Here is a 225,806-nt window from a genome sequence, read left to right as displayed (position 1 = left end):
CGCTGCTGAGCGGTAGTACTGCTGGAACGCGGCGAGAATCTCGGCAGGGTCGTTCACGAAGTCGAGCACATAGGTCTGGTCTTTGCCTGTCGCCGTGCGATTCAGCCGCGACAGAGTCTGAACCGCTGTGACCCCAGAGAGCTTCTTGTCGACATACATCGCCACCAGCAGTGGCTGATCGAATCCGGTCTGAAACTTGTTGGCGACCAACATCACCTGGTAGTCATTGGTGGAGAACGCCTTCGGTAGGCTGCGCCCTTTCAGCCCGGGGTTCAGCGTTATCTCAGTGACCGATTCTTCACGGGCCTCCTCATCTGTCACCTCACCCGAGAATGCGACGAGCGCCGCCAGTCCCGTGTACCCCTGCTCACTCACATACTTATCGAAAGCGCGCTTGTACCGCACGGCCTCGATGCGGCTACCGGTGACAACCATCGCCTTCGCCTGGCCGTTGAGCCGCCAGCCCACGTTGTCGCGAAAATGCTCCACGATCACCGCGACCCTCTGCGAGATGTTGTAGGGGTGCAGGCGCACCCACCGCATCAGGTCTTTGGCGGCCTTCGTCTTGTTCACCAACGGGTCGGCGCTGTCGTATTCCACCCCGTTGTGCCTCAGTTTGAACGCGAGTTTGTAGGGCGTGTAGTTCTGCAGCACGTCGAGTATGAAGCCCTCTTCGATCGCCTGCTGCATCGTGTACACGTGAAACGGATGCGGCAGCCCGTCTTCACCAATACGCCCGAACAGCTCCAGCGTCTTGGCTTTCGGGGTCGCGGTGTAGGCGAAGAAGCTGATGTTCGCCGCGGTCGCCTTTTCTTCCATCTCGGCCGCAAGCAGCGCTTCGACGTCGAACTCGCCACCGTCTTCGAGCGAGGCGAGCTCGTCGGGGGAGAGAACATGCCTGAGCTTCGCTGAGGTGTTGCCCGTCTGAGAGGAGTGCGCTTCGTCGGCGATGATCGCAAAGCTACGGCCGACGAGGGCACCGGATGTTCGGATCGCCTTGAGTGCGAAAGGAAACGTCTGAATCGTGACGATGATGATCTGCGCCCGATCGGTCAGCGCCTTGGTCAAGGCCGACGACTTCGAGTCGGAGCCGCCTTTGGTGATCGGCACGACAACGCCAGACTTGTGGTCGATCTGGTAGATCGCATCCTGCAGTTGGTCGTCGAGCACCGTGCGGTCGGTGACGACGATCACCGAATCGAAGACCTTCGTTCCCGCGTCGTTGTGCAGAGAGCTGAGCTGATGGGCTGTCCAGGCGATCGAGTTCGTTTTGCCCGAGCCGGCGCTGTGCTGAATCAGGTACCGATTGCCCGGGCCCTCAGTGCGAGCCGACTTCACAAGCGCCGTGACCGACTCCCACTGATGAAAACGCGGGAACAGCAACGACTGCCGCACCGTGACCTCGCCGGTGACGGCATCCGTCTCCTTCCACGAGCTCGCGTGCAGAAACTTGCCGATGATCTCGAGCCACGCATCACGCTGCAGCACCCGCTCCCACAGGTACGAAGTTGGCGACCCGTCGGGGTTCGGCGGGTTGCCCTTGCCCCCGTCATTGCCCATGTTGAACGGCAGAAAGTGGGTGTTGTCGCCGTCGAGGCGAGTCGTCATCCACACCTCAGAGTTCGAGACCGCAAAGTGCACGAGCGCACGACTGCCAAACCCGAGCAGCGGCTCGACCTTCTTCGTCACCGGGTCTCGCGGTGTGCGGGTCTTCTTGTACTGGATCTTCGCGTCTTCGACCGACTGCGTGAAGTCGGTCTTGAGCTCCATCGTCGCCACCGGCAGCCCGTTGACGAAGAACACCAGGTCGATGTTGCTCTCATTCGAAGTGGAGTAGTGCACCTGCCGCATCACCCTCAGCCGCACCTTGCTGTACCGCTCGAGCGTCACCGGGTTCAGGTTCTGCGCGGGGCGAAACTGGCACATGTCGAACTGCGTAGCGATGTCTTTGAACCCGTGGCGCAACACGTTCAAAGTGCCGCCGCCCTGCTCGAACGGCTTGTCGAGCAGCTGCGTCAACCGGGTCAACAGCTGTTGCTCGGCCTTCTCCTGCACGGAGGGGGTATCGGATACCTTCACGCGCTGGGCAAGCGCGTCACCCTGAGTGTCGCCCAACCACCCGAAGACGTCTGCCGGAAAGAGCGCGAGCGCCCGGTCGTAACCGGTGTCGTCTTTCGAGTACTCCCACCCGTTCGCCGCCAGGTGCGACGCCAGCTCGTCTTCGAACCAGTACTCGTTGTGCTTGTCCATCAGCGCAGGCCCCTCACATCGATCTTCCCCGTCACTGCCGCGCTGATCAGCGCCTGCCGCCGCTCCTTGAGAACGTCGATCATCTCGCGCGCCTTCCCCGAGAGCGCATCCATCCGAGCGGTTTGAAGGGCGATATATTTCGATACTTTTCGCTGCTCGGATAGGTTTGGGAGGCCTATCCGCAAAGGGTAGATGTGCTTGTTGTTGATCTGCGGCAGAGTGGACGTATCAGCGAGTTCCCCGAGTGACCGGCTTTTCAACCAGTGCGCAAAAAAAAGCGGGTCAACTTTGTCGTCGTTCAGGACAACCCCCATCAGATTTGTGTCGAATGCTCCGCAGACTGACATAATCGTCACCTTGTTGGTGAAAATTGCTCCGCCACGCTTAGGAAAAAGGACCGTTCCAACTTGTGCCACCAAATTCTTGTCGTTGATAAGCTCCGTTGAACTGGAAATGGAATAGTCGATCCCAGCCCCGTTCAAGTCAGCAACCCGAAAGTATGGGAACTTGCCATGTTTGTCGGGAAGAGCGTGTTCTGGAGCAAATCCGCCAAGGATGCTCGCGACGTAACGCACTCGCGTTAGAGTCCAGGCGGCGGGAATCACTCCCATCCATTCCACTCCCGAGTCTTTTACTGGCAGGTTCGGGTCGAGGCCCTTGGTGACAGCGTGGTTTATGACCGCCTGCCTCCGCTCCGCCAACGTCTCGATCAGCCGCCTCTGCTTCTCGATCAACAAGTCGATCTTCGCAGTCTGCGCATCCAGGTAGTCTGCGATCCGCTTCTGCTCCTCATCCGGAGGCGTGATGATCCGTAGATGTTTCACGTCGTCGAACTTCAGGGACTGCCGGAGACCGCCCCCCATCGAATAGAAGACTTTTTGGTTGTCATAGGAACGCATGAGATAAGCGAAATATCGAGCGTCGTGACGAACGGGGGTCACCGACAAATACGCCGACGTAATGATTCCTCGCTCTTCCACGAGCGCCGATCGCAAGCTTCGCTTGTCATTCTGAAGGTCCGTAAATCTAAAGACGATGTCTGCGGGCCGAACAACTTGGTATGTCTCAAACGACTCCGGGAGAAGACCATCATTCAAAGAGATATCTTTACGAATAATTTGTCCGTAACTAAGCGAAAGTAGGTTTTCCTCCTTTAGCCCGAAGTTTTTGGCCTTACGTTCGCGTACTGCCGCGAAAAATGGCTGCTCGTACCACTCGGAGGGCAGTTCGCTCACCCATTCGATCTGCGATTCGTGGTAGCTCAAGTACGCTTTCAATCTCATGCCTCCACCTCGTTCAGCAGCTCCGTGATTTCGCGGATGAGTTTGTTGAGGTCGGCGTCGATTTCTTCGAGGGGTCTCGGGGGCACGTACTTGTAGAAGTGGCGGGTGAAGGGGATCTCGTAGCCGGTTTTGGTTCTCGATTCGTCGATCCAGGCGTCTGGAACATGGGGCAGGACCTCGCGGGCGAAGTATGTGTGGATGTCTTCGCTGAGCGGCACGTTCTCGGTATCGCGGGCATCCGTGTCAGGCAGGGTGTTGCCCTTGGTATCGGTCACGATTGGGGCGTTTTCGTCGCGCTCGGAGAGCCCGGCGATGAAGGCCTTGAGTTGAGGGGCGGTAAGGGTGACGTTTGCGGATTCGAGCAGATGCTTCAGCTGTTTGGTGAATGCTTTGAGGTCGTACATAGGCGTCTCGATACGATCGTTCCTCGCTACTCGACCGGCGAGAGAAGTGCGTTCGGAGTCGGTGAGCTTGGCTAGAGGCTTGGAGGCCAACGCGACTTCGAGACGCTCGGGCGTGAGCGCCCAGTTCAGGCGCAGCGGGCGCTCGACGGTGATCGTGCGATAGCCGAAGTCGTCGTTCTTGAAGGTCTTGGAGACATCTGATTGGTCTGCGCCGCCGTAGAGCTGAACGATGCGGGCGATATCTTCAGTGCCGAGTTCTTTGCGCTTGGAGCCGAGCGATTTGCGCATCTTCTGCGAGAAGCCGGTTCCGTCGATGAGTTGCACGGTGCCGCGGCGCTCGGGGCGCTTGTCGTTGTCGATGACCCAGATGTAGGTGGCGATGCCGGTGTTGTAGAACATGTCGGTCGGCAGGGCGACGATCGCCTCGAGCAAGTCGTTCTCGAGTAGGTAGCGGCGAATCTCCGACTCTCCGGAGCCCGCTGCCCCGGTGAACAGAGGCGAGCCGTTGAGCACGATGCCGGCGCGGCCGCCGCCCTTCGCCTTGGGGCGGAGCTTCTTGACCAGATGAAGCAGGAAGAGGAGTGAGCCGTCAGAGACTCGGGGCAGACCGGGGCCGAAGCGCCCGTTGAAGCCCTGCTCCTCGTGTTCCTTGAGCACCGCTGGCTTCTGCTTGTTCCAGTCGACGCCGAACGGCGGGTTGGAGAGGCAATAGTCGAAGGTCTCGCCCGGCAGTCCGTCATCGGTCAGGGTGTCGCCGTGCACGATGTGGTTGATGTCTTGGCCTTTGATCACCAGATCGGCCTTGCAGATGGCGTAGGACTCGCCATTGATCTCTTGCCCGTACATGACGAGCCGAGCATCCGGATTCTGGCCTAGCAGGTACTCGTCAGCGACAGACAGCATGCCGCCGGTGCCTGCCGTCGGGTCATAGATCGAACGAACGACACCCTTCTGATTGAGCGCTTCGTCGTCGGCGATGAACAGCAGGCTCACCATGAGCTTGATGACTTCGCGCGGGGTGAAGTGCTCGCCTGCGGTCTCGTTCGAGGTCTCAGCGAACTTGCGGATGAGCTCCTCGAACATGAGGCCCATCTCGATGTTGGTCACCTTGTTCGGGTGCAGGTCGACGGCCGCGAAACGCTGCGTCACCAAATAGAGCAGGTTCTCGGCGTCGAGCTTCTCGACCTGCTTCTCGAACTCGAAGCGGTCGAAGATGTCGCGCACGTTCTCAGAGAATCCGTGGATGTAGTCGATGAGGTTCGCTTTGATGCCGGCCGGGTCACCCATCAGCGATTGCAGGGTGAAGGCAGACGTGTTGAAGAAGCTGGTGCCCGACGCCCTGGTCAGGTACACGTGGGCTGATGGTGAGTCAGCACGACTCTTCGCCTCGGCGAGAACTGCCTGCTTCGTCGGCTCAAGTACCGCATCGAGCCTTCGCAGAATCGTGAACGGCAGCACGATCGCGCCATACTGGTGCGGCTTGTATGGGCCACGCAGAAGATCTGCGATCGACCAGATGAAGGTGGCGTTGTTCTGCTCTGACATACCCGTGTTGTTCGCTTTCCCCTGCTGCCTTCGCGATCAGCGATTCAGTTTTGACTCTATTGCCATTCGGCAAATGATGCTGCAATGCCGTCTCTACGTAGCCGGCGCCCGGGCACCGAGAAGCGATGGGAATGCGCCGAGTCCCGTCAGACGCTGCCGCCCTGTACCTCCGTCGGATCTGACCCGCTACGAGGGGATTCCCTCTACGACCGTGCTGCGCGCACTCGAGGACAGGCGGTTTCGAATGCCGACCGACCGATGGTTGACGCTGGTCGGCGAGGCATCGGAACGCGAGTTGATCGACGATTATGGCATCGCCGTTCGGAAGGCGCTATCGGCATGAGTGCGGTGTTGCCACCATTGAATGTGACCCAGCTCAACGATCGACTCGGTCAGCTTGCTGCAGAGATGGGCACTCCGATTGCACGATCCCGGGCTCACTCGACCTGACTACGTCATGCACCCCTATCGGGTATCGATCGAATTTCTGGGCCAAGCGTGGGGTGCACTCGACGGAGAAGTGTCCGACCCTGAGATCGATGCACACGCACACACACGCAAGGGGATCGACCGGGAACTTGTTCAATTCGGCGCCCATTTTGGACAACCAGACCGCCGTGCTGCCTGATATCTCGGCCGCTCGCGAATGGCTTGAGAAGATCATCGACGCCATCGTTAACGAACGGAGCCCATCGTAGAGAACGACGGGCTCCGTTTGTGGTTTCGATACGCGGCTGCGCCGCTACTCAACCAGCGTTGTTTGCAGCTACAGCTTGGTGACCTGGTCGAAGCTGAGCTCGACCGGGGTCTCGCGCTCGAACAGGGAGACCAGAACCGTGAGCTTGCCGCTCTCGGGCTTGATCTCGCTGATCGTGCCGGGGAGGCCTGCGAACGAGCCCTCCTTGATGGTGATGGTCTCGCCGATCTCGAAGTCGATCTCTGCAGGGATCGAACGGGAGACGGCCTTGCCGCCCTTCGCCCCGCCGGCCTTCGCCACGGGCGCTTCGATGATCTCCACGAGGCTCTTCAGCATGGAGAAAGCCTCTTCGAAACGAAGCGGCGTCGGGTTGTGCGAGTTGCCCACGAACCCGGTAACGCCCGGAGTGTGGCGCACAACAGACCAGCTGTCTTCGTTGAGGTCCATTCGAACGAGCACGTACCCGGGGATACGCACACGAGTGACCAGCTTGCGCTGGCCGTTCTTGATCTCGACGACGTCTTCCATCGGGACCTCGACCTGGTAGACGTAGTCCTCCATGCCCATGGAGCTCTTGCGGCTCTCGATGTTCTGCTTGACGCGCTTCTCGAAGCCCGCGTAGGAGTGGATGACGTACCACTTGCCCGGCATGAATCGGAGTTCGGTGCGGAACGCTTCGTAGGGGTCGACCTCGGCCGCCTCAGCAAGCTCGGCCTCGAGTTCGAGTTCACCTTCACTGTCGGCAGTCACCACGGAATCGGAGATGAAGTCGTCGTCTTCTGCGTCGGTCTCGGCGCCGTCGATCTCTTCTTCGTCTTCGATGGCTTCGAGCGCTGCCTCGGTGTCGTCAGCACTGTCGGGGTCGAGCGCTTCGTTCACCTCAGCGTCGGCCTCGATGTCGATGACGTCTTCGGAGTCGAAGTGCTCTTCGCCGGTCCCGCCATCAATGGCTGCCAGAAGTGCATCGAGGTCGGTCGGCGACTCGATTTCGATGTTGTCGCCCTCTTGAGCCTCTTCGACCTCGCTTGACTGCTCACGAGCAGCGCCGAGATCGAGATCGTCGCGGTTTGACTTAGACACTAAATACGTTCCATTTCTGTTGCTGAAAGGTGAACCGAAAGGGAACCCTACGAGCCGATTGGGCTGGTTCCCGGATCACCGAACACGAAGACGGCCAACCAGCTGAAGACGAAGTCGAGCCCTGATACCAGCGCCATCATGATGACGACGAAGACGAGGACGACAAGCGTGTAACTGATCAGCTCTTTGCGGGTCGGAGTGACGACCTTCTTAAGTTCTGCGAGGACCTGCCTGATGAAAAGAACGAGACGCGAGAACGGGTTGCGCTTGGCTGCCCGATCTGTCTTGGCGCGTTCGACGACTGCCTCACTGGGTTCGTCGACTATCTTTCGTGCCACCGTTAGTACCTTTCACAAACTGGCCCCAGGAATCGCAGCAGTGAAGCTATTTCGCGCCACGCCCGGAACCGTGAGTTCCCAACGTGCGTGATTTCACTTCGTGAGCCACGACCAGCCTTTCGGCCACGATCAACACGGGCAAACGCCCGCGCTGATTTGCAGGGCGGACAGGACTCGAACCTGCAACCTGCGGTTTTGGAGACCGCTGCTCTACCAATTGAGCCACCACCCTAAGGATGAGACAACCCTGTCACACTCAACAGTGTTGCCGCACGGAGAAGCATCAGCACGCTTTGTTACACCCACCCTCAGCGCCTCGCGCCAGAAGACGCTGGGAACTGAAAATGGGCATGAAAAAGCATGGCAGATTTCAACTACCTTCACCTAGTGTAAGTCACTTCGAAGTCGACCGCAAAGATGCCAAGGCGGCTGAGGGTGAACTCGCCCGGCGCGAGATACCGTGGAACCATGAAAGCTGTTGTCATCTCGTCATTCGGTGGGCCAGAAGTGCTCGAGCTGAGCGAGGTACCTGAACCCCCCGTCGGCCCCCGTGACGTGCTCATCGAGGTCGCTGCTGCCGGGGTCAACCGCGCAGACGTCAGCCAACGCGAGGGCAACTACCCAGCGCCGAAGGGCGCGCCGGAATGGCCGGGGCTGGAGGTCTCCGGCACCGTCGCCGCCCTCGGCCACGAGGTGAGCGAATTCGCGGTCGGTGATGAAGTGTGTGCCCTGCTCTCTGGAGGCGGCTACGCCGAACGTGTGAGCGTGCCTGTCGAACAGGTGCTTCCCGTTCCTTCAACCGTCTCACTGGTCGACGCAGCCGGTCTGGTCGAGGTCGCAGCCACCGTCTGGTCGAACGTGTTCCTGCTGGCCGATCTTCGGGCAGGCGAGACGCTTCTGGTGCACGGCGGCTCGAGCGGCATCGGAACCATGGCGATCCAACTGGCGCGGGCGCGTGGCGCGAGGGTGGCCGTCACTGCAGGATCGGCTGCGAAACTCGACGCCTGCCGTAAACTCGGCGCCGAGATCCTCATCAACTACAAGACGGAGGACTTTGTGGGTCGACTCAAGGCTGAGGGCCCCGGCGCCCACGTAATCCTCGATTCGATCGGCGGCTCGTACCTTGAACGCAACGTGCGTGCCCTGGCCATGGACGGCCATCTCCTCAACATCGGAAACCTGGGGGGAACCCCCGGCCTCCTGAATTTCGGCCCACTGATGATGAAACGTGGCACGATCCACGCGACGAGCCTGCGGGCACGCTCCGCTGCCGCCAAAGGTGCAATTGTGTCGAGTCTTCGGGAGAACGTCTGGCCCCTGATCGAATCGCGCGAGGTCAAACCAGTGATCTTCGCCCGCATACCTCTGGCTGAGGCTGCGGAAGCCCATCGACTCCTCGAATCGTCGTCACACATCGGCAAGGTCGTTCTCACGACGTAGCAGGTGACAGGCCGGGCTTCGTTCCTGGTGGATGGCGAGACCGCAACACTGTTACGGCGAAATTCCGATGAAACACGGGGCGACTTAGGCTGGCAGCGGCCGCGTACGACAACAGGCCCAGGAGTGACAATGAGCGATACACAGGTGCCGAACCCGGTCGAACATCAGGTCGACGGGAGCGAGTCGGCCCAGCATGAGGTGGTGAGCGAACACAATCTCGTTCAGCACCCGAGTGCAGAGGCTGTTTCTCCTGACGAATTCAAAGCAGCGTTCCGGAATCACCCGGCTGGCGTCGCCGTGATCACCGCCGACGCTGGCGACGGCCCGGTCGCCATGACAGCGAGCAGCGTATTCTCCGTCAGCGCCGCGCCGCCCCTGTTGGTCTTCTCCGTCTCGGAGCTGTCGTCGAGTGCCCCCACGATTCGGAGCGCCGACACGGTGGTGGTTCATCTCCTGGGTGCCGACCAGCTCGACATCGCGAAACTCGGCGCAACGAGCGGCATCGACCGCTTCGCGGACACGAACATCTGGAAGAGACTACCGACTGGTGAGCCCTATTTTCCGGCTGCACACGCGTGGATCCGGGGCCGGATCGTCAACCAGATGGAAGCCGGCGGCTCGACTGTGGTCGCGGTGCAGGCCCTGGAGACGCACGCACCGGAGCCGGGCGACGAGGCTGCCGACGCGTCTCAGGCGCACCCCTTGGTGTACCACAACCGCACTTGGCACCGCCTCGACCAGAACTCGAAGATCGTCTGATCACTGGCTCGCCGATCATCCGGTTGCCCGAGGACTCGGGACTGTCGTGCTCTAAACTTGCCTGGTGACTGAACGCGCCAGAATCTCGCACCGCATCTCCTCCATTGCCGAGTCAGCGACCCTCAAGGTCGACGCGAAGGCCAAGGCGCTTCAGGCTGCGGGCCGGCCGGTCATCAGCTTCGCCGCGGGCGAACCCAACTTTCCCACGCCCGATTTCGTCGTCGAGGCTGCCGTCGCTGCAGCGCGCGACCCGAAGAACCACAAGTACACGCCGGCCGTCGGGCTCCCCGAGTTGCGCGAGGCCATCGCGGCGAAGACCCTGCGGGACAGTGGGCTCGAAGTGAGCCCCGCACAGGTGATCGTCACGAACGGTGGCAAGCAGGCTGTCTACCAATCGTTCGCGACGCTGCTCGACCCGGGCGATGAGGTACTCGTGCCGTCGCCGTACTGGACCACCTACCCCGAGGCCATCGCCCTCGCTGGCGGTGTGATGGTCGACGTCTTCGCCGGGAGCGACCAGGGGTACCTCGTCACCGTGGAGCAGCTCGAAGCGGCACGCACCGACCGAACGAAGGTTCTGCTGTTCGTCTCGCCGTCGAACCCCACCGGAGCGGTGTACTCACCCGAGCAGACGAAGGCGATCGGCGAATGGGCCGACGAGCACGGCCTCTGGGTGATCTCGGACGAGATCTACCAGAACCTGACTTACGACGGCGTGAAGGCGGTGTCGATCGTCGAGGCCGTGCCCGCGCTTGCCGACCGCACGATCCTGGTCAACGGCGTCGCCAAGACGTACGCCATGACCGGATGGCGAGTGGGATGGATGGTCGGCCCGGCCGATGCCATCAAGGCGGCCGGAAACCTGCAGTCTCACCTTTCGTCGAACGTCTCGAACATCTCGCAGCGCGCGGCCCTTGCGGCACTGACCGGCCCGCAGACCGCCGTCGAGGAGATGCGACTGGCGTTTGACCGCCGCCGCAAGACGATCGTGGCCGGGCTCAACGCGATTCCGGGCATCCATACCCCGACGCCCGAGGGCGCGTTCTACGTGTACCCCGATGTGACGGGCCTGCTGAACCGCGAATGGGGCGGGGTCACGCCGACGACCTCGCTCGAGTTGGCCGACCTGATTCTCGAGCAGGTCGAGGTCGCGGTGATTCCCGGTGAGGCATTCGGGCCGAGCGGGTTCCTGCGGTTGTCGTACGCGCTGAGCGACGAGGCCCTCGCCGAGGGAGTATCGCGCCTTCAGCGCCTGTTCACGTGAGGGTGGTCATGCACGATTCCGTCGAGCCACGCTGGTCATGAGATCGATTGGCGCGACTGTCTTGCTACGTGGCGAGCAGTGCGTCGAACGTTCGGAAGTAGGCCTCATGCCTGCCTGTCGCGTGATTCTGAAAACGCGCATGGATCATTCGGTCCCGGAGTTCTGAGTTCTTCAGGAACTGGCTGGGGTCGGCGGGATAGCCGATCTCCTCGAAGAACTGGAGCGCGAAGACATACACCGTGCGGGAGTTGCCGTCCCTGAAGGCGTGGATGGTCTGGATCTCACCCGCCAGTTCGGCCATGAGGTCGAGGATTCCCGCCCTGCCGAGATCTTTTCGCGCGCGGAGTTCGTGAAGTTGCGCGTACACGACAGAGCAGGCTTCGGCAATGTCTGACCCGGCAAAGTACCTGTATTTCATCGGCGGAGCAGTATTGTCGCCCGGTTCGAAGTGCACGGCATCGGGAGCAAAGCGCACGATCGACGAAGGGTCGACTCGCTCGCGCCCCGCCCAGAGGAAGACGTCTCCGAAAATCCGGCGATGGATGTGTTTCATGTGGTCATAGTCCAGGTGGCCCCTGACCGGCTCAGCCGCGAGTTCCACCAGGCGGATGCGAGAGATCTCCCTCTCGATTCGCCGGAACTCGTCGCTGTCGTCGATCCCGTATGGGTGGCTCGGCGAGACCAGGCGATTGCGCAGGGTGCTGGACCCGGGGATCTCATACTCATCATCGCCCGAGCCCACCGTGAGCTCGGGGTCGCCGATAGACGCACCGACACGGGCCGCGGTGATCGCGACGGCCTCATCTGCAGAGATCCCGCCCGACGCGACCTTTCGCACGAGAACGCGGTGACGCAAGTCACCGGCGTCGCACCTGACGAGGGCGAGGGCAGCGTCGGCAAAGTCGACGCGCCGCTGGATCTCCTCTTCGGAGACCAGGTCTGCACCCCCAAGCAGGCCGGGCTCCGTAGCCATCGCGCCCCGTCTCCTTCACATTCGCCCAGCCCGAAGATGTGGAAGCCCACAGAAATCCCTCTCTGCGTGAATGATCCCAAGACCAGCACACCGTGTCCATCCCCCGATCGGGGGAGGGCCAAATAGGTGAACTGGTGGCTGTTGCTGGAGCTGGCGTGTGGGCACGATGGGTACATGACTTCAACAGACATCGCCGTGAGCGTGCAGAACCTCACCAAGTCCTATGGAGCCTTCGCCGCGCTGGATGGGGTGACCTTCGACATCGAGCGAGGAGAGACCTTCGCGCTGCTGGGCCCGAACGGCGCAGGCAAGAGCACCACGATCGAGATTCTCGAGGGGTACCGTGACCGCAGCGGCGGTGAGGCGCGCGTGCTGGGGGTCGACCCGCAGCACGGCGGGCTCGAGTGGAAGGCCCGCCTGGGCATTGTGCTGCAGAGTTCAGGTGAGAGTGGAAACGTGACCGTGCGCGAGCAGCTCACCCAGTTCGCCGGCTTCTATCCGAACGCACGGAGCGTCAACGACGTCATCGCAGCCGTCGGGCTCGAAGAGAAGGCCGGCACCCGGATCAAGAACCTCTCGGGCGGCCAACGGCGAAGGGTCGACGTGGCGCTGGGTGTCATCGGCAGACCCGAATTGCTGTTTCTCGACGAACCCACCACAGGATTCGACCCGGAGGCGAGACGCCAGTTCTGGGAACTGATTCATGAGCTCAAACGGGAGGGAACGACCATCCTGCTGACGACGCACTACCTCGATGAAGCCGCCCAGCTGAGCGACCGGGCCGCCGTGGTGGCTGGCGGGAAGCTCATCGACATCGGGCCCGTCGGCTCCCTGGGCTCGGCTGAAGCGCGCGTACCCATTGTGCGTTGGCTCGAGAACGGCGTGTCGCGCGAAGTCCGGTCCCACGATCCGGGGGCGACGGTCGCCGACCTTGTGCGGCGCATCGGCGAACCCCAGAACCTCGAGGTCGTACGACCGAGCCTCGAAGACATCTATCTCGGACTGGTCGCCGACTCAGGCCCGGCCTCGCACGGCGAATCGTCGGCCAGGGTCGCGGCAAACACCCTCACCACCGAAGCCGCCATCGCCGGCACCTCCTCGAAGGAGAACGGACTCGCATGACCACCACAACGCTTCGCACCCCGAGCGCCAGACCCGGCAACCCGTCATTCGGCCTCGCGCGCACCATCCGCCTCGGCGCCAACCGAATCGGCTACGAGACGAAGGTCTACTTCCGCCAGACCGACACCCTCTTCTTCACCTTTCTCTTCCCGGTCATCATGCTCTCGATCTTCTCCGTGGCCTTCCAGGGCATGGGCAACATCGGCACCAACCCCGATGGCACCGGCGGCATCAGCCAGGCCGCGTTCTACCTGCCGGGAATGATCGCCGCGGGCATCCTGCTCAGTGGCGTTCAGAACCTCGGCGTCGACATCGCGATGGAACGCAGCGACGGCACCCTGAAACGACTCGGCGGCACACCCCTGCCAGTGCTCTCGTACTTCTTCGGCAAGATGGGCCAGGTCTTCGTGACGTCGTTGCTGCAGATCGGGCTGCTACTGCTGGTGGCCCGTTTCGCCTTCGACGTCGCGCTGCCCACCGACCTGGCCAAGTGGATGACCTTCGCCTGGGTCTATCTGCTCGGAATCGCCACCTCGGCGGTGCTGGGCATCGCCATCTCGAGGTTGCCCCGCACAGGCCGCAGCGCCACCGCCGTGATCATTCCGCCCGTGCTCATCCTGCAGTTCATCTCCGGGGTCTACCTGCAGTTCGCGCTGCTGCCGGACTGGCTGCAGAGCGTCGCCAGCCTCTTCCCTCTGAAGTGGATGGCACAGGGCATGCGGGCGGTCTTCCTGCCCGAATCGTTCGCCACCGTCGAGAGCGGCGGAGCCTGGAACCTGGCTGGCGTCGCCATTGCACTGCTGGTCTGGCTGGTCGCCGGGCTCGTGGTGTGCCGCGTGACGTTCCGCTGGATCCGCAAAGATAGCTGAGTGAACAGATTCAGCTGGTGGCACATCGCGGTGGGGGTCACCCTCGCCGCGATGGCGGCCGTCGCTGCCACCGACTTCGCCGAATCTCCCACCACAGCGATCGGCGCCTGGGTCTGCCTGCTCGTACTCGCGCTCGGCTACGTTCTCTTCGGCTGGCGAGGGTTCCTCCTCGACGACGACGAGTGCCACCGCACCAGCCTCCGGGCGCTCGGCTTTCCCCTCCTGGCAATCGTCTGCACCAGCGTCGGCGTGGGGTTCAATCCATCCCTGGCCACCCTGCAGGCCATCACCTTCCCGATCATCTGGTTCACTGTCGACCCGCTTCGCCGCGCGATCGTGCTCAACGTCATTCTCGCCGTTGCCGTGACGCTCGGGTTTCTGTTCTCGACCGGCACCTCCCCGCAGGCCATCGTGCAGGCGATCACCATCGAAGCGATCTCCCTGCTCTTCAGCCTCGCCCTCGGTCTCTGGTTCTCGTTTGCACTGGGGCAGGGGCAGGAGAACACCCGACTCCTGGCCGAGCTCCAGGCGACCCAGCACGAGCTCGCGGTACTGAACCGCGACAGCGGCATTCTGAGCGAGCGCGAACGGCTGGCCGGCGAGATACACGACACGATCGCCCAGAGCCTCACCGGACTGGTGATGGTGGCCCAGCGCGCTTCGCGGGCGGTGACGGATGATCAGCCCTCCGTGAAGCTCGACCTGACCCTCATCGAAGACATCGCCCGCGAGGCACTCGTCGAAACCCGTGCGCTCGTCGCCGCCGGCACGCCCGTGGCGGTGGATGGCGGCCTGCCGGCCGCGCTCGGCCGCCTCAACGCCCGGTTCACCCGCGAGACGGGTGTCACCATCTCCCTGAATACCGAGGGGTACCACCCCGAACCGAACGAGGTCGAGGTGGTGCTGCTGAGATCGGCGCAGGAGGCGCTGGCGAACGTGCGGAAGCACTCCCACGCGTCGCGGGTGGTCATGCGTCTGACGACAACCGGAAGTGCGGGCGGCCACCCCTCTGTGGCGCTCGCGCCTTCGGACGGCGTGCGGCACCGGATCGTTCTCTCGGTCGGTGACGACGGAACGGGCATCGACCCCTCGCGCCCGCTCGACGACGGGTTCGGCCTGAGCGGCATGCAGCAGCGGCTTGCCCTGCTCGGCGGCGAACTCGCGATCGGGCCCTCCTCCCAGGGTGGGGTCGAACTGACGGTCTCCCTGCCGTCGCTCGCAGAGAGAGTGGCCTCGTGATCCGCGTGGTGGTCGCCGACGATCATCCGATCGTTCGTGCCGGGGTAGTGGCGCTTCTCGAATCAGCAGTCGACGTGGAGGTCGTCGGCGAAGCGGTGAATGGCCTCGAAGCCGTTGTGCTCGCGTTGAGCCTCAGGCCTGACCTCGTGGTCATGGACCTCCGAATGCCCGGGCTCAGCGGAGCCGAAGCAACGGCTCGCATCGTGGCGGAATCGACGGGCATCCGGGTGCTCGTATTGACGACCTATGAGACAGACGACGACATTCTGCTGGCGATCGAAGCGGGGGCCAGCGGATACCTGGTGAAGGCGGCGCCGCCAGAGGAGATCCTCGCGGGAGTGCGGGCCGTCGCAGCCGGTCAGACCGTGCTGGCGCCCTCGATCGCCTCCCTGCTCGTGCAGAGGATGCGCGAAGACCGCGCGCCTGTTCCGAAACTGAGCGCCCGGGAGCTCGACGTGCTCAGGCTCGTCGCGGCCGGCAACAGCAACCCCGAGATCGCCCGAACGCTGGTCATCGGCGAAGCGACGGTGAAGACGCACCTGCAGCACACCTTCGAGAAGCTGACCGTGACCGACCGCACGCGGGCCGTGACGCGGGCGATGGAGCTCGGGTTGATCTGAGGGGCTGCGCGGGTCACAACCGGCGATTCTGGTCGAACGTCTGGCGCGCGTCACAGCGGCCGACGGGCCGTTACAGGTCGTTCGCCTGCTCGGCGTCGAACCCGACAAAGACCGGCTCGGGCGAGAGATTCACACCGAACTCGGCCTGCACCCGCCACTGCACAAAGCGCGCCAGTTCGGCGATCTCGGCTGCCGTCGCACTGCCGCGGTTCGTCAGCGCGAGCGTGTGTTTGCCCGAGATGGCCGCCCGGGAGCCGGGAATCGCGAACCCGCGGGCGATTCCGGCGTGCTCGATCAGCCAGGCAGCGCTGAGCTTCACCGGGTAGCCGCCCGGTGGGGTGACATGGGTGCTGAAGACCTCAGGCTCCGGCTCCTCGCCCAGCGCCCTCACGACGGGAGCAGCCTCAGGCTCGACCAGCCAGCGCGGCGCGTCGGAGGGAAGCGTGCGCGCGAAGGCCTCGCTCACGATGGGGTTGGTGAAGAACGAACCGGCGCTGACCGAATCGGGGTCGCTCGCGTCGAGAATCATGCCTTTGGATGCCCGGAGTCGAAGCACCGCGTCACGAACCAGCCCCACGGCGACCCGATCGCCGGGCTGAACGCCGAGTGCGGTTGCGAGCTGGCCGTACTCGATCGGCCGGCCGAGGGAGTCTGGCCCGGCGCCGGTGGCAGTGCTGGCACTCGCGCTCCCGCTCGATTCTGCGTCGACGTGCAGTCGCAGCCCGACGGCGAGCACGACACCACGACGGCCTGCCTTGAAGACGCTCGTGCGGTACCCGAAACCCAGCTCGTTCGCCCCGAGCCACTGCACCTCTTCGGTGTCGTAGTCGAGAAACTCGACGCCGGTGAGGGATGAAGCGATCTCCTGGCCGTACGCGCCGATATTCTGGATCGGCGCGGCACCCGTCGAACCGGGAATGCCCGAGAGCGCCTCGATTCCGCTGAACCCGCGCTCGACCGCGTAGCGCACGACGTCGTCCCACGGTTCACCCGCCTGCACCAGCAGGCGAACGGACGCGGGCGGGTCGCCCGGCACCGCTTCGGTCACGATGATGCCGCGCGAGGCGACGCGGATGACCGTGCCCGCGAAACCGTCGTCGGAGACGACCACGTTCGAGCCGCCGCCGAGGATCATCCACTCGTCGCCGTCGTGCCACGCATGAAGGCTCGCTTCGATGAGGCTCTCACGGTCAGACGCCGTCACGAGCCGCGCAGCCACCCCCCCGACGCGCAGCGTGGTGAGCGGCGCGAGAGCGGTGTCGGTGGTTTCTTCGATCATGGGGCCTGAAGCGCTGCCACCGGGGCGTGGATGCGGATCTGGGACTTGCCGAGCACGGTCTGGCCGGCCGCGGTGACGACGAGGTCGACGCGGGCGGTGCCGGCTTCGGCATCGAGCTGCCCGATCTTCGCCGAGACCGACACCTCGGCACCGGTTTCGCCGTCGACGTAGACCGGGCGGGTGAAGCGCACCTGGTAGTCGTCGATGAGCGCAGGGTCACCGAGCCACTCGAGCACGGGCTGGATCGCGAAGCCCATCGTGAGCATGCCGTGGGCGAGAACGCCCTCGAGGCCGACAGACCTCGCAATGTCATCGCGATAGTGGATCGTATTGAAGTCGCCTGACGCGCCGGCATACCTCACGAGCGAGTCACGGGTGAGGGTGAACTGGCGTTCTGCGACGACATCGCCCACGGCGAGCGCGGCGAAATCGGCCGGGGTGATGACGCTCATTCGTCACCCCTGACGACGAGGGTGGAGATTGCGGTCACAACGTGCGCGCCTGCCGCATCTTCGATGCGTGATTCTGAGGTGACCATGGAGTTGCCCCCGAGCGTCTTGACGCTGGCGATGGTGAGTGTGGCCGTGAGTTCGTCGCCGGCGACGATCGGCCGCGTCTGCGTGAACCGCTGGTCGCCGTGCACCACGCGTGAGAAGTCGATACCGGCATCGGGGTCGGCAAGCAGCTGATCGAGCGTGAGCTGCTGCAGGATGACAGCGAAGGTGGGCGGAGCCACCACATCGCTGTACCCCGCCGCCCTGGCCGCGTCGACGTCGAAGTTGAGCGGGCTGGTCGAGAAGACCGCTCGAGCGAACTCGCGGACCTTCTCACGCCCGACGAGGTACGGGGAGGTCTTCTCGAACACCCGGCCCGCGAGATCTGGGTTGATTGGCACCACGCAAGTCTAACGATCAGCTCGGTGGCGGCGGCGACTCATCCGTCGGCGGGAGTGGGCGTCGGCTGCGGAGTCGGGGCCTGCTGCGGGTTCACCCCATAGCTCGAACTGTCCCTCGACGGGACCGGGCTCGAACTCACGCCATACGAACCGTCGGGGTTCCAGAACACCACATCATGTGCGCCAGAGCGGTACGGGTAGGTGTCGGAGCCTTTGCGGGCATTCAGGCTCGTGATGCGCAGTTCGATTCCCATCGATGCGAACTCGTCTTTCGTCACGCACGTCGCACTCTGGGTTCCATCGGTGTAGACAGCGAGCAGGCACGGTTGGTTGATGCGGTTCTCGACGGCGTAGACGGTCAGGTCGGAGTCTGCGACACCCAGGAGGCGCAGCGAATCCGGCTTGTAGTACGGGTCGATGTTGGCCGGAGGGATCGATGGGGCGAGAGTGGGGTCTTCGAAGATCGTCAGCCCGAGGCTCGCGCCGGCCACTGCAGTCGGCGGTGGTGTCGCTGCAGAGTCGCCGCCCGTGCCGGCAGAGCCGACGGCTGTGGTGCCGCCGAGCGATCCCGCCTGCTGAGCAACGACCAGCACGACGCCGACGAGCAGGAGTACGGTCATCGTCACTGCCGCCGACATCCAGATCATGGACCTCCTGCGCCACGCCGAGGCCGAGATCCGGGCATCCGGATGCTCGTCTGACCCCTCCGCATCGGTGTCAGCTCCGGCCATACGGCCACCGAAGCCGTGGCGAGCAGAGGTGGTCACGCCGATGGACCCCGCGATTGTTCCCCCGTCTGCGCGCGTCCCCGGCCGATGAGCCGCCTCGAGGGTGGGTGCCGGCAGCGCCAGCTCCTGGAGCCGCGACTCGACCTCCTCGAGGTGCGGTCGACACGACTCGATGGCGTCGCCGAGGGCCCGCCGGTCGGCATCCAGTTGCTCCTCAAGCCCGATCAGTTCTGCTTCTGCGCGCGTCACTGCCAGCGTCTCGCCGGTAGCCGGGTCATCGATCTCGACAATCGGAGACGACGATGCCTCTCGCGAATACGCTGCAGCGCGAGCGGCGGGCAGAGCCATGGCCGGGTCGAGCGCGCCGCTTGGCGCGCGGGTGAGCGGATGCGCGGACCACCACAGGGCATCCATGACAGCGAAGCGGCCGGAATAGGCGGCCTCGAGCGCATCGAGGGCGCCCGGGTCTGCACGGGCGATCTCGAGCACCCGTGATGCCTGCAGGCGATCAGCGTCTCTCTTCACAACAGGCTCATTCTCCATGGGCACTTCGGTGTACCTCGTCTTCCATTCTGCTCCTGCACGGCAGGCGCTCGCACCTGGGGCCGAATCGGCTTGACACCACTAGATTGAGAGAGAAGCGCCGCACCCTTCTGTCTGGGGTGAAGCACACGGAGCCGGGTGTCGGATCGACACGATGGATTCGGTGCCGCACCTCCCAGCGACGGGCACGCGCTCCCGGTGGCGCCGGTGAATCCCTGCGCCGCTGACGGGTAGTTCGACCCGCGATGATTCGAGGAGCACGACATGAGCATGGAAACGCCTCCCCCTAGGCCCCCAACTCCGCCTGTGCCGCCGACCTCATCCGTATCGCCGACTGTGCCGACACCAAGCGTTCCGCCGGGCCCGCCATTCGGTACCCAACCGCCGAGCCCAGTGCCGGCGAACCAGAAGTACAACGTGCTGGCAATCGTCTCGCTGGTCAGTGCGTTCGTGCTCTCGCTCGTTGCCGTCATCACCGGTCACCTGGCGCTCAGCCAGATCAAGAAGACCGGCGAGAAGGGGCGTGGCCTTGCGCTTGCCGGGGTGATCCTCGGGTACGCGGGTATTCTCGCTGGCATCATCGTGGGGATCGTTCTCGTCGTCGCTCTGGCCACAGGGGCTGCCGTCGTCAAGGCGGGCCTCGACCAGAGCCAGGCCCTGTCGTCTCTGATCCCCACCGACCTGACGCTGCCCACCGACGACCCGAGCGCGGGTGGCTCCGACGCCTCCACCCAGTCCGTAGCCGAGGCCTGCACGATTCTGAACACACAGGTTTCCGATTCGGCGAGCGCACTCAGCAACAGCTTCTCGTCCCTGCAGTCCGACCCGGCTGGCGCGGTGAACGCCCTGCAGAATTTGTCGACCGACTTCGGCACCGCCCTCGGCACGATCACCAACCCCGTCGTGCTGCAGACGGCATCGACCGCCTACGGCGACCTCGAGAACCTCATTGCCGACATCCAGGCCTATGTCGCCGACCCGAGTGTCGGCAGCAGCGCGATCCAGGTCGATGGCGTCGCCGTCCAGACCTCCTTCACCGCCATCGGTGCGGTCTGCCAGTAGAAAGCAGTCTGTCCTCCATGACGCCCACATCGCCCACCGCGCCTGCCCCGCGCATCCTGCTGCTGAACGGGCCGAACCTCAACATGCTCGGCACGCGTGAGCCACTCATCTATGGCACTCAGACGCTTGCCGACGTGGAGCGCCTTGTGACGTCGAGCGCGCACGAATTCGGCTACGAAGTGGATGCCCTGCAGAGCAACCACGAAGGCGAACTCATCGACGCCCTGCACAGGGCGCGAACCACCCACGTCGGCGTGCTGCTGAACGCTGGCGGGCTGACCCACACCTCGGTCTCGCTGCGCGACGCCGTGCAGGCCTCCGAGCTGCCGATGGTCGAGATCCATCTCTCCAACGTGCATCGGCGCGAGGACTTCCGTCACTTCTCGTACCTCTCAGAAGTGGCGATCGCCGTCATCGTCGGAGCCGGCGTGACGGGCTACCGCTTCGGCGTCGAGGCCCTCCACGAGCACCTGAGCACGTAGGCTGCCACGTCAACTCGCTCAAAGAAGACCTCGAACTTCTGCTCGGGCGCAACGTCGATCTCGTCATGGAGAAGGCTGTGCGGAATCCCTACTTCGCCGCTTCTGCGGCTTCGAGCGCGCAGGACGTGTATCCGGCCTGAGTCTGCCGCGCTCCTCTGGGATGTTCGCAACGCGGCCGCCCGCATTGCTGAGTTCATAGCGGGACTCGACTCCGATGCCTACGCACAGGATGAACTTCGACGTTCTGCAATTGATCGACAGCTCGGGATCATCGGCGAGGCACTGAGAAGCCTGCGTAGCGCTGACCCGGAAACGGCGCAGCTGACACCCAAAGTGTACCGCATCATCGGATTGCGGAACGTGTTGGCACACGGCTACACAACCATCGACGACTCGATCGTTTGGGGTGCCGCATCGCAGCGTGTGCCCGACCTGATTGCCATGGTCGAAGAATTAGTGAAACCTGGCCTCAATGGGTCGGCGGTCTAAGTCGGCGCGGAGTTCATCGAGATCCGCGACACCGAGAGATTGAACGCTCGGAACCCGGCCCTTGCGCGACCTGAACATCAGGGATTCGCTCTCTTTCGAGTCCTGACTACTACGACGACTCGCCAAATGAGCGTCGCAACAGCGAGAGCGCTTAAGACGACGAGGGCTACCGCAAATGGCGCGGGAACGTCGGGACGCAGCGGCCCAGACGAGTCAGACTCAAATCCCGAATCGCCGGAGTACCGCGAGGCGCACCCGCGTGTCTCGGCATGGCGCTCCTGCGGGGTAGGTGTACCAACTTGTGTTGGATTGTGGACTGGTGAGCAATGGAAGTTGGGACAACGAATGGCGGAGGGCGGGGCGGGGGCTCGGTGAGGCTCGAGCCGGCCTAGCAGATCGATTGCTCGCGTCGAAGGCCTGCAGAAAGAACGAAAGAAGCCCCCGAGACGGCGAGATCTCGAGGGCTTCGTAGCGGGAGCGGGACTTGAACCCGCGACCCCACGATTATGAGCCGTGTGCTCTAACCAACTGAGCTACCCCGCCAAGGCCCCCAGTCTCTCACGAGACAAAAGGAGCCGGGAGCCCCCTGTGGGAATCGGACCCACTACCTCTTCCTTACCAAGGAAGTGCTCTACCAATGAGCTAAGGGGGCGCGTCTGAGCAGCCGAACATCCGGCGGCTTTTGGCACCGTAAGAGAATAGCATCTGCGGGAGGCGCAAAAGCGCCGCGTGACTCGCATTAGGGTTTTAGCATGACAACCGATCTGACTCCCGACATCGGCGACCCCAACGAAACGCTGACTTTCGCCGGCCTCGACCGCAAAACAGCGGTGACCACCGGCAGCGAATGGTGGCGTTCCGCGGTGATCTACCAGATCTATCCGCGCTCGTTCGCCGACTCCGACGGCGACGGCATCGGCGACCTGGCGGGCATCACGAGCCGGCTTCCGGCCCTTCTCGAGCTCGGCATCGACGCCATCTGGCTGTCACCCTTCTTCACGTCGCCCCAGCATGACGCGGGCTACGACGTGGCGAACTACTGCGATGTCGACCCTCTGTTCGGCACACTCGCCGACTTCGACACACTCCTGGCTGAGAGCCACGCACTCGGCATCAAGGTGATCGTCGACCTGGTTCCGAACCACACCTCCTGGGACCACGAATGGTTCAAAGCCGCAATCGCCAGCCCCGAGGGCAGTCCTGAGCGCGATCGCTATGTCTTTCGCGACGGGCTCGGCCCGAACGGCGACATCGCACCCAACAACTGGGAGTCGGTCTTCGGCGGCCCGATGTGGTCGCGCATCACCAATCCTGACGGCACGCCCGGCCAGTGGTACCTGCACATCTTCGACATCAGCCAGCCCGACCTCAACTGGGAGAACGAGTGGGTGCGGGCACAGTTCCGCGACATCCTGCGGTTCTGGCTCGACCGGGGCGCAGACGGCTTCAGAGTGGATGTTGCGCACGGGCTCATCAAAGAAGAAGGTCTGCCCGACTACACGCCTTCTGCCGAGGCCGGGAGCATGGGTGGCGGTGCCGTTCCCCTGACTCCGGAGATCGCCGACCCGATCGACGCACCAACACCTCCCTACTGGGCACAGGAGGGGGTCCACGAGATCTACCGCGACTGGAACAAGGTGCTGGGCGAGTACGACGGCGAACGCGTGCTGTGCGCTGAAGCGTGGGTCGAGCCCCTGCACAAGCTCGCGCACTGGGTACGCGACGACGAGATGCACCAGGCCTTCAACTTCACCTACCTCTCGGCGAACTGGTCGGCCGAAGAACTGCGGATCGTGATCGACACATCGATCGCCGCGTTCGCCACCGTCGGCGCACCGAGCACCTGGGTGCTCTCGAACCACGACGTCGTTCGGCACGCCACTCGCCTCGCGCTGGCTCCCGGGCACCTGCAGGGCGACGGCATCGGACCGAAGTCGGTGGGCATCCCCGACCCGGCCGACGGGCTGCGCAAAGCCAGGGCAGCCACCGCTGTAATGCTCTCCCTGCCCGGCAGCGCCTATATTTACCAGGGCGAAGAACTCGGCCTGCCTGAAGCCATCGACCTGCCCGACGAGGCCCGGCAGGACCCGACATGGTTCCGCACGAACGGCGAGCGTTACGGCCGCGACGGCTGCCGCGTACCCATCCCGTGGGAGGCGAACACCCCGAGCTACGGCTTCGGGCCAGCAGACGCGAGCTGGCTGCCCCAGCCGGCCGGCTGGGACGGCTACGCCCGTGACCAGCAGTCGGGAGTCGCCGGTTCGACGCTCGAGCTGTACAAGCTCGCGCTCTCTCTGCGCGCCGAGAGCAAGCTCGGCATGGGTGCCGTCGCGTGGATCACCGACCTCGGCTTCGGAGACGACGTTCTGGCCTTCCGCAACGGCGACATCACCGTGATCTCGAACACCGGTGCGATGCCTGTCGAGCTTCCGGTCGAGGTTCTCGGCGAACTCCTGCTCGCCAGCGACCCCGTCGACGAGGCCGTTCTGCCCGCCGACACGACGGTCTGGCTGCGCGCGCTGGAGCTATAAGAGGGCATCCAGTGGATGCCCTCCGCGACGCCAGCGCCGAAGAAGCTGTGCTTCTTCGGGTTCTCACGTCGGGCGCTTGCTGAGGTGCTGAAGTCGATTACCCATCTCGCAAGACCCGCACTCAGGTCAGAGACCGGCCTTCGCGAACAGGGCGCGGATGATCGGCTCGAGCTGGGCGGCCAACGCAGGTTCCGCAGCCAGCGTGAACTCCCGTGCGGCCGGCGTGCCGTTGAACCCCGTCACAACCGCACCCGCCTCACGCGCCACCAGCGCTCCAGCCGCGTGGTCCCACGGGTTCAAGCCGCGCTCATAGTAGGCGTCGAGCCGGCCTGCGGCGACCGCGCACAGGTCGAGGGCAGCAGCGCCGATTCGCCGGATGTCACGCACCTGGCCGATCAGCTCCCCGAGCACGATCCCTTGCTTCACGCGCGTCTCCGCGCTGTAGGAGAAGCCCGTGCCGACGAGCGCCTGCGAGAGGTCGACGGGAGGGTTGACCGCGAGCGGGGTCGTGCCGAGAAAGGCCCCCCGGGCATTCGTCGCCGTGTACACCTCGCCAGCAGCAGGGTTCACGACGCAGCCCGCAAGCGCATGCCAGGTCACAGGGTCGGGTTCACCCTCGACTACGCCGATGCTGATGTTGTAGGCCGGGATGCCGTAGAGGTAGTTGACCGTGCCGTCGATCGGGTCGACGACCCAGGTGAGGCCGGAGGTGCCCACCGACGCCGACTCCGTCGATTCTTCGCCGAGGAACCCGTCGTTCGGGCGCGCATCGGCAAGGCAGCTGCGGATGAACGCCTCGACTTCGCGGTCAGCGAACGTCACCACGTCTTCGAGTGACGACTTGCTCGCCGCAACCTGCACGCCCTCCTGGCGACGGCGGGCCGCCAAGGTGCCCGCTTCGACGGCGATTCGGCGCGCGATGGCGAGCAGCTCTGCGTTCGGGTCAGCGAGCGTCATGCTGCTGAACCCTCGACGGTGTCGACCAGCCAGGCGACGGCGTCCCGCCACGGCAGCGGCTCACCCGTGACCTCAGGATGCCCGTGGGACTTGTGGGTGCGGGCCACGTAGAGCACATCGGCCCCCGCTGCGCCGCTGAGCTCGAAGCGACCCACTTCGTGCCAGTCGACAAGCCGGTAGACCCAGACGCTGAACTTCTCGTCGTGATCGTTCTGGATGAAGAACGAGAACGTGCCCCGGTGAAAGGAGGTCTGTTCGTGGCGGTTGCGCGGCAGGTCGTCGATCGCAGCAAGCTGCGCAGGCAGATCGGTCATGCCCGAACTCTACCCGCTGGTCGCTGCGGGGCGGATTCGCTCGGGAGACGGGGCCCTGCTAGCCGCCGTTGACCGTCACTCCCACCGCGAGGCACTGGTTCGAGAGGTCGGTGAACGTCTGCTGCCCTTTCGCCTGCGCCTCAGAGCTGGTGTCATCGATGACCGAGACGAGATAGCTCATGTCAGAGGCCAGAGTCTGCCACTGCGAATCGACGGCGGCCGCCGCCGAAACCTGCGCCGCCGCAGCGGCCTGCGTCGTCGGGAAGGTCGCCTTGTCTTGGGAGAGGCTCGTCTGCCAGCTCTGGCAGGCAAGCACCACACTGGCCAAAGCAGCGGAGCTCGGGTTAGGATTCGAGGGCGTTGTACTGGGGACTGGGGTCATCGATGGAGTTGCTGCGGGGGGTGCCGACGACGGCTGCGGGCTCGAGGTTGCCGAAGCGGTCGACGTCGACGATGTCGGGGACGGCTGGATGGCTGCGCTCGTGCATCCTGTCACGAGAGCCAGCGTTGCCAACAGTGCGGCCCCGGAGAATGACCGAACCAGACCGAGTCTCATTCCGACTCCCCCTTCGTAACGATCCCTGAAGCCAATGAAGAGCACCACCGACCACCCCTGCAACAAACGTCGCCCAGCCAGTACCGAACTCGCTCGTCGTTCTGAAGCTACCCCATGAACGCACAAGGAGTACTGTGATCCGGCTGAACAGAGTGTCCATTGCCGTCACCATCGCCCTGGTGGCAGGCCTCGGCGGCGTGGGTGTGCAGCCCGCCTTCGCACAGCCAACACCGACACCGTCAGTGGCGCTGCTGGCCGCAGCATCCACCGCCCCTCTGCCAACGGCGACAGGCGCGCCGACGCCCACCCCGACCCAGGCACCGACACCGACACCGGATGCTGGACCGCCGTCTCCGAGTACTCCAGTTTCAGCGTCTCCGCAACCGGTAGCGACGACCACGCCAGCCCCGACACCGACGGCCCTGCCGACGATCGTTCCGACACCGGCCAAATCCACACCTCCGTCGTCCGCGACGCCGACGCCGTCACCTACCGCGCCCAGCGCCGGGGCACAGGCGGCCGGCACTCCGCTGGTGTCGAACGACCCGCGGGAACTCGCCCAGGCGCTCGTCGACGCCAAGACGGCAGGCGCGCTCCGCACAAACCCGCCTGCGATCTTCGACCGCGAGATCGCACCTCTCGCCCAGGGCCAGGCGCTCACGGGCTGCACCGTCGACACTCGAATCCTGCAGATCATCGTTCTGACGCTGTACAAGTTCGGCTCGGTCACCATCTCCGACATCCAGAGACCGTGCATCGGCGACCAGACAAACTGTGGAGCTCCGACGTACTCCGTGCACTGCACTGATCCGGCGAGGGCCGTGGACTTCGCCGTTGTCGGCGGTGTGGTGCTCAACGGATCGAATTCGCAGACCATCCAGCTTCTCAAACTCCTCGACAGCGTGGTTCCAGACGGAACGAACGCCGGCCAGTACCAATGCAGGGTGTCGGCGGGAACCTCGCTCTACCTCGTGAACATCAATCAGTTCTCCGACTCCTGCAATCACGAACACATCGACTTCAGGAACACGAATGTGCCACTGAACCTCGCAGCGATCGGGGCAGGCGTGAACGTGCTCTCTGCCAGCGGTTCCTACGTGACGGCCTTGTACAACGACTACCTCGCCCGCACACCGTCGTTCAGCGAGCTCATGTTCTGGACGAAGATCCTCGACGGTGGCGGTGCCCGAACTGCCGTGTCCGACGCTTTCGTCTCGAGCGACGAATACCGCCTCATCCGCATCAATGCCGCATACCGGGGCATCCTGGGGCGCGGCTCTGATCCCGGAGGCCAGACCTTCTGGCTGACACGCATGCAACAGGGTCTGCTGACCACCGACGACATCGAGACCAGCTTCTACGGGTCACTGGAGTACTTCACCAACCACGGGGGTACAAATCTGTCGTTCGCACTGTCGCTGTACCAGACGCTCCTGAAACGTTCGGGAAGCGGGTCGGAGTATCAATTCTGGGCAGATCTTGCACAGGCCCATGGTCGCGACTGGGTCATAGCGCAGTTCTGGGATTCGACCGAGACGATCAGCAGCCGTGTGAGCGCGATGTACTCGTCGTATCTCGGGCGAGTACCTGACCCGTCCGGGTTGCAGAACTGGGTCGGCCTCGCCTTGAAGCTGGGGGATTCCGGCCTGCGGTCGGGCCTCACCGGCAGCGACGAGTACTGGGGTCGCGCGGCCACCCGCTTCCACTGACCAGGGCATGCACCCGTGGCCGTGCATGGTGGGGCCTCGACTGGAGCATGGTCGTGCCGGCTCAGTCGCGCAGCGCGAACCTCGCGTGCACCGGCTTGAGCCAGCGCGGCGCCCACCACATGAAGCGATACGACCACGTCATGAATGCAGGCACCAGCAGGCAGCGCACCAGCGTCGCGTCGAGCAGAACAGCGACGGCGAGCGCCACCCCGAGTTGTTTGATGAGCATCAGGTCACCGGTCGCGAAGCCTGCGAACACCACGATGATGATGAGCGCAGCTGAGGTGATGATGCGACCGGAGCGCTGCAGTCCGAGCGCAATCGCCTCCTTTGCCGGAACACCAGCCTCGACCAGCTCGGTCACCCGCGAGAGGATGAACATCTCGTAGTCCATTGCCAGCCCAAAACCGAACACGAAGGTCAGCAGAAGTACAAGGGCATCCACCCCGTGCACGTCGGCGGCGTTGAAGCCCATCAGACCAGCGAAGTTGCCCTGCTGGAAGCCCCAGACCAGCACTCCGATCGAGGCTCCGAGTGAGAGCGCACTGGCGACGAGTGCCTTCAGCGGGATGATCAGCGAACCGGTCATCAGAAACAACACGACCATCGTTCCCACCGCGATGAGCAGCGCTGCTCGCGGTGCCCCACTGAGCAGCGACCCGGCCAGGTCGGCGGTGTCGGCGTCGATACCGGTGACCCAGGCGGGGAAGGCCGGCCGGGCATCCCGGATCTCGTGCACGACCCTGACGCCGTCGGTGGGCTGGTCGACCGCAACCCGGACACTCCAGGCGTCACCCGAGGCGGTCGGCACACCGACGGCCGCCACGCGGTCGAGGGATTTCACCTGCGCGGCCCAGTTGGCCGCGTCGGCCTCGGTCTCGGTCACGAGAAGCACGCGCGGGCTCGTCGCCTGCGGGAAGAACCCGTTCACCGTCTGCACGAAGTCGTACTGGGTCGACGACTTCGGAATGGCATCGACACTCGTGTTCGCGAGCTGGAGCGTCAGAAGGGGGCTGCCCATCACCAGCAGCACAACCACAGTGGCCAGCGTGATGAGCGCGGGATGGCGTTGCACACGCCTGGTCAGGTGGGAGAAGAACCCCTCAGGGGGCGCCACGTCACCGAATCGGCTGAGCAGTGGGCCGACACCGGGGATACGTGTGAGCACACCCGGGCGAATGAGGCGTTCGCCACTCAATCCGATCAGCGCCGGGATGAGCGTGAGCGCAGATGCGACCGCGATCATGGTGACTGCCAGAGCGCCGATGCCGATCGCTCGCACGATCGGTGGATCGAAGAGCAGAAGGCCGAGAGCCGCAATTGCAAAGACGGTGCCTGAGAAGGTGACCGTACGTCCGGCCGAATTCACCGCGAGGCCGACCGCAGCCAATCGCTCGTCCCTCGACACCAGCCGGCGCTTCCGGGACTCTTCACGGAAGCGGCTCACGATCAACAATCCGTAGTCGATCGAGAGGCCCAGGCCCACTGCAGTGACGACATTCACGACGCTCGTATTGATGTCGGTGAAGAAAGTGAAGCAGAAGAGCACTCCGAGCGCACCGCCGATGGCTGCCACCGCACCTGCGAGAGGAATCCCTGCTGCGATGAATCCACCGAAGACGACAAGCATGACGATGAGTGCGATGGGCAGAGCGACCGTCTCACCTCGTGCGAGATCGCTCTCAGAGATCGACGTGAGCGATTCGACAAGCAGCGGCGAGCCGCCGACCTCGGCGGTCGCGCCCGGAAACGCCGCGCGGTACTGGATCGCGCCGGCATTCAGCGCGGCCTCGACAGTGCTCAGGACGGCTTTGTCGGGAGCGTGGCCGTCGACACCGGAGATCGTTGCCGTAAGGAGGAATCCGTTGCCGTCGTCGGCCAGCAGGGGCAACGCCGCCGGATTCGCGCTCCCATCAGCGAGTGGGGGAACGACAAGCGGGTTGACAACTGTTATGTCGGGCAGCCCGGCGAGCGTGCTGGAGATCCCCGTCGAGAGGCGGATCGCCTGGGCATCGGTGGGCGACACTCCATGCACCGTGAGACTCAGTTGGTCACGCGGGTCTCCACCCTCGAGGATCGCCGTGGCCCGGCTGCTCTCCCCCTCGGCGGCGGGCGCACCAGTCACCAGCAGCTGGAAGAGCGTCTGGTTCCCCGTTGCACCGAGTGCCGCTGCCAGAGCGATACCGAGCAGCAGGATCCACACGGTCATCGCGATCCACGGGCGGCGGGCCGACGCCGCACCCAGGCGGCCCACCCAGCCGAGTCGCACCGGGGTCACGGGAGTTCGATCTGCCATCACGCTCCAGGTGCAAGAACCAGGTGAACGAGCATCCGCCCGCCTGAAAAGGATAGGGGCGAACGCCCGGCCCGGCGAATCGGTGGCTGGATTCGCACGCGGCGATCTGAACCTGGTGCGGGGCTGTTGTGGGGCCTGGGCCCCGATTCAAACCAAAAAGCCTTGAAATCGCAGTGATTCCGATGTCGTTCACAACGGCCTTCGCCCCGCGAGAGCCGAGAAGGAGGGCATGAGCTCGACTCAAGCCCTCCTTCTCCCGTCACGACGGCGACGGCGGGTCGAGGTCTTCCGCTCCGCAATCGTCAATTCCTTGGTCCCATGGATCACCCGCTTTGGTGACCCTGAGCGTCATGCGATGACCTTCCACGCGGCATCTCGTGCAGACCCTAGTACCGCCTCGACAATGCGGGCAGCACGGGCTCCATCGGCGAAGGTAGGCAGCCCGTCACGCACGTCCCCGCGTACGGCGGCGTAGGTATCGTCGACGAACGCTTCGAAACAATGTGCGTAGCCCTGGGGATGCCCGGCAGGAAGACTCGAAAGGCGCCTTGCTTCGGGACGGTTCACTGAGGGATCCCGGACGATTGTTGAGGACTGAATTTGAGCGCCCATCCACGCCGACTCGGGATTCTCTTGGTCGAAGACGGCACTCTGCCGGGTGCCGTCAAGTTCGAACCACAGCCGATTCTTCCGGCCGGCGGAAACCTGCGAGACGGTGACAGAGGCAAGCACGCCGGATTCCGTGCGGAATTGAGCTAGCGCTATGTCTTCGGTGGTGACCACTCCCAACTCGCCCGACCCTCCGCCAGTGAACGCTGTGGCCGATTCAGACGGTCGTTCAGGGTAAAGGATCGACACCGCTGAGGAGACCGCGGAGAAGCGTTCGCCACTCACCCATTCCACGAGGTCACACCAGTGGGATCCGATGTCTGCGAACGCGCGGGACGCCCCGCCTGCGATCGGATCCACCCGCCAGCTCCCGACGTTAGGGGCGAGCATCCAATCCTGCAGGTAACTGCCGTGGATGAGCGCGATTTCGCCTAACTCCCCGGCGAGGCGGCGCTCGCGGATTTCGCGAACCATAGGGTGGAAGCGGTACACGAACGGAACGGTTGCGACGAGTCCGCACGCCGCTGCCTTCGCGTCCATCTCCATGGACTCGGCGGCCGTCAACCCGAGCGGTTTCTCACATACGACATGGATACCGGCATCCAGAAGTTCGAGCGCATACGCAAAATGAAAGCTATTCGGCGTGCAGATGTGCACCACGTCTGGGCGTGCTGCAATCACCTCGACGAGATCACCGAACGCGTGTTCCACGCCCCAGCGTTCCGCAACCTCGTGTGAACGCTCTGGTCGGGACCCGAGCACACCGATAACGACTGCGCCCGAAAGCACGGCGGCCCGACGATGAAGTTCGGCGATCATGCCGGTCCCGGCAATGACTACCCTGAGTTTACCCGCCGTCACCGTCTGGCCCGCCGATCGCCTGTCACGGAGCTCGCTGTCTCAACGTCGATTGCGAAAGACCGCACTACCTCCGTTGATACAGCTTCACTGAGAAGTGATCGAAAGGCCGTTCGATGTGCACTCTCGTACACAGTAGGTAGCAGCATTGCGCCCTCGTCGCTCGTCACCGTCACGAGTGCGGGCCGCGCCGTATCGCCATCGAATACGGTCGCGACGATCATTCGATCACCTGCATATCCGCGGATTGTATGGCTCGCAGGAGCCGCGAGCGATCTCGCGAGAAGCGATCTCACGATTGTCGATGAATCACCGAGCCTGGCAGTCGCCGTCGACAGACGCGCACGCTCGGTCGTCCTCGTGTCGCCGATCGACACATCCGCGAGACCGGCCAGTCGAGCAAGGCGAAGATGCGTGAGAAGGTTCTCATCGAGGTCTCCGGTCACAAGTCCCACGATGGAGATCAACGCGGAGCCGCTGAAGGAGGAGGCCGCAGCCGCCAGCCCAGCGTTGCCAGCGAATGGCTCGCTGAGCACAACGCGGGTGCCGACCGAATCTGCGAGAGCGGCGACGCCGCCGATCGCCGACGGATCGTCGGCACGCGGATCAATGACGATCACCCGCTCTGCGCCGGCCGCGATGAGATGGGATGCCGTCGATGCCCACCCTCTGGCGCCGCCGATGACAGTGACATCCGCGAGGGTTGCGTCGCCTGCCGCGAGGCTGAACGACTGAGGCAATGATGCGACAACGGCACGGGTGAGCTCAGCAGTCTCCGGTCGCGAAGCAACTGACAGTTGTGCCTTCATGCGGAGGCCTCCGCCGAAAGTGCTGCCGAGCGGACAACGTCGGCCGCTCCCTCCGCGAGCCTGATCGCAAACGTGAGGTCGTCGATCAAGTCGGCGATGTCGGGCATCAAGCCGAGGTTCCCCTCTACGATATCGCCGATGGCTCGCCACTCGCCTTCGTACCCATTGTGTCCATAACTGCCGTAGGTGGTGCTCACTCCGCCCATCGTGACAGTCGCGACAGCAGATCCGGCCTGCACGAACGACGGAGTGAACTCGATATGCAGCATCGTGTCGTCGCTGATGGCTTCGAACTCCCATTTCGGCTGCCATTGGGCGCTGATGAGACCGAAAAGTTCGATCATCCGATCGCCTGCCACTGCTGTTATCGCATAGCCGAATGGTTCGAGCCCCACGGCGGCCGACACTGTTACTTCGTCGGCATCGGGCAGAAAGCGCCGCACCACAGGAAGATCGTGAATGGCGAGCTCGAGCACACCCAGCGACATCAGCGAGGCGAGCGCCTCTGCGTCGGGAGTGCCGCCCTCTGGTCGAGGAGGCCTTTGAACGATTTCGGTCGCCCAATCCTCGAAACGGTTGTTGAACGGCAGAGCGATGCTCGAGCGCACGGTATGCGCAGTCGCGGCCAGTTTCTCGACCACGTCACCTACGGCGAGCCAGCCCGGGTCGAACGTATGCATGGCACCGACGACCAGAGGGACCCCGGTGCGTTCGACAGCGTCTGCGATGCGCGCGGCCTCGGCAAGTGTACGTGCGAGCGGCTTCTCACAGAAGACGGCACGTTTGTTTGACTCCAATGCAGCTATCACTTGTTCAGCGTGCAGGAATGCCGGTGTGCAGATGGCGACGACTTCCACAGAGGGGTCATCGAGCAGATCCTGGAAGTCCGTCGTAGCTCGAGCCGACACTCGATCTGCGACGTCCGTTGCGACGTTCTCATCGATGTCGAGGATCACCCGCACCTCGAAGCGGTTGGTCAATCTCGCCAATGTCGGCAGGTGGATCGCCTGCACTACGGGCCCGGCTCCGACTATGCCGACGCCGATACGGTCGGTCATGCCGTCACCGGCGCAAAATAGGGATGCTGGTTGACGAAAGCCAGGGAGATGGCGGAGCTTTCAACAGCCGAAGCCGCATCAGGCACATCAACCTCGATCACGAACCAGCCGTCGAAAGCGGCGGGAAGGCTCTTGAACACCTCCTCGAAATCGATCGCGCCCTGCCCGGGTTCGGTCCAGACGTGGCGGACCACCGTCGCCGCTCGATATTCGTCGCCCTTCGCGATCGCAGTATCGCGAGCCGACATATTGACGTCTTTGAGATGCACAGCGATGATACGGTCCGAGTACGAGCGCATGAGAGCTGCAGGGTCGGCGCCGGCCCAATAGAGATGCCCGGTGTCGGGGCCGAAGAAGAGGTCGGACCCGGCAGTTGTATCGAGTACTGAACGGGTCTCCTCCTCGGTCTCGATCCACGAACCGACGTGTGGATGGAGTGCGTACCGCACACCTTCTGCGACGCCCGCCTCGGCCGCAAGCGCCAGACCATCCGCGATGACCGCCAAACGGAAGGGATCCGCTGCCACACCGACGGCCGGTCTTGCGATCCGCTCCGGTACGAGGTCGTGCGCGATGAAGGCACGGTCGAGGCCGAGTTCTGCGTGCGCTGCCGCATGCACCTTGAGTGCTTCGACAAGCCCGGCGTGAGAGTCGTGGTCAGACCAGCGGCCAGAAAAGTAGCCGGGCGCAGGGCTGAACCCGTTGTCGCTGAGCAAGGCACCATATTGTCGCGGCGTCAATCCATCTGGAATCTCAACCGTGATGTGGTCGAATCCGATGCCGCCAAGCTCCTTCATCGCCCGCGTGAGAACATCGCGATCGAGATTGTAGGACATGTCCACCAGAATCCAGGGAAGTGGATTAATGCCAAGGTTCTGAGTTCTCGCCATCGTTGGCTGTCTCCAAATCTGCAGCCGTCGTGGCTGCAGACAAAATTTATCACAACTCAATATTTGACGCCATGAGTTTTTTACCGTTGGATAATATCAAAGGACGCTCATGAGGAGAAAGCAATGACGCTCACAGAATTCGATGACGAGGGCTTCCGCCCACTGTTCGATGGCAGCACTCTCGCGGGGTGGCACACCGCGCCCCGGATCTATGGGGATCTCTACCCCGGTGGCCCTGCCGTTCTCGACATGCTCGCCGCCCAAGGGGCTCGCCGCCCTGTCGAACCCGAGAAGCACCCCGCCGTTTGGACCGTCGAGGACGGTGCGATCGTCGGGCGTCAGGATGCGCCCGGCAGCGGCTATGGGGGCTACCTGGTCAGCGACGAGAGTTATGGCGATTTCGAACTTGTAGTTGAAGCCAAGCCGGATTGGCCGGCCGACACCGGGGTCATGATCCGTAGACGGCGCAACACTTGGGAGGGGTTCCAAGTCCTTGTCGACCACCGGGAATCGGGCGGAATCGGGGGGTTCTTCGGCAACGGGCTTGCAAGTTTCTCCGCGGTACCGTTCGCCGTGCGTGGTCGCCGCGATGCCTCGGGCGAGATCCTGGGCCTTGAGGCCGATGATCCGTCCACAAGCCTTGAACCGGTCACTCCGGAGAAGATCGCGCGGCTCCGTTATGCCGCCGATGTCAATGATTTCCTTCGCGTGTGGAAGTGGGCGGACTGGAACGAGATCCGGATCCGAGCGATCGGAGCCCTACCCGTGATCACCACCTGGGTGAATGGCCTCAAGATCGCCGAGGTCGACACCGCGACACTGGACTCACCGGACTACGACGCAGCTCGGGTGCTCGACGCCCTCGGTGACCGCGGTCACATAGCGCTCGAAGTGCACGACAGCGACTTGGGTATCGGCGGCGAGCGCTGGGGTCACGGCGCCGCCTGCCGTTGGCGCAACATCCGCATCAAGACGCTTTGACGTCGGCCATCGCTGGAAACGCCCTGCGAATACGCTCGACCACCCGTCGCACTTGCTCCCACGGATCGCCGAGCAGGCCCTCCCACTCGATGCTGATGTCACCGTCATAGCCAGCTTGGGCAACGATCGCCAATGAGCGATCGAGATCGAGGAGCGGCTCACCGTCGGCGCCGGCGTCTATCGCCTTGGCGTGCACAAGCCGGGCATGTGGCGCGAGCATTTCGATCTTCTTGTAGATGTGCTCGACATCGAGACCGCTCTCATCAACCGGATTTCCCGTGATACGGCCGATCGAGACAGTGCTGACCGGTTCGAAATTGCCGAGGTCGAGCAAGATGCCCATGCGATCCTCGCCGATCTGCTTCTGCAGGCTCAGGAGAAATCCCGGATCCGAACTCAGCCCACCGTGATTCTCGACGAGAAGCTCAAGATGACGACGCGCCGCCTCGTCGGCCAGCGTTCCGAGCGCCCGGACGAGTCCCGATCCCTCGGTATCAGCACCCTCGATCGGCGATCCGATGCGGACCCGCGCGAATCGTGCGCCGAGGCTCTGGGCAATGTCAAGCCAGTCGATGATGCGAAGGACGTCCTCGTCCCGATGGGCCGCATCGGGCGTCGAGATGTCGCCCACATCGATCGGCACGGTGAGCAAACGGACACCAGCAGTCGCAAACGCCGCCTTGAGGCGTTCCAGTCTCTGCGGAGTGGTTTCTCCGAACTGCACCTGGCACAACTCAACAGCAGTAAGTCCCGTCTCCTGCGGAACGAGAGCGATGAACTGCTCGAGATCGATTCTGCTCGGCAGATCCATGGCACTCGGGCGCACCACACCATCGTCGCCTCGAGTCTCGAAATGGAGCGGCCCGAGTTGCGTGAACAGACTAAAGCTCGAAATGGCGATGGCGCCCATCTGCTACCTCCTTGTAAGTACGTTTCCACGATTTTACCCATTGGTTAATATTTACTCAAGACGGGCGTCAATCCCTTTAGACTGAGGATCATGGTCACACGCGGCACCTACTCGAAGGGTGCCGCTCGCCGTCAGGAGATCTTGAGGACGGCGATGGAGGTTATCGCCCGGAAGGGATACAACGGCACTACACTCCGGGCGATCGGTCGTGCATTGGGCATCGAACCGGCCCACATCATCTACTACTTCGGAACACGAGAGGATCTGTTGCGAGAGGTAGTAGAACAGTGGAGCCAAGACAATCGAGACTTGGCGAAGAGCACGACTGACGCTCTCGACCAGTATGCGACGGCTATTCGCCAAAACCTCACGATACGCGGCATCGTTCAGTTGTATATCGCCTTCGCGGCCGAGGCGGTCGACCCAGATCATCCTGCCCACGACTACTTCAGGGAACGGTTCGCAACGACGTCGAAGATGCTCTCCGACGCAGTGCGGGAAGGCCAACGCCAGGGACTGATCAAGTCCGAGCTGGATCCAGATCGCACCGCTCGATGGCTGGTCGCTCTAGCAGATGGCCTGCAGCTTCAGTCTCTGATCGATCCGCGAATCGATGCTCCAGCCGATCTCGAAGGGGCAATCGACGGGCTGTTCGTTTCGGGTACGCAGAGCCCGCTACGTCAACCGCCGGCCCACTCGAACTCTTGACCGTATCGCCGCGGGGCGACCGCGACACAACTCACTTGATGCTTCCGGCAGCCAGCCCGGTCCGCCAGTAACGCTGAAGAAGCAAGAAGGCGATGATCACCGGAATGATAGCCACAAGTGATCCGACTATCACCAAGAGGCGCAGATCGGGCGCCAGATACACCTGCGAGTTCCAACTGAAGAGACCGAGATTCAGCGGATAGAGCGCGTCATCCTGAAGCATGACCAGGGGCAGGAAGAAGTTGTTCCAGATCTGGGTGAACTGGAACAGGAAGATCGTCACCAATGCTGGCGCCATGAGGCGAAGCGACATGCTGAAGAACGTTCGCAGTTCACCCGAGCCGTCGAGCCGAGATGCCTCGAGCAATTCGTCAGGCACAGCGGCTGCGGCATAGATCCTACCGAGATAGACGCCGAAAGGACTGACGAGGCTGGGTAGGAAGACCGCCCAGAACGTATCCGTGAGGCTGACGGCGCCGAACACCAGGAACAACGGCAGGGCAAGGGCGGTCACCGGGATGAGAATGGCGGCCAGGATGATGTTGAACAGCGCGTTGCGAGCCCGGAATTGGTATTTCGCCAATGCGTATCCCATCATCGCGGCAATCAGTGTGCCCACAGCCCCACCGACACCGGCATAGAGGAAGCTGTTGAGCATCCACCGTCCGAATGCACCGTCGTTCTCCGTGAATAGCGCCGCGACGTTGTCGAAGAGAGCGAAGCTATCGGTCGAAAACCACAGACCGAACGTGGAGACCATGTCGGCCCTTGTTTTCGAGGCTGCGACGATCAGCCACCACAAGGGAGTCAGGAAGTACACGGCGAACGCAATCATGAAGCCCGTGGCTGCGATGACACTGATGGGTCGATCCTTTGCGATGCGCCCTCGCCCCTCCACGGGGGCGCCTAGCGTGGTGGATTTCATTCAAATGCTCTCTTCTGGGTGATTCGGAGGAAGACGAACGACAGCGCAGCCGTGAGAAGTGCCAGGACTACAGAGGTGGCGGCAGCGAGGTTGTAGTTCGGGATCGAAGCTGTGTTGAAGACCAGCATGTTTGGCGTGAAGTCCAGGCCTACCGCCTTCGACAGCGTCTTGAGAACCGTCGGCTCGTTGAAGAGCTGGAGGGTCCCGATGATCGACAGCACCCCGGTCATGATGATCGATGGCATGATCAGTGGCACCTTGACGAGCACTGCGATCCGCACGTTGCCGGCGCCATCCATGCGAGCGGCCTCATACAGCTCCTGAGGAACCGCTTGCAGCGCCGAATACATGATCAGCATGTTGAAGCCAGATACCGTCCACACGATAATGTTCGCCAGGGCAATCATTATTCCTCGGGAGTCGAGGAGATTGAGCGATTCCGCGACTCCCGGCAACGGCGAGAGCGTCGGCGCGTAGAAGAAGCCCCACATGATGGCGGCGATCACACCGGGAACTGCATAGGGGGCGAAGAACGCCAGGCGAAAGAAACGTCGTCCCTTTACCAGTGTCGAATCGATGAGCAAAGCGAACAGGAGGCCAAGCAGGATCATCACGGGTACCATCGTCACCAGCAACACCCCGACTCGACCCAGACTCCCCCAGAACGCAGCGTTCTCGAGTACGTGAACATACTGCTCGAATCCGGCGAAGACCTCGCGCGGCGATCCGAACGCGGAACTTCGTTCGAGCTTGAAGAACGACTGCACGAGGGCGTAGCCGATCGGCACGAGATAGAACAGAGTGAGCAGAATCAAGAACGGGGCGACGAGCGCGAGGATCGCGCCGGTGTGAGACGTGAATGACATCCGTCGCCGGCCTGACGTTGGCGCGGATCGTTCGAGATGACCCGCCGGAAGGTTGACCGTCATGCTTTGTGTGCTCCTTTGCGAATGGACTGGGTCTGGTGCAACGTTGGCGCCATGTGTGCACCAGACCCAGTTGGCCTACTGCGTGACCGAGAGTCCCTGCGATTTGATTGCATCGACGGTGTTGCCTTGGACCACCTTCAACGCATCGAAGATCGTCTGCTGCCCTGAAAGCGCTTTAGCCATCTCTGATTCGAGGTCTGCATTCACCTGCACCATCGTCGGGCCCCAGAGCCACTCGGGATTCACATCTTCAGCCCAGGAGTTCATCTCCTTGAAGACAGCCTGGTCGCCGAAGAAGGGGTTTGTGGCCTGCATTTCTGGAACCTGGCTCACAACGTCCTTGATCGGGGGGAAGATGCCCCCCCGCGACGAATTCAGAGCGAGCGCTTTGGGATCAGTCGTGGCCCACAGGGCGAATTCTGCTGCCTCGTACGGGTGCGCTGAATTCTTGAAGACGCCCATCGCCGCACCACCCCATGAGGCGATGCTGGTTGATCCGTCGATCACGGGCATCTTGGTGAGTGACCAATTACCCGCGGTGTCGGCTGCAGAGCTGGGAATCAGGCGGAATCCCCATGGCCCGCCGAGCTGACTCCAGATGACGCCGTCGTTGAGAGCCTTCGAGTACTCATCTTGAAAGAGCGGGTAGGTCGTGACCAGCTTTTCATCAACCAATTGCTGAAGGCGATCGGCAATCTGCTTGTTCTCATCCGTCGCGATGTTCACCTTCCAGGTGTCACCGTCGAGCTCGAACCACTTCTTACCAGCCTGCATCCAGTTGGTCGGCCAGAAGGTGCCCCAACTCGGGAGGTTGGCAATGTAGCCGCCCGTCGCCCTCACTGCTTTGGCAGCCTGGTAGTACTCATCCCATGTGGTAGGGACGGGAATTCCCGCCTGTTTGAAAAGATCGGCGCGATAGAAGAGGCCCTCGGGAGTGAAGTCCAGTCCGAGCCCATAGATGCTTTTGTCTTGTCCGAAGGTGGTTGCCGTCCACGCCGATTTGATGAACTTGTCTTGTGCGTCGGCCACACCGGCGCATTTGTAGAGGTTCCGGAGACCGTCAGCGATCCGGAATGTCGGCAGCACGTCGTAGTCGAAGTACCCGAGGTCGGCCGTCTTACCCGCCTTGATCTGATTGAGATAAGTCTGGTACGTACCTTGGTTCCCTTGGGTGACTTCGGTGTAATCAACCTGGATATCTGGATGCTCGCTGTTCCACAAGTCGACCGTCTCCTGAAAGTTTGGAATCCAGGTAGACAAGCTCAGCGTCACCTTCTCGCCTTTCGGCGCCGGGGTGCAGCTTTCGGGATCGGAGGAGCTTCCTCCGGACGACGCACATGCCGACAGCGCGAGCGCCCCCAGCAGGACCGCGACGACCGCCCCTCGCCTCGCATTTCTCTTAACCATTCTCGTGTCCTCTCTGACATCAGAATCAGCGAGTTCGAAATTCTCGCCTTCGCTCCCCACAGTGGAAGCTGTCAAAAATTTACCAGTGATAACTTTCATCGTCAAGAGATCGATCCAGTCAGATGAATCCTGCGCTCTGGTCTACTCGGAGACTCTTTTGTGGCGCAGCCGTCTCCTTCTGGCGCGGTCAACGAGGCCTGCCGCATGTGCGACTTCACGTTAGCGACGACGGCCGTCCGGCTCGGCCGGCACGTCCCACGTTTCTCGTCCCCGTCTAGAGAATCTGACTAGTCGAACCCCTGAGACTCATCGACACCAAGGAGAGCAACTAGCGCAAGGAGTCCTAGTGGCTCGCGTCCATCCACCCCGTTCTGGCCGATAACCCCTATACCCCCATTCAAACCAAAAAGCCTTGAAATCGCAGTGATTTCAAGGCTTTCATTGGTGGCAAGTGAGGGATTCGAACCCCCGAAGGCTCAGCCGTCTGATTTACAGTCAGATCCCTTTGGCCGCTAGGGTAACTTGCCGAGGCGCACCCGACCACGTTCGAACAACACAACCGAAGGCGCTCGCACAAGAATACTCACTGGGGCCGCTCTGGCGAAATCGACACGAGCAGCAGGCGTGAGAAGTGCGGTGTGTACACGCTTGCACGACACCCTCTAAACTCGGAGTCATCAATTCGTTGCACTCTGTCGTGCAGGTCTCAGCAAGGACGCGCCATGCCCGGAATCGAAGCCGTCGCCAAGCTCGCCGGCGTGTCAACGGCGACCGTTTCCCGCGCGCTGAGCGGCAATGGGCACGTCTCCCCGTCGACTCGGGTCCGGGTGCACGAAGCGGCACGGGAACTCGGCTACGTCGTCTCGTCGTCGGCGTCGAGCCTCGCCAGCGGCCGAACGAAGAATGTCGGCGTGGTCGTACCGTTCCTGAGCCGCTGGTTCTACTCCTCGGTGCTCGAGGGGGCAGGGGCCGCGCTCCTTCGCAACGGCTACGATCTCACCCTGTACGGCCTGAGCGGCGGAGACGACGAGCGCACGAGCGTCTTCGAGCACTTCCTGCTGCGAAAACGCGTCGACGCCGTTCTCGCCCTCACCATCGAACTCAACGAGAGCGAGCTCCAGAGCCTGCTCGACCTGCACAAGCCGATCGTCGGCATCGGCGGCCCACTCAAGGGCGTGCAGACGCTCAGTGTCGACGACGTGGCCGTAGCCATGCTCGCGACCGAACACCTGCTCGGCCTCGGACACACCCGCATCGGGATGATCGGCGGCGCCTCGCGCTTCGAACTCGACTTCCACCTGCCCACCAACCGCAGGGCCGGCTACGAAGACGCTCTTCGGCTCGCCGGCGTGCAGCCCGACCCCCCGCTCTTTCGGCCAGCCGACTTCACGATTCGGGGTGGATACGAAGCCGCGCGCGAACTGCTCGTGGACCCTCCCAACCGGCCGACCGCGATCTTCGCTGCCTCAGACGAGATGGCGATCGGTTCGATCCTCGCGGCCCGCGACCTAGGACTCTCGGTGCCGCGTGACGTATCGGTGATCGGCATCGACGGCCACGAGCACTCCGAGTTCTTCGGCCTGACGACCATGGCCCAGTTTCCGCGCCGTCAGGGCGAGCAGGCCGTCGAGATGCTGATGGACCGCCTTCACCCCGGCCGACGGGACCCGCTGCCCACGAACATCCCGTTGCCCGTCGAGCTCATCGTGCGAACGTCGACGGCGCCACCAGCTGGTTGAGCCTTCTCGCGACACGCTCCCTCCTCAGCCAGCGGCAGCGGCGAAGCGGTTCGCCGCCTGCGAGACCTTGAGGGCATAGGAGGTCGCGTCGTTATAGGCCGCGACACCTTTCTTCCAGCCTGCCTCGGTACCCAGGTCGCCCCCGGCGTGGCAGAGGTAGTTGGCCGTGGCGAGCACAGCGTCGTCGATGTTCTGCGGGTCGGCCACGCCGTCGCCGTTCGCGTCGGTACCCCAGTTGCGCCACGCCTCGGGAATCAGTTGCATCGGCCCGACGGCCCGGTCGAACGTCGCGTCGCCGTCGATCGACCCGCCATCGGTGTCGGCGATGGCGGTCACCCCGTTGCCATCGAGCGCGATGCCGTAGATGGGTGGGCTGACAGCGCCGTCAGCCCCGACCGAGCTGTCTGCGTAGGTTCCGTTGCCCGACTCGACCGAACCGATCGCGGCGAGCGTATTCCAGCCGAGGTGACACCCCGGGTCCTCCTGCTGTTTGGCCACCGCGACGCCCGTATACGCCTGGATGGCCCGCAAGGAGATGTTCGTGTCCGTCGCGACGCGCGTAGCCCACGCTTGGTCGACGCGCCCCGCAACACCCGGCAGCGCACCCGGAGTGCTGCCCAGCTGGGCCACCGCGATCGACGCCGGGGGTACGACGACGGTCTGCCGGTCACCCTGACCCGCCTGGGCCTCAGTCACAGCCTGGCGTACAGCGTCGCCCAGAGGGCCCGCCGCAGCCACTCCGAACACGAGCAACACGACGACAGAACCCGAAACCGAGGCGGCGATCAGCCACCCACGGCGATGGATGCCATGCTTCCGTCGGCTCGACTGCGTGCGTCCCCCTGCCCGCCTGCCGCGCGGCTTCTGCGACCCAGCTGCGCCGCGGCGTTTCGCTGTGCCGCCGCCGCTGGACTTCCCGGAACCGCTCGGCGCCCCAGAACCTCTGGGCTTACCGGACCCTCTGGGCTTCCCGGAGCGGCTGTCGGAGTTCACTCGGCCACCCTACAGACGCCCGCTTGGAAGAGCCCGACACCCGCTCAGGCACACGGGGGGCCCGCTGCGCTTCACGACGCCGCGCCCTCCCCCGGTACAATTGCGCCATGGCAGATTCAAGCTTTGACATCGTGAGCAAGGTCGACAAGATGGAGGCCGACAACGCGCTCCACCAGGCCCAGAAGGAGGTCGAGCAGCGCTACGACTTCAAGAATATCGGCGCCTCGATCGACTACAGCGGCGAAAAGGTTCTGATGAAGGCGAACTCCGAAGAGCGCGTGAAGGCGATCCTCGAGGTGTTCGAGCAGAAGCTCATCAAGCGCAGCATCAGCCTGCGCAGCCTAGACGCTGGCGAGCCCTTCGCCTCGGGCAAGGAGTACCGCATCGAGGCCAGCTTCAAGGACGGGATCGAACAGGAGGCTGCGAAGAAGATCTCAAAGTTGATTCGCGACGAGTCGCCCAAGACTGTGAAGGCGCAGATCCAGGGCGACGAGCTCCGTGTCTCGTCCAAGAGCCGCGACGACCTGCAGGCCACGATGGCGATGCTGAAGTCGGCTGACCTCGATGTCGCGGTGCAGTTCGTCAACTTCCGCTGATCATCGCCGGCGTATCGCTGGTTGAGTAGCCCCGCAGGGGCGTATCGAAACCTGCCGCCCGAAGCCCGCCGCCCCGAAACCCTTCCGCGTGGGGCTTCGATACGCGACTGCGTCGCTACTCAACCGGCGTTGGTTGAGTCGCCCGCGTCGCGGGCGTATCGAAACCCTGCGGTCAGAGCTCCGGCGTCTGGTTCGAGACCGCGACCATCTCGTCGCGAGGCACGACCTTGATGCGCGTGCGGCCGGCAGCCGCGCCGAGCGCGAGTTCGTACTGGTCGAGGTGGTGCCAGCCCTCGATGGTGGTGAAGACCACCCCACGGTCGTCGAGCAACTCCACGATCGACGCTTCGTCGGGCGAAGCGGGTGTCCACCAGTTTGCGCCGTCGCGCACGAGGTGCGACAGGGTCTCCATGGCGTCGGACTTCGTGTGCCCGATGAGGCCGACGGGGCCCCGTTTGATCCAGCCGGTGGCGTAGACACCGGGAACAACCTCGTCATGATCATCCAGAACCCGGCCCTCGCGGTTCGGGATCACACCGCGACGCTCGTCGAACGGAACCTCGGGCAGCGGCGAACCGAAGTACCCGACAGCCCGGTAGACCGCTTGGATCGGCAGTTCGCGAATCTCGCCAGTGCCTTCGACTCCCCCGGCGCCGTCGGGTCGGGTGCGTTCGTACCGGATGCCCGTGACAGCCCCCTCGGCACCGAGAACTTCGACCGGCCGGGCGTAGAAGTGCAGGTGCAGCCGACGTGAAGCGGTGCCCGCCGGCCGCGTGCGCCACTGGTTCATCACGCGGTTGATCACCATGACCTGCTTGTTCGTGGCGATGGCTGCCTCCGAGGCCGGGTCGAGGTCGAAGTCCTCGTCGTAGACCACGAGGTCGACGTCGGGGATCTCGCCGAGTTCACGCAGCTCGAGCGGGGTGAACTTCACCTGCGCGGGCCCGCGGCGCCCGAAGACGTGCACGTCGGTCACCGGCGAGGCGAGCAACCCGTCATAGACGTTCGACGGAATCTCGGTGGGCAGCAGGTCGTCGGGGTGCTTGGCCAGGATGCGCGCCACGTCGAGCGCGACATTGCCGTTTCCGAGCACGGCAACCTCGCGGGCGTTCAAAGGCCAGGTGCGGGGAACATCGGGGTGCCCGTCGAACCAGCTCACGAAGTCGGCCGCCCCGTACGACCCGTCGAGGTCAATGCCCGGAATGTCCAGACTCGCATCGCGGATGGCTCCGGTTGCGAAGATCACCGCGTTGTAGTGCCTCTTCAGGTCTGCCAGCGTCAGATCGACTCCGTAACGCACGTTGCCGAAGAACCGGATGTCGCCGCGGTCGAGCACCTCACGCAGCGCCGTGATGATGCCTTTGATGCGTGGATGATCGGGGGCGACGCCGTAGCGCACCAACCCGTAGGGCGCCGGCAGATGGTCGAACAGGTCGATCGAGACGTCGAACGACCGCTCAGCCTTGATGAGCAGGTCGGCGGCGTAGATGCCGGCCGGCCCTGCGCCGACGATGGCCAGGCGGAGCTTGGTCATGAGGGTTACGTTCCTAACATTGTCGCTGGTCGAGTAGCTGCACAGCAGCGTATCGAAACCAATGGAGCAGCCGGATACGATGCGCGGCAACGCCGCCACTCGACCAGCGCGGAGTTCTAACTACTGCGTTCGACCATGGTGGCGGCGAACTTGACGAGCGTCTTCTTGATCGTGCCGTCGGGGAGGGGTGCGAGCGCGGCGACGGCGTCATCGGCCCATCGGCGGGATTCGACGATGGTCTCAGCCGTGACGGGGTGAGCTCGGAGTTCGGCGATCAGCGCGTCGACCTCGGCGTCAGGAGTGGCGGCGATGAGGTCAGGGTCGAGCCGGCGAAGGAGCGCAGCGGTCGTCGGGTCTGTTGGCGCGTCTCGCTGCAGGTACAGCAGGGGAAGCGTGACAACACCCGCACGGATGTCTGTGCCGGCCGTCTTGCCCGTCTCATCACTCGGAGGAGCCAGGTCGATGACGTCGTCGACGAGCTGGAAGGCGATGCCGATCTTCTCCCCGAAGTCGAAGACGGCCTGCTGGTACGCCTCTGGCGCATTCGACACGAGCACTCCGAGCTGCGCAGACGCAGCGATGAGCGAACCCGTCTTGTCGGCGAGCACCTGGAGATAGTGCTCGATGGGGTCCTCACCCGGGCGTGGCCCGACCGTCTCGTGCAGCTGCCCGAGGCACAGACGCTCGAAGGTGTCGGCCTGCAGGCGGATGGCCCTCTCGCCGAGAATCGACAGCAACTTGCTCGCGCGGGCGAACAACAGGTCACCGGTGAGAATCGCGATGGAGTTGCTCCACACCGTGTGGGCGGTGGGCACGCCTCGACGCTGCTCCGCTTCATCCATCACATCGTCGTGGTAGAGCGAGGCGAGGTGAATGAGTTCGATCGAGGTTGCTGCGGTGATCACGTCGTCGGTGACACCGTCACCGAGCTGGGCGGTCAGAAACGCCAGGAGCGGGCGCACACGTTTGCCGCCGGCGTCGAGCAGATACCGGGCCGACACCTCGGCCATGCCATCGTGGAAGGCCGTCTCGGTGACGAGATTCTTCTCGAGGCGTTCGATGCCCTCCTCGACCGCGCGGTAGGCCTTGCGGTCGTCTGCAGTGGAGAAGAGTCGTTCGGCCAGCGAGAGCGAGGCCGCCTGGGGCTGGCTACGCCTGGCCCCCTTGGAGGGGTTGGCGCCCCAGAAAATGTCCGCGGAGCGGTTCGTCGGCTTCACGTGTCAAGCCTACTGAGTCGGCTGCGGGGTCGAGGGCTTCACACCGCGGTGCAGCGCCACGATGCCGAAGGTCAGGTTTCGGTAGCCGACCTGCTGGAAACCGGTCTCCGAAAGCCACCGGCTGAGCGTGGACTGGTTCGGCCAGTCCTTGATCGACTCGGCGAGGTAGATGTAGGCGGCAGGGTTCGAGCTGGCGAACCGGGCCACAGCAGGCATCACTCGCTGCAGATACGTCGAATAGCCGACCCTGATCGGTGTGAACGGCGGCGTGCTGAACTCACAGATCACGATTCGCCCGCCGGGTTTCGTCACCCGATAGAGCTCGGCGAGCGCCACTCGCGGGTCCACGATGTTTCGGAGCCCGAACGAGATGGTGACGGCATCGAACTCATTGTCACCGAACGGCAGCTGCATTCCGTCGGCCACCAGGAACTCGATGTTCGGGTTCCCCGCCTGCTGGCGCTTGCCGACCTCGATCATTCCCGGCGAGAAATCGGCCGCAACGACGTGGGCACCGCCGACCCCGTTCTTCACGGGCCTGGCGAGAGACGCACTCGACGTGCCTGTGCCGGCTGCGAGGTCGAGAATGCGCTCACCCGGCCTCGGGGAGACAGCCTTAGTCGTCGCGATGCGCCAGAGCACATCGTTACCCGCCGAGAGCACGTTGTTGGTGCGGTCGTAGTGGGTCGACACATCGTCGAACATCGCAGAAACCTGCGCGGGTTGTTTACTGAGGTCGGCCTTGGACACCTTCCAAGTTTAGTTCGCTGTATCAGTGCTCTCGGGAAACGCACAGGATGCTCGTGCCGGAGCACAGGCGACCCAACCCGCAGGCTGCGGCGTAGGGTTGCTTTGTGACTGATTCCGCGCCGCACACACCCCGGCTGTACGTCGAAACACTCCCCGTGGGCGACATCCGGCTCCTGATTCCGCTGATCGATTCGCGAGACCCCCTGCTCTGGATCCGCAAGGGCCAGGGCATGGCGGGCATCGGCACCGCGCTCCGTCTGGAATTCTCGGGCGAATCGCGAATCGTCGACGCGTGCGCGCGCTGGCGCGAGGTCGCCGATGCGGCGACAGTGGTCAACCCGCTCGGCTCTCCTGGCACCGGGCTCATCGCCTTCGGGGCCTTCGCCTTCGCCGGAGACTCGGCCCTGCCGAGTGTGCTCATCGTTCCGCGGTTGATCATCGGCAAGCGCGACGGGCAGTTCTGGGTGACGAAGGTGACCGTACTCCAGCCGGGCGAGACCGTGCCGGGCGATCATCCATCGCTGCCTGCCGGGAGGCAGCTCGGCGAGGAATACCGCATTTCGCTGCTGCCCGGTGCGTCGAAGCCCGACAGCTATCGCGACGCCGTCGAGAAGGCCGTGGCGCACATTCTCGCCGGTGACCTCGAGAAGGTGGTTCTCGCGCGCGACCTCGTCGGGCACTTGCCGGAGGGTGCTGACCTGCGCCGGGTCATCACAGACCTCGCCTTGGGCTACCCCGACTGCTGGACGTTCGCGGTCGACGGCCTCATCGGCTCGAGCCCTGAGACGCTGGTGCGGGTCGATCACGGCACCGTGTCGGCCCGCGTGCTGGCCGGCACGATCTCGCGCGGGCGTGACGCCGAAGCAGACCACGACCAGGCCGTCGCCCTCGCCACGAGCGCCAAAGACCTCGACGAACACCGCTTCGCCGTGGCCAGCGTGCTCACGGCCCTATCGCCACACAGCCGAACGCTCATCACGAGCGAGATTCCGTTCACCCTCAAACTTCCGAACCTCTGGCACCTCGCCAGCGACGTCGAAGGTGCGCTGAGCGACGGCTCGACGTCGCTCGACCTGATCGCCTCGCTTCACCCCACTGCGGCGGTTGCCGGCACACCAACTCCGGATGCCCTGCGGCTCATCGGCGAACTCGAACCCTTCGACCGTGGTCGCTACGCTGGCCCGGTCGGGTGGGTCGGGGCCGATGGCGACGGCGAGTGGGCCGTTGCACTGCGCTGCGCCCAGGTCGCCGGCAACGGAGACATCACGGCCTACGCCGGCGCGGGCATCGTCGCCGAGTCGCAGCCCGAACACGAGTTCCTCGAGACGCGCATGAAGTTCCGGCCCATCGTCGAGGCATTCGGGTAGTCCGCACGGCCACAGTGTGGGCTGGGGCGCCGCCGGACTGACGTGAGGTGCGCGCAGGATGATCGCTGCCGGTGTTGGAGGGTCCACCCAGGCTGCCGTCCTCCTGTCATCGGGGCAGACGGACCTCGACGATCGCGGGGCCTGAGACCGGTGCCGTCAGTGCGCTGTCGAGTTCGGTTCGGGTCGTCACGCTCGAGTAGGCCCAACCGTACGCCTTCGCGAGGGAGGCGATATCGACGGCCTGCGGGGTGAACATCACCCGGTCGAATGCCGCGCGGCTGGCGGTGTCGGCAACTTCGAGCGTGTCGAAGATCGTGCCACCCCCGTCGTTCGCGACGACGAGCTGGATGCGCGGCCGCCGCTCCCCCACACCGAGCAGCATGCTCCCCACATCGTGGAGGAGGGTGAGGTCACCCAGCAGCAGCCGGGTGACGCCGACAGAGTCTGGGCCGCGCTGGCTTGCGAGAGCAATGCCGATCGCCGTGGCAATCGTGCCGTCGATTCCGGCGAGCCCTCGGTTGGAGTGCACGCGGATGTTCTTGCCCGGTACGACCCGGTCGAGATCGCGGATGAGTCGTGAAGCACCGAGCACGAGCCGGTCATGTGGCCAGGTCGCCTGCCAGAGCGCCAGCGCGAGCACGCGCCTCGTGATCGGGGCGCGCAGAGCTGCCAGTTCGGCCAGTCGGTAGTCGCGGCGTACGGCGATGTCGGGAGAGCGGGCGTCGTCGGGGTTCGGCGGAGCGACCTCGTCGAGCTGGGACGCGACGATGGCCCGGTTCGCGAGCACCCACGAGCGGAGCCAGTCACGATCATCCGGAGCGGTGCCGCCCGCCGAAGGAGTGCCGGACGACGGAATACTGCCGCCCGCCGTCGGATCGGTTGCGACCGTCACCGTGGTGGCGAACTGGGACACCCTGTGGCCGGGGTTGTAGAGACCGATCGCGTCGTCGGTCACTGCTCTGCGTCGGAATACAGCACGGGGATCGACGTTCTCGCCTGCACTGGCATCGTGCCGGGCGCGAGTGAACTCCTCTGCGGCGGCGAGGTGAGCGCTGGCGTCGGGTGTGACGACAATGGTCTCGACGCCCTCCCGGAGCGAGAGAACGGGGACCTCCCGCGAGAGAGTCGGGTGGCCGAACACGATCGCTCGCTCGACCCTGCCGCCGAAATCGGGGTCGTTCAGCAGCTCACGGTAGGCGACCACGAGGTTTCGCCCGAATCGGGATCCGCTCGACGGCTCGGCGACCAGCGGCCATCCGCCTTCGTGGGCAAGCTGCTCGGCGGCTCGGCCTCCTCCGTGGCCCGCGATGACGATGGTGCGGGGGCCGCGAGCAAGCTCGAGGGGTGCGAGGAGCGCGGCGCTGGGCGCGTCGCGCGCAGTGGTCTGGCGATCTGAGTGATCGGCGTCACCCGAAGGTTCTTTTCCCTGCGCGATCTCACCGGCCTGAGACGGCCCACCAGCGAATGCGAGGGGGTTCGAAACCAGGTCGGGGACCGACGCCGAGAGTGGTTCACGGAACTGCAGGTTGACGTGGACAGGGCCTGGGCGCCCGCTGTGCATACCCACCGCCGCTTCGTAGGCCTCCCGGGCGATAGTGATTGCACGAGAAGGTTCGCCTGCGCGCCCGCTCGGCGCACCGACATCGATGGTGTGCCTGACGAAGCGCCCGAAGATGCCCGGCTGCCAGGTGGTCTGGTTGCCGCCGGTACCGCGCAGTTCAGCGGGGCGGTCAGAGCTCAGCACGAGCATCGGCACGCTTGAGTGGCTGGCCTCCAGCACCGCGGGGAGCAGGTTTGCGACAGCCGTGCCGGAGGTGGTGACGACGAGTGCAGGCTGGCCGGTCTCGACAGCGAGGCCCAGGGCAGTGAAGCCCGAGGTGCGTTCGTCGATACGCACCTGGAGGTCGATGAGGCTCGCCCGATCGAATTCGGCGAGCGCGAGAGCCAGCCCCTGTGAGCGCGAACCCGGAGAGAGAACAGCGTCGGTCACCCCGAGTCGATGGAACTCCTGCAGGAGAGCGAGCGAGAAATCGGCAGCGGGGCTACCCGTGGAGATGTGAGCGGCAGTCAACGCTCGGATCTGCCGGTGTCGGCTCTCCCTGCGTCGGGGTCGTCGTCGACCTCGGCGAGTTGCTGCTCGAGTTCGCGGAGCTGCGCATCGGTGACCGGTTCTGCGCGGAGGTTGCCGAGGAAGTCGGGGTCATCGTCTGGACCCACTGTGCGGTAGACGGGCTGTAGCCGGGGATTCTTTCGGCCTCGGCCGATGAGGAACCAGAGCACGGCTCCAATGACGGGGAAAAGGAGCACGATGAAGACCCACACCAGCTTGGGCAACCCTCGCACACGCGCTCGGGCGAACAGAAGGCAGTCCACGAGCGCGTACACAGAGAAAGCCACCGCCACTGCGACGAGACCAACCAAGAGACGAGCCATAGTCAAACCATACGCCCTGGCACAACTGCCAAACCTTCTGTTTGCTGTGTCTGTGGGAGACGTGCGGCAAGCGCCCAGAACGGCTTCGATAAACTGTCGGAGTGAAGACAAGTCGAACGTGGGTGGTTTACTCGCTGATCAGGGTCGGCCTGTTTGCTGTGGTGCTGGCAATCCTGCTTCTGACGCAGATGACACCGTGGATTGCCGCGGCCGTGGCCGCCGTCATCTCGCTCTGTGCGTCGTACATCTTCTTACGCAAGCCCCGCGAACAACTTGCCCAGGGCCTCTATGAGGCACGGCACGGCGAAGGCAAGGTGCCCGCGCGCGCACCCGAGAAGGCTGGCTCAGATGAGGAGAACGAAGACGCCGTCGTAGACGGCGACCCAGCGCCCCGAAGCTGAACGCTCAGTAGCTGAACGCGAACACGCTCGCAAGTGCCAGCCCGTAGAGCAACCCCACGAGACTGGTGAGCTTCAGCGCCAGGATGAACTCCTTCGCCGTCTTGCCGGTGAGCACGATCAGCGCCGCCGGAATCGCGATCAACAGCGTGAAGAACACCAGCAGTGCCAGCGGGTAGATCCATGAGACGAGCGCCACGACCACGTAGGCCACAAGCATGAAGAGAACGTACACGATGCGGGCGACACGATTGCCGACCAGCACAGCGAGCGTGCGTTTCTTCGCCACCTTGTCCTGGTCGATGTCACGGATGTTGTTCGCCATCAACACCGCACACGCGATGGCCCCAGCACCCACGCTGGCAACCAGCGACTCCACGTTGTACGTGCCGGAGAGGATGTAGGTCGTGCCGACCGTGGCGACCACACCGAAGAAGATGAAGACGAAGACCTCGCCGAAGCCGTAGTACCCGTAGGGCCGCTTGCCCCCGGTGTAGAAGTACGCGGCTGCGATGGCGATGACGCCGGGAATCAGCAGCCAGTAGTGGCCGGTCACTACCACGATCGCCAGGCCGGCGAGAGCGCCCAGGCCGAAGAACACGACGGCGACAGCAAGCACCCGCTTCGGGTTCGCCACCCCCGAGCCCGTCAGTCGCTGCGGCCCGACCCTGAACTCGTCGGTGCCCCGCACGCCGTCGGAATAGTCGTTCGAGTAGTTCACGCCGATCTGCAGGAACAGCGCCACACCGAGGCTCAGAAGCGCCAGCGCCCAGTTGATCGTGCCGAAACCTCCGGTGATGATCGTCGAGGTGCCCACACCGAGCGCAACAGGAGCGATCGCAAGCGGCAGCGTTCGAACGCGCGCCCCGGCGATCCACATCGCTGCCGTGGGCTTCTGGAGCTTGTTCGGAGCCGAGTGCTGCTTCTTACCGGCCGGGTGCCCCGACTTCTTGCGTTTGGTTTGTGCCACCAGAAGATTCTACGAGAGCACGGCCGAATGGATGCTGCAGAAGCCCGTCAGCGCCCTGACCCCGTCACTCGGCCGAGCGTTCGGCGAGCATCCGCGCGACCGCCAAACGATCTGGCTTGCCCGAACTCAGCGTCGGCAGCGTATCGATGAACACCACCCGCGTCGGAGCGGCCGCACGCCCGACACTCGCCGTCACGGCAGCCTGAAGGGTGACAAGCGAATCATCGCGTGCTCTGCTATCCCTGCCCGCGCTGGGGAGGGCGACAACCACGACCGCCGCTTGCCCCCACGCCTCGCTCGGCACTGCCGCGACAATCGCAGTTGCATATCCCGGAATAGACTGCACCGCGCGCTCAACCCGGTCGAGCGAGACCTTGATTCCGCCCGAGATCATCACGTTGTCGAGCCGTCCGGTGACGCTGACGATGCCGTCGGTGATGTCGCCGCCGTCTGCCGTGCGATACCAGCGGTGGCCCGCGTCGGAGTAGAACTTCTGCTGTGTCAGCTCTTCGTCACCGAGGTATCCTTCGGCCAACGTCGGTCCGCCGAGTTCGAGCTCGCCCGCGGTGACCCGAGCGACCGCCTGCCCGATGGGGCGTCCGTCGTAGACACATCCACCGCTGGTCTCGCTCGAGCCGTAGGTTCGCACTGCTCTCAGCCCGAGAGCCAGCGCGCGGGTGAAGAGCGCCTGAGGTACGGCCTGGCCACCGATCAGCAGGGCATCCAGTCGCCTGAGCGAGTCACGAATGCCCGGTTGGGCCTCGGCGGCCTCGACCAGCCTCACCAGCTGGGCCGGCACGATCGAGGTGAACTTCAGCGGGGCGGTCAGCTCGTCGACCAACGATGCGAAGACCTCGGCGGTGAAGTGCCCCGCGGGCATGACGATCGGCTGCGTGCCCGCGACGATGGAGCGCACGAGAACCTGCATGCCCGCGATGTAGTGCGTGGGCAGTGCGAGCACCCACTGGCCCTCGCCGCCGAGTGCGGATTCGGTGGCGGCTGCGCTCGCCAGCAATGCGTCGGCGCTGAGTGCGACCCGCTTGGGTACCCCCGACGTGCCCGAGGTCTCGATGACGAGAGCGACCCGCTTCGGCACCTCGCCCGGCAGCGGCCGCCCTGTCTCCTCAACCACCACCCGCGGCACACCTGTGGGAGTGGTTCGTGTGCCCACTGCAGGCCTGGCATCCGCCAGTCCGGCATGAGAGGGTTGCGTGGCCCCTGCGGGCCTGGCATCCGGCGGGTCGCCCGCTGCCGCCGACTCGCCGAACTGAACGCCTTCGCCGAGGCCGCCGGAGCCGCCCGCGACGTCGATCGCGCCCAGCGAGCCGACACGCCGACCCGGCACTACGGCGTCAGTGCGCCGTTCGCGCGGCAGAATCGCCGGCCCGCTGCCGTCGAGGGCCGCCTTGATCGAAACCGTCACCGCGGCGGGGTCTCCCCCGCCGATCACCTCAAGCCGTCGCGTCACGTCACCACCCTACGGTCTCAACGGAATAGTCCACACGGGTCGGCACGTGCACGCTGCACACGCCGTCGCGCGTGGACTATTCCGTTGCGGGGCCGCAGCGGTCGCGCATGCGCGGGCACCTCCGGTCGCACACCCGGCGTGGGTTCGCAGCGCCAGCAGCGGTGCGCGGTCGCGGGCGGAGAGCATCCATTCGTTCGTCCACACGAGGCGCCACGTGCAGCGTGCACGTGAGAGCGCCTGTGGACGAACGAGTGGACGGCGTCAGTAGTGGTACGGGAACGGAGACCAGTCGGGCTCGCGCTTCTGCAGGAACGAGTCGCGCCCCTCGACTGCCTCATCGGAACCGTAGGCGAGCCGGGTCGCCTCACCGGCGAAGACCTGCTGCCCCACGAGCCCGTCGTCCACCGCGTTGAAGGCGAATTTGAGCATCCGGATGGCCGTGGGCGACTTGGTGAGAATGGTGCGCGCCCAGTCGAGAGCAGTCGCCTCGAGTTCGGCGTGCGGCACGACGGCGTTCACGGCCCCCATCTCGTAGGCCCGCTGCGCGCTGTACTCCCGCGCGAGGAAGAACACCTCGCGGGCGTTCTTCTGGCCGATCTGCCGCGCGAAGTAGGCACTGCCATAGCCCGCATCGAACGACCCGACGTCGGCATCGGTCTGCTTGAACTTCGCGTGCTCCTCGCTGGCGATACTGAGGTCGCACACGACGTGCAGCGAATGCCCGCCGCCCGCCGCCCAACCGGGAACAACAGCGATGACGACCTTCGGCATGAACCTGATGAGTCTCTGCACCTCGAGAATGTGCAGCCGGCCCGTGGATGCTGCGTTCAGCCCAGCCCCGTCACCTGCGGCGTACTGGTACCCGTCGCGGCCGCGGATCCGCTGGTCGCCGCCGCTGCAGAACGCCCAGCCGCCGTCTTTCGGGCTCGGGCCGTTGCCCGTGAGCAGAACAGCTCCGATGCGCGGATTCTGGCGGGCGTCGTCGAGCGCGCGGTAGAGCTCGTCGACCGTGTGCGGGCGGAATGCATTGCGCACCTCGGGCCGGTTGAACGCGATCCGCGCCACCTGGCCGGCGATGTCGTGGTGGTAGGTGATGTCTGTCATCGACTCCGCGCCGGGAGCGATCGTCCACGAAGCAGCATCGAAGATCTCTGAGACAAAAGGCTGTTCGGTGACCATCTGTTCAGCCTATCCCCCGGCCCGGTGGCTGCGCGGCTCGGCCATTCAGCGAGACAATGGGGCATGCCCCACATGAACCGCCCTCTGCCGACGCTGACCGAGTTGCTCGAACTGGCCAGCGTCGTGTCGCTGCCGCTCACCACGCGATTCAGGGGTGTGGATGCCCGTGAGGCACTCATTCTCAGGGGCCCACTCGGGGCAACGGAGTTCTCGCCGTTTGTCGAATACGACGACACCGAGAGCCTGGCCTGGCTGGCCGCGGCGATCGATTTCGGCTGGAGCGAGACCCCACCACTGCTGCGCGACCGAATCCCGGTGAACGCCACGCTGCCTGCCGTCGCGGAATCCGACGTCGAAGAGAACCTCGCCCGCTACCCCGGCTGCCGAACGGTGAAGATCAAGGTCGCCGAAAGGGGCCAGTCCCTGTCCGACGACATCGCCAGGGTCAGGGCGACACGCGTCTTCATCGGAACCGAGGGCCGCATCCGCCTCGACGCGAACGGCGGCTGGAACGTCGACGAAGCAGAGCACGCCATCCACGCCCTGGCCGAATTCGACCTCGAGTACGTCGAACAGCCCTGCTCCACGGTCGACGAACTCTGGGAGATCCGGCAACGGGTCAAGTACATGGGCATCCCCATCGCCGCCGACGAGAGTGTACGCAAAGTGGATGATCCGCTCGACGTGGCCCGCCGGGGTGCCGCCGATCTGCTCGTCATCAAGGCCCAGCCTCTGGGGGGTATCCATTCGGCTCTCGACATCGTCGAGCGTGCGGGCCTGCCCGTCGTGGTCTCGTCGGCCCTCGACACGTCGATCGGAATAGCGATGGGCGCCCATCTCGCAGCATGCATTCCGAATCTGGAATACGACTGCGGCCTCGCCACGGCGGCACTGCTGGCCTCCGATGTCACCGCCGAGCCCCTGCTGCCGGTCGATGGCACCATCCCGGTCGTTCGGCCGGCCCTCGACGAGACGCTGGTCGAGAACAACCTCGCGGATCGCGACCGCGACGTGTGGTGGCGCGAGCGCCTCATGCGCACCTACGGCCTGCTCGAGGCCCTCGGCGAGTCGACAGGCCGCCACGCCGACTGAGGGGCCCGCTTCACCTCACCTCGCCGCCGGTTGAGTACCCGCTTCAGACGCGGCGTAGCTACACCCCCACGATCAACTGGTTTCGCCACGCACATTCGTGCTGCTCAAACGGCGGGGTGGACCCGAGCCGGCGGCCTACAGGCCGGAGTACGAGTGCAGGCCGTGGAAGAAGACGTTCACGACGCCGAAGTTGAACAGCACCGCGCCGAAGCCGATGATCGCAAGCACCGCCGAGCGCGATCCGCGCCAGCCTCGGGTCGCCCGCGCGTGGATGTACCCGGCGTAGATGACCCAGATGATGAAGGTCCAGACCTCTTTGGTATCCCAGCCCCAGTAGCGGCCCCACGCACGCTCGGCCCAGACTGCGCCGGCAATGAGCGTGAAGGTCCAGAACACGAACCCGACGATGTTCACCCGGTAGGCGAGGTTCTCGAGCCTGACCGAATCAGGCAGCGACGCCAAGAACTTGAGCTTCAGGAACTTCGCCCCGGTCGTGATGGTCTCACGCCGATACTGCAGCAACTGGATGCCCGACAGAGCGAACCCGAGCGCGAAGAATGCGGTGCCGAGACTCGCAACGAACACGTGGATGACGAGCCACGCCGACTGGAGCGCCGGCGGCAGCGGTGCGATCACCACGTAGTAGTTGACCGTCGAGATGCCGAGCAGGATGAGCACGAGGCCGGTGACGAAGGTACCGAGAAAGCGCAGGTCGACGCGGGTGATCACCAGCAGGAAGACGCCCACGATCAGCACGGTGCCGGTCATCGAGAACTCGTACATGTTGGCCCACGGCACCCGATTGGCGGCAATGCCACGCAGGATGTCGGCCGTCACTTCGAGCAGGAACCCGATGAGCGTGAACGCGACGCCGAGGCGCAGGCTCAGCGAGCGTTTCGACGTGCCGCCGTCGGCCGCGGTGACGCCCACAGAATCCGGCCCGCGCCCACCGAACAACCGACCTCCGGGCTTTTGGGACGCTGCCGCGGTGTCTGCAACCGCGGTAGCCGCGGAAGCACCACCAGCACCGGCGCCGCCCACTGCCGCACCGATGGTCTCGCGGGCGGGCGCCGGCGTCGTCACCGTGCCGTCGACGCTGACCGTGTTGCCCTTGGAGACCTGCGCGGAACGCCGCGCCAGATCGAGAGCGAACGCGATGAACGCAGCTGCGTAGAGGACCATGGCCCCATACAGGAAGAAGATCGAATACTCGTCGAGAGTTAGCGTCACGGTGTAAGCCTAAGTGTTTGTTCGGTCGGCGGGAATGGCGGCGTCTGGGGCGTCGCTGAGGGTCTTGGTATGCCTGTCTGCGATCTCGGTCACTGCGGTCACGAGACGCGGGTCCTCGCCGCGTGCAAGCCCTGCGTATTCGAGCGTCAAGGTACCGTCGCTGCGCTCGGTCGCCTTCACCCAGACACGGCGGCGTGGAATGAACAGCGAGATCAGCAGGCCACCCAGCGCAGACGCTGCGAACAGCAGCACCCAGCCCTGGGTCGGGTCGTGATGGATGTCGAGCGAGGCATAACGGTGAACGGCGTCGAAGCTGATCGTGCCGAGCCCGTCGGGCAGGCTCTGGCTGTCACCCGGCTTGAGCTCGATCGACTTGACGCCGGTCTTGCCGCCGGTGAGCTGCGTCATCTTGTCGGTGTTGAGCGAGTAGACCGAGGTCGGCACGCCGCCGTTCAGCCCCAGGTCACCGTCGTACACGTTGAGCGTGAGAACGGGGTACTGCGCGTCGGGATACGAGGAGTAGAAGGCACCGGTGGTCGACGTCGCCTGCGTGGGGTAGAAGAACCCGATCATGCCGAGCTGCTTGGCCAGGCCATCCGGAATCTTCACCACACCGACGCTGGTCAGGTTCGCATCCTGCGGCAGGAATGGCACCGAGTCGGTGAACACCACATTGCCTGCGGGGTCTTTGACGGTGATCGTCGGTGCGTAGCCGTTGCCGAGCAGGTAGACGTCGGTGCCGCCGATGCGCAGCGGCGAGTTGACCTTGATGGTCGACTGCTGCGCGGCCTGGCCCTTCTCCTGCGTGGTGACGGTGGCGTTGTAGTCGATCGGCTGCCCGAATGCCCCGTCGGCCTTGGTCTCGTAGGTGGCGGTGAACTGGTCGAGCTTCAATGAGTAGGGGTCGAGCGAGTTCTCGCTGAAGAATCGGCCAGGGTTGAAGGTGTCGAAGGCGCTCAGCGTGTTGACGAAGGTGCCACCGCCCTCAACGAGGGTGCGCTGGCCAGCGAATCCGAAGCCTCCGCCGACCCCGACGGTCATCAGGATGCCCACCAGAGCTGCGTGGAAGATGAGGTTGCCCGTCTCACGGGCGTAGCCGCGCTCGGCCGAGACGGAGGCGGTGTCTGTGAAGCCGTCGGCCCCGGCGTCGGCGAAGACCACGACGCGGTACCCCGATTTGCGCAGCTGGCGCCGGGCGACCTCGATGGCCTGCACTGCGCTGGTGCCTGCTTCGGCCGGCAGCTCGCGCCGCTGGAATCCGCCCAGTCGGGCGAGGTTGCGCGGGGTGCGCGGGGGCTTGGCGCGGAGGGCGTCGAAGTGGTGCTTTGCGCGGGGGATGACGCAGCCGACGAGGGAGATGAAGAGAAGAAGGTAGATGCTCGAGAACCACACCGAGGTGTAGACATCGAACGCCTGAAGCTTGTCGAGGAACGGCGCAAGCGAGGGGTTGTCGGCGAAGTACTGGGTGACGCCGTTCGGGTCGGCGGCGCGCTGGGGTACGAGCGAACCGGGAACAGCTGCGAACGCCAGCAGCAACAGGAGGAAGAGCGCTGTGCGCATGCTGGTGAGCTGCCGCCAGAACCAGCGCAACCACCCCACGAGCCCGAGCTTGGGCTGCACGATGTCGTCGCCGCCGGGGCCGGAGACGGCGGCCGAGGGGTCGGGTGAATCGATGTGATCAGATGGCCGGGACAAAACCTGTGATCACCGCCTGCAGCTGGTAGGTCCAGGCGGTCCAGAGACCGCTGACCATGAGAACACCGATCACGACGAGCCCTGCTCCCCCGAGAATGTTGATGAAACGAATATGCCGCTTCAGGAATGCAATGGAGTGCGTGACCCAGTTGAGCCCGAGCGCCACCAGGAGGAAGGGAATGCCGAGACCCAGGCAGTAGAACAGCCCCAGGAGGGCGCCGCTCCACGCAGAGCCGCCGCTGAGGCTGAGCGCCTGGATTGCACCGAGTGTCGGGCCGATGCACGGGGTCCAGCCCAACCCGAACACGATGCCGAGAATGGGGGCACCAGCCAGCCCCGTCGCCGGTCGCCATGAGGGTTTGAAGGTGCGCTGCATGAAGCTGAACTGCCCGATGAACACCAGTCCGAGCAGAATCACGATGACACCAAGCACCCGGGTGATGACGTCGCCCCAGACCAGCAGCCACACGCCGAGCGCTCCGAACAGCGTCGATGCCGCCACGAAGACCAGGGAGAAGCCGAGAACGAAGAGGCTGATGCCCAGAAGCACCCTGCGGCGATTCGAACGCTCCCCCGGCTCACTCAGGCCGCCGACGTACGCCAGGTAGCCCGGAACGAGCGGCAGCACGCACGGCGAAGCAAACGAGACCAGCCCGGCCAGCATGGCGATGGGAATCGCAACGAGGAGCTGGCCGTTGAGCACGGCGTCGGCGAACGGGTTCACCACGGTTGTCAGTTCGTTTCAGCGACAGCGCCGCTGATGAGGGTGTCGAGGATGCTCGGCTCGGTGGTCTGGCCCAGAATCCGTGCGGCGACCCGGCCCTGCTTGTCGATCACGAGTGTCGTCGGCACGGCGTTGGGCGCGACAAGCCCTGCGAGGGCCAGCTGCACACCCCCGTCGGTGTCGATGACCGACGGATAGGTGATGCCGAACGACTTCTCGAACGAGAGGGCGGTGTCGGCCTGGTCGCGCACGTTCACACCGAGAAAGCTCGCTCCCTTGTCGGCGTATTTCGCGCTGAGGGTCTGCAGAGCGGGTGCTTCGGCCCGGCAGGGCGCGCACCCGGCGTACCAGAAGTTCAGAACGAGCACCTGGCCCAGGTACTGCGAGGAGCCTACGGACGTTCCGGATTCCGTGGTGGCCGTGAAGCTGACGGGAGTGCCACGGTTCTCTGCGGCAATCTCGGTCACGGTGCCGTCGCCGGCGATGTACTGCTTCGAGTCGCCGGCCGCGTATTGCTTGGCCCAGGTGTCGCTCGAGCAGCCGGCGAGCAGCCCAGCCAATGCCAGTGCAGCGCCGAACGCACGCAGGCGACGCGAGGTGCGCGCCGACAGGATTCGGGTAAAGAGTGAGTCAGGCATGCCCGGTGTCACACCGCCCCGTCGTCGGTGGCCAGCGCCAGGAGGTCTGCCGCGGGGTCTTCGTAGCCGACTTCGAGAAAGATGCCGCCGACGCGCTCGAACGAGGTGATGCTCGACAGGTTGCAGCGCCTCCTGCGAGGGTCGTGCCACAGTCGTTGCCCGGTGATCTCGAGGTGGGTCGCCCAGATCGGCAGCTGGTGGCTCACCATGACGACGTCGCCCGAATCGACGGAGTCGTACGCATCGTGCAGGGCAGCGATCATCCGGTTCGTGATGCTCTTGTACGGCTCGCCCCAGCTCGGCTTGAACGGGTTCGCGACCCAGGACCAGTTCTGTGGCCGGCGCAGCGCTGCGTTGCGCATCTGCGGGCTCATGCCCTCGAACTTGTTGGTGGGTTCGATGATGCGCGGTTCGGTCTGGATCTCGAGGCCGAAGGCAGCAGACAGGGGTTCGGCAGACTCCTGTGCGCGCTGCAGCGGCGAAGCGAAGAGGGCGGAGACCGGACGGTTTCGCTCTGCGAGTTCGTCGGCTGCCGACTGTGCGATCTGCCGGCCGAGGTCTGAGAGCCCGAAGCCGGGCAGTCGCCCATAGAGCACATGCTCGGGATTGAAGACCTCGCCGTGACGGACGAGATGAATTTGGCTGGCTACCACGCCCCACAGTCTACGGAGCGTAGAACAAGCCAAGCTGCTCAGCACCTGAATGACTCATAAGTGATGAAGCTCAGCTTCACAAAAAGCGAAGAAGAACTAGATTGTGCTGAACAGTCAACAGGAGTGGAATGGACTCACGAAAGGAACTACCCCCATCATGGCTATCATCATCACCCTCACTCTCCTCGGCGTTCTCGCCGCCATCGCGATCGTCGCCGCGATCATCGAAACCGTCACCGACGGCTACGGCCACCGCTCCTCCGAGGTGCGCTTCAACCGCCTCCCGTAATCACGACTGGCTTCGGCACCCCTGGCCGCGCGGCGCCCGCAGCACCTCCCGCGATAAGATTGGCTCTCGTGACTGATCGCGTACTCATCAAAGACCTCCCCGCCCTGGCCGATGGCCCCGTCAGTGTCTCGGGGTGGGTGGAGACGGTTCGCGACCAGAAGAAGGTGCAGTTCGTCGTGCTCCGCGACGAGAGCGGGGCGGTTCAGCTGGTGAACCCGAGAAATTCGGATGATCAGGGTGTCGTCATCGCCGACCAACCGGCCACCACGATCTCAGCTCTCACCCAGGGCTCGTTCGTCTCGGTGACCGGCCGGCTCAAGCACGACGAGCGGGTCAAGCTCGGCGGTATCGAAGTGAAGCTCGAGACCCTGACTGTGGCCTCGACGGCCATCGCCGAAACGCCGATCGCCGTAGACAGCGGCATCGACAAGCGGATGGACTGGCGGTTCCTCGACCTGCGGGTGCCGCGCAATGCGCTCATCTTCCGCATCCAGACGACGCTCGAGCACGCCTTCCGCACGTACTGGATCGACAACGACTACATCGAGATCCACACCCCGAAGCTCATGGGCAGCCCCTCGGAGTCGAACGCCGAGCTCTTCAAGCTCGACTACTTCGACACGACCGCCTACCTGGCCCAGAGCCCGCAGTTCTTCAAGCAGATGGCGCAGGCCGCCGGCTTCGGCAAGGTCTTCGACATCGGCCCGGTCTTTCGTGCCGACCCGTCGTTCACCTCGCGCCACGCGACCGAGTTCACCGGCGTCGACACGGAGATCAGCTGGATCGACAGCCACGAAGACGTCATGCACATGCAGGAAGAACTGCTCGCCGCCGGCATCGCCGCGGTGAAGGAGAAGCACGGCGAGCAGATCAAAGCACTGTTCGACATCGACGTGGTCGTTCCGACGGTTCCATTCCCCCGCATCCCCCTGCTCGAGGCGAAGCGCATCGTCGCCGAACGAGGGCACATCGTCGATCGCAACGACGATGACATGGATCCGGAGGGCGAACGGCAGATCGCCGCGTACGTCGAGGAGACCTACGGGCACGAGTTCGTGTTCCTCACCGACTACCCCACGAGCATCCGCCCGTTCTATCACATGCGTTCCGACGAAGACCCGACGATCACGAAGAGCTACGACCTCATCTTTAGGGGCACGGAGATCACCACCGGCGCCCAGCGCGAACACCGTGTCGACGTGCTCGAAGCGCAGGCGATCGAGAAGGGCCTCGACCCCGAGGAGCTTGCGTACTACTTCGACTTCTTCCGCTACGGAATGCCGCCCCACGGCGGGTTCGGCATGGGGCTCGCTCGCGTGCTCATGTTGTTGCTGCACCAGGGAAACCTGCGTGAGGTCACCTATCTCTTCCGTGGGCCGACCCGCCTGACCCCGTAGCCGAGCCAGCGCCTGCCGCAGTTCAGAGTCGGCCGCAGCTCAGAGCTCACCACAACGCAAAATCCACCTGAACTCAGAGCGCCTGCCAGCTCGGACCGGTGACCACGAGCGCCGACAGGAAAGTCAGGCCGACGGTCGCCGACGCTATTCTGAGCACATCGTGGGCCGCGCGCGCCTCGGAGTCATCGGAGAACCCCTCCGAGCTCAGCCAAGCGACCGCGAAGGCAGAGCCACCACGAAAGAGCACCTCGTGCAGCACCCGCGAGGCGAATGCCGCAATGGTCTCATCGTCGCTCGTGGCGAGTGCGAGCACCCATCGAAGGCGAAGCTCGGCGTCGGTGATCACGAGGTAGGTCGCTGGCGGGGCCTCATCCACGTGGTCGCCGAAACCCGAGCGGCTGACCGAATCCACTTCGACCTGCGCACGAATCGCACGCACAAGATCGGTTGCCGTCTCAACCGCCGGTCCGGGCGGTGGGTCGTGGGCCCGGCGCCAGAGTTCGGCGACGGCGACAAGACGACCCGCTGTCGCGGCCCCGACGCCGATCAGCTGCCTGAGCTCGCGTACGGTCAATCCCATGAGCTCCTGCACGCCCCCGGACTGCTCGAGCAGCAGCCGGGCACTGTCGAGTACGTTGACGCCTCGGAGACCCGAGCCGAGCACGAGCGCTACCAGCTCTGCATCACTGAGCCCGGCCGGCCCGAGGCGAGCCAGCTTTTCGCGTGGCCGGTCTTCGGGCGCGACCGCCCAGAGGGAGACACGAGAGTTCTTCATGGGCTCACGATAGAGCGCCACCCGATGACTACACCGCCATCAGACGTGATCTGTGGAGAACCCTCGTGTGGGATGCCCTGTGGAATGGACGGTGCTGCAGAGAATCGGCCTGTGCGCGACGCCGGTCCGAGGTACGACGAGGGCGCGCGTGGGAGCAATCAGACGTCGAAGTCGATGGCCAGTCGCGTCGCAACGAGGGGCTTGATGGAGGAGGAGACCCGAACATGATCGGGATGTACCTGGTACGCGTCGAGCGCCGCCTGGTCGGCATAGTCCGCGATCAGCGCGAAATCGGCATTGCCTGCCTCGTGGCGAACATCGTGCACGATGCTGAGCGCGAGGATCTGTGGAATGAGAGGCACCAGCGAGATGAGCTGTTCGCCGGCCCAGGCCGCCTGTTCCGCCCGCTTCTCGGCCGACTCGGCGGACAAGCTGAAGGTGACTATGTGCCGGATCATCGGACTCCCAACAGTGCGGTGGCGAGACGGGCCGGGTCGACCCGCCAGAAGGTGTGGATTCGGCCATTGATGAGCACAACCGGGATGTCTTCGACATGCTCGTCGAACAAGGCCTGGTCGTCGAGGATCGAAACCTCGGCCAGCGTGATTGATGGCGATCCGGGATTGCCTCGAAGCGACTCCGTGACCTCCGCGATCACCGTACGCGCATCGTCGCAGAGGTGACAGCCCGGCTTTCCGATGAGGGTGAGTTCAGCATGCGCCACGGGTCTACTGTACTGCGGGTGCCTGCCCGGTAGCATGGGCGGCATGACCGAGGCGACGGCCACATCTTCGATAGCGTTCATCGACATCGACAACACGCTGGTGCGAGGCGCCACGGTGTATCTGGTCGGCCTGGGGGCGTGGCGCCTGAAACTGCTCACCGCCCGCGACGTGGCGTCGTTCGTCTGGCAGCAAGCCAGGTTCATGGCGGTCGGTGAGAACATGCGCCACACCGAGACAGCGAAGAACAGAACGCTTCAGATGCTCACCGGGCACACCGAAGACGAGCTGCGTCGTCTGGGACAGGAGGTCTACCGTCGACGTATCCAGGCCAGACTCCGGCCAGAGGTCCTCACCAGGGCGCGTCTGCACCTCGCCAGAGGCGACCAGGTCTGGCTGCTCTCCACTACCGCAGACATCGTGGCGCAGGTGCTCGCAGAGGAGCTCGGATTCACGGGAGCGCGGGGCACACAGTTCGAGACCGTCGACGGAGCGTTCACCGGGCGCCTCGACGGGCCGATGCTCCACGCTGGCGAGAAGGCAACCGTGGCGGCGATCATCGCCAGCGGAGCGAATATCGACCTCCGGCAGTGCTGGGCCTACTCCGATTCGTCCAACGACCTGCCACTGCTCAGCGCAGTCGGGCATCCGGTGTTGGTGCACCCCGACCGCGCCCTGACCGAGCACGCGCGCCTCGCCCGGTGGCCCATTCTGCGCCCGTCAGAACGGCACAGGCGAGTTCTCGCACCGAATCAACACAAAAAGCGCCAGGCTTCGAGAGCCTGACGCCTGGTGCACTCCCCGTGAGGGAGCACGCAGAGCTTCGACGGAGAACCCGGAGGCGCCGTCGCTCTGACGTGTTCTACTTCTTGTTGCGACGCTGGTGACGAGTCTTACGAAGCAGCTTGCGGTGCTTCTTCTTCGCCATGCGCTTACGACGCTTCTTAATTACTGAACCCACAGATACCTCACAAGATTTGGGTTTGGCCACACTCCTGTGCAGCCGAGAAGGAAAAATTACCTCGGAGCAGTCTAGCGCATCGAGCGGCTAGGCAGACTCTGCCGAAGGCGCCGTCCGGCTGTCGGCGGCCGCCGAGTCGACCGCAGGTGTGCCGATGGCGGCCACCACGGCCGTCTCGGGGACCCGGAACGACCGGCCGAATCGGATTGCCGGAAGGTCTCCCGAATGCACCAGCCGATACACGGTCATCTTCGATACCCGCATCATGTCTGCAACCTCGGCAACGGTCAGGAATCGCACGTCTGACAGATCGTGTGCCATGGGTCGTTGCCTCTCGCGCGAATCCACAGGGTTGGTGTTACCTGAGTGATAACTGGTAACTCTAGGGGCAGACGTGACTCGATGTAAAGCCAGGCGATTCCGCGGCGAAGACAAGAGAAAGCGGCGCCTCCCACAGTTCGTGGAAAGCGCCGCTTCGCAACGGTCAGACCGTCGTCGCGTTCACATCCGGGTTACTCGTCGAGGCCTCCGTCAACCGAAGCTGCGCGGCGACGGCGAACCACCAGCGCGCTGATTCCTGCGAGCAACAGGATGCCCGCCAGACCGATCGGCACCAACACCGTCAGACCCGTCGATGCCAGCCCTGAGCCACCCGAGCCCGGGTCGGGCACAGCCGATGCCGATGCCGAATTCGATGACGTCGGCGTCGGAGTGCCCGGAACAGTGGGTACAGGCGATGCCGTGTCGGTCGGGGTCGGGGTGGTCGTGGGCGTCGTCGGAGGTGCCGCCTCGGTCGTGACCTCGAACATCGTCGTCAGCCCCGTGTCGCCGTAGGCGACAGATCCGAGGTACGGAGACGAGTAGTCGAGTCCACGCCACGATGCCGTGTACGAGGTCGACGTGCCCTGGGTGCCGTCGATGGCCGGTGGCACCGTGAAGGCGCCGCTACCCCCGGTCGGCGAGACGAGGAACGACCGCATGTCCATCGCCGCTGTCGTCTGCCCGGTGGGCAGCGAGAACACGTCGACGCTCAGTCGGTAGTGCCCCGCGGCCGGCGAAGCGATGTTGACCCGCTCGTTCGCCGCACCGGTTGCCGAGACCCATTCGTCGAGAACGGCCCCATCATTGGCATCGTCGATCAGATCGACCGTGAGGTCGAGGTCAGCACCCTCTTCGGCCGTCGTGACCGAATGCAGGTCGAAGCGCGCATAACTCACGCCTTCGGGCACCGTCACATCGAACAGGGCCGGAGTGCCCTGGCCCTGTACGGCGGAGTGACCACCGAGCGGGATGCCCGGGTCCTGGTCGGTCGAGAGCAGCAGGTCACCCTTCGCGAGCCCCTCGGCGACCAGCGGAATCGATCCGTCGGCGCCGGGGGTCACGGGTACGTCGACCGACCCGGTGGTTCCCGTTCCCGTCACCACAGCCGGCGCCAGAAGGGCGACAGGCTGCACCGCGAGCGGGCTCCTGACGACCGTGTCGCCGCTCGTCCACGAGAGGTAGCCGGTGGCGAATTCGTTGAGCGGGGCATCCGTTCGCGTGAACGAGACGGTGTAGCTCTTGGACTCGCCCGCCGCGTCGAACGACAGGCTAGTCGGCGAGATCACCGTGTCGATACCCGGAATGGAGACCGGAGACGCGGTGAATGTGCCGGCCTGCGTCGATGTCACCGTTCGGGTGACGGTCTGCGAACCCGTGAGCGAGCCGATGGCGATCGAAGCGAGGTTGAGGTCGCTCGGGTCGATCGGCACGATGGGCGGGTCACTCGTGACGTCGTAGCCCATTCCCACGATGTACTGCCACCAGTTGTCGCTGGTGTTGAGGTACAGCAGGCCGGGGTTGAAATACTTCGTCGGGTCGACGTTGCCGGCACCCTGGCCGAACACGTCGGTCACGTCTGCGCCGGTGCTGTCGACGGTGTTGCCCGCCGTCGTCATCATGGCCGACTTGATCTCAGCAGGAGTGGCCTGTGGATGCACGCCCAGATACAGTGCCGCAAGACCCGCGATGTGCGGGGCGGCCATCGAGGTGCCGGAGAGGAACTCCCAGGTCGGATCCCCGCCCTGGGCGTTCGCTGCTGCCGCGAGGATGGCAACGCCAGGGGCCGTGATGTCGGGCTTCAGGATGTCGCTGCCGCCACCCAGCACCGGGCCGTGTGACGAGAACCCGGCGAGCTGCGGCACTGCCGGGGACGGGCCCGCGGTGTTGCCCTTGCTCAGCGTGACCGTCGCGCCAGGAAGTGCCGAGTATGCGTACGTGGTGTTCCAGGCCGTCGAGTCGAGGTGCACGGTCGGTACGGAGTGCTCGTCGAGATCGATCGAGCTGGGGGTCTTGTTCACCAGCAGCATGCCGATACCACCGGCACGAAGCACCTCAGCGGACTTCGCCGTCCGGTCGTAGACCCCGCGCTGGCAGAACACGATGTTTCCGGAAACCTTCGCAGGGTCGAGTGACCCTGGTGCACAGAGCAGCGCGTCTGCCGCCGTTGCCGAAGCCAGCTTCACCAGGTCGGCGCGAACGAGCGGTCCGGTGAGCGGGCCAGAGCCGTGGGGCTGGACCGTGATGGAACCGCCGGCGAACTTCTCGGTAGTACCGAGCGTTGCCGTGGCTTCATAGCTGGGGATCGTCGAGGCCGCCACCGTGGTGTACCACGGCGATGCGTTGTCGAGCGTCGAGGCCGAGGGGCCGGAGTTGCCAGCCGAGGCCGCGACGAAGATGCCGGCAGAGGCCGCGCCGAGGAAGGCGACGTCGGTGTCGGAGACGGTCGTGAGCGCAGAGGAGCCACCAATGGAGAAGTTCAGCACGTCGACGCCGTCGGCCACAGACTGGTCGATCGCTGCGAGCATGTCGGCGTTCGTGCATCCATCGTCGTCGCTGGAGGCGGGGTCGGGACCCGACCAGCAGACCTTGTAGACCGAGATCTTCGCCGCTGGTGCGACACCGCTGATCTGGCCGAAGCTGTCGCCACCCACGGTCGCCGTGACGGCGTTGTTGCCCACCGCGGTGCTGCCGGTGTGCGAACCGTGTCCGTCACCGTCACGAGGGGAGACGTATTCGCCGGTTGCCGCCGTGCCGATGTTGCCTGCACCGAACCCGTCGAGGTAGTAACGAGCGCCCACGATCTTCGTGGTGCAATCGGAGGCGGTGAACTGCTCACCCGTGACGCACTCACCGTGGAAGGTGTTGCCGTCGGCCTTCGCGAAGGTGATCGGCCCGACACCGTCGGGGGCGGAGGAGTCCACGTACGGGGCCGCACCGGGGGTCGTACCGAGGGCGTCGCCGGCAAAGGAGGGATTCTCCGGCGCGATTCCAGTGTCGATGTCACCGACGACGACGCCGTCACCGGCTGCGTCGACTCCGCCGTTCTTCGCCCAGACCCCGCTCGGGCCGTCGAGGCCGAGGAACGTGGTCGAGGGCTCAGCGGCGGTTATGTGCTTCAGTTCGTCGCGAGTGACCCTGGCAACGTTCTTGTTGGCCGTCAGTGCAGAAGCCTGCGCAGCGGTCAGGTTGGCCGAGAAGCCGTTGAACGCGAGTGTGTAGGAGTAGTCGACGGATGCCCCGACCGAGGAGGCCACGTCTTTCTGCTGGCTCGCCAGAAAATCGGTGTAGCTGGTGACCGGCGCCGACCTGGCGTTCATCTGCGAACCCTGGTCGGGTTTGGTCGGAGCGAAGCCGTTCAGGCCACCGTTGTAGGTGGACGCGGCGGGGTTGGTCATCGCCACCACGTAGCGGCCGTCTGTGAAGTCGCTCACCGGCTGCGTGGGGGCGCTGGGCAGCGGGGTGAAGCCGATCGACGGGGTCGTGCCTTGTGATACGGCAGCGCTCACGCCGTTGATGGCAGGAAGAGCTGAAGCGCTCGCAGCCGCACCCGACACTCCGAGAACCACCGCCGCGAGCGCAGCTGCAACGGTGAGACCGCGCCTGCGCTTCGCCGTCCTACCGATAACACCGTCATGGGGCAGGGCAAATCGTCGCCGGGGAATACTCACCTAGAGGACCTCAATCAGTCAGAGCCAACACTCGCGGCAGAGGGCCCGCACGCGTTCGACAACCCTAAATGACGACCTCCCCCTGTTCGAGGGATAAAACATTTCAGATGTGTAAAACCTGTTAAAGAGGCATGAATATTGCGCGAAGCTGAGGTTTTTCACAGGCCCGGCCCTGCCGACGGAGGAAATCCGCGCGAGCCAGCGGATCGCTTCTCGGCGGGTTGCTAATCGCTGCTGCGAGAGATAGAAGGGATGCGGCGCGACGCCTCTTCGAAGAGCGCCCTGGCGCGTTCGGCGGCCCCGGCCACCGTGTAGCCCAGCCGCTCGCCGGCGCGTGCCGCTGACGACTGCGGTCTGGCCGCTGCAGGAATTCCGTCTCTCGCCTGGGCTGCGGCCTGCGTGCGTTCGGCCTGCGACTCCAGCTCGTCGAGCTCGGCTTCGATGTCGAGGGAATCCTGGTCCATGGCATCGTCGAAGTCCGCGCTCAGGAACGGGATCAACCAATCTTCGACCTCCTCGAGAGGGCTCGATTCGAGCGCATAGAACCGATGCTGGCCCTCTTCGCGCACGGTCACCAGGCCCGCATCGCGCAGGACCTTGAGATGCTTCGAGACCGTCGGCTGACTCAGCACGAGCTTCGACACCAGGTCTGACACACTGATCTCGCCCATCGGCGCCGTAGTGGTGCCGTCTGGCGCCGAGGGAGCGTCAGAGCCCACGTACCGGTCGAGCAGGTGCGACAGGATCTGGCGCCGCGTCGGGTCGGCGATTACAGAGAAGATGTCAGCCATGGCTACAGGGTAGTTGCTCGGGCCGCGTTGCGCGGTGAGCGACTCCACTGACAAGCTGGTCGGCAGAGCAGTCGACCGTGCCCTCTCCACTCTGGCGGGGCCAGAGGGGTGATGGATGACCGGCAGCACGGCCACAAAACGCCCCCGCTACGGCGCATCATCCACCCGCTCGCGGTTTCGCGAAGCGGTGAACGATTTCTCCGGCCGTTCGCCCGCACGGTTCGCCGTGCTGATCTTTCTCGCACTGGTCGCCCTCTTCACCGTTCTCCTCTCCCTGCCGGTCGCGAGCGCGAAGGGAACGGCCACTGGCTTTGCCGACGCGCTCTTCACAGCTGTATCGGCGATCTGCGTCACGGGCCTGTCGACGGTCGACATGGCGACGCACTGGTCGGGTTTCGGCCTGACGGTCATCTATCTCGGCGTGCAGATCGGCGCGGTCGGCGTGTTGACGCTCGCCTCGATTCTCGGGCTTGTCATCTCCCGCCGGCTCGGACTGCGATCGCGCCTGCTCGCCATCGGTGAGGCCGACCCGTCGCACGCTCACTCCGGCATCAGCGGCAGCAGCCAGGCTGTGCGTCTCGGGGAAGTGGGTGGGCTTCTGGCCACCGTGGCCGTCAGCGCATTGGTGATCGAGGCCGGGCTCACCGTGTTGTTGTTCCCCCGGATGCTGCTCAGCGGCATCCAGCCAGACAAGGCGGCCCTGCAGAGCATCTACTACTCGGCCATGGCGTTCACCAACACGGGGTTCTCGCCCGACCCTCGCGGGCTGGCGCCCTTCGCGACGGACTACTGGTTTCTCGGCGTGCTGATGCTCGGTGTCTTTCTCGGCAGCATCGGGTTCCCGGTGATCTACGCCGTCACCCGCGCGATCCGCACTCCCGGCAAGCCGCGCTGGTCGCTGCACGTCAGGCTCACCGTGGTCACCTCACTGGTTCTGCTGGGCGGCGGTGCCGTGCTGTACTTCGCCCTCGAATTCTCGAACCCTGCGACGTTCGGGAATTTGAATGTGGGCGACAAGGCCTTCCAATCGCTGTTCCTGTCGACGATGACGAGGTCGGGCGGATTCGCGACGATCCCCATCGACCAGTTGAACGGCTCCAGCATGCTCATCACCGACATGCTCATGTTCATCGGCGGCGGCTCGGCGTCAACGGCCGGTGGAATCAAGGTGAGCACCATCGCGGTGCTCTTTCTGGCGGCGTTCGCTGAAGCACGCGGCAACGATTCGGTCGAGGCCTTCGGCCGGAGGATTCCGGTCGACATCCTGCGCCTTGCCGTCAGTGTTGTTCTCTGGGGGGCGACGACGGTCGCCGTGGCGACCATCGTCATCCTGCAGATCTCGGGCGCGACGCTCGATGCGGTTCTCTTCGATGTGATCTCGGCGTTCGGCACCTCCGGCCTCTCTACCGGCCTCACTGCGAGCCTGCCCGACGCGGGAATCTACGTGATGGCTGCGACCATGTTCATGGGGCGGATCGGTACCGTGACCTTCGCGGCCGCGCTGGCCTCCCGGCACCGCCGCCAGCTCTACACCTATCCAGAAGAGAGGCCGATCGTTGGCTAGCAATCCATCGGATGCACCCGTTCTCATCATCGGCCTGGGCCGTTTCGGTGCGGCTGCTGCGAGCAAGCTCGAGCGGCTCGGTCGCGAGGTGCTCGTCGTCGACACCGACGCGGCCCTCGTGCAGAAGTGGTCGGGTGTCGCGACACACGCCGTGCAGGCCGACGCGGGCGACATCGACGCCCTGCGACAGGTCGGCGCGCAGGACTTCTCGATTGCGATCGTCGCCATCGGCGCGTCACTCGAAGCTAGCGTCCTCGCGACCTCGAACCTTGCCGAACTCGGTGTGCCGCAGATCTGGGCGAAGGCGATGTCGCACTCGCACGGCGTCATCCTGCAGCGCATCGGCGCCCATCACGTGATCTACCCCGAAGCGGAGTCCGGTGACCGCATCGCTCACCTGGTGTCTGGCCAGGTGCTCGACTTCATCGAGTTCGACGACGAACTGTCGCTGGCGAAGCTGCGACCTCCGCTGGCGGCCCGCGGGGCAGCGCTCTCCACTCTCGCCCTCCGCCGCAAGCACGGCATCACGGTCGTCGGCGTCAGGAGCCCCGGCCAGAAGTTCGTCTATGCCGGAGCCGACACCGTCGTGGGCGACGACGACCTCATCGTGGTCTCGGGAACGGCCGCCGACATCGACAGCTTTGCGCGCTGGAGCTAAAAGCGAGCATCCAGTGGATGCTCGCCGCGACGCCAGCGCCGACGAAGCTGTGCTTCGTCGGGAATGCCGCAAACTGCGCCCCTTCACCCACCAGCGAGTTCACGCGCCCGCGCCAGCGCCGCGTCCGTCGCCTCGATGAAGATCTCGTCGAGCCGGGCATCCTGCAGCACGCCGATCGCCCGCTCTGTGGTGCCCTTCGGGCTGGTGACCTGGATGCGAAGCTGTTCGGGCGTCTTGTCGGACTGGCGCAGGAGCTCGGCCGCCCCGATGAAGGTGCCGTTCACGAGCTGGGCCGCCTGCTCGGCCGAGAACCCCTTCTCCACAGCCGCCGCCGTCAGCTTCTCTATCAACAGAAACACGTAGGCGGGCCCCGAGCCAGAGATGGTGCTGAGAGCATCGAGTTGTGACTCCGGAACCTCGACCACCTCCCCCACCGTGGAGAACAGCCCGCGCACGATCTCGAGCTGTTCGGGGGTCGACCGCGAGCCGGCGCTGATTCCGGTGACCGCGCGGCCCACCATCGCCGGGGTGTTGGGCATCGACCGGATGATCGCCACCCCCTCCGGCGTGTGCGACTCCGCTGTTGCGGTCGTCACGCCCGCCGCGACGCTCACCACGATCGTGCCGGGCTCGAGCACCGGGCTGATCTCGTCGAGCAGCTCGGCGACCATGTGCGGCTTGACCGCGACTAGCACGATGGCGGCACCGGCCACCGCCGTACGATTCGCCTCGGGGTCTTCCGATGTCACGAGAGAGGTGACCTTCTCCGAGCGCGGGAGAAGTTCCGCGCTCGCCGCGGCACGGTTGGTCACGCGGATCGGGCCGTCCACCTGCACGTTCGGTGCCAGCAGGCCGCTCAGAATGGCCCGGCCCATCGAACCGGCGCCGAGAAGTGCAATGGAGGGGAGCCTGATTTCATTCACCCGACCATCCTAGGATTGGGAGCACAACCGATACTCGAAACCACAAGGGAATTCATACGTGAGCACATCTGGCGGCAACACAGCGATCTTCGCGGCACTGGGCGCCAACCTCGGAATCGCGGTCATCAAGTTCGTCGCCTTCGTCTTCTCGGGGTCGTCATCGATGCTCGCTGAGAGCGTGCACTCGCTGGCCGACTCGGGCAACCAGCTGCTCCTGCTCCTGGGAGGTCGCAAGGCCCGCAAAGAAGCCGATGTCGAGCATCCGTTCGGGTACGGGCGCGAGCGGTATGTGTACGCGTTCGTCGTGTCGATCATCCTTTTCTCGGTCGGTGGGGTCTTCTCGCTCTACGAGGGCATCGAGAAGGTCGGGCACCCGCACCCCATCGAGACGCCGTGGCTGCCGATCGCCGTACTGGTGGCCGCAATGATCCTCGAGGGGTTCTCGCTGCGAACCGCGATGAAGGAGAGCAACCACACGCGCGGCGGCCAGTCGTGGGTGCAGTTCATCCGCCGTGCCAAGGCGCCTGAACTGCCCGTCGTGCTGCTCGAAGACGTCGCCGCCCTGATCGGGCTGGCGCTTGCGTTCATCGGCGTTGTGCTCTCTGTCGTCACCGGCAACGGGGTCTTCGACGGTATCGGCACCATCGGTATCGGCGTGCTGCTCATCCTGGTGGCCATCGTTCTCGGCATCGAGACGAAGAGCCTGCTCGTCGGCGAAGGCGCTGGCCCGGCCGACATCGCGGCGATCCTGACCGCCATCGAAGCGGGCGACGAGGTCGAGCGGGTCATCCACATGAAGACCCTCTACCTCGGGCCAGATGAACTCATGGTGGCAGCCAAGATCACGCTGCCCGCTTCGGCGCACCTCGACGACGTCGCCACCACGATCAACTCGGTCGAGGCGCGGATTCGCGCGGCGCTGCCCATCGCCCGAGTGATCTACATCGAGCCCGACGTCTACGTCGCACCGGTCGACCCTGCGACGCCGACCGAGGCCATCGTCATCAAGGCCTCCGACTGAAAGCTGCGTCGAGCACCCGCGGTTCAGGCTGCCGCAGTGACATGCGCCAGGCGCTCGGGCCGCACCTCAGCAGCGTCGACAGCGCCTCAGGGTTCGCGGAAGAATTCGGTGAGGAGCTGGCCGCACTCCGCAGCGCGCACGCCGGCAAAGACCTCGACCCGGTGGTTCAGCCTGCGGTCCCGCAGCACGTCGTAGACCGAACCGACAGCTCCCGCCTTCTCATCCCACGCGCCGAACACGACCGTGTCGACGCGCGCAGCGAGAATTGCTCCGGCACACATCACGCACGGTTCGAGCGTGACGATCAGGGTCGTGCCCTGCAGCTGCCAGTTGCCTCGTGCTCGAGCCGCGGCCCGGAGGGCGACGATCTCTGCGTGGCCAGTCGGGTCGGTGTGAAGCTCCCGCTCGTTTCGGCCTGTAGCCAGTCGCTCGCCCGATTCGGTCACGACGATCGCCGCGCCGACAGGCACGTCTCCCGAGCGCAGCGCGAGCCGTGCCTCGGCGAGGGCCTCGAGCATCCATTCGTCGTGTTGGGACGAGGCGGGAAAGACTGTTTCTGACACGGGCCCTTCCCTGCTGCGTTTCGATGATCGGCACTCGTCGTTGCCCAGACCACGTGCGGCCGCATGCTCGCTGGCTGCGTGGTCTGGCGGTAGATTTACCCTATGCGAGTTCACGTTGCCGACCACCCGCTCATCACCCACAAACTGACGGTGCTGCGCGACCAGTCGACGTCGTCGGCGACCTTCCGCGCGCTCACCGAAGAGCTGGTGACGCTGCTGGCCTACGAAGCGACGCGCAACGTGCGGGTGAACGAGGTGACCATCACCACCCCAGTCGCGGTGACGACCGGGGTTGCGCTGAGCGAACCGCGCCCGCTGGTCGTGCCCATTCTCAGAGCCGGGCTCGGCATGCTCGAGGGAATGGTCAAGCTCGTGCCTACCGCCGAGGTCGGGTTTCTGGGCATGGTTCGAAACGAAGAGACACTCGAGCCGAGCACCTATGCCGAACGCCTGCCCGACGATCTCTCGAACCGGCAGTGCTTCGTGCTCGATCCGATGCTCGCCACTGGCGGCTCACTCGGGGCGGCCATCGACTTTCTCTTTGCCAGAGGTGCCGTCGATGTGACGGCGATCTGCCTGCTGGCGGCCCCCGAAGGTGTCGCCGCGCTTGAGAAGCGCACCGCGGGCCACGACGTGACGCTGGTGCTCGGCGCCCTGGATGAACGGCTCAACGAACTCGGCTACATCGTGCCCGGGCTCGGCGATGCCGGCGACCGGCTCTACGGGGTCGTCTGAGACAGGGCTCACGCACCGGTCACGACGCAATAATCGTCCATTCGGGTAGAAACTCACGTCTCTGGCGCAAAAAAGTTGACACTCACACTGATTTTCGGCTTTACTTATCCCTATGTATGACGACTCTCGCACCCCTACCTCCTTCGAGGCCTCAGGGAATGCCGGCATGATGATGCCCGGCCGCGCCGCCATGCTCTGTCGAATGTGTCGCTAACGAGACCTGCCGCTCACCAGCGCCCCTCTCTTTCCGCCCGCCGAGTTTGACTCGAATCGCACTCCCTCAGGGGTGCGGATGATCGAACTCCTCTCTGGCCGACCCGCACCCCGGTCTGCCAGCCCCGGCGCCCTAGCAACGCCACATCGACAGAAACGCAGTTCTCCACCGCACCGGATCTCGTGAAGCCAGCCAGGCTCACACCCGGTCACGGAATACAGCACTGCGAGCATCATCACCCCCAAAGGACATCCCGTGTCAATCGCTCACCTCGCTCCCTCGCTCGCACCGGCCCAGCTCACACCGCGCCAGACCGTCACCCCCGTGCCCACCTCGGCATCGACTCCCGCCGCTGAGCCGAGCAGCCCAACGGCGTCCCGCATCCGCGCCGTACCGTCGGGCACCGAAGCCCGGGGCTTCGTTCTGTACGTCGGCATCGACGAAGAGAAAGCCGAAGCAGACGGCACCGAGCTCGGCAAGATCGTGGCCCAGATCAAGGCGCTCGTCGCCCAGATCGCGCCCAGCTCCGAAACCTACGCCGCTGTCGCCCTGGCGCCGCGAGGCTCAGGCGGCCGCGACGTCGATGTTGTGCGCCTTGCCCTCCAGGACCCGGCCGCCCTCGCTAAGCACCGCCAGGAGGAGCCAGAACCAGAAGATCGCGCCCGCGACGGCGTCGTGATCGACCTCTCGCGCAAGCGCCTGCTGCTCGACAACGAATCGGCGAACCTCACCTACAAGGAGTTCGAGCTTCTCCAGTACCTGGTGCTGCGCGAGGGCCGCACCATCGACCGCGCCGAATTGATCAACGCGCTCTGGAGCGCCAGCGACGACGACATCCCCAACGAGCGCACCATCGACGTACACGTTCGCCGCCTGCGCTCGAAGCTCGGCGACTACGAAGACATCGTGCGCACGGTTCGCGGTGTCGGCTATCGCTTCGACCGCCACGCCGATGTCTCGGTGCGCCAGACGAGCACGCCGAGCCCCGACCTGTTCTGAGTAGTGCTTGTTTTGTGCGCCGCCGCCTCTGCGGCGCACTGCCGGCAGAACCTTCACGAACTGGCGTCATTGCGCCGAGCGACGCTGAACGCGACGAGCGCGGTCGCCGCGTTCATCCGACCTCGTTTGGTGCGCCGCCGGCTCTGGGCCCACGCCGGTCAGAGGCTCCACGCGCCGGCTACGGCGTGAGGAGGGGCCGGTGGGGACGGCGCACCACCGGCAGAACATCTACGAACTGAAGTTAGAGCGCCGGGCGCCGCTGGACGCGACGAGCGCGGTCGCCGCGTTCATCCGACCTCGTTTGGTGCGCCGCCGCAGTGCCTACTGGTGCGTGAGCGCTAGGCGAGGCCGCCGTTGGTGAAGATGACCTGGCCGTTGATCCAGCGGGCCGAGCCTGCGAGGAACGCGACCGTTTCGGCAATGTCGGTGGGCTGCCCCAGACGCTGCAGGGGCACAGCTTGGGCGAGGCCTGCGATGGCCACATCATCCTTGCCCGTCAGGAAGAGCGGAGTGGCGGTGGGGCCCGGAGCGACCGCATTGACGGTCACATCTTTGCCGCGCAGCTCGCGCGCGAGGATCAGCGTCATGCTCTCGACCGCGGCCTTGCTCGCGACATACCCGCCGTAGCTCGGGAACTGGGTGCGGGTGACCGAGGTCGAGAAGTTCACGATCGCACCGCCGGAACGCACCCGGCGTGCCGCCTGCTGCGAGACCACGAACGTGCCCCTGACGTTCGTGCGGAGCATTCGGTCGAGCTCGTCGAGGTCCATCGTGGCGATGGGCGAGAGAATCATGATTCCCGCCGTGTTGACCACGACGTCGATCCCGCCGAACTCCGCCTCGACCGCGTCGAAGGCAGCCGACATGTCACGCTCCTCGGCAACGTCTCCGCCGATGGCGATTGCCCGACCACCCCCGGCCACAATTGCTGCGACCGTCTCGTCTGCCTTGGCCTTGTTGCCGGAGTAATGCACTCCGAGGGCAAACCCGTCCCTGGCGAGCCGTTCTACGACCGCCCTGCCGATTCCGCCAGATCCCCCAGTGACGAGCGCCACCCGGGTGGGCGCTGCGGTTTCGCTTGTCAGATTTGTGCTCATGCGTGTTCCTTCACTTCTTGGTTTGAATGCGTTCCAGCCACTCATCCAATAACGGCGCTTCAGCGCTGGTGAAGAGGGTGCCGGATGATCGGGGCAGCGCATTACGCAGAGTGATCGCCGCGACGCGCTCGGCTTCAGCCGGCTCGGGTGCCCTGCGTGAATTCGTGACGACTGAGGCGATGACGGAGTCACGCATCAGCCCTGACAACAACGGGTCGGGGTAGAGAGCGGGGTTCAGAACGAGGGCCAGGGCCACGCCGGTATTGGCCGCCATCATGAGACGCGACGCCGCTTCGGGGTCGATCAGCAACCGGCCTTGCGCTGCAAGCCGGTCGAGCACTGCGCGCAGCAACCGCATCGCCTCTGCCGCCGAGGATGCCCGGTGCACAGCGGTCGACCCATAGAGCAGCCGATATGCGTTGGGGTTGGCCAGGGCGAACGAAGTGTGGCTGTCCCACCCGGCTCGCAGATCATCCAACGGATCTTCGGATTGCTCTGCGGCGCGCTTCAGGCCGAGGTACTGGTCCCAGACCGAGTCGATGGTCGCCGCGAGCAAACCCTCTTTGTCGCCGAAGAGACGGTAGATGACGGGCTGCTGCACTCGCGCCGCCTCACACACGGCTCGCGTCGAAACGTCGCCGTCGGAGGACCGCGCCAGAAGCTCGGCCGTTGCGGCCACGATCACTGCTCTCGTTGTCATGTTATTGACGATACCATACATTTGTTATCGATGAAACGGCTAGGGCAGCGCCCACTATTCGCCAGGCCCCAGGCGCAAAATGAACCCATGCGGAGCCTCTGGGTGAATTCTTAGGAAAATAACGTTTTGATAACTTGCTCGCCGTTACGTAACCGTTATATAGTTCAAGAGCGTTAGTTGTTTGCTGTGGCAGCGAAGCGCGGAATGTGATTGCAGGACACTCTTGGTGCAAGGGAAAGACCCGGTCGTTAGCCTCTACGACCGGGTCTTGTCCGTTTAACTGGCTTACCGCCGCCCCTGCGGCAGACTGCCGGGATTAGCGGACGCCACCCAGGCTTCTCCCCGGAAACGGAAAAGCGACGCACCGGTCACCGCTTTTCCCGACCTCGCTTGGTTCGCCGCCGCTCCTGCGGCGATATAGGCACCGAGCCTTCGTGAGGCCGTTCTGCCGAGTTGCGTCGGGTGTGGTGGTCTCTTTTCGGCGCAACCAACTCACCTCGAGCCGACGGCGGCACACGTGCGCGGAACGTCGCGGCCGGCGCCTGACTCGCTGACCACGTGTCGTGTGCGGAGAGTGAGGCCGATGCGACGAAAGGCGCCGCGCGTAACCGCCTCATTTCGGCGCGATGGGCTCACGAGAGGCGAGACATGCCGGTCGAGAGACGAGGCATGCGCCGCCTGACCCAGGAATAGAGCACCAGAGCACACACTTGCGTTTAAGCTGGAGTTCTGAGAAAGGGCACAGATGGCTGACCACGACCGCGCCGAGAAAGTTTCACCGGTCGCCGCATGGGAGGCACTCTTTCGCGCCCAGGTGACGATGATGCGCATGCTCGCCGAAGACTTCCCCTCGCAGGTCATTTCTCTCACGGAGTACGACGTTCTGTACACGCTGTCGATCCAACCCGAGCGACGCATGCGCATCCGCGACCTCAACACGCGCACCCTGCTCACCCAGCCGAGCGTCTCCCGGCTCGTCGACCGGCTGGCGGCCCGCGGCATCCTCTCGAAGTCTGTCGACCCGAGCGATGGCCGCGGCACCATCGTCTCCCTCACAGCCGACGGGTTCGAGGTCTACCGTGAGGCGGCCCGCGTGCACGGTCGCACCATCAGCCACGAGATGTCGAAGGCGCTGCACCCCGACCAGCTCGCCCAACTGCTCGCGCTCTGCGACAGACTCCGCATCAGCGTCAGCGGCGGCACCGACGACTGTGTGGTCGACACTCCGTCAGAATCCGCGGCTGGGGGCCCCAGCGCCGCGACCGCCGAATGAGCGACGGGCCCAGCCTGGTCTGGTTTCGTGACGATCTGAGGGTTGCCGATCATCCGGCCCTTCATACAGCGGTCGAACGCGGCGAACAGATCGTCTGCGTCTACATTCTCGACGAATCAAGCCCAGGCATCAGGCCACTGGGCGGAGCGAGCAAGTGGTGGCTGCACCACAGCCTCGCGGCTCTGGCCGGCGAGCTGGATGCCCTGGGCCTCACCCTGACGCTTCGAAGCGGAGCCGCGACCGACGTCGTGGCCGAGCTGTGTGCCGAGACGCAGGCCGGTGCCGTCTTCTGGAACCGTCGCTACGGTCTCGCCGAGCGCGAGATCGATTCGGGGATCAAGTCGTCGCTCAAGGCGCAGGGAATCGAGGCCCGCAGCTTTCAGGCGAGCGTGCTCTTCGAGCCGTGGACACTGCAGACCGGACAGGGCCAGCCCTACCGTGTCTTCACTCCATTCTGGAAGGCGTGCCTCGGTGCGCCGGCTCCGCGGCCGCCGCTTCCTGCCCCGACGAAGGCAGTCACCGCGGCCCTCGCAACGGGGTCCGGCGCCCACAGCACCGATACGGCACGGACGGCGCGCCCGTCCACCTCAGCGAACCCTGCGGCAGTACCAGCTGAGCTGCCTACCGACCGCCTCGACTCGTGGGGCCTCCTCCCGACCGCCCCCGACTGGGCTGCGGGTCTCCGTGAAGCCTGGGTGCCCGGCGAGGCTGCGGCCCACGCGCAACTCGCCACCTTCGTCGCGCACGGGCTCGGCGACTACACCAGCGACCGCGACCTGCCCGCCCACGATGTCACCTCCCGTATGTCACCCCGGCTGCGTTTCGGCGAGATCAGCCCGTTCCAGCTCTGGCATGGGCTGAAAGGCCCTTCTGCCGCTCGAACCGTGCAGCCCGGCGGGAGCGCAGCGTTCCTGCGCGAAGTCGGATGGCGCGAGTTCGCGTATCACCTGCTCTACCACTTCCCCGAGATCACGACTGAGAACATGCGCCCAGCATTCAACGCGTTCCCCTGGAGCGAGCCGGAGCCCGCAACCCTCGAGCTCTGGCAACAGGGCCGAACAGGGGTTGCACTGGTCGATGCCGGCATGCGCGAACTCTGGAAGACCGGCGTCATGCACAATCGTGTGCGGATGGTCGCGGCATCCTTCCTCGTGAAGAACCTGCTCATCGACTGGCGCGTCGGCGAAGCCTGGTTCTGGGACACCCTGGTCGACGCCGACCAAGCCAGCAACGCCATGAACTGGCAGTGGGTCGCCGGTTCGGGTGTGGATGCTGCACCCTACTTCAGGGTCTTCAACCCGGCGCTCCAGGCCGCAAAATTCGACCCCGAGTCGGAGTACATCACCACCTACGTGCCCGAGTACGGTACTCCCGCCTACCCCGAACCGATGGTCGACCTCGGCGAATCCCGCAAGCGCGCCCTCGACGCCTACGAGACCATCCGCGGCAGCTGAGGCCCGGTCATTGTCGGACAGCTGAGCGCGGAACGCAGCCCTGGGCTAGCCGACAGCAGCCCAGCCAGATCGTCATCGCTGCACTGGGCTGCGGCAACCCGCGACTCAGCCCGCAGCGGGCGTCTGCAGCGTGCTGTTGATACTGCGATTGAGCTCGGCGGCCTGCGAGTCGAGGGCCTTCAATTGCGTGCGCAGCTCGTCGTAGTGGGCGATATCCGCCTGGATCGAGTCGTAACGGGCCTTGAGGTCGTCGCTGCGCTGCTGAATCACGCTGCGAGCCGTGTTGAACGATGCTTCGCTGGAGAAGTCGCCGCTGTCTGCCCGGGAGTTGAAGGTGCCGATGTCAGCGTTCAACGTGTCGATGTCGGCCGAATACTTCGACGATTCGGCATCGATCGAGTCGCCCGCGGCCGTGAGCTGCGCTGCCAACGCTGTCTCCTGGTCCTGCACCTGCGTGAACACAGCCTGGAACGAGGCGTTCAGCGCGACGACCTTCGAGCGGTCAGCAAAGTAGTGGGCATAGTGCGCCTCGAGTTCGGGGCTCAGGCTGCCGAGCTCGGTGCCGAAGATCGAGTGCAGCTCGTTGTCGCGCTCGCCTGGCTCGAAGGTGGCGTAGCTCGCCATTCGGGCCGAGAGCTCGGGGTCATCCTTCACCGTGGAGTACTGCGCCTCGAGCAGGGCGTCGAGGTCGGTACGGTCGGAGTCACTGAGCCGCGCGTAGACCGCGTGGAGCATCTCGTGTGCAGCGGTCACGCCGCGAATGCCGGTGAGCCGGGCATCCGACACATCGAAGATATGGATACTCGAGCCGTTGTAGCACCCGAGAAGCACAAAGTCGTCGCGAGACGAACCGCACACGGCGGTGAAGTTGCTGGCGCTCTCGACCGTGGGCGCGCTGGCGTAGAAGTAGAATCGGCCCTCGTCGTTGAGGCCGGCATCGGTCGACATCTGTGCCAGCTCTGCCGTGGGTCGGTAGTTCCAGACGGCCATCTGGTCTTCGATGCGCTGGTGGAAGATGCCCCAGCCGATCGCGCCAGTGGGTATCGCTATCGCGACGACGATCGCAAGGGCCAAGAACACCCGGCCCAGAAGCGACCTTCGGCGCGGCGGGCCCGGCGGCGGTGGCCAGCCCTCTGAGGTGCGGCCGTTCTCATCGGCGAGCGCGTCGAAGTCGAACAGGGTCACTGCCACTCCTCTAACGTTCGCTGTACATTGAGTCTATGAGCTTGTGCGGGTCTCTTCTTCAGCTCGCGACCGTTTCTCACGAAAGGGCACTCCATGGGAATCTTCTCCCCCGGCTTCACCGGTCGGCGTCGTGACGCCAACCCTCTTCTGCCGCCCGGCCAGTACGAGGTCAGCAACTTTCCGGTGCTCTCGGCAGGACCGACACCCAACATCAACACCGACAACTGGGCATTGTCGCTGCGGGCGGCCAACGGCGACCTGAAGGCGTGGAACTGGCAGACCCTCCTGGAGCAGCCGATCGAGCAGTTCACGGTCGATCTGCACTGCGTGACCCGCTGGTCGCAGTTCGGCATGGGCTGGCGGGGTGTGTCGCTCGACCATCTGCTGGAGGGTATCGACACCTCGGCCGAGTTCGCGATGGCCTCGTGCTACGGCGGTTACACGACCAATGTGCGCACCAGCGACCTCGTCGGCGGCAAGGCCTGGATCGCCTTCGAGTTCGACGGCAAGCCGCTCGCGCCCGACCACGGCGGTCCGGCGCGGCTGCTCATCCCGCACCTCTACCTATGGAAGAGCGCGAAGTGGGTCAACAACATCACCCTCATGGATCACCACGAGTTCGGCTTCTGGGAGACGTACGGGTACCACGACCTGGGCGACCCGTGGAAAGAGGAGCGGTACTCGTAGTGAGAGCAATTCCGGCGGCGCGCGGCACCGTTGAGATGGTGCAGCATGGTTGAGTGGCACCGGGCGACCGTCGAGGCGATCCACGACGAGACCGCCACCGCCCGAACGCTTGCCCTGCGCGTCGAAGACTGGCGAGGGCAGCTCTCTGGGCAGCATCTCGACCTGCGGGTGACGGCCCCCGACGGGTACCAGGCCTCGCGGGAGTACTCGATCGCGTCGGGCGCCTCCACTGACCCCGATGCCCTGGTCGAGGTCTCGGTCGAAGAACTGGATGACGGCGAAGTCTCGCCGTACCTCGTTCGCGGCATCGAGGTCGGCGACATGATCGAGGTACGCGGTCCGGTCGGCGGGTACTTCGTGTGGAAGCCGGAACAAGCCGAGCCGATTCAGCTCATTGCCGGCGGGTCGGGGGTGGTTCCGCTGATGTCGATGTTGCGCACGCACGCGGGTGCCGGGCATCCGACACCGATGCGGCTGCTGTATTCGGTTCGCGCGCCGGAGTTCGTGTTCTACACCGAGGAGCTGCGGCGGCTGGCCGAGAAGTCGGCAGCGCACGTGATGGTCGACTACGCGTTCACACGGCAGGCGCCGCAGGGCGCGGACCGGTCAGTCGGGCGACTCAGCCGCACCGAGGTCGAGATGTTGACCGTTTCGCCGGAGCTGGGGCCGACGACGTATGTATGCGGGCCGAACGCGTTCGTGGAGCAGATCGCCGGCTGGCTGGTCGAGCTCGGGCACCCTGCATCACGGGTGCGCACTGAGCGCTTCGGCGGCGTGTAGACCGCCGGTTGAGTAGCACGAAGTGCATATCGAAACCCCCACGCACAACCGGTTTCGATACGCAGGGCTGCGCCTTGCTACTCAACCAGCGGCAAGGCTGCGTCAATCGCCGGTTGAGTAGCACGAAGTGCGTATCGAAACCCCCACGCACAACCGGTTTCGATACGCAGGGCTGCCGCCCTGCTACTCAACCAGCGACGTAGCGTCAGGCGAGGTGTTCGGCGAAGAAGGCGTCGATGCGCTTCCACGCGTCGGCGGCCGCCTCGGGGTTCGGGCCCGCCCCGAGCATCAACGTGGTGATCGGGCGCATAGCCTTCGGGCCGGTCTCGGCGTCGTTGAGAAACGAGTGGCCAGCCTCCGGGTACTCCTTCACATCGTTGGGAACGCCGGCGTGGGTGAGCGCAGACTCCAACTTCGCCGCGGCGCCCCTCAATGACTTGTCGCGACCGCCGTAACTGCCGACGACCGGGCACGCTGTTGCAGCCCACGCGTCGATGTCGCCCGGCAGGCGGCCGTAGTTCGCACTGGCGGCATCGAATCCGCGTCCGCTCGTTGCCGCCGCGAGCGCAAACCCGCCACCCATGCAGAAGCCGAGCACTCCGACCTTGCCTGTGCAGTCAGGGCGGGCGAGCAGGTACCGGCGGGCCGCCTCGACGTCGACCCAGGCACGCCCTTCCCCGCTCGTGATCGCCTTGAAGGTGGCGACCACGCACTTTCGCGCGCCGCCGTCCACGAAGATGTCGGGCATGAGCACGAGATATCCCGCGTTGGCCATGCGGTCGACCTGACGGCGCATGACGTCCGTCATGCCAAAGGCCTCGAAGACCATCACGACCGCGGGCCACGGGCCCTCCCCGGCCGGAACCGCGAGTGCACCGTAGAGACCGGGGCTCATACCGGGCAGCGCGGCACCCGTCAGATCCACATCACTCAGGGTCACCGTGTAGTTCTCGGCGGCAGCGTCGTTCTCAGCCATGGGGCCACCCCTCTTCGTTGATGCTGATGTTATCCACTTTCCCGAAGGTGCACGTTCGGGCCGATTTCCTGCACACCGGGGAAAGTCGACGGGGCTTGGACTGCACCTGTGCGGCGTGGGCGGGGGTGAGTCGGCGGCCCTGCGGGTCAGAGGGCGCGGAGCTTCTCGAGCAGGGGTTCGGCGACAGTGTCGAGGAACTCCTGCTGGCGCTGGTCGCCCACCTGAACCAGGGCAACGTCGGTGAACCCTGCCTCGAGGAACGGCTTCACACTCTCGGCGAGTTCGTCGAGATCGGGGCCGCAGGCGATGCTCGAGGCGACATCGTCAGGCCGCACGAACTGGCTGGCACCGGTGAACCCGGCCGGCGTTGGCAGATCGGCGTTGACGGCCCAGCCACCGGCGAACCATCGGAACTGCTCGTGCGCCAGCGCGATGGCTTCGTCTTTGTCGGGCCCCCAGCAGATCGGAATCTGGCCGATCGATCGCGACGGGCCGGCCCCCGCCAGGTCCGAACGCGCCGCCTCCCAACCCGTGATGAGCTCGGCCTTCGGCTCCGTGGCGATCAGCACGTCGCCGAGGGGAGCGAACCGTTCGATCGACTTCGGCCCAGAGACCGCGATCCCGATCGGCACTCCCCCGTCGGGCAGGTCCCAGATGCGGGCCGAGTCCACGCGAAAGTAGTCGCCCTGCCAGGTGACGAGTTCGCCGGTGTGCAACTCCCGGATGATCTGCACCGCTTCTTCGAGCATGTCCTGCCGGGCATCCACCGCGGGCCAGCCCTCGCCGACCACGTGCTCATTCAGGTTCTCTCCAGCACCGAGCCCCAGGGTGAATCGGCCGTCGGCCAGAAGCTGCAGGGTGGCAGCCTTCTGGGCGACGACGGCAGGGTGGTACCGGATGCTCGGGCACGTCACATACGTCGCGAGCTCCACCCGCGTGGTGGCCTGGGCCACGGCGCCGAGCACAGTCCAGGCGTAGGGAGCGTGGCCCTGGCTGGTGAGCCACGGCGAGTAGTGGTCGCTCGACACCTCGAAGTCGAAACCCACGTTCTCAGCGGCGACGGCGTAGGCGACCAGGTCTTTCGGGCCGCTCTGCTCGGTCATGAGGGTGTATCCGAATCGCGTCATCTCAACTCCAGATCATCGGTGCAGTAACAGTTTCTAGGCTCCGCCGGGGCTCTCACGAAGTCAAAGCGTCACGGCCGGGGTTGCGCAAGGCGCCCCCGTGTGTCTCGCCCCCCTCCTCCCTGGGTAGGTGAACCAACTTGTGCTGCTTTCTGCTGGGGAGAGCAGCGGAAGTCGGTACACCTAACGGGGGGGGGTGGGGGGTGGGGGGTGGGGGGTGGGGCAAGCGGAAAGCGCCGGGGCTCCGAATGACGTGTGCCGGGCATCCGGTACCCCGCATCTGGCTGTCGGCGATTTTCGTTACACTGAAAGTCGTAAACAGGCAGGGGCACGATCGTTGGGCGGTTCGAACTGAAGATCATGAGCTACAACCTGCGCAGGCACGCAGCTACCGCTGAACTGCTTGAGCTCGTTGCACGTCATCCTGTCGACGCTCTGACCCTCCAAGAGGGCGACGGCGTGCGCATGCCGGAGGAGATCGGCGATCTCAAGCTGGCCAGCGCCACCTACAAGAGCGAACTCGGCCTGGCCATCTACTACCGGCCCGAGCGCTTCACCGCGCTCGACTCGCACGCGTTTTCTCTGCAACGTGCTCTACACGACCGCGTGCTGCTTCCGGGCATCGAGCGTCTGCTGACGACCCGCCTGGTTGATGTGAACACCGGGCAAGACCTGCAGCTGGCATCGTTTCACGCCTCACCGCTGTCGGCCACCAACCTGATGCGCCGGCGGCAGATCGCCGGGGCACTGAACCACCTGAGCGAGTTGAGCGGCGACGTGCCGACCCTCATGGCGGGCGACTTCAACTACCCCCTGCTTCGAAACAAGCTCATCAAACAGGTCGAAGACGCGGGGTATTCGCTGTCCCTGAGCGACGGGCCGACGTACTTCTACACGAAGTCGATCGCGTACCACTTCGACTTCCTCACCTCGAAGGGGCTCGACATCCAGCTCGTCGAGACGCTGCCTCAGGGACTCTCCGACCACAGGCCGATCCTTGTGACCACCGAAATCCTCAAGCGGGCCGGCCTCGATTCGCCGGCTGCAAGCCGCTCCGGCGACGACCAGTCTCCGCACGACCCCGTGCTCGACGAGGTCTGACCCACACCCCGGCGGTCAGCGTCGTCTGTCATCAGGCAACGCACTGACCCAGCGGGCTCCCCACGATCCTGTGCACGGAGAGCCTGTGCACGGAGAATTGCGCGCTCATCGATGAGGGTTACGCGCGGCTGGTTGCAGCGATGCCCGACCACTGAGGTCTGGCCCCCAGCTCGCTTGTGACTGGGCTGCCTCAGGGCCCGACCATGCGCCAGACCATGGTGAGCACACGCTCCGACCAGTCGTCTGAGACCGTGCCCACGCGAATGAACTCCCCGAGCGACGACCCGAGAATGAAGTTCAGGGCGACATCGACATCCACGTCGGCGCGCAGCTCCCCCGAAGCGACGCCGGCCACGAGGAGGCTGCGCACGAGGGCGATCCAGGGCACGAGCATGCCGCGGATGAGGTCCATGAACTGTCTGTCTTGACCCGCGAGAATGGCAGAGACCCCGCCCATGCCCAGTATGTTCTCGACGCCGTCGCGAGACTGCCGGATGACCCACCGGAGCTGCTCGATATACGCCGTGTCGGCGGGCGGAACCGGGTTGATGACCACCGACAGTATCGCCGCCTCGAGAAGGGCGTCACGGTTCTCGTACCGCCGGTAGATCGTGGTCTTGGCGATTCCGGACGCCGCAGAGACGGCCTCGATGTTGACGGCCGCCGGGCCCCTCGTGCGCAGGATGTCGAGGGTTGTCGACAGGATCAGCGCAACGGTCGCAGACTTCTGCGCGCCGGGCTTCTGCGCGCCGACGCTCTGCGCGCCCGGCTTCTGAACATCAGGCGGCTCCACACCGGGTTTCGGCAGCAGCGGGGCGTCGTCAGCCATGACGACTGCCCCACCGCACGAGACCCCGGCTGCGCGAATGCACGACTCAGCGCGTCGGCAGGATCTTGCCAGGATTGAGGTTCTCACCCGGGTCGACGGCCGTGAACATTCCCTGCACGAGGTCTGCCCCAGCCTCGGAGATATCTGCGACCTCCCACTGCGAGTGTTCGAGACCGACGCTGTGGTGGTGCGACAGCGTCGCCCCTGAGTCGATGAAGGCCTGCTGGATGGCCGACTTCACGACGTCGTACTGCGCGATCGGGTCGACCCCGTCGTGAGTGAACGCGAACGTGAAGTAGAGGCAGGCTCCCGCGTGCATCGAGTGCGAGAGATGGCACATGATCCACCCCTTCATGCCGATCTCGTCATACGCCTTGTTCGCCGCAGCGAAGACGTTGTCGTAGAGCGGCTTGAGCTTCGACCACGGTGCAGAGGTCTCCGACACGTCGGCCGCAGCCCCCCGGTCGAGCAGGAAGTCACGCAGGTACGGGGTGTCGAACTTCTTCTGGTCGTACAGCGTTCCCGGGCCCTTGCCGAGGTTGATCGCTCCATGCTTCTTGAGCACATCCCCGACCACCGACTTCTGGTGGGCGACGTTGGCCGACGAACCCTCGTAGCCGATGAACGAGAGGCAGACCTCGTCGAGGTTCCACCCGCGGCGCTTCAGAAACGCGAACAACGCCTTCTGCACCTGCCCGCTGATGCCGTGGCTGGCCTTGGAGGTACTGAACGAGAACGCGGTCTCCCTCGCGTCAGAGACGCGAGTGATCGACGGTGCCGCATCGCTCTTGTTGATGTCGTGCATGGCGGCGAGCGCCGAATCCCAGTCGCGGAAGAGGTAACCGATGACCTCACGCTTCTCGGGCACGCGGTGCACCTGCACCACAGCCTCGGTGATGACACCCAGGCGGCCCTCGCTGCCGAGGATCGCCTCGCGCACACTCGGCCCGGTCGCCGACGACGGAATGGGGCGTACGACCAGCAGCTTGCCGGGCTGAACGACCCTGATGCCCTTGGTGATCTCGGCGATGTCGCCGTACTTGTCTGACTGCATGCCCGACGAACGGGTCGCGATCCACCCGCCGAGGGTGGAGTACGTGAAGCTGTCGGGGAAGTGCCCCATGGTCCAGCCGCGGGCGTTCAGCTGCTCTTCCATGTCGGGGCCGAGCACGCCGGCCTGAATGGTGGCGAGCCCGGAGTACTCGTCGATCTCGAGCACGCGCGACAGCCGGCCCATGTCGAGCGAGATCACGGGTCGTGTCTCGGTGGGCAGCGGTTCGAGGCTTCCCACGATGTTGCTGCCGCCACCGAAGGGAATGATGACCGAGTTCGTCGCCACGGCGAGGTCGACGATGCGCTGCACTGCGCTCTCATCTGCCGGGTAGACCACGACGTCGGGAATGCGCGGCAGGATCGCGGCGCGAAGCCTGATGAGATCCCGGATGCTCTTGCCGTAGGTGTGCACGACACGTTCGAGGTCATCGACCGTCGCATACTCTGGCCCGACGATGAGCGTCAGGGCGTCGATCAGTTCGGCGCCCGCCTGGCTCGGCGGCACGGCGACCTCGGAGAAGTCGATCGGCGGCACGGGCTCACGCCACACATCGATTCCGACGGCGTCAACAACGAACGGCGCGAAGCCGGGCTTGTCTTCGTGGTGGAAACCCACGCCTTCAACGCCCCAACCCCACCACTTCATGTGTTTGACGTCGGTCATGCGGCTCCTTCGGTGGGGGTGTGCGTAGTACCCGGCGTTCCGGGGTCGTTCTGCAGTTCTGGGTCGATCAGACTCACGGGCAGTTTCGGCTGGTGTGAGACGTGAAGCTCCCGTACCGTGCGCTCGATGCGCTTGTTGAACTGGTCGACGGTCTCGCCCTCACCAGCAATGAGCGGTTCACCGAAGGCGACTTCAACCGGTGGCCGACCGGGCACGGGCCAGTTGCGCCCCCGCGGCATGGCTTCGGATGCACCGATGATCGCCAAGGGCAGGCACGGGATGCCGTACTTGATGCAGAGCGCTGCTGCACCCGCCTTGAAGGGGGCGATCGTTCCGTCTTTGGAGCGGGTTCCCTCGGGGAAGACCAGCAGAGGCACACCGTGGTGCAGCAGTTTGCCGGTGAGACCGTTCGAGCGCGAGGTCGCGCTGCGATCGACCGGGAACGCGTTGAAGAACAGCGCGGTGAGGCCTTTGCGCCACCACACGTCGAAGAAGTAGTCCGCTGCGGCGGCGGCCGCGAGGTAGCGGGAGAGCCTGCTCGGCATTGCGCCCAGGATGAGCGGGGCATCCAGATGGCTGCTGTGGTTGGCCACGACGATGTAGGCCCCGTGCACATCTTTCAGCTGCGAGCGACCGGTGACGTGGATTCTCACCATCGACCAGATGAGCGGTTTCAGCAGAAGGCGCTGTGCTACGAAACGAGCTCCCGCTTGGGCTCGTGAAGTGTACCTATTGCCGAACTCCACCAACCCAGCGTACTCACAATGCACCGCGAACCGAAACGCACACCGTAGCGATACTATTTACGAGGGCCGAAACAGGCCTGTGTCAGTGCGCGCGACTGGATGAAATGCGGCCCGAGATCCATCGGATTCCGTTACGCGGGGCGTGCCTGGCGACGAACATGAGCGCCGAGTACCGCTTGGAAGGGATGGAGATGACCTTGCCACTGACGGCATCAGCAAGCCCGTCTTCGACCATCTCGTCAAGGTCGATCCACAAGAACTCCGGAATCGACGACTTGCGAATGCCTGCGCGATCGTGAAAGTCGGTGTGAACCCAGCCGGGGCAGAGCGCGGTCACCTGCACTCCGCTGCCCTTCAGCTCGACGGCGAGACCCTCGCTGTAGATGCGCACCCACGCTTTGATCGCGGAATAGCTGCCCATCGTGATGAAACCGGCCGCACTCGAGATGTTGATGATCGTGCCTGAACCGCGGGCCTTCATGGTTCGGCCGGCGACCGCCCCCAGCATGAGTACTGCACGGCACATCACGTCGAAGGCGTGCTCGTGCGGCGTCGTGTCTTCTGCGAGCAGCGAGGTGTGCACCCCGAAGCCGGCGTTGTTCACGAGGGTGTCGATCGGGTCGTCTGTGCGCGCCAGGATCTCGCCGATGCGCACGACGTCCGCGCGCACCGCGAGGTCGGCAGAGACCGTCTCGACGTTCACGCCGAACTCCAGCCGCAGTGCAGCGGCCGCCCTGTCGAGTTTCTCTGTGTCGCGCGCAACCAGAACAAGATTCTCGCCCCTGGTCGCCAGCGCCCGGGCGAACGATGCTCCGATGCCCGAGCTGCCGCCTGTGATCAATGCGGTTCCCATGGCAAACACCCTACGACACGGCAACGAACGACAGTTGCGAATACGCCCCTTCGCCGGCGGTTCCACCGAACCGCGACGTACACAGCACGGGAGTACCCCATGACCGAGAACACCGGCGACTTCGACATTCGCCAGTACACGCGCACGGCGGCAGGAAGCCACGAAGCCACTCTGCCGCTGGAGGCGTTTGCCGAGCATCCACTCGGTGCACAGTCGCTGCGGGCCATCGCGTACCTGCGCGACCTCGAGAACTTCACGATGCACCACATGCGTGACGTGCTCGTGACACCTTCGCACAAAGACGCCCGCCTGACTGCCTTTCTGGCCACCTGGGCGTTCGAGAAGTACTGGATCGCCGACGCCTTCGACCGCATTCTCGCCGTGCACGACACCTTCGTGCCCGCCACGAATCGCGCGAGGCTCACGGTCGTACGGTTCGGGCGCGAGTTCGTCGACCGGGTCTCGCCCATCGTCAACGCCGTGAGGTCGAACCTCATCGGCGAGGACTTCATCTCGATCCACGTGACCCACGGCTACATCGACGAACTCGTGAGCCGGGTGTCGTACGCCGAGATCGTCAGAAGAGAGCCGAACGCCGCACTCGCCGAGGTTCTGAACGGCTTTCAGGTGCTGCGAAATCGCCACTTGCACTTCTTTGAAGGCGAAACCCTTCGCAGGCTGGAAGAATCGGCGCAGGCCCGAAAGCTGACACGGTCGTCCCTGAGGCACTCGTGGGCGCCGACGGGTACGAGCGAGCAACCAACCCAGGAGACGCGATTCATGATGAGCTACCTGTTCAGCGGCCCGGGCGGGCAGGCTGACATCGAAGCGATCGACGGCGCCGTCGACCAGCTTCCCGGGCTTCGAGGCCTCAACGTCGCGCGCAAGGCTGCACACCGTTTCGGGGTGAACGTCGGGTCTCGGCTGGCGGCGGGGCTGCCCACCTCCGGCGGCGCGACGGGAGTCACCACGTGAGCAACAGCGAGAAGTCCACGCCGGATGCTGTGCTGAACCCAGGCCCAGACGCAGAGGTCTTCGCACCCCTCGAAGGCCAGCACATCATGCTCACCGGCGCCACCGGATTCGTCGGCCAGGCCCTGCTCGAGAAGCTGCTGGCAGACTACCCGACCACTCGCATGACCCTGCTGATCCGGCCGAAAGGCTCGCTGACCGGCGAAGCGCGACTGACGAGCCTGCTGCGCAAGCCCGTCTTCTCGAAGTGGCGCGAACGGGTCGGCGCCGACGAGGTCGACCGCGCCATGCGTGAACGCATCACGGTGGTGGAGTCGAGCATGGGCTCGGTCGCCGCCATGCCCGCCGACCTCGACGTGTTGATCCACAGCGCATCGACCGTGTCGTTCGACCCGCCCATCGACGAAGCCTTCAAGACCAACGTCGGTGGCGCGGTCGGGCTGTACGAGGCCCTGCTGCGCACCGGCTCCGACCCACACGTCGTTCACGTGTCGACGGCCTACGTCGGCGGCATCCGCAAAGGCACCACTGTCGAGGAATCCCTGAAGCACACTGTCGACTGGCGTGCGGAGATGGATGCTGCGGTCGCCGCCCGCGCGCAGGTCGAGGCCTCCTCCCGCCGCCCCGAGGTGCTGCGAAAGCTCATCGCCGCAGCGCGCAGTGAGGTGGGCAAGGTCGGCCCCCAGGCCATCGCCGCGGCTGCCGAACAGGGTCGCATCGAATGGGTCACGAAGCGGCTGGTCGACTACGGCCGCACCCGGGCGCAGAGCCTCGGCTGGGCCGACGTGTACGCCCTGACCAAGTCGATGAGCGAACGCGTCGCCGAGCAGCTGTGGGCCGGCAACGGCCACCGCCTCTCTGTCGTGCGACCCGCCATCATCGAGAGCGCGTTGAATCACCCCTTCCCCGGCTGGATCGACGGCTTCAAGGTCGCCGACCCGCTGATCATCGCCTATGGGCGCGGGCTGCTGCCAGAGTTCCCTGGGCTCCCCGACAGCATTCTCGACATCATTCCCGTCGACATCGTGGTCAACGCCACCCTTGCCGTAGCCGCGAACCCCCCGTCCGTAGGCGAGCCGAAGTACTATCACCTCAGTTCGGGCGGGCGAAACCCGCTCACCATGCGTGACATCTACGAGAACGTGCTGACCTACTTCAGGGCCAACCCGATTCCGGATGACCAGCGGGGCCACATCAGAGCCCCCCTCTGGTCGTTCCCCGGCTCCAAGGCCATCGCCAGGGCCCTGCGCTTCGGCGAACGCTCGAACTCTTACGCCCGCAAGACCCTCCTGCGCCTGCCGTCGTCGAGTGTCACACGCGACTGGATGCGCAGCGTCTCCTCCAAGCAGACCGATCTCGAGTTGCTGCGCGCCTACTCCGACCTGTACCAGAACTACACCCAGGCCGAGATCATCTACGACGACAGCCGCACCGCAGCCCTGAACGAACAGCTGCCCGAATCCGAGCGGGCGAAGTTCGGTTTCAACTCGCAACTGATCGACTGGGATCACTACTTGCAACAGGTTCACTTCCCGGCCGTGACCACCCTGATGCGCACCTTCAGTTCTCGTCCGCGCCCCAAGGCCCAGGTCGAGAAACCGCTGCCACACAACCCCGACGCCGTCGCCGTGTTCGACCTCGAGGGCACCGTACTGGCGACCAACATCATCGAGCAGTACCTGTGGGTGAGGCTCGCCAGCCTCGACAAGTCGAAGTGGCCGGCAGAACTCGCCAACCTCTTCGGCTCCCTGCCCCGCTACATCGCGACCGACCGGCGCGACCGGGGCGAGTTCCTCCGCACCTTCCTGCGGCGCTACGAAGGCGTCGACGAGGCCGCGCTCCGCGAGCTCATCCGCGACTCGGTGGGCGACGTGCTGCTTCAGCGCATCCGGCCCGAGGCGGTCAGGCAGATCCGCAAGCACCGCGAGGCCGGCCACCGCACGGTGCTCGTGACCGGTGCGATCGACGTCTTCACCTCACCGTTCGTCTCCCTTTTCGACGAAGTCGTCGCGAGCACGATGCACTCCCAGAACGGCATCTGGACGGGCTACCTGTCGAAACCGCCGCTCGTCGACGAGGCCAGGGCGGCCTGGCTGCGCATCTATGCCGAGCGCGAGGGAATCGACCTGTCGAAGTCCTACGCCTACGGCGACAGCCACGCCGACCGTGCCTGGCTCGAACTCGTCGGCAATCCGCAGGCAGTGAACCCCGATGCGGCGCTGTACCAGCACGCCACAGTCAAACACTGGCGTATCCACCAGTGGACCGACAACAAGATCTCGCCCATCGACACCATCGCCGAGCTCCTGCGCCCGGCCCCTCCTGTGACGGTCGCCGAGGCGAACCGCCCGCAACACGAACTTTCCACCGCACCCAGCCTGAAAGAGATCTTCCATGAGTAGACCAGGATTCGTTCTGAGCGTCGACGCACAGACCCCTCCGCTCGTCGTCTTCCAGGGCGAGAAGGTGTTGCTGGAGCGGCTGCCCGCCGGGGCCAGCGTGTTGTACCCGCCCGATGCGCTGCCGGGCATCCGTTCGGTCGACGCCCAGATCGACCGTGCACTTGCCAAGCCTGTCGACAGCGAACCGCTGAAGGCCCTGCTTCACCCGGAAACCCGCGTGACGATCGTTTTCGACGACCTGTCCCAGCCGCTCACCGCTCGCTCTGCACCGGATGTTCGGCAGCGCGTCATCGAACGAGTGCTCGAGCTTGCCGCTGTGGCCGGCGTCGACGACGTCGAACTCATTGCGGCAACCGGGCTGCGGCGCCGCCTGACCGCACAGGATCTGCGCGCCGTGCTCGGTGACCGCGTGTTCGCGTCGTTCTCGCCAGACCGGCTGCGCAGTCACGACAGTGAAGCCACGAACGATCTCGTGGAGGTGGGCCGTTCCGCCGACGGCACCCCGATCGAGATCAATTCCCGAGTCGTCTCGAGTGACCTCGTCATCTCGGTTCGCCTCGCCAGTGCCGTGGGCAACGAAGGTGCACCTGCCGTCGTCACGAAGCTGGCCAGCGCTGCAACCGCTCGCGCCCTCAACTCCCCTCTCGCGGTGGCTCAGGGCTCTGCCGACGCCTATGGCGCCCTCGTCGACCAGATCGGCGACACGGCCCGGGTCTTCACCATCGATGTCACGCTCTCACCAGAGCCGACGGGCCCCGGCACCGCGTTCCTCAGCAAGCGCGAACGCGAGTGGAGCGTCACTGACAGGGCCCTCTCCGCCGGCCTCCAGGCGGCAAGCCGACTGCTGCCCTCTCGCAAACGTGTCGGGCTGAGCCAGATCTCGGGCATCGGGTTCGGCGTGACCTCGGTGGTTGCCGGGCGACCGAGCTCCGTGCATCCCCTCACCGAAGCGTTTCTGACCCAGCAGCAGGTTGGCCAGGTCGACACTCCCGCAGACATCGCGCTCTTCGGGATCCCGAACCCCGGCGGCATCGGCACCACTCTGAACCCCGTAACGGCCGCAGCCCTCGGACTCGGCCAGGTCTTCAACGGCTCGACGTCGGCACCCGTGGTTCGCAAGGGCGGCACGGCGATCTTCTACCACCCGCTGGCGAACTGGTTCCACCCGCTCCATCACCCGGCCTACGTCGACTTCTTCGCCGAGGCGCTAGCCACGACCACCGACTCCGGCCGTCTCTCAGCGGAATTCGAGGGCAAGTTCGCCTCAGACCCGTGGTACCGGCACCTCTACCAGACGAGCTTCGCCCACCACGCGCTGCACCCGTTCCACGCCTGGTACTCGGCGGCCCCGGCCATCGAGCACCTCGGTGACGTCATCTTCGTCGGGGGCAACCTCGAGTCGACCAGGCGCATGGGGTTCAAAGCGGCGACGACCCTGAATGACGCGCTGGAGATGGCATCGGACAGCGTCGGGCTCTCTCCCTCGATCACGTACGTCCACGGGGCGCCGGTGACCATCTCCGAGGTCAGCTGATGAAGCACACGCCCGGTACAGGGCTCGGCAGGGCTTCGGCTCTTGCCGTGCGCCTCGCTGTCGACCCTGTCGTTCGTGGGCTCGACCAGCTGGCAGACCACCCGGGTCCGTACCTCTTCGTGGCAAACCACCCGAGTGAACTGGATGCTGCGTTGGTGGGTGAGCTCGTGCGCGAGTACGCTCCGCAGCTCGTCTCCGTGGCTGTCGAGCCGCATCACGGCCTGCTCGGCCTGGCCGACCGTGCTCGCGGGCTCCGCTCGGTGTCGCGCCTCAGCGCGCTACTGCACCACGGCGTCAGCGTTCTGCTCTTTCCCGAGCGGCAGCGCTCCGACGACGGCTCGATGACGGAGTTCGATCTCGGGGCGGCGCGGCTGGGCATCCGGTCGGGTGTCACCATCGTGCCCGTGGCACTGGTCGGCACCTTTCGTGCATTGCCGCCGTGGCGCGTTCTGCCCGAATCGGGTGGCCACTCGGTCACCGTCGTCTTCGGCGCACCAATCCACACGGCGGCCGGCGACGAACCCTCTGCAGTGAATGCCTCGATCGTCCAAGCCATCACGCTCGGAATGGCCGAGGCGAAACTCGGCTGGTACGGCGCCCTTCGCGCACAGGCCGAGGGTTCACTGCCCGACACGGGAACAGACGAGACAGCCGCCCATTGGCGTCGAGTCTGGAATGCAACAAAGCCCGAGCGTCAAACTCGACGCCAAGTGTGGACTTGACCCAAGCAACACCGGTAATTCAGCAAGCTATCGCACAATAGGCATAGATCAACCCAGCCAGACCAACCCGGATGAACGCACAAGCCGGTTCTATTCAAGAGGAGGACGAGGAGCTTCGCTTCACAGCAAGCCCCTCTCACACGCTCATGGCCTTCGATATCGACAACTACACCAAGACCTCGAAGAACGTCGCCTGGGAAGATCTCGACTTCGAGGACTTCCGAACGAATCCCCTGCCTCCTGACACCCTGCGCGTAATTCGATATATGGCCGATGTGGAATATCACACCGTCTGCTACATGCGTGACATGCTCGTCACACCCTCACACCGCGATTCCGACGTGACCGGCTTCATGACCATGTGGAACCGCGAGGAGTTCTGGCATGGCGAGGCGCTCGCCGATGTGCTGCGTATGCACGACATCGTGCTCGAGTTCGATGAACTCAAGTCGAAGCGATTGAAACTGGGCTGGAAAGACCGGATCGACCCCGTGAAACAGTCCGTGCTCTCGAACCTCGTGGGCAAGGACTTCATCGGCGTGCACATGATCTGGGGTGCGGCAAACGAGTGGTCGGCCGTCGCCGCCTACAAGCGCCTTGCCGAAATCGAAGGCAACCCGGTGCTCGCCGAGCTCCTGAAGCGCATCGCAATGCAGGAGGCGCGGCACGTGGCCTTCTATGCAACGCAGGCTCGGGAGCGCCTCGGTAAGAGCGTCGTCGCCCAGAAGTTCGCGCGGTTCGCGCTCGGCAAGTTCTGGGGACCGGTCGGCTCGACCATCATGGACAAGACCGAAGTCAAGCACGTGATGGGGCACATCTTCGGTGGCCCCGAAGGTCGAAAGGCGGTCAACGCCATCGACGCCCACATCGCGAAGATGCCGGGCCTGCAGGGCCTGACGATTGTCGCCGACTCGCTCGACGCCAACGGAATCACCGCGTAGTAGTGCCAGCACTGCGGGTCGGCTGGTTCTCCGGGCCGTGCCCGGCAATGCGGTTCACCGAGACGTTCTAGGCTGGTTCTGATGCGATTACTCCTGATCAGACACGGCCAGACCATCGACAACGTGAACGGCGCGCTCGGCACGGCGATTCCGGGGCCGGGGCTCACTCCACTCGGCAAGCGGCAAGCCGCTGCCATCCCCGATTCACTCGGGTCGATCCCGATCGACGCGATCTACGTCTCGACGATGCAGCGCACCCACGAGACAGCAGCGCCACTCGCTCTCGCGCGGGGCCTGGTGCCGGTGGTGCTCGATGGAATCCACGAGATCGACGCCGGAGACCTCGAGCAGCGCTCCGACGAGGAGGCGATCCGCACCTACATGGGCACGATCTTCTCCTGGTGGGGCGATTTCGACGCGCGCATCCCGGGCGGCGAAGACGGCAACGAGTTCTATGCCCGCTACACGGCGGCTATCGAGCAGGTCGCCACTGCACACCCCAAGGGAACCATCGCGGTGGTCAGCCACGGTGCCGCCATCCGCACCTGGGCGTCGTACGCGTCGCAGAACATCGACGCCGAGTTCAGCAGGACGCACCTGCTCGAGAACACGGCAGTCGTCGTCCTTGAGGGCTCGGCGGTCGAGGGCTGGGTGACTACCTACTGGGCCGACGAGCCCATCGGCGGCGCGAGCCTCGAAGATGCCTCGGCTCCCGACCCGACCGCTGGCGTTCGCCCCGCTGGTTGAGTAAGTGAGCGCAGCGGGCGCCCTGAACGGGCGCTCGCTCAAAGCGCGGCACGCGCACCGCTGGTTGAGTAACGGGGCACAGCCGCGTGTATCGAAACCCGTTGCGCGTGGGGGTTTCGATACGCACTACGTGCTACTCAACCGGCGTAGCGGCGTGCCGCGCTCAAAGCGAGCGCCCGTTCAGGGCGCCCGCCGCGCTCACCTACTCAACCGGCGGTTCAAGTAGCGGGGCGCGGCCGCGTGTATCGAAACTCCTAGCGACGGGCCGCGGCCAGGCTCGCGCTGATCTCGGTAGCCGCGTGACGCAGGGGCGCGAGCAGCGTCGCCCTCATCTCCTCCGGCGTGCGCGTGCCGGCCGAGACTGACACGTTGATCGCCGCCACCACGCGCGCGGAGGCGTCGAACACGGGCACCGCCATCGACCGCAGCCCGATCTCGAGCTCCTGGTCCACAAGCGCGAAGCCCTGCTCGCGTACCCGGTCGAGTTCGGCGAGCAGAGCGGGCCGGGTATCGATGGAACGCGGGGTCTTCTGCGAGAACGTCACGAGGTCGAGGTGGGCGAGCAGATCATCCGGTGCGAGGCCTGCGAGCAGCACGCGCCCCATCGACGTGGTGTACGCCTCGAAGCGGGTGCCGACGCTGATCGTGACGCTCATGATGCGCCGCACGGCGACCCTCGCCACGTAGACGATGTCGCCGCCATCGAGCACCGAAGCCGAGCTGGATTCGCCCGTCTCGCGGGAGAGCTGCTCGAGGTAGGGCTGGGCGACCTGCGGCAGGGTGAGGGCCGAGAGGTAGCTGAACCCGAGCTCGAGCACCCTCGGTGTGAGCGTGAAGAGTCGCCCATCGGTCTGCATGTACCCGACCTCGACGAGCGTCAGCAGAAAACGCCGGGCGGTCGCCCTGGTCAGCGAGGTCTGCGCGGCGATCTCGCTGAGCGTCATGGCCGGGTGATCGGCATCGAAGGCGCGAATGACGGTCAGACCGCGAACCAGCGACTGCACGTACTGGTCACTCGGCTCGGGCAGTTCGCTCACTGGACTGGGATCTTGCTGCTCGGCCTGCACGCCAGTCATGCTATCGGCTGGAACCACACGCCTCAGCGCTCGAGCACGACGGCAAGACCCTGCCCGACTCCGATGCAGATCGCCGCGACGCCGACTCCCCCACCCCGACGCTCGAGTGAACGGGCGAGGTGTAACAGAATGCGTGCGCCCGATGCACCGAGCGGATGCCCGATGGCAATCGCTCCGCCGTCGACGTTGACCTTCTCGGGGTCGAGTTCCGGCCACAGCTTCAGGCAGGCCAGCGACTGCGCCGCGAAGGCTTCGTTGAGTTCGACCACGTCGACATCGGCCCAGGTCTTTCCGGCCCTCGCCAGCGCCTTGTTCGCCGCCTCAACGGGAGCGATGCCGAAGATGTTCGGGTCGTTTCCTGCGACGGCGCGCGAAACGATGCGGGCCAGCGGCTGCGCGTCGAGCGCACCTTCGCGACCGATGAACATCGCAGCCGCTCCGTCGTTCAGCGGTGACGAGTTGCCGGCCGTGACCGAACCGTCGCGGCGGAATGCCGGCTTCAACGTCGCAAGGGATGCCCTGCTCGAGTCGGCACGAATACCTTCGTCACGCGCGAGCGTGGTTCCGGGCACGAGCACGACCTCGTCGTCGTAGATGCCAGCGTTCCACGCAGCGTCGGCACGCTGGTGACTGCGAACGGCGAAGTCGTCCTGCTCCTCGCGCGAGATGGAATAGCGGTCGGCGAGGATCTCCGCCGTCTCACCCAGGGGAATCGTCCACTCGGAGGGCATCGCCGGGTTCACCATCCGCCAGCCCAGCGTGGTCGAGTGCAACGTCTCGGAACCTGCCGGGTACGCACGCTCGGGCTTCAGCAGCACCCAGGGTGCGCGGCTCATCGATTCGACCCCGCCCGCGAGAATGAGGTCGGCGTCACCCGCCTCCACCGCTCGACTGGCCTGGATGGCCGCTTCGAGGCCCGAGCCGCAGAGACGGTTGACAGTCACACCGGGCACAGAGGTCGGAAGACCTGCCAGAAGGCTGGCCATACGCGCCACATTGCGGTTGTCTTCGCCCGCGGCATTCGCGTCGCCGAGAAAGACGTCGTCGATCGTCGCTGTGTCAAGCGTGGGGTGGCGCTTCACGAGCTCTGACACGACGTGGGCTGCGAGGTCGTCGGGGCGCACACCGGCGAGGGATTTGCCGAACCGGCCGACGGGAGTACGGATACCGTCGTAGATGAAGCTCTCGGTCATTCGAGGGCACCTTTCTGTTGTGCTGGAGTGTGTGTCTGGTTTGCGGTGTTCGCGTGGCCTGCGGTGTTCGCCCGGCCGCGGTGTTGGCCTGGCCCGCGGTGTTCGCCTGGCCCTATTGGGTCGCCGCGGCTGAGGTCGCGTCGCGCAGCGCGAGCCCGGTGAGTTCCCGCAATTCGTCGACGGTCGTCTCGCCGACCAGTTCGATCACCGCAGCGCCGTCGGGGCCGAGTTCGAAGATGGCACGATCGGTGTACAGGCGGTCGACGCAGGCGAGACCCGTGAGCGGGTAGGTACAGGTCTCGACGAGTTTGGAGCGGCCGTCTTTGCTGGCGAGCTCCATCATGACGTAGACCTTCTTGGCGCCGATCGCGAGGTCCATCGCTCCCCCAACGGCCGGGATGGCATCGGGGGCTCCCGTGCTCCAGTTGGAGAGATCACCCGTTTCCGAGACCTGAAATGCCCCGAGAACGCAGAGGTCGAGGTGACCGCCGCGCATCATCCCGAACGAGTCGCCGTGGTGGAAGTACGACGCCCCCGGCAGCTCGGTCACCGGGAGCTTGCCGGCGTTGATGAGGTCAGGGTCGATGTGGCCCTGCTCGGCCTCCGGGCCCATGCCCAGCATGCCGTTCTCGGTGTGCAGGATGATCTCTCGATCGCTCGGCAGGTAGTTCGAGACCAGCGTCGGGAGCCCGATTCCGAGGTTCATGTACGCACCGTCGGGTACGTCGGCAGCCAATCGCTCTGCGATCTGTCGTCGTGTCCATGAGTTACCTGACATCGGCCCACTCCTCTTTCTCGAATCGGTCACCGGTCTCGACCACGCGGTCCACGTAGATGCCCGGAGTGACGACGTTCTCGGGGTCGATCTCGCCGAGCGGAACGATACGGTCGACCTGGGCCACCGTGGTCGTCGCCGCGCTTGCCATGATCGGCCCGAAATTGCGCGAGGTCTTGCGGTACGTCAGGTTTCCCAGCCGATCGGCCCGGTACGCACTGATGAGCGCGAAATCGGCGGTGATCGGATGCTCGAGCACGTACCCTCGCCCGTCGATGACACGCGTTTCCTTGCCCTCAGCGAGCTGAGTGCCGTACCCGGTCGGGCTGAAGAAGGCGCCGATTCCCGCTCCGGCCGCACGGATGCGCTCCGCGAGGTTGCCCTGCGGAACGAGTTCGAGCTCGATCTCGCCGGCACGATAGAGGGCGTCGAACACGTAGGAATCGGTCTGCCGCGGGAACGAGCAGAGGATCTTGTTCACCCGCCCGGCCTTCAGCAGGGCCGCGAGGCCGCTGTCCCCGTTGCCTGCGTTGTTGCTCACCACCGTGAGGCCGGTGGAGCCCTGATCCAGCAGGGCTTCGATCAATTCGACGGGTTGCCCGGCGAGGCCGAAACCGCCGATCATGATCGTGGCGCCGTCTGGAATGTCGGCCAGGGCGGCCGCAGCACTCTCACTCGTCTTTGAAATCATCGTCACTCTCCGCTGGGTGAGGCTGCTGTCGGGTCACGCTAGCCGATGTTCGCCTGTCGAACTTCTGTTCGTATATCGATACTACCTGTCGGCGCGTCAAAATTCCAGAGGTAACTCGACTGTCGTTGAGGGTCGACTCACGCTCGCAGAGCGCTGGTTGAGAATCGGGGTGCAGCCGCGTACATCGAAACCCACCCCCCGACGCAAGTTTCGATCCGTACTTCGTGCTATTCAACCGGCGGCCTGGGTGCAGCGTCTGATCAGGTCCACATCGTCAGGCCGGAGTCGGTGAGCCGCGCCTTCGTGTCTTCGGCAGTCAGTGGCCGACCGTAGAGATAACCCTGGGCGTGGGTGATGCCGAGGTCGACCAGCGTCTGGTGACCCGATTGCGTCTCGACACCTTCTACGACGGTGTGCATCTGCAGGTCGCTCACGAGGTGGGCCACCGAACTCAAAATGATCTTGTGGCGCGGATTGGTCTCATCGGCGAGAAACACCTTGTCGATCTTCACCGTGTGAAGCGGCATGCGCAGCAGGGCAGCGGCACTGGCGTGATCCTGCCCGTAGTCGTCGAGCGCAAACGATATCCCCGACTGCGCGAGGCTCCTCATCTGCTCGATCGCATCGGTGTTCAGGTCGCTGATCGACGCCTCGGTGAACTCCAGACGCAGCTGCACCCTGGGGTGCGACATCCGCATCGTCTCAAGGTGCTCCAGCAGCTCGGGAGACGTGATCTGTGTGGCCTCGATGTTGATGTGCAGCGTCGGCGCGCCCGGTTCGATGTCGAGGAACTCCTCCATCGCGAGGTACGCGTCCGTGACGATGTCGATGGTGAGTCGGTCGAGAAGGCCCTGTTTGCGCGCCTCGCTGATCACGATCGGCGGAATGATGTTGGAGCCGTCTGGCGTGGTCAAGCGGGCCAGTGCTTCGAACCCGATGATACGTTCGGCTTCGAGATCGACGATCGGCTGGTACACCACGAACACGGTGCGATCCCTGATGGCGGCAGAGACATCCGACGCCTTCGACCGTGAGTAGTCCGCGGTGAGCGCACTCGCTGGCAGCGGCCTGCCGAGTGAGCCGTCGAACATGCGAACGGTGTTGCGGCCGGCCTTCTTGGCCGTGAACAGAACGGTGTCGGCGAGTTCGAACAGCGATGAGATCTCTTCGGCAGAGCCGCCTCGGCCGATCGCTCCCCCGATGCTCGCTGTGACATGGGGCTTGAGCTCAGTCGAGGCGAGATTGCTCCGAAGGCGCTCGGCCAGCAGAGCGAGGTCGGTGGATGATCGCACCACCGAGAACACGGCGAACTCTTCACCGCCGGTACGAACCGCGATGTCGGCCGCCCTGATGGTGCTCTGGATGGTCTCAGCGGTGCGCGACAGAACGCTGTCGCCCGTGCGGTGGCCGAATGCGTCGTTGACCTTCTTGAAGTGGTCGAGGTCGAGCACGAGGCAGCCGAGCAATTGCTCATCACGCTGGGCCACGGCATCGAGCAGGGGTACCTGGATCTCCATGCCCCGCCTGTTGAGCAGGCCCGTCAGTGGGTCGGTGTGCGCAAGCTGCAGGGCGGCATCTCGCTCGAGTTCGAGAAAGGCCCTGAGGCGCACGATCAGGAAGGTCGCCGTGATGGCGAGTCCGATATAGATGAGATAGGCGGCGATGATCGTGCTGCTGCGAAACCCGAGCACGAGCAATGCCAGTGCGTGACCGACGAGCCCGATGGCCATTCCTGGCCGGAACGTGTCGAGCGCAATGGCCGACATGGCAAGCCCGAGCAGAGAGAACGCGGCGATCACCGCGAGCTCGGGCGACGTGATCACAAAACCGACGAACGCCAGCACGATCATGGCGGCAACGATCAGGATTCTGCCGGGTACGTGCGAGGTCAGTTCGCGGTTGCGAATCAGAATCGCAACGATGATGGCCGCAACCGACAGAAAACCGAGCACCAGTCGCAACCACGACGGCTGGATGTCGACGAACAGCGCAAAGAAGGCGTAGCGAATGGAGGTTTCGACGGCGAGAATCTGAACAACGCGCGAGCGGAAGTCATTCTGCAAGCTGTCTGTTCTGCTCATCACCCAGCCCCCACTTCTCGCCCTGCTCCGACAATCGCGAAGCTCTGCGAGGCCTCCAAGGCAAATGTACCGTTCGGAGCACTTTCGCGCGAACGGTGGGCCAGGGTGCAGGGATGCTTAGGATTAAGGGCAAGGAAAGCAGGCTTAGGTCCATGACCACAACCACTTCACCCACATCCACACCCGCGCCCACACCCGCACCGCGCGTCGTGCCCCCGACCCCGTCCTCGGCTGGGTCGGCCCCCGGGTTCGCGTCCCCCCTCACCGAAACAGAGATCGCCGTGCTGCGCCGCGACTTCGGCATTCTCGGGTCGCAGGTCAACGGGCATCCACTCGTCTATCTCGACTCTGGTGCAACGTCACAGAAGCCGCTGAGCGTGCTCGACGCTGAGCGTGCCTATTACCTGACAGAGAACGCTGCAGTGCATCGCGGTGCGCACACCCTCGCAGCTGAGGCCACCGAGCGGTTCGAGAACGCTCGCGAGACAGTTGCCCGGTTCGTCGGTGCGCAGCCCGACGAAGTCGTCTGGACGTCGAACGCCACCGAGGGCATCAACCTCGTGGCCTACGCGCTCTCGAACGCGAGCCTCGGGCGCGGCGGGCCAGCGGCTGAGGCGCTGAGGATCGGCCCAGGCGACGAGATCGTCGTCACCGAGATGGAGCACCACGCGAACCTGATCCCGTGGCAGGAGCTTGCCGCGCGCACCGGCGCGACACTGAAGTACATTCCGATCGACGACGATGGCACGCTGCGTCTGGAGGTCACCGCCCAGGTGATCGGGCCGCGAACCCGTGTGCTGGCGTTCACCCACGTGTCGAACGTGCTCGGCGTGATCAACCCCGTCGCCGAACTCGTGGCGCTCGCCCGGGCCGTCGGAGCCCTTGTGCTGCTCGATGCCTGCCAGTCGGCTCCGCACCTCACGCTCGATGTGGCCGCGCTCGACGTCGACTTCGCCGTGTTCTCGGGCCACAAGATGCTCGCCCCGACCGGCATCGGCGTGCTCTACGGCAGGCGCGAGCTTCTGAACGCGATGCCGCCATTTCTCACGGGCGGGTCGATGATCACGACCGTCACCATGGAGAAGGCAGAATTCCTCCCCGCGCCGCAGCGCTTCGAAGCCGGCACGCAGAAGGTGTCGCAGGCTATCGCACTTGCGGCCGCCGTCGACTACCTCACCGCAGTGGGTGTCGACCGCATCGCGGCGCACGAGGCCGAACTCGGGCAGCGACTGGTTTCAGGGCTCAGAGCGATTCCGGGCGTGAAGGTGCTCGGGCCGGGAGTCGGCCACGAGCGGGTCGGGCTGGCGAGCTTCGATGTGCCGGGCATCCACTCGCACGACCTCGGCCAGTTTCTGGATGACCGGGGCATCGCCGTGCGCGTCGGCCACCACTGCGCGCAGCCGCTGCACCGGCGGTTCGGCGTCGTCTCGAGCACGCGTGCGAGCACGTACCTCTACACGACCGCCGGCGAGGTGGACGAGTTTCTCGCCGCCACCGTCGACGCGATCGCGTTCTTCGGGGCGCACGCATGAGCTCGGGCGAGCTGCAGGGGCTCTACCAGCAGGTGATCATGGATCACGCGCGCGAGCGGCACGGGTTCGGGCTCAGCGCGGGAGCTGCGGCCGAGTCACACCAGCTGAACCCGACCTGCGGCGATGAGATCACGCTGCAGCTGCACCTCGACGAGAGTGGTGCGATCTCGACGCTCGCGTGGGAGGGGCACGGCTGTGCGATCTCGCAGTCGTCGGCGTCGCTGCTCTCCGACCTGGCTGCCGGGCTCAGCGTCGACGGGCTCAGCGAGCGAATCGACGCATTTCGCGTGGCGATGCGCTCGAAGGGCACCATCGAGCCCGACGAGGAGCTGCTCGGTGACGCGGTGGTACTCGGCGGCACTTCGCGCTACATCGCCCGGGTGAAGTGCGCGATGCTGGCCTGGGTTGCGGCCGAAAGCGCGATCGACGCCCTCCACCGCCCCTAGCTCCTAGCTCCCGCGACTGCCCGGCTGCTTCCCTGCTTCCGTTTCTGCCTGCCTGCTTGCCTGCTTGCCTGCTTGCCTGCTACTGTCTCGCGCGAGATGACGCTACACGCCCCCACCCGGCAGCCCACACGGCGTTTCGCGTCAGGTCGGCACAGTGTGGGCGGCGCGCATCCAGCCACCCGGATCATCCTGACCCCCGGATCGTTCAGCCACCCGGATCGTCCTGCGACGCAGGCCGGGCCGAAGCAGCGCCTCGCGCGACATGACGCGAAACGCCTCCACCCGGCACCACGGAGGGCGTTTCGCGTCAGGTCGGGCGGGCATCTGGCACCACGGAGGGCGTTTCGCGTCAGGTCGGTCGAGCATCCGGCACACAGGAGGGCGTATTGCGTCAGGTCGGCAGGATAATCGGCCGAGCATCCTGCGAGGGGATGATCGGCAGAGCTGCGGGCGAGTCAGACCACCCGGCGCGGGTCAGACCGCCTGCGCGAAACCGGCCGACGCGTCGGCGAGCTGCGACAGGTGCTCGGGAACGACCCAACCCTTGCGCTGCATCGACTGGGCCCAGAGACGGCCGGCGCGGTACGACGAGCGCACCAGCGGGCCGGCGAGAACCCCGAGAAAGCCGATCTCCTCGGCCTCCTCTTTGAGCTCGATGAACTCGTCGGGGTGCACCCAACGGTCGACCGGCAGGTGCCGCGCCGAGGGCCGGAGGTACTGGTTCAGCGTGATGATGTCGGTTCCTGCGTCGTGCAGGTCGTGAAGCGTCTGGCTGATCTCCGCGCGCTCCTCGCCCATGCCGAGAATGAGGTTCGACTTGGTGATGAGCGACGCGGCCCTCGCCTGTGTGATCACGTCGAGCGAGCGCTCGTACCGGAACGCCGGGCGAATGCGCTTGAAGATGCGGGGTACGGTCTCCACGTTGTGCGCGAAGACCTCGGGGCGCGAGGAGAAGACCTCGCCCAGCAGATCGGGGTTGCCCGAGAAGTCGGTCGCCAGGATCTCGACGCCGGTTCCCGGGTTCATCGCGTGGATCTGCCGCACAGTCTCGGCGTGCAGCCACGCCCCCTCGTCGGGCAGGTCGTCGCGGGCGACGCCGGTCACGGTCGCGTAGCGCAGGTTCATCTGCACGACCGACTCGGCAACGCGGCGCGGTTCGTCGCGGTCGTAGTCGGCGGGCTTGCCCGTGTCGATCTGGCAGAAGTCGCAGCGACGGGTGCACTGCGAGCCACCGATCAGGAAGGTGGCCTCACGGTCTTCCCAGCACTCGAAGATGTTGGGGCATCCGGCCTCCTGGCAGACCGTGTGCAGGCCCTCGGTCTTGACGAGGTTCTGCAGCTGCCGGTACTCGGGGCCGAACTTGGCCTTGGTCTTGATCCACTCGGGCTTTCGCTCGATGGGCGTCTCGGCGTTGCGGATCTCGAGGCGCAGCATCTTGCGCCCCTCCGGCACGGCGCTCACGCGGCGACTCCTGCCGCGGCGAAGGCGTGTTCGAGCCTCGCCTGAACCGATGGCAGAACGTCGAGCGGCTCGACCTTTCTGCCCAACACCTCAGAGATGGTCGTCACCCCCGCGTCGCGAATGCCGCACGCGATGATGCCGGCGTACGCGTCGAGGCTGTTGCTGCAGTTGAGGGCGAACCCGTGCATCGTAACGCCCTCTGCCACGCGAATGCCGATCGCACCGATCTTCGCCTCGCCGAACCCGCGATTCACCCACACGCCAGAGCGGCCCTCGACCTGGAAGGCCTCGACTCCGACGTCGGCCAGCACGCCGATCAGCACCTCTTCGAGCGTGCGCACGTACCGCACCACGTCGATCGGGTCAGTGAGCCGGATGATCGGGTACCCCACGAGCTGACCCGGGCCGTGCCACGTGATCTTGCCGCCGCGGTCCACGTCGATGACCGGGGTGCCGTCGGTGGGTCGCTCAGAGACATCCGTGCGCTTGCCCGCCGTATAGACCGATGGATGCTCGAGCAGAATCACCGTGTCGGGCATCTCTTTGGCAACCACAGCCCGGTGCACGGAACGCTGCAGCACAAGACCCTCTTCGTAGGGCACCAGGCGTGCGCCGACCCCCGCATCGTGAAATTCGATCATGCGCCCACTCTACATTTGCTGGACTGAGTCCAACAACTTACACGGCCACCGGCCTCATCGGCTTCTCATAGAAAGCTCAAAGTGCGGGCAGAGGCTCCTGAAGGGCTGCTCATCAGAACGCTCGCAAAGCTTGTCACATGTCTTCCACCCTCACCCCTCCACGCAGGCCCGGCACGGCTGCGGCTCCAGTGAGCGCACCCGGGCCACACGGCTCCACGGCTGGCGGCGTGTCAGCAGCCGGCGTTGCGTCGGCAGCGACAGGCAGGTCAGCGGCCAGCCTGAGCGCCGACACCCGCTCCCGGGCGAAGAATCACCGCCGGCGCCAGACGGCTGCAGACGTGATGCAACTTCTCTGTGTCACGTCGGTCGCAGCATCCATCGCCCTCTATCTCGCCTACGCCGGCGTCGCCGACTTCTCCTCGCTGCAGGGAACGATCAACGCCGTCGGCATCATGGCGGGCCTCGCCGGCACCGACCTCATTCTGGTGATGCTCGTTCTGGCCGCACGGGTTCCGTGGATCGACCGCACGGTGGGGCAGGATCGCGCGATCGCCCTCCACCGGGCCCTCGGCAAGCCGGCCCTGTACCTGATTCTGGCCCACGGCCTGCTGCTCACCATCAGCTACGCCATGCTCGACCAGATCGACGTCGTCGGCGAGACGCTCTCGCTGCTCTCCAACTCGACCGAGCTGCTCCTCGCCTACCTCGGGCTCGGGCTGCTGGTGCTCGTCGTCGTGACCTCGATCGTGGCCGTTCGCCGGCGCTTCGCCTACGAGGCCTGGCACCTCATCCACCTTCTCAGCTACGCCGCGGTACTCGTCGCGCTGCCGCACCAGCTGAGCACCGGCGGCGTTCTCGCCGAGGGCACTCTTCAGCGCGTCTACTGGATCGCCCTGTACGTGGCTGCGTTCGGACTCATTGTTGTCTATCGCTTCGCTCTGCCGATCATCCGTTCGGCTCGGCATGGCCTGCGCGTCACCTCGGTCGAAACCATCGCCCCCGGGGTCGTGTCGATCGTCATGTCGGGCACGAAGCTCGAGACGCTCAGGGTGCAGGGCGGCCAGTACGCTGTGTGGCGATTCTGGAGCGCGAACACCTGGTGGCACGCCCACCCCATCTCGTTCTCGGCGGTGCCCACGGCGAATGCCATCCGGATCACCGTGCGCGACCTCGGCGCGGGGTCGGCGCGCATCAGCCGCGTGCCCGTCGGCACCTCGGTGTCGATCGAAGGGCCGTACGGCGTCTTCACCGATCGCGCGCGCACGTCGCCGTACCTCTCTGTTGTGACCGCGGGCATCGGCATCACCCCGGTACGCGCCATGCTTGAGCACGCTTCGTTGCGCGCCGGCGAGGCCAGCGTTCTGCTGAGGGCGAGCGACGAGAATGGGCAGTACCTCTGGCAGGAGGTCGCCGGCATCTCTGTGTCGACGGGCAGCTCGGCCTTCTCGATGATGGGTCACCGCCCCGCGGGAACCGACACCTGGATGTCGGAGTCGGCCCTCCGCAGCGGCGTCACGCTCGAGACGGTATTCCCGCACCTGCACGACTCCGACCTCTACATCTGCGGGCCGCAGGCCTGGGCCGACCTCGTCGTTCAGGATGCCCGGCGAGCCGGCCTCGCAGAGAAACAGATCCACCTCGAAAGGTTCGACTCATGAGAAAGAGAGCCGTCTTCGGTTCGGTTCTGTCGTCGGCGGCCGTGCTGGCTGCCGGGTGGCAGATCGGCGTGCACGAGCAGGATGCTGCGGGGCTGGCGTCGACTGGTGCGTCGACGTCGAGCAGTGCGTCGGCTGCCACTGGGACCTCGACCGGTACTGGTGCGGCGAGCGCGGCCGGGAGCGCCGGGGCCAGTAGTGGGTCTGCGTCGACGTCGGCGACAGCATCCGCAACGCCTTCGCCGTCGGCGACCACTGCGCCTGCGACCGCTCAGACCTACACGGGCTCGGTCGTCAACACGCGCTTCGGCACGATCCAGGTCTCGGTGACCGTGGCCGACGGCACCATCACCGATGTCACCGCGTTGAAGCTCACCGACGACGACAACAAGTCGGTGCAGATCAGCGCGCGTGCCGCCCCGATTCTGCGCAGCGAAGTGCTCGCAGCCCAGTCGGCGAACGTCGCGACGGTGAGCGGCGCAACCTACACGAGCGACGGCTACCTGCAATCGCTGCAGTCGGCCCTCGACCAAGCCGGGCTCTAGGTCACGCTGCCCGTCAGATCGATCAATCGTCGGCCCTCGTTCAAACCGACGCACTATTTCGCACGGCTTCCCTCAGGGCCGACGATTGGTCGATCGGCGCGTCTTCGTCGCTGCGCAAACCGACGAACCTCAGCCCGACCGGCGCACTATTTCGCACGGTTCGGCTGACGTTCGTCGGATTTCCAGCTTGGTGCGGCGCAAACAGGTGGGCGAACGATCCACGCCACGTGCCTCCACTCCTTCGCCGCGGCGCGCCACGACCGTTACGACCGTCGACTTATGGCACGCGGTAGCCCGCCGTGCGGAACAGCTCGTACCACTCGGCACGAGTGAGCGGGATGCCCGACCCGAGCGCCGCGTCGGCGACACGCTGCGGCGTGGTCGTGCCGAGCACAACCTGCATGCGCGCCGGGTGGCGGGTGATCCACGCTGTTGCGATGGCGATCGGAGGAACGTCGTAGTGTGCCGCCAGCCGGTCGATCGCGGCGTTGAGCTCGGGGTATTCGGGCGATTCCAGAAAGACTCCGTCGAAGAATCCTGCCTGAAACGGCGACCACGCCTGAACGGTGATCTGGTTGAGACGGCAGTAGTCGAGAATGCCGCCACCGTCGATTGTCGCCGACTGGTCCACGCCAGACATGTTCGTAGCCACGCCTTGGGCGACTATGGGTGCGTGGGTGATCGACAGCTGGAGCTGGTTTGCGACGATCGGCTGGCGAACGGAGGCTTTCAAGAGGTCGATCTGGCGCGGAGTGTGGTTGGAGACCCCGAACGCGCGCACCTTTCCAGACGCTTCGAGCTCATCGAACGCCCGTGCCACTTCATCTGGTTCGACAAGCGCGTCGGGCCGGTGAAGCAGCAGAATGTCGATGTAGTCGGTGCGCAGTGCACGCAGCGAGCCTTCGACGCTCGACACGATGTGCTCGTACGAGAAGTCGAAGTACGGGCCTTCGCGAACGATTCCCATCTTCGTCTGGATCGTCACCTCTGCTCGCTCTGCAGGCGTGAGATCCATGGCGGTGCCGAAGCGCTCCTCGCACTCGTGCATTCGCGAACCGTAGACATCGGCGTGGTCGAAGAAGTCGATGCCCGCATCACGCGCAGCCCCGACGAGGGTTCGAATCTCGTCGTCGGTCTTGTCGGCGATGCGCATCAAGCCGAGCACCACGTTCGGTGCCGTCATTCCAGCCGGGCCAACGGGAACAGTAATCATGGAGCAAGCCTTTCAGAAAGTCAGAGAAGTCGATCAGAGCGTCGCTTACTCAGCTACAGGGTCGCCGACACTCAGGAGGGCGAGTTCCTCGTCGCTGAGCACGAGATCGACCGCCTGCACTGAGTCCCGGATGCTCTGCGGCCGTGACGCGCCAGGAATCGGTATGACAACCGGCACAAGAGCCAGCTCCCAGCCGAGAACAACCTGCTGCGGGCTCACCCCATGTGCACGGACAATCTCCTCGATGGCGCTGTGCTGGGACGCGATTTCGCCCGCGCGCTTGATTCCGCCGAGTGGCGACCACGGCAGGAAGGCGATGCCCAGGCCGGCGCAGTGCTCGAGTTCGACAAGGCTGGAGCGGAACGCCGGGGAGAACTGGTTCTGCACCGAGGCCAGCCGCCCATCGAGAATGGCATTCGCTTCGTCGATCTGGGCGATGTTCGCATTCGAGATTCCGGCGAGCTCGATCACACCCTCGTCGAGAAGCTCGCGGAGCGCACCGATCGAATCCGCATAGGCAACATTCGGGTCGGGCCGGTGGAACTGGTAGAGGCCGATCGCCTCGACACCGAGGCGCTTGGCCGACGCCTTCGCGGCTTTCTTTAGATAGTCAGGACGGCCATCCTGCGTCCACGATCCGTCGCCCGGGCGCAGGTGACCACCCTTGGTTGCAACGAGAACCTGTGAGGTATCGGCGCCATAGTTCTTCAGAGCACGGGCGATGAGTTCCTCGTTGTGGCCGACTTCCGCGGCCTCGCGGTGGTAGGCGTCGGCCGTGTCGATGAGTGTCACACCCGCGTCGAGCGCTGCGTGGATGGTCTCGATCGAACGCGCTTCGTCTGGCCGACCCTCGATCGACATCGGCATTCCGCCGAGACCGATCGCTGAGACGGATCGTGATGCAATGCTGCGGTACTGCACGAATGGTGTCCTTTGTTCGTGGTGGTTTTCGCTTCTACGCTATTACGGGCGACCGACATTCTTCGCGGCCCGAATTCGAACGGATGCCGCGACTGGTCTTCAGCCCGAACGGGGCCGACGCAGGCGAATCGGCCCCTTCGCCGTCGACGGATCAACGACCGTTCCGCCTTGCGTGATCTCCAACCGCCCCGCCGCGACGAGGCGACGGGCGGCGCGACGCGCGGGCTCCATCAACTCCCGCCAGGTTTCGCCGCCGATGGCGCGTGCTGCGTCTGACGGGCAGATCGAGGCATCCATCGCCCGTGTCTCCAGCAGGTTCTCGATGGTTCTCTCCAGCTCACGATCGGTGTCGGTGATGCCGTGTCGACGGCACGCGTCGGAGCAGTACTTCAGGCTGGCCCAGTCTCGAGCCCAGGCCGCACGCCACGTGATCGTGCGGCCGCACGACACACACGTACGCTCGGCGGGTTCGGCCTCTTCGATTTCTGATGCGCTTTTGCGGTGTGCCACCATTCCATTCTGCGCCCCTGCGGCCGCGCTTGCCCGCGCTGCTCCCGGCGAAATCACTCAACCGTCGGCCCTGAGCCAACCCAACGCGTTATTTGGCGCGATTTCGCCGAGGGCCGACGATTGGTCGATTCGAAACGGCGACAGCAAGCACATAGGCCGCGGCGCTGAAGACGACGGAGGCCATCATCACGAGCGGTAGAGCCTCCCAATAGCCGAACAGCACAAAGGGCAGCACCGCAAAGACCGTCGAACCCAACACGATCAGCCCGAGTCGAATCCAAAACGGGTGCCGTCGAAACTTGAGGCTGGCCAGATACGCGATGATTCCGCCGGTGGCCGACAGCGGTCCGATGAAGATTCCGATGATTCCGGCGAGAACTGCCGCCGTCCACGTCCACGGCGACACCGCACTCCTTCTCATCACCTCAAGAACTATTTCGATGACGAATACGGCCGCACCACCCAGCGGGATAGACAAGACAAAGATCAACCTTAACGGTGTGTGGGCGCAGGCTGAATCTCTCTATGTCCGCACCCGCCCTTTGCTCAACCATGCTTTCCTGACTCACGAGGTAGGCCCAAGGCCAGCACCACGTTTTATGAAGTAGACGAACGCCACGGCCCAGATGATCGCGCCCCCCGGTATGAGAATCCATAACAGAAGCCCGCGGATCATAAGAAGAAGCAGAATTCCAATCGCCCCGATGGTGGGTTTCAATTTAGCGCTCCTAGGATCATCGTTCTTACCGCCCACACATTCACTAATTCTCTTCGGTGCGGCACGTGTACCAAACGCAAAGCAGCCCAGCGAGCACTACAACGGGCCACTCGGCCCACCAATAGTTGCGAACGGGCTCAAAGAGAAGCCAGAGTGCGACTATCAAAGCCAGTCCGCCGAACGCGCCACCAATTCCGGTCGCTATCACCCGGTTTCGACGCGAACTGTTCACCCTCATGGCGACAGCGCGAGACAGCAGTCCAAGAAGCGAGACCGAAAGGCCCAACAGCGCGCCGACCGGAATGGCCAAGACTGCCGTGAAAATGACATTGAGAAACAATCCAGAAAACCCGAATCCGGCGTTCAACACCACGACGCTGACAACCGAAAATACGGCCGAGCAAATCACTCCAACGGCTACGGATCGGCCCACGAGTCGCCTCGGAAAATTCGAATCGTAGTCAGTGAGCGCACCTGCACTCCTATTCATGAGATCACCTCATTTTGATTCTAGGGCATCACTTGAGGCATCGAGGAACCGTCCCAAAGCTGCCACGTAGTGGCGGGCACCCGTCTCGACGGTCGCGATACTGCCCTGATCCTCGTTCGGGTCATACCGGTACACGGATGACCGAACCCCAGCCTGGGTCGCGTTCACCACCGTGTCACCGTGAACGTTCGGGTACGACCACACCTGATCACCGGGGGCCGGGAACAGATCAGTGACGCCGCCAGAGAGGGCGAGCATCCGCGACACCGCCGCCGTGCCCACACGCATCAGGACCGGTTAGCCACCATTACCGGCATACTATCCAAGCATGCCGGCCCCCAAGAGCTAGAACCCGTCGAATCTGTTCGCTTTTCGTTCAAAGAGCATCGTGATTACACCAAGTGTGGCTGACATCACTCCCACCACAAACCCGGCTATGAACGCAATGCTGACGACGAGAGAAACAGGGCTGTGACCGATGGGCGGATTTCCAAGAAGATTCGCGATCACTATATAAACGACCGACAAAATGAACACACCTGCCGCGTAGAGGGACACAACAAAGAAGGGCTTGCCTGCACCGTTCATCTGGTCTCCTTCGATCTAAGAATGCGCGAGGTCAAGAACTTGGTGTTCCAAGTCATTGTTCGAAGTATTCGAGGATATCGGCGAAGTAGTTCGAAGTAGCACAGTCACAGTTCGCCCAAATTCGCTTGTCGGATCGACACAGGCAGGCACCCTGAGCCTCGACCGATCGGCAATTGGTGATCATCCGAACTGGCCTTGATGCAGGCAGGCGATGATTCTCTCAATGCCACCTCTCGCCCTCAGCCGGTACCCCGAGACTCTCAAGTGAAGTCCGCCGACTTCGGTTGACGTGTCCAGATTTAGATCTCCGCCAAAGAACGACCGCTTTGGCCCTTTGAATGCGCCGATAACGTCGTTCACGGGCACGAAGAAGATTCGTTGCTCCGATGTTCGGAGTGGCCAATAGAACCCGACACCGGCATTCGTGATTAGCACATTCAATTCACCTGAGGCGTGTTAACGCCGACTGAAAACAGGGCCAGTACTGCCAACTGAAAACAGGGCCACCAACCACTATGGAAGGTGATCACTTTGGATGACTGGGCAGAAATTCGTCGGTTGTATGCGTCGGGCGGGCACTCGAAAAGAGAACTCGCGAAACGGCTTGGCGTTTCGCGAGGGACGATCGATCGGGCGTTGCAGGCTGACCGGGTGCCGCGGTATGAGCGGGCGTTGACGGGGTCGAGTTTCGATGAGGTCGCACCGGCGGTTCGGAAGCTGCTGACCGACTCGCCGCGGATGCCGTCGCCAGCCCTGGCGGAGCGGGTGGGGTGGTCGGGTTCGTCGTCGTTGTTCCGGTTGAGGGTCGCAGCGATCCGGCCTGAATATCTGCCGCCGGATCCCGCTGACCGGATCGATCACCAGCCCGGTGTGCAGGTGCAATGCGATCTGTGGTTCCCGCACCAGGCGATCCCGCTGGGTCATGATCAGCACGGCATGCCGCCGGTGTTGGTGATGACGTCGACGTTCTCGGGGAACATCCAAGCGTTGATGCTGCCCTCCCGGACAACCCCCGACCTCCTCGGCGGGATGTGGCAGCTGTTGCAGCAGGCCGGCGCGGTGCCGGAGCGGCTGGTCTGGGATAACGAGACCGGTATCGGCCGGCGTAAGCTCACCGAGCCCGCTGCCGCGTTCGCTGGCACGTTGGGGACGAAGATCGTGCTGCTGCCACCGCGGGATCCGGAGTCCAAGGGCATGGTCGAGCGGATGAACCAGTTCTTCCGCTCGAGGTTCATGCCTGGCCGCAGCTTCGCATCGCCAGCGGATTTCAACAACCAGCTCGTTGACTGGTTGCCCGTCGCGAATGCCCGCTACTCGCGCTCACGGCGCGGGAAACCCGCCGAGCTTGTCGGCCGTGATCGGGCCGCGATGCGGGCCTTGTCGCCGGTGCCACCGGAGGTGCTGTTCCGGAACACGGTCAGGCTGCCTCGGGATTACTACGTGCGGGTTTTCACGAACGATTACTCGGTCAGTCCGGGCATGATCGGTCGGATCGTTGATGTTACTGCTGACCTGCACCAGGTCACTGTCACCCATGACGGCACTGTCATCGCGGTGCATCAGCGGGAGTGGGCCCGCCAGCTGATCGTCACCGATCCGGCCCATGTTGCCGAGGCGGCAGTGCTGCGGCAGGCGTTCAAACAGGTCCGCGGCTACCGGCCGTTGGAAGCTGTCGAAACCCGCGATCTTGCTTCCTACGACGACCTCTTCGGTACCGGGCAGGTGGCCTGATGTCCGAGCTCGAATCCCAGCTGGAGTACTACGCCCGTGCATTGAAAGCGCCTCGGGTCGGTGAGGGTTTCCGCCGGCTCGGCGAGCAAGCCCGTGCGGACGGGTGGTCACACGAGGAGTACCTCGCCGCCGTGCTGTCGCGCGAGGTTTCCGAGCGGGAAGCATCAGGGGCGACGCTTCGGATCAAGGCTGCCCGGTTTCCCGGTTTCAAGACGTTGGAAGAGTTCAACTACGACCACCAGCCTGGCGCCGACCGCACCCTCATCGCACACTTGGGCACGAGCGCTTACCTCGAGGAAGCGAAGAACGTCATCCTCCTCGGACCCCCGGGTACGGGGAAGACGCACATTGCGATCGGGCTCGGCATCAAAGCTGCGAAGACCGGCCACCGGGTGCTTTTCGATACCGCGAACGGCTGGGTCACCCGGCTGCAGGAGGCGCACTCCCGCGGCAAGCTCGCCGCCGAACTCACCCGGCTTCGCCGGTACAGCCTGCTCGTCGTCGACGAGGTCGGCTACGTCCCGTTCGATCAAGACGCCGCGAATCTGTTCTTCCAACTCGTGTCATCACGGTACGAACACGCGTCACTGATCCTCACCTCGAACCTGCCATTCGGGCGTTGGGGTGAAGTATTCGGCGACCCGACCATCGCGTCAGCGATGATCGACCGCGTCGTGCACCACGCCGACGTACTCAGCCTCAAAGGCACCAGCTACCGGCTCCGCGGCCACAAAACACTCACAAGTACGACAGACTAAACAAACCACGTGGCCCTATTTTCAGTTGGCAGCCGTGGCCCCATATTGAGTTGGCGTTAACAGAGGCGGCGAACCTGAACATCGATCCAGGTAGATGGTCGCTCAGTGCCCGGTAAGACGTCGAGTCAAGGCGAGCTCGGAAACCGAAGATCGCGCCCTTAGAGGCAATGAGATCCTCAAGCAGAGAGTCTTGCGAGTAAGCCATGAAACGCAGAGCGCCAAGCGTGAGGCCGACAATCGCAGCGCAAGTTGCGACTGTGCCTAGAACGGTAGCGAAAGGGCCAGACCCTGTGGTTCCCGGAGACAAAATCGAATGCACAATCAGAAACACAACCGTGGCCGCGCCGAGCGCCCACACGATCGGGCCGACAGACCTTCGCGCCATGAGAGTTATCATTTTGTCTCCAAGCCCATAATCTCTGCTCTGGTTGGAACGTGGAACGACGCATCGCCGATCCCTGTGAGTATTCAGAGGCACCGATATAGATTTACGGTTCACACGGCTTCTCGGAACTAGAGCCGTCTGCGAGCAACGACTGTAGACAACTTCTGGAATCAGAGGTTCGTGGTCATCCGAAGACAGGAGAGACTCAGTGTCGGCGACGCTTCAGTTGTGCGCGTCGTCATCTAATGGTTGATAACGAAGAAGTTTGCTACGGCGACCACTACGACAGCGATGGCAGACGACAATGTCGCCGCCCAAAGCAAATTCCAGGCTGGTCGAGCGGACTTCTTGAGACGCTTACCCACAATCAAATATGTAACGGTAAGCGCCACCGCCATCGCATCGACAATCAGCAGAGTTGTTTGCATAGAGATCTCCATTCGATTTCACTAAGCCTCAGTACGCATCGAACAGTTTGATGCGATGGTCAACATCTTCGATCCGACTCCACGGCGTGTATCGCGGCGGCGGCCCATGCAGAAACGGGCGAACAACGCACCGAATCATGAAGACAACGAAATTCTGATCCAGCCAACCAAGCCAATGCCCTAGCGTTGCCCCGCGCGCGTCTAGTGAATAACCGACGAATAGCCAAACAATAAATCCCAGAGGTATGAGGAGCCACAACGCTAACGACCGGACGATAAGGAGAGTAAGAGCACCGACCCAATTGAGGCGCGACCTTTCCATTAGAACCCTCCTAGGAAGTTCTCAATGCGATCCCCCTGAGGTGTAAGCCCAAAGAACAGTTCAGCCGTGGAGCTGGATGGTGCATCTTCCACGTGAGGGTCGGCAAATGCATGACTCATTTGCCCCGCGCCTCGAATTCCTAGCAGGATGACCGACATTCTCTTACTGGTCGCAGTGACCAAGTGCGGCCGTCGGGTAACGGAATGGCCGCTATATCTCAAGATAGATCCCCTACGGCTCCATCGATTCGCCGTAAGGTTCTGGTGGCACCTCGCTGGGTTGTACCCGTGATACCGAAGAACCATCGGGATGCTGGGCGAATCGCGAGCTCGGCACGTGCCCCACCTTCGGCCTCGAATTCAACGATGACGCCTGTCTCGGGCAAACCTTGTATTCGGAACTTGGTCGTGCGCGTCGCAATGATCGAACTCTTTGCGATTTCAAAACTAGGACTACTTGTTCGCATCGATAGCGCACCCCAGAAAGTCAACCCGAATTCGTCTGCGCGCACTGATGCCCAGAGTTCGTGAGTACCGGCGTAAATTTCTTTGCCTAGGACTCTGGCACTTGGCGAAATCCCGACCGTGCTGAGATTGCCCTGGAGTGATGTGAACACGTATGCGGCGCCGTCAGCCCTGCGAAGCCGGGTGTTTCTCACGACGACAGGTAGGCCGAAAAGCAGCAATGTCAGGAGTGCCAATCCAAACATCGCGAAGAAGGTGATGCCAACAACGTCGGGACTTCCGTGTGAGAATGCCTGAATCATCCTCAGGATGAAGACGAGGCAGAAAAGAATGTACGCGAGAGCAACGCCTAGGGTACTCCGGGCGTCTCGACGCCTCCCCTGCAAAGAATCGTTCACAAGTTGCCGCCGTAAAGATTAATGAGCGCATCCCCAGAACCAGATTATGGCTGACCAGGCTGCGAACCCACGCTTGAGCGTGTGCCTCTCTTTGGTTAGCAGGGCAGCACCGCAATACCTGTCCGCCTAGGCGCCAATTGGTCGAGGGTGTCGAATTCGCCTTCGCGGCTCCGACTTTCACTTCGCAGATTTCGGGGAAGGGCAAGGTTCGGAACTGGAACTTCCGTCAGACTGCAACCATTGATCCTTTGAGAGACCACTTTCGGGTAAAGGGCCGAACTCGGCATCGATACTTTCGCTCTCGGTGCCGACGATCATCAAGGAAAGTTCCTCACCGCTTGCGAGCGAAGGCTGCGTAGTTGCCGCGCCAAAGCCCTCTGTGCCCGAAGTAGAGATCATCGTCAATCTTTCAAGATGCGATTGCCCGGTCGCATCCCACAATTGTGACCATGCTCTGCCTTCGGCGACATTGCGTGATTGCAACCAAATGCGCGTCGCGGTGATCGACTTGCACACCGTAATACGGAGGCCCGTTTCAGACGCTTGAATCGAGACCGCACCACTGTTGGGTGGGTCGAACGGGAGCGCGGCGCATCCATTTGCCGAAGCCAGTGCCACGACGACGATCGAGAAGGTCGCGAGTCGTCTGAACCGCCTACTTTTGGAAATTGTCATGGTTACCTCTAACCCAGGAGCGACCGGAGCCCCGTACGGCATGTGAGATCACGCGAAATGAGGCCCCCTGTGAGGATCCACCTACGCCCAAAACTAACGCTCCTTACGCATCAAAACGGGCAGGGATCATCAGTCAGGCTGCCATTGGATTGTAGCCACTGATGTGACGGGACGCCAGCATCAGTAAACGGGCCGAATCCTGCGGAAATGCTCGTGTCGCCTGTGCCTACGATGAGTAACGAAAGTTCATCTCCACTATTGATGGAGGGTTGCGTCGTGGCAGAGCCGAAGCCATCACGACCAGAAGTGGCTAGAGTTGAAAACTTGTCAAGCCGTTGCTGGCCCGTCGCATCCCACAGGGTCGACCAGCTCCTGCCCTGAGGAGTATTTCTTTCTTCCAACAGCACTTCTTTGGCCGTGATCGATCTGCAAATTGTAAATACCAGGCCGGCACCAGACGACTGCACGGAGGCTGCGCCGTTACTCGGCGGGTCAAAGGGAAGCACAGCGCATCCATTTGCCGAAACAAGTGCCACCAAGACGATCGAGAGAGTCGCTAAGCGCCTGAATCGCCTCCTTTTAGCAATCGTCATAGTTACCTCCTTTCCAGCCTGCGCCATATTCAAGCGGATTGCCGCAACCCTTATGGATCCCCGTGACCGCTTCGCCAAGAGAACTGTCTACATAGATAAGACCGAATGAGTCAGGCCCGAGGATTGCCCACTGCCACGTGTGAGCAGCTTCATGACCTACCAAACCTGAATTCCCCTTCACAGCTATCGTCGAATTTCCCGACGTAAATAGGTCTCCAAACGTTATTCCAGCACCCGGCGGGATATTTGGTGAACCCCCGCAGATGAGAAGTCCGCCAGACGAGCCACACGCTGACATGTTCGCTCCTGACATCAAGGCTACGCCCGCGCCGACTGCGGTCATCGGTGCGTTCGCTAGACTTCTCCACGCCGCAGCCATGCTCGCCGCGCTCGAGGACACGCTGGTTATCGAAATTGGGCGCCCCCATACACCAGCCATACTTCCGGAATTTCGCAATGACCTCGATTCGCCTCCGTTACTGACATAAATTCCTCCCATCAACGCCGCATAATTGCTCTTCGCGTCATACCCGCAATTGCCGCAGTCCTGCCGATTCCCTGAGAGGTCGTATTTGTTGACCGGGTCGTCAGGGTAGTTGTAGGCATTGGCGTTGCCTCCCTCGACCGCGTCAACACCGAGGAACCTTCCCAGGGCGGCGACGTATTGCCGGGCACCCATCTCGACAATCGCGATGCTGCCCTGGTGCTCGTAGAGCTTGTCGTTACCGCCCAACCAGCCGTAATCCGCAGCACCCGGCAACGTGTCCGGCACCGCACCGTCACTGCTAGTCGTACCGATGACACCCGTCGCGCTGATCGGTTGACCGTACGGGTCGTACCGGTACACGGATGACCGAACCCCAGCCTGGGTCGCGGTCACCACCGTGTCACCGTGAACATTCGGATACGACCACACCTGGTTGCCTGTTGCTGGGATCAGAACGGTGACGCCGCCAGGGAGGGCGAGCATCCGCGATACCGCCGCTGTGCCCTCACGCGCCATGATCGGGGAACTGCCACCACCGGCGTACAAGTAGAACACCGTGCTCGTGCCCGTACCAGCACCCGTGCCAGGGACGAACGTCGTGCGGGAGACGATCCGGTCGGTCTGATCGCGGAGGTACGTCACCGTCGTACCATCCGTGGTGCCACCGGTCAGTGTGGTCGTCAGGTGACGGTTCACCGCGTCATACCCCAGAGTCTGATCAGCGAGGGTCTTCGTGTTGCCATGACTGTCATACGCGAGCTTGCCCGCCGGCAGCGCGGTGTTCGTCGTATCAGCGCCCGGCACCGGGTTCGTCACCGTGCTCGAGGTCAGCTGATCGGCGTTGTTGTAGCAATACGCCGTCGCCGTTGTCACACCACCAAACACATCCGTGAGGCTGGTGCGGTTACCATCCATACCCGCCTTCGTGTTCACCCCACAGCCACCGGTCGCGGCGAACCCATACGTGAGTGTGTGCCCGGCCGTTGCCGCTGTGATCAGCCGGCCCGCAACGTCGTACCCGTACGTCGACACGGCAGTGGTCGCGGTGCCGTCTTGGGTGGTGTCTTTCAGCACCCGGCCCGCCTGCGACCGCGCGACCGTGTCACTGATTCCCGGCTGACCGGTCGCGAACGACCACGACAGACCTGCCGTCGCACCGACACTGTTACGGGCGATCGCCTGTAACGCCGAACCATTACCTGCGTTGCCCGCACCCGAAGGGTACGACACAGACGTGACCTGCCCCGTCGCGTCGTAGGCGGGCACGGCAATCACGTTCGCGCCGTCTTTCACCTGAGTGACCTGACCGTCGACGTTGAACGACGCTGACTGCACACTCGCCGTGCCGCCCGCCGGGAGCACCGATGTCGACGTGATCTGACCGAGCGCGTTGTACGTCGGCGTCGTGACCGTGTTCCACACATCGGTGTACGACACCGTACGGCCCAGGAGATCGATTGTGGTGCTGATCTTGCCACCCGTCGTCGTGGCCGAGAGCGAGTCATCGGTTGACCAGCCGACCAGAGGATTGCCGGTCGGCACACCCGCGGCCGAATACGTACCTTCGGCCGTGTACCCGTTCGTCACCGTTCGGATCGTCGTCTGCGCACCGTATGGCGGGTACGTTGTCTTGGTCACCTGGCCGCGAGCGTTGTAGGTGACACACTGCCACCCCGAATCAGCGGATGCCCGCGACCCCGCAACACGGCCGAGCGAGTCGTACACCACCGCGGAGACGATGTTTCCACCCCCGGCAGTCGTCGGCGACGGAGTCGTCGTGCTCAGCAACATGCCGTACTGCTTCGTACCCAACGGCACCCCGCACACCGGCGTCGTGAGCGCTGGCGAGAAGGACGCCTCGTACCCACCGTTGTCAGAGTAATACGCATACGTGTAACCCGCGTTTGCCGCACCCGAGGCCGTCGCCGCAGGCAGCGTCTTACCCACTCGACGCTGATACCCAGTCGCCGAAGTCTCGTAGCTCGTCGCCGTCGTGAGGTTCGCACCAGATGGGTCGATCGTTGACGACACTGCCATACCCAGCCAGGGGTTCGGCCCGTAGGCCGTCGTCGACGACATGTTCGAGACCGCGGTTGCCGCTACCCCTGTCGTGCCCGACGGCACCGTGTCATAGGTGACACTGCTTGTCGAAAGGCCATAGTCAGGCTTCAACTGCGCTGCGGGGACAACGTTGGAACCGGTGACATCGGGTCGAGTCCAGAACAGCGCGAGAGTGCCCTGCGCGGCCTGGTTGGCGTAGTCCAGCCGGATGGAGACCGTCTTGCCGGCCGTCATTCCCTGCACCGTTCCGACGGTCGACCAATGTGCACCGCCGATGACGTTGTCATCGACGACGAGCACGTTGTCGATCCAAAGGCGCGTGCCATCGTCGGCATAGGTCTTGAACTGGTAGTCGCCGTTCGCCGGGAAGGTGATCGTACCCGTGAGGCGCGCCGACCAGGAGCTCGTCGTGATGGCTGGGATGGGAGCAGTGGTGCCCCAGTCGCGATTGATGTCGCCGGGCATGACGGTGCCCGGAATACCGAGACTGTACCCCTTGGGCACGCCCGTCCACCCGGGGTTGTCGTAGTAGGCGGCGTTCAAGCCCTGCAGGTTCTCGTCGTACCCGGTGTGACTGTGCGCGACAGTTGTAGCGCAGGCCGTCGTGGCGGTGCGATCGGAGTTGAAGCACGACGGTGCCGCGGGGCCGTAACTGTCGGTGGCCCGGTCACGATTGTCGTAGACCGTGGTCGACATCAGGCCCTGCGCGTTCGTGGCAGACAGAGTCTGGTCTTTGTCGTTCCAGACGGTTGTCGCGCTCCGCCCAGATGGGGTGGTGGCACTCGTGGCGCGATACGCCGCGTCGAAAGTGACCTTCTGGGCGTGCCCAGTGGTGCCCGTGGTGTTCGGCAACGGCGTACCAGCAGAGTCGACGACATCGACGTAGGTCGTGCCATCAACGGCGGTCACTGACGGGCCGGCCGCGACGGGTGCAACCGCGTAGTTGTACTTCTTGGTCGGTCGGGCCGTTGCGTTCAGACCGTCGGGTGCGGGAAGTGAAACCTTGATCGCTCGACCGGTTGAGTCATACGTGATGTCCGTTCGGGTGCCGGAACTGGCGGTGCGCCCCACCACCGCATTGATCCAGTCCCATCCGAGAGGATTGCGTACTGTGATTATTCGCCCAGCTCCGTCGTAGGAGAAGGACGACTTCGCGCCGCCCGGGTTGACGATCGACTCAAGGTAACCGTTTTGATCGTAATGAATATCCGTTGTCTGGGCAGGCACCGAATTCTGTGTGGGATAGACGATCTGACAGAGCTTCGGGCCCGCGCCTATCGCCGCAGCCGCGGTCAGAGCCGGGTCGCCCGTACAGACGGTCGCATAGACGAAGGAGACTTCGCGGGCATAGCTCGCGGGAGTCGAACCGACGTTGGTTTGAGACAACCTGTCGCTGATCTTGTCGACGGCACCCGTATCCGATCGGAATGAAACAACAGGGGCTGCGGGTTTGAGCGCCTCTTGCGGGCTCGAGACCTGCACGACCTTCCCCTCAGTGTTGAACAGATAGGTGGTACCGGCTTCATCTGTGAGGCTGACCTGCTTGTTCGCATCCAGGCTCAGAATGCCCGCCTCCCCGGGCGGGGGCGTGTATCCGCCTGCGGCCTTCTTCGCGTACGTGTGAACGCTGCCCGAAGCATCAGTGAGAACGATTGACGAGTCGGTCACAGCGGCCGAAGAGTAGAACCCAGACGGCCCGGCAAGTGGTGTCGAACTCGACCACCCGGTGGGGAGCGTGTTGATGGTGCGAGTGAACCAGCTCGCCGGAACGATCTGCTGCGTGTTGGGCTGGCCCTTCAGGCGCACCCAGAGCTTCATCTGCGCGCCACCCCCGTTTTCGAAGTAGTTCACGGTGATGGGTACAGGTGTTGTCGACAGAGCGGTCGACCCCGCGCCCCACCCGGTCTCGGCCGCCGTGTTCCACTGGTCGACCATCATCGTGCCGTTGACCAGGATCTGGGTTCCGTCGTCGCGGTTGTACCCGAACTCGTACTGGGTCGGTGTTGCGTCGGGAGAACGGATGAAGCCCGTCCATCTGGCCATGAAATGGTCGTTGTCGACGACCCCTGGTGCCGGAGAACCCGCAGTGCCGTTGCTGCCATCGACCCAGTCGAAGTTGATCGCCGGGTCGACCCGGCTGATGACCTTCTTGGCCGCCGCGAAATCCGACGCCGCCCCGGTCGGGGCGGCCGGCATACCGTTGAAATACTCGGCGTTGAGGCCCGCGTTCGAGGGCGCCTGCGAATTGTAGGAGAACGACATTCCCATCGGCCCACCGACCGTGGCGACAGTCGGCGAGGTGAACTGCATGTTCACGTTGCCGTTTGCCAGATTCACCGTGACCGGGCCAGCCGCATCTGTTGGCGAGGGCCCGCCCGCGCCGATGCGCTTGTTGACGCTGAACTTGTTCACCCAGAATGGACCGAACGTGCCAGCGCTGTCTTTGGTGAGCACGGTCCAGGAGTACGTGCCGCCGTCTTGCAACGTTGCGTCGGGCAGCGTCCACGACGGAGAGGTACCAGCAGCGAAGGTTAGCCAGGCCGAACTCACCACCTGGCCAATGGTCGCATCTGGCCCTGTTGTGACGCGAAATTGGTACTGGAACGCCAGACCGTTCGGGTGCGTCGCTGGGGCGACAGAGAGCGTCGGTTGCGTTGTGACGACCACGGCCTTGTCGGTCGGTGTGGCGGTGCTCTGGTCGGGATGCGCGGGGTTGTCGGTCGTGAAACTGTAGACCGGCGTGTTGGGCCATACCGGGGACGACGGGTCAGCGTTGAAATAGCCGTCATGCACCCAGGATTGCCAATAGTAGGTGGTACCGGGCTGAAGCAGATGAGCGGGAATCGTCATCGTGTCGTTGAGGTACCACCCGGAATCGTAGATCTTGCTCGCGTTCACGTCTGTAGTGGTGCCGAGCCGGAACAGGTGGTCGAGGCCAGCGCCTATGGGGTCGTATCCGCCGTCGACGTGGAGAGACGGAGTGTAGGAGATGTTCGTGGCGCCGTTCGCCGGCGTCGGCGCATTTCCCGGGCTGGGATAGTCCTTGTACGAGAAGAGCATCTGCAGATCAGCGTGCTCATAGGTGAACGTGTTCGGGGTCTCGTCGCCCGCTATGGCCAGGTAGTACCCCGAGACGTGATCGCGGGCCAGCTGGTTGAGTCGGTTTGCGAGGCGCATGTCGTTCGGGTCGGAAGCGCCACTGGTGGCGTCGAACCCGACGTTGCCGAGCTGTTCGCCCAAGCTGTCGAACCCCAATTGGGTCGCGTGATACAGGCCGCCCTGGTGGTAACCGGTGCTCGAATCGTTGTATTTGTCGACCGCCGCGACTTCGGCGTAAATGATCTGCTTGCCGAAGAATTGCTCGTAGTTGAAGTGAACCACGGTGCGCCAAACGCCGCCGTTGTTCGAGTTGCCCACCTGGGCACCCGCGTTCACGTTTGTCAGGCCGTTGCTTTTGTACGTGTGCGTGTTGTCGTTGTCGGCAGCCCCAGGAGTAAGAGTCGGGTCGACGGAGACCGGGTAGACCCGTGCAGGGTCATTCAGCCACACCATACTGGGTTGCATGCTGACCAGGTACTGGTCGCCCTCACGCAGAAGCGTCATGCCCACCGCCGCCTCGGCGTCGGTCTTCTGGCCGTCTACTCCCGACGAATCCCACATGCGCGGTGCGGGGATGACGAACTTCACTTCACCCGCGGAATCAGAGAACTCAATGCTGCCTTCGGCGGTCTTCACCGCCGACAGACCGGCGGCGTCGACCTTCCACGTCCAGGCCGTTGCGGCAGCGGGGCGAGAGTTCAGCCGGAGGAGTTCTTTGACGTCAGCCTCGTTTACGTCATAGACCAGGTCAGTGCCCGGGAACACGTCTTTATACTCGAGATGGTTCTTGGAATCTGACCACGGCGCGAGATCTCGCTGGAGAACGGAGTGAGCGGCACCCTTCAGGGTGAAGCCGATCGTGTTCGAGTCTTTCGTCATCGATACGACGGTCGAATCGTCAGCGTATTGCGAGAACTGCGGGTGCAATGGATTCAGCTCCACCTTTGCACCGCCCTGGCCGAGCCAGGACCACGGCCCGGTCGTTGTCAGATCGGTCTGAATCGGCACCCACGAATTGCTGCGGTCTTGAATGTTGATGGGCGAGGTCGAAACCGACGAGATCTTCATGCCGTCGGGGCCGGCATACGTGTTGCTGAACTCGTCGGCCGCGACGACCGTCTTGCCGTTCGGGTCGAAGTTCGACACGGCAGCCGACGCGTCGACAGGATCCGCCGTTGGTGCCGGCGATGGTTGCACGACTGGTGCGGGATCCGGTGTGGAGGTGTCAGTCGCGCTACCCGATGACGACGAGATCGGCGGCAACACGGGGGCGTCTGACTGCTCGGCTTGCACATCGGGCACGACGCTCGAATCAGAAGGGGCCAAACTCGGATCGGCGGCAGCGACCGGCGACGTGAGACCGACAACGAGCACAACCGTCATTGTGATCGCAGTGACAACAGACGAAGCGAAACGCATGGACAACAAGGACGAACCCCAAACTCACTTCGGCATCCACGCAATTGCGAAGGAGCCCCCGTCAGAGAAAGTAGAGGACATCTCGAATTACACGAGCTATTCTCAGGTCTTTCCAAGGTTGAGGAACCAAACACCAAGTCAACTCGTGGCGAAGTGGCACGAAGATGACGAATCGGGCTGGGGAGGAGGAGCTAAGAAAGCTCTAAGTATTCGGCCCTAGCGTGAGGTCAGGGGCACGAACACGGCTCCGTGACCCTGCGCCACTGCCGCCGCTCCCCCTCCTGCTGCTCATGAAAGGTGCGCTGTGACTGCAATCGTCGCCAGACGAACCCGCTCGCGCAACTATCGCAAGCGGGCGGCAGCTGCGGACGTCATGGGTATACTCTGCTGGGTCTCTGTCGCCGTCTCGATTGCCCTTTATCTGGCGTACGCGGGCACGACCGAGTTCGGCACGCCGGCGGGGGCGATCACGGCGCTCGGCATCGTGACGGGCCTGGCCGGCACCGACCTCATCCTGGTGATGCTCGTGCTCGCTGCCCGCGTTCCGTGGGTCGACCGCACAGTGGGCCAGGACCGCGCCATTGCGCTGCACCGCTCGCTCGGCAAACCCGTGCTGTACCTGTTATTGGCGCACGCTGTGCTGCTGACAATCGGGTACTCGCTCGCCGACCAGACCAACGTGGTGGCCGAGACGATCTCCTTTCTGACGACCAGCAACGACCTTCTCCTTTCATACGTGGGCCTTGGCCTGCTGATCGTCGTGGTCGTGACCTCGGTGATCTCTGTACGGCGGCACTTTGCCTACGAGGCGTGGCACCTCATCCATCTGCTCAGCTACCTCGCCGTGCTGGTTGCGCTGCCCCATCAGCTGAGCATCGGTGGTGTGCTCGCCGATGGCACGCTTCAACGGGTCTACTGGATCGCGCTGTATGTGATCGCGTTCGGGGCCGTACTCGTCTACCGATTCGCTGTGCCGATCATCCGGTCGGTGCGTCATGATCTGCGGGTGACCGGCGTCGAGACGATCGCGCCCGGCGTGGTGTCGATCCAGCTCTCGGGCAAGCAGCTCGAGAGACTCGAGGTGAAGGGCGGCCAGTACGCGGTCTGGAGATTTTGGAGCGGCCGCACGTGGTGGCACGCGCACCCCATCTCGTTCTCGGCGATGCCGACGGCGAACTCGGCCCGCATCACGGTGCGCGACCTCGGTAAGGGCACTGCGCGCATCAGCCGACTGCGCCCGGGTACCTTCGTTTCGATCGAGGGGCCGTACGGGGTCTTCACCGACACGGCCCGAACGGCGCCGTACCTGGCCGTGATCACCGCTGGGATCGGTATCACCCCGGTGCGCGCGATGCTCGAGCATGCCCGGCTGCGCGCGGGCGAGGCGACGATCCTGCTGCGCGCCTCAGACGAATCGCAGCAATACCTCTGGAACGAAATTGCCACTTTGGCGACGAATTCGGGGTCTGCGGCGTTCTCGATGGTCGGCAAGCGGCCACACCAGGCGCAGACCTGGATGTCGGCGTCGGCCTACGCCAATGGGGTGTCGCTCGAATCGGTCTTCCCGCAGTTGCACGAATCCGACCTCTATATTTGCGGCCCGCAGAACTGGGCCGACCTGGTGGTTCGGGATGCCCGTGCGGCCGGGCTGCCCGCCCGGCAGATCCACTTGGAAAGGTTTGACTCGTGAGAAAGAGAGCGGTTTTCGGGTCGATCGTGTCATCGGCGGCGGTGCTGGCCGTCGGCTGGCAGATCGGTGTGCACGACACCGCGACGACCACGCTTTCGGATGCCGCGCCCGCGTCGGCGGGGGGCACGCCGAAGGCAAGCGCCGCGCCGAGTACCGCAGCGAGCGCTGCACCGAAGGCCACGGCTACGCCGACGCCCGCGCAGACCGCTGGGCCGGCGACGCCGGCAACTGCTGCCGCGACACCGAGCGCTGCGGCAGAGGCTCCTGCAGCATCCGCCGCCCCTTCACCTGCCGCAGCAGCACCTGCGCCCGCGCCTGCGCCTACTGCTGTCGACCAGAACTTCACCGGCTCGCTGATCAGCACGCGGTACGGCACGATCCAGGTGCAGATCACCGTGAACAGCGGAAAGATCACCGAGGTCACGGCACTGAAGCTGACGGACGACGGCGGGCGATCGGTGCAGATCAGCGCGAGGGCAGCTCCGGTGCTGCGGAGTGAAGTGCTGTCTGCCCAGTCGGCGAACGTCGCCTCGGTGAGCGGGGCAACCTACACCAGCGACGGGTACCTGCAGTCGGTACAGTCTGCCCTCGACCAGGCCGGGCTCTGATGCAGCACGTCTTCGAGACGATGGGCACGGTGGTCAGCCTGCGATTCGATGAGGGCAGCGTTGCCCGCTCGATTCTCGACGACGTCGAGCACGTATTCAGAACGGCCGACACGACGTTCAGCCTCTACAACCCCGCGTCAGAACTCTCGCGGATTGCTCGCGGTGAGCTGACCTTGACACACAGCAGCGAAGCGGTGCGCGACGCCTACGAACGTGCAGTGCACTGGCGCAACGCCACGGGTGGGGCCTTCACCGCACATCGGCCAGACGGAGTGATCGACCTCTCGGGCATCGTCAAGGCGCTGGCCATCGAGGCTGCGGGTGAGATTCTCGATGCGGCCGGCAGCGCTGGCTGGCTGCTCAATGCGGGCGGCGATGTGCTGGCCCGCGTCGGCGACACCGAGAGCGGCAAGAACGCCTGGCGGGTCGGCATCGTCGACCCCCTCGATCGCACCGTACTGCTCTGCAGCTTCGAACTCGACGAGACCCGCGCAGCCCTGGCCACCTCGGGAACCGCCGAGCGAGGCGAGCACGTCTGGCGAACGGATGCCCGGCAGAGCTTCAGCCAGGTCTCCGTTCTCGCCCCAGACATCGTCACGGCCGACGTTCTGGCGACCGCCATCCTCTCGGGCGGCCAGCAGACCTCAGACCTCGCGACCGAGCAGTTCGGCGTCGAGGTACTGACGGTGGATGCGAATGGAGAGCTTCTGATCACGCCGTGGTTGCGTAACGCCGTCTCGACTGAGCCGCACTGACCACGGGCATCCTGTACATGACTTCAGTTACAGCTCTCAGGCCGAGGATCGCGCCCGTTCACAACTCCCGTCAGGATCGGTTCAGGCGTCGATCAGACCGCGCCGGTCGTGCCGAGCAGCAGGCCGATGCCGAATGTCGCGACGAGAGCCGCCGCGCCACCGATCACCACTCGGAAGGTGGCCCGCAGAACCGGGCTCCCTCCGAGGCGGGCGCCCATGATGCCCGTGGCCGCGAGCGCCAGGATCACCGCAACGAATGTGACGGGCACTCGCACGTTCTCCGGAGGCAGCAGTATCGCGAGGAACGGCAGGATCGCGCCGATGACGAAGGCCAGCGCCGAGGCCCCGGCAGCGGCCCAGGGGCTCGCAACGTCGGCTTCGTCGATGTTGAGTTCCATCGAGAGGTGGGCGCGGAGGGCGTCTTTCGCCGTCAGCTCTGTTGCGACCTTCATGGCCGTGTCGGCCGACAGCCCTTCGGACTGGTAGAGGGCGGCGAGCTCCTGGAGTTCACCCTCGGGGTCGTCGATCAGCTCCTGGCGTTCTTTGGCGATGAGGGCGTGCTGGCTGTCGCGCTGGCTGCTGACCGAGACGTACTCACCGAGGGCCATCGAGATGGCACCACCGACGAGCCCGGCGGTTCCGGCGGCAAGAATCGCGGGAGTCGAAGCGCCAGCACCGGCGACACCGACCACGATCGCCGCGACCGAGACGATGCCGTCGTTCGCACCGAGAACACCCGCGCGGAGCCAGTTCAGCCGCCCGGCCATGCTGCCGCTGTGCGGCTCGTCGGGTTGCTGGCTGAACGCGGATTGCTCGGCAGATGCTGTCGTCATGACTCACACGATAGACAGCCCGCCGCCCCGGCGCTAGGGTGGCAAGCCTTACCTCACGAGTGCGATCCCTATACTTCGAGCATGAAACATCAGCCGCGCATCCTGGTCGTTGAAGACGACGCGCGACTGAATTCCATGCTCAGCGAGCTGCTAGCCAGCGAGGGGTACCACGTGGTTTCGGCGCGTGACGGCCAACGCGCCCTGCACGAAGGCCTCACCCAGCCCTTCGACCTCTTTTTGTTGGACAGGGGCCTGCCGCTCATCGAGGGTCTGGATGTTCTGACCAAGCTCCGGCGCAGCGGAGTACTCACCCCGACGCTCATCCTCTCTGCCCTCGGCAACCCCGCCGATCGCGTGGAGGGGCTCGACCGGGGGGCAGAGGACTACCTCGCCAAGCCCTTCGACATCGACGAGCTGCTTGCGAGACTTCGTGCCCTCCTCCGACGACACGAGACCACCGTGCCCACACTGAGGGTTCCCGGTGGCGCGCTCGAAACCGAGGCCCGCACGGTCTCGCTCGCCTCAGGCGAGGTGGTCGCGCTGTCGGAGCGCGAAGCCGACCTGCTCGAGCGGCTGGCGCGGCGTCCCGAGCAGGTGTTCGAGCGCGTCGATCTGCTCGACTCCGTGTTTCCGGATGCCGACGACGAGGGCGTCGTCGACACGTACGTTCACTACCTGCGCAAGAAGCTCGGCCGCGGCTGCATCGTCACGGTTCGGGGCATCGGCTACCGGCTCGGGAGCGTGTCGTGATGGCGAAACTCTGGAAGAAGCGGAGCACCTCTGGGCAGAGCATGTCCAAGCGCGACCGCGCCGATCTGCGGCGGGCAGCGCTTCGGCTCGCCCTGCAGTTCACGGCTCTGATCGTGGTGGTGTTCATCGCGGTCGGAGCGCTGCTCTACTTCATCGTCAGCACCAGCCAGTCCGAATCCAACCAACGAACACTCATCGACGCCGGCCACTCCCTGTCGACCGACGACGGCTCCGGCGTGCTGATGGCCATCTACGCTGGCGGCCGATTGCAGGTTTCGCGCGACATGCCAGCGGGCCTGCCTGATACCGATGCGATCAGCCAGGTCGCTACGGAAGGCGGGGTCGTTCAGAACCAGGTCTCGAACGACGGCCACACCTACACCGTGCGCACGGCCAAGGATGAAGACGGTGACCGCGTTATCCAGGTGGCGATCGACCAGAGGGAGAACCAGGAGGAGCTGCAACGCCTGCTCCTCGCCCTGGTGATTGCAGGCGTGGTGGCAAGCGCCGCAGCTGGAGTCATCTCGGCGCTCATGGCCCGTCGCTCGATGCGTCCTCTCGCCGAGGCGCTCGCGCTGCAGCGGAGGTTTGTGGCCGATGCCAGCCACGAACTGCGAACGCCGCTCACGCTGCTCAGCACCCGGGCCCAACTTCTGAAGCGGACCCTGCACAACGCCCCTTCGGGCGACGGCCCGGCAACCTCTGCGGCAGTCGACGAGATCGTGCAGGATTCCCGGATGCTCTCGGAGATCCTCGAAGACCTGTTGATTGCCGCCGACCCCCGCGAGACCACGGAACAGCAGCCCCTGAATCTCGTCGAAGCGGGCACGAACGCGATCGCCGCGCTGCAGGCGGATGCTGCGGGCCGAGGCATCGCGCTCACCATCACCTCTTCGCAGGCGACGATCACCGTGGCCGGCACTGCCGTCTCGATTCACCGTCTGTTCACCGCCCTCGTCTCGAACGCGCTCGATCACGCTGAATCGGCCGTCAAGGTGACGATCGCCGTGCAAGCCAAGGATGCCGTCGTGACGGTGACCGACGACGGGCCGGGCTTCGGCTCGGAGATCAGCGACCGCGCGTTCGAACGGTTTGCGAGCTCTCGAGAGAAGACTTCTGGCGACGAACAGCCCCGGCACTACGGCCTCGGGCTGGCGCTCGTCGCCGACGTAGCCGCCCGCCACGGCGGGAGTGTGAGCATCGAGCCGGCCGTGCCCGGAAGCGGTGCCACCGTGAGCGTGCGCTTCCCTCTCGCCTGAGAACACCTCTGCCCAGAGCTTGAGGCCGCACATTCCCTGTGAGAACCCTGTTAAGCACCTCGCTGGGAGAGCCGTCTAAGAAACCTGGAAGAAACGTCGGGGAACGTAGAGACAGTCACGAACTTCTCCCTACGAATGAGGCGCACAATGAGCATCCGATCCACTGGCAAGCGCCGCGCACTGGGAATCACCGCCGCTGTCGGGATCGGGAGCTTCGCGGTCACCGCGGTTGGCTCTGCGGTTCTCTGGAACGCGACCACCGCTGAGAAGGCGCAGGCGAGCGTCAGCCAGCCGGCCCAGACCTCGGCTCCCGCACCTGCGGCTACGACGGCTCCCGCCCCTGCTGCAACAGTCGTCCCTGGCACCGTTCAGCAGGCACCCGTTCAACAATCACCCGTGCAGCAGGCCCCGGTTCAGCAGGCACCGCAAGCCAAATCCTCAGGCTCCTGATGCCGACGGCACACGCGGAATGGGAGCTCTGGAGTACCGGCGCCTCCGTCGTCGTCACAGACCCTGAACTGCTCGAACAGGCCATCGCCATCGTGCACGAGGTCACCGGCCTCGTCGACGACGCCTGCAGCCGGTTCCGTACCGACTCCGAGCTCTTGCTTCTCGCCCCGAAATTGGCCGCTGGCGCCGACGTCAGCGAAACCCTCGCAGCGCTCGTCGCCGCGGCGCTCGACGCAGCCGAGCAGACCGGCGGAGCCGTCGACCCGACACTCGGTTACGACCTCATCGCGCTCGGCTACGACCGCGACATCGACCTCGTACGCGCACGCGACCTCGCCCGTGAGCTGGATGCCCGCGGCGACGATGCCCCCATCGCTCTACCCGCGCTGCCACCCGTCACCCCGGTCATCACGACTGTAACGACCGTGCGCACGCCCGGCTACAAGCGGATCACCCTCACCGGCACCCACCTCACCGTACCGCCAGACCTCCTGCTTGACCTCGGCGCAACAGCGAAAGCCGTCGCCGCCGACCAGGCGGCCGCCCGCATCGCCGACGAACTCGGTTGCGGCGCCCTGGTCTGCCTCGGCGGCGACATCGCCACCGCGGGCACTGCTCCCGACGGCGGCTGGCAGATCGACGTGCAGGATCTGCCCGACGACCCCCGCCAACAGGTCACCCTCTCAGGCGGTTTCGGCATGGCGACCTCCAGCACGCAGAAGCGTCGCTGGGCCACCGCCAGCGGCCAGGCACACCACATTCTCGACCCTCGGCTCGGGCTCCCCGTTGTCGCCGTGTGGCGCAGCGTGACGGTGGTTGCCGAAAGCTGCCTGGCAGCAAACGCGGTGAGCACGGCTGCGGTCGTGAAGGGCCAGGGTGCGATCGAGTGGCTCACGGGCATCCATGCCGATGCGCGGCTCATCGACCTGGCCGGGCGCACCATCACGACCGGCTCGTGGCCCACCGCAGACGACGATGAACAGGCCACCACACAAGAAGAACTGGTGAACCATGGATGAGGCGCTCTGGGCCTTCGGCCGCGCCAGTGGCGTCGTCGCCCTCGTACTCTTCACTGCGTCGATCGTGCTCGGCATCATCACGCGCTCGGGTCGGCTTCTACCAGGCCTGCCACGCTTCTCGGTCACCCTCGTGCACCGCAATGTGTCGCTCGTGGGCAGCGTGTTCATTCTGCTGCACGTGGGATCGTTGCTGCTCGACTCGTACGCCAAACTGAATGTCACCGACATCGTCGTGCCGTTCATCGGCTCGTACAAGCCGTTCTGGCAGGGTCTCGGAACCGTGGCGGTCGACCTGCTGATCGCGATCATCGTCACCAGCCTGCTGCGGCAACGCCTCGGCGTGAAGGTCTTCAGGGCGGTGCACTGGTTCAGCTACGCCATGTGGCCGATCGCCATGGTTCACGCCATCGGCAACGGCACGGATGGCACCAGCAGCTGGTTCCTGCTGCTCGCCGCGGTCTGCACGCTCGCCGTGGGCACCGCCCTGATCTGGCGACTGTCGTCCCGTTTTGTCGAATCCGCCCGACTCCGACAAGAAAGCGTCTGATGCCTGCCACCCGATCGATGCCTGTCGTGCAGGCCGTCACACCTCCCGCGACGACCACCCGTCTCTTCGTCGCGGGCGCCTCGGCCAGCCATGCAGCGCATCTGAGGACGTACGGGCCGCTGGCCACTGAGGCGATCGACAACACCCTGCTGGTTGCCCTCGAAGCCTCGGGGCTCACCGGCCGCGGTGGAGCAGGTTTCGCCACCTGGCGTAAGCTCGCCGCCGCCGACGAAGCGCGGGCCGACCGGGTTCTGCGCAGCAGCCCCATCGTGATCGCCAACGGCGCTGAGGGCGAACCCCGCAGCACCAAAGACGCGACCCTGCTGCAGAATTCGCCCCACCTGGTGATCGACGGGCTGCTGGCGACCGCGTCAGCCATCAAGGCATCGCAGGTGTACCTCTATACCGTCGCCGAGAACTTTCCAGCTGTGCAGCGTGCGTTGAATGAGCGACCGGATGCCCGGCACATCATTCTCGTCGAGGCCGCCGAATCGTTCATCTCCGGCGAGGCGAGCGCTGTGGTCAACGCCATCGAGAACGGCGTTGCGCTGCCGACCGACCGGATCAGGCGACTCAGCGATTCGGGGCTCAAGAAGCGGCCCACGATCATCCAGAACGTCGAAACGCTAGCCCACATCGCACTGATCGCGAGGTATGGCGCGCGGTGGTTCCGCAGCATCGGCAGCGAGAGCGACCCCGGCACCCGCCTCGTCACCGTGTCAGGAGACGTGCAGCACGAGGGCGTCACCGAGGTGGCGGGCGACACTCCGCTGCGCGACATTCTCGCCACGCGCGGGGTCGACCGGTCGAACGTTCTCGCCGTGCTCGTGGGGGGTTACCACGGTACCTGGGTCGCCGCAGACAACCTCGGCGTCGAACTCTCTGCCGCAGCGCTCGCCCCGCTCGGCGGCCACTCCGGCGCTGGAGTGCTCTATGTTCTGAGCAAGCAGCGCTGCGGGCTAAAGGCGACCGCCGACATCGTGCAGTACCTGGCCAACGAGTCGGCCCGCCAATGCGGGCCGTGCATGTTTGGGCTGCCCGCCCTGGCCAGCGTTCTCACCCGCATCGCCTCGGGGCACCGCGATCCAAACCTACGGCGCGAGCTCCGTGAGCTCAGTGACACGGTTGCCGGCCGCGGCTCCTGCCACCACCCCGACGGCACGGCCCGGCTGGCGCTGAGTGCGCTGTCGGTGTTCGCCGACGACGCCAACCACCACCTGTCGGGTCGCTGCACCCGGCAGTCACGCTAGTAGAAGGGAAACGACGATCATGGCCGCACGAACCCTGGGCGCGACCGGAACCCGCCCTCCTGCCGCCCGGCTGCACATCGACTGGACCAGCTGCGACGGCCGCGGGCTCTGCACCGAGCTCCTCCCCCGCGAGCTCACGCGCGATCGCTGGGGCTACCCGCTGGCGACGAAATCGGCTTCGCGGTCAGACGTCGGCATCGCCGAAAGCAGCCTCGACGCCGCACGCGACGCGGTCGCGCTCTGCCCCAAGCTCGCCCTGACGCTCATCCCGACTGGCAAAGCCGCCGGTTGAGTAGCGCAGCGTATCGAAGCCCCGATGCGAACCAGCCGGGTTTCGATACGGCCTCCGGCCTACTCAACCAGCGTGGAACTAGTCAGGGCTTGGCGACCATCAGCACGGTGATGACGACGAGCAGCAATGTTGAGATGCCCGAGCCTATGGCGATGCGCGAATACCCGGCCGGCTTGGCGGCTACAACCGTGCCGTCTGCCGCAGCCACAGCCACAGCCACAGCCACAGGAGCTTCGCCCGCAATTCGCAGCGCCGGAACGACGACGAACATCGTCAACACGAACGCCACGGCGTAGAGCACGATCGACAGCCACACCCACGTGTCAGAGAACGAGAAGTTGTCTTCGGGGTCGCTCATGCCGAGCGCGCCGAAGCCGAGTACGACGATGATCAGCGAGAGCCAGCTGAGCAGCGAGGTCGACTTGGCGAGACTGGCCGCCTGAACGGTGTTGCCTTCACGAACGGCGCGAAGCCCCACCATGGGCAGGATGGCCAGCGGGCCGGCAATGAAGACGGCGGCGACAACGTGCAGGGTCATGAAGATGAGTGACATGCTCGAAGCGTATCGCCACGCCGCTAGGTGCGTCCAACCACCACGCCATCGGCATTCACGTCGAGGTTGCCGAAGGATGAACCAGCGAATCTCAGGCCTTCCACGTGAAGAGCGCCGGCAACGGCAGGGATGATCGGCCGCACCGCCAGCGAACCACCCTGTGCGTCGGGCTCGAGCCCGAGCGCCGAAGCGAGCACGCTGACCGCCGCGGCGGCAGACCAGGCCTGCGGGCGGCAGGCGGCCGGATACGCGACCGGGCTCCCGACGTCGGCCACAGAGTCGCCGGAATGCAGCTCGGGCATCCGGTAGTCGAAGCCCTCTGCTGCGGCGAGGAGCCCTTCGATCAGCACGGCTGCTTCAGCGGTGAAACCCTGCCGAACCAGTCCCGAGATGGCGATGGCGGTGTCATGCGTCCACACCGACCCGCCGTGGTAGCTGAGCGGCCAGAACCCGGCAGAGTCTGCCGACATCGTGCGCAGCCCGAAGCCCGAGCTGAGGTCGGGTGAGACCAGCCGGCGGGCGATGAGCCCTGCGCGGGCATCCGGAATCAGGCCTGTGCCCAGAAGATGGCCGATGTTGCTGGTCACCGTGTCGACCCGCTGCTTGTTGACGTCGAGCGCCACGGCAGGGTACGCGCCGTCGGGGTCGTCGACCCAGAAGGCAGCGTCGAAGCGGGTCTTCAGCGCCTCGGCCCAGTCGAGCCACGGGGTGCCGTCGTGGCCGAAGTGCGACAGCAGCGCTGCGCCGCCCACGGCAGCCTCATACGCGTAGGCCTGTACTTCGCAGAGCGCGATGGGCCCCTCGGCGAGCGAACCGTCACGCCACTGGATCGAGTCGCCCGAATCCTTCCAGCCCTGGTTCGCAAGGCCGTGCCCGGTGGTGTCGACGTACTCGAGAAAGCCGTCACCGTCGCTGTCACCGTAGTCGCGCATCCATTCGAGGGCGGCGACGAGGTTGGGCAACAAGGCCTCGACCTCGGCGTCGGCGAGCCCCCACTTCCAGGCGTCGTGCAGCAGCACGATCCACAACGGGGTGGCATCGACCGTGCCGAAATACAGCGGCGGCAGCGAGACGTCTTCGCCCGGAATGTTCAGTACCCCCGGGCGCAGTTCGTGCATGATCTTGCCCGGCTGCTCCGCCGTGTCGGCCACCTCAGTCGTCCCCTGCAGGGCCGCCAGCACTCGGAGCGTCGATGCCGCGAGCTCGGTGCCGAACGGCAGCATGAAGCGCGCCGCCCAGATCGAATCACGGCCGAAGAGCGTGAAGAACCACGGTGCACCGGCTGCCAGAAACGGCTCATCGGGAAGCGCCTTCGTCACCATGCGCAGGCCGTCCACGTCGTCGAGCGCGCGCGTGACCCAGTTGGCAAGCCTGCTGTCACCGCTCCGGATGACCGGCAGCACCCCCTCGGAGCCCGCAGTCACTTCGCCTGTGCCTTCGACCACCGCTGCCTCGTCGACGACGTCGACCGACCAGCTGAGAGCGACGGAGCCGTGTGCCGGCAGTCGGATCGACCATTGGAGTGTGAGCGAGTCATCGCCCGGCACCGTGATCGACGCGTCATCGGCACCCTCACTGAGTATTCGGACCCGGGCCGTGATGCTCCCGGAGGTGAGGACGACCGCATCCCCGCCCCGGCTGACGTTTACGCCGATCGAGTACTTCGAACCCTCGCCCGAAATGCCTGCCTTCACCAGCTGGATCTCGCTGAAATCGGGTACCAGGTCAATCCGGATGACGGTCTGTATCTCCGCCGCACGCGCCGAGGTGAGCGTGAGCGTCTCCCTGAGGGTTCCGTCGCCGATCACGCGGGCGCGGTCGAGCCTGACTCGAGGGTCGGCCCCTGGGCCGTCGAGTCGTCGAAGGAGTGAGACGAACGACGCGGCGCCAGCGCGGCGCAGGTGTTGCGCGATGGGCTCCGGCACCTCGCCACCGACCGTGAGCGAGATCGAGGAGAAGACCCGTGACTCCGAGTGGTAGAAACCGTGGATCGGCTTGCTGCCGACCTCGCCGTCGGAGCTCGACCACAACTGGGTGGGTGCACTCAGCAGAACGAGGTCGTCGTTGAGCAGGGGCTGGAGTGAAGCGGCTTGTGCGGGAATGAGAGAGTCTCCTTCAGGGAACGGCTGTTCTGATGTGTCGGGAATCGTCTGGCTGGCGGCAGGAATCGGCGCGCTCGGCGTGCGCGGGGCTCGTGCGCAGCCCGCCAGGGTCGGCGCTACCTCACTCCTTCACCGCGCCGTCGCTGGCATTGAGGATGCGCTTCTGGAAGATGAAGAAGACGATCGCCACCGGGATGGTCATGACCGCGGCCGCGGCGAGCTTGAGCGGGTACTGCGAACCCTGGCTGAGCTGCCCGCTTGCAAGGGAGGCCACGCCCTTCGTCAGAGTGGTGAGAGCCGGGGACTGCGTCGACACGATGAAGTGCGTCAGTTCGTTCCACGACCCCTGGAACGACAGGATGATGATGGTGATGAGCGCAGGCCTCGCCATCGGCAGAACGATCGACCAGAACGTTCGGAAGACGCCGGCGCCGTCGATCTTCGCCTGCTCCTCGACGCTCGGCGGGATCGATTCGAAAAAGCTCTTCATGATGAAGACACCGGCAGCATCGGCCAGCAGCGGGATGATCATGCCCGAGTAGGAGTCGTACATGCCGAGTTGGTTGATGACGAGGAACTTCGGAATCAGCAGCACGACCCCCGGCACGCTCATCACAGCGATGAGCCCCAGGAAGACGAGATTACGACCGCGGAAGCGGAGCCGTGCGAGGGCGTAGCCGGCGAGGGAATCGAAGAACACCCGGCCCGCTGTGACGAACAGCGTGACGACGACCGAATTCTTGAACCAAACCGGGAAGTCCGAGCTGAGGAACAGCCGCTCATAGGCGGCCGTCGTGAACGTCTGAGGCACTAGCGACAACGGACTCGCCGCTGCCTCTGCATCGGTCTTGAACGACGTCGCGACATTGATCAGGAACGGGAAGATGTAGACGACCGCAATCACGATCAAGATGGCGAACACCACTGAACGCGCGATCAGCTCCTTGCGACCCGGGCCCGAGCGGCGGCGCCGTGGAGCTTTCTGCGCCACTGCGGGGATGCTCGGGGCGACGGCTGCACTCATCAGCGGACCTCGTCTTTCTTCTCGGCAACGGCGGCAACGGCCAAGGCCGAGGAATTCGTCGCGGATGCTGCAGGGAGGTAGGCACGCATGCGTCGCCGGGAGACACCACGCTCGCGCAGCACCCACCGTTGAACCAGGGTCAGCACGACGATGATGACGAAGAGCATGAACGCGATCGCCGAACCCTTGCCCCACTCCTGGTTGCTGAACGCAGAGGTATAAGAGAGGTACGCCGGAGTGACAGTGGTCTTGCCGGGGCCGCCCTGTGTACCGGTGTAGATCTGGTCGAACACCTGCCAGGTGCCGATGAGCCCCAGCGTGAGCACGGTGAAGAGAACCGGTCGCAGCTGAGGCAGGGTGACCCGCCAGAAGCGCTGCCAGCCGTTTGCGCCATCCATCATGGCCGCCTCCTGCGTCTCACCACTGAGGTTCTGCAGTGCTGCGATGAAGAGGAGCATGAACGTTCCGCTGGTGGTGAAGATCGCCATCAGAATGAAGGCCGTCATTGCCACCGATGGGCCAGACAACCAGTCCCAGTAGGAGACTCCCAGTGCCATGTTGTCGGTCAGCACGGCAGGCCCCGAGGTGACGCCGAAGAGCGCCAGGAAGTTGTGCACGATTCCCGACGGGTCTGCGAACCAGTTGGGCCCGTTGACGCCCAGGTAGGAGAGCAACTTGTTGACCGCACGGGTGGCTCCGAACAGGAACAACCAGAGCACGGTGATGGCGACCGAGCTCGTCACCGACGGAAAGTAGAAGGCGGTGCGAAAGAAGCCCCGGCCGCGCAGGATGGCCCGGTTGACCATGACGGCGAGAAAGAGCGAGACGGCTGTCTGCAGGGGCACAACCAGGAGCACGTACCACGCATTGTTGCGCAGCGAGATGCCGAAGTCGCGTTCTGCGAGCCCGCCGCCACCGAGCAGGTCCTGGTAGTTGTTGAAGCCGATGAAACTGACGTCACCCGAGAAGGGGCTGCCCCTGCCCGACCAGTCGGAGAAGCTGACCCAGAGGGCCATACCGACAGGCACCACGAGGAAGAGGCCGAGAATGACGATGATCGGCAGAGTGAAGAGCCAGCCGGCCACCCCTTCGCGCCCCGCGATGGCGGCGCGACGCGAAGAGGTGGCCTTCGACCCGGAGGTGACGGTCATTACTTGCCGACGACCGCTTCGAGGTTCTTCTGGGTCTGGTCGAGAATGGCCTGCGGGTCACCCGTTGCGATGGATTCGAGCTGCGAGTTGAGGTCGGTGATCACATCGGAGGCACCCTTAGCGTTGGGCACACCCTGGGCGAAGTCAGCCGATTCGAGGAACGGTGCGAAGGTGGGGTTGGCCGACTTCCACTGGTCCGCTGCGGACTGCACAGACGGCATCACGCCGAATGCGCTGGCGAATGACAACTGCTGGTCGGTCGAAGTGAGTTGTTCGACGAGCTTGAGCGCAGCATCCTGATTCTGGCTGTCGGCAGCGATGCCCCAGCAATTGGTGAACTGGAGCGTGCCCTGGCCGGCCGGGCCGGCGGGCAGCTGGGCGACCGTGTACTTGATGGCCGGGTAGTCGCTCTTCATCGCGCCGCCGATCCAGTTGCCCTCGATCGTCATCGCTGCGAGGCCCTTGCCGAAGGCCTCGCCGCCCCAGCCAGCGCCGAGGTCTTTGGTGGTCTTCGCCGAACCGCTCGCAAGCAGGGACTTCACGTACTGGAGCCCGGCGACGTTCGCTGCGCTGTTGGCGGTGGCTGTCTTGCCGTTGGTGCTGACGAGCCCACCACCGGCCTGCGCCATGAAGGCGCCGAGACGGGCGTATTCCGGCGAGAAGGCGAGGCCGACGTGGTCAGCGGTGGTGAGCTTGGCCGCGACCGCGCTCAACTGGTCCCACGTCTTCGGGATGTCGGCGTCGGTCAGGCCGGCCTGCGCCCACATGTCGGTGTTGATCTCGAGGCCGAGGGTCGAGAAGTCCTTCGGGGCGCAGTAGAACGTGCCGTCGTAGGTGAACGAGCTGACCAGCGTCGGGTAGAAGTCGTCTTTGTTGCTGAGTTTGTCGCCGTACGCGAGCAGCGATCCGTTCGCTGCGTAGCCGGCGAGGGCATCGGTCGAGACGTAGAAGACGTCGGCGGGCTTGCCTGACGCGAAGCCCTGGGCGAGTTGCTGATTGAGATCTGAGGCCGCGCTGACGGTGGCGGTCGTTCCCGACGACGACGACCAGGCGGCGACCGCGTCGGTCACGGCCTTGGTCTCGGCGTCACCGCTCGAGCCGATCAGAACGGTGAGCGGCGAGCCCGCGTTCTGGGTGGCGCCAGCGCTGCCGCCGCTGAAACTCGAACCGCTGCAGCCGGCCAGGCCGACGGCGGTGATCGTGGCGAGTGCGCCGAGAGCGGCCCACATCTTCTTGCTTCGTTGCATGATTTCTCCTTGGATACCCGTCCTTGATCGATCGGCAGTCGTCCGCGACTGAAAATTAGATCGATCAAATTGCTGTGCCTTCACGGTAACCTCGCCCGCGCCGCATTGTCAAGAAAGCGATTTGATCGATCCAAGCAGAAATGACGCGATGGTGGCATGATGGGGGCATGAAGCGGCTCGCCACCATCTCCGACGTCGCAGAGGCGGCAGGGGTCTCGAAACAGACGGTGTCGAACGTGCTGAACACCCCGGCGATCGTGCGACCCGACACGAGGGAGCGCGTGCAGCGGGCGATCGACACACTCGAATACCGGCCGCACGCGTCTGCGCGACGGCTTCGCACGCGCAGGAGCTCGACCCTGGGCATCCGGCTCGACCCGATGGTCGACGGCATCTCGGGCTCGGTTCTCGACCGCTTTCTGCACGCGCTGACCGAGCAGGCCGCCGCCTATGGCCTGCGCATTCTGCTGTTCACCGCCGCCGACCCCGACGATGAGATCGCGCAGTACCGGCGCCTGCTCGACGGTGCCGATGTTGACGCCTTCGTTCTCACCTCCACCTTTCACGGCGACCCGCGCACCGAATGGCTGATCGCGAACGGGCACGACTTCGTCACCTTCGGGCGCCCATGGGGCATCGACGACATGGATGACCCGCAACACCTCTGGGTCGACGTCGACGGATGCTCGGGGGTGCGTGAAGCGACAGCCTACGCGCTCGCGACGGCCGGGCCGCGGGTGGGCTACATCGGCTGGCCGAGCCCGTCGGGCACCGGCGACGACCGCAGGCGCGGGTGGCTCGAAGCCATGGCCGGCTCCGACACACCCCTGTCGAACGTCGAACTCGACGCACTGCAGATCGCCGTCGACGACGGAGTCGCCTCCGGCAGGGCCGCCATGGCCGACCTGGTCGCCGCAAACCCCTCACTCGATGCCGTGGTCTGCGCGAGTGACTCGTTGGCCCTCGGCGCGATGATGGCGAGCAACCGCGGAATTCCCGTCACCGGCTACGACAACACCCCTGTGGCTGCAGCCGTGGGTTTGTCGAGCGTCGAACAGCCACTGGTCGAGGTCGCCGCAAGGGTTCTCGAGCTTCTGGTCGGCGAATTCGGTGCACCAACCCCCGGCCCGGGCACCGACCTCCCCCCGGCCGAATCGAGGCATCGGCTGCTGACACCCCGACTTGTAGTGAGGCAGTCGCTCGACTCGGCCGGGGGGAGGCTGGCGCCCGACACCACGCAGACGCAGGCGGCAGGCGGGCGTTGACCGGGCTTCGGCCCACGCCGGGAGATCTCAGCGTGGGCCGATCATCCATGGGAGAATCTCCCCATGTCAGATCCCATTGTCGTCACCGCCATCTTCACGCCAGCTACGGGTGCGCGCGACGCACTCATCGAAGCACTTTCCCTCGCGATCGCCGAGGTACACGAAGAGCCGGGCTGCGAGCTGTACGCCATCCACGACGCCCCGGACGGCACGATCGTCATGCTCGAGAAATGGAGCTCGGTCGATGAGCTTGATCGACACGGTGCCGGTGAGCCCGTTGCGCGCCTGAACTCCTCTCTCGCGGGGCTGCTGGCCGAAGCCGTTGTCGTCACCCGCCTCGTGCCGATTCCTGCGGGCACAGAGGTACAGGGCCAACTCTAGGTGGCAGACCTCGTCATCGTCGCCGGGGTCAGCGGCTCGGGCAAGTCGACGGTCGGCGAGGCACTCGCCCTCGAGCTCGGTGTGCCGTTCGTCGATGCCGATTCGCTGCACTCCGCGGCCAACGTCGCCAAGATGGCGGGCGGCACACCCCTCACCGACGAAGATCGCGGGCCCTGGCTCGACAGCATCGGCCAGGCCATGCGCTCTGCCGAGAACGACGGCCTCGTCATGGCGTGCTCCTCGCTTCGCCGGCGTTACCGCGACCAGATCCGGGCATCCGCACCTGGCACCTTCTTCGTGACGCTCACTGGTTCACGCGAACTCCTGGCCGAACGACTCGCCGGTCGTGCCGGCCACTTCATGCCGCCGGCGTTGCTCGACTCGCAACTGGCCGCGTTCGAGCCCCTGCAACCGGATGAACGGGGCATCGATCTCTCGATCGACGCCGCTCCAGACACCCTCGTCGCCCGCGCGGTTGAGGCCATTCGCGCGCATCCGTAGGCGCAGCGCGCCACCGCTTCAGCGCTGACCTATGGCATCCCTCGTCGGACTGGCTGCGGCCACCAACCCGACGCCGACTGTCACGAGCCGCTCACGCACGTTCCCTCCGCGGCATCACAACCTCCCTGATGATGAGAATCGCACCGGCCGAGATCGGGATGGCTACGAGCGCTCCGGCGAGGCCGAAGAGGGTTCCGCCGGCCAGTGCAGAGATCAGCACAACAGAACCGGGAACCGACACGGCCTTGCTCATCACCTTCGGGGTCAGAACATATGCCTCGACTTGCATGTAGATCAGCATGAAGATGAGCACGATCAGTGCGGAGACGGGCGAGTGGATGAACGCGATGACCGTCATCGCGCAGGTGGTCAGTACCGTGCCGATCAGCGGGATGAGCGTGATGAAGAAGGCTGCGATACCGATGATGAACGCCCCGGGCACACCCACGATGGAGAGCAGCACCACACTGTAGACCGCATTGCAGAAGGCGAGGATCACCATGCCACTCAGGTACTTGCCCACATTGCGCAGGATCTGGTTGGTGTACTTCTCGAACGACGCCCGCTTCGACGCTGCGACCAGCTTGAACCCCGCCTCTTTGGTCGCGTCGTAGGTCGCCACGAAGTAGATCGTCAGAATGGCGATGAAGAACCCAGACGTGATGGCGTTGGCGATGTCGAGCCCCAGCCCGACGAGCCCGTTGCCGACTGTCACCCACACCTGTGGGTCACTGGCCTCCTTGGCGATCCAGCTGAGGATCGCGCCCACCACTCCGTTGCTGGCCTCGTTGGTCTGGTCGAACCACCCTTCGTCGCGCAACCGGGTGATCTCCGCCGGGATCGATACGGCGAGCTGGCTGACCTGTTGGATGATCAGCGGCAGGATCACCCAGACCACCGTCACCAGCAGGGCGATGATGAGGAGGATGACCGTCACCAGCGCCCACGCCCTGGTGAATCGTCGACGTTCGAACCAGCGCACGAGGGGGTCGAGCCCTACGGTCACGAACAGTGCGAGGAACACCGAGAAGACGATGGTGCGGAGGTTGTAGATCGCCAGCCCCGTGGCGAGCGCCCCGAGCACACCGAGAGTGACCACGTAGCCCCAACCGAAACCCCGATGCGGGGAGCCGATCATCCCAGGGTCGTCGATGATCGATCCGGTGTCGACTACGCGCAGCCCCTCGAGAGGCTCAACGTGATTCGAGCCCGTCGCAGCAGCGCTGTCGGCTTTGGGCGCGGCCTCAAGGCCTGCGTCACTGGTGTTGTCGGTCATTCGGGTCTCCCGGGCAGCATTGGCGATTGACCACATGGTATTGCCCCAGCCGCCCTGCCGTTCGCTCGCCACTCAGTTCACTGTCACTCCCGGCTGCTCGATCGTGAGCCCGAGAATCTGGGCGGCGAATCGCTGACGATGGTCGTACGTGATGAAGACGTCGGCGGCGATGTGTTGCGCCGCAGCGATGTGCAACGCATCAAGACTTCGGAGACTGGGTTCGGGAATCAGCCCGGCTTCGCGGTAGATGCTTCGCCCCATATCGATGAGCGTGAATCGCGACAGTAGTTCTGTCACCGCGGCCTGAGCGATCGACACCCTGTTTGCGAGCCTGCGCAATTCCGTCTCCAGAATGAACCCTGACGCAATGACAGTTCCCGGGACGGCTGCAAGTTCGTCTAGGTGCTGCGCAAGGGCCAGCGATTCCGCTTCATCGATCAGCAACTTTCCGACCGCCGAGGTATCGAGATAGACAATCATCGGTCGTCGCGGAGTTCGTCGAGCAGCTGCCGAACTGTCTGTTCTGTAGCTGCTCGCGGCAGGTCTGCGAAGAGTCCATGACTCAAGGGGCTCCTGTGCGCAACCCCACGAAGCGCTTCAGAATTCGGCGCACTCAGAATGGCAACGACTTCGCCATTGTTCGTGATCTCGAAGGTCTCGCCGGCCTGCACTGCGCGCAGTACCACAGCACTGTCATTGCGCAGTTCGCGGTGAGCTATCGTCTTCATGACGCAAGTGTAGCACCTGTAGCACATCTGCCGGCAAAACCACAGGAGAGCCTGGGCGAAACACGTACCGGAACCAATCGCACACGGCGCGGAGCTAGAGCAGTGCGCGCGTCGCGATCGGCTCTGACAGTGCGCTCATCGACTTCTCGCGTCCCGCCAGGTAGTACGCCGTCGACTCGGGCGCACTGGAGAAGCCTGCCTGCTGCTCGAGCTCCTTCTCTGCGATCAGTGGCCAGTTCGGGCTGAGGAGGAGTTCCCTTCCCATCGCCACGAGGTCGGCGCCCCCAGAGGTGATCACATTGTCTGCCTGCTGGGCGTTGACGATCAGGCCGACTGCCATCGTAGGAATCTCCGCACGCTGGCGCACGGCTCGCGCGAGTGGAACCTGGTATCCCGGCTCGAGCTTGATGCCAGCACCCGGCTCGAGTGGGGAAGCCGCTGTCGCCCCCATGCCACCCGACGAGCAATCGATCAGATCGACGCCGATCGCCTTGAGGGTGAGAGCGAGGTTCACCGAATCCTCGAGGTTCCACCCCTCCCCGTCGATCACCGACAGTCTCACGAAGAGCGCCTTGCGATCGGGCCACACCCTCCGGATCGCTTCGACGATCTCAACCAGGAACCGGATCCGGTTCTGGAACGAGCCCCCGTAGCCATCGGTGCGGGTGTTCGTCACCGCCGACAGGAATTCGTGAATGAGGTAGCCGTGCCCACCCTGGAGTTCGAGGACTTCGTAACCCGCGGCGTCAGCGCGCGTAGCGGCCTTCGCCCAGCCCGCAACGGTGTCGGCGATGTCTGGAATGCTGAGCATCCGTGGCACCGGGTACCCCGGCGCGTGCGGCGTGTCCGTCGCTCCGACGACCTCCCAGCCCTGCCAGTCGTCGTCGCCCTCGAGTTCCAGCGGCCCCCGGCCGTGCCACGGGTACTTTCCCCGAGCCTTGCGTCCGGTCTGAAGCAACTGGATGCCCGGAACCGAACCCTGGCTGCTGATGAACTGGGTGATCCGGCTGAGCGGCTCGATGAATGCGTCGTCCCACAGGCCCAGGTCGCCCGCCGTACCGTTGTTGTACTGGATCGGGCTGGTGCCCTCCTGGATCACGAGCCCGGCCCCGCCGGCGGCGAATCGCCCGAGGTGCATCAGGTGCCAGTCCGTCGAGAAACCGTCGACGCCCTTGTATTGCCACATCGGGCTCACGACGATGCGATTGCGAAGAGTCACCCCTCGGAGGGCGAGTGGGCTGAAGAGTGCCGAAGCGTGGGTCATTGTGCAGATTCTCTCTAGTGATGGCGCGTCATCGGCAGCCGGGGGTGAGCTGGACGATTCGCGGTCAGCGTTCCAGTACGACGGCGAGTCCCTGGCCGACGCCGATGCAGATGGCCGCGACCGCGACACCGCCGCCGCGGCGCTTGAGCTCGTGTGCGGCATGGCCGACGATCCGGCCACCGGAGGCACCGAGGGGATGCCCGATCGCGATCGCGCCCCCGTGGATGTTCACCCGGCCCGGGTCGAGCTCGGGCCAGAGACGGAGGCAGGCAAGGCTCTGGGCAGCGAATGCCTCGTTGAGTTCGACGAAGTCAACGTTGGCCCACGTCTTACCCGCGGAGCGAAGCGCTCGGTTGACCGCCTCGACCGGCCCGATGCCGAAGACATCGGGGTCGACGGCGGCCACGCCCCTGCCGATGATCCTCGCGAGAGGTTCGGCATCGATCGGCGCATTCTCCGCGCCGATGATGAGCATCGAAGCACCGTCGTTGAGGGGTGACGAGTTTCCGGCGGTGATCGTGCCATTCTCTGCGAAGGCCGGCTTCAGGCCCGAGAGTGAAGCAACCGTCGAGTCGGCACGGATTCCCTCGTCGCGGGTCAAGTCGACCCCCGGAACGGAGACGATCTCGTTCTCGTAGATTCCCGCATCCCAGGCAGCAGCCGCCTTGACATGGCTGCTGGCCGCAAAGGCGTCCTGCTCCTCGCGGGTGATCCCGTAGCGCTCGGCGAGGATCTCGTTCGAAGCACCGAGCGAGATGGTCCACTCTTTCGGCATCCGTGGATTGACCAGCCTCCAGCCGATCGTCGTCGAATGCATGATTTCATTCGTCGCGGGGAAGGCTTTGGTCGGTTTGGAGACGACCCAGGGCGCCCGGCTCATGGATTCCACCCCGCCCGCCAGCACGAGCGAAGAGTCGCCTGTCTCCACGAGCCTGCTCGCATCCATGATCGCTTGCAGGCTCGAGCCGCACAGGCGGTTCACGGTCACACCGGGGACCGACGTCGGCAGCCCCGCCAGCAGTGCGGACATGCGTGCCACGTCGCGGTTGTCTTCGCCGGCCTGGTTGGCCGCCCCCGCAATGACGTCGTCGATCGTCGCGGGGTCGACTCCGGGGTTCCTGGCGAGGATCTCCTTGATGGTGACCGCGAGAAGGTCATCCGGCCTCTGCCCCGACAGGGATTTGCCGAAACGGCCGAACGGTGTGCGTACTGCGTCGTAGACGAAACTGCCGGTCATGTCACTCGATCCGGCTGTGGTCGCCCAGGCGGTGCCAGGCGCGATTGTGGTAGACCAGCGGATCGGTCTCAGCGGGCTCCTGCGGCTTGGCCTCGAGCGCCTCGACGAGAACGATCGACGAGCCACCGGCCTGCATCTGGTTCAGAACACGCGCCCTGATCCAGGTGCGAGCCTGAGGGAAGTAGGTCTCGCCCGTCGGCAGCACGTCCCAGAGGGTGCGGTCCGCGAATCGGTCGACTCCACTCGTCGCGCCGAGCTTGGCGATGTGCAGCTGCTCTGCGCTCAGGAGGTGAACGACGACGGTGCGTGCCCGGCGGATCGTCGGCGTACTCGAGGAGATCGCCGAGACCGAGAACATGATGAGCGGCGGTTCAGCGCTCACCGAGGCGACGGACGTCGCGGTGAGTGCCACAGGCCCATCCCCTGCATCGGCCGTGATGACGGCGACGCCGGCAGGATGATCCCTGAAGGCATTCTTGAATTCATCGGCACTCAACACGGCTTCGGTGAGAGGGTCGTAGTTCTCTTTGATCATGATCGGTCCTTACTAGTTGAACGCTGCGACGCCGGTGATGTCCCGGCCGACGATGAGTGCCTGCATGGAGTCGGTGCCCTCGTAGGTGTGCACGACCTCCATGTCGAGGAGGTGGCGCGCCACATGGTTCTCGAGCAGGATTCCGTTTCCGCCGAGCATGTCGCGTGCCTCGCGGCACAGGGCGCGCGACTTCTGACCTGTGAACAGCTTCGCGAGCGAGGCCTGTTCATTCGTCAGGCGGCCCTCGTTCTGGAGCGCACCCGTGCGGAAACAGATCAGCTGCATGGCCGTGAGGTCGGCGAGCATGTTGGCCAGCTTGTACTGCACGAGCTGGTAGTTCGAGATGGACTTGCCGAACTGGACCCGCTCGTTTGCAAAGCGCACCGCGATCTCGTACGAGGCCTGCGCGTGCCCGAGCGCCTCCCAGGCGACCGTCGTCCGTGTCATGTTCAGGACTGACGAGACATCCCGGAACGACTTCGACAGCGCCAGCTTGTTCCCTGCCGGCACCCTGACGCCGGTCATGGTGATCGCCGCCTGCTGAATGGCCCGTTTGGCCATCTTGCCGGTGATCGCCTCGGCGTGGTACCCGTCCGGATACGTGCCGTCGGCGTTCTTCTCCATGATGAAGGCTTTGACCTTGTTGTCTGCGACATCGCGCGCCCAGATGATGACCACATCGGCGACGTGTCCGAGGCCGATCCACCGCTTCTCGCCACTGATCACGTACTCGTCTCCGACAAGCTCTGCTGTCGATTCGAGGCCGACAGAATCGGATCCGTGAGCGGCCTCCGTCAGCGCGAAGGCTCCGAGTTTGCGAAGGGCCGCCAGCTCCGGCAGCCACCGGGTCTTCTGCTCTTCGCTGCCGAGAAGGTTGATCGTGCCCATGACCAGGCCCGACTGCACGGCATTGATCGTATTGAAGCTGCCATCTCCTCGAGAGAGTTCCATGGCGACGAGCCCCGTCTGCAAACGGGTGAGCCCGGGTGCTCCGTAGCCTTTGATCGCCGTGCCGACGATTCCGAGTTCCGCGACCTTCGGCAGCAGGTGATACGGAAAGTCCGCCTTCTCCCAGTACTCGTTGATGACGGGCGTCACCTCAGCGTCGACGAACGCACGCACCTTCGCCGCGAGCGCTCGGTCTTCGTCGCTGAGGTAGTCCGTCACCCGGTAGTAGTCCGAGTCGACGGCGAATACGTCATTCAGTTGGTCGGTCACGATTCCTCTTCTCTGGTGTGACTGGCAGGCCGTAGAGCCAGTCGAGTACGTCAACCCGGCCTTCATTCAACAAAGGGGGCGCCCAGTCATAACTCGGCGCAGTGCGCGAGAACGAGATGGGGTTACGGATGCCCGGCAGTTCCCGTGCGCCGGAACCGGCAGTCACGACGGGTTCGAGTCCGAGTCGCGCAGCAGTATCGACTCCGCCCTTCACATCGAGGATCGGGGCAGCGGGAACGCCCGTGGCCTGGAGAAGGTCAGCCCATTCGCTTGCCGTCCGCACGCTGAGCAGTTCTTCCAGGATCGGTCGCAGTTCGCCCCGATTGTGATTGCGCGCCGGCGCTGTCGCAAATCTTTCGTCGACCCCGAGCTCAGCCCTGCCGATACCGGCGCAGAGCGCGCGGAACAGGGAATCGTTGCCCACAGCGATGACGATCTGGCCGTCTGACGTGGGGAACGGCGCGTAGGGATAAAGGCTCGGGTGTTCGTTGCCCATGCGAGTGGGCACCGTTCCAGACAGGGCGTAGGCACCCGTCTGGTTGACCAGGCCTGAAAGCGCAGAGGAGAGCAGGTTCGTCTCCACCTGCTGGCCTTCACCCGTGACGTCCCGGTGATGAAGTGCTGCGAGTATGCCGATGCAGGCATGCAATCCGGTCATGACATCGAACACAGCGACTCCGGCGCGGAACGGCTCGCCTCCCGGGTTACCAGTGAGATCCATCATTCCCGAGATCGCCTGGGCGAGAAGGTCGTAACCGGGCAGGTCCGCACCCCCCGTAGTACCGAAGCCCGTGATCGACGCGTAGATCACTGAGGGGTTCACTGCGGCGATCGAACTGTACCCGAGACCGAAGCGGGCGAAACCACCCGGCTTGAAGTTCTCGATGACGACATCGGCGCGTGCGGCCAGGTCATGGGCGATCATCCGGTCGTCCTCTGAGGTGAGGTCGAGCACGATCGATCGCTTGTTGCGATTCACCGAGAGGAAGTACGTCGACTCGTCGCCGAGAACCGGTGGTTTGTAGTTACGCGTTTCGTCGCCTGCAGGCGACTCCACCTTGATGACCGTGGCACCCATGTCTGCCAGCAGCATCGTGCAGTACGGGCCGGCAAGAACGCGCGAGAAGTCGGCTATCACCAGGCCGGCAAGAGGGCCTGTCGCCTCCCTGCCGAACACGGACTCGTGCATGCTCACTTGGCACCCTCTGTGCCGTAGTCGAAGAACCCCTTGCCCGTCTTCCGCCCGAGGTCACCCAGGGCGACCAGGTCACGAAGGATCTGGGGTGGCTCGAACCTCGGGCCAATGGTGTCGAAGAGGTACTCGGCGATCCCGAGCCGAACGTCGAGACCGACGAGGTCGGAGGTCCGCAGAGGCCCGACCGGATGCTTGTACCCGAGTTCCATGGCCACATCGATGTCGGCCGCGCTGGCCACGCCCTCTTCGACCATGCGCATCGCTTCGAGAGCAATGGCGAGGCCAAGTCGAGAGCTTGCGAATCCTGGACTGTCGCGCACGGTGATCGATGTCTTACCCAGCGCCTTCACCCATCCGGCCGCCTGGATGGCGTAGTCGTCGGAGGTCGTGTCTGCCACGACGATTTCGACGAGCGTCGACGCGGGAACGGGATTGAAGAAGTGGAGGCCGCCGAAACGCGACGGCGTGCCCAGGTGCGAGCCCAGTCGCTGCACCGACAGCGACGACGTGTTCGTGGCGATCCATGCATCGTCGGCCACCACCCGTTCAACGCCCGTGAGCGCCGCGAGTTTCAGATCGAACTGCTCTGGAACCGCCTCCACGACGAGCCCTGCGTTCGCGAAGGCGTCCGGGGTCGTAGCCACACTGAACCGCTTGGCGATATCGTCTTCGCTCTCGCTCATGGCACCGCGGGCGACGCTGTTCTTGACACTGCTGAGAACGCGACCTTTCGCGCCTTCGGCCCATTCCTCGGTCTGCTCGACGACGACGACGTTCGCTCCGGCAATCAGGAAGGCGTGCGCGATGCCCGCGCCCATCCGTCCGCCACCCAACACTCCGACATACTCTGGGACTGTCATCTCTCGGTTCCTTTTCGATTCAAGAACGCCGTCATCCGCTGCTCTTTGCCGTCGGCTTCGAAGAGCACCGCCTGGGCCAGGTCGTCCACGTACGGGTGCGACGATCTCGGCATGTGCATGACCATCTTTGTGATCCGCACGGCGAGGGGGTCCTGGGCGACGATACGGTCGGCAAGGCGGGATGCTGCGTTCAGCAGGTCTTCTGGTTCATGGATCTCAGTGATGAGCCGCAGCGCAAGAGCCTCGCGGGCGTCGAGGATGCGGCCGGCAAGGAGGATCTCCGTGGCGACGGCGATGCCGACGAGTTCGCGCAGCCGCCAGGTGGCGCCGGCTGCTGCCATGATTCCGAGACCGGTCTCCGGATTGCCGAAGCGGGCGCGCGGGGTCGCAATGCGGAAATCGGCAGCCATCGCCAGTTCGGCACCTCCACCGAGCGCGAAGCCGTCGACGGCTGCGATCACAGGGAGCGGGAGCTTTGCTATGCGGTCGAACAGGCTGGAATTGATCCCTGACAGGGCCTGGTCACGCCGCCGGTAGCGCAATTCGCGAATGTCGGCACCCGAGGCGAACACGGCGTTTCGTTCGGTGTCGGTTCCCGAGAGAATCAGCACCCGCGGTTCGGATTCAAGTGATGCGCAGAGTGCGTGCAGCTCTTCGACCATCTCCCGGTCGATCGCGTTGCGCGTCTCCGGGCGAACGATCCGAGCAAACACGCGATCTTCTGCTTCGTCGATCTGGATCGATGTCATGTGCTGTCTGCGTCCTTTCCGCGTCTTTGCGACCTTGAGATGCCAGTGAACACGATCGGCGACACCGCACACGCTGACTGTGCAGTTCTTGACCATTTCGGCCCCTTGATGGGGCGCGATCGCGCCCGGCCACCGACAATCTGAAAGGGTGCGCAATCCTTCGCGACGCTCTAGTCAGGTCTATGTCGAGGAGGCATCGGTGAGTCACTACCAATCGATCAACCCAGCCACGGGAGAAGTGGAACAGCAGTTCGAGACTCTGGGAGACCTGGAGATCGAGCCCATCCTCGCCGAGGCGAGTCATGGTTACCGCCTCTGGAGATCCGCTCCACTCGCTGACCGTCGGGTGATCATCAAGCGGGCAGCAGAGCTCTGCCGCGAACGATCGGAGTCCCTGGCTTCGATTGTGACCGCCGAGATGGGTAAGCCCATTGTGCAGGCGCGCGGCGAAGTCTCCATCTGGGCATCCATCTTCGACTATTTTGCAGACAATGCCGAGAAGTTCCTCGAAGACGAGCGACTCGAGATCATGGGCGGCGGCGAAGCGTGGGTCAGAACGGATTCGATCGGCGTGCTCCTGGGCATCATGCCCTGGAACTTTCCGTACTACCAGGCCGCACGCTTCATTGCCCCCAACCTGATGCTGGGCAACGCCATCATTCTGAAGCACGCTCCGAACTGCCCTCGGTCCGCCCTCGCAATCGCAGAGATCCTCAGGGATGCGGGCGTGCCGGCCGGGGTCTACACGAACGTGTTCGCCACAAACGACCAAGTCGCGACGATGCTGGCCGATGACCGAATACAGGGTGTCTCTCTCACCGGGTCGGAGCGCGCGGGCTCTGCCGTCGGGGAGATCGCCGGCCGACACATGAAGAAGTATGTGCTGGAGCTCGGAGGATCAGATCCCTTCATCGTTGTCGACCCTGCCGACATGAAGGCCGCAGCCCAGGCCGCCGCCATCGGCAGAATGACCAACGCCGGTCAGGTGTGCACCGCGTCGAAGCGATTCATCGTCGTGGAGAGCGCCTACGACGAATTCGTCCGGCAGTTCGCCCTGGCGATCGAAAAGTACCAGCCCGGTGACCCGCTGTCGGAGTCGACAGTGCTCGGCCCCTTGTCGACGGCGGTCGCCGTCGATGAGCTGGAGGGCCAGGTCGCCGATGCGGTCGAGGCAGGAGCAACGATCCTCGTCGCAGGCGGTCGCGTTGCAGGCCCTGGCAACTTCTTCAAACCGACCGTTCTTGCTGATGTGACGCCGGAGATGCGTGCCTACAGCGAAGAACTCTTCGGCCCGGTGGCCGTCGTGTACCGGGTGGCCGACCTCGGAGAAGCTGTTGCGCTTGCCAATACGTCACCCTTCGGCCTCGCCGCCTCACTCTTCGGCACCGATGACGCGAGCCTGAGGGCAGCCGCCGAAGATCTCGACTTCGGCATGGTCTGGATCAACGGCATCAGCAGGAGCGCTCCAGACCTGCCCTTCGGCGGCGTGAAGCGATCCGGGGTCGGCCGGGAGTTGTCGCGCTACGGCATGTACGAGTTCGCCAACAAGAAACTTGTTCGCATCCCCGCATAGCCGTTCCGGCACCGCGCGAAGCTGACACAGAGAAGGAGCCCGGAGCGAATGCTCCGGGCCCCTTCTCTGTGTTGCGACTAGGCCAGGGCGGGCTGTCCCTGGAAGCGAGGAGCTACCTCGTTCGCAAGAAGAGTCATCGTCTCGCGCTCGCGCTCCTCGTTGACGCCACTGCCATCCATCATCGACAGGAGCAGGGTGCCGAACGGACCCGTGGACTCACGGAACGCCTGCAGCTTCTCAGTCACCGTGTCGGGCGAGCCGTAGATGACCATGCTCTCGATCAGGTCGTCGACGGTGAGGTCTTCGTCTGGAGTCGAGGGGTCCTGCTTCATGACCGCGGTGTAGTTTGCCGCCTTCAGGACTTCCCAGAGGTACGAGAAGTAGTAGTAGTTACCACCATTGGGGTCGAAGACCCTGTCCTTCGCCTCGGCGTCGGTGCTGGCGATGACCATGTTGCGCGACACGCGCCACTCGTCACCGGTCGCCTCTACGCCGATTGACTCGCAGCCTTCGACGTACTTCTGCCAGTGGCTCTGAACCACGAACTGTGGGCAGAAGTTGGCGGTCATCGGCGCCCAGCCACGCTCGACAGCGGTCTTGACGCTGCCCGAGAACGGCGACATAGCGGTCGAGAAGATCGGTGGGTGCGGCTGCTGGAGCGGCTTACCGATGGTGCCTACGCCCAGCTCAGGAATCACAGTTGCGCCGATTCCGAATTCGTAGTGCTTCGTCTTGACCGCATAGGGAGGGTCGGTCTTCCAGAGGTCGAGGATGATGTCGATCGACTCCATCATCTTCTCATTGCGGATCTGGCCATCGAGCACATCGAAGAGCTCCATGTCGCTGGCAAGACCGCCCGGACCGATACCCATCAGGAATCGCCCGTTGCTCAGGTGGTCGAACATCGCAGCTTCGGCCGCGACGAGGGCTGGGTGGTGGTTGGGCAGCGCAAGCACTCCGGTGCCGAGCTTGATGTTCTTCGTACGGCTGATGAGCGACGCGAGGAACATCATCGGCGCGGGGATGGGCTCCGTCGTGCAGGAGACGTGCTCCCCGATGAAGACCTCCTCGAACCCCAGCTTGTCAGCCAGGATGACTCTCTCCGCATCCTCTACATAAACTTCTCCGCGATTCCGCGTCGGCGGGTGCAGCGGCATTCCGAACAGACCGATTTTCATGGTATTCCTTTCTCCGTTGAATGGCTCATTCACGAATTCCGATACTTCCTCCGCTAGCCATCCATCAGTGCGTCTTGTTCACTAACCGAACATTCCCGGCTCGATATCTCCGAGCTGTTCAATAACTGAACAGTTCAGGCCCTCTACAGCCCCGCCGCAAGATACTGAGTGGTCACGCGACGACGCGCGACTGCGAAAGGTTGGGCATGAACAGTGCGGTCAGCTGGGAATCATTCGTCAGGGAGCTTGACGCCAGAAACACTGCACCAAACGCTTTGGTGCAGGCGAAGGATCGCGGCACCGATTCTCTGGAGCTGAGCCCGTTCGAGTTGAGCCAGGAGCTGATGCGCTCTGCCCACGATGTGCTTCGTTCGACAGAAGACGCCCTCGCCGATACGACGACGTGGCTGGCCGTTGCCGATGCCTCTGGCGTCATCACGTACGAATGGGCCTCGAATTCCCACGTGAAGAACCTCATGTCGCGCGCCGATGTCGAGGCTGGAGCCGATCTCACCGAGACGCATGCTGGTGCGAACGGCGTCGGTACCGCGCTTGCCAGACGGAGCCGCACTCTGGTGAAGGGCTCCGAACACTACAACGAGAGTTGGCATCCGTTCGCGTGCGGCGCCAGCCCGATCATCCACCCAGTGACAAAGACCATGATGGGCGTGGTGAACATCACCTGCCTCGTTGCGGAGCAGAACCAGCACCTCAAGATCACGCTCAACTCGATGGTCGCCGGCATTCAGCACGGCTTGCTTGCGAGATCGCGCACCCGGCACCAGCGTCTGCTCGATGCGCACCTGCGCGTACGGCAACAATCCCGGGGGCCTGTCGTGACCCTCGATGCGTTTACCATGATCGTCGAAGACGACCTGGGCGCACTGATCGACCGCCAGTCCATCTGGGAACTGATCGAGAGCGTCGGGCCGCTGGCGACCGAACTCTCACTGCCTTCGGGGCAACGACTGCAACTGATCCCCGTCGTGCGGGGTCGACTCTCAGAGGGCTGCTCGCTGGTCTTCGAACCCGGCCGCAGGGTTGCAGAGCTTGTCGGGGCAGGCGGGCTCGCCGCAATCGAAGTCCAGAAGGGTCGCCGCGAGCGGCTGGGTCCACTCGAACAGGCCGAGTTCGAGGTCATCCTCGCCGCACTGCATTCGACCGGCGGCAACAAGTCAGAAGCAGCAGCCAAGCTGCAGATCTCGCGAGGAACGCTCTACGAGCGTCTTCGACGCTACGGCCTCTGATCCATTCGAGCTGTGCGGAGTAGCGCAGCTCAAGAGACCTCAGAGGCCAGGAAACCTCGTCAGATCTCTTCCAAGCCATAACGCCTGAGGCGCTCGTAGAGCGTTCCTCGCGAGATCTGCAGCCGGTCTGCAGCGATCGATTTGTTCCCCTCGACCTCTCTGAGTACAGAGACGATGACATCCCGCTCGGATTGTTCGATGGGCCCGAGTGAACGCCATTTTGCATCATGCAGACGGTAGCGATCGGTGTGGGCGCCGATCGGTGCCCCGAACACGAGCGAGCAACCCGCCGAAATGTCGGTGTTATCGACCGGAAAGAGTCGCACCCGCTGACCACTCGGGAGTGTGAGCTGGGTGGCGGAGGCCCCGGTGCGCTCGATGAGGCTCCAGATCAGGTCGCGGTCGAACCCGGCGAGTTCCGTGGAGTTCTCAGCGATCATGGTGTGGCCATCGAGGGTGATCACCATCAGAGGAGTCGCCCTCGTCACTCGGAGATGAGCATCGAGCAGTCGTTGGTGCCGCGTTCGAAGGCCTGAGGCGAACGAATCCTGAATGCCCGAGGTCAGGGAGTTCAACGCGATTTTCACGTGCTGGTTCTCTTCAGCGACAAGCGCTGTGATGTTGGCGATACCGATCACTTCGCGCGACAGCGGATGTACGAGGGGGGCTGCGACACAGACGAGGTCGTGCCAGGCGGGATTCAGGTGCTCCGCTCCCCTGACTCGAGAGGAGGCCCCGGTGGCCAGGGCCAGTCCGACTCCGTTCGTTCCTACCGCATGCTCCTCCAGGAGCGTGCCTTTGATGACAGACGCGTTCTCGAGTCGGTGATGAAGGCTCGAAGTCGACGACCACTCGTAGATGACGATGCCGTTCGAATCCGCCAGGGAGACCCAGGTGGTGGTGCTGGCGAGCGCTTCTTCCACACTGTCGAGTACTCCGCGTGCCGCGCGGAGCAGCACGTCGTCTCGGTCTGGTTCGCGGTGTACCTCGATCGATGGTTCGAGCGGGTTCGACTCGACTGACCGTGCCCACGAAGCAGCAATCGGGAGCCGGACGCCGTTCACGGATTCGGTTTCGACGAACCTTTCCCAGCTGCTGGAATACGCCATCGTTCTGACTCGATCACCTTTGGTCGGAGAGGTCGCAAGGAAAACGGCCACACATGCATTACATCATCGATTGGGATCCGGGAAGGAGTCGTTCAGAAAATGAACAGTCATTTTGTTACAAATTCCGTGGCCTGTCCCCGACCGAATCGACGAAAACACAAGCGTTCGGGACCCTGTGCAAGAAATGAACAGTCCGACTCCCACGGTTTCGGGGTGCCCTTAGATTCTGTTGACTCGGCGTTTACGTTCGAGCGCCCTTCGAGGCTCCGCAGGTGGCGAGACGACATCGTGCGAGAGCCGAAGACCCAATCAAAGGAGATATGGCTGATGAAAGCAACACGCTTCTACGGCAAAGAGGACATCCGCACCGAACAGATCCCGGAGCCGGAACTGCTTCCGGGGAGCGTGAAGATCAAGGTCGAATGGACCGGAATCTGTGGCACCGACCTCCACGAGTTCGAAGAAGGCGCAATCTTCTGCCCTAAGCCCGGGCATCCACACCCACTGACCGGTGAAACGACCCCCGTTGTTCTGGGACACGAGCTTGCCGGAGTGATCGCTGGCCTCGGCGAGGGCGTGACCGGGCTCACGGTCGGCGAACGAGTCGCCCTCGAGCCCTACATCCTGTGTGGCGAGTGCGAATACTGCCTCGGCGGCGAGCAGTACAACCTCTGCCCGAAAGCCGGATACTACGGTCTCTCCGGCTGGGGCGGTGGTTTCGCAGAGTACGTCGTGGTGAACAACCCAGCAATGGTGCACCCGCTGGGTGAGCTCTCGACCGAGGTCGGCGCGCTGGTCGAGCCGCTCTCCGTGGCGCACCACGCCGTTCGGCGTTCTGGGGCAAAGGCCGGGGACACGGCTGTCGTGTTCGGCGCTGGCCCAATCGGCATCTTCGTGACCCTGATCCTCAAGGCAATCGGTGTCGAGACGATCTACAACGTCGAGATCTCGACTATCCGCAAGGAGAAGGTTCTCTCAGCCGGCTCGACGCGCGTCATCGACCCCACAGCTGAAGACGTGGTCGCGACCATCCGCGAGCTCACCGGCGGCCGGGGAACCGACGTTGCCTTCGAGTGCGTCGCTGCCTCACCGGCCCTCCAGGCGGCAATGGACTCCACCCGCAGCGGCGGAACGGTCGTGAATGTCTCCATCTGGAGCCACAACGCCGACGTCAACCTCTTCGGCCTCACCATGCGCGAACTCAACCTCGTCGGAACGAGCGCCTACGCGAACGATCACGCTGCCGTCATCAAACTCCTGCAGGAAGGGCGTATCGAGAACGTCGAACAGTACATCACCGGCCGCATCTCGGTTGAGGATGTCGTCGAGCTGGGCTTCAAGCAGCTCATCCACAACAAAGAAGAGAACGTCAAGATCATCGTTCACCCGTAGTCGTTCACACGACGAACCCTGCCGATCTCCGTCGCCCTGTGCAGATACTGAACATTCGCACGGGGCGACGGGATTTTGACAGCAGGATGGCGATCGCGAAGCACCACGAGCACGACTCGATCTTTTTGAAAGATCACCCGGAGCCGAACGTTTCGCGTCCCAAACGACAGCGCAGTCATTCAGAACACTGCGCAGTCAGCACCGATGAAGCAATCACACACTATGCAAAGGAGCACAGAAAAATGCGCACTCGGAAACTCTTGAGTTGGCAGACAGTGGCAGCTGCCGCCCTCATCACCGGCCTCACGGTCGCAACCGCAGGCTGCAGCACGGGCGGATCGTCAAGCTCGAGCACTGCAGCAGCGGGCTCGGGTTCAGGCACCCTCGACGGAAAGGGCGCGCTCATCAAGATCTTCATGCCCTCGACGTCGAACGTCTACCTGGCTGCCGCAGCAAAGGCTGCTGCAGCAGAAGCGAAGACCCTCGGCTACACCTCGAGCATCATCGAGAACAACTTCAGCCAGACCGAAGAAGACCAGCAGGTGCAGGAGTGGCTCGCCACCGGCGAGAAGGCTGCCGCTGTGCTGATCTGGCCGGCTTCCGCAAAGAATGCCACAGCATCCATTCGCGCGCTCTCCAAGGTCGCACCGGTTCTGCAGTGGAACCAGCTGATCGACCCCGCAGCAGACCCCTTCATCAAGATCGGGTACGCGGGCGTCTCCGACCTCGGAATCGGCGACCAGGCCGGTAAGGACACCCTGGCCCAGATCGACACCCTGACGAAGGCCGGCTACAAGTTCCACGGCCCCGGCGGACTGCCGAACGTTCTCGAGATCTCGCTCGGATCTGGCGACTACGCCGCTGGTGAAGACCGCCACACGGCCTTCATGAAGGTCACCGACGGCAAGATCAACTACCTCGGTCGTGAGGGCGCTGCGAACTTCGACGCCCAGGGAGCCTTCACTGCTGCCAGCACCGCGATTCCGAAGTACCTCTCGGCCGGTATCGACATCATCTACGTGCAGACCAACGACATGGGTAACGGTGTTGTGCAGGCTGCTGAACAGAACGGTCTCAAGCCGGGCACCGACGTCTTCCTCATGACGGGAACGTCATCAGGGTCGACCGCGAACCTGCGTTCGGGCAAGATCACGACGGCTGTTCTGCAGTCGCCGGTCATTGAAGGAACGCTGATCGTCGACAACACGGCTCAGTACCTCGCCACGGGCTCGGTCACGGCCGGAACCGTCACGATTGCGTCTGACGAAGCCAAGCCCAAGCTCGAGATGACGCCCCCCACCCGCACCACGTACATGATGAACCCGAGCGTGACCGCTGCCAACATCGACAGCTTCAAGATCTGGGGTTTCGACTTCCAGGCACTGATGGGTGACGCCGCAACAAACTGACGCGCCCCGCGCTCAGCCAGCAGCCCGAAAGGGGTTCCGCAGCAGGGGTTACCCGAACCCAGCTGCGGAGCCCCTCGAGGGCTCACCGTCTCACCGCACCGAAAAACGCGAATCTCACTGTGGAGGAAAGCATGAACGAGACCATTCCGTTCCGACTTGAAGCAAAAGGCATATCGAAGTCGTACGGGGCCATCAGCGCTCTCGATGACGTGAACCTCGCTCTGAAGCCCGGAGAGGTTGTGGCCCTGCTCGGCGAGAACGGTGCAGGCAAGAGCACGATCGTCAAGATCATCTCCGGCCTGATCGTTCCCGACAGCGGCACGATCACGATCGACGGCGAAGAGGTCGTTCTTCCCACAGTGAACGCATCACAGGCAGCCGGCATAGCCGTGGTGCAACAGGAATTCAGCACCGTCGGCACGCTCACGGTGGCAGAGAACCTGGTTCTGGGCCAGCGAGGAGCCTCCTGGTGGTGGAGTCCGAGCAAGCTCAACAGTGCCGCAAGAGCCATTCTCGAGCGAGTCGGGTTGGAAAACCTCGACCCCAACACCCCGGTCGAGAACCTGACCGTTGCAGAGATGCAACTGGTCGAGATCGCCCGCGTCCTGGCCAAAGACGCAAAGATCGTCATCTTCGACGAACCCACAGCCGCGCTCTCCGACGCAGAGATCGTGCGCGTTCTCCGCGTCGTCAAGCGACTCGCAGCCGAAGGCCGCAGCGTCATCTACGTGACCCACCGTCTCCCCGAAGTCTTCGAGATCGCCGACCAGGTGGTCATCTTCCGAAATGGCAAGAGCCAGCCTTCGCGAAACGTGTCCGACCTCACTGTCGACATGGTCGTTGCATTGATGATCGGCCGCGAACTCGGGCACCTCTATCCCGAGAAGTCTCCGAGTATCGGCGAGGTCGTCCTTGAGACGAATGGCCTCAAGATCGCAGGCATGCGATCTGAAGTCAATCTGCAGGTCCGGCGCGGGGAAATCCTCGGGCTCACCGGCCAGCTCGGCTCTGGCACCGCAGAAATCATGCAGGCCATCGCAGGCAACGCCGATGTGTTGGCCGGCACAGTCGAACTCGAAGGTTCACCGATCGACCTCCGCGGACGCCGCCGTGGCATCGTCATCGGCATCGCCTACTGCTCCCCCGACCGGAAGAAAGACGGCATCTTCGCAGGCGTCTCGATCAAACGGAACCTCTCCTCCCCCTGGCTCCGTCGCGTCTCACGCGTGGGATTCGTCAGCCGCAAGCAGGAGATGGACGAAGCGACGCGCAGTGCAGCCAACTTCGCCATCGACCTCGCCCGCATGCAGACCCCAGTCGGCAACCTCTCTGGTGGAAACCAGCAGAAGGTCGCGGTCGGCAAGTGGCTGGGTATCCGACCCCGTGTCCTGCTCGTCGAAGAGCCCACACGAGGGGTGGATGTCGGCGCACGCGCCGAGATCTACGCCCAACTCCGTCGCCTGTGCGACAGCGGCGTCGGAATCATCGTCAGTTCATCTGACACCAACGAAATCCTGGGCCTCTCCGACACGATTGCCACGTATTACCGAGGAGCACAGACGTCGAGCAAATCAGCATCCGAATGGACAGAGCCAGAGCTCGTCCGTGAAGTCATGCACCGTGAGGACTGAATCAAAATGACGACAACACTACAGCCAACCCCAACCGGCTTCCAGGAACGTGCGGGCCAGCGCCGGGCGATCAACGGGATCAGGAACTCGGCTCTGCCGATCCTCATCGCGGCGGTGTACGTGGGAGCGAGTATCTTCGTTCCCCAGTTCCTCACCTTTGAGACGATCAGGGCGATCCTGCTCGCGACGTCGATCACAGGGATCATCGCGGTCGGAATGACGGCCGTCACTCTCTCGGGCAACTTCTTCTCGCTCGCCGTGACAGCCAGCACCGTCTTCTCTGGCGTCATCTACCTCTGGGTGGGCAGCGCAACCGGGAACATCTTCGTGGCCGCCCTCGCCGCGATCGTTGTCGCCCTGGTACTCGGTCTCATCCAGGGTTACATCGTCGGACTGGGCCTGAATCCCGTGGTCGTGACTCTGGCGGCCGGCGCGATAATCTACGGATCGACGGCCATCCTCACCAAGGGCGAGGTGGTGGCAGCAGCAGACAACAGCATGGGTCGCTTTGCCACCTTCGCCATCTTCGGCGTACCCCTTCCTGTCTTCATCTTCATCGGCTTCACCGCCGTCGCATGGTTCCTGACCGAACACACCCTCATCGGCCGCAACCTGCATCTGCTCGGCGCGAACAAGGCGACGGCGAGAAACAGCGGGATCTCTGCCACCGGCACGACCATCTGGGCGTTCCTCGCGTTCTCGGTCGGCATCGGCGTCGCGGCCATCCTCCAGGTGTCGCAGACCCTGCAGATCCAGGCGGACAACTTCCCCGAACTCACGATGAACGTCGTGGCCGCTGTTCTGGTGGGCGGCACGGCGATCACCGGCGGTGACGGCTCGCCCGTCAAGTCCGCGATCGGCGCGCTGTTCATTGCAACGATCACCCAGATCATGGTGCTGTCGGGAATCCCCCAAGGCACACGCTACTTCGTGCTCGGCCTCGTCGTCGTCGCCCTTGTCATCACGCTTCACCTCTTGCGAAAGGCTTCCCGATGAATCCTGTATTTTCCTGGTTCAAGCGGTACCTGCTCCAGTTCGTGGTTCTGATCGCGGTAATCATCTCGATGTACGCGCTCTACCCGAACTTCCATGTCGAAGCGTCTCTCGAACGTCTCATTCCACTCGGTGTCATCGCCGCAGGGCTCGCTGTCACCATGATTGCCGGTGAATTCGACCTCTCCATCGCCTCGATGGCGGCGCTTGCAGGCGCGCTCACAGTCGTCTTCTCGGGTCTCGGCCTGATCGTGGCCGTCGTGATCGCGATCATCGGCTGCACCCTCCTCGGAATGCTGCAGGGCTGGGCGATCGCGAAGCTGGGCATCAACTCCCTCGTCTTCACCGTGGGCACGCTCATCCTCATCCGAGGGCTGACGTGGCTCGTGTGCGGTGGCCTGGCGATCAGTGTCGACGACATCTTCGCCTCTGACATCTTCCAGGTGAAGTTCCTCTTCCTCTCTCCCTTGTCCGCATCAGCCCTGGTTGTCATCATCGGGCTCGGCATTTTCCTCGCTCGAACCAGGTGGGGACGCGAGCTCTACGCACTGGGAAGCTCACGACACGAGGCGATCGCAGCCGGTGTGAACTACAAGCGCGGGATGATCGTCGCCTTCGGCATCTCGGCCGGGTGTGGCGCCGTCGGTGGCGCCCTGACCAGCGCCCTCTCCGGCTCAGCAGCACCCGATGCACTGGAATCGATGCTGGTCACCGGCCTCGCTGCTGTTCTCGTCGGCGGAATCAGCCTCTCCGGCGGCCGCGGCACCATGGTGAACGTCTTCCTCGGCTTCGCGATCATCGCCGTGCTGGCCTCCGGCCTCGCAGGCATGGGATCGAAGGCCTTTGTCTCGCAGTTGTTCACTGGCATCTTCCTGCTGGCCATCGTGCTCATCGACTACGGCATCAGGCGCATCTCCGAACAGAACAAGCGAGGCCGACAACGCAAGCTCGCCGAAGTCACGGCCTGATCCCCCAATCCCGACCCACGGTTCAGTTCGGGTATTCGATTTCGGTTACGCCGGGCGAGAACCACTCACCATCAAAAAAAGGAGAAGAAAATGTCAGGTCGCGTAGAAGGTCGCAGCATCCTCGTCACAGGTGGCGGCAGCGGAATGGGCCGAGTCGTGAGCATCGCCCTCGCCAAGGAAGGTGCAGGTGTGACGATCGTCGACCTGAACGCCGACGCCGCCAAGGCGGTAGCTGACGAGATCGTCGCCGCGGGCGGCAAGGCTGTTTCGATCGCTGGCAACGTGACTGAGCGTGCAGACGTCGCGAAAGCCGTCGAGACCGCTGTAGAGGCGTTCGGCAAGCTCGACGTGCTGTTCGCGATCGCAGGCATGATCAAGCCACAGAAGTTCCTCGAGATCACCGAGGACAATTTCCGCCTGACGCTCGACGTCAACGCTCTCGGCACACTCATCTGCCAGCAGGAGGCCGCCAAACAGATGATCAAGCAGGGTCACGGCGGAAAGCTCATCCTCACGTCATCGATCGCCGGCCGCCAGGGATACGGCAACTTCGGTTCGTACTGCGTCAGCAAGTTCGGCGTGATCGCGCTCAACCAGTCGGCAGCAAACGCGCTGGCCGAACACCACATCACCTCGAACGCGTTCGCGCCGGGCGTCGTCGACACCCCCTTGTGGAAGAAGCTCGACGAAGACCTCGTCGAGATCGGCGCATCCGCCAAGGTCGGCCAGGCGTGGGACGAGTTCTCCGGCGCCAACCTGATCGGGCGCAAGGGTGTCGCGGAAGACGTCATCGGTACGGCCCTGTTCCTCGCATCATCCGACTCGGACTACATGACCGGCCAGGTCATGATGATCGACGGCGGAATGGTGCTCGTCTAACCACAGGCAGCCCCGTTTTCGGAGCTCCCCAGTACAAGCTGGCCGTGTGCCGGTTCCACTTGACGGAACTGCACGCGGCCAGCTTCTTTCGGTCGGAGAAGCTATCGCTTCATCGCGGTACCAGCGCCGGCACCGGATGCCTTGTGAGCGAGCAACGACAGCGAGGGGAACAACTTCGGCAACGCCAGGGTGATGATCGCAGCGATCGCGAGGAACGCACCCATGATCAGGCTGGGCAGCTTGTAGTCGCCCGTGGAATCGCGGAGGGCTCCGAAGATGGTCGGGGCGACGAAGCCTCCGAGGTTACCCAGGCTATTGATGAGTGCGAACGACGCTGCGGCCGCGGCGCCGGTGAGGAAGAAGTTCGGCATCTGGAAGAACGGCGCACTCTGGGCTGTGAGTCCGACGGTTGCGACGCACAATGAAATCATGATGAGGACAGGATTGTCGACGAGCGCCGAGAGCGTGATCCCGACGCATCCGACAATGGCCGGAATCGCAGCATGCCAGCGTCTCTCGCCCGTTTTGTCGGAATGCCTGGCCCAGAGTATCGCGGGCACCACCGCACACAACGCGGGAATCGCGCTGAGAAGGCTGACCTGGAGGGTCGAGAATTTTGTGCCGGCCTCCTTCTGGAAGGCGACGATGATCAGAGGCAGGAAGAAGATCAGCGAGTACTGACCGCACTTGAGAAGGAAGTAGATGACCGAGAGCGTGATGACCCTGATGTCGCCGAGCATCTTGAGACTGCCGGACGGCCCGTGGGTGAGCTCGATCTGACTCGTCTCCGTATCTATCGCGGACGACAGCCAGGTGCGCTCCTTCAGCGTCAGCCATTTCGCATCCTTGGGCCGGTCGGTGAGGAAGATCAGGCACAGAACGCCCACGATCACTGCCGGAATGCCCTCGATTACGAACATGGCCCGCCACGACTCGATACCGAAGTAGTCGGGAGGCGAAAGAAGCAGACCGGTCAAGGGTGATCCAACCACAGCCGAGAGAGTCCCGCCGAGCACGAACAGCGAGAGCATGGTGCCTCGGTATTGGCGGGGCACCCACAAAGCGATGTAGAGGATCACACCGGGGTAGAACCCCGCCTCCGCGATGCCGAGGAGGATCCGCAGAACATACAGGCTGGCCTCCCCCACCACGAGCGAGGTGGCGGCAGCGACAAGGCCCCAGGTGATCATGATGCGGGCAATCCACTTTCGGGCGCCGAACTTGTACAGGGCCAGATTGCTCGGAATCTCGAAAAGCGCATACCCGACGAAGAGTAGCCCGGCGGCGAGCCCGAAGGCCGCGGTGGTCAGCCCAAGCGCAGAGTTCATCTGCAGTGCCGCGAGGCCGATGTTCGTCTTTTCAAGTGAATTGAAGAAGTATCCCAACGCGAGGAGGGGAATCAACCTGATCGTGATCTTCCTGATCGCGACCTTCTTCTCTGAATCACTCAGATCAATTGCCATCGGGGATGACCCCGCCGGTGTTTCTTTTCGTGTGTAAGTCACTCGCCACTCCTTTGTGTTGAGCCCCGTGACGGGACTTGGTATGACTATGGGTAGTCCTGCGGGAAAAGCAATTACAGAGTGCGGCCCATCAGGCGGGACGCTGAACCGAAACAGAAACCTCCTGTTCGACGGCCGAAAGCAGTGAGAATGCCAGGTCGAGCCGGTCGACACCGGCTGTACCGGCCCCAGCCCCCACCTTCACTCCCAGGTAGGAAAGATCATTCGGAAGCGCACGAATGACGTCGCGAATGTGCTTCTCGTCCAGCAGCGAGACGGGTTCGTCCCGAGCCAGGCCGAGGTGCACATCCTGCCACTCGACGCTCCGAGCACTTGTAGACCCTGAAGCCCCGGAGAACGCGTAGGCGCCCAACTGGGAGCCCGCCTCGGCCAGGTGAGCGAGCGGTGTCGCGTCAGAACGGCCTTCGATCGCCGAACGCCCCCAGTTCAGTAGGTGCCGAACCGGGGCGCCAGACCGGTTCAGTTCGTGGATGATCTGCCATTCGGCATCGAAATCGAGGTACCCCTTCTCAGGCTTCTGGCCAGGGCGGAGTGCATCGGAATGCTCGAGCAGGAGTCCGACACCATCCCAGTTCCATGCCGTGATCTCTGAGAGCGATTCCCGCAGACTGTCGGGGCTCGAGCGATCAGCACGGGGAGCCGACTGCAGGCCGACGCTCGTGATGGAACCGTCGCCATGGTCGTGCCTGAACGCTGAGATCGTCTCGAATGCAGAACGAACGTCGTCAACTGCGGCCCGCCGCGCTGAATCGTCGAGGGAGGCCAGACCGTAGGCGGGGTCCAGACCGTTCCTGGCGAGAGTGAACGGCATCAGGCTGACGGAGTTGCGCCATGCCGGATCGAGCAGGCCAGCGAGTGCCGCATTGCCTTGGGCGTGGAGACACCCGGCAGCGAAGGCGAGTTCCAGACCTCCGATGCGCGGGTCGTCCCGCAATCTTTTGTACCACTTGTGCTGCAGCTGGGTGTCGGCGTCGAGCCCGGCAGGGGCTGCGTTATAGGCCGACACGACGATCCGCGTCACAGCGCTGACCGTGTCTTCAGTGCTTTCGCAACGAAATCCGGGTCGATCTCGACCCCCCAGCCGGGATCTTCAGTGAGGGTGACGGAGCCGTCGATCACCTCGGGGAGTCCATCGAAGTAGCCGTTCACCCACTCGAAGGGTTCGATGTTCCACTCCTGGAACTGATAGACCGAGGGCTGGGAGACCGCGAGGTGCAGGGTGAACATCTGGAGCATCGACTGGTTCGCGCAGTGCGGCGTGGTAGGAATGCCCGCTGCTTCCGCCATCGATGTCACGCGTCGCGCCCTGCTGATTCCACCGCAATAGCCGATGTCGGGCTGGATGATGTCGACCCCTCTCATCTGGATGATTCGGTGGAACTGGTCGAGCAGCTGGTCCTGTTCTCCCGCAGCGATGGGGATGTCCAGCGCGGCGGCAACCCGCGCAGTGTTCTCGATCTGGGGGTACGGGCACGGTTCTTCGAAGTGGCCATAACCCTGGTCTTCGAGCAGCCTCCCCACCCGAATGGCTTCGGCTACCGAGTATCCGCTGTTCGCATCCGCGTGCAGCACGACACCGTCGCCCAGCCTCTCCCGGCACACACGGATGATCTCCTCCGTTCGCCCTCGGTAGACGTCGCGGTCCCTTCCCATGTTGTCGCCGATCCTGATCTTGAACGCTCCGAACCCGTGCGAGCGCTGAAGACCCACAAGGCGGTCGGCTTCGTCCTGGGGAGAGATGTCTCTGCGCATGCTCGACCCATAGAGGGGAATGCTGTCTCGCAGTTTCCCCCCGATGAGCCGGTACACCGGCTGGCCGGTTGCCTTGCCGAGCAGATCCCAGACGGCGGTGTCGATCCCGCACAGCGCTCGCCACAGCACGGTGCCATAGAACTTCCAGGTCGCCCGCACCATGGTCTCGATGGTCGCTTCGAGGTCCCACGGGTTGGTGCCGAGAAAGAATGTCGAAACGGTCGATTCGATGAGCGCGGCAGACTGGCTGGCCAGATAAGGAGAGGTCTGCCCCCATCCCTCTGCGCCGTCGTCAGTGCGAACGCGCACCAGTGCGAAATTGTCGTCGCGACGAAAGGTGTCGATAGACGTGATGATCATGAGTGGTGTCCGTTCTGAGTCACAGTTCGATGCCGATGTATTTCTCTTCGAGGAATTCGAGGATGCCCTCTGAGCTGCCCTCCCGGCCGAGGCCGCTCTGTTTCATGCCGCCGAATGGTGCTGCCGGGTCGCTGAGCACCGCACGATTGACAGCGACCATACCCGCTTCGAGCCGCTGGGCCACAGAAAGGGCCAGACCAGTCTCGCCGTAGACATAGGCGATCAGGCCGTAGATCGTATCGTTGGCCATACGCACCGCTTCGTCGATGTCGTCGTAGGCGATGATCGACGTGACGGGGCCGAAGATCTCCGTGCGCGCGATGGTGCTCTCGTGTGCGACGCCACTCAGGACCGTCGGCTCGAAGAACGCACCGATTATCGATGCATTTCCGCCCGTGACCACGCGTGCACCCTCGCCAACCGCCACGCCGACAAGCTCACTGACCTTGTCGCGTTCCTGCAGCGAGACTAGGGCTCCGAGCTGGTTCGCCCTGTCGATTCCTGGGCCCATGCTCCAGCCAGCGAGTTTCTCGGCCATGCGGTCGCCGAACTCCTCGGCCAGCGAAGAATGCACGTAGAAGCGATTGGCTGCCGTGCACGCCGAGCCTCCGTTTCGCATCTTCGCAATGAGCGCGCCCTCAACAGCCTCTTCGAGATCTGCCCCGGGGAGCACCACGAAGGGCGCATTGCCGCCGAGCTCCATCGAAGCGCTCACGACCTTGTCCGCGGCCTCTCTCAGGATGACGCGCCCGACCTCCGTCGACCCCGTGAAACTGACTTTGCGCACCGAAGGGTGGTGGAGCATCCGTGCGACCGCGGGGCCTGTCGGCACCGGGGTCACCAGATTGACGACACCGTCAGGCACACCGGCGCGGCGTAGGGCATCGACGACGAACGCAGCCGTCAACGGGGTTTCGCGCGCCGGCTTCAGAATCACCGTGCATCCTGCAGCCAGCGCCGGAGCGATCTTGCGCGTAGCCATGGCAGCGGGAAAGTTCCACGGGGTGATGAGCAACGAGACGCCGATCGGCTGGTGCGTCACGAGAATGTGCTTGTCACCCGAAGGAGACAGACGGAAGTCGCCCGTCACGCGGACAGCTTCTTCGGCAAACCAGCGGAAGAACTCGATCGCGTAGCCGGCCTCGCCGAGCGCGTCGGAGAACGACTTGCCGTTCTCATAGACGATCGTTTCAGCGAGTCGCTCCTTCTCCTCGGTGAGGATCTCGAACGCTCGTCGCAGGATCTCGCTGCGCTCACGAGAAGCGGTGGCGCTCCACGCGGGGAGGGCTGCGTCTGCCGCCTCGACTGCTGCATCGCAGTCGATGTCGTCTGCGATCGCAAACCGTGCCAACTCGTCGCCGGTTGCCGGGTCGATGACGGGAAAGCGCCTTCCGGTCGCCCCGGGCGTGAAACGGCCGCCGATGAATAGGTCAGTGATGAACGTCATGAAGTCCTTCCTTATCCTGCAGTGTGGAGCTCGGGGAGCTCGCTGGCCAGGTTGCCGAGATAGGCGGCCGTGACGATACGAGCGATGGATTCGTAGTCGGGAACGAGGGTCGAATTAGCGACAAGCCGCTTGACCGAAAGCGTCAGGTCGACGATCTTCGCCACATCGGCCTCGGTGACACCCATCTCGGCCAGGCTGGCTGGGAGGCCTATCTCGCGCATCATCGATGCGATGGCCACGATGGCAGCGTCGGCCGAGGTCTCGGCATTTCCGGTTGCAACGCCGATCGCCTCGGCGATCTCGGCGAGGCGATCCGAAGCGCTGGCACGGATCTCCCGGAGCACAAAAGGCAGGAGCATCCCGGTTCCCACTCCGTGCGGGGTGTGAGTGAGTGCGCCAACCGGGTACTGGATGGCGTGCGAGAGGTGGGTACCCGCCGACCCGAACGCCATTCCGGCCAGTAGGCTGCCATACGCCATGGCGTGGCGGGCGGCGAGGTCTCCCCCGTCGCGCACGGCGCGGGGCAGGGCATCGAAGATGATTCGCACAGCCGTCAACGCGAGCAGTGAACTGAGGTCGTTCCTTCCAACGAACACGGGTTGCTCCGCTCCCCAGATGGGGTCCCGCACGGCCGCCGTGAACGCTTCGACTGCGTGGACGAATGCATCTGCACCGGATGCCGCGGTCACCCGTGCAGGTGCCCCGACACTCAGTAGTGGGTCGACGACAGCGATCCGGGGAATCAGGTAGGGGCTGGAGATACCCACTTTGAGGTCCCGATCGGGATCGGTGAGTACAGCCACGCCTGTCACTTCACTGCCGGTGCCCGCCGTTGTCGGAATCGCGATGAGCGGAACCACCGGGCCCGGCACGGCATTCTCGCCGTAGTACTGGGTGAGGGGGGCGCCATGGCGAAGCGTGAGGGAGACGAGTTTCGCCATGTCGAGGGCGCTGCCGCCACCGAAACCGATGATCACATCGGGCTGGGCCGAACGGCATCGGCCGGAAACCCGTTCGACGACGTCAAGCGGCAGCTCGGGAATGATCTCACTCTCGACAGAGACGATGGCGCCCTCGGAGGCGAGCGACTCGAGCAGGCCGCTGAGTTCCTCGGTCTCGAGAAGGAACGGGTCGCACACGACGAGCACTCTTCTGCCCAGCCTCACAGCTTCACGGGGGACCGATGCAAAGCTGCCTTCGCCGAAGTGGATTCGGTCGGGCAGTCGCAGGACACCGAACGAATGAATCGACAAGGCGTCGCCAGTGAACTCAGGCACGAGGGCTCCCTCCTTTGGCCATCGCCAGGGCATCTGCCCACACGGTCTGGTCGAGAAGAACTCCCTGACGGAGATTCTCTTCTCTGGTGCGTCGGGCACGGTCACCCGGAATATCGACTGAGCCGTTTTCTGAGCCGCTGTCTCTCACCTGCGTGAGATACCGGGCCAGCAGAGGAAGTGAAGACTGGAGTCCCAGTCGTTCAGCACTGATACAGATGAGAAGGTCACCTTTCGTCGAGGGCAGTTCGACATCGAGGGTGCCTGCGATGTCTGTGCCGAATGAGGTCGTTGTGAGAAAACCGATCATGGCTTCGAGGGTGATTCCGAGCGCATAGCCCTTTGCGCCTCCGAAGGGCGAGATCGCGCCTCCGAGTGCTGCGCCGGCGTTCGTCGTCGGAGCACCCTCGGAGTCGATTGCCCACCCCGGGGCGAGCGGGCGGCTAGTGGCTGCGTAGTCGATCACCTTTCCCATCGAGACGGCGGCGGTCGACATGTCAAGAACAAGGGGCGAGCCCCCTGTCGGAACTCCGATTCCTATCGGGTTCGTGCCGACGATCGGCTCGCGACCGCCCCAGGCATGCACGAGCGCCTCACTCGTGGTCAGGACGACGGCGATCTGCCCGCGTTCGGCAATCCGTTCGACATAGGGTGCCAGCATTCCGATGTGGCTGGAATTTGCGATCACCGCCATCGCGATGCCCGTCTCATCGGCGCGGAGCATCGTCGCAGCGATCGCCCGGTTCATGACCACCGGGCCGAATCCGCCTTGCCCATCTACTCTGACCACTGCCGGCGAGACCCACGTCAGGAGCGGCGTCGAATCAACATCGATGAGGCCGCGCCGCATCCGTTCGACGACGACAGCGAGTCGCCTTACCCCGTGGGACGGATGCGCTCGGAGTTCGGCCTCGAACAAGGCCTTCGCCTGTACGTCGGCGGCATCGTCGGAAGCGCCGTGGGTTCGCAGCGCATCTCGAATCGTCTCGAGAACCACATCAGCATCGACGGTGGTCACGGTTTCGTTCACTAGTGAGCTCGTATTCACTTTGCCTCCCAGGTGTGCAATCATTCCGATGATGTCCGAGAGGCAAGGAGGCCCGCCATGCTGCGTCCCGCAGAACAGGACGACGATCGTGACGGAGCTGCTTCCTCACTGTCGCGGGGGCTGGCCCTCCTCGACCTCTTCGACAGCTCCAGACAGCCTCTGAGCATCAGCGAAATGGCACGGCGATCGGGCATTCCGAAATCGACCACCCACCGGCTGGTGTTGGATCTCATCACGTGGGGGGCCCTGGAACGGGGGCCACGGGGAGTAACCCTCGGTGTGCGCCTCTTCGAACTCGGCTCTCTCGTACCCGCGTCGAGCACCCTGCGCGAAATCGCACTGCCGTATGCACACGCGTTGAACGAAGCCACCAAGCTGACGTGCAATCTGGCTATCCGGGAGGGCGATGAGATCCTCTACATCGAGAAGATCACTACGCGAACGCTCCGCGTGCCGCACTCACGCGTCGGCGGCAGGGCGAGAATGCATGCGACTGCCCTCGGGAAGGCCATCCTCGCCTTCAGCGACCCCGCTTTTGTCGACGATGTACTGGGGCGGCCGCTCACGCCCCAGACATCCCAGACGATCTGCGACCCGACGGAACTCCGCAAGGAGCTGGCGCGGGTCCGCGGAGCCAGGGTCGCCTACGACGTGGAGGAATCGCGGCTCGGACTGTTCTGTGTCAGCGCACCTGTCTTCGCGGGCTCCGGTGGCCCCGTCGTCGGAGCAGTCTCGGTGACCGGCGCGACCGACCTGGCCATCGCCCAGCGATACGCGCCGGCCGTCATCACGACCGCCATCGCCCTGACGGGCGCGCTCCAGAAACCATCCGTGTCTTCGCGAAACAGGGAACGAACGGCAGCTGGCCGCTAGCGGGCCTCCATTGTAAGCGCGTCCCGCAGGATCGCGGCGCTACGTTCGAGTCCCGCGCGCTCCTCTGCGGACAGCGGAGGGATGAGCGTGCGGGTGACGCCTGTGCTCGACAGGACCGACGGTACCGCGAGCGTCGTACCGAATTCCTCGATGAAAGACGCGACGGGCAACACTGCGTTCTCGTTTCGCAACATGGCATCGACGATGAGGCCGACGACGGCCCCGATTCCGTGCTGACTCGCCCCGATACCCTCGATCACCTCGATGTTCCCGAATCTGACTGCGGTCTCAATCCTCGATATGACCTCAGCTGTAGACGTGTTCGGCGTGCTGAGCAGATCGAGCACCGGAACACCACCGACCCGTGCAGTCGACCATGCGAACACCGCAGAGGTACCGTGCTCCCCGAGCACATAGGCGTCGACATCAGCCGTCCGTACCTTCAACTCCCTCGCGATGCGGATGCGGAATCGCAAGGAGTCGATGATCGTGCCCGTGGAGACCACGCGGTCGTGCCCGGCCAGGGTTCGAGCAAGGTCGGCCAGGGCATCCGGCGGGTCAGTCACGATGAGCAGCGGCACGTCCCCGGCCACCGAAACGATCTGGGGGATGATCTCCCGAAAGATCTCGGCGTTCGCGGGAATGAGAGCAAGTCGACCGCGAGCATCCGTTCGGTCGGTCGCCCCGCCGGCCTTCTCGTTGACACCAGCTGTGACAACGACGATGTCGACATCGGCGAGCTGGTCGAATCCTCCGGATTCGATGTGAGCGGATGAGTAGACTGCAGCCGCGGTGGTCATGTCCACGGCCAGGCCCACTGCCTTGCTGCGGTCACGGTCGATGATGACGATGTCGGGTTTGCTGGCGCTCCGGATGAGCGAGGTTACCGTGGCCGCACCCACGGCTCCGGCGCCGATGACTCCAATTTTCACAGGTCCTCCTTGTTGTCGATCAGTGAGCACAGTGTGAACGCTCGGCGATGCTTCCATTGAGGTGCGTCCCGTCATGCGGTACGAAGACGATCACAGTCGTCGTGGCACGAGAGCGCCCAGGAACACTTCAGACGCGCGAGATCGTCCCTATTGTGACCGGAAGCGAACCAATACTTGTCGATTCCATATTGGACGCGAACTGCTGCGCCCTGCACTATTGGATGATCAGCAGGAGTCTGCGCAAAGGAGCGTCATGAACAGGTCACCGTCCGTCTCTGCAGAGCGCGCCGATCGCGGCTCCGAACGGGATACCCACTCGTTCGTCACCAGTGATGGAGTCGAACTGAGCTACCGCGACAACGACGGGCCCGGAATCCCGCTTGTCATGCTCCCGGGGCTCGGCCAGTCGCAGCTTGCGTTCCACCACCAGTTCGACGGCCTGAAAGACCGCCGTCGAGTCATCACCCTGGACTTCCGGGGGCACGGGTCTTCGTCCACACCCCCGCACGGCTACCGGATCGCCCGTTTTGCCGCCGACGTCAGAGATCTCGTCGGACACCTCGAACTGGATCGATTCGATGCATTCGGCTGGTCGATGGGCGCCTCGGTCTGGTGGTCGTTCATCGACCTCTTCGGCACCTCGCTCCTGCGCCGCTTCGTGATCGTCGACCAACCATCTGCCATCGCACTGCTGACCTGGATGTCACATGACGAGAAGGCCGATGCTGGAGCCCTGTGGGACCTCTCCACGATCGAGCAGGCCGTGGCCGGCCAGCGAAATTCCGATTCGGCCGCGATCAGCGCGGACGCGCTCGCGTGGACCTACACCGGTGAGCTCGACGATGTCGTCGCCGAGACTCTGGTGACGGGAATGCGCCTTTCCTCGGCAGACGCCGTCGGCCGGATCCTGTTCGATCACGCCGTGCAGGACTGGCGCGACGTGCTGCCTCGCATCGACGTGCCGACACTGGTCATCGGCGCGGAAGGAAGTCATGTCTCCAGTCGGTCGCAGGCGAGTACTGCAAGCGCGATCCCCGGTGCGCGGCTCCACGTCTTTCCTTCGGAGGTTGCGAGTTCGCACTTCCCCTTCCTTCAGAATCCGAACGCCTTCGACGCTGTGCTCGAGGACTTCCTCAGCGAAGACTGATCTGAATCGATGCCCGAATCGAGGGGTGCAGCGCAGCTTCACGCCGCCACTGCACCCCTCTCATCGTCACGCCCGACGAACGAGTTTCTTGTTGGCGAACTCGTCGAGACCGAAGCGGCCCAGCTCCCGGCCGATGCCCGAGTTCTTGACGCCGCCGAACGGCAGATCGGGGGCACTCCTGATCAGCATGTTCACCCCGACCATACCGACTTCCAGACGACCGGCAACCTCGTCCGCCTCGATTCCAGATCCGGCGAAGACTGCACTGCCCAGGCCGAACGGCGAGTCGTTCGCCAGGTCGACCGCGGCATCTGTCGAAGCGACTTTGTACACAACGGCCACCGGGCCGAAGATCTCCTCGTGGTAGAGACGCATGTCGGGTGTCACTCCCGAGAGCACAGTGGCGGGATAGTAGGCGCCATCACCCTCAGGAATCGTTCCGCCCAGATGCACTTTCGCGCCCTTCGCCACGGCGTCATCGACCAGCTCGGCTACATCGCGGCGAGATCCGGGCGACGACAACGGCCCCATCTTCGTGTCGGGATCCTTCGGGTCTCCGGTGTGCCAGGTCGACGCTTCTTCGAGAAAGCGGGGGAAGAAATCATCCCAGACCTCTTCGGAGACGATCGTGCGCTTCATCGAGGTGCACGCCTGGCCTGCGTTCCAGAATCGCCCGGTGGCGGCGGCAGTGACAGCCAGCGGGATGTCAGCCCCGGGCAGGATGATCAGCGGGTCTGAACCGCCGAGTTCGAGTACGCACTTCTTCAGGTTCTGGCCGGCCAACCCGCCGATCCGTCGACCCGCACTCTCGGAGCCCGTCAGCGAGACCCCCTGGAGGAGAGGGCTGGCGATGATTCCTTCGATCTGCCCGTGGGTGACGAAGACGTTCGCATATTCACCGTTGGAGGCGCCGGCATCACTCGCGATCTGCTCGACGGCGAGGGAGAGTTGCGGGCAGTTGCTCGCGTGCTTCAGCAGGATCGTGTTGCCGAGCAGGAGGTTCGGAGCAACAAAGCGGGCGACCTGGTAGAGCGGGAAGTTCCACGGCATGACCCCCAGAAGGGCGCCGATGGGTTCGGTGCGCACGATGGCTACGCCGGCACCCGCGATGTCGAGCGTCTCGTCCGCGAGCAGGGCGGGGCCCTTCTGGCCGTAGTACTCGTAGATCGACGCCGCGAGCTGCACTTCGGCCCGGGACTGCGTGATCGGCTTGCCCATTTCGAGAGTCATCAATTCGGCGAGTTCCTCCGTGCGCTCACGATGGAGCGCCCCGATCTGCCCGACTATCGCTGCGCGTTCGCCAATCGGCAGTGCGGACCAGCTGCGATAGGCGGCATCGGCTCGCTCGAGTGCGTGCGTCGCCTCCTCATCGCTCAGGTCTGCGAATTCGCGAATGACTTCGCCTGACGTCGGGTCGACAGTTCTGTACATCTGTTGTTCTCCTGTTCTGCATCCGCCGGGTGGCGGATGATCACCACTGCTCTGCGGTGGCGTGTAGCTCTTCTTCTGCGGTCATGCTGATCTTGCGGAACTTGTTGCCGTAATAGACGAGTGGCGGGGTGTTGGGAACCCAGTCGAATCGGTGCACCTGCAAGATGGCGATCACATGGTCTCCCGCAGGCACCTCCTGAAACATCGACACCTCCATCCAGGCTGTGGCACCCCGGATGAGCACACTGTTGTCGGGGCCTGCATCCCACTCGACCCCGGCGAAGCGGTCTCCGTCTTTGATCGACAGTTGCCTGCTGGCCTGGTCGTGCCACTGGGAGAGAACGCTCAAGCCAAGCCGTGGTCGTTGCCGGAGGGTCGGCCACGTGGTCGATTCGTTCTGGATGCACACAGACACGAGAGGCGGATCAAGCGATACCCACGTGAACGAACTCGCAGCCATGCCCGCCGGCTTGCCGTCGATGTAGGCACAGATCGCCGCTATTCCCGACGGGAACGAGCCGAAGGCACGCCTGAGTTGATCGCGATCGATCGTCTGCTGGAGGGTGATCATGAGGAGACTCCTGTGTCGTTTCAGAGGAGGTTCAGGCCTGCGAAGCCAGGCGTTCGGCGGCGTACCTGTCGGTCGCGGCCTGGATGGCTGCAGCCTGCGGGGCATCCAGCTCGTCCCACCGGGAGGTGGCGTACTCGGTCGCCTGCACCAGGCGATCAGCGCTCCCCTGGAACCGGGGAATCACGTGATCCGCAAAGAGCTCGTAGCTCTTGAGGGTCGCTGCGTGCCGTGCCCATTCGTGGTGGATGAGAAGGTACGAACCGAACCCGCCGGATTGCTTCTGCAGTCGTTCGATCTGGGCGATGGCATCGTCAACGGTGCCGATCACCCCCAGTCCGGACTCGTTGACCCACTCCACACGCTCTTCGAAAGTCGAACCCACAGCACGGAAGTGCGGGGTCGCGAGAACATGCTGCGTGTACTCCGACCAGTCATCGAGACCGTACTTGACGTCTTCGATGGCCTGCTCCCGTGTCTCTGCCAGATGCATCGGTCCGCACAGACGCCATTTCGAACGATCAGGAACATGCCCGAAGCGGGGGGCGCGCTCCTCCATCACATCCCAATGCAACGCCAGGGCGTCGAACCCGCGTTGGGCGGTCGCACCGACCGACATGAGCCCGAGGCCGTGACGGGCTGCGGCGCGCGGGCCGGTTGGCGAGGCAATTGCGGCCACCACGATGTCGAAGTCGCTGTAGGGCGCGAACTGTGTGTGTGCGTCGACGAGGTTGTAGCGTTTCGTTCGCGCCGTCACCTTCTCACCCCGCAGGATGCTCATCAGAACATCCGTGTCGTCTTCAAGTGCAGTGCGTTGTTCCTCGAGGGTGATGCCGACCATCGTCGCATCCGTCGGCAGTGCACCGGGGCCGATGCCCAGCATGAAGCGGCCTCGGAGCAGGCGGTCGAGGAACAATGCGCGATCGGCCACCCAGAGGGGGTTGTGATACGGCAGTGAGAGAACGCCCGTGCCCAGCTTGATGTCGCGCGTCTGGGGTGCGAGCCAGGCGATGAACGCCATCGGGTCGGGAATCAGCTCCTGGCCGGCAGAATGGTGCTCGCCGATCCAGGCTTCGTCGAACCCGAGGCGATCCATGTGCTGGATGATCTCCAGATCACGCTGGTACGCGGTGGTCGGATTCTGGCCGGCAGGGCAGTGGAAGGGAGCCATGAAGGTACCGAATTTGAGTCCCATTACCGAACCTCGCTTCATTGGGCGGCGCTGCCACATTCACTCTAGGTCGTATCGCTCGAGCAGCGACAGCAGATATCGATTTCTGAACACCTCGTCCCCGTCAACCTGGAGATCCGACACCTCCAGACTCTCTTGCCCGACGGCCCAGTTGGCGATGCGTGCAGAATTTGAACAGATCGCGCAAACGAATCCGGCGACAGTTCCTCGTGTGACCTTCGGCACTGTCGGTCCATCGAGACTCTCCCGATGAATGACTCGCGAAAACCAGCCCGAGACCTTTCCGACGGGACTAGAACTGGGCTGTGCCCCTGAGCCGACGAGGGCGCCCATCTGGGTCGACGATGAGGCGGCCGGCCGGAGCCGCCCAGAGTCGCTGGGCGGCTGTGACCGGTTCGATGTGGTGGTGACGCGCACGGCTCTCAGGGCGCGGCCCTGAGTGGCCCGACTCGTGCCACTGGTCGAGTGCATCGGCCGCGGCATTCCACACCCCGAGGCCTGCGGCAGGATCGAGCACAGACGGGTCCTCCCGATCCACACCGAGATGCTCGGACCAGAGCTGCACCCGCAGGTCCCGCGCCAGCGTCCCGGCGACGCTCCAGCCGGTCCCAGCACCACTCCCGGAGGTCTCGCCGAACTGCGCACGACTGTCTCCTGATTCATCCACAACCGCGCAAGTGAGCTCACTGTCGGTGGTCCAGGAACGTCGGTTGAAGTTGTCCGAACCGCAGGTCATCCAGGTGTCGTCGACAATGCAGATCTTCGCGTGCACGTAGATCGGTGTGCCGGCGCTGTTCTCGAGGTCGAAGACGCCCACCCGACCGGGCGCGACCCGGTGAAGAAGCCCGACAGCACGTAATTGCCCGAGCCTCTTCGGAGGACCCGTGAGAGGACCGTCCGAGTCGGGGTAGCGGGGCACCACGATGATCACCGTGAGATCGGCACTGCGCTGCAGGGCCTCGGCGAGAGCAGCCGCGACCTCCGTCGACCACAGGTATTGATCTTCGATGTAGATCAGCGAGCGCGCCCTGGCGAAGGCCTTCGCGTAGGCACGTGCCACGCTGCGCTCCCCCTCGGGTGCAAACGGGAAGGGTGGTCGTTTCACCCCGTACGTGCGCAACAGTTGGACCGAATGCGGGCCGGCGGGCGGGGGCGGGGGCGCTGCCTCGGGGAGAGGCCGAGGATGGCGAGGCATGTGAGCCAGTCGTTGCACGAGCATCCGGTACGGGGTGCGCTTGTCGAGTGGATGCGGATCATTCCATCGTTCAGCGAAGACGGCGAGCAGGTCTGCAACGACCGGGCCCCGCAGTTCGAGCGCCGCATCGTGCCACGGGGGTCGTCTGCCATAGCGCGGATCCATGGTCACAGCCTGCGGATCACCCGCATGGTCCGCGTCGTCCCGACGACTGTGGCTGAGATCGAGCCCGCCGACGAAAGCGACGTCTTTCGAGGGATCGTCGCGATACCGGATGACGAAGAGTTTCTGATGATGCGAACCGAACAGGCGTACCCGCTGGTCGAGCAGCACCTCTCCGCCGGCGTCATTGATCTCCCTTCCCAGAAGTTCGTTCGAACGGCCGCTGATCGGGGACGACACGCGCTCGCCGTGGGATCGCCAGACGAGTCCGCGAACCTCGACACCCGACCGGGCGAGCCTGGCGAGAAGGTCACCGATCGACGGGCCTTCAGCCGTCAGACGCTCGTCGGAATCACCACGCCAGTCGGTGAACCACACCCGATCGCCGGCGCCGAGCGCTGTCAACTCCTCATGAAGACGGGCGAAGTAGTTCGCCCCGTGCACGAGAGGGCGCACGAGATTGCCCTGCGACCATGAGGCCGCTCCGGCAGCACCAGAATGCACCTCTGTGGCCAGGTTTCCTCGCTCGGCCCGGCTCAGGAACCACGAACCGGCATCATCGCCGCTCACCTGATGCCTCGTCTCTAATCGACCACAACCGGTGCGGCACCGATCGGTGCACCCGAACGCAACATGCCGTGTCGGGCACCGCGAATGGTGGTGATGCCGACGCAGACCACCCAGAGGAGCCACGGGAAGATGGCCAGCAGGGCGTTCCCGATGCCGCCCACGGCGAAGAAGTGGTTGGGCGATGTGCCGTTGAAACCGACGATAGCCCAGGCGAGGTTCGAGAGGGCTGTCGCGGAGGCGAGAATGCCTGTCCACCGCGGAACAACACCCGAGGCGAAGGTGAGGTAGGCGGCAGTCGCCGAGAAGAGCGCGAGGAGCACGGCACCGGTCGAGCCGAACATGATGCTGTGCCCGACGATCAGCGTTCGAATGGCCGAGGGATCCGGGGCGAGACCCAACGCGTCGAGGGCAGCGCCGCCATCCATCGAGTCGCCCACCAGGGTGACCGAGATGAAGACGATTCCGGACGCGAAAGTGATGTCCGCTATCCATCTGAGATCATGCCGTACTGCGGTGACCAACTGCCGGAAGCACGAAAAGAAGACGATCAGGAATGCCATCAGGAACGTGTCGGCGAGAATCACGATGATGGTCTGTACGGCGGTGTCCTTGCTGTGCTGCACCAGGGCATCCCCTGCATCCAGCTCGGGCCGACCGGGGATGGTCAACTTGGTCAGCACCTCGAGCGCGAGAAATCCGGCGACGGCGAGAGCCGAGATTCCTGTCCAGCGACGTACGTCCGGTGTCTTCACGGGCCCATACTTTCACGAGCGCGTCTGCAGCGGCAACTGTCGTCGGCCGTCAGCGCATCGCCCGTTGTACGGCCGCAACCGAGAAGGCGACATCACCTGCATCGGTCGACCAGTTGCTGACAGAGATGCGGAGTATGTCGCGCCCGCGCCAGCGTGAGCCGGACATCCATACCGCGCCGTCGGCGATGAGCTTCGACGTCACTTCGCGGGTGCGGTCGTCGGAGCCGAAACTCAGACACACCTGCGTGAAGACCACCTCGTTGAGCACCAAGACCCCGGGCAGCGTGGCAAGCTCAGTCGCCAGCGCCTGTGCGTTCGACACCAGGCCGTCGACGAGGCTCGCCAGGCCGGAGCGGCCGAGCTGCTTCAGCGCCGCCCAGACCGGAACGCCGCGCGCCCGTCTTGACATCTCCGGGGTCAGATCCATCGGGTCGGGCGCGTTTCCCTCCGCGCGCATCAGGTAGGCGGTCTGCGTGCCGAGAGCTGCCCGCGCGGCTCCCGGGTGAGCCACGATCGCGACACCGCAGTCGTAGGGCACGTTGAGCGTCTTGTGCGCGTCGGTCGCCCACGAATCGGCCCGCTCGACACCAGCCAGCTGCGGCGCGAGCGACGGGCTTGCGGCTGCCCACAGCCCGAACGCACCATCCACATGAACCCACGCGCCATACTCGTGCGCGAGCGTGATCGCCTCGGCCATCGGGTCGAAGGCCCCCGAGTGCAGATTGCCTGCCTGAAGGCACAGGATGACCGGGCTCTCGCTCGCGCGGAGAGCCACCCTGAGCTCGTCGACGAGTATTCGGCCCTGCTCGTCGGCAGGCACCCTGGTCGGCGAACCGAAGCCGAGATACCGTAGCGCGAGATCGACAGAGGTGTGCCCTTCGGCACCGGCGAGCACGGATATCGGTGGGCTGCCCTGCATGCCCTGGGTGTTCACGTCCCAGCCCACCCGGTCGAGCAGATAAGCCCTCGCTGCGGCCAGGCCCGTCCAGTTGGCCATTGTCGCGCCGGTGGTGAAGCCCACCTCGGAGCCGGGCGGCAGACCCAGGACGTCGACGAGCCATTCACCCGCGACCAGCTCGATCGCCGCGGTCGCCGGCGAGGCATATCGCATTGCAGCGTTCTGATCCCAGGAACTCACCAGCCAGTCTGCGCCCAGCGAAGCGGGCAGCGTGCCGCCGATGACCCATCCGAAGAACCGGCCGGAGGGCATGGCCATGAGCCCTGGCTCAGCGAGCCTCGCCAATTCGTCGACGACGTCGGCCGGGGCGGTCGGCTGCTCCTGCAGCGGGCCCCTGAACACGGCAAGCATCTCGTCGATGTTCGCGCTGGGGGCGACCCGCCTGCCCGGTATCGAATCGATCCACTCCCTCGCACCCGCGTGTGCGCGGTTCATCGCGGCATGGAACTCACTCGGCAGAAAGGTCATCGCTGGAATCCTCCTCCTCGAACCGGCTCCGGACTGGGTATAGCGATCGCGCCGGTTGATATGGCTAGTCTGAACTCACCTTTGGCCGATCACAATGCACCACCCTCATCACAGACCAGCTCGCCCGAGGCGCGTCTCGACGCGCAGATGCAGCTAGACAGGGAGGCTCACGTCGCGCGACGCGCCTGGTCGATGGTCGAGGCGGATACGAAACCAACGACTTCCTTGGAGTTGTGCCCGTCTCTCACATCCACGGCATCTTGGCCGGAGCGCGGGCTCTGCACTGACCCGAGCTCTCGGGGCCGCGCCCTGCTGTACGTCTGGGACGACTCGGCTCTCCCGGTCGTTCTGGCGACTCTGGCCCACCTGTCGTGGCGCGTGTAACAGTCTCGAACGATCACGAAAGTCGGCGACTTGAACAGACGCTTCAGCTTCGCGATCCAGGCCAACTACGGGCAAACGCTAGGGTGTGGCTTTGAATGCTTTGCCTACGGTGGTGATTTTTGCGTTGTCCGTGTAGAGGGCGGCGGTCGGTGCTTGCGTCCAGGTGGGCATTGCGAACCACGCGTACCGTTGCACGAACGGAAGGCTGGCCATCATGCTCGCGGCGGCCGTCAGGAACGCCGCCTGGGTGCTGACGCTCGCGTAGTGGGTGCCTCCGGTGAAGTTGATGGCAGCGAATTCGGTCAGCCACACGGGAAGCCCGTACCGGTTGTGCACGGCTGTGAGGAAGCTTTTGAGGTTGCTCACGCTGCTAGTCACCGACCCATCCCAGCGATACCAGTGCAGTGCGATGAAGTCCACGCGGTACCCTCGCGCCTTCGCCCCGGCCATGAACTGATCAAGCCACGAGCCTGCCAACTCGGCGTTGTACGCCGTGGCTGGGCTGCCCAATGTCAGACCTGTTGCCTGAAGCTTCGGCCACGCGTCCAGTGCCTGCGTTACGGACATGTTCGACTGGTACGCGTCATCGGGTTCATTGAAACCCAGAAGCGTGTGACCTGACGCCTTCGCGGCGGCAAGGTCGGTGCTGTTGACGTTGCCGGCACCCCAGATCATCGGAACATACTCGATGCCCTTCGGGATCGAGACCCATTTGTCTTTCGGCACCCATGTGTAATACCAGCGAGCCCCGGAATCAGGCAACGCCGAACCCACGCCTGGGAAATACCACGCACCCACGCCCTTCGAGAGCGGAGCAGTCGTGGCAGTGGTCGTGGTCATGGTCATGGTCATGGTCATGGTCGAAAGTACATCAGCGCGCGGTACCTGAATGATTCTCTCTAAACCTCTCGGAGCCTCACCGGCAACAGCTGGAGTAAGCACCGCTGACGTGGTGATCGCCAAGACGAGCGCAATCGCCCACTTTTGTGGTCGTACAGACACAGAAATCCCCCAAGATGTAACACAAGCGGATCCGCGCAAAGATCCCCCGCGCTGACTGCCATCGCTATGGTACCCCTTTTCGGGAGGGGGTAGCCATTACCGGCTGATGAAAGTCACACGGATCGGAAGAAGCTGCAGGAGTCCTCGAGGCAGGTTTGGGCGTTTCTGCCAACGTGTCACCTGCAGCGCATCGCACCTCTCAGTGATCTGCGCGATCTCCTCGTCGCCCACACCGCCGATGGGAGCTCTCCTTCCGCCTTGCGCCTCGCTTCGATTCGCGTCACTCGCTGACGGCGCCCCGTTCAGAGGCACGCACTAGTCTGGTCTCACCCATGGCAGACCACAATGCACACTCCACCCCGACCGACTCTCTCGAGACCCGTCTCGACGCGCAGGTGAAGCTTGACGGCGAGTCTCGCGTCGCGAGTCGCGCCAGCTCGATCCTCCGCGGCGGATACGAGGGCGAAGACTTTCTGCGTGTCGTCGGCGGCCCGCACGCCGAAGGCATCCTGACCGGAGCGCCGGCTCTGTACTGGCCCGAGCTCTGGGGTGCCCGTGCCCTTCTGTACGTCTGGGACGACTCAGCTGCGCCGGCCGTTCTGGCTGCGCTCACCAACCAGTCGTGGCGCGTGCGCGAGATGGCGGCCAGAGTGTGCGCCACACGCTCCCTCGGCACGCCGGACGATTTCGCCCGGCTGACCACCGACGAGCACGCCCGCGTTCGGTCCGCCGCAGCACGGGCGATCGCTGCAATCGGCGACGCGGCCAGCGCCGATGCGCTCGAGCGCATGCTGCGCGACCACGACAAAGAAGTGCGTCGTGCCGCCCAACAGTCCCTCGATGCTCTGCGCGCCCGCTTGAACAATAACTGAACGCCGTCGACCGTCGCAGACCTACACGATGGCGAAGGAGCCAGGCCTGCCCGGCGCATTCACGGCACTGAACCACGAAAACCCCCGCCGAGGCGGGGGTTTTCGGTGGTGCGCCCGGAGGGATTCGAACCCCCGGCCTTCTGATCCGTAGTCAGACGCTCTATCCAGCTGAGCTACGGGCGCATGCGTGATCAAACACGTTTTTCACACAAGGAGCAACACTACACGAAAGTGCCGGCTGCTCGCACATCGGTGCCTCGCGGCTCCACGTGATCAATTTAGCATGGCGCCGCGGGGGCCAGTGACGCAGCGGTCACCGACCCCGAAGCGGAGCCTCCGAAGCGAGTTACTGCGCCGCGTACCCGCCGTCAACAAGGTGATAGCTGCCCGAGATGAACGAAGCAGCATCGCTCACCAGGAAGGCAACCAGGGCGGCGACCTCTTCAGGCTTACCAAGCCGACCGAGCGCGTGCTTCGAGGCGAGGTACTCCTGCGCGGCCGCGTCGAGGTTCGCATCGATGAGTGGCGTGTGAATGAAGCCGGGGCCCACGGCATTGGTGCGCACGTTCCGCGCGCCATACTCCAGCGCGGCGTTCTTCGTCAGCCCGACCAGCCCGTGCTTGGCGGTGACATAGGCCGACGACGACGCAATGCCGACGCTGCCGAGCACTGACGCCATGTTGACGATCGACCCGCCACCGTTGGCAGCGATGGCCGGCAGCTGGTACTTGAGCCCATAGAACACGGCATTGAGGTTGATCTCGATGACCTTGCGCCAGCTCTCGAGCGAGTACTCGCCGATCGGAGCCGCCTCGCCGCCGATTCCTGCGTTGTTCACCGCGATGCGAAGCGGTGCCAGCGCATTCGCCGCCGCGACGCTCGCTTCAGAGAACGCCGGGTCTGACACATCCCCCACAAGAACCTCGGCGACGCCGCCGGCAGCGCGGATCTCGTCGACAACCGCCCGCGCACCCTCGAGCCGCACATCCGAAACAATCACCGACGTGCCGTTCTTGGCGAGCTCCAGGGCAACCGCGCGCCCGATTCCCGAACCGGCTCCCGTCACGATCGCGGAACGTCCTGCAACATCATAGGTAGCCATGATTTTCATACTTCTTTCTGTGCTGAATGAATACCTCCATGGTACGCCCGTTATCCGACAGTTGTCGGGTAAACTTGACAAATGGATGCTCGGCAACTCAAATCACGCGAGAAACTCCGCACGGCGATCCTGACTCTGGCCGCATCGCGCCAGGGCGATGAGATCACCGCCTCTGAAGTAGCTGCTCTCGCCGGCGTCAACCGTTCGACGTTCTATGAACACGCCACGTCTCCTTCGGGCCTGCTCGAGCTGGTTCTGAGCACGGAGCTCGACGAGATCCGCGAGCGCCACCTGCGGCACGCGACGGCAGAAACGGCCGACACCGCGATGGCCGAGGTCACCCGCGCCGTGTTGCACCACGTTGATGAGCACGCACGCGTCTACGCGCTCGGGCTCAATGAGACGAGCGGTTCTGCAAGCCTGCACCCGATGCTCAGTTCGCACTTCGGAGCATCCATTCGCCTGTTGGTGAGCCTGCAGGCGGTGACAATCGAAGACCACGACACGGTTGAAGCCCTTCCTGGCCACAGCGGAGCCACGCTCGAGCGTGCAGACTCCAGCCGAGCCGAACAGACGTCGCCCATCCTGCTCACCGAAATGGCAACGCGATTCATCGCCGACGGTTCAGTGGGGGCGATCGCCACCTGGCTCGACACCCCCGAGCCCCGCGACGCAGAGGCGTTCCTTCACGCCTACCGCCAGCTGCTTCCCGCGTGGTGGCCCCTCAGCACCTGAGGCAGGCCGGGCGCCGGTGGTCAGGCGGCGGCGACCTCGAGTGCCGCGTCATGCGGAGCCGTGTACGGCAGGCCCAGCGCCGACGCGACGAGGGCGTTCGTCACCAGTCCGGCGTGCACGTTGAGGCCTCGGGCGAGCGCCTCGTCGTCGGCGATGGCCTTCTGCCAGCCCTTCTCGGCGAGAGTGATCACGTAGGGCAGTGTCGCGTTGGTCAGAGCGGTGGTCGAGGTTTCGGGCACAGCACCCGGCATGTTGGCGACGCAGTAGAAGATGCTGTTGTGCACGGGGAAGATGGGGTCGTCGTGCGTGGTCGGGTGGGAGCCTTCGAAGCAGCCACCCTGGTCGATGGCGATGTCGACGAGCACCGAGCCGGGCTTCATCTCGGCGATCATCGCGTCGGTCACGAGCTTGGGCGCTTGGGCACCGGGGATGAGCACGGAGCCGATGACGAGGTCGGCGTCGCGTACCTGGGCAGCGATCTCGTAGGCAGACGACGCGCGGGTCTGGATGCGCCCGCCGAACTGCGCCTCGAGCTGGCGCAGGCGAGGCAGGGAGAGGTCGATCACGGTGACATCGGCACCCATTCCGACGGCGTCTGCAGCCGCGTGTTCGCCGGCAACTCCCCCGCCGATGACGACGACCTTGGCCTTGCGGGTTCCGGGAACACCGCCAAGCAGCACTCCGCGCCCGCCGGCAGCGCTCATCAGGTGGTACCCGCCGACCTGTACAGACAGCCGCCCGGCGACCTCGCTCATCGGCGAGAGCAGGGGCAGGCTGCGGTTGTCGAGCTGCACGGTCTCATAGGCGATGGCCGTGGTGCCCGAGGCGATCAGGGCATCGGTGCACTCCCGCGAGGCGGCGAGGTGCAGGTAGGTGAACAGCACCTGGCCAGCGCGCATGCGGGGGTACTCCGAGGCGATCGGTTCCTTGACCTTCAGCAGCAGGTCAGCGCTCGCCCACACCGCATCTGCCGTGTCGAGAATCGTCGCACCGGCCGTCACGTAGTCGGCATCGCTGATGCGCGAGCCGAGCCCCGCTCCGCTCTGCACGACGACCTCGTGACCACGGCGCACGAGCTCATGCACGCCGGCGGGAGTCGCAGCGACGCGCTTCTCGTTGTTCTTGATCTCGGTGGGAATGCCAACTCGCATGATCGTCTCCGTTGCTCAGCAGTGCGCGGCCAGAATAGTGATCCAATTTTCGCAAGATACTCGTTTCGGGCAGGTAAAATCAGTGGATACTGCGGCAAAGTTCTCTTCGGCCGCGCAAACTGCAACGAGAGCCGGGCCAGACGATGGTTAGTTCGAAGAATCCACGGTCATCCGGCCCGCTCGATGACATCGACACCCAGTTGGTCGAGCTACTGAAGGCGAATGCACGGATGCCCAACAGCCGTCTCGCCGAGCTGGTGGGTGTGGCGCAGTCGACGTGCATCACGCGGGTGAGGTCGCTCGAAGATCGCGGCGTGATCACCGGGTACACCGCACGGGTCGCGCCGGGGGCCCTCGGCCTGTCGCTGCAGGCCCTCATCAGCGTGAGCATCAAGTCGGGCGCGAGGCAGAGCATCACCGCTTTCAGCGACGACATCGGCAGCCGAACGGAGGTGCTCCAGCTCTTCTTCCTTGGCGGAGCCGAAGACTTCGTCATTCACGTGGCCACGCGAGACAGCGACCACCTGCGCGAGTTCGTCGTGGCGAACCTGTCGGCGCACCCCTCTGTGGCGTCGACCCGCACGAGCATCGTCTTCGAGCACGTCGTGAACTGACGGCCGGGCGCGCTCGCTCGCCGGCGCGGGCGCGCCACCCATTCGTCCACGCGCGGTGGCGCGTGCAGCGTGCACGTGGCCATGCGTGTGGACGAACGAGTGGACGGCGTTTGCTGCGGCGTGCCGACGAAGACCCCTTTTCAACAGGTGCACAGGAGTTCATACTGGATGCGAGCATGGCTCGGCGAAGCACCACAGCTTCGCAATTGCGATTGGGAGTAACACCATGGCCATTGTCGAGAGTTACCTGCAGGGCACCCCGTGCTGGGTGGACCTGGTCACCACCGATATCGTTGCCGCCCGTGATTTCTACAGTTCGCTGTTCGCTTGGCAGTACGACGCCTATCCGATGGGGCCGCCAGAAGCCGGGCTCACCTACTACATGTCGACGCTGCACGGCAAGAACGTCGCAGGTCTCATGCAGGACTTCGAAGTCTCCAGTGAGACCGACGTGCACTGGAACACCTACCTCGCGGTCGACGACGCCGATGCGGCAGCGGCACGTGCCGTCCAAGCCGGCGGAACCCTGGTCAGGCCGGTCGACGAGATTCCGGGCTCCGGGCGCATCGGGTCGCTGCTCGACCCCTCCGGTGCCGCCATCGGCCTCTGGCAGACCACCGGCCACATCGGCTCAGCTGTTGTCAACGAGCCGGGTGCAGTGGTCTGGAACGAACTGCGCTCGAGCGACGTCGCGTCGACACTGCCCTTCTACGAAGCCGTTGCCGGCATGCGCAGCGAAACCGAAGAGGCCGAGGGCCTGGGCGACTACACCCAGTTCTTTGTCGACGACAAGAGCATCGCCGGGGCCGTCGCGACAACTGGCGTCGACTCCCGGAACGCGTGGAACATCTACTTCGCGGTCGACGATGTCGATGCCTCGGTCGAGAAGGTGCTCGCACTCGGCGGCTCGGTGACGCAGCCGGCCTTCGACGCCGGAGGGGTTGGCCGCATGGCCGGCGTCACCGACCCCCAGGGCGCGGTGTTCTGGCTCATCTCGAACTGACGCGGGGGCGCGTTCGAGCCCGCCACGGAACAGTCCTGGCGCCCGAGAACGTGCAGCGTGCACGCGGAAGGGCGTGTGGACTGTTTCGTGGCGGGCGAACGAGGTGCGCGCAGCCAGGAGCAGGTGTGCGCGGCAGGTGCGAAGCGCGGCCGGCCAGCAGCCCGGTGGGTGCGGCAGTCAGCCAGCGCTCCGGATGATCGACGCATCCACGCCCGAAACGACGATCGTGGCCCGCGGCCGCGACGCCTCGATGAGAATCGCGTTCGCACCGTCGACCGTGCTGGCCCATGCCTCGGCCGCCTCGGGACTACGCCCGTGGCGCTCGTGGCGGGCGACGAGGCGACGGAGGCGTTCCTCATCGTTGGTCTCGCAGAACCAGCTCTCGGCGAGCAGGCCAGCCACGGATGACCACGGCGACTGGTCGACGAGCAGGTAGTTGCCTTCGACGATGACGAGCCGGGCATCCGGAGTCACGGCGATCTCGCCCGCGACGCCCTCGTCGACCGAGCGATCGAAGCTGGGCGCATAGACGGTGTGGTCGAGTTCGACCCGCAGCCGGTTCAGCAGGGCAACGAAACCCCAGCCGTCGAAGGTGTCGATGGCACCCTTGCGGTCGTGGGTGCCGAGACGGTCGAGGGTGGCGTTGGCGAGGTGGTAGCCGTCCATCGGCAGGTGCACGGCTGTACCGCGGTGCGCCTGCCCGCCAGCCTCGCCAGCGTCAGCAGCATCGCCCGCCCTGCCGGCCTCAGCCGCCTCAGCGGCCAGCAGCTCGACGACACGCGCCGCAAGCGAGATGGCGAGCGTCGTCTTGCCGGCCCCCGGGCTACCCGTGATACCCAGCAAGACCCGTTGTCCGGGAACCATCAGGGCGATGGCGTGCCGGGCCAGGGTATCGAGACCCGTCAGCGCGGCAGGCGTCGCAGCCGTTGCTGCAAGCGCGGCATCGGCATCGGCAGAATCCGCGTCAGATGGAGTCACACCCTAATCTTGAAGCATGACTTCGAACGATGCACACCCCTTCTCGTTCGAGCGCGTCGACTACGCCGACCCTCGTGCCGTCTCGCTTCGAGCCACGATGGACGAGGAGATGAACGCCCGGTACTCCGTCGACGGCGAACCGATCGAAGCGCTCACGCTCGCCGCCCTCGCAGTGCACCCCGAAGACGTTCGCGCCACGGTTCTGGTCATCGACCACGACGGCACGCCGATCGGCCACGCCGTGCTGCGGATACTGCGGGGCGACTGGGAGGTCAAACGCGTCATCGTCACAGGTGACCAGCGCGGCCGCGGCGTGGGCAGCGCGCTGATGCTCGAACTCGAGAACATCGCCCGGGCGGAGGGCGCGGCCCGGCTCATTCTGCAGACCGGCGATCGCCAGCCCGAGGCCGTCGCGCTCTACGAGAAGATCGGCTACACACCGATTCCGCTCTACGAACCGTATGCAACCGCCATTCCGTTCTCACTCTGCTTCGAGAAGAGCCTCCGCTGAACCCGCACGAGCGCCAACCGCCAGCGTGGGTGCGACGGGGAGACGAGCGGGTTGCTCGTGCGGTGAACGGGCAGCACGGGCATCCGGTGCTCGACCGCGCGGGCGTGGGGCTCTCGACATTCGCCAACAAAGGGGTGCTCTGGTTCAGCATTGCCGCCGTGCTCGCGTTGACCGGTCACCGACGTGCTGCCGTTCGGGGCAGCCTGTCTCTGCTGGCGGCGAGCGCGACGGCCAACCTGGTGGTGAAACGGATGCTCGGCGGGCCCCGACCCCCGCTCGACACCGTGCAGCAGGCGAGGCGTCTGGCCGATCATCCGGCATCACCCTCCTTTCCGTCTGGGCACTCGGCGAGCGCCTTCGCCTTCGCAACGGGAGTCACGCTGGAGCTGCCGTGGATGGGCTTCGTGCTGTATCCGCTGGCCGCGGCCGTCGCCGCCACGCGCCTACTGGTCGGAGCGCACTGGGCTTCGGATGTCGTGGGCGGTGCGACGCTCGGATCTGTTGTCGCGGTCGTGGGCTCAGCGGTTTCGAAACCGAAATGCTGACCGCGACTGTGGTTTGATCGACTGGTGAACGCACACGGCGAACCCGAGGAACCCGACGCGCACGGCGAACCTGCCGACTCGTTCGGCGACGAGTTCGCCGAGCTGCCGGTCGACTCCGACCTCGTCGAGGCCGAATCGGGCGAACCGGCGGTCGGTGACCCGAGTCTCGTTCCTGCCAGCGACAGGCGGGCAGCCAAACCGATCCACCTGCGCTGGCGCTATGCCGTCATCGTCATCGTCGGCGGCACGGTCGGAACGGCCCTGCGCGAACTGCTCAGTCTGGTCGTGCCCGACCTGAACGGTGTCGCCCTGGTCATTCTGGGCATCAACGTCGTCGGCGCGTTCCTTCTCGGCGCGCTTCTCGAGACCCTGAGCCGCAGCGGACCAGACGAAGGGCGACGCCGACGACTCCGGCTGCTGCTCGGCACCGGCGTGCTCGGCGGGTTCACCACCTACAGCACCCTGGCAACGGGTACGGCACTGCTTTTCGTGAATGGGCGACCGGCGGCGGCGGCGCTCTATGCCGTGGCGACCCTTCTCGTCGGCGCGGTTGCGACATTCCTCGGAATCGTTGTCGCTGCGAACCGGCACCGCCGTCGTCTCGATCCGGTCGGCAACCCCGACCAGGACAACGGCGACGGCGGCGGCAACGGACCCGGCATCTCCGGCACGGCGGTGGGCCGGTGACCCCCTTGACCTTCGCCCTGCTCTCGCTCGCCGGCGGACTCGGTGCGGCACTGCGCTTCTGGCTCGACGGCTTCGTCAAGAGCCGGTTCACGGGCGCGTACCCGCTCGGCACCACCATCATCAACGTGTCAGGCTCCCTCATCCTCGGCCTGATCACGGGACTCACGCTCGGGAATCTCGTGCCGCAGGAGTTCTTCTTCATTCTGGGCACCGGGCTCATGGGCGGCTACACCACCTTCAGCACAGCCAGCTTCGAGACCGTACGCCTCGTGCAACAGAGGCGCTGGGCACCAGCCCTCATGAACGGCGTCGGGATGCTCGTGCTCTCGGTGCTCGCCGCGCTGCTCGGTCTCACCCTTGGCCAGGCTCTCTGAGGCCCTCTCGACTTTGTGCGATACCTACGATATTATGGATCGTATGAAACGAAAGTCGCCTCGCGTCGGTTACTCCCTCGCCGCCCCTCCCGTGCATCTCGCCGGCATGACCGCAGCGCCTTCATCAGCCGAAGAACCCGCTGATGGAAACACGGGCCCGTTTGTCGACCAGCGCATCGCCGACCTCTTTGAAAGCTTGCAAAAGGGGTTCACGGGGCTCGGCGCGTCGGCGACCGCCACCCTCGTCGAGGACATCGTTCACGCTCGCCAGGGCATCTCTGCTCTGGCGCCTGCGTTGGTCACCCTGCCGGGCACCACTTCACCGGCCGTAGCGCGGGCACTGCAGGCCACCGAGAACGTCTGGCGAGACATCGAGGTGGAATTCGGGCTGCTCTCCAGCACAGAGGTGGCAGAGATGCTGTCGTCGCGTGCGGCAAATCGTGCGCTGGCATCACAGCTACGCGTGGGGGGACGCCTACTCGGCGTGCGACGCCTCAATGCATTCCTGTACCCCGGGTTCCAGTTCGACAGTTCCTCCCGGCGCATCAAGCCCGTTATCTCACCTCTCGTCGAACTAGCGAGAGAGAACAGCTGGGCCGAAGAAGAAGTCGTGCTCTGGCTTTGCTCACCGTCGGGATACCTTCGCGGCGACCGCCCTGTTGATCACCTCGATTCGGTCGAACAGCTCCTCGCTGTCGCACGACGGGCCTCCACCGTCGAATGGTGACGCCTGCGCCCCCGGTTCCATTTCGCCCTCGCGAGTCCTCACTCCCCGAGGGAACCGCTCTCTATCGCGTGCATCACAACTCGCGACTGGGGAACGTATTCAACCCCGGCGTTGGCGGCGCGACTCGGTTCGCCTTCTTCGGCGAGCCTCCCATCGCCACGTTGTATGCGGCAGAGAGTGAACAGGCAGCAGTCTGCGAAACTCTGCTGCACGATGTTCCGGTACGCGGCGGCAACGTGCTCCCTCGGAGTTATCGAAGCTCCGTGGCATCGAAATTGACGACTCGACGAGAATTGAAGCTGGCGTCGTTTCTGGGCACCGGGCTTCGAGCACTGAAGATCGAAGCCTCCCAGCTGACAGCGACGGAGGCCGCGGACTATCCGGCCACAGTCCGGTGGGCCGAGGCGGCGTACGACGCTGGCTTCGACGGCATCGAATACATGAGCCATCGCTGCAACAGCGACCGGTCATTTTCGTTCTTCGGAGGCCGGGTGACGGCCGACGACTTCAGCGTTTCGGCAGACTACGGCCGCGTCTTCGGCATCGTCGGGTGTGATCTTGACTGGCTCATCGATTTCTGCGCGCCACTTCACGTCGACGTGCTGCTGCTCTGACGACCAGCCGGTAGGCGACCCCGATCGCCAGCACGCCGATGCCGACCACGATGCCGGTGAGGGGCAGCGTGACGACGAGAGCCGTGCATCCGGCCAGGCCCAGCAGCTGCAGCACACGCGGGTACCGACGCTGATCCCTCGCCTGTGTGAACGCGGCGAGGTTTGCGACGAAGTAGTAGACGAGCACGCCGAACGACGAGAACGAGATGGCCGCGCGTAAGTCCACTGTGAGCACCAGAAGACACACGACGACAGCGAGCGTGACCTCTGCGCGGTGCGGTACGGCGAATTTCGGATGCACGGCAGAGAGCCAGCGCGGCACATCACCCTCGCGGGCCATCGCCAGCGTGGTGCGGCCGATGCCCGCGATGAGTGCCAGCAGAGCGCCGAGCGACGCCACAGCTGCGCCGATTCGAACCAGGGGCACGGCCCATGACCATCCGCTCAGCGCGACCGTGTCGGCAAGCGGGGCCGTCGACGAAGCGACACCGGCAGGCCCGAGGGCACCCAGAACGACGACCGCGATGACGGCATAGATCAGCACGGCCGCGCTGAGGGCGATGGTTATTGCGCGCGGAATGGTGCGCGCGGGATCGCGCACCTCCTCCCCCATGGTCGCGATGCGGGCGTACCCTGCGAAGGCGAAGAACAGCAGGCCGCCGGACTGCAGGATGCCGTACCACCCGTGCGCGAGGAGACCGGCGGAGTCGACAGCGCCGGCGGCGGGAAGCCCTGTGCTGAACCCGGCCGCCACGACGATCGCGAGCACGATGAGCACTACGACGACGACGATGCGGGTCAGTGACGCGGTGCGTGTGACCCCGCGGTAGTTCACGGCGGCAAGGCCGATCACGGCGAGCAGCGCGACGGGCTTCTCCCAGCCCGCCGGGGCGGCGTAGGCCGCGAAAGTGATGGCCATCGCTGCGCAGCTCGCCGTCTTGCCGATGATGAAGCTCCACCCGGCCAGGAACCCCCACCAGGGCCCGAGCTGCTCGCGGCCGTAGACGTAGGTTCCGCCGGAGGTGGGGAACGCGGCCGCGAGTTGGGCCGACGAGGTCGCATTGCAGAAGGCGACGATCGCGGCGACCACGAGCCCGACGAGCAGGCCGGCTCCCGCGGCCTGTGCGGCCGGGGTGAACGCGGCGAAGATCCCGGCCCCGATCATCGAACCGAGCCCGATGAACACGGCGTCGGTGAGCCCGAGCCTCCGGGCGAGCGAGGGCTCTGCAGAAGTTGTCACGGGCGAACATTACGCCACCGATTCAACGCGGAGGTAAACGATCGCGTGGGGGTTTCGATACGGCCTGCGGCCAACTCAACCGGCGGGCCCACACGCCGGTTGAGTAGCCCGCGACGACGTCGCAGGCGTATCGAAACCCTCAGCGACAGAACCGTTTCGATACGGCTCGGTCAACCGGCGGTTGGGGGCGCGCCAAGCGTCACCTGGGTCTGCGCCTCAGTGCCGTCTCGAACGTACGTGACGTCGACGACGTCGCCGATCTGCTTGGCCAGGGTGACCCGCGTGATCACGTCGCTGTTGATCGCCGGCTGCCCGTCGATACGCGTGATGATGTCACCGACCTGGAGCCCCGCGGTCGCAACCGGGCCGCCTCGCACCACGGATTCGACAAAGAGGCCCGACTCGACTCCGAACCGCTGCGCGACGGCCGGCGGGATGAGCGAGACCTCGACCCCGAACCACGGGTACACCGCGGTTCCAGTCGCGATGAGCTGTTTGACGATGCCATTCGCGAGGTTCACCGGCACGGCGAACCCGATGCCGACGCTGCCGCCTCCTGCCTGGCCGACAGCATTCGGCACGGAGGCGATCGCGGTGTTGATGCCCACGAGTGAACCGTCGCAGCTCACAAGCGCGCCGCCCGAGTTGCCCGGGTTGATCGCCGCGTCGGTCTGGATCGCCCCGGCAAGCGTCGTGGTGGTGTCGCCATCGCTCGGCACGGTGACGTTGCGCCCGAGGGCACTCACGATTCCCGCTGTCACCGTGCTCGACAGGCCAAGGGGCGCACCGAGTGCCACGACGGGCTGACCGACGGCCACGGACGACGAATCTCCGATTGAGATCGTCGGCAGCTTCTGGTCGCGCGTGACCTTCAGAACAGCCAGGTCTGAGACCGGGTCGCGCCCGACGAGCGCCGCGGTGTCTGCCTCGCCACTGTTGTACAGGACGGTAATGGTTCCGCCCTGCGCCGCGTCAGAGATGACGTGATTGTTGGTGACGATGTAGCCGTCGCTGGTGAGGATCTCGCCCGTGCCGACCCCTCCCCCGCTGGCGCCCTGGATGCTGATGGTGACGATGCTCGGAAGAACATCGTTCGCGACCGCCCTGGCATCGCAGACCGAGGCACTCCGCGCATTCGTGGCGATGAACCCCCCGGCGAGCCCTGCCACGAGGGCGATCACCGCACCGCCGGCCACCGTGACCCAGACCCGGCGGCTCTGCCACCACTTCGCGCCGGCACGAGCCCCGGCTTCGACGTCAGGCGCAGGCGGCTCAGTGGGGGCGGCGGGCTCGGAGATCGTCATGGCCAGAGCATACTGGTTTCGTCACGCGTCAGCTGTTCAGAATGGCGCTCCGCAGCTCATCGACCAGCATCAGCAGTTCGTCGGGGTCGGCCCGCCAGTAGGTGATCGGTCCGGCACCCCGCGGGTGGGTGGTGTGCCGGCCGACGATGATTCCCTCTGACTCGAGCACCTTCAAGTGACGGCGGATGCCGTTGCGAGTGAGGCTGAAGCGTTCCATCAGTGCCGCGTCGCTCAGCTCACACCCCGAGAGCAGGGCGGTGATGATGTCGAGGCGCACCGAGCTGATTCCGAAGACGGCCTGGGCGCGCTGCACGCCCGTCAGGCCGGTGAGGCCCACGTCACAGTCGAGCACGTCGAGGTCAGCCACGGCACGCCTCACGGTCTCGCCTCTCGTCTCGGTCGATCATCCGGAAGCCCTGAAAGCACAGCGGATCAGGGCAGGTGGCGCTCCTCTGGCCCGTTGTACAGGCTCAGTGGGCGGATCAGCGCGTTGGAGGCGAGCTGTTCCATGATGTGGGCCGTCCAGCCGGTCACCCGACTCGCCACGAAGAGCGGCGTGAAGGTGAGGGTGTCGAAGCCCATCAGGTGATACGCCGGGCCAGACGGGTAGTCGAGGTTCGGCAGGATGCTCTTCCTCGAGGTCATCGAGGACTCGAGTGCGTCGTACAACTCGGCGAGATCCTGTGCCTCGTATTCCGCGACGAGCGTATCGAGGGCGGCCTTCATCGTGGGCACCCGCGAGTCGCCGTTCTTGTAGACGCGGTGGCCGAAGCCCATGATCTTGCGCTTCTCGGCGAGCGCGGTGTTCAGCCACTCCTCGGCTTTCGCCGCCTCTCCGATCTCGTCGAAGACGTGCATGACGGCCTCGTTCGCCCCGCCGTGCAGCGGGCCCTTGAGAGCGCCGATCGCAGCGACGACGGCGGAGTACAGATCGGAGAGCGTGCTCGTCACGACACGAGCCGTGAAGGTCGACGCGTTGAACGAGTGCTCGGCGTACAGGATCATCGAGACGTCGAAGGCATCGACGACGACCTGCGCGGGCACCTCGCCGAACGTCATGTAGAGGAAGTTCGCGCTGTACCCGAGGTCGTCCCTCGGCTCGACGATCGGCTGCCGGCGACGCCGGCGCTGGTCGTAGGCGACGATGGCCGGGATCTTGCCGAGCAGAGCGATCGACTTGGCGAGGTTGGCCTCGGGGGTCGACACGTCTGCCTGCCCGTCATTCGCGCCGATGACGGAGACAGCGGTGCGAAGCACATCCATCGGGTGAGCGGTGAGCGGCAGATCATCGACGACTCGTTTGACGTTGTCATCGAGCGTGCGGTACGAGCGTTCTACGGCCTGGAAATCGGAGAGCTGCCCCGAATCGGGGAGCTCGCCGTGCCAGAGCAAGTAGGCGACCTCCTCGAAGGAGCACTTCGCTGCCAGCTCCTGAACGGGGTACCCCCGGTAGAGCAGCGAATTGGTCTCGGGGTTGACCTTCGAGACGGCGGTGTAGTCGACGACGACGCCGGCGAGGCCCTTGTGGATCTGTGAGTCGGTCATGAGGCTCCCTTGCCTTGTGGTACCTGGAAGTTGAAGATGCTGGTGTCGAAGGTGTTGTATGCCGAATAGTCGAGCAGTTCGTAGAGGCGGGCGCGGGTCTGCATGTTCTTCACCTCGGGCTGCAGCGAGCCCTCGGCGAGGATCGTCTCGAGCCCTCTCTCGGCGGCCCCCATGGCGAGGCGCAGCAGGCTGACCGGGTAGATCACGAGGTTGATGCCCACGCCCGCGAGCTGGTCTGTGGTGAAGAGCTCACTCTTGCCGAACTCGGTCATGTTGGCAAGCACAGGCACGTCGATCGCCGTGCGAACCGCCTCGAACTCGCCGAGGTCGGCCATCGCCTCGGGGAAGATCGCGTCTGCTCCGGCGTCGACGAGCGCCTTCATGCGGTCGATCGCGACGGCGAGCCCTTCGACGGCACGGATGTCGGTGCGCGCCATGATCAGCAGGTTCGGGTCACGGCGGGCACTGACGGCAGCGTTGATCCGTTTGATCGCAGTGTCGGTGTCGACCACCGCCTTGCCGTCGAGGTGGCCGCAGCGTTTCGGGTTGATCTGGTCTTCGATGTGCAGGCCCGAGACGCCGGCATCTTCGAGCTCCTGCACCGTGCGGGCCACGTTCATCGGTTCACCGAATCCCGTGTCTGCGTCGACGAGCGTCGGCAGGTCGGTCATGCGGCTGATCTGCCGGGCCCTCAGAGCGACCTCGGTGAGCGTGGTCAGGCCGATGTCGGGCAGGCCCAGGTCGGCAGCGATCACGGCGCCGGAGATGTAGACGCCGTCGAAGCCCTTGTTTTGGATGAGCCTGGCGCTCAGCGGGTTGAAGGCGCCGGGCATCTTCTGCAGCGTGCCTGAGGCGAGCGCCGCGCGAAAGTCGGCTCTCTTCTGGGCGGGAGTCTTCTCGGAATACAACATCAGAAGAGTCCCTTCGGTGCAGTGATGCCGTCGAAGAACCCGGGGCGGGCGGTGACGGTGAGACCGCCGAGCTCTGCCGCACTGAGCGAGGGCAGTCGCTGGGCCACGTCGAGAAAGCGCTCGATCTCTGCTTCATCGAGGGCGTGGGCCGCCAGCGTGCGGAATTTCTTGATGTAGTCGGCACGTTCGAACGGACGGGCACCGAGCGGGTGCGCGTCGGCGACCGCGATCTCGTCGACGATGCGCGTTCCGTCTTTCAAAGTGATCTCGACACGGCCCCCGAAGGCCTTCTCTGCGGGGTCGTTCGAGTGGTAGCGGCGCGTCCACTCGGCGTCTTCCTGCGTGGTGATCTTGTTCCAGAGGGCGACCGTGTCAGGCCTGGTCGCGCGCTCCCGCGAGTAGGAACGTTCGTGGTTCCACTCGCCGTCCTGGTAGGCGACGGCGAAGATGAACGGCACCGAATGGTCGAGCGTCTCACGGCTCGCCAGCGGGTCGTACTTCTGCGGGTCGTTCGCCCCAGAACCGATCACGTAGTGCGTGTGGTGCGAGGTGTGGATGACGATGCTGACGATGTCATCATCGTTCGCTACCGCGTGTTGATTGTGGAGCTTGCGTGCGAGGTCGATCCACGCCTGGGCCTGGTACTCAGCGGAATGCTCTTTGGTGTAGCTGTCGAGAATGGCCCGCTTCGCCTCGCCGGGGGCGGGCAGGGTGACGTCGTACTGCGCAGTGGGGCCGTCGAGCATCCATGCGATCACGCCGTCTTCGCCTTCGTAGATCGGAGTCGGGCTGGTCTGGCCGCGCATGGCACGGTCGACGGCCTCGACCGCCATCTTGCCGGCGAAGGCCGGGGCGTAGGCCTTCCAGGTGGAGATCTCGCCCTTGCGGGACTGCCGGGTGGCCGTGGTGGTGTGCAGCGCCTGGCCGATGGACTGGAAGATCGTTTCGACGTCGAGGCCGAGCAGGGTGCCGATGCCGGCGGCGGCGCTCGGGCCGAGGTGCGCCACGTGGTCGATCTTGTGCGCGTGCAGGCTGATCGCCTTCACGAGGTCGATCTGGATCTCGTAGCCGGTGGCGATGCCGCGCACGAGGTCGTGACCGCTCTTCTGGGTGTGCTGGGCGACGGCGAGGATGGGCGGGATGTTGTCGCCGGGGTGGGAGTACTCTGCCGCCAGGAAGGTGTCGTGGTAGTCGAGCTCCCGCACGGCGACGCCGTTCGCCCATGCCGCCCACTCGGGGCTGTAGCGGCCGTCGACGCCGAAGACCGTGGAGCCCGGAGCGTAGGGGTGTGCCTGGGCCTGGGCGCGGGCCGCGATGATGGGGCCGCGGGCGAGGGAGGCCGTGGCGACTGAGGCATTGTCGATCACCCGGTTGATCACCATTTCGACGACCTCGTCGGTCACGGCCACCGGGTCAGCGGCGACCTGGGCGATCGTATAGGCGAGCTGCTCGCTTGCCGGGAGGTTTTCGGAGCTCGGGTGCACCCGAACGTCAAGAGTCTTCATAGGGAGGGTGTTCCTTCTGGTTGGTGGTCGAAAGCTGCTTGGGCGTTGAAAGTCGGCTGGGCGTTGGAAGTCGGCTGGAGGCTCGATGCCGCCCGGGCGTCGGGCCGCGTCGCGTGAGAACGGCCGCCGACAGCATCGGCGAGCGAGGCGAGAATGACCTGCTGGCTGCGGTGCAGGTGAACATGGGTGGCGTGCGCTGCCAGTTGCGCGTCGCCGTCGATGATCGCGTCGACGATCGCGAGGTGTTCCTTTGCCGCTTCAAGCAGCCTGGCCGGGTTGTCGCTCGACAGGCGGCGGATGCGCGCCAGATGGGTGCGCACGCCATCGAGCGCGGCGACCAGGTACGGGCTGTCGATGGCGACGTCGATCTCGTGGTCGAAACGGGAGACGATGTCGTAGTACTCCTGGCGGTCAGCGCTCGGGTCACCGAGGATGACAGGTGCTGTTCGCAGTGCAGACTGTAGAACTGCGAAGGGTTCGACCGAGCGCCTGCGCGCCGCAAGGGCCGCCGATTGCTGCTCGAGGGCCTGGCGCAGCTCGAAGAGCGAGACGACGTTCTCAGCAGAGACGCCGGCGACCACGAGCCCTCGAGCCCCCTGCGGCTCGACAAGCCCATCGGCGACCAGGCGGCTGAGGGCATGCCTCAACGGGGTACGTGAGACGCCGATGCGCGTCGACTGCTCGACTTCAGCCAGCACGGTACCGGGGGCGAGGCGCCAGTCGACGATCTCGCCGCGAAGAACGGCATAGGCTCGATCACTCGCTCGCATGTCACCCGCCCTCACCTCTATGTATACAAGCATGCCCAGTATGCGCCCTGAAGCAGCCATTTTGCAACTCTTTTCGGCTCAATGTATACGCAGACGTACTCACCTCTGTTCTGGATAGCATGTGGCCATGGTCTCGTACCGAATTCGCGATTTTCACCCCGACGACGTCGACGGCATCCTCCACCTGTGGGAGGAGTTGCGGGCATCACAGGTCGAGCCCGTCTATGCGCTTTCCGAAGTGCTCGCCTCGTGCCAGGAGGACAACGCCGTCGTCGCGGTGCACGACGACGTGGTGATCGGCGCTGCCGTCGGACGCGCAGCCCACGCCCAGGGCTGGATCGTCTTTCTCTCGACCACCGCGAGCTGGCAGGGCAAGGGCATCGGCAGTGCGCTGCTCGCAGCGCTCGAGAAGCAGATGACGCCGAGAGGGCTTTCGAAGTTGTCTGCCCTCCTGCCCGACACCGCCATGAGGGTGGATGCCTTCGTCGACCAGGGTTTCGAGATCCAGAAGAACCTCCGCTACTTCGAGCGGGAGATTCCCGTGCAGCGCAAAGAGCTCGGCACTCTCGCCGAGCTCGGCGGCCGGATTCTGCCGCGCGGCCTCTGGGACGGCATCGGCGGCATGCAACAGGAGAAGGAACTGCTCGAGCGCAGACTGGTGATGCCGCTGGCCAAGCCCGAGCTCGCCGAACAGTTCGGGGTGGTGCCCCCGCGTGCGGTCGTTCTGTTCGGCCCTCCCGGCACCGGCAAGACCACTTTCGCGCGCGCGATCGCCTCGCGTCTGGAGTGGTCGTTCGTCGAAGTCTTTCCGTCGCGCCTCGCCTCCGACCCGAAGGGCCTGGCCGGCGCGCTCCGCGAGACCTTCCTCAAGATCGCCGAACTCGAACACGCGGTGGTCTTCATCGACGAGGTCGAGGAGATCGCCGCCCAGCGCGGCGGCGAACCCCCTTCGGCACTGCAGGGTGTGACGAACGAACTGCTGAAGATCATCCCCGCTTTCAGAGATCAGCCCGACCGACTGCTGGTGTGTGCGACAAACTTCATCAGGGCTCTCGACTCCGCCTTTCTGCGGCATGGCCGCTTCGACTACGTGATTCCGATCGGGCTGCCCGACAGCGCCGCCCGGCACTCGATCTGGCAGCGGTACATTCCTGCCCAGGCGAGCGTCGACATCGCAGCCCTCGTGGCAGAGACCGATGGCTTCTCACCCGCTGACATCGAGTACTCGGCGCGCAAGGCCTCCCAGAGCGCCCTCGAGAAGGCGATCTACGAGGGCGGCCCGAACGCCACCGCCACCGGCCCAGTCACCGCCGACTACCTCGAGGCAATCGGTGCCACGCGCGCCACCGTCTCGGCCGATGTCGCCGCGGACTTCCTCGACGACATCGAGACCATCGCCCGGCTCTGAGAGGTTCCCGCGAACGGCTGCGAACCGAATGTTCCGCGTGAAGTGGGCCGTCAGTTGAAGTAGACGCCCCCGTTGGGCTGGATGACCTGGCCGGTGATCGCACCCGAACCCTCAGAGAGAAGGAAGTTCACGGTCGAGGCGATCTCGTCGGGAGTGCAGAGCCTGCCGATCAGGGACATGCCGGCAATGCGACTGCGCTCGTCGTCGCTGAGGGCAAGGGTCATGGGAGTCTCTGTGGCGGCAGGCGCCACGACGTTGGCGCGGATGCCCCACGGTGCCAGTTCGCGTGCGTATCCGCGGATGAGGCCCACCACGGCGCCCTTCGATGCCGCGTACACACCGCTGCCCATGAGCCCGCCCCCGGTGTTCGCTGCGACGCTGCCAAGCGCGACGATCGCCCCGGGTCGACCCGTCTTCTTGAGGTGGGGTGCCGCTGCGGCGATGGTGTTCTGCATTCCGAACACGTTCACGGCGAAGACATTGGCGAACTCCGCAGGATCGACCTCTGCCAGCGGAACCCGGCAGACGATCCCGGCGGCCGCAATCACCGATGTGAGCCCGCCCAGTTCGGCGGCTGCGAAGTCCAGCACTTCGTTCATGGCGGGGCGATCGGTCACATCGGCACCGAGAGCGAGATGACGGCCTGGAACGAGTTCGCCCAGCCCGCGCTTGGCGGCATCCAGGCTGATGTCGACCAGAACGACAGAGGCTCCCCGACGGGAGGCCTGCTTCGCACACTCGAGCCCGATGCCTGAGCCGCCTCCGCTGACAACGACGACTTCGTCTGTGATCTGCACGATGTTTCTTCCTTCAGTGTTCGGGTCGCCGTCAGATGACGGCAATGGCGTTGGCAGGACTTCCCACCCCGCCGAAGATGGTGAGGGGTTCGGCGAAGAGGAGCACGTCGTACCGGTTTCGTTGAGCGCAGGCCTCGGCAAGGCGATCGAGATCCCAGAGTTCCCCGATCGTCAGGCCGAGCAGGGGAATCAGGATGCGGTGCAGCATGCCGGTGTGGCTCGATTCGGGCAACAACCCGGTCTGCTCCGCCGTCGTCGTGAGCGGCGAGCCGGTGGCAGGCCACGCTTCGAGCGCGATGTTGTCGGCCGCCACCATGGCGAGCTGCTTGTCCCAGAGCCAGGCCGCCGTCTCGTCGAGCTGGGCGAGGCCCGGGCTCTGGAGCAGCGCCGGCCGTGCGGAGCCCAGTCGTTTCATGTGGTCGAGCCAGCCGAACCGCAGCAACAGGATGTCGCCCGATTCGAGAGAGGTGCCCTGCCATTCGAGAGCCTCGTCGAGGGTCGACACGGTGATCTGCTCGTTTGACGACTGGTCGATCGGCATGCCCAGGAAGTCACGATAGCGACCGACGTCAACCACGATGCCCCGCCCGACGATCCCCTGCTCGGCGACATTCTGGATGCCCAGCTCGGGTGTGCCCTTCACAATCGTTGTTGCGTCGAAGCCGTTGTAGAAGCCGTGGTCGGGGTGAGCGAAGTGCCGCAGGCCGTCGATCTGGGTCGACGCCTGGGTGAAGAGATTGTCGATCCGATCATCCCGGTGGAACTCGTTGAGCCCGAACACATGGTGTTCTGGCGAACCGCGGTGGGCGATGAGCGGTGGCTCGAAGGCATCAAGCCTGAGATTCAGGGTGAATCGCAGGCCCTCCCGCACTGAGGCAATCGACCGCTTCACGCGCTCGGGGGTCAGGTGATTCAGGGTGCCGAGTTGATCGTCATCACCGAACACCCCCCACGCCGTACCCCGGCAGACGCCGGAGCGCTGCTGGAGTTCGGCGTAGCTCGGAAAGGGGGCGTTCATCATGGTTCGCTTCGGTCCGCTTCGCGCGGGCTGCCTACTCGGCCGATTCGGCCGGGGCGGCGGAGTCGGAGACGACCTGGTGGATCTCGATCATGTTGCCCGCCGGGTCGGTGAAGAAGATCTGGTGCCAGCCCTTGACCGACCAGATTCCCCAGTCGTCGAACGGAACGCCGTGCTCGGTGAGACGGGCCTTGATGGCCTCGATGTCATCGGTACGGAAGGCGAAGTGCCCCTGGATGAGCGGGTTGACCGAGTGGCCCTCCTGGGCTGCCAGGTAGGGCTGGCGCTGCGTGGCGTGGATCTGGAGCTCGGTGGGGTCGCCGGCTTCGTAGAACTTGGCGCTGTTGTCCCAGGCGGCATCGCCGTCGGTCGTCTCGCTGGCCGAGGTCGCGATCATGGGCGGCGACGGAAGCAGCGGCAAGCCGAGCGCGTTGCCGTAGAACTCCGTGAGGATGCTCATGTCGTCAGAAGTGACGTTGACGTGGTGGAGTCGGAGATAGGCCATTGCCTGTCCTTTCTTGTGGGGTGTAACTGGTCTTGTGGGGTGGTTGTGCGAGGTGAGTCGTGCCAGCCGGATGCAGACTGGTTCAGTTGTCGGTTCGGTAGCGGGCGAGCTTCTCGGGGTCGATCTCGATTCCGAGGCCGGCGCCCGGCAGGACACGCATTTCACCGTCTGCGATACGCAAGGGCTCAGTGAGCAGGTGATCAGCCATGTCCAGGTAGTTCGACAGCTCGGCCGCGTGGCGTGAGGTCGACGCCTGTGATGCGCCGAAGGCCAGCGAGCAGATGGTGCCGATGTGGCCGTCGATCTGGTTGCCGATCACGACCTCGACCCCCAGCCCTTCTGCGAGATGCGAGACGCGCAGGGAGTCGGAGAATCCGGTGCGCGCCGTCTTGATACTGATCGCTGTGGCCGCACCCGACAGTATCTCGCGGGTGACGTTCGCCGGTGTCGCGACACTCTCGTCGGCCACGAAGGGCACGGTGCACTGGGCGACCAGCCAGCGGCGCGACAGGATGTCGTCAGCGGGGCAGAGCTCTTCGACACGCGACAGCCCGACATCGGCGAGCATTCGGAGTGCCTCCGCCGATTCTGCTGCCGACCAGCCACGGTTGCCGTCGATGTAGATCTCAGCCTCAGGGCCGAGGGCATCCCTCACGGCCTGGCACACGGCCACGTCGAGACGGATCGGTCGACGACCGACCTTGATCTTGAAGCTGGTCACACCGAGTTCGTCGCGAAGCACCAGGGCCTGTTCCGCTACCGATGCCGGCGGGTCGAAGCCCAACATGTGACTGACGCGCAGACCGTCGGCATGTCCGCCGAGGAGCTTGTGGACGGGCGTGTTGAACGTCTTCCCGATCGCATCCCACATCGCCATGTCGATCGCCGACTTCGCCGTGGGGTTGCCCACCGTTCGCTCCAGGCGCACCCGAACCTTCTCACGGTCAGACAGCGCCAACCCGACGACTGCAGGAGCGAACAGGCGATCGATCGCCGCGACGATCGACTCCTGGGTCTCACCATAGGTATAGGGGCGGGGCGGGGCCTCTGCGAAGCCGACGATGCCGTCCTCGGTCTCGACCTCCACGAGCACATTGTCGGCCACGTCGATCGACCCGCTGGCGAAGTGCAGCGGCTTGCTGTACGGAATCGCGTAGGGAATCGCGCGGACGGCCACGATCTTCGATTCCACCGACGCAGGTCGGTGCGCCGAGGGGTCGAGGGCCTCGTCGGCGAACGACGGGGAAGTGATCGACATGTGTGCTCCTTGGGTGACGTTACGGGAGGTGCCTGTGAGTGGGATCAGACAGAGGTCGCTGCGCCGGACCGGAAGTCTGTCGCAGCGGCGCGTCGAGGTCGACCGCCCTGGTCGATGCCCTGGCGGTCGGCCCATCCGATGATCAGGTAGACCAGGATCGCTGCGATGGCGAAGAACCCGGCCATGATGAGAAGCCCACCGTTGGTGGACCCGGTCGAGTCTTTGAACAGGCCGAGGATGTAGGGGCCCACGAGTCCGCTGACGTTGCCGACCGAGTTCACCAGCGCGATCGAGACCGCAGCCAGGGCTCCGGCGTAGACCTGGGCGACCGCCGCCTGGAAGGTCGACAGCACTCCGAAGAATCCTGCTGCAGCAATGCTGATGCCCACCAGGGCGAGCACGGGGTTCCCTGAGGCCACACCGATTCCCAGGCCGATTGCGGCGGCAGCCATGAGACCCGTGAGGTGCCACTTCCGGTCACCGGTGCGAGCGATGCTCCGCAGGACGACGAACATGACGATGGCCGAGAACGCCCACGGAATGGCGGCAATGAAACCCGACGCCACCACATTGAGCTTGAACTGGTCTTTGACGATCGTCGGCAGGAAGTAGGTGATCGACCAGAAGCCGATGAGCATACTGAAGTACGTGAAGGCGAAGACCCACACCGACGGTCGACGAAGAGCCGCGGGGATCTGCTTCAGTTCGTGGCCGGCCGAACCCTCGGTCTGCACGACGTTTGCGGCAAGGTAGGCCTTTTCTTCGTCGTCGAGCCAGGCCGCTTTGGCCGGCTTGGACGGCAGTTTGATGAAGATGTAGATACCCAGGGCGATGGCGGGGATGCCCTCGATGATGAAGACCCAGCGCCAGCCGGCGATTCCGCCGACACCGTCGAGCAGCAGCAACGATGCCGTCACGACCGAGCCGATGCAGAGTGCCACCGGAACGGCCAGGTTCAGCAGCGAATAGGCCTTCGGCAGGAGGTGACGTGGGCACCACAGTGCCAGGAACAGGGCCACACCCGGCGAGTACCCGGCTTCGGCGACACCGAGCAGGAATCTCAGCACGTACAGGCTGACATCGTTCTGCATGAACGCCATCGCGATGGTCACGAGCCCCCAGCTGACCATGATGCGGCCGAGCCAGATGCGTGCGCCGACCTTGGCGAGGAACATGTTCGACGGAATCTCGCAGAGGAGGTAACCGATGTAGAAGAAGCCCGCAGCAAGGCCGAACGACGCTGCGGTGAGCCCCAGGTCCTTCGACAGGGGTGCCGCTATGACGCCGAGGTTCGCCCGGTCGATGTACGAGATGAACATGCCGAGCATGACGACCGGCAAGATCTTGACGGTCATCTTGCGGTAGATGCGGGTTTCGATTTCGGGCGGCGCGCCCTCGATTGTCCGAGCCATTGAGTGACCTCTCCATTGAAGTGGGATGCGGGACACCTGGCGGTTCGTCCCGATGGTCGACTCTAAATCGCGGTATCTATTCGAGTCCAATACCAATCATGAAAGGATTGTTCTTGAATTCGGAAAGATCAGGCGTGGGCAGAGCCTGCTCCGAGATAGCGAGCACCTTTCGAAGGGCAGGAGACTGGTCATCCTTCCTCCAGGCGAGCGTGGCGAACATGTGGTTGGGTTCCGCGTCGATGATCGGCAGGTAGGCGACGCCGACGTTCTGCGCCGGCGTCACGGAGCTCAGGGTGATCGTCACGCCGACGCCGGCGGCGACAAGTGCGAGCACAGTGGCGGAGTCCGGAGCGATCTGCGTGAGCCGGGGCCGGAAGCCTGCCGTGACGCAGAGGGCGAACATAGTCGCCTGCAGGATGGACCCCTGGTCTTCGGGAAGGCTGACGAAGTCTTCGTTCCGGAGGTCAGACAGACGTACCTCTCCCTGCTGGGCCAGCGGGTGACTGTCGGGTACGGCGCAGATGATCTCCTCGACTTCGATCACCCGCGATTCGAGTTGGGGGTGGTTGGAGGGGAGGCGCGAGAAGGCCAGATCGAGGGAACCTGCGACCAGCTTCTCGATCGCCGTGTACACGTAGGTCTGCGACTGGAGCTCGAGTTCGATGCCCGGGTGAGCGAGGCGGACCGCACGGCTCAGGAGCGGGAGCGACCGCTGGCTCGAGGCACCGGCGAAGCCGAGCCGCACGCGACCCTCCTCGCCCGTTCTGATCGACTCGGCCGCCGCCCGGGTCAGGTTCAGCTGGTTCAGCACTTTGAGCGCGGGGATGAGCAGCCGCGCACCGGCGTCTGTCAGCGTCACATTGCGGGTGTTGCGCACGAACAATTGGACTTTGAGATCCGCTTCGAGCTGTCGGATCCGGTTGCTGAGCGGCGGTTGCGAGATGCGCAATCGAGCCGCAGCGCGCCCGAAGTGCAGTTCTTCGGCAACAGCGACGAACGCTTCGATGTCTCGCAGTTCCATGATCGATCTCCTTTTCGCGCGGCCTGGCTGTGCCCAATTATGCCCCTGGTGCTATCAATGACTGCATGATTGGTAATGGACAGGGCAAGAAAGTCGTGATGTCCTTGCACTCGCAGCCCCGCGATCACCAGCGAGGCGACTGACTCTCTGCCAAGCGATGATGCTTCACTACAAGCGATGGTGCTTCACTACGGCAGAAGAAACGGAGTTGATCCATGGCGGATCGTCTATTGGTTACCGGCGGCGCATCGGGAATCGGGCGCGCAATCGCCCTCCACGGGCAGAGCATGGGCTGGGAGGTGGTCGTGATCGACCGCTCGGCCTCAGACGTGGGCCGCTCGATTGTGGCCGACCTTTCTGACCCCGGGAGCACAGCGACCGCGTTGGAGGATGCCCTGTCGGGCGGCCCGATCACCCGGCTGGTCAACAACGTCGGAGCCGTCTTCCCGGCACCGCTGGAGGAGCAGTCCCTCGCTGACCTCGATGCCTCGTTCTCACTCAATCTGCGATGCGCGGTGCAGTGCGCCCAGGCGGTTCTGCCCGGCATGACCGAGGCCGGGTTCGGCCGCATCGTCAACATGTCGTCACGGGCAGCGCTCGGAAAAGAGTTGCGCACAGCGTACGCGGCCGCCAAGGCCGGACTGATCGGCCTGACCCGGGTCTGGGCCCTGGAACTGGGCCAGCGAGGAATCACGGTGAATGCGATCGGCCCCGGACCTATTGCCACCGACCTCTTCATGAAGGCCAACCCCGCCGATTCGCCCCGCACGAAGAAGATCATCGAATCGGTGCCCGTCGGCCGGCTCGGAGAACCTGAAGACATCGCTCACGCCGCAGGGTTCTTTCTCGACGACCGGGCCGGATTCGTCACCGGCCAGGTGCTCTACGTCTGCGGTGGCCTCACGGTCGGCGTGAACCCCATCTGAGATTCGAACGCTACGCGCGTTCCGCGTCGCGCTCGCTCTACTCGATCCACCATCCCCCACACAGAGAATGACGTCATGAAAGCCATCAGAAAAGAGACTCCCACCCCGGGCGTCACCTTCGTGAAGAACCTGCCCGAATCCGCTCATCCTCTGCCCGGTCAGATCAAGATCGCTGTCGCCGCAGCCTCGGTGTGCGGCACAGACCTCGGAATCGCGAGATACACGCCCGCTGCCCAGGCCTTCAACCTGAAGCTCCCGGTCACCATGGGCCATGAGGGATCCGGCACTGTCGTCGAAGTCGGAGAAGGGGTGACCTCGTTCAAGCCGGGTGACGACGTTGCGCTCGACTCCCACATCGCCTGCTTCGACTGCTACCAGTGCTCGATCGGCAACGCGCACATCTGTGACCGGATGCAGTTGCTCGGCCTTCATGTCGACGGGCTCTTCGCCGAGTTCTGCACGGTTTCGGCGAGTGCGGCCTACAAGCTCCCCCAGGGATTCCCCCTCGAGGCAGCAGCGCTCCTCGAGCCGGCCGGAGTCGCCATGCATGCACTGCAGTCGACCGGTGAGCCGATGCTCGGCAAACGCGTCGTCATCACCGGCGCGGGGCCCGTCGGGCTCTTCATCGCCGAGCTGGCCAAGCTCGGCGGGGCCGCGAAGGTCGTTGTTGTCGAACCGAACCCCTGGCGCCGGGCCTTCGCCGAGAGCCGGGGCGCCGTGGCACTCGAACCCAGCGAGAACGCCAGCCAGGCGATCCTCGATCTCTCAGGCAACCGCGGCGGTTTCGATGTCGCGTTCGAGGCCTCCGGTCACCCCTCCGGCTTCGGCACGGCGATCAACGCCCTGCGCAAGGCCGGCACCTACGTCTCCGTCGGTTTCGGTAACGCACCCGTCGAGCTCGACATGGGTGAGTACCTGAACCGCCGGGGCATCACCATGGTCGGCTCGTTCGGCAGACGACTCTGGTCGACCTGGGACCTGCTCGTCGCCCTGGTGGCAGAAGGCCGCCTCGACCTCGACGCCTTCATCACGCACAGGGTGACGCTCGAAGAATTCGACCACGCGCTCGAACTGTTGTCTGGGGACTCGTGCAAGGTGCTGGTCATCCCCTCGGCCGTCTGATCCACTGATCGAACGTCAGGTCCGGATGCCCGGGGGCACCGTCTGCGCAATGCCGACGATCAGCCGCCGGCCCCGGCCGGTTCGTCGAGGGCGGCGAAGACCTCACGGGCCGCGGCCAACGCCGAGTTTGCAGCCGGCACCCCGGCGTAGACGGCGGTGTGCATCAGGGCCTCGGAGATCTCCGCGCGGCTGAGTCCATTCGTCAGGGCGGCTCGCACGTGCATCCGCAGCTCTGCCTCGTGCCCCCCTGTCGCAAGGCAGGCGAGCGTCAGAAAACTGCGCGTGCGGCGGTCGAGGCCCGGGCGTGACCAGATCTCCCCCCAGGCGTACCGGGTGATGAAGTCCTGGAAGTCGGCCGTCTCTGGCGTGATCTTCGCGTTCGCCGCGTCGACGTGGGCGTCGCCCAGCACCTCGCGCCTCACGATCATTCCCGAATCATAGGTCTCGGCCGCCGTGGCACCGCGGGGCAGCCAGGGACGCACGTGTTCCACGAGCCCGAGCAGCGCCGTTCTGACAACCGCGGGGCGTTCGAGCGTGGGCAGGTGGCCGGCGTCGTCGATGATGACGAGAGGGGCATGGATCGCCTCGGCCAGCTGCCCGAGCATCTCGGGAGTAGTGACGGCGTCGGCGGCACCGGCGATGCAGAGTGCGGGTGTGGTGATACCCACAAGACGGTCGCGCACATCGAACAGGGCGAGCGCTCCGCAGCAGAGGGCGTACGACTCGTCGTCGACGTCGAGCAGCTCGGTGAGGGCGCGGGCAGTGAATGACGGGCTTCGTTCGAGCGAACCGGGAGCGAACCAGCGTTCGGCGCTCGAGGCGACCAGCGACGCAGTGCCACTGGCCCGGACCTGGGAGGCGCGGGCATCCCAGCCGTCGGCGGTACCGATCTTCGGCCCGGAGCAGATCACAGCGAGGCTTCGAAGTCGATCGGCGTGGTCGACCGCAAGTTGCAGGCCGATTGCACCACCCATCGACACGCCGGCGTAGTGGAACGCCCCGCCTCCGACCGCGTCGACCAGGGCGAGAACGCCTTCGGCGAGCTCGGCCATCGTGAAGGGCTCGCGGGTGCGCGGGCTCGCCCCGTGGCCGGGCAGGTCGAAGCGGAGAACACGGAAGTTCGCGCTCAACTCGGCCAACAGCGGCTGCCAGAGCGAGGTCGTCGTACCCAGGGACGGGCCGAGCACAAGCAGTTCGGCGTTCGGCGCCCCACTCGAGACGGGCTGGACGGTGCAGCGCAGCTGGGGAACGGTCACAGGGACTCCTTCTTTCGGGCAATCCCACGGTATCGCGTGAGCACCGCGTCGATCGCCGCGCCGGTCTGGCCGATGGGGGCGTCAGGGTCGAAAACACGAGCGAGAGCAGTCCGTACGTCGTCACTGTGGCCGGCAGCGGCCAGCTGTTCATCAAGAACCGTGCTGAGCGGCGAAACGGGAGAGACAAGCGCGGATGCCGCCTTCACAAGGGCGAACGCCTCCGTCTTGCCGAGCATCCCGGCCAGTGTGGCAGAGGCCCGTTCGGAGTACAGCAGCCCGTGCGTCAGCGCGAGGTTCTCGCGCATCCGGCGGGCGTCGACGCGCAGGTTCGCCACCAGCCCAGCCGCCGCCTGCGTGCTCGTGAGCGCAAGCCGTTCGAGGGCGCGAAGGGTCTGCCATTCGGCGTGCCAGCCACCGATGGCGCGCTGGTCTTCAGCGAGCAGACTCCCGTAGAGGGTCGACAACAGCCCCGGCGCCTGCTTTCCGGCCGAGACGACCAGCACAGAGCTGACGGGGTTGCGTTTGTGCGGCATGGCAGACGAGCCACCCTCGCCTTCGGCCAGACCTTCAGACAGTTCACCGATCTCGGTGCGCGACAACTCGGCGACGTTCATCGCGATGCTGGCGACGACGCCGGTGGCCGCTGCCAGAATCGAACCGAGTTCGACGACCGGCAACCGGTCGCTGTGCCAGCTGATGACCGGCGCGACGAGCCCGAGTTCTGCAGCGTACGCCGAGAGCACTCGTTCGACACTCGTCGATTCCGGATGCCCGGGCTGACGTGTCGCGGCCGCGTCGGTGAGCACAGCCAGGGTACCGACGGCACCCCCGAGCGAGGCGGGTAGCCTCTGCCGGGCATCCATCACGCTCAGGATGACCGTGCACACCGCGTCGAGCCAACCGGCGACGACGAAACCGAACGTGGTGGGCGAGGCGTGCTGGCCGAGGGTGCGGCCGGCCTGGGGTGTGGCCCGATGCGTTTCGGCGAGTGCAGCGAGCGAACCCGCAAGCGACTCGAGCGACTCGAGCGTGGCCTCGAGCGTGGTGGCAGCGACGATCATGGTGGCGGTGTCGATGATGTCCTGGCTGGTGGCCCCGACGTGCACATGGTCGGAGGCGCCGGCGTGGAGCGTCTCTGCACGGGTCGCGAGGGCCGCGACCAGCGGGATGACGGGGTTGCCGCCCGAGCGGCCTGCCACGGCAAGGGTGGCGAGATCGAGGGCCGAGGTGTCGGCCAGGGAGTCGGCGACCCCGAGCATCCATGCGGGTGCGAGGCCTGCGGTGACCAGTGCCCGGCTGAGCGCAACCTCGGCGGCGACCATCGCCTGAAGCCAGGCCCCGTCACCGAGGAGCGATTCTGCGATGCCGTCGGCACCCAGAGGGTCGAGCAGCTCAGGCATCGAAGTCCAGGAAGACCGTTTCGCCCTCACCCTGCAGCCGCACATCGAAGCGGTACGACGTGGGGCCGTCTGCCACGGCCACCAGGGTCGAGCGGCGGTCGGCCGGCACGCTCTTCACCACGGCGTCGGTCTCGGCGAGTGCCTCGAGAGCCGAGACATCGACGAAATAGGCGCGGGTGAAGAGATGGTGCAGCAGCCCACGGGCGAAGACCGTGATCAAGACGTACGGTGCCCCACCCCCGACGGAACCCGGCTTAACAGTGGTGAAGGTGAAGTCACCCGCGCGCGTCGTCGCGGCACGGCCGAACCCGGTGAAGGTGTAGCCGTCGGGCTCATGGGCACCGAGTTCGCGGCTGATCTGGCCGTTCTCATCGGGCTGCCAGATCTCGACGAGGGCGTCCTGCAGGCCGACGCCGGCACCGTCGATGACGCGGCCGTGCAGCCGGATAGCTGCCGGGTGAGCCGTATTGACGAGTTCGGGGCCACCCTCGTAGGGAAGGGCGAATCCGTAGAACGGGCCCACGGTCTGCGACGGGGTCTGCACGAACTCCGTCTGCGCGAATTCACTCATGGTCATCATCCTGCTCCATCCACGTGGATTTCGGGCCGGTCAGCACGATGTTCCATCGGTAGCCAGTGGCCCACTCCGGTTTCGTGACGTCGTGATCGTAGCTCGAGACCAGGCGTTCACGAGCTGCTGGGTCGACGATCGACTGGTAGATCGGGTCGAGGGCGAACAGGGGGTCGCCCGGGAAGTACATCTGCGTGATGAGTCGCTGGGTGAATGCCGTGCCGAAGAGCGAGAAGTGGATGTGCGCGGGTCGCCACGCGTTGAGGTGATTCTTCCAGGGGTAGGGGCCTGGTTTGATGGTGGTGAGCTGGTAGCTGCCGTCGTCGCCCGTGATCACGCGGCCGACCCCGGTGAAGTTGGGGTCGAGTGGCGCCGGGTGCTGGTCGCGCTTGTGCACGTACCGACCGGAGGAGTTCGCCTGCCAGATCTCCATCAACTGGTTTCGAACCGGGCGCCCTTCGCCGTCGAGCACCTTGCCGGTGACGATGATCCGTTCGCCGAGGGGTTCGCCGCTGTGCTGGATGGTGAGGTCGCTCTCGTACGAGTCGACGTCGGTGTGGCCAAACGCCGGAGAGGTGCGCTCGATCTCCTCGGGGTCGGCCTTGACGAGGGCGTGCGTGGGGTGCCGGAGCACCGAGCTGCGGTAGGGCGCATAACCGCGGCGCGGATGGAGCTCGGGCTGGCCGCCGTCCTGGCGGGCAGCCTGGGCTTCGGAGCTGATCGCCGCCATCTCGGCGTTGATCTCGTTCTGGCTGGCCAGGGTTTCAGACATCTGGGGGCCGACTTTCTCTGGGTGATGCATCGTGGAGTGTGGGTTCGTGGACGAATCAGCCCAGCGGCAGGCCGGTGTACTGCTCTGCCAGCGAACGCTGGGCGTACAGCGAGTGGGTGACGTAGTCGAGCCGGCCCAGTTGGCTGCGGTAGTCGAACGCCGCCTCGTCACCGGTGCCGGGGCGAACGTGTAGGAGGTCGGTCATCCACTGGGAGAACTGTTGCACCTTCCACTGGCGGACCAGTGCGGTGTCGCTGTACGAGCTCAGCAGCGCTGAATCATCGGCATAGTGGGTGACGATCGCTGCACTCAGCTGCGTCACGTCGGAGATGGCTGAGTTGAGGCCCTTGGCGCCGGTCGGCGGAACGATGTGTCCAGAGTCGCCGACGAGGAACAGTGATCCATGGTTGAGAGTCGACGCCACGAAGCTGCGCATCGGGGTGATCGACTTCTCGGTCACGGGGCCCTCGTTCAGCGCCCAGCCGTCGCTGGCGAGGCGGGTGTGCAGGGCATCCCAGATGCGGGAATCGGGCCAGTTCGAGATGTCATCACCCGGGTCGACCTGGATGTACAGGCGCGAGACCGAGTTCGAGCGCATCGAGTGCATGGCGAACCCGTCGGGGTGCAGGGCGTAGATCAGCTCGTCTGTCGACGGTGCCACGTCTGCGAGGATGCCGAGCCAGGCGAAGGGGTAGGTCTTGTCGAAGACCGTGAGGCGGTTGTTCGGAATGGCCGGCCGCGAGATGCCGTGGAACCCATCAGCACCGACGATGAAGTCGGCCTCGACCGTGTAGTCAGAGCCGTCGTGCGTGAAGGTCAGCGAGGGCGACCGCGTCTCGATGCCGCGCACCGCAACGTCGCCAGCCTCGTAGAAGACGGCAGAACCCGCGGCATCGTGTGCGGCCTCGAGGTCTCGCACGACCGCCTGCTGGCCGTACACCGTGACCGTGCGACCGATGAGTTCATTGAAATCGACGTGGTGGCGAAGGCCAGGTGACTGCAGGTAGATGCCGTGATGCACCAGCCCGCGTGCGTCGACACCCTCGCTTACGCCCAGCCGCTGCAGGGTCTCGACGGCACCCTGTTCGAGAACGCCGGCGCGAACCCGGCCGAGAATGTACTCGCGTGACTTGTTCTCGACAATGACGAAGTCGATGCCGGCCTGGCGCAGCGACCAGCCGAGGAGCAGTCCAGCGGGGCCGGCGCCGATGATGGCGACGCGGGTGGAGAGAGTGGGCACAATGTTTCTTCCTGAGCGACGGTGATGAGGATGATCGCCAGTATCGTTGCAGCCCACCCCCGTAGGGGCAGACCTTCCGTTCAGCGGAAACCCTCCTCGCTGGCGGAGCGGTAGCCGAGGGCGCGGCTGATGCCCCGTGCGGCCACGCGCACGACGGCCTCGTTCTGGCGAGCAGAGGACTCCGTCGTGCGAATCACGATGGAGACCGCCCCGACCACCGCCCCACTGCGGTCACGGATGGGCGCGGCCGTCGACGACGAACCCGGCGTCATCTCCTCGCTCATCTGGGCTATGCCGCTGGCCCGGATCTCAGCGAGACGGCGCCGCAGAAGTTCGGGCGAGGTCACGGTGCCGGGCAGAAAACCGGCGAGCGGGGCATCCAGATAGTCGTTGATGAAGTCAGCCGGGGCGAACGCCAGAAGCACCAGCCCCACCCCTGTCGAATGTAAGGGCAGACGCGCGCCGACTCGCGAGATGATCGGCACGGCACCGTGACCGGTGAGCTTCTCGAGATAGAGCGCATCGCGGCCGTCGAGAATCGCAAGGTGCACATGCTCGTGTGTCGCTTCGAAGAGATCCTCGAGGTACGGCAGGGCCGCAGAGCGCAGGTTCTTCGCCGACGGCGCCTGCACGCCGAGTTCCCAGAGGCGAAGGCCGAGGTTGTAGCGCCCGTCGTCGGCGCGCGTGAGGCCACCCCACGAGACCCACTCGCCGACCAGGCGGTGTGCCGTCGAGAGTGGCAGTCCGGCCCGCTCGGCGATCGCTGTCAGCGTGAGCGAAGCTGACGTCGGGGCGACGGTGAAGGCGTCGAGAATGGCGAAAAGCTTCGACGCGACAGAGCGACCATCGCTGTCTTCCCGCTGCGCCGCCACAGCCCCGATGGTAGCCCAGAGTTGTTACGCAACAAGTATCGGCGCTCCTTCGCGCTATGCAGCGAAGACCAGCTGCTGGAGCGCGCCCGTCACGACCTGCTTCTCGAGCACGAGCCCGCACTTCAGCGCGACCCGCTGTGATGCCAGATTCGCCGGATCGATGATGGCGACGACTCGCGAGGTGCCCCGGGCGCGGGCGAACTCCAGGCACGCTCGGGCGGCCTCGGTCGCGTAACCCAACCCCTGGGCCTCCGTGCGAAGGTGGTAACCGACCTCCACCTCTTCGACACCGTCGACCGTCTGCATGGTCAGGCCGCAACCGGCTGGTCTCGATGATGCTTACGACGTCAAGCCTAGAACGGTGGATGCCCGGGGTCCCGGTCGGGTTTAGATACGGCGCTGCGCGCCTACTCAACCAGCGGCAGACCGGCACGCGTGACGGTTTCTTACAGCCAGGCAACAGCCGATCATCCACCAGCCTACGGGCTGGCCGTACGCTGGAGGAATGACTGACAGCGCGCGCGTCTACATCATTCACGAGAACCCGGAGTGGCTGCCTCCGCTGCGTGCCGCCTTCGAAGCCGAAGGGGTGCCGTTTGCCGAGATCGTGCTGACCGAGGGCGTGATCGACCTCGACGCCGAGCCCGCGCCCGGCATCTAGTGGTCGCGAATGAGCGCCTCCTCGCACACCCGCGGCCACGAGCACTCGAAGGACTATGCACGGGCACTCCTGTCGTGGCTTGAGAGTTCGGGCACGCGAGTCGTGAATGGCCGCTCGGTGATCGACCTCGAGGTGAGCAAAGTCGAGCAGCACCGGGCCCTCGCGAAAGCCGGCTTCGACGTGCCGCGCACCGCCGCCGTCTTCGGACGGAGCGACCTCAAACAGAAGGCCCGCGAGTTCGAGGCACCGTTCATCACCAAGCACAACCAGGGCGGCAAGGGCCTGGGGGTGCGGCGCTTCGACTCGCACGCCGAATTCGACAGCCACGTCGACTCCCCCCTGTTCGAAGAGTCGCCCGACGGCATCACGCTCATCCAGGAGTACCTGGCGGCGGCCGAGCCGTTCGTCACCCGCGTCGAGTTCGTGGGCGGGCGGTACGTGTACGCCGTTCGGGTCGACATCTCTGGTGGCAGTTTCGAGCTCTGCCCCGCAGATGTCTGCGCCGTCGATCTGGATGCTGCACCCCCCGCCACCGCAACGCCGCCATTCTCCCTCCGCCCCGGTTTCGACAACGATCCCCTGATCGCCCGGTACGAGCGCCTTCTCGCCGCCACCGGCGTCGAGATCGCCGGGATCGAGTTCATCGAGACCACCGACGGCCGCCGCGTCACCTACGACATCAACACGAACACCAACTACAACCCCGACGTCGAGGCGGCATCTGCTGTCTCTGGCCCCCGGGAGATCGCCCGGTTCCTCGGCGCACTTCTCGACGAACAGAACGCGGCCGAATTGCGTTCGACTCGTCTCCAGGCGTACCCCGCATGATGCGCTTCGGCTACTGGACTCCCATCTTCGGCGGCTGGCTTCGCAACGTCGACGACGAGCAGACCCCCGCGACCTTCGAGCACCTGAAGACCATCGCCCAGACCGCGGAGCAGATCGGCTTCGACCTCACCCTCATCGCCGAGCTCAACCTGAACGACATCAACGGCCAGGATGCGCCGAGCTTCGACGCCTGGGAACTCGCCGCGGCGATCGGTGCTGTCACACAGACGCAGGAGATCATGCTCGCAGTCAGGCCGGGCTACCACCTGCCTGCGCTGGCCGCGAAGAAGGCGGCCACCCTCGACGAGATCAGCGGCGGCAGGCTCACCTTGAACGTCGTTTCGGCCTGGTGGGCGGAGGAGGCGCGCCAGTACGGCGGCATCTTCTCCGAGCACGACGACCGCTACCGTCGCAGCGAGGAGTTCGTCGAGGTGCTGCGCGGGCTCTGGAGCCAGACGCCGTTCAGCTACACCGGAGACTACTACCAGCTCGACGGCACACACCTGCAGCCGAAACCCCGGGTGACCCCGCGCATCTACGCCGGCGGTGAGAGTGAGGCCGGCCGGGCATCCATCGCCGGTTTTGCCGACGCGTACGTCACCCATGGCGGCACTCCCGACGAGCTGCGCGCGAAGATCGCCGACATGACGGCGAGACGTAAAGCCACGGGCATTGCCCCCTTCGCCGATTTCGGCATGGCAGCCTTCGCCATCGTGCGCGACAGCGAAGAGGATGCCCGGCAGGAGCTCGAGCGCATCACCGATGTGAAGCACGGCGCGGCGTACGAGTCGTACCGGGACTTCGTCAGCAAGTCGCAGCTCGACACGGTGGTCGACCTGCGGGACTACTCGGTGTCGAACCGGGGACTGCGGCCCGAGCTCGTGGGCACGCCCGAGGTCGTCGCCCGGCGCATCATGGAGTTCTCGCGTGCCGGGGTGGGCATTCTGCTGCTGCAGTTCTCGCCGCACCTGGCCGAGATGGAGCGCTTCGCGCGCGACGTCATCCCGCGCGTGCGGGAGCTCGAGGCCGCCGAACGGCCAGCGCCGACCCGAGGCTGACCCGCGCTCCCGGGGTGCGCGCAAACGGCCCCACCATCCCCACTTTCGGGACGCTTGGCCGCACATGCGGGGTCGGGCTAGCCCACCCGCGTCGGCAGCGAAGCGAGAAACTCGGCGATCACGGCGGAGGTCGCCTCCGGCTGCTCGATGTGAGGGAGATGACCGGCGTTCTCGAGCACGGTGAGCCGGGCATCCGGAATCGCGGCCGCGAAGGCAGAGCCGTAGGCCGGCGTCACGATTCGATCGCTCTCACCCCAGATGACCAGCGCGGGCAGGCCCAATTCGGCGAGCCGACCCCGCAATGCGCTGTCATGCATGGACGGGTAGCCCGCGACCGCCCGCATCGTCTGCATGTTCGCTGCCTGCCGGGCCACCTGCTCTGGCGGCAGCGTGCTCGGGTCGACGAAGAACTTCTGCGGGTCGGCGAACGAATGCTCGGCCACCCCGCGGGCGTCGAGGGCGAAGAAGTCGACCATCGGCTCCTCTGGCACCTCGATACCCACGGCATCGATCAGCACGAGCGCTGCGATGCGCCCCTCTGCCCTGTCATCGAGCGCCATCTCGGCCGCCAACCAGCCGCCGAGCGACGAGCCGACCACCACGACGCCCTGTAGATCTTCGGCCCGAAGCAGTTCGCTGTACACCTCGGCCAGGCTCTGGATGCTCGACACCGCCTCGTCGCGTACGGTGCCGTTCCACCCGGGGTGCGTGGGCGCGATGACCTGGTGCGCTTCGGCGAGGTGTGCAACGAGCCCGGCAACCGTGAACGGGCCGCCACCGCCGTGCAGTACCAGCACGGGTCGCCCCTCGCCGGATTCGGTCACGGTGAGGGAGATGCCGGGTGCGTCGCCGACGATTCGCGTGTCTGTTCGAGTCATGGGACTATCGTATATCAACATGTTTATATAAGTAACCTGTGCCAGCTGTTATCGTGAGCTCATGACCGCCGAACTCGAACAGCTGGGCCGCCGGGTCAAGCAGGCGCAATACCGCCACCACCGCGCCCTCGACTCCCGGCTCGCCACCATCGGCACGACGCTCACGCAGTGGGATGCGCTGCGCGCCATCGCCCAGAACCCCGGAGCCTCGGCCCACGCGCTTGCGGTCGCGACATTCCAGAGCGACCAGTCCTTCGGAACCCTCGCGACGCGGCTGAGTGCCCAGAACCTGATCTCCCGCCAGGCCGGTCGCGGTCGCGCCATCGAGCACCACCTCACCCCCGAAGGCGAACGGATGCTCGCGGCCGGCTACCCTCTCACCGCCGAGGTGCTCGCCTCCTCGTTCGGCGCGCTCAGCGAGCCCGAACGGCAGACCCTGCTCGGCCTGTTGAACCGCGTGGCGACAGACCTCTGATTGGGGGCCAGCCCCGAACCGGTCGGGGGCTCAGGAACCGGACGACGTCGAATGCTGCGTCGAGCGTCGTCCAGGCAACACTTGTCGACCACTCATGGGGCAGAAGTCACTTGTCGAGCTCAACCGTGTAGATCGGGATGAGGTTCACGGTCACCACGTCTGGGGAGATGCCCTTGGCGACCAGCCGTGTCTTCAGCTCATCCGTTCCGGGCACCGGCAGCGGGCCTTCGGCGCGCACGATGATCTCGCTCCCCTGTGAGCTCACATCGGTGATGCGCCAGCCCACCGAGCTCGACCAGTCGTCGGCGACACCGTGCACGGCGCCTTCAAGAACGGCGCGCGACGCCACGGAGGCACTCGTGAGCGAGAGCGGCGCCCCGATGAGCAACAGCATGATCAGGAGCAGGGCGATGGGGCGCGCGAGGTTGCGCTTCTCTGCCGTCTTGTCGAACTGCGTGAGCCGGTTCACCCCGTAGAACGACATCACGATGATGCCAGTTCCGATGATGGCGACCACGTTCGTCATGAAGAGCAGCAACGCTCCGAGAAACTGCGAGACAGAACCCGACTCGAGCGTCAGGCCGGCCACCGTGAGCGGCGGAACCAGCGAGATCGCGATCGCAACGCCCGGCAGCGTGTCAGAGATGTCACGGCGCACCAGAGCGACAGAGCCGACGACGCCCGTACCCAGCGCGGCAAGGAGGTCGATCAACCCGGGCGTCACGCGCCCCGCCACCTGCGGGTTCGTCGCGGCGAGAACATCCGGGGTTACCAGAAGCCCCACGAGGTACCCGATCGCGACGGCCACCGCCGCCCCACCGATCACGAGTGCGAGCGACCGGATGAGATTGGCCCGGTCACCGAGAACCGTCGCGAGCATCGTGCCCATGATCGGCGTCATCAAAGGGGCCACGATCATGGCCCCGATGACGGTCGCGGTCGAGTCGGCGACGACGCCCGCCGAAGCGATGATCGACGCCAGGATGAGCAGCAGCCAGAACCTCGAGTACCTGCGACTCGCGTGCGGGCCGTCGAAGAACACCGAGTCACGCATGAGTTCGGCGGTGTTGAAACGATCATCCATGATCTGAAAGATAGTGGCGTGGTGACCGGCTCTCCGGTCACCACGCGCGTTCTGCACCCGAGACCATGCTCAGCGGCGGCGGTAGTAGTCCTTCCAGACCAGGCGCTGCAGCGGAATCCAGCGCGGCAGCGTTCGAAGCCCGGGTATGAAGGGCACAAGACCGAGCAGCAGCGTCAGCACCAGCATGATCCCGACCACGAGGATGTCGGCGTTCGCCGCTTCGCCGATCGCCGGCACCTGGTACCAGAACGAGAACAGCCACAGCCAGGACTGGCCGGGGTAGTTGCCGGTCTCGTTCATCATGCCCCACTGGTCACCCGTGAGGTGTGCGGAGTCGGCGAGACCCACGAAGTAGGTGCCGTCACCGAGGAACAGGATGCTGCGGGTGTAGTTGAGGTTGAAGAACCCACCCTCGTTCTGGATCGCCCCATCGAGCGCACCCTGCTGCGCCATGACGAGCAGCGCATTCGTCAGCTGGGGCACAGGGCCGAAGTCGCCCGCCACCACCTGCGCCGGGTCGCCGTCGGGCGCTGCCGCGAGCGCGTCGGAGTACGCCGACGTCCAGGCCGACTGCTGGTCTGGAGTGGCGCTGGACCACTCGCCAAGCGCGCTCGGGGGGTTCGACTGCAGTGCAAGCGGCCCTGTCACGAAGTCCTTCGCCGTGTCGATCGGAATCTTCACGCCTGACAGGCCCTGCAGGTCGATCGCACCCACCGTCTGGGTCGCATCGGGCGTGGAATTGTACGGCGGCCCGTAGCCTGCGGTGTCGCTCGTTCCGCCGAGTTCGGCGGTCGCGGTCGCGACGAAATCGGCCGGGGCATTGGTCGCCCACGACTGCAGCGTCACGCTCGGTTCGTCGGGAGAGCTGAAGATGGCTGAGAGCCCGACCACCAGAACGCCCACCACGATGACACCCACCGTGAGTTCTTTGAAGAGGTCGTACTCGCGCTTCGCCCCCGCCCACGGCCGACTCGCGATGTCATCTTTCTTGCGCCACGACATGGATGCCCGTGTGTTGGTCATCGCGCACCTCCCTGCGTCTCCGTCGAAGCAACCGTCGAGTTGCTCGCAGCGACCGGCCCCGGTGCTGCACCGGAGGAGGAGGCGACCGACGCGGATGAGTCGGCACCGCTCAGCTGGGCATCCGTCTCTGCCGCCTCGAGTGGCGGCACGACGCCGTGCGCCCGCACCAGCAGAACGTGCAGTGCAACGATCACCCCGACGGCCAGCGGCAGCAGCACAATGTGCCACATGAAGATCTGGCCCAGGTCTGCAACGTTGAACCATGCTCCGATTCCGACGGCGTTGAGCGCGTCTTTCGCCTCGAAGGCGATCCACTGCGAATCGAAGTTGGTCTGCAGGAGGTACCCGGTGAAGGCGGCCACGATCGACACGGCGAACGAAACGACACCGGTGATCCACGTCAGCACACGCCCTCCGCGCCACGATGCCATCCAGTACTTGCCCCAGAGGTGCACGACCATGAAGATGAAGAAGAGTTCGACGCTCCAGAGATGCGCACTGTTCACGAAGTGCCCGAACGATGAGACGTGATACCAACTCGGCCCGTTGAGGCTCAGCACAACACCCGAGACGATGATGAAGAGCAACGAGGCGATCGCACCCATGCCGAAGACGTAGATCCACGATGCGACGTAGCTCGGCTGGCCCTCTGGCAGGAGCTTGTCTGGGGGCAGCCGTTTGAGCATCCACTGCCGAGTCTTGCCGGTCCAGGTGTGAAGCTCTTCTTCTGTCTCAGTGATCGGCGCTGGCCCAGCGCTCGTGACGGGCCCAGTGCTCGTGACAGGCTCTCCGGGCTTCGGAGGTTGCGCGGCGGCTCCGCCGAGAGGTGCGTCATCGATGTGGAGTGTCATTTCGATCGCCGCGTTCCGGGAAACGGCAGCACGAGGGCCAGAACGAAAAGCACCAGCATCACGATGATGACGATGAGGTTGCCCGACTGGATGAGGAAGTTACCGAAGCCGTAGTAGGTGCCCGCGCTGATGTCGGTCAGTGCGGCGAAGAACGTGCTGAGCATGGCTGACCCTGCCTTCTCGGAACACCATGTTCCGATGTCTCAACCCTCGACCCCCCCTGTGGGGGCCACGTAGGGTACAAGGTCCCGGTCAGAGCCGAATATTCTTCGAATCCTCACAGAGACCAGCTGTCTCTTGCGCTCGGCCCGATGTCTCGCTGTGCTCAATCAGAGCGTTCTGTCGTTTCGATCGCGGGAATGCTCCAGAGCGACTTAATCTGGCGGAAACGCAGGGTGACTAGCATGTGAACTCCAGAGGAACACTTCGCTTCGGGGCCGTCGCTCTCAGTTGTGCACGCGGCATCGGTGCTGGAGGTGTGGCGGCACAGCGGCGGGAGCGTGACCGGATGATCGGAACCTACGTGGGTTACGTCAGCGGCGACGACCGGCTGCACGGGTTTCTGAGTGCGATCATCCATGACCAGCTCGGCATGAGGGAGTCGCGGCCGGCTTTTCGGGCCTTCAGGCTGAACGGCAGCAACGAGGTCTACGGGTACGAGGAGAAGTCGAGCCGTGCGCGCGTCATCTGCAAGTTCTACGGGCCGAAGTACGGCTGGGACAGAGACCGGGCGGCGCGAACGGCA

The 225,806-nt window shown here is 64.6% G+C and carries 217 protein-coding genes and 5 tRNA genes (2 of these 222 only partly in view); 85 read left to right on the top strand and 137 right to left on the bottom strand.

What is annotated here, in order from left to right; genetic code table 11:
* The 6 genes from JOE66_RS03285 to JOE66_RS03260 form a co-directional block, all read right to left on the bottom strand.
* Positions 1–2,250, bottom strand: the 5' portion of a protein-coding gene (locus JOE66_RS03285) for a type I restriction endonuclease subunit R (RefSeq protein ID WP_205106737.1). The gene continues 840 nt to the left of window position 1, outside the view; the window shows 2,250 of its 3,090 coding nt (coding positions 1–2,250); its start codon is at positions 2,248–2,250; the stop codon falls past the left edge of the window.
* Positions 2,250–3,533, bottom strand: coding sequence for a restriction endonuclease subunit S (locus JOE66_RS03280; RefSeq protein WP_205106735.1), 1,284 nt, complete (start codon positions 3,531–3,533; stop codon positions 2,250–2,252). Before JOE66_RS03280 ends, JOE66_RS03285 begins: the two co-directional genes overlap by 1 nt.
* Positions 3,530–5,482: a type I restriction-modification system subunit M gene (locus tag JOE66_RS03275; protein WP_205106733.1), complete on the bottom strand. Its 1,953-nt coding sequence runs from the start codon at positions 5,480–5,482 to the stop codon at positions 3,530–3,532. The genes JOE66_RS03280 and JOE66_RS03275 overlap by 4 nt, the downstream gene beginning before the upstream one ends.
* Positions 5,483–6,248: 766 nt before the next feature.
* Complete coding sequence (nusG, locus tag JOE66_RS03270) at positions 6,249–7,259, bottom strand: transcription termination/antitermination protein NusG (protein ID WP_205106731.1); 1,011 nt, start codon at positions 7,257–7,259, stop codon at positions 6,249–6,251.
* Between the two features lie 47 nt (positions 7,260–7,306).
* A complete protein-coding gene (gene secE, locus JOE66_RS03265; protein WP_205106728.1) occupies positions 7,307–7,597 on the bottom strand; it encodes a preprotein translocase subunit SecE in 291 nt (96 codons plus the stop codon).
* 159 nt (positions 7,598–7,756) lie between these two features.
* A tRNA-Trp gene (locus JOE66_RS03260) sits at positions 7,757–7,829 on the bottom strand.
* Between the two features lie 236 nt (positions 7,830–8,065).
* Here JOE66_RS03260 and JOE66_RS03255 point away from each other — a divergent pair.
* The 3 genes from JOE66_RS03255 to JOE66_RS03245 all read left to right on the top strand — a co-directional run bounded on the left by JOE66_RS03255 (position 8,066) and on the right by JOE66_RS03245 (position 11,060).
* Positions 8,066–9,037, top strand: a complete 972-nt coding sequence (locus JOE66_RS03255) for an NAD(P)H-quinone oxidoreductase (RefSeq protein WP_205106726.1) — start codon at positions 8,066–8,068, stop codon at positions 9,035–9,037.
* Positions 9,038–9,166: 129 nt separating this feature from the next.
* A complete protein-coding gene (locus JOE66_RS03250; RefSeq protein WP_205106724.1) occupies positions 9,167–9,796 on the top strand; it encodes a flavin reductase family protein in 630 nt (209 codons plus the stop codon).
* Between the two features lie 64 nt (positions 9,797–9,860).
* Positions 9,861–11,060 (top strand): pyridoxal phosphate-dependent aminotransferase, encoded by a 1,200-nt coding sequence (locus tag JOE66_RS03245; protein ID WP_205106722.1) that lies wholly within the window; start codon positions 9,861–9,863, stop codon positions 11,058–11,060.
* Between the two features lie 64 nt (positions 11,061–11,124).
* On the opposite strand, the gene JOE66_RS03240 is transcribed toward JOE66_RS03245, so the two are convergent.
* Complete coding sequence (locus JOE66_RS03240; protein ID WP_205106720.1) at positions 11,125–12,033, bottom strand: Fic family protein; 909 nt, start codon at positions 12,031–12,033, stop codon at positions 11,125–11,127.
* Positions 12,034–12,207: 174 nt separating this feature from the next.
* Between JOE66_RS03240 and JOE66_RS03235 the strand changes: the two genes are divergently transcribed.
* The 4 genes from JOE66_RS03235 to JOE66_RS03220 are packed head-to-tail and all read left to right on the top strand — an operon-like array spanning position 12,208 to position 15,883.
* Positions 12,208–13,155: an ABC transporter ATP-binding protein gene (locus JOE66_RS03235; RefSeq protein ID WP_205106718.1), complete on the top strand. Its 948-nt coding sequence runs from the start codon at positions 12,208–12,210 to the stop codon at positions 13,153–13,155.
* Positions 13,152–14,024, top strand: coding sequence for an ABC transporter permease (locus JOE66_RS03230; RefSeq protein ID WP_205106716.1), 873 nt, complete (start codon positions 13,152–13,154; stop codon positions 14,022–14,024). Before JOE66_RS03235 ends, JOE66_RS03230 begins: the two co-directional genes overlap by 4 nt.
* Entirely contained in the window at positions 14,025–15,263 is a 1,239-nt protein-coding gene (locus JOE66_RS03225) for a sensor histidine kinase (RefSeq protein WP_205106714.1), read from the top strand.
* Positions 15,260–15,883: a response regulator gene (locus JOE66_RS03220; protein WP_205106712.1), complete on the top strand. Its 624-nt coding sequence runs from the start codon at positions 15,260–15,262 to the stop codon at positions 15,881–15,883. The genes JOE66_RS03225 and JOE66_RS03220 overlap by 4 nt, the downstream gene beginning before the upstream one ends.
* 70 nt (positions 15,884–15,953) lie before the next feature.
* Here the strand turns inward: JOE66_RS03220 and JOE66_RS03215 are convergent, their stop codons facing one another.
* The 4 genes from JOE66_RS03215 to JOE66_RS03200 are packed head-to-tail and all read right to left on the bottom strand — an operon-like array spanning position 15,954 to position 19,310.
* The gene (locus JOE66_RS03215) at positions 15,954–17,162 is read right to left on the bottom strand and encodes a UDP-N-acetylmuramate dehydrogenase (RefSeq protein WP_205106710.1); all 1,209 of its coding nucleotides are present in this window, start codon (positions 17,160–17,162) and stop codon (positions 15,954–15,956) included.
* Entirely contained in the window at positions 17,159–17,614 is a 456-nt protein-coding gene (locus JOE66_RS03210; protein ID WP_205106708.1) for a MaoC family dehydratase, read from the bottom strand. The genes JOE66_RS03215 and JOE66_RS03210 overlap by 4 nt, the downstream gene beginning before the upstream one ends.
* On the bottom strand, positions 17,611–18,057 hold the full coding sequence (locus JOE66_RS03205) for an FAS1-like dehydratase domain-containing protein (RefSeq protein ID WP_205106706.1): 447 nt from the start codon (positions 18,055–18,057) through the stop codon (positions 17,611–17,613). The genes JOE66_RS03210 and JOE66_RS03205 overlap by 4 nt, the downstream gene beginning before the upstream one ends.
* 38 nt (positions 18,058–18,095) lie before the next feature.
* A complete protein-coding gene (locus JOE66_RS03200) occupies positions 18,096–19,310 on the bottom strand; it encodes a hypothetical protein (RefSeq protein WP_205106704.1) in 1,215 nt (404 codons plus the stop codon).
* A 282-nt stretch (positions 19,311–19,592) separates the two neighbouring features.
* Here JOE66_RS03200 and JOE66_RS03195 point away from each other — a divergent pair, with 282 nt between their 5' ends.
* From JOE66_RS03195 to JOE66_RS17765, 3 genes are read left to right on the top strand one after another with little or no spacing between them, the layout of a single operon-like run.
* A complete protein-coding gene (locus JOE66_RS03195) occupies positions 19,593–20,390 on the top strand; it encodes a DUF4190 domain-containing protein (RefSeq protein WP_205106702.1) in 798 nt (265 codons plus the stop codon).
* A gap of 17 nt (positions 20,391–20,407) precedes the next feature.
* Positions 20,408–20,872 carry a type II 3-dehydroquinate dehydratase gene (aroQ, locus tag JOE66_RS03190; protein WP_205106700.1) on the top strand — a complete coding sequence of 155 codons (465 nt, stop codon included), beginning with the start codon at positions 20,408–20,410 and terminating at the stop codon, positions 20,870–20,872.
* 57 nt (positions 20,873–20,929) lie between these two features.
* Positions 20,930–21,361 carry a HepT-like ribonuclease domain-containing protein gene (locus JOE66_RS17765; protein ID WP_205111554.1) on the top strand — a complete coding sequence of 144 codons (432 nt, stop codon included), beginning with the start codon at positions 20,930–20,932 and terminating at the stop codon, positions 21,359–21,361.
* 469 nt (positions 21,362–21,830) lie between these two features.
* Here JOE66_RS17765 and JOE66_RS03180 read toward each other — a convergent pair.
* Together JOE66_RS03180 and JOE66_RS03175 are read right to left on the bottom strand one after the other, a co-directional pair.
* A tRNA-Met gene (locus JOE66_RS03180) sits at positions 21,831–21,904 on the bottom strand.
* Between the two features lie 37 nt (positions 21,905–21,941).
* Positions 21,942–22,013 (bottom strand) — tRNA-Thr (locus JOE66_RS03175).
* 100 nt (positions 22,014–22,113) lie between these two features.
* On the opposite strand from JOE66_RS03175, the gene JOE66_RS03170 reads away from it, so the two are divergent.
* Positions 22,114–23,892 carry a glycoside hydrolase family 13 protein gene (locus JOE66_RS03170; RefSeq protein ID WP_205106698.1) on the top strand — a complete coding sequence of 593 codons (1,779 nt, stop codon included), beginning with the start codon at positions 22,114–22,116 and terminating at the stop codon, positions 23,890–23,892.
* Positions 23,893–24,018: 126 nt separating this feature from the next.
* On the opposite strand, the gene JOE66_RS03165 is transcribed toward JOE66_RS03170, so the two are convergent.
* From JOE66_RS03165 to JOE66_RS03150, 4 genes are read right to left on the bottom strand one after another with little or no spacing between them, the layout of a single operon-like run.
* Positions 24,019–24,849, bottom strand: a complete 831-nt coding sequence (locus tag JOE66_RS03165; protein ID WP_205106696.1) for an inositol monophosphatase family protein — start codon at positions 24,847–24,849, stop codon at positions 24,019–24,021.
* Positions 24,846–25,163, bottom strand: coding sequence for a hypothetical protein (locus JOE66_RS03160; RefSeq protein WP_205106694.1), 318 nt, complete (start codon positions 25,161–25,163; stop codon positions 24,846–24,848). The genes JOE66_RS03165 and JOE66_RS03160 overlap by 4 nt, the downstream gene beginning before the upstream one ends.
* Positions 25,164–25,221: 58 nt before the next feature.
* Positions 25,222–25,491, bottom strand: coding sequence for a hypothetical protein (locus tag JOE66_RS03155; RefSeq protein WP_205106692.1), 270 nt, complete (start codon positions 25,489–25,491; stop codon positions 25,222–25,224).
* A 16-nt stretch (positions 25,492–25,507) separates the two neighbouring features.
* Positions 25,508–25,651, bottom strand: a complete 144-nt coding sequence (locus JOE66_RS03150; protein WP_205106690.1) for a hypothetical protein — start codon at positions 25,649–25,651, stop codon at positions 25,508–25,510.
* Between the two features lie 202 nt (positions 25,652–25,853).
* On the opposite strand from JOE66_RS03150, the gene JOE66_RS03145 reads away from it, so the two are divergent.
* Positions 25,854–27,428, top strand: coding sequence for a DUF4214 domain-containing protein (locus tag JOE66_RS03145; RefSeq protein WP_205106688.1), 1,575 nt, complete (start codon positions 25,854–25,856; stop codon positions 27,426–27,428).
* A gap of 61 nt (positions 27,429–27,489) precedes the next feature.
* Here the strand turns inward: JOE66_RS03145 and JOE66_RS03140 are convergent, their stop codons facing one another.
* From JOE66_RS03140 to JOE66_RS03120, 5 genes are all read right to left on the bottom strand, one after another.
* Positions 27,490–29,724, bottom strand: a complete 2,235-nt coding sequence (locus JOE66_RS03140; RefSeq protein WP_239518208.1) for an MMPL family transporter — start codon at positions 29,722–29,724, stop codon at positions 27,490–27,492.
* A 348-nt stretch (positions 29,725–30,072) separates the two neighbouring features.
* On the bottom strand, positions 30,073–31,194 hold the full coding sequence (locus tag JOE66_RS03135; protein ID WP_307827029.1) for a Gfo/Idh/MocA family protein: 1,122 nt from the start codon (positions 31,192–31,194) through the stop codon (positions 30,073–30,075).
* Complete coding sequence (locus tag JOE66_RS03130; RefSeq protein ID WP_205106684.1) at positions 31,191–32,000, bottom strand: hypothetical protein; 810 nt, start codon at positions 31,998–32,000, stop codon at positions 31,191–31,193. Before JOE66_RS03130 ends, JOE66_RS03135 begins: the two co-directional genes overlap by 4 nt.
* Complete coding sequence (locus JOE66_RS03125) at positions 31,997–33,058, bottom strand: Gfo/Idh/MocA family protein (RefSeq protein WP_205106682.1); 1,062 nt, start codon at positions 33,056–33,058, stop codon at positions 31,997–31,999. Before JOE66_RS03125 ends, JOE66_RS03130 begins: the two co-directional genes overlap by 4 nt.
* Positions 33,055–34,008, bottom strand: a complete 954-nt coding sequence (locus JOE66_RS03120) for a sugar phosphate isomerase/epimerase family protein (protein ID WP_205106680.1) — start codon at positions 34,006–34,008, stop codon at positions 33,055–33,057. Before JOE66_RS03120 ends, JOE66_RS03125 begins: the two co-directional genes overlap by 4 nt.
* A gap of 63 nt (positions 34,009–34,071) precedes the next feature.
* On the opposite strand from JOE66_RS03120, the gene JOE66_RS03115 reads away from it, so the two are divergent.
* Positions 34,072–34,929 (top strand): 3-keto-disaccharide hydrolase, encoded by an 858-nt coding sequence (locus tag JOE66_RS03115; RefSeq protein WP_205106678.1) that lies wholly within the window; start codon positions 34,072–34,074, stop codon positions 34,927–34,929.
* Here JOE66_RS03115 and JOE66_RS03110 read toward each other — a convergent pair.
* A complete protein-coding gene (locus tag JOE66_RS03110) occupies positions 34,916–35,839 on the bottom strand; it encodes a sugar phosphate isomerase/epimerase family protein (RefSeq protein WP_205106676.1) in 924 nt (307 codons plus the stop codon). The genes JOE66_RS03115 and JOE66_RS03110 overlap by 14 nt on opposite strands.
* 90 nt (positions 35,840–35,929) lie before the next feature.
* On the opposite strand from JOE66_RS03110, the gene JOE66_RS03105 reads away from it, so the two are divergent.
* Positions 35,930–36,547 (top strand): TetR/AcrR family transcriptional regulator, encoded by a 618-nt coding sequence (locus JOE66_RS03105; protein ID WP_205106674.1) that lies wholly within the window; start codon positions 35,930–35,932, stop codon positions 36,545–36,547.
* A gap of 31 nt (positions 36,548–36,578) precedes the next feature.
* On the opposite strand, the gene JOE66_RS03100 is transcribed toward JOE66_RS03105, so the two are convergent.
* From JOE66_RS03100 to JOE66_RS03085, 4 genes are all read right to left on the bottom strand, one after another.
* Entirely contained in the window at positions 36,579–37,472 is an 894-nt protein-coding gene (locus JOE66_RS03100; RefSeq protein ID WP_205106672.1) for a carbohydrate ABC transporter permease, read from the bottom strand.
* Positions 37,469–38,401 carry a carbohydrate ABC transporter permease gene (locus tag JOE66_RS03095; protein WP_205106670.1) on the bottom strand — a complete coding sequence of 311 codons (933 nt, stop codon included), beginning with the start codon at positions 38,399–38,401 and terminating at the stop codon, positions 37,469–37,471. Before JOE66_RS03095 ends, JOE66_RS03100 begins: the two co-directional genes overlap by 4 nt.
* A gap of 75 nt (positions 38,402–38,476) precedes the next feature.
* Positions 38,477–39,907, bottom strand: coding sequence for an ABC transporter substrate-binding protein (locus JOE66_RS03090; protein ID WP_239518434.1), 1,431 nt, complete (start codon positions 39,905–39,907; stop codon positions 38,477–38,479).
* A gap of 343 nt (positions 39,908–40,250) precedes the next feature.
* Positions 40,251–40,335: transfer RNA gene (locus JOE66_RS03085), tRNA-Tyr, on the bottom strand.
* A 195-nt stretch (positions 40,336–40,530) separates the two neighbouring features.
* On the opposite strand from JOE66_RS03085, the gene JOE66_RS03080 reads away from it, so the two are divergent.
* Positions 40,531–41,547: a LacI family DNA-binding transcriptional regulator gene (locus JOE66_RS03080; RefSeq protein WP_205106666.1), complete on the top strand. Its 1,017-nt coding sequence runs from the start codon at positions 40,531–40,533 to the stop codon at positions 41,545–41,547.
* Positions 41,548–41,571: 24 nt separating this feature from the next.
* On the opposite strand, the gene JOE66_RS17565 is transcribed toward JOE66_RS03080, so the two are convergent.
* On the bottom strand, positions 41,572–42,540 hold the full coding sequence (locus JOE66_RS17565; protein WP_307827028.1) for a lytic transglycosylase domain-containing protein: 969 nt from the start codon (positions 42,538–42,540) through the stop codon (positions 41,572–41,574).
* Positions 42,541–42,647: 107 nt separating this feature from the next.
* Here JOE66_RS17565 and JOE66_RS03070 point away from each other — a divergent pair, with 107 nt between their 5' ends.
* Positions 42,648–43,136 (top strand): YajQ family cyclic di-GMP-binding protein, encoded by a 489-nt coding sequence (locus tag JOE66_RS03070; RefSeq protein ID WP_205106665.1) that lies wholly within the window; start codon positions 42,648–42,650, stop codon positions 43,134–43,136.
* 172 nt (positions 43,137–43,308) lie between these two features.
* On the opposite strand, the gene JOE66_RS03065 is transcribed toward JOE66_RS03070, so the two are convergent.
* The 3 genes from JOE66_RS03065 to JOE66_RS03055 all read right to left on the bottom strand — a co-directional run bounded on the left by JOE66_RS03065 (position 43,309) and on the right by JOE66_RS03055 (position 46,637).
* Positions 43,309–44,670 carry an FAD-dependent oxidoreductase gene (locus JOE66_RS03065; RefSeq protein ID WP_205106662.1) on the bottom strand — a complete coding sequence of 454 codons (1,362 nt, stop codon included), beginning with the start codon at positions 44,668–44,670 and terminating at the stop codon, positions 43,309–43,311.
* A gap of 116 nt (positions 44,671–44,786) precedes the next feature.
* Positions 44,787–45,887, bottom strand: coding sequence for a polyprenyl synthetase family protein (locus JOE66_RS03060; RefSeq protein ID WP_372435473.1), 1,101 nt, complete (start codon positions 45,885–45,887; stop codon positions 44,787–44,789).
* Positions 45,888–45,896: 9 nt separating this feature from the next.
* Complete coding sequence (locus tag JOE66_RS03055) at positions 45,897–46,637, bottom strand: class I SAM-dependent methyltransferase (RefSeq protein ID WP_307827027.1); 741 nt, start codon at positions 46,635–46,637, stop codon at positions 45,897–45,899.
* A gap of 104 nt (positions 46,638–46,741) precedes the next feature.
* Here JOE66_RS03055 and JOE66_RS03050 point away from each other — a divergent pair, with 104 nt between their 5' ends.
* A complete protein-coding gene (locus JOE66_RS03050; RefSeq protein WP_307827026.1) occupies positions 46,742–48,004 on the top strand; it encodes an isochorismate synthase in 1,263 nt (420 codons plus the stop codon).
* A gap of 106 nt (positions 48,005–48,110) precedes the next feature.
* Here JOE66_RS03050 and menD read toward each other — a convergent pair whose 3' ends face one another.
* Together menD and JOE66_RS03040 are read right to left on the bottom strand one after the other, a co-directional pair.
* Positions 48,111–50,075: a 2-succinyl-5-enolpyruvyl-6-hydroxy-3-cyclohexene-1-carboxylic-acid synthase gene (gene menD / locus JOE66_RS17075; RefSeq protein WP_239518207.1), complete on the bottom strand. Its 1,965-nt coding sequence runs from the start codon at positions 50,073–50,075 to the stop codon at positions 48,111–48,113.
* A complete protein-coding gene (locus JOE66_RS03040) occupies positions 50,072–50,437 on the bottom strand; it encodes a PLD nuclease N-terminal domain-containing protein (RefSeq protein WP_205106661.1) in 366 nt (121 codons plus the stop codon). The genes menD and JOE66_RS03040 overlap by 4 nt, the downstream gene beginning before the upstream one ends.
* A 101-nt stretch (positions 50,438–50,538) precedes the next feature.
* Between JOE66_RS03040 and JOE66_RS03035 the strand changes: the two genes are divergently transcribed.
* Complete coding sequence (locus JOE66_RS03035) at positions 50,539–50,838, top strand: DUF4229 domain-containing protein (RefSeq protein ID WP_205106659.1); 300 nt, start codon at positions 50,539–50,541, stop codon at positions 50,836–50,838.
* A gap of 4 nt (positions 50,839–50,842) precedes the next feature.
* Here the strand turns inward: JOE66_RS03035 and JOE66_RS03030 are convergent, their stop codons facing one another.
* The 3 genes from JOE66_RS03030 to JOE66_RS03020 all read right to left on the bottom strand — a co-directional run bounded on the left by JOE66_RS03030 (position 50,843) and on the right by JOE66_RS03020 (position 54,452).
* The gene (locus JOE66_RS03030; RefSeq protein ID WP_307827025.1) at positions 50,843–51,805 is read right to left on the bottom strand and encodes a 1,4-dihydroxy-2-naphthoate polyprenyltransferase; all 963 of its coding nucleotides are present in this window, start codon (positions 51,803–51,805) and stop codon (positions 50,843–50,845) included.
* A 64-nt stretch (positions 51,806–51,869) separates the two neighbouring features.
* Positions 51,870–53,273, bottom strand: coding sequence for an AMP-binding protein (locus JOE66_RS03025; RefSeq protein ID WP_307827024.1), 1,404 nt, complete (start codon positions 53,271–53,273; stop codon positions 51,870–51,872).
* Between the two features lie 261 nt (positions 53,274–53,534).
* Positions 53,535–54,452 (bottom strand): 1,4-dihydroxy-2-naphthoyl-CoA synthase, encoded by a 918-nt coding sequence (locus JOE66_RS03020; RefSeq protein WP_205106657.1) that lies wholly within the window; start codon positions 54,450–54,452, stop codon positions 53,535–53,537.
* Positions 54,453–54,515: 63 nt separating this feature from the next.
* On the opposite strand from JOE66_RS03020, the gene JOE66_RS03015 reads away from it, so the two are divergent.
* Positions 54,516–55,544, top strand: coding sequence for an o-succinylbenzoate synthase (locus JOE66_RS03015; RefSeq protein WP_239518206.1), 1,029 nt, complete (start codon positions 54,516–54,518; stop codon positions 55,542–55,544).
* 135 nt (positions 55,545–55,679) lie between these two features.
* Here JOE66_RS03015 and ccsB read toward each other — a convergent pair whose 3' ends face one another.
* Genes ccsB through JOE66_RS02990 form a run of 5 tightly spaced genes read right to left on the bottom strand, consistent with a single transcriptional unit; the run spans position 55,680 to position 60,484 of the window.
* Positions 55,680–56,726 carry a c-type cytochrome biogenesis protein CcsB gene (gene ccsB / locus JOE66_RS03010; protein WP_205111534.1) on the bottom strand — a complete coding sequence of 349 codons (1,047 nt, stop codon included), beginning with the start codon at positions 56,724–56,726 and terminating at the stop codon, positions 55,680–55,682.
* A gap of 57 nt (positions 56,727–56,783) precedes the next feature.
* Complete coding sequence (resB, locus tag JOE66_RS03005) at positions 56,784–58,469, bottom strand: cytochrome c biogenesis protein ResB (protein ID WP_205106655.1); 1,686 nt, start codon at positions 58,467–58,469, stop codon at positions 56,784–56,786.
* Positions 58,453–59,196: a cytochrome c biogenesis CcdA family protein gene (locus tag JOE66_RS03000; protein ID WP_443741667.1), complete on the bottom strand. Its 744-nt coding sequence runs from the start codon at positions 59,194–59,196 to the stop codon at positions 58,453–58,455. Before JOE66_RS03000 ends, resB begins: the two co-directional genes overlap by 17 nt.
* Positions 59,197–59,201: 5 nt before the next feature.
* Entirely contained in the window at positions 59,202–59,831 is a 630-nt protein-coding gene (locus JOE66_RS02995) for a TlpA disulfide reductase family protein (RefSeq protein WP_205106653.1), read from the bottom strand.
* 8 nt (positions 59,832–59,839) lie between these two features.
* Positions 59,840–60,484: a histidine phosphatase family protein gene (locus JOE66_RS02990; protein WP_205106651.1), complete on the bottom strand. Its 645-nt coding sequence runs from the start codon at positions 60,482–60,484 to the stop codon at positions 59,840–59,842.
* Between the two features lie 157 nt (positions 60,485–60,641).
* Here JOE66_RS02990 and JOE66_RS17435 point away from each other — a divergent pair, with 157 nt between their 5' ends.
* Positions 60,642–60,773 (top strand): hypothetical protein, encoded by a 132-nt coding sequence (locus JOE66_RS17435; protein ID WP_275576808.1) that lies wholly within the window; start codon positions 60,642–60,644, stop codon positions 60,771–60,773.
* A gap of 68 nt (positions 60,774–60,841) precedes the next feature.
* Complete coding sequence (gene aspS / locus JOE66_RS02985) at positions 60,842–62,170, top strand: aspartate--tRNA(Asn) ligase (protein ID WP_307827023.1); 1,329 nt, start codon at positions 60,842–60,844, stop codon at positions 62,168–62,170.
* Positions 62,171–62,243: 73 nt separating this feature from the next.
* Here the strand turns inward: aspS and JOE66_RS02980 are convergent, their stop codons facing one another.
* From JOE66_RS02980 to JOE66_RS02970, 3 genes are all read right to left on the bottom strand, one after another.
* Positions 62,244–62,945 (bottom strand): UPF0758 domain-containing protein, encoded by a 702-nt coding sequence (locus tag JOE66_RS02980; protein WP_205106647.1) that lies wholly within the window; start codon positions 62,943–62,945, stop codon positions 62,244–62,246.
* A 158-nt stretch (positions 62,946–63,103) separates the two neighbouring features.
* Positions 63,104–63,403, bottom strand: a complete 300-nt coding sequence (locus JOE66_RS02975) for a Dabb family protein (RefSeq protein ID WP_205106646.1) — start codon at positions 63,401–63,403, stop codon at positions 63,104–63,106.
* Positions 63,400–63,669, bottom strand: coding sequence for a glutaredoxin family protein (locus JOE66_RS02970; protein WP_205106645.1), 270 nt, complete (start codon positions 63,667–63,669; stop codon positions 63,400–63,402). Before JOE66_RS02970 ends, JOE66_RS02975 begins: the two co-directional genes overlap by 4 nt.
* Before the next feature lie 43 nt (positions 63,670–63,712).
* On the opposite strand from JOE66_RS02970, the gene JOE66_RS02965 reads away from it, so the two are divergent.
* Complete coding sequence (locus tag JOE66_RS02965; RefSeq protein ID WP_205106644.1) at positions 63,713–64,453, top strand: HAD family hydrolase; 741 nt, start codon at positions 63,713–63,715, stop codon at positions 64,451–64,453.
* A gap of 76 nt (positions 64,454–64,529) precedes the next feature.
* Here the strand turns inward: JOE66_RS02965 and JOE66_RS02960 are convergent, their stop codons facing one another.
* The 4 genes from JOE66_RS02960 to JOE66_RS02945 form a co-directional block, all read right to left on the bottom strand.
* A complete protein-coding gene (locus JOE66_RS02960) occupies positions 64,530–64,628 on the bottom strand; it encodes a 30S ribosomal protein bS22 (RefSeq protein ID WP_003792170.1) in 99 nt (32 codons plus the stop codon).
* Positions 64,629–64,715: 87 nt separating this feature from the next.
* Positions 64,716–64,949, bottom strand: coding sequence for a helix-turn-helix domain-containing protein (locus JOE66_RS02955; RefSeq protein ID WP_205106643.1), 234 nt, complete (start codon positions 64,947–64,949; stop codon positions 64,716–64,718).
* A 191-nt stretch (positions 64,950–65,140) separates the two neighbouring features.
* Positions 65,141–68,617 carry a S8 family serine peptidase gene (locus tag JOE66_RS02950; RefSeq protein WP_307827022.1) on the bottom strand — a complete coding sequence of 1,159 codons (3,477 nt, stop codon included), beginning with the start codon at positions 68,615–68,617 and terminating at the stop codon, positions 65,141–65,143.
* A gap of 224 nt (positions 68,618–68,841) precedes the next feature.
* Entirely contained in the window at positions 68,842–69,408 is a 567-nt protein-coding gene (locus JOE66_RS02945; RefSeq protein WP_205106642.1) for an ArsR/SmtB family transcription factor, read from the bottom strand.
* Positions 69,409–69,523: 115 nt separating this feature from the next.
* Here JOE66_RS02945 and JOE66_RS02940 point away from each other — a divergent pair, with 115 nt between their 5' ends.
* Together JOE66_RS02940 and JOE66_RS02935 are read left to right on the top strand one after the other, a co-directional pair.
* A complete protein-coding gene (locus tag JOE66_RS02940) occupies positions 69,524–70,972 on the top strand; it encodes a TrkH family potassium uptake protein (protein WP_205106641.1) in 1,449 nt (482 codons plus the stop codon).
* Complete coding sequence (locus JOE66_RS02935) at positions 70,965–71,630, top strand: potassium channel family protein (protein ID WP_205106640.1); 666 nt, start codon at positions 70,965–70,967, stop codon at positions 71,628–71,630. The genes JOE66_RS02940 and JOE66_RS02935 overlap by 8 nt, the downstream gene beginning before the upstream one ends.
* An 83-nt stretch (positions 71,631–71,713) precedes the next feature.
* On the opposite strand, the gene proC is transcribed toward JOE66_RS02935, so the two are convergent.
* A complete protein-coding gene (gene proC / locus JOE66_RS02930; protein ID WP_307827021.1) occupies positions 71,714–72,553 on the bottom strand; it encodes a pyrroline-5-carboxylate reductase in 840 nt (279 codons plus the stop codon).
* Between the two features lie 58 nt (positions 72,554–72,611).
* Here proC and JOE66_RS02925 point away from each other — a divergent pair, with 58 nt between their 5' ends.
* Positions 72,612–73,574, top strand: coding sequence for a cation diffusion facilitator family transporter (locus tag JOE66_RS02925; RefSeq protein ID WP_205106639.1), 963 nt, complete (start codon positions 72,612–72,614; stop codon positions 73,572–73,574).
* Positions 73,575–73,660: 86 nt separating this feature from the next.
* Here the strand turns inward: JOE66_RS02925 and tadA are convergent, their stop codons facing one another.
* The gene (gene tadA / locus JOE66_RS02920) at positions 73,661–74,137 is read right to left on the bottom strand and encodes a tRNA adenosine(34) deaminase TadA (RefSeq protein ID WP_307827020.1); all 477 of its coding nucleotides are present in this window, start codon (positions 74,135–74,137) and stop codon (positions 73,661–73,663) included.
* 102 nt (positions 74,138–74,239) lie between these two features.
* On the opposite strand from tadA, the gene upp reads away from it, so the two are divergent.
* Both upp and JOE66_RS02910 read left to right on the top strand, forming a co-directional pair.
* A complete protein-coding gene (gene upp / locus JOE66_RS02915) occupies positions 74,240–74,872 on the top strand; it encodes a uracil phosphoribosyltransferase (RefSeq protein WP_205106637.1) in 633 nt (210 codons plus the stop codon).
* Positions 74,873–75,347: 475 nt separating this feature from the next.
* Complete coding sequence (locus JOE66_RS02910) at positions 75,348–76,085, top strand: winged helix-turn-helix domain-containing protein (RefSeq protein WP_205111526.1); 738 nt, start codon at positions 75,348–75,350, stop codon at positions 76,083–76,085.
* A gap of 338 nt (positions 76,086–76,423) precedes the next feature.
* On the opposite strand, the gene JOE66_RS02905 is transcribed toward JOE66_RS02910, so the two are convergent.
* Positions 76,424–77,182, bottom strand: a complete 759-nt coding sequence (locus tag JOE66_RS02905) for an SDR family oxidoreductase (RefSeq protein ID WP_205106636.1) — start codon at positions 77,180–77,182, stop codon at positions 76,424–76,426.
* A 10-nt stretch (positions 77,183–77,192) separates the two neighbouring features.
* Positions 77,193–77,882 carry a TetR/AcrR family transcriptional regulator gene (locus JOE66_RS02900; protein WP_205106635.1) on the bottom strand — a complete coding sequence of 230 codons (690 nt, stop codon included), beginning with the start codon at positions 77,880–77,882 and terminating at the stop codon, positions 77,193–77,195.
* 745 nt (positions 77,883–78,627) lie between these two features.
* Here JOE66_RS02900 and JOE66_RS02895 point away from each other — a divergent pair.
* On the top strand, positions 78,628–79,155 hold the full coding sequence (locus JOE66_RS02895; protein WP_205106634.1) for a MarR family winged helix-turn-helix transcriptional regulator: 528 nt from the start codon (positions 78,628–78,630) through the stop codon (positions 79,153–79,155).
* Positions 79,152–80,609: a cryptochrome/photolyase family protein gene (locus JOE66_RS02890; RefSeq protein WP_205106633.1), complete on the top strand. Its 1,458-nt coding sequence runs from the start codon at positions 79,152–79,154 to the stop codon at positions 80,607–80,609. The genes JOE66_RS02895 and JOE66_RS02890 overlap by 4 nt, the downstream gene beginning before the upstream one ends.
* A 105-nt stretch (positions 80,610–80,714) precedes the next feature.
* On the opposite strand, the gene JOE66_RS02885 is transcribed toward JOE66_RS02890, so the two are convergent.
* The gene (locus tag JOE66_RS02885; RefSeq protein ID WP_205106632.1) at positions 80,715–81,794 is read right to left on the bottom strand and encodes a hypothetical protein; all 1,080 of its coding nucleotides are present in this window, start codon (positions 81,792–81,794) and stop codon (positions 80,715–80,717) included.
* A 93-nt stretch (positions 81,795–81,887) separates the two neighbouring features.
* Here JOE66_RS02885 and JOE66_RS02880 point away from each other — a divergent pair, with 93 nt between their 5' ends.
* Both JOE66_RS02880 and JOE66_RS02875 read left to right on the top strand, forming a co-directional pair.
* Positions 81,888–82,481: a molybdopterin-dependent oxidoreductase gene (locus JOE66_RS02880; protein WP_205106631.1), complete on the top strand. Its 594-nt coding sequence runs from the start codon at positions 81,888–81,890 to the stop codon at positions 82,479–82,481.
* A gap of 45 nt (positions 82,482–82,526) precedes the next feature.
* Positions 82,527–83,261 (top strand): FAD-binding oxidoreductase, encoded by a 735-nt coding sequence (locus JOE66_RS02875; RefSeq protein WP_205106630.1) that lies wholly within the window; start codon positions 82,527–82,529, stop codon positions 83,259–83,261.
* Between the two features lie 205 nt (positions 83,262–83,466).
* On the opposite strand, the gene JOE66_RS02870 is transcribed toward JOE66_RS02875, so the two are convergent.
* Together JOE66_RS02870 and JOE66_RS02865 are read right to left on the bottom strand one after the other, a co-directional pair.
* A complete protein-coding gene (locus tag JOE66_RS02870) occupies positions 83,467–84,237 on the bottom strand; it encodes a dienelactone hydrolase family protein (protein WP_205106629.1) in 771 nt (256 codons plus the stop codon).
* Positions 84,238–84,383: 146 nt separating this feature from the next.
* Positions 84,384–85,364: a TIGR03557 family F420-dependent LLM class oxidoreductase gene (locus tag JOE66_RS02865; protein WP_205106628.1), complete on the bottom strand. Its 981-nt coding sequence runs from the start codon at positions 85,362–85,364 to the stop codon at positions 84,384–84,386.
* Positions 85,365–85,721: 357 nt separating this feature from the next.
* Between JOE66_RS02865 and JOE66_RS02860 the strand changes: the two genes are divergently transcribed.
* Positions 85,722–86,462 carry an endonuclease/exonuclease/phosphatase family protein gene (locus JOE66_RS02860; protein ID WP_307827019.1) on the top strand — a complete coding sequence of 247 codons (741 nt, stop codon included), beginning with the start codon at positions 85,722–85,724 and terminating at the stop codon, positions 86,460–86,462.
* A gap of 190 nt (positions 86,463–86,652) precedes the next feature.
* Here the strand turns inward: JOE66_RS02860 and JOE66_RS02855 are convergent, their stop codons facing one another.
* The 4 genes from JOE66_RS02855 to JOE66_RS02840 all read right to left on the bottom strand — a co-directional run bounded on the left by JOE66_RS02855 (position 86,653) and on the right by JOE66_RS02840 (position 90,607).
* Positions 86,653–87,291, bottom strand: a complete 639-nt coding sequence (locus JOE66_RS02855) for a TetR/AcrR family transcriptional regulator (RefSeq protein WP_205106627.1) — start codon at positions 87,289–87,291, stop codon at positions 86,653–86,655.
* Positions 87,292–87,337: 46 nt separating this feature from the next.
* Positions 87,338–89,008, bottom strand: coding sequence for an FAD-binding oxidoreductase (locus tag JOE66_RS02850; protein WP_205106626.1), 1,671 nt, complete (start codon positions 89,006–89,008; stop codon positions 87,338–87,340).
* Positions 89,005–89,664: a lysophospholipid acyltransferase family protein gene (locus JOE66_RS02845; protein ID WP_205106625.1), complete on the bottom strand. Its 660-nt coding sequence runs from the start codon at positions 89,662–89,664 to the stop codon at positions 89,005–89,007. Before JOE66_RS02845 ends, JOE66_RS02850 begins: the two co-directional genes overlap by 4 nt.
* A 172-nt stretch (positions 89,665–89,836) precedes the next feature.
* Positions 89,837–90,607: an SDR family NAD(P)-dependent oxidoreductase gene (locus JOE66_RS02840; RefSeq protein ID WP_205106624.1), complete on the bottom strand. Its 771-nt coding sequence runs from the start codon at positions 90,605–90,607 to the stop codon at positions 89,837–89,839.
* A gap of 99 nt (positions 90,608–90,706) precedes the next feature.
* Between JOE66_RS02840 and JOE66_RS02835 the strand changes: the two genes are divergently transcribed.
* From JOE66_RS02835 to JOE66_RS02810, 6 genes are all read left to right on the top strand, one after another.
* On the top strand, positions 90,707–91,582 hold the full coding sequence (locus JOE66_RS02835) for a hypothetical protein (protein ID WP_205106623.1): 876 nt from the start codon (positions 90,707–90,709) through the stop codon (positions 91,580–91,582).
* Positions 91,579–93,981, top strand: a complete 2,403-nt coding sequence (locus tag JOE66_RS02830; protein ID WP_307827018.1) for an HAD-IB family phosphatase — start codon at positions 91,579–91,581, stop codon at positions 93,979–93,981. Before JOE66_RS02835 ends, JOE66_RS02830 begins: the two co-directional genes overlap by 4 nt.
* Positions 93,974–95,515 carry a lactate racemase domain-containing protein gene (locus JOE66_RS02825; RefSeq protein WP_205106622.1) on the top strand — a complete coding sequence of 514 codons (1,542 nt, stop codon included), beginning with the start codon at positions 93,974–93,976 and terminating at the stop codon, positions 95,513–95,515. The genes JOE66_RS02830 and JOE66_RS02825 overlap by 8 nt, the downstream gene beginning before the upstream one ends.
* Positions 95,515–96,237 carry a lysophospholipid acyltransferase family protein gene (locus JOE66_RS02820; RefSeq protein ID WP_205106621.1) on the top strand — a complete coding sequence of 241 codons (723 nt, stop codon included), beginning with the start codon at positions 95,515–95,517 and terminating at the stop codon, positions 96,235–96,237. The genes JOE66_RS02825 and JOE66_RS02820 overlap by 1 nt, the downstream gene beginning before the upstream one ends.
* Positions 96,238–96,383: 146 nt before the next feature.
* A complete protein-coding gene (locus tag JOE66_RS02815; RefSeq protein ID WP_205111520.1) occupies positions 96,384–97,178 on the top strand; it encodes a ferritin family protein in 795 nt (264 codons plus the stop codon).
* 81 nt (positions 97,179–97,259) lie between these two features.
* The gene (locus JOE66_RS02810) at positions 97,260–97,925 is read left to right on the top strand and encodes a histidine phosphatase family protein (RefSeq protein WP_205106620.1); all 666 of its coding nucleotides are present in this window, start codon (positions 97,260–97,262) and stop codon (positions 97,923–97,925) included.
* Between the two features lie 254 nt (positions 97,926–98,179).
* Here JOE66_RS02810 and JOE66_RS02805 read toward each other — a convergent pair whose 3' ends face one another.
* The 5 genes from JOE66_RS02805 to JOE66_RS02785 all read right to left on the bottom strand — a co-directional run bounded on the left by JOE66_RS02805 (position 98,180) and on the right by JOE66_RS02785 (position 103,741).
* Positions 98,180–99,001 carry an IclR family transcriptional regulator domain-containing protein gene (locus JOE66_RS02805; protein ID WP_205106619.1) on the bottom strand — a complete coding sequence of 274 codons (822 nt, stop codon included), beginning with the start codon at positions 98,999–99,001 and terminating at the stop codon, positions 98,180–98,182.
* Between the two features lie 23 nt (positions 99,002–99,024).
* Positions 99,025–100,194 carry a thiolase family protein gene (locus JOE66_RS02800; RefSeq protein WP_205106618.1) on the bottom strand — a complete coding sequence of 390 codons (1,170 nt, stop codon included), beginning with the start codon at positions 100,192–100,194 and terminating at the stop codon, positions 99,025–99,027.
* A 112-nt stretch (positions 100,195–100,306) separates the two neighbouring features.
* Positions 100,307–100,972 (bottom strand): 3-oxoacid CoA-transferase subunit B, encoded by a 666-nt coding sequence (locus JOE66_RS02795; RefSeq protein WP_205106617.1) that lies wholly within the window; start codon positions 100,970–100,972, stop codon positions 100,307–100,309.
* A complete protein-coding gene (locus JOE66_RS02790; RefSeq protein WP_205106616.1) occupies positions 100,962–101,660 on the bottom strand; it encodes a 3-oxoacid CoA-transferase subunit A in 699 nt (232 codons plus the stop codon). The genes JOE66_RS02795 and JOE66_RS02790 overlap by 11 nt, the downstream gene beginning before the upstream one ends.
* A gap of 260 nt (positions 101,661–101,920) precedes the next feature.
* A complete protein-coding gene (locus JOE66_RS02785) occupies positions 101,921–103,741 on the bottom strand; it encodes an EAL domain-containing protein (protein ID WP_205106615.1) in 1,821 nt (606 codons plus the stop codon).
* 152 nt (positions 103,742–103,893) lie between these two features.
* Between JOE66_RS02785 and JOE66_RS02780 the strand changes: the two genes are divergently transcribed.
* The gene (locus JOE66_RS02780) at positions 103,894–105,273 is read left to right on the top strand and encodes an aminotransferase class V-fold PLP-dependent enzyme (protein WP_205106614.1); all 1,380 of its coding nucleotides are present in this window, start codon (positions 103,894–103,896) and stop codon (positions 105,271–105,273) included.
* Positions 105,270–105,719 carry a Fe-S cluster assembly sulfur transfer protein SufU gene (sufU, locus tag JOE66_RS02775; protein WP_205106613.1) on the top strand — a complete coding sequence of 150 codons (450 nt, stop codon included), beginning with the start codon at positions 105,270–105,272 and terminating at the stop codon, positions 105,717–105,719. Before JOE66_RS02780 ends, sufU begins: the two co-directional genes overlap by 4 nt.
* Positions 105,720–106,193: 474 nt before the next feature.
* Here sufU and lipA read toward each other — a convergent pair whose 3' ends face one another.
* Both lipA and lipB read right to left on the bottom strand, forming a co-directional pair.
* Positions 106,194–107,180, bottom strand: a complete 987-nt coding sequence (gene lipA / locus JOE66_RS02770; RefSeq protein WP_205106612.1) for a lipoyl synthase — start codon at positions 107,178–107,180, stop codon at positions 106,194–106,196.
* Positions 107,177–107,821 (bottom strand): lipoyl(octanoyl) transferase LipB, encoded by a 645-nt coding sequence (gene lipB, locus JOE66_RS02765; RefSeq protein WP_205106611.1) that lies wholly within the window; start codon positions 107,819–107,821, stop codon positions 107,177–107,179. Before lipB ends, lipA begins: the two co-directional genes overlap by 4 nt.
* 137 nt (positions 107,822–107,958) lie before the next feature.
* On the opposite strand from lipB, the gene JOE66_RS02760 reads away from it, so the two are divergent.
* Positions 107,959–109,479, top strand: a complete 1,521-nt coding sequence (locus JOE66_RS02760) for a ferredoxin reductase family protein (protein ID WP_205106610.1) — start codon at positions 107,959–107,961, stop codon at positions 109,477–109,479.
* Positions 109,476–110,021 carry an FMN-binding protein gene (locus tag JOE66_RS02755; protein ID WP_205106609.1) on the top strand — a complete coding sequence of 182 codons (546 nt, stop codon included), beginning with the start codon at positions 109,476–109,478 and terminating at the stop codon, positions 110,019–110,021. Before JOE66_RS02760 ends, JOE66_RS02755 begins: the two co-directional genes overlap by 4 nt.
* Before the next feature lie 277 nt (positions 110,022–110,298).
* Here JOE66_RS02755 and JOE66_RS02750 read toward each other — a convergent pair whose 3' ends face one another.
* The 6 genes from JOE66_RS02750 to JOE66_RS02725 all read right to left on the bottom strand — a co-directional run bounded on the left by JOE66_RS02750 (position 110,299) and on the right by JOE66_RS02725 (position 114,461).
* Complete coding sequence (locus JOE66_RS02750; RefSeq protein WP_205106608.1) at positions 110,299–111,234, bottom strand: aldo/keto reductase; 936 nt, start codon at positions 111,232–111,234, stop codon at positions 110,299–110,301.
* Positions 111,235–111,279: 45 nt separating this feature from the next.
* Positions 111,280–112,155 (bottom strand): aldo/keto reductase, encoded by an 876-nt coding sequence (locus JOE66_RS02745; RefSeq protein ID WP_205106607.1) that lies wholly within the window; start codon positions 112,153–112,155, stop codon positions 111,280–111,282.
* 99 nt (positions 112,156–112,254) lie between these two features.
* Positions 112,255–112,665 (bottom strand): DUF3253 domain-containing protein, encoded by a 411-nt coding sequence (locus JOE66_RS02740; RefSeq protein ID WP_307827017.1) that lies wholly within the window; start codon positions 112,663–112,665, stop codon positions 112,255–112,257.
* An 88-nt stretch (positions 112,666–112,753) separates the two neighbouring features.
* Positions 112,754–113,143, bottom strand: a complete 390-nt coding sequence (locus tag JOE66_RS02735; protein ID WP_205106605.1) for a Re/Si-specific NAD(P)(+) transhydrogenase subunit beta — start codon at positions 113,141–113,143, stop codon at positions 112,754–112,756.
* A 739-nt stretch (positions 113,144–113,882) separates the two neighbouring features.
* The gene (locus JOE66_RS02730; protein WP_205106604.1) at positions 113,883–114,161 is read right to left on the bottom strand and encodes a hypothetical protein; all 279 of its coding nucleotides are present in this window, start codon (positions 114,159–114,161) and stop codon (positions 113,883–113,885) included.
* A 57-nt stretch (positions 114,162–114,218) separates the two neighbouring features.
* The gene (locus tag JOE66_RS02725) at positions 114,219–114,461 is read right to left on the bottom strand and encodes a hypothetical protein (RefSeq protein ID WP_205106603.1); all 243 of its coding nucleotides are present in this window, start codon (positions 114,459–114,461) and stop codon (positions 114,219–114,221) included.
* 522 nt (positions 114,462–114,983) lie between these two features.
* On the opposite strand from JOE66_RS02725, the gene istA reads away from it, so the two are divergent.
* Both istA and istB read left to right on the top strand, forming a co-directional pair.
* Entirely contained in the window at positions 114,984–116,192 is a 1,209-nt protein-coding gene (gene istA / locus JOE66_RS02720) for an IS21 family transposase (protein WP_205106297.1), read from the top strand.
* A complete protein-coding gene (gene istB, locus JOE66_RS02715; RefSeq protein WP_205106298.1) occupies positions 116,192–116,950 on the top strand; it encodes an IS21-like element helper ATPase IstB in 759 nt (252 codons plus the stop codon). Before istA ends, istB begins: the two co-directional genes overlap by 1 nt.
* A 627-nt stretch (positions 116,951–117,577) precedes the next feature.
* Here the strand turns inward: istB and JOE66_RS02710 are convergent.
* The 4 genes from JOE66_RS02710 to JOE66_RS02695 form a co-directional block, all read right to left on the bottom strand.
* Positions 117,578–117,763, bottom strand: a complete 186-nt coding sequence (locus JOE66_RS02710) for a hypothetical protein (protein WP_205106602.1) — start codon at positions 117,761–117,763, stop codon at positions 117,578–117,580.
* Positions 117,764–119,124: 1,361 nt separating this feature from the next.
* Positions 119,125–119,622 carry a hypothetical protein gene (locus JOE66_RS02705; RefSeq protein WP_205106601.1) on the bottom strand — a complete coding sequence of 166 codons (498 nt, stop codon included), beginning with the start codon at positions 119,620–119,622 and terminating at the stop codon, positions 119,125–119,127.
* Between the two features lie 110 nt (positions 119,623–119,732).
* Entirely contained in the window at positions 119,733–120,215 is a 483-nt protein-coding gene (locus tag JOE66_RS02700; RefSeq protein WP_205106600.1) for a hypothetical protein, read from the bottom strand.
* Positions 120,202–127,245 carry a PA14 domain-containing protein gene (locus JOE66_RS02695; protein ID WP_205106599.1) on the bottom strand — a complete coding sequence of 2,348 codons (7,044 nt, stop codon included), beginning with the start codon at positions 127,243–127,245 and terminating at the stop codon, positions 120,202–120,204. Before JOE66_RS02695 ends, JOE66_RS02700 begins: the two co-directional genes overlap by 14 nt.
* Before the next feature lie 340 nt (positions 127,246–127,585).
* Here JOE66_RS02695 and JOE66_RS02690 point away from each other — a divergent pair, with 340 nt between their 5' ends.
* Genes JOE66_RS02690 through JOE66_RS02680 form a run of 3 tightly spaced genes read left to right on the top strand, consistent with a single transcriptional unit; the run spans position 127,586 to position 130,334 of the window.
* Entirely contained in the window at positions 127,586–128,971 is a 1,386-nt protein-coding gene (locus tag JOE66_RS02690) for a ferredoxin reductase family protein (protein WP_205106598.1), read from the top strand.
* A complete protein-coding gene (locus tag JOE66_RS02685) occupies positions 128,968–129,579 on the top strand; it encodes an FMN-binding protein (RefSeq protein ID WP_307827016.1) in 612 nt (203 codons plus the stop codon). Before JOE66_RS02690 ends, JOE66_RS02685 begins: the two co-directional genes overlap by 4 nt.
* Positions 129,579–130,334 carry an FAD:protein FMN transferase gene (locus JOE66_RS02680; protein WP_239518204.1) on the top strand — a complete coding sequence of 252 codons (756 nt, stop codon included), beginning with the start codon at positions 129,579–129,581 and terminating at the stop codon, positions 130,332–130,334. Before JOE66_RS02685 ends, JOE66_RS02680 begins: the two co-directional genes overlap by 1 nt.
* Positions 130,335–130,426: 92 nt before the next feature.
* On the opposite strand, the gene JOE66_RS02675 is transcribed toward JOE66_RS02680, so the two are convergent.
* Positions 130,427–131,167 (bottom strand): VIT1/CCC1 transporter family protein, encoded by a 741-nt coding sequence (locus JOE66_RS02675; RefSeq protein WP_205106597.1) that lies wholly within the window; start codon positions 131,165–131,167, stop codon positions 130,427–130,429.
* 81 nt (positions 131,168–131,248) lie between these two features.
* Between JOE66_RS02675 and JOE66_RS02670 the strand changes: the two genes are divergently transcribed.
* The 7 genes from JOE66_RS02670 (at position 131,249) to JOE66_RS02640 (ending at position 136,734) form a co-directional block, all read left to right on the top strand.
* Positions 131,249–131,917, top strand: a complete 669-nt coding sequence (locus tag JOE66_RS02670) for a response regulator transcription factor (RefSeq protein WP_205106596.1) — start codon at positions 131,249–131,251, stop codon at positions 131,915–131,917.
* Positions 131,917–133,176: a sensor histidine kinase gene (locus JOE66_RS02665; protein WP_205106595.1), complete on the top strand. Its 1,260-nt coding sequence runs from the start codon at positions 131,917–131,919 to the stop codon at positions 133,174–133,176. The genes JOE66_RS02670 and JOE66_RS02665 overlap by 1 nt, the downstream gene beginning before the upstream one ends.
* Positions 133,177–133,323: 147 nt before the next feature.
* Positions 133,324–133,626, top strand: a complete 303-nt coding sequence (locus JOE66_RS02660) for a hypothetical protein (protein ID WP_205106594.1) — start codon at positions 133,324–133,326, stop codon at positions 133,624–133,626.
* Positions 133,626–134,645: an FAD:protein FMN transferase gene (locus tag JOE66_RS02655; RefSeq protein WP_205106593.1), complete on the top strand. Its 1,020-nt coding sequence runs from the start codon at positions 133,626–133,628 to the stop codon at positions 134,643–134,645. The genes JOE66_RS02660 and JOE66_RS02655 overlap by 1 nt, the downstream gene beginning before the upstream one ends.
* Positions 134,638–135,192, top strand: coding sequence for a ferric reductase-like transmembrane domain-containing protein (locus JOE66_RS02650; protein ID WP_205106592.1), 555 nt, complete (start codon positions 134,638–134,640; stop codon positions 135,190–135,192). Before JOE66_RS02655 ends, JOE66_RS02650 begins: the two co-directional genes overlap by 8 nt.
* Entirely contained in the window at positions 135,192–136,442 is a 1,251-nt protein-coding gene (locus tag JOE66_RS02645) for an NADH-ubiquinone oxidoreductase-F iron-sulfur binding region domain-containing protein (RefSeq protein WP_205106591.1), read from the top strand. Before JOE66_RS02650 ends, JOE66_RS02645 begins: the two co-directional genes overlap by 1 nt.
* A 19-nt stretch (positions 136,443–136,461) precedes the next feature.
* Positions 136,462–136,734 carry a ferredoxin gene (locus JOE66_RS02640; RefSeq protein WP_205106590.1) on the top strand — a complete coding sequence of 91 codons (273 nt, stop codon included), beginning with the start codon at positions 136,462–136,464 and terminating at the stop codon, positions 136,732–136,734.
* An 82-nt stretch (positions 136,735–136,816) separates the two neighbouring features.
* Here the strand turns inward: JOE66_RS02640 and JOE66_RS02635 are convergent, their stop codons facing one another.
* The 5 genes from JOE66_RS02635 to JOE66_RS02615 all read right to left on the bottom strand — a co-directional run bounded on the left by JOE66_RS02635 (position 136,817) and on the right by JOE66_RS02615 (position 142,811).
* Positions 136,817–137,287 (bottom strand): DUF2269 family protein, encoded by a 471-nt coding sequence (locus JOE66_RS02635; RefSeq protein WP_205106589.1) that lies wholly within the window; start codon positions 137,285–137,287, stop codon positions 136,817–136,819.
* 23 nt (positions 137,288–137,310) lie between these two features.
* Complete coding sequence (locus JOE66_RS02630) at positions 137,311–139,335, bottom strand: glycogen debranching N-terminal domain-containing protein (protein WP_372435504.1); 2,025 nt, start codon at positions 139,333–139,335, stop codon at positions 137,311–137,313.
* A gap of 175 nt (positions 139,336–139,510) precedes the next feature.
* On the bottom strand, positions 139,511–140,413 hold the full coding sequence (locus JOE66_RS02625) for a carbohydrate ABC transporter permease (protein WP_205106588.1): 903 nt from the start codon (positions 140,411–140,413) through the stop codon (positions 139,511–139,513).
* Positions 140,413–141,564 carry a carbohydrate ABC transporter permease gene (locus JOE66_RS02620; RefSeq protein ID WP_205106587.1) on the bottom strand — a complete coding sequence of 384 codons (1,152 nt, stop codon included), beginning with the start codon at positions 141,562–141,564 and terminating at the stop codon, positions 140,413–140,415. The genes JOE66_RS02625 and JOE66_RS02620 overlap by 1 nt, the downstream gene beginning before the upstream one ends.
* Positions 141,564–142,811, bottom strand: coding sequence for a sugar ABC transporter substrate-binding protein (locus tag JOE66_RS02615; protein WP_205106586.1), 1,248 nt, complete (start codon positions 142,809–142,811; stop codon positions 141,564–141,566). Before JOE66_RS02615 ends, JOE66_RS02620 begins: the two co-directional genes overlap by 1 nt.
* Positions 142,812–142,978: 167 nt before the next feature.
* Here JOE66_RS02615 and JOE66_RS02610 point away from each other — a divergent pair, with 167 nt between their 5' ends.
* The 3 genes from JOE66_RS02610 (at position 142,979) to JOE66_RS02600 (ending at position 144,958) form a co-directional block, all read left to right on the top strand.
* Positions 142,979–144,076 (top strand): LacI family DNA-binding transcriptional regulator, encoded by a 1,098-nt coding sequence (locus JOE66_RS02610; RefSeq protein ID WP_205106585.1) that lies wholly within the window; start codon positions 142,979–142,981, stop codon positions 144,074–144,076.
* A gap of 63 nt (positions 144,077–144,139) precedes the next feature.
* Positions 144,140–144,457: a putative quinol monooxygenase gene (locus tag JOE66_RS02605; protein ID WP_205106584.1), complete on the top strand. Its 318-nt coding sequence runs from the start codon at positions 144,140–144,142 to the stop codon at positions 144,455–144,457.
* A complete protein-coding gene (locus JOE66_RS02600; protein WP_205106583.1) occupies positions 144,458–144,958 on the top strand; it encodes a gluconokinase in 501 nt (166 codons plus the stop codon).
* Between the two features lie 91 nt (positions 144,959–145,049).
* Here the strand turns inward: JOE66_RS02600 and JOE66_RS02595 are convergent, their stop codons facing one another.
* The 10 genes from JOE66_RS02595 to JOE66_RS02550 all read right to left on the bottom strand — a co-directional run bounded on the left by JOE66_RS02595 (position 145,050) and on the right by JOE66_RS02550 (position 154,020).
* Complete coding sequence (locus JOE66_RS02595) at positions 145,050–146,234, bottom strand: AI-2E family transporter (protein WP_239518202.1); 1,185 nt, start codon at positions 146,232–146,234, stop codon at positions 145,050–145,052.
* 72 nt (positions 146,235–146,306) lie between these two features.
* Positions 146,307–146,714, bottom strand: a complete 408-nt coding sequence (locus JOE66_RS02590) for a type II toxin-antitoxin system VapC family toxin (RefSeq protein WP_205106582.1) — start codon at positions 146,712–146,714, stop codon at positions 146,307–146,309.
* Positions 146,711–146,962 carry a type II toxin-antitoxin system Phd/YefM family antitoxin gene (locus tag JOE66_RS02585; protein WP_205106581.1) on the bottom strand — a complete coding sequence of 84 codons (252 nt, stop codon included), beginning with the start codon at positions 146,960–146,962 and terminating at the stop codon, positions 146,711–146,713. Before JOE66_RS02585 ends, JOE66_RS02590 begins: the two co-directional genes overlap by 4 nt.
* 94 nt (positions 146,963–147,056) lie before the next feature.
* Positions 147,057–148,226, bottom strand: a complete 1,170-nt coding sequence (locus tag JOE66_RS02580) for an NADH:flavin oxidoreductase/NADH oxidase (RefSeq protein ID WP_205106580.1) — start codon at positions 148,224–148,226, stop codon at positions 147,057–147,059.
* Positions 148,227–148,290: 64 nt separating this feature from the next.
* Positions 148,291–149,463 (bottom strand): thiolase family protein, encoded by a 1,173-nt coding sequence (locus tag JOE66_RS02575; protein WP_205106579.1) that lies wholly within the window; start codon positions 149,461–149,463, stop codon positions 148,291–148,293.
* A gap of 1 nt (position 149,464) precedes the next feature.
* Entirely contained in the window at positions 149,465–149,998 is a 534-nt protein-coding gene (locus tag JOE66_RS02570) for a flavin reductase family protein (protein WP_205106578.1), read from the bottom strand.
* 12 nt (positions 149,999–150,010) lie between these two features.
* Positions 150,011–151,216, bottom strand: coding sequence for an acyl-CoA dehydrogenase family protein (locus tag JOE66_RS02565; protein WP_307827015.1), 1,206 nt, complete (start codon positions 151,214–151,216; stop codon positions 150,011–150,013).
* Positions 151,197–152,405 (bottom strand): CaiB/BaiF CoA transferase family protein, encoded by a 1,209-nt coding sequence (locus JOE66_RS02560; protein WP_205111510.1) that lies wholly within the window; start codon positions 152,403–152,405, stop codon positions 151,197–151,199. Before JOE66_RS02560 ends, JOE66_RS02565 begins: the two co-directional genes overlap by 20 nt.
* A 2-nt stretch (positions 152,406–152,407) precedes the next feature.
* Positions 152,408–153,271: a 3-hydroxyacyl-CoA dehydrogenase family protein gene (locus tag JOE66_RS02555; protein ID WP_205106576.1), complete on the bottom strand. Its 864-nt coding sequence runs from the start codon at positions 153,269–153,271 to the stop codon at positions 152,408–152,410.
* Positions 153,268–154,020, bottom strand: coding sequence for an enoyl-CoA hydratase/isomerase family protein (locus JOE66_RS02550; protein ID WP_205106575.1), 753 nt, complete (start codon positions 154,018–154,020; stop codon positions 153,268–153,270). The genes JOE66_RS02555 and JOE66_RS02550 overlap by 4 nt, the downstream gene beginning before the upstream one ends.
* Before the next feature lie 148 nt (positions 154,021–154,168).
* Between JOE66_RS02550 and JOE66_RS02545 the strand changes: the two genes are divergently transcribed.
* On the top strand, positions 154,169–155,593 hold the full coding sequence (locus JOE66_RS02545) for an NAD-dependent succinate-semialdehyde dehydrogenase (RefSeq protein WP_307827014.1): 1,425 nt from the start codon (positions 154,169–154,171) through the stop codon (positions 155,591–155,593).
* Between the two features lie 77 nt (positions 155,594–155,670).
* Here JOE66_RS02545 and JOE66_RS02540 read toward each other — a convergent pair whose 3' ends face one another.
* A complete protein-coding gene (locus JOE66_RS02540; protein WP_205106573.1) occupies positions 155,671–156,771 on the bottom strand; it encodes an LLM class flavin-dependent oxidoreductase in 1,101 nt (366 codons plus the stop codon).
* A gap of 206 nt (positions 156,772–156,977) precedes the next feature.
* Between JOE66_RS02540 and JOE66_RS02535 the strand changes: the two genes are divergently transcribed.
* Positions 156,978–158,018 (top strand): helix-turn-helix domain-containing protein, encoded by a 1,041-nt coding sequence (locus tag JOE66_RS02535; protein ID WP_205106572.1) that lies wholly within the window; start codon positions 156,978–156,980, stop codon positions 158,016–158,018.
* 59 nt (positions 158,019–158,077) lie between these two features.
* On the opposite strand, the gene JOE66_RS02530 is transcribed toward JOE66_RS02535, so the two are convergent.
* Positions 158,078–159,127, bottom strand: a complete 1,050-nt coding sequence (locus JOE66_RS02530) for a helix-turn-helix domain-containing protein (RefSeq protein WP_205106571.1) — start codon at positions 159,125–159,127, stop codon at positions 158,078–158,080.
* 327 nt (positions 159,128–159,454) lie between these two features.
* Here JOE66_RS02530 and JOE66_RS02525 point away from each other — a divergent pair, with 327 nt between their 5' ends.
* The 6 genes from JOE66_RS02525 to JOE66_RS02500 all read left to right on the top strand — a co-directional run bounded on the left by JOE66_RS02525 (position 159,455) and on the right by JOE66_RS02500 (position 166,399).
* Positions 159,455–160,519 carry a 2,3-butanediol dehydrogenase gene (locus JOE66_RS02525; protein ID WP_205106570.1) on the top strand — a complete coding sequence of 355 codons (1,065 nt, stop codon included), beginning with the start codon at positions 159,455–159,457 and terminating at the stop codon, positions 160,517–160,519.
* Positions 160,520–160,761: 242 nt separating this feature from the next.
* Entirely contained in the window at positions 160,762–161,928 is a 1,167-nt protein-coding gene (locus tag JOE66_RS02520; RefSeq protein ID WP_205106569.1) for a substrate-binding domain-containing protein, read from the top strand.
* Between the two features lie 131 nt (positions 161,929–162,059).
* Positions 162,060–163,559, top strand: a complete 1,500-nt coding sequence (locus JOE66_RS02515; RefSeq protein WP_205106568.1) for a sugar ABC transporter ATP-binding protein — start codon at positions 162,060–162,062, stop codon at positions 163,557–163,559.
* Positions 163,560–163,565: 6 nt separating this feature from the next.
* On the top strand, positions 163,566–164,555 hold the full coding sequence (locus tag JOE66_RS02510) for an ABC transporter permease (RefSeq protein ID WP_205106567.1): 990 nt from the start codon (positions 163,566–163,568) through the stop codon (positions 164,553–164,555).
* Complete coding sequence (locus tag JOE66_RS02505) at positions 164,552–165,520, top strand: ABC transporter permease (protein ID WP_205106566.1); 969 nt, start codon at positions 164,552–164,554, stop codon at positions 165,518–165,520. The genes JOE66_RS02510 and JOE66_RS02505 overlap by 4 nt, the downstream gene beginning before the upstream one ends.
* Positions 165,521–165,610: 90 nt before the next feature.
* Positions 165,611–166,399: an SDR family NAD(P)-dependent oxidoreductase gene (locus JOE66_RS02500; RefSeq protein WP_205106565.1), complete on the top strand. Its 789-nt coding sequence runs from the start codon at positions 165,611–165,613 to the stop codon at positions 166,397–166,399.
* A gap of 101 nt (positions 166,400–166,500) precedes the next feature.
* Here the strand turns inward: JOE66_RS02500 and JOE66_RS02495 are convergent, their stop codons facing one another.
* From JOE66_RS02495 to JOE66_RS02470, 6 genes are all read right to left on the bottom strand, one after another.
* Positions 166,501–167,862 carry an MFS transporter gene (locus JOE66_RS02495; protein WP_205106564.1) on the bottom strand — a complete coding sequence of 454 codons (1,362 nt, stop codon included), beginning with the start codon at positions 167,860–167,862 and terminating at the stop codon, positions 166,501–166,503.
* Between the two features lie 130 nt (positions 167,863–167,992).
* Positions 167,993–168,943 (bottom strand): DUF4862 family protein, encoded by a 951-nt coding sequence (locus tag JOE66_RS02490; protein ID WP_205106563.1) that lies wholly within the window; start codon positions 168,941–168,943, stop codon positions 167,993–167,995.
* On the bottom strand, positions 168,940–170,034 hold the full coding sequence (locus JOE66_RS02485) for a mandelate racemase/muconate lactonizing enzyme family protein (RefSeq protein WP_205106562.1): 1,095 nt from the start codon (positions 170,032–170,034) through the stop codon (positions 168,940–168,942). The genes JOE66_RS02490 and JOE66_RS02485 overlap by 4 nt, the downstream gene beginning before the upstream one ends.
* A gap of 19 nt (positions 170,035–170,053) precedes the next feature.
* The gene (locus JOE66_RS02480) at positions 170,054–171,481 is read right to left on the bottom strand and encodes an NAD-dependent succinate-semialdehyde dehydrogenase (protein ID WP_205106561.1); all 1,428 of its coding nucleotides are present in this window, start codon (positions 171,479–171,481) and stop codon (positions 170,054–170,056) included.
* Positions 171,482–171,492: 11 nt separating this feature from the next.
* The gene (locus tag JOE66_RS02475) at positions 171,493–172,758 is read right to left on the bottom strand and encodes an iron-containing alcohol dehydrogenase (RefSeq protein WP_205106560.1); all 1,266 of its coding nucleotides are present in this window, start codon (positions 172,756–172,758) and stop codon (positions 171,493–171,495) included.
* Entirely contained in the window at positions 172,751–173,773 is a 1,023-nt protein-coding gene (locus JOE66_RS02470; RefSeq protein WP_205106559.1) for an Ldh family oxidoreductase, read from the bottom strand. The genes JOE66_RS02475 and JOE66_RS02470 overlap by 8 nt, the downstream gene beginning before the upstream one ends.
* Before the next feature lie 87 nt (positions 173,774–173,860).
* Here JOE66_RS02470 and JOE66_RS02465 point away from each other — a divergent pair, with 87 nt between their 5' ends.
* On the top strand, positions 173,861–174,676 hold the full coding sequence (locus JOE66_RS02465; RefSeq protein WP_205106558.1) for an IclR family transcriptional regulator: 816 nt from the start codon (positions 173,861–173,863) through the stop codon (positions 174,674–174,676).
* Here the strand turns inward: JOE66_RS02465 and JOE66_RS02460 are convergent.
* Positions 174,673–175,608, bottom strand: coding sequence for a lactate/malate family dehydrogenase (locus JOE66_RS02460; protein ID WP_205106557.1), 936 nt, complete (start codon positions 175,606–175,608; stop codon positions 174,673–174,675). The two genes, JOE66_RS02465 and JOE66_RS02460, sit on opposite strands and share 4 nt — an antisense overlap.
* A 253-nt stretch (positions 175,609–175,861) precedes the next feature.
* On the opposite strand from JOE66_RS02460, the gene JOE66_RS02455 reads away from it, so the two are divergent.
* Positions 175,862–176,755, top strand: coding sequence for an alpha/beta fold hydrolase (locus tag JOE66_RS02455; protein WP_205106556.1), 894 nt, complete (start codon positions 175,862–175,864; stop codon positions 176,753–176,755).
* A 66-nt stretch (positions 176,756–176,821) separates the two neighbouring features.
* Here JOE66_RS02455 and JOE66_RS02450 read toward each other — a convergent pair whose 3' ends face one another.
* From JOE66_RS02450 to JOE66_RS02425, 7 genes are all read right to left on the bottom strand, one after another.
* A complete protein-coding gene (locus JOE66_RS02450; protein WP_205106555.1) occupies positions 176,822–178,186 on the bottom strand; it encodes an NAD-dependent succinate-semialdehyde dehydrogenase in 1,365 nt (454 codons plus the stop codon).
* A gap of 40 nt (positions 178,187–178,226) precedes the next feature.
* Complete coding sequence (locus JOE66_RS02445) at positions 178,227–178,757, bottom strand: flavin reductase family protein (RefSeq protein WP_205106554.1); 531 nt, start codon at positions 178,755–178,757, stop codon at positions 178,227–178,229.
* Positions 178,758–178,788: 31 nt separating this feature from the next.
* Positions 178,789–179,949: an LLM class flavin-dependent oxidoreductase gene (locus JOE66_RS02440; protein ID WP_205106553.1), complete on the bottom strand. Its 1,161-nt coding sequence runs from the start codon at positions 179,947–179,949 to the stop codon at positions 178,789–178,791.
* A gap of 289 nt (positions 179,950–180,238) precedes the next feature.
* Positions 180,239–181,873 (bottom strand): phospholipase D family protein, encoded by a 1,635-nt coding sequence (locus JOE66_RS02435; RefSeq protein ID WP_307827013.1) that lies wholly within the window; start codon positions 181,871–181,873, stop codon positions 180,239–180,241.
* 14 nt (positions 181,874–181,887) lie between these two features.
* Positions 181,888–182,625: a hypothetical protein gene (locus tag JOE66_RS17070; RefSeq protein WP_239518198.1), complete on the bottom strand. Its 738-nt coding sequence runs from the start codon at positions 182,623–182,625 to the stop codon at positions 181,888–181,890.
* A gap of 49 nt (positions 182,626–182,674) precedes the next feature.
* Entirely contained in the window at positions 182,675–184,051 is a 1,377-nt protein-coding gene (locus JOE66_RS02430; RefSeq protein ID WP_205106551.1) for a pyridoxal phosphate-dependent decarboxylase family protein, read from the bottom strand.
* 462 nt (positions 184,052–184,513) lie between these two features.
* Positions 184,514–185,293, bottom strand: coding sequence for a glycosyl hydrolase (locus tag JOE66_RS02425; protein ID WP_205106550.1), 780 nt, complete (start codon positions 185,291–185,293; stop codon positions 184,514–184,516).
* Between the two features lie 476 nt (positions 185,294–185,769).
* Between JOE66_RS02425 and JOE66_RS02420 the strand changes: the two genes are divergently transcribed.
* Entirely contained in the window at positions 185,770–186,309 is a 540-nt protein-coding gene (locus tag JOE66_RS02420) for a HEAT repeat domain-containing protein (RefSeq protein WP_205106549.1), read from the top strand.
* Positions 186,310–186,415: 106 nt separating this feature from the next.
* Here the strand turns inward: JOE66_RS02420 and JOE66_RS02415 are convergent.
* Positions 186,416–186,492, bottom strand: a tRNA-Arg gene (locus JOE66_RS02415).
* Between the two features lie 163 nt (positions 186,493–186,655).
* Positions 186,656–187,411, bottom strand: a complete 756-nt coding sequence (locus JOE66_RS02410; RefSeq protein ID WP_205106548.1) for an SDR family NAD(P)-dependent oxidoreductase — start codon at positions 187,409–187,411, stop codon at positions 186,656–186,658.
* 81 nt (positions 187,412–187,492) lie between these two features.
* Here JOE66_RS02410 and JOE66_RS02405 point away from each other — a divergent pair, with 81 nt between their 5' ends.
* Positions 187,493–188,146 carry a TetR/AcrR family transcriptional regulator gene (locus JOE66_RS02405; RefSeq protein WP_205106547.1) on the top strand — a complete coding sequence of 218 codons (654 nt, stop codon included), beginning with the start codon at positions 187,493–187,495 and terminating at the stop codon, positions 188,144–188,146.
* A 20-nt stretch (positions 188,147–188,166) separates the two neighbouring features.
* Here JOE66_RS02405 and ald read toward each other — a convergent pair whose 3' ends face one another.
* Positions 188,167–189,297: an alanine dehydrogenase gene (ald, locus tag JOE66_RS02400; RefSeq protein ID WP_205106546.1), complete on the bottom strand. Its 1,131-nt coding sequence runs from the start codon at positions 189,295–189,297 to the stop codon at positions 188,167–188,169.
* Positions 189,298–189,440: 143 nt separating this feature from the next.
* On the opposite strand from ald, the gene JOE66_RS02395 reads away from it, so the two are divergent.
* On the top strand, positions 189,441–189,911 hold the full coding sequence (locus JOE66_RS02395; RefSeq protein ID WP_205106545.1) for an Lrp/AsnC family transcriptional regulator: 471 nt from the start codon (positions 189,441–189,443) through the stop codon (positions 189,909–189,911).
* A 226-nt stretch (positions 189,912–190,137) separates the two neighbouring features.
* Entirely contained in the window at positions 190,138–190,914 is a 777-nt protein-coding gene (locus tag JOE66_RS02390) for a VOC family protein (protein WP_205106544.1), read from the top strand.
* Between the two features lie 177 nt (positions 190,915–191,091).
* Here JOE66_RS02390 and JOE66_RS02385 read toward each other — a convergent pair whose 3' ends face one another.
* Entirely contained in the window at positions 191,092–191,892 is an 801-nt protein-coding gene (locus JOE66_RS02385) for a nucleoside/nucleotide kinase family protein (protein ID WP_307827012.1), read from the bottom strand.
* Positions 191,893–191,908: 16 nt separating this feature from the next.
* Here JOE66_RS02385 and JOE66_RS02380 point away from each other — a divergent pair, with 16 nt between their 5' ends.
* The 6 genes from JOE66_RS02380 to JOE66_RS02355 are packed head-to-tail and all read left to right on the top strand — an operon-like array spanning position 191,909 to position 195,350.
* Positions 191,909–192,403, top strand: coding sequence for a GNAT family N-acetyltransferase (locus tag JOE66_RS02380; RefSeq protein WP_205106543.1), 495 nt, complete (start codon positions 191,909–191,911; stop codon positions 192,401–192,403).
* Positions 192,404–192,432: 29 nt separating this feature from the next.
* Entirely contained in the window at positions 192,433–192,948 is a 516-nt protein-coding gene (locus JOE66_RS17065; protein WP_307827011.1) for a phosphatase PAP2 family protein, read from the top strand.
* Positions 192,949–192,972: 24 nt separating this feature from the next.
* Entirely contained in the window at positions 192,973–193,635 is a 663-nt protein-coding gene (locus JOE66_RS02370) for a fluoride efflux transporter FluC (protein ID WP_307827010.1), read from the top strand.
* Positions 193,632–194,009 carry a fluoride efflux transporter CrcB gene (gene crcB, locus JOE66_RS02365; RefSeq protein WP_205106542.1) on the top strand — a complete coding sequence of 126 codons (378 nt, stop codon included), beginning with the start codon at positions 193,632–193,634 and terminating at the stop codon, positions 194,007–194,009. The genes JOE66_RS02370 and crcB overlap by 4 nt, the downstream gene beginning before the upstream one ends.
* Before the next feature lie 43 nt (positions 194,010–194,052).
* Complete coding sequence (locus JOE66_RS02360) at positions 194,053–194,736, top strand: hypothetical protein (RefSeq protein ID WP_205106541.1); 684 nt, start codon at positions 194,053–194,055, stop codon at positions 194,734–194,736.
* The gene (locus JOE66_RS02355) at positions 194,730–195,350 is read left to right on the top strand and encodes an RES family NAD+ phosphorylase (RefSeq protein ID WP_239518197.1); all 621 of its coding nucleotides are present in this window, start codon (positions 194,730–194,732) and stop codon (positions 195,348–195,350) included. The genes JOE66_RS02360 and JOE66_RS02355 overlap by 7 nt, the downstream gene beginning before the upstream one ends.
* Here the strand turns inward: JOE66_RS02355 and JOE66_RS02350 are convergent.
* From JOE66_RS02350 to JOE66_RS02320, 7 genes are all read right to left on the bottom strand, one after another.
* A complete protein-coding gene (locus JOE66_RS02350; RefSeq protein ID WP_307827009.1) occupies positions 195,304–196,590 on the bottom strand; it encodes an APC family permease in 1,287 nt (428 codons plus the stop codon). The genes JOE66_RS02355 and JOE66_RS02350 overlap by 47 nt on opposite strands.
* A gap of 170 nt (positions 196,591–196,760) precedes the next feature.
* On the bottom strand, positions 196,761–197,894 hold the full coding sequence (locus JOE66_RS02345) for a S1C family serine protease (protein WP_205106539.1): 1,134 nt from the start codon (positions 197,892–197,894) through the stop codon (positions 196,761–196,763).
* A gap of 28 nt (positions 197,895–197,922) precedes the next feature.
* Positions 197,923–198,261, bottom strand: a complete 339-nt coding sequence (locus tag JOE66_RS17060) for a helix-turn-helix domain-containing protein (protein WP_205106538.1) — start codon at positions 198,259–198,261, stop codon at positions 197,923–197,925.
* A gap of 65 nt (positions 198,262–198,326) precedes the next feature.
* Positions 198,327–199,439, bottom strand: coding sequence for a bifunctional 2-methylcitrate synthase/citrate synthase (locus JOE66_RS02335; protein ID WP_205106537.1), 1,113 nt, complete (start codon positions 199,437–199,439; stop codon positions 198,327–198,329).
* Complete coding sequence (prpB, locus tag JOE66_RS02330; protein ID WP_205106536.1) at positions 199,436–200,350, bottom strand: methylisocitrate lyase; 915 nt, start codon at positions 200,348–200,350, stop codon at positions 199,436–199,438. Before prpB ends, JOE66_RS02335 begins: the two co-directional genes overlap by 4 nt.
* Positions 200,350–201,855 carry an MmgE/PrpD family protein gene (locus JOE66_RS02325; protein ID WP_205106535.1) on the bottom strand — a complete coding sequence of 502 codons (1,506 nt, stop codon included), beginning with the start codon at positions 201,853–201,855 and terminating at the stop codon, positions 200,350–200,352. Before JOE66_RS02325 ends, prpB begins: the two co-directional genes overlap by 1 nt.
* Positions 201,852–202,625, bottom strand: coding sequence for a GntR family transcriptional regulator (locus JOE66_RS02320; protein ID WP_205106534.1), 774 nt, complete (start codon positions 202,623–202,625; stop codon positions 201,852–201,854). Before JOE66_RS02320 ends, JOE66_RS02325 begins: the two co-directional genes overlap by 4 nt.
* A 127-nt stretch (positions 202,626–202,752) precedes the next feature.
* Here JOE66_RS02320 and JOE66_RS02315 point away from each other — a divergent pair, with 127 nt between their 5' ends.
* A complete protein-coding gene (locus tag JOE66_RS02315) occupies positions 202,753–204,033 on the top strand; it encodes an ATP-binding protein (protein WP_205106533.1) in 1,281 nt (426 codons plus the stop codon).
* Between the two features lie 50 nt (positions 204,034–204,083).
* Here JOE66_RS02315 and JOE66_RS02310 read toward each other — a convergent pair whose 3' ends face one another.
* The 6 genes from JOE66_RS02310 to JOE66_RS02285 all read right to left on the bottom strand — a co-directional run bounded on the left by JOE66_RS02310 (position 204,084) and on the right by JOE66_RS02285 (position 210,044).
* A complete protein-coding gene (locus JOE66_RS02310) occupies positions 204,084–204,830 on the bottom strand; it encodes an SDR family NAD(P)-dependent oxidoreductase (RefSeq protein ID WP_205106532.1) in 747 nt (248 codons plus the stop codon).
* 31 nt (positions 204,831–204,861) lie between these two features.
* Positions 204,862–205,851: a cyclase family protein gene (locus tag JOE66_RS02305; protein WP_205106531.1), complete on the bottom strand. Its 990-nt coding sequence runs from the start codon at positions 205,849–205,851 to the stop codon at positions 204,862–204,864.
* A gap of 31 nt (positions 205,852–205,882) precedes the next feature.
* Positions 205,883–206,353: a VOC family protein gene (locus tag JOE66_RS02300; protein WP_205106530.1), complete on the bottom strand. Its 471-nt coding sequence runs from the start codon at positions 206,351–206,353 to the stop codon at positions 205,883–205,885.
* 82 nt (positions 206,354–206,435) lie between these two features.
* Positions 206,436–207,611 carry a mandelate racemase/muconate lactonizing enzyme family protein gene (locus JOE66_RS02295; RefSeq protein ID WP_205106529.1) on the bottom strand — a complete coding sequence of 392 codons (1,176 nt, stop codon included), beginning with the start codon at positions 207,609–207,611 and terminating at the stop codon, positions 206,436–206,438.
* A 44-nt stretch (positions 207,612–207,655) separates the two neighbouring features.
* Entirely contained in the window at positions 207,656–209,023 is a 1,368-nt protein-coding gene (locus JOE66_RS02290) for an MFS transporter (protein ID WP_205106528.1), read from the bottom strand.
* A 76-nt stretch (positions 209,024–209,099) separates the two neighbouring features.
* Positions 209,100–210,044 (bottom strand): LysR substrate-binding domain-containing protein, encoded by a 945-nt coding sequence (locus JOE66_RS02285; protein ID WP_205106527.1) that lies wholly within the window; start codon positions 210,042–210,044, stop codon positions 209,100–209,102.
* A 215-nt stretch (positions 210,045–210,259) separates the two neighbouring features.
* Between JOE66_RS02285 and JOE66_RS02280 the strand changes: the two genes are divergently transcribed.
* On the top strand, positions 210,260–210,970 hold the full coding sequence (locus JOE66_RS02280) for an SDR family oxidoreductase (protein ID WP_205106526.1): 711 nt from the start codon (positions 210,260–210,262) through the stop codon (positions 210,968–210,970).
* Between the two features lie 75 nt (positions 210,971–211,045).
* Positions 211,046–212,092, top strand: coding sequence for a zinc-dependent alcohol dehydrogenase (locus tag JOE66_RS02275; protein WP_205106525.1), 1,047 nt, complete (start codon positions 211,046–211,048; stop codon positions 212,090–212,092).
* Positions 212,093–212,151: 59 nt separating this feature from the next.
* Here JOE66_RS02275 and pcaDC read toward each other — a convergent pair whose 3' ends face one another.
* From pcaDC to JOE66_RS02240, 7 genes are all read right to left on the bottom strand, one after another.
* Positions 212,152–213,348, bottom strand: a complete 1,197-nt coding sequence (gene pcaDC, locus JOE66_RS17560) for a bifunctional 3-oxoadipate enol-lactonase/4-carboxymuconolactone decarboxylase PcaDC (protein ID WP_307827008.1) — start codon at positions 213,346–213,348, stop codon at positions 212,152–212,154.
* Entirely contained in the window at positions 213,345–214,748 is a 1,404-nt protein-coding gene (locus JOE66_RS02265) for a lyase family protein (RefSeq protein WP_205106524.1), read from the bottom strand. The genes pcaDC and JOE66_RS02265 overlap by 4 nt, the downstream gene beginning before the upstream one ends.
* On the bottom strand, positions 214,741–215,319 hold the full coding sequence (gene pcaG, locus JOE66_RS02260; RefSeq protein WP_205106523.1) for a protocatechuate 3,4-dioxygenase subunit alpha: 579 nt from the start codon (positions 215,317–215,319) through the stop codon (positions 214,741–214,743). Before pcaG ends, JOE66_RS02265 begins: the two co-directional genes overlap by 8 nt.
* On the bottom strand, positions 215,312–216,049 hold the full coding sequence (gene pcaH / locus JOE66_RS02255; protein WP_372435503.1) for a protocatechuate 3,4-dioxygenase subunit beta: 738 nt from the start codon (positions 216,047–216,049) through the stop codon (positions 215,312–215,314). The genes pcaG and pcaH overlap by 8 nt, the downstream gene beginning before the upstream one ends.
* Positions 216,050–216,146: 97 nt before the next feature.
* The gene (locus JOE66_RS02250) at positions 216,147–217,331 is read right to left on the bottom strand and encodes a 4-hydroxybenzoate 3-monooxygenase (RefSeq protein WP_205106521.1); all 1,185 of its coding nucleotides are present in this window, start codon (positions 217,329–217,331) and stop codon (positions 216,147–216,149) included.
* A gap of 80 nt (positions 217,332–217,411) precedes the next feature.
* Complete coding sequence (locus tag JOE66_RS17555) at positions 217,412–218,203, bottom strand: IclR family transcriptional regulator (RefSeq protein WP_205106520.1); 792 nt, start codon at positions 218,201–218,203, stop codon at positions 217,412–217,414.
* A gap of 54 nt (positions 218,204–218,257) precedes the next feature.
* A complete protein-coding gene (locus JOE66_RS02240; protein ID WP_205106519.1) occupies positions 218,258–218,509 on the bottom strand; it encodes a GNAT family N-acetyltransferase in 252 nt (83 codons plus the stop codon).
* Positions 218,510–218,708: 199 nt separating this feature from the next.
* On the opposite strand from JOE66_RS02240, the gene JOE66_RS17550 reads away from it, so the two are divergent.
* The 3 genes from JOE66_RS17550 to JOE66_RS02230 are packed head-to-tail and all read left to right on the top strand — an operon-like array spanning position 218,709 to position 220,750.
* Entirely contained in the window at positions 218,709–218,864 is a 156-nt protein-coding gene (locus JOE66_RS17550; protein ID WP_307827007.1) for a hypothetical protein, read from the top strand.
* Positions 218,865–218,873: 9 nt separating this feature from the next.
* Positions 218,874–219,692, top strand: a complete 819-nt coding sequence (locus JOE66_RS02235; protein WP_307827006.1) for an ATP-grasp domain-containing protein — start codon at positions 218,874–218,876, stop codon at positions 219,690–219,692.
* Positions 219,689–220,750, top strand: coding sequence for an LLM class flavin-dependent oxidoreductase (locus JOE66_RS02230; RefSeq protein ID WP_239518194.1), 1,062 nt, complete (start codon positions 219,689–219,691; stop codon positions 220,748–220,750). The genes JOE66_RS02235 and JOE66_RS02230 overlap by 4 nt, the downstream gene beginning before the upstream one ends.
* Positions 220,751–220,827: 77 nt before the next feature.
* Here JOE66_RS02230 and JOE66_RS02225 read toward each other — a convergent pair whose 3' ends face one another.
* A complete protein-coding gene (locus JOE66_RS02225) occupies positions 220,828–221,628 on the bottom strand; it encodes an alpha/beta fold hydrolase (protein WP_205106518.1) in 801 nt (266 codons plus the stop codon).
* 61 nt (positions 221,629–221,689) lie between these two features.
* On the opposite strand from JOE66_RS02225, the gene JOE66_RS02220 reads away from it, so the two are divergent.
* Positions 221,690–222,103 (top strand): MarR family winged helix-turn-helix transcriptional regulator, encoded by a 414-nt coding sequence (locus tag JOE66_RS02220; protein ID WP_205106517.1) that lies wholly within the window; start codon positions 221,690–221,692, stop codon positions 222,101–222,103.
* Positions 222,104–222,209: 106 nt separating this feature from the next.
* Here the strand turns inward: JOE66_RS02220 and JOE66_RS02215 are convergent, their stop codons facing one another.
* From JOE66_RS02215 to JOE66_RS02200, 4 genes are all read right to left on the bottom strand, one after another.
* Positions 222,210–223,187: a TIGR00341 family protein gene (locus JOE66_RS02215; protein WP_205106516.1), complete on the bottom strand. Its 978-nt coding sequence runs from the start codon at positions 223,185–223,187 to the stop codon at positions 222,210–222,212.
* A 69-nt stretch (positions 223,188–223,256) separates the two neighbouring features.
* Positions 223,257–224,210, bottom strand: a complete 954-nt coding sequence (locus tag JOE66_RS02210) for a hypothetical protein (protein WP_239518193.1) — start codon at positions 224,208–224,210, stop codon at positions 223,257–223,259.
* Entirely contained in the window at positions 224,207–225,061 is an 855-nt protein-coding gene (locus JOE66_RS02205; RefSeq protein WP_205106515.1) for a cytochrome b N-terminal domain-containing protein, read from the bottom strand. The genes JOE66_RS02210 and JOE66_RS02205 overlap by 4 nt, the downstream gene beginning before the upstream one ends.
* Positions 225,058–225,225 (bottom strand): hypothetical protein, encoded by a 168-nt coding sequence (locus JOE66_RS02200; RefSeq protein ID WP_205106514.1) that lies wholly within the window; start codon positions 225,223–225,225, stop codon positions 225,058–225,060. Before JOE66_RS02200 ends, JOE66_RS02205 begins: the two co-directional genes overlap by 4 nt.
* A 344-nt stretch (positions 225,226–225,569) precedes the next feature.
* Between JOE66_RS02200 and JOE66_RS02195 the strand changes: the two genes are divergently transcribed.
* On the top strand, positions 225,570–225,806 hold the start of the coding sequence (locus tag JOE66_RS02195) for a phosphotransferase (protein WP_205106513.1). The gene runs 774 nt beyond the window's last position; only the first 237 of its 1,011 coding nucleotides appear in the window; it begins with the start codon at positions 225,570–225,572; its stop codon lies beyond the right edge, outside the window.

Origin of the sequence: Subtercola frigoramans (genome assembly GCF_016907385.1) — a bacterium.
GTDB classification, from domain to species: domain Bacteria; phylum Actinomycetota; class Actinomycetes; order Actinomycetales; family Microbacteriaceae; genus Subtercola; species Subtercola frigoramans.
The sequence above is the reverse complement of the archived record's forward strand: the minus strand, read 5'-3'. Positions and strand labels throughout refer to the sequence as shown.

What these genes read in the sequence shown, in the direction of transcription:
- JOE66_RS03280 (WP_205106735.1), bottom strand. Translation starts at nt 3,533, where the DNA reads ATGAGATTGAAAGCGTACTTGAGCTACCACGAATCGCAGATCGAATGG.
- JOE66_RS03275 (WP_205106733.1), bottom strand. Translation starts at nt 5,482, where the DNA reads ATGTCAGAGCAGAACAACGCCACCTTCATCTGGTCGATCGCAGATCTT.
- JOE66_RS03255 (WP_205106726.1), top strand. Translation starts at nt 8,066, where the DNA reads ATGAAAGCTGTTGTCATCTCGTCATTCGGTGGGCCAGAAGTGCTCGAG.
- JOE66_RS03250 (WP_205106724.1), top strand. Translation starts at nt 9,167, where the DNA reads ATGAGCGATACACAGGTGCCGAACCCGGTCGAACATCAGGTCGACGGG.
- JOE66_RS03240 (WP_205106720.1), bottom strand. Translation starts at nt 12,033, where the DNA reads ATGGCTACGGAGCCCGGCCTGCTTGGGGGTGCAGACCTGGTCTCCGAA.
- JOE66_RS03235 (WP_205106718.1), top strand. Translation starts at nt 12,208, where the DNA reads ATGACTTCAACAGACATCGCCGTGAGCGTGCAGAACCTCACCAAGTCC.
- JOE66_RS03230 (WP_205106716.1), top strand. Translation starts at nt 13,152, where the DNA reads ATGACCACCACAACGCTTCGCACCCCGAGCGCCAGACCCGGCAACCCG.
- JOE66_RS03215 (WP_205106710.1), bottom strand. Translation starts at nt 17,162, where the DNA reads ATGATCGAAGAAACCACCGACACCGCTCTCGCGCCGCTCACCACGCTG.
- JOE66_RS03210 (WP_205106708.1), bottom strand. Translation starts at nt 17,614, where the DNA reads ATGAGCGTCATCACCCCGGCCGATTTCGCCGCGCTCGCCGTGGGCGAT.
- JOE66_RS03195 (WP_205106702.1), top strand. Translation starts at nt 19,593, where the DNA reads ATGAGCATGGAAACGCCTCCCCCTAGGCCCCCAACTCCGCCTGTGCCG.
- aroQ (WP_205106700.1), top strand. Translation starts at nt 20,408, where the DNA reads ATGACGCCCACATCGCCCACCGCGCCTGCCCCGCGCATCCTGCTGCTG.
- JOE66_RS03170 (WP_205106698.1), top strand. Translation starts at nt 22,114, where the DNA reads ATGACAACCGATCTGACTCCCGACATCGGCGACCCCAACGAAACGCTG.
- JOE66_RS03165 (WP_205106696.1), bottom strand. Translation starts at nt 24,849, where the DNA reads ATGACGCTCGCTGACCCGAACGCAGAGCTGCTCGCCATCGCGCGCCGA.
- JOE66_RS03160 (WP_205106694.1), bottom strand. Translation starts at nt 25,163, where the DNA reads ATGACCGATCTGCCTGCGCAGCTTGCTGCGATCGACGACCTGCCGCGC.
- JOE66_RS03150 (WP_205106690.1), bottom strand. Translation starts at nt 25,651, where the DNA reads ATGCACGAGCGCAGCCATCCAGCCGTCCCCGACATCGTCGACGTCGAC.
- JOE66_RS03140 (WP_239518208.1), bottom strand. Translation starts at nt 29,724, where the DNA reads ATGGCAGATCGAACTCCCGTGACCCCGGTGCGACTCGGCTGGGTGGGC.
- JOE66_RS03130 (WP_205106684.1), bottom strand. Translation starts at nt 32,000, where the DNA reads ATGAAGGCACAACTGTCAGTTGCTTCGCGACCGGAGACTGCTGAGCTC.
- JOE66_RS03125 (WP_205106682.1), bottom strand. Translation starts at nt 33,058, where the DNA reads ATGACCGACCGTATCGGCGTCGGCATAGTCGGAGCCGGGCCCGTAGTG.
- JOE66_RS03115 (WP_205106678.1), top strand. Translation starts at nt 34,072, where the DNA reads ATGACGCTCACAGAATTCGATGACGAGGGCTTCCGCCCACTGTTCGAT.
- JOE66_RS03110 (WP_205106676.1), bottom strand. Translation starts at nt 35,839, where the DNA reads ATGGGCGCCATCGCCATTTCGAGCTTTAGTCTGTTCACGCAACTCGGG.
- JOE66_RS03105 (WP_205106674.1), top strand. Translation starts at nt 35,930, where the DNA reads ATGGTCACACGCGGCACCTACTCGAAGGGTGCCGCTCGCCGTCAGGAG.
- JOE66_RS03100 (WP_205106672.1), bottom strand. Translation starts at nt 37,472, where the DNA reads ATGAAATCCACCACGCTAGGCGCCCCCGTGGAGGGGCGAGGGCGCATC.
- JOE66_RS03095 (WP_205106670.1), bottom strand. Translation starts at nt 38,401, where the DNA reads ATGACGGTCAACCTTCCGGCGGGTCATCTCGAACGATCCGCGCCAACG.
- JOE66_RS03090 (WP_239518434.1), bottom strand. Translation starts at nt 39,907, where the DNA reads ATGAAAGTTATCACTGGTAAATTTTTGACAGCTTCCACTGTGGGGAGC.
- JOE66_RS03080 (WP_205106666.1), top strand. Translation starts at nt 40,531, where the DNA reads ATGCCCGGAATCGAAGCCGTCGCCAAGCTCGCCGGCGTGTCAACGGCG.
- JOE66_RS03070 (WP_205106665.1), top strand. Translation starts at nt 42,648, where the DNA reads ATGGCAGATTCAAGCTTTGACATCGTGAGCAAGGTCGACAAGATGGAG.
- JOE66_RS03065 (WP_205106662.1), bottom strand. Translation starts at nt 44,670, where the DNA reads ATGACCAAGCTCCGCCTGGCCATCGTCGGCGCAGGGCCGGCCGGCATC.
- JOE66_RS03040 (WP_205106661.1), bottom strand. Translation starts at nt 50,437, where the DNA reads ATGGCTCGTCTCTTGGTTGGTCTCGTCGCAGTGGCGGTGGCTTTCTCT.
- JOE66_RS03020 (WP_205106657.1), bottom strand. Translation starts at nt 54,452, where the DNA reads ATGGTCACCGAACAGCCTTTTGTCTCAGAGATCTTCGATGCTGCTTCG.
- JOE66_RS03015 (WP_239518206.1), top strand. Translation starts at nt 54,516, where the DNA reads ATGCCCCACATGAACCGCCCTCTGCCGACGCTGACCGAGTTGCTCGAA.
- ccsB (WP_205111534.1), bottom strand. Translation starts at nt 56,726, where the DNA reads ATGGTCCTCTACGCAGCTGCGTTCATCGCGTTCGCTCTCGATCTGGCG.
- JOE66_RS02995 (WP_205106653.1), bottom strand. Translation starts at nt 59,831, where the DNA reads ATGCCTGACTCACTCTTTACCCGAATCCTGTCGGCGCGCACCTCGCGT.
- JOE66_RS17435 (WP_275576808.1), top strand. Translation starts at nt 60,642, where the DNA reads ATGGCTATCATCATCACCCTCACTCTCCTCGGCGTTCTCGCCGCCATC.
- JOE66_RS02980 (WP_205106647.1), bottom strand. Translation starts at nt 62,945, where the DNA reads ATGAAGAACTCTCGTGTCTCCCTCTGGGCGGTCGCGCCCGAAGACCGG.
- JOE66_RS02975 (WP_205106646.1), bottom strand. Translation starts at nt 63,403, where the DNA reads ATGATCCGGCACATAGTCACCTTCAGCTTGTCCGCCGAGTCGGCCGAG.
- JOE66_RS02965 (WP_205106644.1), top strand. Translation starts at nt 63,713, where the DNA reads ATGACCGAGGCGACGGCCACATCTTCGATAGCGTTCATCGACATCGAC.
- JOE66_RS02955 (WP_205106643.1), bottom strand. Translation starts at nt 64,949, where the DNA reads ATGGCACACGATCTGTCAGACGTGCGATTCCTGACCGTTGCCGAGGTT.
- JOE66_RS02945 (WP_205106642.1), bottom strand. Translation starts at nt 69,408, where the DNA reads ATGGCTGACATCTTCTCTGTAATCGCCGACCCGACGCGGCGCCAGATC.
- JOE66_RS02940 (WP_205106641.1), top strand. Translation starts at nt 69,524, where the DNA reads ATGACCGGCAGCACGGCCACAAAACGCCCCCGCTACGGCGCATCATCC.
- upp (WP_205106637.1), top strand. Translation starts at nt 74,240, where the DNA reads ATGCGAGTTCACGTTGCCGACCACCCGCTCATCACCCACAAACTGACG.
- JOE66_RS02905 (WP_205106636.1), bottom strand. Translation starts at nt 77,182, where the DNA reads ATGAGCACAAATCTGACAAGCGAAACCGCAGCGCCCACCCGGGTGGCG.
- JOE66_RS02900 (WP_205106635.1), bottom strand. Translation starts at nt 77,882, where the DNA reads ATGACAACGAGAGCAGTGATCGTGGCCGCAACGGCCGAGCTTCTGGCG.
- JOE66_RS02895 (WP_205106634.1), top strand. Translation starts at nt 78,628, where the DNA reads ATGGCTGACCACGACCGCGCCGAGAAAGTTTCACCGGTCGCCGCATGG.
- JOE66_RS02890 (WP_205106633.1), top strand. Translation starts at nt 79,152, where the DNA reads ATGAGCGACGGGCCCAGCCTGGTCTGGTTTCGTGACGATCTGAGGGTT.
- JOE66_RS02880 (WP_205106631.1), top strand. Translation starts at nt 81,888, where the DNA reads ATGGGAATCTTCTCCCCCGGCTTCACCGGTCGGCGTCGTGACGCCAAC.
- JOE66_RS02875 (WP_205106630.1), top strand. Translation starts at nt 82,527, where the DNA reads ATGGTTGAGTGGCACCGGGCGACCGTCGAGGCGATCCACGACGAGACC.
- JOE66_RS02870 (WP_205106629.1), bottom strand. Translation starts at nt 84,237, where the DNA reads ATGGCTGAGAACGACGCTGCCGCCGAGAACTACACGGTGACCCTGAGT.
- JOE66_RS02865 (WP_205106628.1), bottom strand. Translation starts at nt 85,364, where the DNA reads ATGACGCGATTCGGATACACCCTCATGACCGAGCAGAGCGGCCCGAAA.
- JOE66_RS02860 (WP_307827019.1), top strand. Translation starts at nt 85,722, where the DNA reads ATGAGCTACAACCTGCGCAGGCACGCAGCTACCGCTGAACTGCTTGAG.
- JOE66_RS02855 (WP_205106627.1), bottom strand. Translation starts at nt 87,291, where the DNA reads ATGGCTGACGACGCCCCGCTGCTGCCGAAACCCGGTGTGGAGCCGCCT.
- JOE66_RS02850 (WP_205106626.1), bottom strand. Translation starts at nt 89,008, where the DNA reads ATGACCGACGTCAAACACATGAAGTGGTGGGGTTGGGGCGTTGAAGGC.
- JOE66_RS02845 (WP_205106625.1), bottom strand. Translation starts at nt 89,664, where the DNA reads ATGGTGAGAATCCACGTCACCGGTCGCTCGCAGCTGAAAGATGTGCAC.
- JOE66_RS02840 (WP_205106624.1), bottom strand. Translation starts at nt 90,607, where the DNA reads ATGGGAACCGCATTGATCACAGGCGGCAGCTCGGGCATCGGAGCATCG.
- JOE66_RS02835 (WP_205106623.1), top strand. Translation starts at nt 90,707, where the DNA reads ATGACCGAGAACACCGGCGACTTCGACATTCGCCAGTACACGCGCACG.
- JOE66_RS02825 (WP_205106622.1), top strand. Translation starts at nt 93,974, where the DNA reads ATGAGTAGACCAGGATTCGTTCTGAGCGTCGACGCACAGACCCCTCCG.
- JOE66_RS02820 (WP_205106621.1), top strand. Translation starts at nt 95,515, where the DNA reads ATGAAGCACACGCCCGGTACAGGGCTCGGCAGGGCTTCGGCTCTTGCC.
- JOE66_RS02815 (WP_205111520.1), top strand. Translation starts at nt 96,384, where the DNA reads ATGGCCTTCGATATCGACAACTACACCAAGACCTCGAAGAACGTCGCC.
- JOE66_RS02810 (WP_205106620.1), top strand. Translation starts at nt 97,260, where the DNA reads ATGCGATTACTCCTGATCAGACACGGCCAGACCATCGACAACGTGAAC.
- JOE66_RS02805 (WP_205106619.1), bottom strand. Translation starts at nt 99,001, where the DNA reads ATGACTGGCGTGCAGGCCGAGCAGCAAGATCCCAGTCCAGTGAGCGAA.
- JOE66_RS02800 (WP_205106618.1), bottom strand. Translation starts at nt 100,194, where the DNA reads ATGACCGAGAGCTTCATCTACGACGGTATCCGTACTCCCGTCGGCCGG.
- JOE66_RS02795 (WP_205106617.1), bottom strand. Translation starts at nt 100,972, where the DNA reads ATGTCAGGTAACTCATGGACACGACGACAGATCGCAGAGCGATTGGCT.
- JOE66_RS02790 (WP_205106616.1), bottom strand. Translation starts at nt 101,660, where the DNA reads ATGATTTCAAAGACGAGTGAGAGTGCTGCGGCCGCCCTGGCCGACATT.
- JOE66_RS02785 (WP_205106615.1), bottom strand. Translation starts at nt 103,741, where the DNA reads ATGAGCAGAACAGACAGCTTGCAGAATGACTTCCGCTCGCGCGTTGTT.
- JOE66_RS02780 (WP_205106614.1), top strand. Translation starts at nt 103,894, where the DNA reads ATGACCACAACCACTTCACCCACATCCACACCCGCGCCCACACCCGCA.
- sufU (WP_205106613.1), top strand. Translation starts at nt 105,270, where the DNA reads ATGAGCTCGGGCGAGCTGCAGGGGCTCTACCAGCAGGTGATCATGGAT.
- lipB (WP_205106611.1), bottom strand. Translation starts at nt 107,821, where the DNA reads ATGATCGAATTTCACGATGCGGGGGTCGGCGCACGCCTGGTGCCCTAC.
- JOE66_RS02760 (WP_205106610.1), top strand. Translation starts at nt 107,959, where the DNA reads ATGTCTTCCACCCTCACCCCTCCACGCAGGCCCGGCACGGCTGCGGCT.
- JOE66_RS02755 (WP_205106609.1), top strand. Translation starts at nt 109,476, where the DNA reads ATGAGAAAGAGAGCCGTCTTCGGTTCGGTTCTGTCGTCGGCGGCCGTG.
- JOE66_RS02750 (WP_205106608.1), bottom strand. Translation starts at nt 111,234, where the DNA reads ATGATTACTGTTCCCGTTGGCCCGGCTGGAATGACGGCACCGAACGTG.
- JOE66_RS02730 (WP_205106604.1), bottom strand. Translation starts at nt 114,161, where the DNA reads ATGCGTGTGGGCACGGCGGCGGTGTCGCGGATGCTCGCCCTCTCTGGC.
- JOE66_RS02725 (WP_205106603.1), bottom strand. Translation starts at nt 114,461, where the DNA reads ATGAACGGTGCAGGCAAGCCCTTCTTTGTTGTGTCCCTCTACGCGGCA.
- istB (WP_205106298.1), top strand. Translation starts at nt 116,192, where the DNA reads ATGTCCGAGCTCGAATCCCAGCTGGAGTACTACGCCCGTGCATTGAAA.
- JOE66_RS02710 (WP_205106602.1), bottom strand. Translation starts at nt 117,763, where the DNA reads ATGCAAACAACTCTGCTGATTGTCGATGCGATGGCGGTGGCGCTTACC.
- JOE66_RS02705 (WP_205106601.1), bottom strand. Translation starts at nt 119,622, where the DNA reads ATGACAATTTCCAAAAGTAGGCGGTTCAGACGACTCGCGACCTTCTCG.
- JOE66_RS02700 (WP_205106600.1), bottom strand. Translation starts at nt 120,215, where the DNA reads ATGACGATTGCTAAAAGGAGGCGATTCAGGCGCTTAGCGACTCTCTCG.
- JOE66_RS02695 (WP_205106599.1), bottom strand. Translation starts at nt 127,245, where the DNA reads ATGACGGTTGTGCTCGTTGTCGGTCTCACGTCGCCGGTCGCTGCCGCC.
- JOE66_RS02680 (WP_239518204.1), top strand. Translation starts at nt 129,579, where the DNA reads ATGCAGCACGTCTTCGAGACGATGGGCACGGTGGTCAGCCTGCGATTC.
- JOE66_RS02675 (WP_205106597.1), bottom strand. Translation starts at nt 131,167, where the DNA reads ATGACGACAGCATCTGCCGAGCAATCCGCGTTCAGCCAGCAACCCGAC.
- JOE66_RS02670 (WP_205106596.1), top strand. Translation starts at nt 131,249, where the DNA reads ATGAAACATCAGCCGCGCATCCTGGTCGTTGAAGACGACGCGCGACTG.
- JOE66_RS02665 (WP_205106595.1), top strand. Translation starts at nt 131,917, where the DNA reads ATGGCGAAACTCTGGAAGAAGCGGAGCACCTCTGGGCAGAGCATGTCC.
- JOE66_RS02660 (WP_205106594.1), top strand. Translation starts at nt 133,324, where the DNA reads ATGAGCATCCGATCCACTGGCAAGCGCCGCGCACTGGGAATCACCGCC.
- JOE66_RS02655 (WP_205106593.1), top strand. Translation starts at nt 133,626, where the DNA reads ATGCCGACGGCACACGCGGAATGGGAGCTCTGGAGTACCGGCGCCTCC.
- JOE66_RS02650 (WP_205106592.1), top strand. Translation starts at nt 134,638, where the DNA reads ATGGATGAGGCGCTCTGGGCCTTCGGCCGCGCCAGTGGCGTCGTCGCC.
- JOE66_RS02645 (WP_205106591.1), top strand. Translation starts at nt 135,192, where the DNA reads ATGCCTGCCACCCGATCGATGCCTGTCGTGCAGGCCGTCACACCTCCC.
- JOE66_RS02640 (WP_205106590.1), top strand. Translation starts at nt 136,462, where the DNA reads ATGGCCGCACGAACCCTGGGCGCGACCGGAACCCGCCCTCCTGCCGCC.
- JOE66_RS02635 (WP_205106589.1), bottom strand. Translation starts at nt 137,287, where the DNA reads ATGTCACTCATCTTCATGACCCTGCACGTTGTCGCCGCCGTCTTCATT.
- JOE66_RS02625 (WP_205106588.1), bottom strand. Translation starts at nt 140,413, where the DNA reads ATGAGTGCAGCCGTCGCCCCGAGCATCCCCGCAGTGGCGCAGAAAGCT.
- JOE66_RS02620 (WP_205106587.1), bottom strand. Translation starts at nt 141,564, where the DNA reads ATGACCGTCACCTCCGGGTCGAAGGCCACCTCTTCGCGTCGCGCCGCC.
- JOE66_RS02615 (WP_205106586.1), bottom strand. Translation starts at nt 142,811, where the DNA reads ATGCAACGAAGCAAGAAGATGTGGGCCGCTCTCGGCGCACTCGCCACG.
- JOE66_RS02610 (WP_205106585.1), top strand. Translation starts at nt 142,979, where the DNA reads ATGAAGCGGCTCGCCACCATCTCCGACGTCGCAGAGGCGGCAGGGGTC.
- JOE66_RS02605 (WP_205106584.1), top strand. Translation starts at nt 144,140, where the DNA reads ATGTCAGATCCCATTGTCGTCACCGCCATCTTCACGCCAGCTACGGGT.
- JOE66_RS02595 (WP_239518202.1), bottom strand. Translation starts at nt 146,234, where the DNA reads ATGACCGACAACACCAGTGACGCAGGCCTTGAGGCCGCGCCCAAAGCC.
- JOE66_RS02590 (WP_205106582.1), bottom strand. Translation starts at nt 146,714, where the DNA reads ATGATTGTCTATCTCGATACCTCGGCGGTCGGAAAGTTGCTGATCGAT.
- JOE66_RS02585 (WP_205106581.1), bottom strand. Translation starts at nt 146,962, where the DNA reads ATGAAGACGATAGCTCACCGCGAACTGCGCAATGACAGTGCTGTGGTA.
- JOE66_RS02580 (WP_205106580.1), bottom strand. Translation starts at nt 148,226, where the DNA reads ATGACCCACGCTTCGGCACTCTTCAGCCCACTCGCCCTCCGAGGGGTG.
- JOE66_RS02575 (WP_205106579.1), bottom strand. Translation starts at nt 149,463, where the DNA reads ATGACCGGCAGTTTCGTCTACGACGCAGTACGCACACCGTTCGGCCGT.
- JOE66_RS02570 (WP_205106578.1), bottom strand. Translation starts at nt 149,998, where the DNA reads ATGATCAAAGAGAACTACGACCCTCTCACCGAAGCCGTGTTGAGTGCC.
- JOE66_RS02560 (WP_205111510.1), bottom strand. Translation starts at nt 152,405, where the DNA reads ATGCACGAGTCCGTGTTCGGCAGGGAGGCGACAGGCCCTCTTGCCGGC.
- JOE66_RS02555 (WP_205106576.1), bottom strand. Translation starts at nt 153,271, where the DNA reads ATGACAGTCCCAGAGTATGTCGGAGTGTTGGGTGGCGGACGGATGGGC.
- JOE66_RS02550 (WP_205106575.1), bottom strand. Translation starts at nt 154,020, where the DNA reads ATGACATCGATCCAGATCGACGAAGCAGAAGATCGCGTGTTTGCTCGG.
- JOE66_RS02540 (WP_205106573.1), bottom strand. Translation starts at nt 156,771, where the DNA reads ATGAAAATCGGTCTGTTCGGAATGCCGCTGCACCCGCCGACGCGGAAT.
- JOE66_RS02535 (WP_205106572.1), top strand. Translation starts at nt 156,978, where the DNA reads ATGAACAGTGCGGTCAGCTGGGAATCATTCGTCAGGGAGCTTGACGCC.
- JOE66_RS02530 (WP_205106571.1), bottom strand. Translation starts at nt 159,127, where the DNA reads ATGGCGTATTCCAGCAGCTGGGAAAGGTTCGTCGAAACCGAATCCGTG.
- JOE66_RS02525 (WP_205106570.1), top strand. Translation starts at nt 159,455, where the DNA reads ATGAAAGCAACACGCTTCTACGGCAAAGAGGACATCCGCACCGAACAG.
- JOE66_RS02520 (WP_205106569.1), top strand. Translation starts at nt 160,762, where the DNA reads ATGCGCACTCGGAAACTCTTGAGTTGGCAGACAGTGGCAGCTGCCGCC.
- JOE66_RS02515 (WP_205106568.1), top strand. Translation starts at nt 162,060, where the DNA reads ATGAACGAGACCATTCCGTTCCGACTTGAAGCAAAAGGCATATCGAAG.
- JOE66_RS02510 (WP_205106567.1), top strand. Translation starts at nt 163,566, where the DNA reads ATGACGACAACACTACAGCCAACCCCAACCGGCTTCCAGGAACGTGCG.
- JOE66_RS02505 (WP_205106566.1), top strand. Translation starts at nt 164,552, where the DNA reads ATGAATCCTGTATTTTCCTGGTTCAAGCGGTACCTGCTCCAGTTCGTG.
- JOE66_RS02500 (WP_205106565.1), top strand. Translation starts at nt 165,611, where the DNA reads ATGTCAGGTCGCGTAGAAGGTCGCAGCATCCTCGTCACAGGTGGCGGC.
- JOE66_RS02495 (WP_205106564.1), bottom strand. Translation starts at nt 167,862, where the DNA reads ATGGCAATTGATCTGAGTGATTCAGAGAAGAAGGTCGCGATCAGGAAG.
- JOE66_RS02485 (WP_205106562.1), bottom strand. Translation starts at nt 170,034, where the DNA reads ATGATCATCACGTCTATCGACACCTTTCGTCGCGACGACAATTTCGCA.
- JOE66_RS02480 (WP_205106561.1), bottom strand. Translation starts at nt 171,481, where the DNA reads ATGACGTTCATCACTGACCTATTCATCGGCGGCCGTTTCACGCCCGGG.
- JOE66_RS02465 (WP_205106558.1), top strand. Translation starts at nt 173,861, where the DNA reads ATGCTGCGTCCCGCAGAACAGGACGACGATCGTGACGGAGCTGCTTCC.
- JOE66_RS02455 (WP_205106556.1), top strand. Translation starts at nt 175,862, where the DNA reads ATGAACAGGTCACCGTCCGTCTCTGCAGAGCGCGCCGATCGCGGCTCC.
- JOE66_RS02450 (WP_205106555.1), bottom strand. Translation starts at nt 178,186, where the DNA reads ATGTACAGAACTGTCGACCCGACGTCAGGCGAAGTCATTCGCGAATTC.
- JOE66_RS02445 (WP_205106554.1), bottom strand. Translation starts at nt 178,757, where the DNA reads ATGATCACCCTCCAGCAGACGATCGATCGCGATCAACTCAGGCGTGCC.
- JOE66_RS02440 (WP_205106553.1), bottom strand. Translation starts at nt 179,949, where the DNA reads ATGGGACTCAAATTCGGTACCTTCATGGCTCCCTTCCACTGCCCTGCC.
- JOE66_RS02430 (WP_205106551.1), bottom strand. Translation starts at nt 184,051, where the DNA reads ATGACCTTTCTGCCGAGTGAGTTCCATGCCGCGATGAACCGCGCACAC.
- JOE66_RS02425 (WP_205106550.1), bottom strand. Translation starts at nt 185,293, where the DNA reads ATGACCATGACCATGACCATGACCACGACCACTGCCACGACTGCTCCG.
- JOE66_RS02420 (WP_205106549.1), top strand. Translation starts at nt 185,770, where the DNA reads ATGGCAGACCACAATGCACACTCCACCCCGACCGACTCTCTCGAGACC.
- JOE66_RS02410 (WP_205106548.1), bottom strand. Translation starts at nt 187,411, where the DNA reads ATGGCTACCTATGATGTTGCAGGACGTTCCGCGATCGTGACGGGAGCC.
- JOE66_RS02405 (WP_205106547.1), top strand. Translation starts at nt 187,493, where the DNA reads ATGGATGCTCGGCAACTCAAATCACGCGAGAAACTCCGCACGGCGATC.
- ald (WP_205106546.1), bottom strand. Translation starts at nt 189,297, where the DNA reads ATGCGAGTTGGCATTCCCACCGAGATCAAGAACAACGAGAAGCGCGTC.
- JOE66_RS02395 (WP_205106545.1), top strand. Translation starts at nt 189,441, where the DNA reads ATGGTTAGTTCGAAGAATCCACGGTCATCCGGCCCGCTCGATGACATC.
- JOE66_RS02390 (WP_205106544.1), top strand. Translation starts at nt 190,138, where the DNA reads ATGGCCATTGTCGAGAGTTACCTGCAGGGCACCCCGTGCTGGGTGGAC.
- JOE66_RS02380 (WP_205106543.1), top strand. Translation starts at nt 191,909, where the DNA reads ATGACTTCGAACGATGCACACCCCTTCTCGTTCGAGCGCGTCGACTAC.
- JOE66_RS02360 (WP_205106541.1), top strand. Translation starts at nt 194,053, where the DNA reads ATGAAACGAAAGTCGCCTCGCGTCGGTTACTCCCTCGCCGCCCCTCCC.
- JOE66_RS02355 (WP_239518197.1), top strand. Translation starts at nt 194,730, where the DNA reads ATGGTGACGCCTGCGCCCCCGGTTCCATTTCGCCCTCGCGAGTCCTCA.
- JOE66_RS02345 (WP_205106539.1), bottom strand. Translation starts at nt 197,894, where the DNA reads ATGACGATCTCCGAGCCCGCCGCCCCCACTGAGCCGCCTGCGCCTGAC.
- JOE66_RS02335 (WP_205106537.1), bottom strand. Translation starts at nt 199,439, where the DNA reads ATGACCGACTCACAGATCCACAAGGGCCTCGCCGGCGTCGTCGTCGAC.
- prpB (WP_205106536.1), bottom strand. Translation starts at nt 200,350, where the DNA reads ATGTTGTATTCCGAGAAGACTCCCGCCCAGAAGAGAGCCGACTTTCGC.
- JOE66_RS02325 (WP_205106535.1), bottom strand. Translation starts at nt 201,855, where the DNA reads ATGAAGACTCTTGACGTTCGGGTGCACCCGAGCTCCGAAAACCTCCCG.
- JOE66_RS02320 (WP_205106534.1), bottom strand. Translation starts at nt 202,625, where the DNA reads ATGCGAGCGAGTGATCGAGCCTATGCCGTTCTTCGCGGCGAGATCGTC.
- JOE66_RS02315 (WP_205106533.1), top strand. Translation starts at nt 202,753, where the DNA reads ATGGTCTCGTACCGAATTCGCGATTTTCACCCCGACGACGTCGACGGC.
- JOE66_RS02305 (WP_205106531.1), bottom strand. Translation starts at nt 205,851, where the DNA reads ATGATGAACGCCCCCTTTCCGAGCTACGCCGAACTCCAGCAGCGCTCC.
- JOE66_RS02300 (WP_205106530.1), bottom strand. Translation starts at nt 206,353, where the DNA reads ATGGCCTATCTCCGACTCCACCACGTCAACGTCACTTCTGACGACATG.
- JOE66_RS02295 (WP_205106529.1), bottom strand. Translation starts at nt 207,611, where the DNA reads ATGTCGATCACTTCCCCGTCGTTCGCCGACGAGGCCCTCGACCCCTCG.
- JOE66_RS02290 (WP_205106528.1), bottom strand. Translation starts at nt 209,023, where the DNA reads ATGGCTCGGACAATCGAGGGCGCGCCGCCCGAAATCGAAACCCGCATC.
- JOE66_RS02285 (WP_205106527.1), bottom strand. Translation starts at nt 210,044, where the DNA reads ATGGAACTGCGAGACATCGAAGCGTTCGTCGCTGTTGCCGAAGAACTG.
- JOE66_RS02280 (WP_205106526.1), top strand. Translation starts at nt 210,260, where the DNA reads ATGGCGGATCGTCTATTGGTTACCGGCGGCGCATCGGGAATCGGGCGC.
- JOE66_RS02275 (WP_205106525.1), top strand. Translation starts at nt 211,046, where the DNA reads ATGAAAGCCATCAGAAAAGAGACTCCCACCCCGGGCGTCACCTTCGTG.
- JOE66_RS02265 (WP_205106524.1), bottom strand. Translation starts at nt 214,748, where the DNA reads ATGCCTGAGCTGCTCGACCCTCTGGGTGCCGACGGCATCGCAGAATCG.
- pcaG (WP_205106523.1), bottom strand. Translation starts at nt 215,319, where the DNA reads ATGAGTGAATTCGCGCAGACGGAGTTCGTGCAGACCCCGTCGCAGACC.
- pcaH (WP_372435503.1), bottom strand. Translation starts at nt 216,049, where the DNA reads ATGGCGGCGATCAGCTCCGAAGCCCAGGCTGCCCGCCAGGACGGCGGC.
- JOE66_RS02240 (WP_205106519.1), bottom strand. Translation starts at nt 218,509, where the DNA reads ATGCAGACGGTCGACGGTGTCGAAGAGGTGGAGGTCGGTTACCACCTT.
- JOE66_RS17550 (WP_307827007.1), top strand. Translation starts at nt 218,709, where the DNA reads ATGACTGACAGCGCGCGCGTCTACATCATTCACGAGAACCCGGAGTGG.
- JOE66_RS02235 (WP_307827006.1), top strand. Translation starts at nt 218,874, where the DNA reads ATGAGCGCCTCCTCGCACACCCGCGGCCACGAGCACTCGAAGGACTAT.
- JOE66_RS02230 (WP_239518194.1), top strand. Translation starts at nt 219,689, where the DNA reads ATGATGCGCTTCGGCTACTGGACTCCCATCTTCGGCGGCTGGCTTCGC.
- JOE66_RS02225 (WP_205106518.1), bottom strand. Translation starts at nt 221,628, where the DNA reads ATGACTCGAACAGACACGCGAATCGTCGGCGACGCACCCGGCATCTCC.
- JOE66_RS02220 (WP_205106517.1), top strand. Translation starts at nt 221,690, where the DNA reads ATGACCGCCGAACTCGAACAGCTGGGCCGCCGGGTCAAGCAGGCGCAA.
- JOE66_RS02215 (WP_205106516.1), bottom strand. Translation starts at nt 223,187, where the DNA reads ATGGATGATCGTTTCAACACCGCCGAACTCATGCGTGACTCGGTGTTC.
- JOE66_RS02210 (WP_239518193.1), bottom strand. Translation starts at nt 224,210, where the DNA reads ATGACCAACACACGGGCATCCATGTCGTGGCGCAAGAAAGATGACATC.
- JOE66_RS02205 (WP_205106515.1), bottom strand. Translation starts at nt 225,061, where the DNA reads ATGACACTCCACATCGATGACGCACCTCTCGGCGGAGCCGCCGCGCAA.
- JOE66_RS02200 (WP_205106514.1), bottom strand. Translation starts at nt 225,225, where the DNA reads ATGCTCAGCACGTTCTTCGCCGCACTGACCGACATCAGCGCGGGCACC.